General features: G+C 32.4%; 208 protein-coding genes, 2 tRNA genes and 2 pseudogenes (2 of these 212 only partly in view). 103 read left to right on the top strand and 109 right to left on the bottom strand.

Annotated features, from left to right (window positions below; genetic code table 11):
• On the top strand, positions 1–468 hold the 3' portion of the coding sequence (locus R3L15_RS05000; RefSeq protein WP_338733607.1) for a hemolysin III family protein. It extends 159 nt beyond the left edge of the window; only the last 468 of its 627 coding nucleotides appear in the window; its start codon lies beyond the left edge, outside the window; its stop codon occupies positions 466–468.
• Between the two features lie 84 nt (positions 469–552).
• Here R3L15_RS05000 and R3L15_RS05005 read toward each other — a convergent pair whose 3' ends face one another.
• From R3L15_RS05005 to R3L15_RS05015, 3 genes are read right to left on the bottom strand one after another with little or no spacing between them, the layout of a single operon-like run.
• Entirely contained in the window at positions 553–981 is a 429-nt protein-coding gene (locus R3L15_RS05005) for a DUF4268 domain-containing protein (protein WP_338733608.1), read from the bottom strand.
• 15 nt (positions 982–996) lie between these two features.
• Positions 997–1,677, bottom strand: a complete 681-nt coding sequence (locus tag R3L15_RS05010; protein WP_338733610.1) for a ZIP family metal transporter — start codon at positions 1,675–1,677, stop codon at positions 997–999.
• Positions 1,678–2,409, bottom strand: a complete 732-nt coding sequence (locus tag R3L15_RS05015) for a class I SAM-dependent methyltransferase (RefSeq protein WP_338733612.1) — start codon at positions 2,407–2,409, stop codon at positions 1,678–1,680.
• Between the two features lie 91 nt (positions 2,410–2,500).
• On the opposite strand from R3L15_RS05015, the gene R3L15_RS05020 reads away from it, so the two are divergent.
• Positions 2,501–3,658, top strand: a complete 1,158-nt coding sequence (locus R3L15_RS05020; RefSeq protein WP_338733614.1) for a THUMP domain-containing protein — start codon at positions 2,501–2,503, stop codon at positions 3,656–3,658.
• Between the two features lie 7 nt (positions 3,659–3,665).
• Here the strand turns inward: R3L15_RS05020 and recG are convergent, their stop codons facing one another.
• Positions 3,666–5,771, bottom strand: coding sequence for an ATP-dependent DNA helicase RecG (gene recG, locus R3L15_RS05025; RefSeq protein WP_338733616.1), 2,106 nt, complete (start codon positions 5,769–5,771; stop codon positions 3,666–3,668).
• A gap of 82 nt (positions 5,772–5,853) precedes the next feature.
• Between recG and R3L15_RS05030 the strand changes: the two genes are divergently transcribed.
• Both R3L15_RS05030 and R3L15_RS05035 read left to right on the top strand, forming a co-directional pair.
• Positions 5,854–7,812 carry a M1 family metallopeptidase gene (locus R3L15_RS05030; protein WP_338733618.1) on the top strand — a complete coding sequence of 653 codons (1,959 nt, stop codon included), beginning with the start codon at positions 5,854–5,856 and terminating at the stop codon, positions 7,810–7,812.
• Between the two features lie 4 nt (positions 7,813–7,816).
• Positions 7,817–8,707: a patatin-like phospholipase family protein gene (locus R3L15_RS05035; protein WP_338733620.1), complete on the top strand. Its 891-nt coding sequence runs from the start codon at positions 7,817–7,819 to the stop codon at positions 8,705–8,707.
• Position 8,708: 1 nt separating this feature from the next.
• Here the strand turns inward: R3L15_RS05035 and R3L15_RS05040 are convergent, their stop codons facing one another.
• Both R3L15_RS05040 and R3L15_RS05045 read right to left on the bottom strand, forming a co-directional pair.
• Positions 8,709–9,227 (bottom strand): hypothetical protein, encoded by a 519-nt coding sequence (locus tag R3L15_RS05040; RefSeq protein ID WP_338733622.1) that lies wholly within the window; start codon positions 9,225–9,227, stop codon positions 8,709–8,711.
• 60 nt (positions 9,228–9,287) lie between these two features.
• Complete coding sequence (locus tag R3L15_RS05045) at positions 9,288–10,850, bottom strand: FMN-binding glutamate synthase family protein (RefSeq protein ID WP_338733623.1); 1,563 nt, start codon at positions 10,848–10,850, stop codon at positions 9,288–9,290.
• Between the two features lie 141 nt (positions 10,851–10,991).
• Here R3L15_RS05045 and R3L15_RS05050 point away from each other — a divergent pair, with 141 nt between their 5' ends.
• Positions 10,992–13,310: a UvrD-helicase domain-containing protein gene (locus R3L15_RS05050; RefSeq protein ID WP_338733624.1), complete on the top strand. Its 2,319-nt coding sequence runs from the start codon at positions 10,992–10,994 to the stop codon at positions 13,308–13,310.
• A 4-nt stretch (positions 13,311–13,314) separates the two neighbouring features.
• Here R3L15_RS05050 and R3L15_RS05055 read toward each other — a convergent pair whose 3' ends face one another.
• A complete protein-coding gene (locus R3L15_RS05055; protein ID WP_338733625.1) occupies positions 13,315–14,178 on the bottom strand; it encodes an alpha/beta hydrolase in 864 nt (287 codons plus the stop codon).
• A gap of 59 nt (positions 14,179–14,237) precedes the next feature.
• On the opposite strand from R3L15_RS05055, the gene R3L15_RS05060 reads away from it, so the two are divergent.
• Positions 14,238–14,858 (top strand): L-threonylcarbamoyladenylate synthase, encoded by a 621-nt coding sequence (locus tag R3L15_RS05060; RefSeq protein ID WP_338733626.1) that lies wholly within the window; start codon positions 14,238–14,240, stop codon positions 14,856–14,858.
• Positions 14,859–14,912: 54 nt separating this feature from the next.
• Here the strand turns inward: R3L15_RS05060 and R3L15_RS05065 are convergent, their stop codons facing one another.
• From R3L15_RS05065 to R3L15_RS05075, 3 genes are all read right to left on the bottom strand, one after another.
• Positions 14,913–15,773 (bottom strand): OmpA family protein, encoded by an 861-nt coding sequence (locus R3L15_RS05065; RefSeq protein WP_125467217.1) that lies wholly within the window; start codon positions 15,771–15,773, stop codon positions 14,913–14,915.
• Between the two features lie 106 nt (positions 15,774–15,879).
• Positions 15,880–16,860 (bottom strand): glycosyltransferase family 2 protein, encoded by a 981-nt coding sequence (locus R3L15_RS05070; protein WP_338733627.1) that lies wholly within the window; start codon positions 16,858–16,860, stop codon positions 15,880–15,882.
• Positions 16,857–17,303, bottom strand: a complete 447-nt coding sequence (locus R3L15_RS05075) for a type I restriction enzyme HsdR N-terminal domain-containing protein (protein WP_338733628.1) — start codon at positions 17,301–17,303, stop codon at positions 16,857–16,859. Before R3L15_RS05075 ends, R3L15_RS05070 begins: the two co-directional genes overlap by 4 nt.
• A 26-nt stretch (positions 17,304–17,329) precedes the next feature.
• Between R3L15_RS05075 and holA the strand changes: the two genes are divergently transcribed.
• Positions 17,330–18,334 carry a DNA polymerase III subunit delta gene (gene holA, locus R3L15_RS05080; RefSeq protein ID WP_338733629.1) on the top strand — a complete coding sequence of 335 codons (1,005 nt, stop codon included), beginning with the start codon at positions 17,330–17,332 and terminating at the stop codon, positions 18,332–18,334.
• Here the strand turns inward: holA and R3L15_RS05085 are convergent.
• From R3L15_RS05085 to R3L15_RS05120, 8 genes are all read right to left on the bottom strand, one after another.
• Positions 18,331–18,810, bottom strand: coding sequence for a hypothetical protein (locus R3L15_RS05085; RefSeq protein ID WP_338733630.1), 480 nt, complete (start codon positions 18,808–18,810; stop codon positions 18,331–18,333). The genes holA and R3L15_RS05085 overlap by 4 nt on opposite strands.
• A gap of 5 nt (positions 18,811–18,815) precedes the next feature.
• On the bottom strand, positions 18,816–19,196 hold the full coding sequence (locus R3L15_RS05090) for a DoxX family protein (RefSeq protein ID WP_338733632.1): 381 nt from the start codon (positions 19,194–19,196) through the stop codon (positions 18,816–18,818).
• A gap of 10 nt (positions 19,197–19,206) precedes the next feature.
• Positions 19,207–20,817: a class I SAM-dependent methyltransferase gene (locus R3L15_RS05095; protein WP_338733633.1), complete on the bottom strand. Its 1,611-nt coding sequence runs from the start codon at positions 20,815–20,817 to the stop codon at positions 19,207–19,209.
• Between the two features lie 74 nt (positions 20,818–20,891).
• Entirely contained in the window at positions 20,892–23,303 is a 2,412-nt protein-coding gene (locus R3L15_RS05100) for a thiamine pyrophosphate-dependent enzyme (protein ID WP_338733634.1), read from the bottom strand.
• Positions 23,304–23,485: 182 nt separating this feature from the next.
• Positions 23,486–26,395, bottom strand: a complete 2,910-nt coding sequence (locus R3L15_RS05105) for a metalloprotease (RefSeq protein ID WP_338733636.1) — start codon at positions 26,393–26,395, stop codon at positions 23,486–23,488.
• 40 nt (positions 26,396–26,435) lie between these two features.
• Positions 26,436–27,125: a TIGR00730 family Rossman fold protein gene (locus tag R3L15_RS05110; RefSeq protein WP_338733637.1), complete on the bottom strand. Its 690-nt coding sequence runs from the start codon at positions 27,123–27,125 to the stop codon at positions 26,436–26,438.
• Between the two features lie 36 nt (positions 27,126–27,161).
• On the bottom strand, positions 27,162–29,993 hold the full coding sequence (uvrA, locus tag R3L15_RS05115; protein ID WP_338733638.1) for an excinuclease ABC subunit UvrA: 2,832 nt from the start codon (positions 29,991–29,993) through the stop codon (positions 27,162–27,164).
• A gap of 98 nt (positions 29,994–30,091) precedes the next feature.
• Positions 30,092–30,694, bottom strand: coding sequence for an acyl carrier protein phosphodiesterase (locus R3L15_RS05120; RefSeq protein WP_338733639.1), 603 nt, complete (start codon positions 30,692–30,694; stop codon positions 30,092–30,094).
• 73 nt (positions 30,695–30,767) lie between these two features.
• Between R3L15_RS05120 and glmM the strand changes: the two genes are divergently transcribed.
• A complete protein-coding gene (gene glmM / locus R3L15_RS05125) occupies positions 30,768–32,156 on the top strand; it encodes a phosphoglucosamine mutase (RefSeq protein ID WP_338733640.1) in 1,389 nt (462 codons plus the stop codon).
• 5 nt (positions 32,157–32,161) lie between these two features.
• On the opposite strand, the gene R3L15_RS05130 is transcribed toward glmM, so the two are convergent.
• A complete protein-coding gene (locus R3L15_RS05130) occupies positions 32,162–33,052 on the bottom strand; it encodes a lysophospholipid acyltransferase family protein (protein ID WP_338733641.1) in 891 nt (296 codons plus the stop codon).
• A gap of 62 nt (positions 33,053–33,114) precedes the next feature.
• Between R3L15_RS05130 and R3L15_RS05135 the strand changes: the two genes are divergently transcribed.
• The gene (locus R3L15_RS05135) at positions 33,115–33,765 is read left to right on the top strand and encodes a rhomboid family intramembrane serine protease (protein WP_338733642.1); all 651 of its coding nucleotides are present in this window, start codon (positions 33,115–33,117) and stop codon (positions 33,763–33,765) included.
• Positions 33,766–33,821: 56 nt separating this feature from the next.
• Here the strand turns inward: R3L15_RS05135 and R3L15_RS05140 are convergent, their stop codons facing one another.
• Positions 33,822–34,952 (bottom strand): TlpA disulfide reductase family protein, encoded by a 1,131-nt coding sequence (locus R3L15_RS05140; RefSeq protein ID WP_338733644.1) that lies wholly within the window; start codon positions 34,950–34,952, stop codon positions 33,822–33,824.
• 109 nt (positions 34,953–35,061) lie between these two features.
• On the opposite strand from R3L15_RS05140, the gene mnmE reads away from it, so the two are divergent.
• A complete protein-coding gene (gene mnmE, locus R3L15_RS05145; RefSeq protein WP_338733645.1) occupies positions 35,062–36,450 on the top strand; it encodes a tRNA uridine-5-carboxymethylaminomethyl(34) synthesis GTPase MnmE in 1,389 nt (462 codons plus the stop codon).
• 300 nt (positions 36,451–36,750) lie between these two features.
• On the opposite strand, the gene R3L15_RS05150 is transcribed toward mnmE, so the two are convergent.
• Positions 36,751–38,817, bottom strand: coding sequence for a helix-turn-helix domain-containing protein (locus R3L15_RS05150; protein WP_338733647.1), 2,067 nt, complete (start codon positions 38,815–38,817; stop codon positions 36,751–36,753).
• Positions 38,818–39,045: 228 nt separating this feature from the next.
• Here R3L15_RS05150 and R3L15_RS05155 point away from each other — a divergent pair, with 228 nt between their 5' ends.
• From R3L15_RS05155 to R3L15_RS05185, 7 genes are all read left to right on the top strand, one after another.
• Positions 39,046–39,633 (top strand): ankyrin repeat domain-containing protein, encoded by a 588-nt coding sequence (locus tag R3L15_RS05155; RefSeq protein ID WP_338733648.1) that lies wholly within the window; start codon positions 39,046–39,048, stop codon positions 39,631–39,633.
• Between the two features lie 96 nt (positions 39,634–39,729).
• Positions 39,730–40,830 carry an acyltransferase family protein gene (locus R3L15_RS05160; protein ID WP_338733649.1) on the top strand — a complete coding sequence of 367 codons (1,101 nt, stop codon included), beginning with the start codon at positions 39,730–39,732 and terminating at the stop codon, positions 40,828–40,830.
• 33 nt (positions 40,831–40,863) lie between these two features.
• Positions 40,864–41,625 carry a DUF6090 family protein gene (locus R3L15_RS05165; RefSeq protein WP_338733650.1) on the top strand — a complete coding sequence of 254 codons (762 nt, stop codon included), beginning with the start codon at positions 40,864–40,866 and terminating at the stop codon, positions 41,623–41,625.
• Positions 41,626–41,693: 68 nt separating this feature from the next.
• On the top strand, positions 41,694–42,131 hold the full coding sequence (locus R3L15_RS05170) for a hypothetical protein (protein WP_338733651.1): 438 nt from the start codon (positions 41,694–41,696) through the stop codon (positions 42,129–42,131).
• Positions 42,132–42,157: 26 nt separating this feature from the next.
• The gene (locus R3L15_RS05175; protein ID WP_338733652.1) at positions 42,158–43,195 is read left to right on the top strand and encodes a serine hydrolase domain-containing protein; all 1,038 of its coding nucleotides are present in this window, start codon (positions 42,158–42,160) and stop codon (positions 43,193–43,195) included.
• Between the two features lie 19 nt (positions 43,196–43,214).
• Positions 43,215–43,661 (top strand): thioredoxin fold domain-containing protein, encoded by a 447-nt coding sequence (locus tag R3L15_RS05180; RefSeq protein ID WP_338733654.1) that lies wholly within the window; start codon positions 43,215–43,217, stop codon positions 43,659–43,661.
• Positions 43,662–43,698: 37 nt separating this feature from the next.
• On the top strand, positions 43,699–44,265 hold the full coding sequence (locus R3L15_RS05185) for a hypothetical protein (RefSeq protein WP_338733655.1): 567 nt from the start codon (positions 43,699–43,701) through the stop codon (positions 44,263–44,265).
• Between the two features lie 26 nt (positions 44,266–44,291).
• Here the strand turns inward: R3L15_RS05185 and R3L15_RS05190 are convergent, their stop codons facing one another.
• From R3L15_RS05190 to R3L15_RS05205, 4 genes are all read right to left on the bottom strand, one after another.
• Positions 44,292–45,665, bottom strand: a complete 1,374-nt coding sequence (locus tag R3L15_RS05190; protein WP_338733657.1) for a TolC family protein — start codon at positions 45,663–45,665, stop codon at positions 44,292–44,294.
• A 76-nt stretch (positions 45,666–45,741) separates the two neighbouring features.
• Entirely contained in the window at positions 45,742–47,106 is a 1,365-nt protein-coding gene (locus tag R3L15_RS05195) for a biotin/lipoyl-binding protein (protein ID WP_338733658.1), read from the bottom strand.
• 5 nt (positions 47,107–47,111) lie between these two features.
• Positions 47,112–48,773, bottom strand: coding sequence for an ATP-binding cassette domain-containing protein (locus R3L15_RS05200; protein ID WP_338733659.1), 1,662 nt, complete (start codon positions 48,771–48,773; stop codon positions 47,112–47,114).
• Positions 48,763–49,443: a TetR/AcrR family transcriptional regulator gene (locus tag R3L15_RS05205; RefSeq protein ID WP_338733660.1), complete on the bottom strand. Its 681-nt coding sequence runs from the start codon at positions 49,441–49,443 to the stop codon at positions 48,763–48,765. Before R3L15_RS05205 ends, R3L15_RS05200 begins: the two co-directional genes overlap by 11 nt.
• Positions 49,444–49,686: 243 nt before the next feature.
• Between R3L15_RS05205 and R3L15_RS05210 the strand changes: the two genes are divergently transcribed.
• The 4 genes from R3L15_RS05210 to R3L15_RS05225 all read left to right on the top strand — a co-directional run bounded on the left by R3L15_RS05210 (position 49,687) and on the right by R3L15_RS05225 (position 52,370).
• Positions 49,687–50,391: an outer membrane beta-barrel protein gene (locus R3L15_RS05210; RefSeq protein WP_338733661.1), complete on the top strand. Its 705-nt coding sequence runs from the start codon at positions 49,687–49,689 to the stop codon at positions 50,389–50,391.
• Positions 50,392–50,402: 11 nt separating this feature from the next.
• A complete protein-coding gene (locus R3L15_RS05215) occupies positions 50,403–51,470 on the top strand; it encodes a PCMD domain-containing protein (protein ID WP_338733663.1) in 1,068 nt (355 codons plus the stop codon).
• 43 nt (positions 51,471–51,513) lie between these two features.
• Entirely contained in the window at positions 51,514–52,236 is a 723-nt protein-coding gene (gene bshB1, locus R3L15_RS05220) for a bacillithiol biosynthesis deacetylase BshB1 (RefSeq protein ID WP_338733664.1), read from the top strand.
• A gap of 58 nt (positions 52,237–52,294) precedes the next feature.
• Positions 52,295–52,370: transfer RNA gene (locus R3L15_RS05225), tRNA-His, on the top strand.
• Between the two features lie 40 nt (positions 52,371–52,410).
• Here R3L15_RS05225 and R3L15_RS05230 read toward each other — a convergent pair.
• From R3L15_RS05230 to R3L15_RS05250, 5 genes are all read right to left on the bottom strand, one after another.
• A complete protein-coding gene (locus R3L15_RS05230) occupies positions 52,411–53,118 on the bottom strand; it encodes a methyltransferase domain-containing protein (protein WP_338733665.1) in 708 nt (235 codons plus the stop codon).
• Between the two features lie 83 nt (positions 53,119–53,201).
• Entirely contained in the window at positions 53,202–54,764 is a 1,563-nt protein-coding gene (locus tag R3L15_RS05235) for a M28 family peptidase (RefSeq protein WP_338733666.1), read from the bottom strand.
• A gap of 96 nt (positions 54,765–54,860) precedes the next feature.
• Positions 54,861–55,904, bottom strand: a complete 1,044-nt coding sequence (locus R3L15_RS05240; protein ID WP_338733667.1) for a M28 family peptidase — start codon at positions 55,902–55,904, stop codon at positions 54,861–54,863.
• Positions 55,905–55,991: 87 nt separating this feature from the next.
• On the bottom strand, positions 55,992–56,429 hold the full coding sequence (locus tag R3L15_RS05245; RefSeq protein WP_338733668.1) for an FUSC family protein: 438 nt from the start codon (positions 56,427–56,429) through the stop codon (positions 55,992–55,994).
• A gap of 4 nt (positions 56,430–56,433) precedes the next feature.
• Positions 56,434–57,216 carry a DUF3108 domain-containing protein gene (locus tag R3L15_RS05250; RefSeq protein ID WP_338733670.1) on the bottom strand — a complete coding sequence of 261 codons (783 nt, stop codon included), beginning with the start codon at positions 57,214–57,216 and terminating at the stop codon, positions 56,434–56,436.
• A 129-nt stretch (positions 57,217–57,345) separates the two neighbouring features.
• Here R3L15_RS05250 and R3L15_RS05255 point away from each other — a divergent pair, with 129 nt between their 5' ends.
• Positions 57,346–57,738, top strand: coding sequence for a hypothetical protein (locus tag R3L15_RS05255; protein ID WP_338733671.1), 393 nt, complete (start codon positions 57,346–57,348; stop codon positions 57,736–57,738).
• A gap of 67 nt (positions 57,739–57,805) precedes the next feature.
• On the opposite strand, the gene R3L15_RS05260 is transcribed toward R3L15_RS05255, so the two are convergent.
• Positions 57,806–57,890: transfer RNA gene (locus tag R3L15_RS05260), tRNA-Ser, on the bottom strand.
• Positions 57,891–58,013: 123 nt separating this feature from the next.
• Entirely contained in the window at positions 58,014–59,522 is a 1,509-nt protein-coding gene (locus R3L15_RS05265) for a succinate CoA transferase (protein WP_338733672.1), read from the bottom strand.
• Positions 59,523–59,705: 183 nt separating this feature from the next.
• Here R3L15_RS05265 and R3L15_RS05270 point away from each other — a divergent pair, with 183 nt between their 5' ends.
• From R3L15_RS05270 to R3L15_RS05285, 4 genes are all read left to right on the top strand, one after another.
• Positions 59,706–60,512 carry an AraC family transcriptional regulator gene (locus R3L15_RS05270; RefSeq protein WP_338733674.1) on the top strand — a complete coding sequence of 269 codons (807 nt, stop codon included), beginning with the start codon at positions 59,706–59,708 and terminating at the stop codon, positions 60,510–60,512.
• A gap of 48 nt (positions 60,513–60,560) precedes the next feature.
• Positions 60,561–61,190, top strand: a complete 630-nt coding sequence (locus R3L15_RS05275) for an NAD(P)H-dependent oxidoreductase (protein ID WP_338733676.1) — start codon at positions 60,561–60,563, stop codon at positions 61,188–61,190.
• An 85-nt stretch (positions 61,191–61,275) separates the two neighbouring features.
• On the top strand, positions 61,276–62,469 hold the full coding sequence (locus R3L15_RS05280) for a DegT/DnrJ/EryC1/StrS family aminotransferase (protein ID WP_338733677.1): 1,194 nt from the start codon (positions 61,276–61,278) through the stop codon (positions 62,467–62,469).
• Positions 62,470–62,679: 210 nt separating this feature from the next.
• The gene (locus tag R3L15_RS05285) at positions 62,680–63,630 is read left to right on the top strand and encodes a hypothetical protein (RefSeq protein ID WP_338733678.1); all 951 of its coding nucleotides are present in this window, start codon (positions 62,680–62,682) and stop codon (positions 63,628–63,630) included.
• Here the strand turns inward: R3L15_RS05285 and ribB are convergent.
• The 10 genes from ribB to R3L15_RS05335 form a co-directional block, all read right to left on the bottom strand.
• On the bottom strand, positions 63,627–64,781 hold the full coding sequence (ribB, locus tag R3L15_RS05290; RefSeq protein ID WP_338733679.1) for a 3,4-dihydroxy-2-butanone-4-phosphate synthase: 1,155 nt from the start codon (positions 64,779–64,781) through the stop codon (positions 63,627–63,629). The two genes, R3L15_RS05285 and ribB, sit on opposite strands and share 4 nt — an antisense overlap.
• Before the next feature lie 39 nt (positions 64,782–64,820).
• Positions 64,821–66,689 (bottom strand): LptF/LptG family permease, encoded by a 1,869-nt coding sequence (locus R3L15_RS05295; RefSeq protein WP_338733680.1) that lies wholly within the window; start codon positions 66,687–66,689, stop codon positions 64,821–64,823.
• 7 nt (positions 66,690–66,696) lie between these two features.
• The gene (locus tag R3L15_RS05300; RefSeq protein WP_338733681.1) at positions 66,697–67,335 is read right to left on the bottom strand and encodes an outer membrane lipoprotein carrier protein LolA; all 639 of its coding nucleotides are present in this window, start codon (positions 67,333–67,335) and stop codon (positions 66,697–66,699) included.
• Between the two features lie 19 nt (positions 67,336–67,354).
• Positions 67,355–69,748, bottom strand: coding sequence for a DNA translocase FtsK (locus R3L15_RS05305; RefSeq protein WP_338733683.1), 2,394 nt, complete (start codon positions 69,746–69,748; stop codon positions 67,355–67,357).
• 63 nt (positions 69,749–69,811) lie between these two features.
• Positions 69,812–70,180: a diacylglycerol kinase family protein gene (locus R3L15_RS05310; RefSeq protein ID WP_338733685.1), complete on the bottom strand. Its 369-nt coding sequence runs from the start codon at positions 70,178–70,180 to the stop codon at positions 69,812–69,814.
• Positions 70,181–70,283: 103 nt separating this feature from the next.
• A complete protein-coding gene (locus tag R3L15_RS05315) occupies positions 70,284–70,541 on the bottom strand; it encodes a DUF6952 family protein (RefSeq protein WP_338733686.1) in 258 nt (85 codons plus the stop codon).
• A gap of 6 nt (positions 70,542–70,547) precedes the next feature.
• Positions 70,548–70,856: a co-chaperone YbbN gene (locus R3L15_RS05320; RefSeq protein WP_125467166.1), complete on the bottom strand. Its 309-nt coding sequence runs from the start codon at positions 70,854–70,856 to the stop codon at positions 70,548–70,550.
• A gap of 5 nt (positions 70,857–70,861) precedes the next feature.
• Positions 70,862–71,506, bottom strand: coding sequence for a peroxiredoxin (locus R3L15_RS05325; RefSeq protein ID WP_338733688.1), 645 nt, complete (start codon positions 71,504–71,506; stop codon positions 70,862–70,864).
• A 213-nt stretch (positions 71,507–71,719) separates the two neighbouring features.
• Complete coding sequence (gene nhaC, locus R3L15_RS05330; RefSeq protein ID WP_338733690.1) at positions 71,720–73,201, bottom strand: Na+/H+ antiporter NhaC; 1,482 nt, start codon at positions 73,199–73,201, stop codon at positions 71,720–71,722.
• A gap of 119 nt (positions 73,202–73,320) precedes the next feature.
• On the bottom strand, positions 73,321–74,520 hold the full coding sequence (locus R3L15_RS05335) for an aminotransferase class I/II-fold pyridoxal phosphate-dependent enzyme (RefSeq protein WP_338733692.1): 1,200 nt from the start codon (positions 74,518–74,520) through the stop codon (positions 73,321–73,323).
• 166 nt (positions 74,521–74,686) lie between these two features.
• On the opposite strand from R3L15_RS05335, the gene R3L15_RS05340 reads away from it, so the two are divergent.
• Complete coding sequence (locus R3L15_RS05340) at positions 74,687–75,145, top strand: Lrp/AsnC family transcriptional regulator (RefSeq protein ID WP_338733693.1); 459 nt, start codon at positions 74,687–74,689, stop codon at positions 75,143–75,145.
• A 92-nt stretch (positions 75,146–75,237) separates the two neighbouring features.
• Entirely contained in the window at positions 75,238–76,638 is a 1,401-nt protein-coding gene (gene lpdA / locus R3L15_RS05345) for a dihydrolipoyl dehydrogenase (RefSeq protein WP_338733694.1), read from the top strand.
• Between the two features lie 54 nt (positions 76,639–76,692).
• Here the strand turns inward: lpdA and R3L15_RS05350 are convergent, their stop codons facing one another.
• Entirely contained in the window at positions 76,693–77,283 is a 591-nt protein-coding gene (locus R3L15_RS05350) for a hypothetical protein (protein ID WP_338733695.1), read from the bottom strand.
• Positions 77,284–77,754: 471 nt separating this feature from the next.
• On the opposite strand from R3L15_RS05350, the gene R3L15_RS05355 reads away from it, so the two are divergent.
• The 13 genes from R3L15_RS05355 (at position 77,755) to R3L15_RS05415 (ending at position 92,275) form a co-directional block, all read left to right on the top strand.
• Positions 77,755–78,294 (top strand): sigma-70 family RNA polymerase sigma factor, encoded by a 540-nt coding sequence (locus tag R3L15_RS05355; protein ID WP_338733696.1) that lies wholly within the window; start codon positions 77,755–77,757, stop codon positions 78,292–78,294.
• Between the two features lie 2 nt (positions 78,295–78,296).
• Positions 78,297–78,473: a hypothetical protein gene (locus R3L15_RS05360; RefSeq protein WP_338733698.1), complete on the top strand. Its 177-nt coding sequence runs from the start codon at positions 78,297–78,299 to the stop codon at positions 78,471–78,473.
• Positions 78,474–78,485: 12 nt separating this feature from the next.
• The gene (locus R3L15_RS05365) at positions 78,486–79,313 is read left to right on the top strand and encodes a mechanosensitive ion channel family protein (protein ID WP_338733699.1); all 828 of its coding nucleotides are present in this window, start codon (positions 78,486–78,488) and stop codon (positions 79,311–79,313) included.
• Between the two features lie 159 nt (positions 79,314–79,472).
• Positions 79,473–80,762: an aminodeoxychorismate synthase component I gene (gene pabB / locus R3L15_RS05370; protein ID WP_338733701.1), complete on the top strand. Its 1,290-nt coding sequence runs from the start codon at positions 79,473–79,475 to the stop codon at positions 80,760–80,762.
• Between the two features lie 17 nt (positions 80,763–80,779).
• Positions 80,780–82,096 (top strand): tRNA lysidine(34) synthetase TilS, encoded by a 1,317-nt coding sequence (gene tilS, locus R3L15_RS05375; protein ID WP_338733702.1) that lies wholly within the window; start codon positions 80,780–80,782, stop codon positions 82,094–82,096.
• A gap of 2 nt (positions 82,097–82,098) precedes the next feature.
• On the top strand, positions 82,099–84,102 hold the full coding sequence (locus tag R3L15_RS05380; RefSeq protein ID WP_338733704.1) for a cytochrome c biogenesis protein CcdA: 2,004 nt from the start codon (positions 82,099–82,101) through the stop codon (positions 84,100–84,102).
• 82 nt (positions 84,103–84,184) lie between these two features.
• Entirely contained in the window at positions 84,185–85,807 is a 1,623-nt protein-coding gene (ade, locus tag R3L15_RS05385; RefSeq protein WP_338733706.1) for an adenine deaminase, read from the top strand.
• A 55-nt stretch (positions 85,808–85,862) separates the two neighbouring features.
• Entirely contained in the window at positions 85,863–87,731 is a 1,869-nt protein-coding gene (locus R3L15_RS05390; protein WP_338733708.1) for a CocE/NonD family hydrolase, read from the top strand.
• 7 nt (positions 87,732–87,738) lie between these two features.
• Entirely contained in the window at positions 87,739–88,590 is an 852-nt protein-coding gene (locus R3L15_RS05395) for a phosphatase PAP2 family protein (RefSeq protein ID WP_338733709.1), read from the top strand.
• A 47-nt stretch (positions 88,591–88,637) separates the two neighbouring features.
• The gene (locus R3L15_RS05400) at positions 88,638–90,176 is read left to right on the top strand and encodes a YifB family Mg chelatase-like AAA ATPase (RefSeq protein ID WP_338733711.1); all 1,539 of its coding nucleotides are present in this window, start codon (positions 88,638–88,640) and stop codon (positions 90,174–90,176) included.
• A gap of 93 nt (positions 90,177–90,269) precedes the next feature.
• Positions 90,270–90,773, top strand: a complete 504-nt coding sequence (locus R3L15_RS05405) for a hypothetical protein (RefSeq protein ID WP_338733712.1) — start codon at positions 90,270–90,272, stop codon at positions 90,771–90,773.
• 6 nt (positions 90,774–90,779) lie between these two features.
• On the top strand, positions 90,780–91,499 hold the full coding sequence (locus R3L15_RS05410) for a hypothetical protein (RefSeq protein ID WP_338733713.1): 720 nt from the start codon (positions 90,780–90,782) through the stop codon (positions 91,497–91,499).
• The gene (locus tag R3L15_RS05415) at positions 91,475–92,275 is read left to right on the top strand and encodes a histidine kinase (protein ID WP_338733715.1); all 801 of its coding nucleotides are present in this window, start codon (positions 91,475–91,477) and stop codon (positions 92,273–92,275) included. Before R3L15_RS05410 ends, R3L15_RS05415 begins: the two co-directional genes overlap by 25 nt.
• Here the strand turns inward: R3L15_RS05415 and R3L15_RS05420 are convergent.
• Positions 92,272–92,970: an RluA family pseudouridine synthase gene (locus tag R3L15_RS05420; RefSeq protein ID WP_338733716.1), complete on the bottom strand. Its 699-nt coding sequence runs from the start codon at positions 92,968–92,970 to the stop codon at positions 92,272–92,274. The two genes, R3L15_RS05415 and R3L15_RS05420, sit on opposite strands and share 4 nt — an antisense overlap.
• A gap of 2 nt (positions 92,971–92,972) precedes the next feature.
• Positions 92,973–93,791 carry a 3-methyl-2-oxobutanoate hydroxymethyltransferase gene (gene panB / locus R3L15_RS05425; RefSeq protein WP_338733717.1) on the bottom strand — a complete coding sequence of 273 codons (819 nt, stop codon included), beginning with the start codon at positions 93,789–93,791 and terminating at the stop codon, positions 92,973–92,975.
• A gap of 122 nt (positions 93,792–93,913) precedes the next feature.
• Here panB and R3L15_RS05430 point away from each other — a divergent pair, with 122 nt between their 5' ends.
• On the top strand, positions 93,914–94,372 hold the full coding sequence (locus tag R3L15_RS05430) for a nuclear transport factor 2 family protein (protein WP_338733718.1): 459 nt from the start codon (positions 93,914–93,916) through the stop codon (positions 94,370–94,372).
• On the opposite strand, the gene R3L15_RS05435 is transcribed toward R3L15_RS05430, so the two are convergent.
• Entirely contained in the window at positions 94,369–95,793 is a 1,425-nt protein-coding gene (locus R3L15_RS05435) for an L-serine ammonia-lyase (RefSeq protein ID WP_338733719.1), read from the bottom strand. The two genes, R3L15_RS05430 and R3L15_RS05435, sit on opposite strands and share 4 nt — an antisense overlap.
• Positions 95,794–95,924: 131 nt before the next feature.
• Positions 95,925–96,998: a BamA/TamA family outer membrane protein gene (locus tag R3L15_RS05440; protein ID WP_338733720.1), complete on the bottom strand. Its 1,074-nt coding sequence runs from the start codon at positions 96,996–96,998 to the stop codon at positions 95,925–95,927.
• Between the two features lie 221 nt (positions 96,999–97,219).
• Here R3L15_RS05440 and dnaK point away from each other — a divergent pair, with 221 nt between their 5' ends.
• From dnaK to R3L15_RS05465, 5 genes are all read left to right on the top strand, one after another.
• The gene (gene dnaK, locus R3L15_RS05445; RefSeq protein ID WP_338733721.1) at positions 97,220–99,130 is read left to right on the top strand and encodes a molecular chaperone DnaK; all 1,911 of its coding nucleotides are present in this window, start codon (positions 97,220–97,222) and stop codon (positions 99,128–99,130) included.
• A gap of 229 nt (positions 99,131–99,359) precedes the next feature.
• Positions 99,360–100,355, top strand: a complete 996-nt coding sequence (locus R3L15_RS05450) for an LLM class flavin-dependent oxidoreductase (RefSeq protein ID WP_338733722.1) — start codon at positions 99,360–99,362, stop codon at positions 100,353–100,355.
• 111 nt (positions 100,356–100,466) lie between these two features.
• Positions 100,467–101,690, top strand: a complete 1,224-nt coding sequence (locus R3L15_RS05455; RefSeq protein WP_338733724.1) for a class I SAM-dependent rRNA methyltransferase — start codon at positions 100,467–100,469, stop codon at positions 101,688–101,690.
• A 64-nt stretch (positions 101,691–101,754) separates the two neighbouring features.
• On the top strand, positions 101,755–102,705 hold the full coding sequence (locus tag R3L15_RS05460; protein ID WP_338733726.1) for a nitronate monooxygenase: 951 nt from the start codon (positions 101,755–101,757) through the stop codon (positions 102,703–102,705).
• Positions 102,706–102,804: 99 nt separating this feature from the next.
• Positions 102,805–102,981, top strand: a complete 177-nt coding sequence (locus R3L15_RS05465; protein ID WP_170160058.1) for a hypothetical protein — start codon at positions 102,805–102,807, stop codon at positions 102,979–102,981.
• A gap of 69 nt (positions 102,982–103,050) precedes the next feature.
• Here R3L15_RS05465 and R3L15_RS05470 read toward each other — a convergent pair whose 3' ends face one another.
• The 3 genes from R3L15_RS05470 to prfB form a co-directional block, all read right to left on the bottom strand.
• Positions 103,051–105,567, bottom strand: a complete 2,517-nt coding sequence (locus tag R3L15_RS05470) for a TonB-dependent receptor domain-containing protein (protein WP_338733728.1) — start codon at positions 105,565–105,567, stop codon at positions 103,051–103,053.
• Between the two features lie 104 nt (positions 105,568–105,671).
• Entirely contained in the window at positions 105,672–106,013 is a 342-nt protein-coding gene (gene arsC, locus R3L15_RS05475; RefSeq protein ID WP_338733730.1) for an arsenate reductase (glutaredoxin), read from the bottom strand.
• A 24-nt stretch (positions 106,014–106,037) separates the two neighbouring features.
• Positions 106,038–107,148, bottom strand: a protein-coding gene (gene prfB / locus R3L15_RS05480; protein WP_338733732.1) for a peptide chain release factor 2 whose coding sequence is annotated in 2 segments (ribosomal slippage) — positions 106,038–107,084 and positions 107,086–107,148 — 1,110 coding nt in all. Because the reading frame shifts where the segments join, the coding sequence is not laid out codon by codon here.
• Between the two features lie 88 nt (positions 107,149–107,236).
• On the opposite strand from prfB, the gene R3L15_RS05485 reads away from it, so the two are divergent.
• On the top strand, positions 107,237–108,250 hold the full coding sequence (locus R3L15_RS05485; protein ID WP_338733734.1) for a GntG family PLP-dependent aldolase: 1,014 nt from the start codon (positions 107,237–107,239) through the stop codon (positions 108,248–108,250).
• Here the strand turns inward: R3L15_RS05485 and R3L15_RS05490 are convergent.
• On the bottom strand, positions 108,243–108,566 hold the full coding sequence (locus R3L15_RS05490; RefSeq protein WP_338733735.1) for a YbaB/EbfC family nucleoid-associated protein: 324 nt from the start codon (positions 108,564–108,566) through the stop codon (positions 108,243–108,245). The genes R3L15_RS05485 and R3L15_RS05490 overlap by 8 nt on opposite strands.
• An 83-nt stretch (positions 108,567–108,649) precedes the next feature.
• On the opposite strand from R3L15_RS05490, the gene R3L15_RS05495 reads away from it, so the two are divergent.
• The 3 genes from R3L15_RS05495 to R3L15_RS05505 all read left to right on the top strand — a co-directional run bounded on the left by R3L15_RS05495 (position 108,650) and on the right by R3L15_RS05505 (position 113,214).
• A complete protein-coding gene (locus R3L15_RS05495; RefSeq protein ID WP_338733736.1) occupies positions 108,650–110,713 on the top strand; it encodes a S9 family peptidase in 2,064 nt (687 codons plus the stop codon).
• Positions 110,714–110,775: 62 nt separating this feature from the next.
• On the top strand, positions 110,776–111,816 hold the full coding sequence (locus R3L15_RS05500; protein ID WP_338733737.1) for a pyridoxal-phosphate dependent enzyme: 1,041 nt from the start codon (positions 110,776–110,778) through the stop codon (positions 111,814–111,816).
• Between the two features lie 138 nt (positions 111,817–111,954).
• A complete protein-coding gene (locus R3L15_RS05505; protein ID WP_338733738.1) occupies positions 111,955–113,214 on the top strand; it encodes an aminotransferase class I/II-fold pyridoxal phosphate-dependent enzyme in 1,260 nt (419 codons plus the stop codon).
• Positions 113,215–113,271: 57 nt separating this feature from the next.
• Here the strand turns inward: R3L15_RS05505 and R3L15_RS05510 are convergent, their stop codons facing one another.
• Positions 113,272–114,396, bottom strand: coding sequence for a GTP cyclohydrolase (locus tag R3L15_RS05510; protein ID WP_338733739.1), 1,125 nt, complete (start codon positions 114,394–114,396; stop codon positions 113,272–113,274).
• 18 nt (positions 114,397–114,414) lie between these two features.
• A complete protein-coding gene (locus tag R3L15_RS05515) occupies positions 114,415–115,404 on the bottom strand; it encodes a transporter (protein WP_338733740.1) in 990 nt (329 codons plus the stop codon).
• Between the two features lie 101 nt (positions 115,405–115,505).
• On the opposite strand from R3L15_RS05515, the gene R3L15_RS05520 reads away from it, so the two are divergent.
• From R3L15_RS05520 to R3L15_RS05535, 4 genes and pseudogenes are all read left to right on the top strand, one after another.
• Complete coding sequence (locus tag R3L15_RS05520) at positions 115,506–115,781, top strand: DUF4834 family protein (RefSeq protein WP_338733742.1); 276 nt, start codon at positions 115,506–115,508, stop codon at positions 115,779–115,781.
• A 29-nt stretch (positions 115,782–115,810) separates the two neighbouring features.
• Positions 115,811–118,242 (top strand): annotated as a pseudogene (locus R3L15_RS05525) (YfhO family protein).
• Between the two features lies 1 nt (position 118,243).
• Positions 118,244–119,524, top strand: coding sequence for a glycosyltransferase family 4 protein (locus tag R3L15_RS05530; protein WP_338733743.1), 1,281 nt, complete (start codon positions 118,244–118,246; stop codon positions 119,522–119,524).
• Positions 119,525–120,979 carry a polysaccharide biosynthesis C-terminal domain-containing protein gene (locus tag R3L15_RS05535; protein ID WP_338733745.1) on the top strand — a complete coding sequence of 485 codons (1,455 nt, stop codon included), beginning with the start codon at positions 119,525–119,527 and terminating at the stop codon, positions 120,977–120,979.
• A gap of 76 nt (positions 120,980–121,055) precedes the next feature.
• Here R3L15_RS05535 and R3L15_RS05540 read toward each other — a convergent pair whose 3' ends face one another.
• A complete protein-coding gene (locus R3L15_RS05540) occupies positions 121,056–122,072 on the bottom strand; it encodes a hypothetical protein (protein ID WP_338733747.1) in 1,017 nt (338 codons plus the stop codon).
• Between the two features lie 323 nt (positions 122,073–122,395).
• Here R3L15_RS05540 and R3L15_RS05545 point away from each other — a divergent pair, with 323 nt between their 5' ends.
• The 5 genes from R3L15_RS05545 (at position 122,396) to R3L15_RS05565 (ending at position 128,101) form a co-directional block, all read left to right on the top strand.
• On the top strand, positions 122,396–123,577 hold the full coding sequence (locus R3L15_RS05545) for a T9SS type A sorting domain-containing protein (protein ID WP_338733748.1): 1,182 nt from the start codon (positions 122,396–122,398) through the stop codon (positions 123,575–123,577).
• Between the two features lie 69 nt (positions 123,578–123,646).
• A complete protein-coding gene (locus tag R3L15_RS05550; protein WP_338733750.1) occupies positions 123,647–124,537 on the top strand; it encodes a YitT family protein in 891 nt (296 codons plus the stop codon).
• Positions 124,537–125,115, top strand: coding sequence for an HD domain-containing protein (locus R3L15_RS05555; protein ID WP_338733751.1), 579 nt, complete (start codon positions 124,537–124,539; stop codon positions 125,113–125,115). Before R3L15_RS05550 ends, R3L15_RS05555 begins: the two co-directional genes overlap by 1 nt.
• A gap of 47 nt (positions 125,116–125,162) precedes the next feature.
• Complete coding sequence (locus tag R3L15_RS05560; RefSeq protein ID WP_338733753.1) at positions 125,163–126,992, top strand: adenylate/guanylate cyclase domain-containing protein; 1,830 nt, start codon at positions 125,163–125,165, stop codon at positions 126,990–126,992.
• A gap of 44 nt (positions 126,993–127,036) precedes the next feature.
• Entirely contained in the window at positions 127,037–128,101 is a 1,065-nt protein-coding gene (locus R3L15_RS05565) for a DUF3667 domain-containing protein (RefSeq protein WP_338733754.1), read from the top strand.
• Here R3L15_RS05565 and uvrA (R3L15_RS05570) read toward each other — a convergent pair.
• On the bottom strand, positions 128,088–130,880 hold the full coding sequence (gene uvrA, locus R3L15_RS05570) for an excinuclease ABC subunit UvrA (RefSeq protein WP_338733755.1): 2,793 nt from the start codon (positions 130,878–130,880) through the stop codon (positions 128,088–128,090). The genes R3L15_RS05565 and uvrA (R3L15_RS05570) overlap by 14 nt on opposite strands.
• Before the next feature lie 242 nt (positions 130,881–131,122).
• Between uvrA (R3L15_RS05570) and R3L15_RS05575 the strand changes: the two genes are divergently transcribed.
• On the top strand, positions 131,123–131,707 hold the full coding sequence (locus tag R3L15_RS05575; protein ID WP_338733757.1) for a sigma-70 family RNA polymerase sigma factor: 585 nt from the start codon (positions 131,123–131,125) through the stop codon (positions 131,705–131,707).
• Positions 131,708–131,934: 227 nt separating this feature from the next.
• Here R3L15_RS05575 and nth read toward each other — a convergent pair whose 3' ends face one another.
• On the bottom strand, positions 131,935–132,594 hold the full coding sequence (gene nth / locus R3L15_RS05580) for an endonuclease III (RefSeq protein ID WP_338733758.1): 660 nt from the start codon (positions 132,592–132,594) through the stop codon (positions 131,935–131,937).
• 34 nt (positions 132,595–132,628) lie between these two features.
• Here nth and bcp point away from each other — a divergent pair, with 34 nt between their 5' ends.
• Complete coding sequence (gene bcp, locus R3L15_RS05585; RefSeq protein WP_338733759.1) at positions 132,629–133,081, top strand: thioredoxin-dependent thiol peroxidase; 453 nt, start codon at positions 132,629–132,631, stop codon at positions 133,079–133,081.
• A gap of 28 nt (positions 133,082–133,109) precedes the next feature.
• Here the strand turns inward: bcp and R3L15_RS05590 are convergent, their stop codons facing one another.
• Positions 133,110–134,561, bottom strand: coding sequence for a TonB-dependent receptor (locus R3L15_RS05590; protein ID WP_338733760.1), 1,452 nt, complete (start codon positions 134,559–134,561; stop codon positions 133,110–133,112).
• Positions 134,562–134,654: 93 nt separating this feature from the next.
• Between R3L15_RS05590 and R3L15_RS05595 the strand changes: the two genes are divergently transcribed.
• The gene (locus R3L15_RS05595) at positions 134,655–135,416 is read left to right on the top strand and encodes an MBL fold metallo-hydrolase (protein ID WP_338733761.1); all 762 of its coding nucleotides are present in this window, start codon (positions 134,655–134,657) and stop codon (positions 135,414–135,416) included.
• Positions 135,416–135,949, top strand: a complete 534-nt coding sequence (locus R3L15_RS05600; RefSeq protein ID WP_338733762.1) for a hydrolase — start codon at positions 135,416–135,418, stop codon at positions 135,947–135,949. The genes R3L15_RS05595 and R3L15_RS05600 overlap by 1 nt, the downstream gene beginning before the upstream one ends.
• On the opposite strand, the gene R3L15_RS05605 is transcribed toward R3L15_RS05600, so the two are convergent.
• From R3L15_RS05605 to R3L15_RS05625, 5 genes are all read right to left on the bottom strand, one after another.
• Positions 135,946–136,593, bottom strand: coding sequence for an alpha/beta fold hydrolase (locus R3L15_RS05605; protein ID WP_338733764.1), 648 nt, complete (start codon positions 136,591–136,593; stop codon positions 135,946–135,948). The genes R3L15_RS05600 and R3L15_RS05605 overlap by 4 nt on opposite strands.
• A gap of 18 nt (positions 136,594–136,611) precedes the next feature.
• Positions 136,612–136,935, bottom strand: a complete 324-nt coding sequence (locus tag R3L15_RS05610) for a hypothetical protein (RefSeq protein ID WP_338733766.1) — start codon at positions 136,933–136,935, stop codon at positions 136,612–136,614.
• Between the two features lie 7 nt (positions 136,936–136,942).
• Positions 136,943–138,199 (bottom strand): dihydroorotase, encoded by a 1,257-nt coding sequence (locus R3L15_RS05615; protein ID WP_338733767.1) that lies wholly within the window; start codon positions 138,197–138,199, stop codon positions 136,943–136,945.
• Positions 138,196–140,118, bottom strand: coding sequence for a BatA domain-containing protein (locus R3L15_RS05620; protein ID WP_338733768.1), 1,923 nt, complete (start codon positions 140,116–140,118; stop codon positions 138,196–138,198). Before R3L15_RS05620 ends, R3L15_RS05615 begins: the two co-directional genes overlap by 4 nt.
• Before the next feature lie 69 nt (positions 140,119–140,187).
• Positions 140,188–141,195, bottom strand: a complete 1,008-nt coding sequence (locus R3L15_RS05625) for a glycosyltransferase family 2 protein (protein WP_338733769.1) — start codon at positions 141,193–141,195, stop codon at positions 140,188–140,190.
• Between the two features lie 104 nt (positions 141,196–141,299).
• Between R3L15_RS05625 and R3L15_RS05630 the strand changes: the two genes are divergently transcribed.
• From R3L15_RS05630 to R3L15_RS05640, 3 genes are all read left to right on the top strand, one after another.
• Positions 141,300–143,189 (top strand): peptidase M61, encoded by a 1,890-nt coding sequence (locus R3L15_RS05630; RefSeq protein ID WP_338733770.1) that lies wholly within the window; start codon positions 141,300–141,302, stop codon positions 143,187–143,189.
• Between the two features lie 280 nt (positions 143,190–143,469).
• Complete coding sequence (locus tag R3L15_RS05635) at positions 143,470–143,964, top strand: hypothetical protein (protein ID WP_338733771.1); 495 nt, start codon at positions 143,470–143,472, stop codon at positions 143,962–143,964.
• Complete coding sequence (locus tag R3L15_RS05640; protein WP_338733772.1) at positions 143,945–144,535, top strand: hypothetical protein; 591 nt, start codon at positions 143,945–143,947, stop codon at positions 144,533–144,535. Before R3L15_RS05635 ends, R3L15_RS05640 begins: the two co-directional genes overlap by 20 nt.
• Before the next feature lie 31 nt (positions 144,536–144,566).
• On the opposite strand, the gene R3L15_RS05645 is transcribed toward R3L15_RS05640, so the two are convergent.
• The 6 genes from R3L15_RS05645 to R3L15_RS05670 all read right to left on the bottom strand — a co-directional run bounded on the left by R3L15_RS05645 (position 144,567) and on the right by R3L15_RS05670 (position 152,729).
• Positions 144,567–146,057 (bottom strand): S10 family serine carboxypeptidase-like protein, encoded by a 1,491-nt coding sequence (locus R3L15_RS05645; RefSeq protein ID WP_338733773.1) that lies wholly within the window; start codon positions 146,055–146,057, stop codon positions 144,567–144,569.
• A gap of 33 nt (positions 146,058–146,090) precedes the next feature.
• On the bottom strand, positions 146,091–146,855 hold the full coding sequence (locus tag R3L15_RS05650; RefSeq protein ID WP_338733774.1) for a TIGR02757 family protein: 765 nt from the start codon (positions 146,853–146,855) through the stop codon (positions 146,091–146,093).
• A 31-nt stretch (positions 146,856–146,886) separates the two neighbouring features.
• Positions 146,887–148,575, bottom strand: coding sequence for an LIC_10190 family membrane protein (locus R3L15_RS05655; RefSeq protein WP_338733775.1), 1,689 nt, complete (start codon positions 148,573–148,575; stop codon positions 146,887–146,889).
• A gap of 84 nt (positions 148,576–148,659) precedes the next feature.
• Positions 148,660–149,511, bottom strand: coding sequence for a TraB/GumN family protein (locus R3L15_RS05660; RefSeq protein WP_338733776.1), 852 nt, complete (start codon positions 149,509–149,511; stop codon positions 148,660–148,662).
• 77 nt (positions 149,512–149,588) lie between these two features.
• Entirely contained in the window at positions 149,589–150,251 is a 663-nt protein-coding gene (locus tag R3L15_RS05665; protein WP_338733778.1) for an ABC transporter ATP-binding protein, read from the bottom strand.
• Between the two features lie 51 nt (positions 150,252–150,302).
• On the bottom strand, positions 150,303–152,729 hold the full coding sequence (locus R3L15_RS05670; protein WP_338733779.1) for a DUF5916 domain-containing protein: 2,427 nt from the start codon (positions 152,727–152,729) through the stop codon (positions 150,303–150,305).
• 203 nt (positions 152,730–152,932) lie between these two features.
• On the opposite strand from R3L15_RS05670, the gene folE reads away from it, so the two are divergent.
• A complete protein-coding gene (gene folE / locus R3L15_RS05675) occupies positions 152,933–153,529 on the top strand; it encodes a GTP cyclohydrolase I FolE (protein WP_125468567.1) in 597 nt (198 codons plus the stop codon).
• A 50-nt stretch (positions 153,530–153,579) separates the two neighbouring features.
• A complete protein-coding gene (locus R3L15_RS05680) occupies positions 153,580–153,849 on the top strand; it encodes a hypothetical protein (protein ID WP_338733781.1) in 270 nt (89 codons plus the stop codon).
• 41 nt (positions 153,850–153,890) lie between these two features.
• On the opposite strand, the gene R3L15_RS05685 is transcribed toward R3L15_RS05680, so the two are convergent.
• The 10 genes from R3L15_RS05685 to R3L15_RS05730 form a co-directional block, all read right to left on the bottom strand.
• Positions 153,891–155,036 carry a heparan-alpha-glucosaminide N-acetyltransferase domain-containing protein gene (locus R3L15_RS05685; RefSeq protein ID WP_338733782.1) on the bottom strand — a complete coding sequence of 382 codons (1,146 nt, stop codon included), beginning with the start codon at positions 155,034–155,036 and terminating at the stop codon, positions 153,891–153,893.
• Positions 155,037–155,149: 113 nt separating this feature from the next.
• Positions 155,150–155,734 carry a type 1 periplasmic binding fold superfamily protein gene (locus R3L15_RS05690; RefSeq protein ID WP_338733783.1) on the bottom strand — a complete coding sequence of 195 codons (585 nt, stop codon included), beginning with the start codon at positions 155,732–155,734 and terminating at the stop codon, positions 155,150–155,152.
• Between the two features lie 20 nt (positions 155,735–155,754).
• Positions 155,755–158,154: a TonB-dependent receptor domain-containing protein gene (locus tag R3L15_RS05695; protein WP_338733785.1), complete on the bottom strand. Its 2,400-nt coding sequence runs from the start codon at positions 158,152–158,154 to the stop codon at positions 155,755–155,757.
• A gap of 39 nt (positions 158,155–158,193) precedes the next feature.
• Positions 158,194–158,451, bottom strand: a complete 258-nt coding sequence (locus R3L15_RS05700; RefSeq protein WP_338733786.1) for a hypothetical protein — start codon at positions 158,449–158,451, stop codon at positions 158,194–158,196.
• A 75-nt stretch (positions 158,452–158,526) separates the two neighbouring features.
• A complete protein-coding gene (locus tag R3L15_RS05705) occupies positions 158,527–159,015 on the bottom strand; it encodes a DUF6787 family protein (protein ID WP_338733788.1) in 489 nt (162 codons plus the stop codon).
• 26 nt (positions 159,016–159,041) lie between these two features.
• Positions 159,042–159,473 (bottom strand): DUF6146 family protein, encoded by a 432-nt coding sequence (locus tag R3L15_RS05710; RefSeq protein ID WP_338733789.1) that lies wholly within the window; start codon positions 159,471–159,473, stop codon positions 159,042–159,044.
• Between the two features lie 116 nt (positions 159,474–159,589).
• Positions 159,590–160,228, bottom strand: coding sequence for a DUF937 domain-containing protein (locus tag R3L15_RS05715; protein WP_338733790.1), 639 nt, complete (start codon positions 160,226–160,228; stop codon positions 159,590–159,592).
• A gap of 97 nt (positions 160,229–160,325) precedes the next feature.
• On the bottom strand, positions 160,326–161,276 hold the full coding sequence (locus R3L15_RS05720; protein ID WP_338733791.1) for a D-2-hydroxyacid dehydrogenase: 951 nt from the start codon (positions 161,274–161,276) through the stop codon (positions 160,326–160,328).
• Positions 161,277–161,291: 15 nt separating this feature from the next.
• On the bottom strand, positions 161,292–162,353 hold the full coding sequence (gene serC, locus R3L15_RS05725; protein WP_338733792.1) for a 3-phosphoserine/phosphohydroxythreonine transaminase: 1,062 nt from the start codon (positions 162,351–162,353) through the stop codon (positions 161,292–161,294).
• A 142-nt stretch (positions 162,354–162,495) separates the two neighbouring features.
• Positions 162,496–163,554 (bottom strand): acyl-CoA reductase, encoded by a 1,059-nt coding sequence (locus R3L15_RS05730; protein WP_338733793.1) that lies wholly within the window; start codon positions 163,552–163,554, stop codon positions 162,496–162,498.
• A gap of 119 nt (positions 163,555–163,673) precedes the next feature.
• Between R3L15_RS05730 and R3L15_RS05735 the strand changes: the two genes are divergently transcribed.
• The 4 genes from R3L15_RS05735 to R3L15_RS05750 all read left to right on the top strand — a co-directional run bounded on the left by R3L15_RS05735 (position 163,674) and on the right by R3L15_RS05750 (position 167,755).
• A complete protein-coding gene (locus R3L15_RS05735; protein WP_125468557.1) occupies positions 163,674–164,027 on the top strand; it encodes a 4Fe-4S dicluster domain-containing protein in 354 nt (117 codons plus the stop codon).
• A 101-nt stretch (positions 164,028–164,128) separates the two neighbouring features.
• A complete protein-coding gene (locus R3L15_RS05740) occupies positions 164,129–164,644 on the top strand; it encodes a DUF3124 domain-containing protein (RefSeq protein ID WP_338733795.1) in 516 nt (171 codons plus the stop codon).
• A 100-nt stretch (positions 164,645–164,744) separates the two neighbouring features.
• The gene (gene ychF / locus R3L15_RS05745) at positions 164,745–165,839 is read left to right on the top strand and encodes a redox-regulated ATPase YchF (protein WP_338733797.1); all 1,095 of its coding nucleotides are present in this window, start codon (positions 164,745–164,747) and stop codon (positions 165,837–165,839) included.
• A 131-nt stretch (positions 165,840–165,970) separates the two neighbouring features.
• Entirely contained in the window at positions 165,971–167,755 is a 1,785-nt protein-coding gene (locus R3L15_RS05750; protein ID WP_338733798.1) for a hypothetical protein, read from the top strand.
• Positions 167,756–167,809: 54 nt separating this feature from the next.
• Here the strand turns inward: R3L15_RS05750 and R3L15_RS05755 are convergent, their stop codons facing one another.
• Entirely contained in the window at positions 167,810–168,106 is a 297-nt protein-coding gene (locus R3L15_RS05755; RefSeq protein WP_338733799.1) for a hypothetical protein, read from the bottom strand.
• 115 nt (positions 168,107–168,221) lie between these two features.
• Positions 168,222–169,289: a 3-dehydroquinate synthase gene (aroB, locus tag R3L15_RS05760; RefSeq protein ID WP_338733800.1), complete on the bottom strand. Its 1,068-nt coding sequence runs from the start codon at positions 169,287–169,289 to the stop codon at positions 168,222–168,224.
• Between the two features lie 94 nt (positions 169,290–169,383).
• Between aroB and R3L15_RS05765 the strand changes: the two genes are divergently transcribed.
• Positions 169,384–170,559 (top strand): proline dehydrogenase family protein, encoded by a 1,176-nt coding sequence (locus R3L15_RS05765; RefSeq protein WP_338733801.1) that lies wholly within the window; start codon positions 169,384–169,386, stop codon positions 170,557–170,559.
• On the opposite strand, the gene R3L15_RS05770 is transcribed toward R3L15_RS05765, so the two are convergent.
• The 4 genes from R3L15_RS05770 to R3L15_RS05785 are packed head-to-tail and all read right to left on the bottom strand — an operon-like array spanning position 170,556 to position 176,767.
• Positions 170,556–172,925 carry a polysaccharide biosynthesis tyrosine autokinase gene (locus tag R3L15_RS05770; protein WP_338733802.1) on the bottom strand — a complete coding sequence of 790 codons (2,370 nt, stop codon included), beginning with the start codon at positions 172,923–172,925 and terminating at the stop codon, positions 170,556–170,558. The genes R3L15_RS05765 and R3L15_RS05770 overlap by 4 nt on opposite strands.
• 6 nt (positions 172,926–172,931) lie before the next feature.
• The gene (locus R3L15_RS05775; protein ID WP_338733804.1) at positions 172,932–173,717 is read right to left on the bottom strand and encodes a polysaccharide biosynthesis/export family protein; all 786 of its coding nucleotides are present in this window, start codon (positions 173,715–173,717) and stop codon (positions 172,932–172,934) included.
• A 13-nt stretch (positions 173,718–173,730) separates the two neighbouring features.
• Positions 173,731–175,632 (bottom strand): nucleoside-diphosphate sugar epimerase/dehydratase, encoded by a 1,902-nt coding sequence (locus tag R3L15_RS05780; RefSeq protein WP_338733805.1) that lies wholly within the window; start codon positions 175,630–175,632, stop codon positions 173,731–173,733.
• Entirely contained in the window at positions 175,619–176,767 is a 1,149-nt protein-coding gene (locus tag R3L15_RS05785) for a DegT/DnrJ/EryC1/StrS family aminotransferase (RefSeq protein ID WP_338733806.1), read from the bottom strand. Before R3L15_RS05785 ends, R3L15_RS05780 begins: the two co-directional genes overlap by 14 nt.
• A 308-nt stretch (positions 176,768–177,075) precedes the next feature.
• Here R3L15_RS05785 and R3L15_RS05790 point away from each other — a divergent pair, with 308 nt between their 5' ends.
• Positions 177,076–178,305, top strand: coding sequence for a GNAT family N-acetyltransferase (locus R3L15_RS05790; protein ID WP_338733807.1), 1,230 nt, complete (start codon positions 177,076–177,078; stop codon positions 178,303–178,305).
• 3 nt (positions 178,306–178,308) lie between these two features.
• Here the strand turns inward: R3L15_RS05790 and R3L15_RS05795 are convergent, their stop codons facing one another.
• From R3L15_RS05795 to R3L15_RS05810, 4 genes are read right to left on the bottom strand one after another with little or no spacing between them, the layout of a single operon-like run.
• The gene (locus R3L15_RS05795; protein ID WP_338733808.1) at positions 178,309–179,277 is read right to left on the bottom strand and encodes a polysaccharide deacetylase family protein; all 969 of its coding nucleotides are present in this window, start codon (positions 179,275–179,277) and stop codon (positions 178,309–178,311) included.
• 3 nt (positions 179,278–179,280) lie between these two features.
• Positions 179,281–179,868, bottom strand: a complete 588-nt coding sequence (locus tag R3L15_RS05800; protein WP_338733809.1) for a sugar transferase — start codon at positions 179,866–179,868, stop codon at positions 179,281–179,283.
• Positions 179,852–181,069, bottom strand: coding sequence for a DegT/DnrJ/EryC1/StrS family aminotransferase (locus R3L15_RS05805; protein WP_338733810.1), 1,218 nt, complete (start codon positions 181,067–181,069; stop codon positions 179,852–179,854). Before R3L15_RS05805 ends, R3L15_RS05800 begins: the two co-directional genes overlap by 17 nt.
• Positions 181,070–181,076: 7 nt before the next feature.
• Entirely contained in the window at positions 181,077–182,168 is a 1,092-nt protein-coding gene (locus R3L15_RS05810) for a glycosyltransferase (protein ID WP_338733811.1), read from the bottom strand.
• Positions 182,169–182,250: 82 nt separating this feature from the next.
• Between R3L15_RS05810 and R3L15_RS05815 the strand changes: the two genes are divergently transcribed.
• Together R3L15_RS05815 and R3L15_RS05820 are read left to right on the top strand one after the other, a co-directional pair.
• Positions 182,251–183,207: an ATP-grasp fold amidoligase family protein gene (locus R3L15_RS05815; RefSeq protein ID WP_338733812.1), complete on the top strand. Its 957-nt coding sequence runs from the start codon at positions 182,251–182,253 to the stop codon at positions 183,205–183,207.
• Positions 183,204–184,133, top strand: coding sequence for an ATP-grasp fold amidoligase family protein (locus tag R3L15_RS05820; protein WP_338733813.1), 930 nt, complete (start codon positions 183,204–183,206; stop codon positions 184,131–184,133). The genes R3L15_RS05815 and R3L15_RS05820 overlap by 4 nt, the downstream gene beginning before the upstream one ends.
• Here the strand turns inward: R3L15_RS05820 and asnB (R3L15_RS05825) are convergent.
• From asnB (R3L15_RS05825) to R3L15_RS05870, 10 genes are read right to left on the bottom strand one after another with little or no spacing between them, the layout of a single operon-like run.
• Positions 184,130–186,013 carry an asparagine synthase (glutamine-hydrolyzing) gene (gene asnB, locus R3L15_RS05825; protein WP_338733814.1) on the bottom strand — a complete coding sequence of 628 codons (1,884 nt, stop codon included), beginning with the start codon at positions 186,011–186,013 and terminating at the stop codon, positions 184,130–184,132. The two genes, R3L15_RS05820 and asnB (R3L15_RS05825), sit on opposite strands and share 4 nt — an antisense overlap.
• Complete coding sequence (locus tag R3L15_RS05830) at positions 186,001–187,125, bottom strand: glycosyltransferase (protein ID WP_338733815.1); 1,125 nt, start codon at positions 187,123–187,125, stop codon at positions 186,001–186,003. Before R3L15_RS05830 ends, asnB (R3L15_RS05825) begins: the two co-directional genes overlap by 13 nt.
• A gap of 19 nt (positions 187,126–187,144) precedes the next feature.
• Positions 187,145–188,083: a hypothetical protein gene (locus tag R3L15_RS05835; protein ID WP_338733816.1), complete on the bottom strand. Its 939-nt coding sequence runs from the start codon at positions 188,081–188,083 to the stop codon at positions 187,145–187,147.
• Between the two features lie 5 nt (positions 188,084–188,088).
• A complete protein-coding gene (locus R3L15_RS05840; protein WP_338733817.1) occupies positions 188,089–189,498 on the bottom strand; it encodes an MBOAT family O-acyltransferase in 1,410 nt (469 codons plus the stop codon).
• Complete coding sequence (locus R3L15_RS05845) at positions 189,488–190,579, bottom strand: glycosyltransferase (protein WP_338733818.1); 1,092 nt, start codon at positions 190,577–190,579, stop codon at positions 189,488–189,490. Before R3L15_RS05845 ends, R3L15_RS05840 begins: the two co-directional genes overlap by 11 nt.
• Positions 190,579–192,420 carry an asparagine synthase (glutamine-hydrolyzing) gene (asnB, locus tag R3L15_RS05850; protein WP_338733820.1) on the bottom strand — a complete coding sequence of 614 codons (1,842 nt, stop codon included), beginning with the start codon at positions 192,418–192,420 and terminating at the stop codon, positions 190,579–190,581. Before asnB (R3L15_RS05850) ends, R3L15_RS05845 begins: the two co-directional genes overlap by 1 nt.
• A 2-nt stretch (positions 192,421–192,422) precedes the next feature.
• Positions 192,423–193,544: an O-antigen ligase family protein gene (locus tag R3L15_RS05855; protein WP_338733822.1), complete on the bottom strand. Its 1,122-nt coding sequence runs from the start codon at positions 193,542–193,544 to the stop codon at positions 192,423–192,425.
• Entirely contained in the window at positions 193,541–194,878 is a 1,338-nt protein-coding gene (gene murJ, locus R3L15_RS05860; protein ID WP_338733824.1) for a lipid II flippase MurJ, read from the bottom strand. Before murJ ends, R3L15_RS05855 begins: the two co-directional genes overlap by 4 nt.
• Before the next feature lie 5 nt (positions 194,879–194,883).
• Complete coding sequence (locus R3L15_RS05865) at positions 194,884–195,831, bottom strand: glycosyltransferase family 2 protein (RefSeq protein WP_338733825.1); 948 nt, start codon at positions 195,829–195,831, stop codon at positions 194,884–194,886.
• A complete protein-coding gene (locus tag R3L15_RS05870) occupies positions 195,822–196,913 on the bottom strand; it encodes a glycosyltransferase family 4 protein (RefSeq protein ID WP_338733826.1) in 1,092 nt (363 codons plus the stop codon). Before R3L15_RS05870 ends, R3L15_RS05865 begins: the two co-directional genes overlap by 10 nt.
• Positions 196,914–197,338: 425 nt before the next feature.
• Between R3L15_RS05870 and R3L15_RS05875 the strand changes: the two genes are divergently transcribed.
• Positions 197,339–198,850, top strand: a complete 1,512-nt coding sequence (locus R3L15_RS05875; protein ID WP_338733827.1) for a T9SS type A sorting domain-containing protein — start codon at positions 197,339–197,341, stop codon at positions 198,848–198,850.
• A 54-nt stretch (positions 198,851–198,904) separates the two neighbouring features.
• On the opposite strand, the gene R3L15_RS05880 is transcribed toward R3L15_RS05875, so the two are convergent.
• The 6 genes from R3L15_RS05880 to R3L15_RS05905 form a co-directional block, all read right to left on the bottom strand.
• Positions 198,905–199,276: a hypothetical protein gene (locus R3L15_RS05880; protein ID WP_338733828.1), complete on the bottom strand. Its 372-nt coding sequence runs from the start codon at positions 199,274–199,276 to the stop codon at positions 198,905–198,907.
• A 30-nt stretch (positions 199,277–199,306) separates the two neighbouring features.
• Complete coding sequence (locus R3L15_RS05885; protein WP_338733829.1) at positions 199,307–200,506, bottom strand: alanine dehydrogenase; 1,200 nt, start codon at positions 200,504–200,506, stop codon at positions 199,307–199,309.
• Between the two features lie 58 nt (positions 200,507–200,564).
• Positions 200,565–200,801, bottom strand: coding sequence for a hypothetical protein (locus R3L15_RS05890; RefSeq protein WP_338733830.1), 237 nt, complete (start codon positions 200,799–200,801; stop codon positions 200,565–200,567).
• A 247-nt stretch (positions 200,802–201,048) separates the two neighbouring features.
• Positions 201,049–201,192, bottom strand: a complete 144-nt coding sequence (locus R3L15_RS05895) for a hypothetical protein (RefSeq protein WP_338733831.1) — start codon at positions 201,190–201,192, stop codon at positions 201,049–201,051.
• Between the two features lie 162 nt (positions 201,193–201,354).
• On the bottom strand, positions 201,355–201,762 hold the full coding sequence (gene tsaE, locus R3L15_RS05900) for a tRNA (adenosine(37)-N6)-threonylcarbamoyltransferase complex ATPase subunit type 1 TsaE (protein ID WP_338733832.1): 408 nt from the start codon (positions 201,760–201,762) through the stop codon (positions 201,355–201,357).
• Between the two features lie 91 nt (positions 201,763–201,853).
• Positions 201,854–203,407, bottom strand: a complete 1,554-nt coding sequence (locus R3L15_RS05905; protein ID WP_338733834.1) for a bifunctional response regulator/alkaline phosphatase family protein — start codon at positions 203,405–203,407, stop codon at positions 201,854–201,856.
• A gap of 36 nt (positions 203,408–203,443) precedes the next feature.
• On the opposite strand from R3L15_RS05905, the gene R3L15_RS05910 reads away from it, so the two are divergent.
• The 18 genes and pseudogenes from R3L15_RS05910 to hisIE all read left to right on the top strand — a co-directional run bounded on the left by R3L15_RS05910 (position 203,444) and on the right by hisIE (position 221,339).
• Complete coding sequence (locus R3L15_RS05910; RefSeq protein WP_338733835.1) at positions 203,444–204,673, top strand: HD domain-containing protein; 1,230 nt, start codon at positions 203,444–203,446, stop codon at positions 204,671–204,673.
• A gap of 24 nt (positions 204,674–204,697) precedes the next feature.
• On the top strand, positions 204,698–205,726 hold the full coding sequence (lpxD, locus tag R3L15_RS05915) for a UDP-3-O-(3-hydroxymyristoyl)glucosamine N-acyltransferase (RefSeq protein WP_338733836.1): 1,029 nt from the start codon (positions 204,698–204,700) through the stop codon (positions 205,724–205,726).
• A complete protein-coding gene (locus R3L15_RS05920) occupies positions 205,713–207,119 on the top strand; it encodes a bifunctional UDP-3-O-[3-hydroxymyristoyl] N-acetylglucosamine deacetylase/3-hydroxyacyl-ACP dehydratase (RefSeq protein ID WP_338733838.1) in 1,407 nt (468 codons plus the stop codon). The genes lpxD and R3L15_RS05920 overlap by 14 nt, the downstream gene beginning before the upstream one ends.
• Positions 207,120–207,123: 4 nt before the next feature.
• The gene (lpxA, locus tag R3L15_RS05925) at positions 207,124–207,909 is read left to right on the top strand and encodes an acyl-ACP--UDP-N-acetylglucosamine O-acyltransferase (protein ID WP_125468541.1); all 786 of its coding nucleotides are present in this window, start codon (positions 207,124–207,126) and stop codon (positions 207,907–207,909) included.
• A 3-nt stretch (positions 207,910–207,912) separates the two neighbouring features.
• Positions 207,913–208,479, top strand: a complete 567-nt coding sequence (efp, locus tag R3L15_RS05930) for an elongation factor P (RefSeq protein WP_125468540.1) — start codon at positions 207,913–207,915, stop codon at positions 208,477–208,479.
• A 6-nt stretch (positions 208,480–208,485) separates the two neighbouring features.
• Positions 208,486–209,430 (top strand): UDP-3-O-(3-hydroxymyristoyl)glucosamine N-acyltransferase, encoded by a 945-nt coding sequence (locus R3L15_RS05935; protein WP_338733840.1) that lies wholly within the window; start codon positions 208,486–208,488, stop codon positions 209,428–209,430.
• 93 nt (positions 209,431–209,523) lie between these two features.
• Complete coding sequence (gene sucD, locus R3L15_RS05940; protein ID WP_338733841.1) at positions 209,524–210,396, top strand: succinate--CoA ligase subunit alpha; 873 nt, start codon at positions 209,524–209,526, stop codon at positions 210,394–210,396.
• A gap of 110 nt (positions 210,397–210,506) precedes the next feature.
• Positions 210,507–211,253 (top strand): 3-oxoacyl-[acyl-carrier-protein] reductase, encoded by a 747-nt coding sequence (gene fabG, locus R3L15_RS05945; RefSeq protein WP_338733842.1) that lies wholly within the window; start codon positions 210,507–210,509, stop codon positions 211,251–211,253.
• Positions 211,254–211,256: 3 nt separating this feature from the next.
• On the top strand, positions 211,257–213,281 hold the full coding sequence (locus tag R3L15_RS05950; protein ID WP_338733843.1) for a VWA domain-containing protein: 2,025 nt from the start codon (positions 211,257–211,259) through the stop codon (positions 213,279–213,281).
• Between the two features lie 11 nt (positions 213,282–213,292).
• Positions 213,293–214,108: a prohibitin family protein gene (locus R3L15_RS05955; protein WP_125468535.1), complete on the top strand. Its 816-nt coding sequence runs from the start codon at positions 213,293–213,295 to the stop codon at positions 214,106–214,108.
• 238 nt (positions 214,109–214,346) lie between these two features.
• Positions 214,347–215,204, top strand: a complete 858-nt coding sequence (hisG, locus tag R3L15_RS05960) for an ATP phosphoribosyltransferase (protein ID WP_338733846.1) — start codon at positions 214,347–214,349, stop codon at positions 215,202–215,204.
• A 1-nt stretch (position 215,205) separates the two neighbouring features.
• Positions 215,206–216,491: pseudogene (gene hisD, locus R3L15_RS05965) on the top strand (histidinol dehydrogenase).
• On the top strand, positions 216,488–217,537 hold the full coding sequence (hisC, locus tag R3L15_RS05970) for a histidinol-phosphate transaminase (RefSeq protein WP_338733848.1): 1,050 nt from the start codon (positions 216,488–216,490) through the stop codon (positions 217,535–217,537). Before hisD ends, hisC begins: the two are co-directional and overlap by 4 nt.
• Positions 217,537–218,673, top strand: a complete 1,137-nt coding sequence (gene hisB / locus R3L15_RS05975; RefSeq protein ID WP_338733849.1) for a bifunctional histidinol-phosphatase/imidazoleglycerol-phosphate dehydratase HisB — start codon at positions 217,537–217,539, stop codon at positions 218,671–218,673. Before hisC ends, hisB begins: the two co-directional genes overlap by 1 nt.
• On the top strand, positions 218,673–219,254 hold the full coding sequence (gene hisH / locus R3L15_RS05980) for an imidazole glycerol phosphate synthase subunit HisH (protein ID WP_338733850.1): 582 nt from the start codon (positions 218,673–218,675) through the stop codon (positions 219,252–219,254). Before hisB ends, hisH begins: the two co-directional genes overlap by 1 nt.
• A 10-nt stretch (positions 219,255–219,264) precedes the next feature.
• Positions 219,265–219,987 carry a 1-(5-phosphoribosyl)-5-[(5-phosphoribosylamino)methylideneamino]imidazole-4-carboxamide isomerase gene (hisA, locus tag R3L15_RS05985; protein WP_338733851.1) on the top strand — a complete coding sequence of 241 codons (723 nt, stop codon included), beginning with the start codon at positions 219,265–219,267 and terminating at the stop codon, positions 219,985–219,987.
• Positions 219,988–220,743: an imidazole glycerol phosphate synthase subunit HisF gene (gene hisF, locus R3L15_RS05990; protein WP_338733852.1), complete on the top strand. Its 756-nt coding sequence runs from the start codon at positions 219,988–219,990 to the stop codon at positions 220,741–220,743.
• On the top strand, positions 220,743–221,339 hold the full coding sequence (hisIE, locus tag R3L15_RS05995) for a bifunctional phosphoribosyl-AMP cyclohydrolase/phosphoribosyl-ATP diphosphatase HisIE (RefSeq protein WP_338733853.1): 597 nt from the start codon (positions 220,743–220,745) through the stop codon (positions 221,337–221,339). Before hisF ends, hisIE begins: the two co-directional genes overlap by 1 nt.
• Positions 221,340–221,382: 43 nt before the next feature.
• On the opposite strand, the gene R3L15_RS06000 is transcribed toward hisIE, so the two are convergent.
• The gene (locus R3L15_RS06000) at positions 221,383–221,805 is read right to left on the bottom strand and encodes a hypothetical protein (protein ID WP_338733854.1); all 423 of its coding nucleotides are present in this window, start codon (positions 221,803–221,805) and stop codon (positions 221,383–221,385) included.
• 91 nt (positions 221,806–221,896) lie between these two features.
• Between R3L15_RS06000 and R3L15_RS06005 the strand changes: the two genes are divergently transcribed.
• Both R3L15_RS06005 and R3L15_RS06010 read left to right on the top strand, forming a co-directional pair.
• Positions 221,897–222,688: a tRNA pseudouridine(38-40) synthase TruA gene (locus R3L15_RS06005; RefSeq protein WP_338733856.1), complete on the top strand. Its 792-nt coding sequence runs from the start codon at positions 221,897–221,899 to the stop codon at positions 222,686–222,688.
• A 62-nt stretch (positions 222,689–222,750) separates the two neighbouring features.
• Positions 222,751–223,581, top strand: a complete 831-nt coding sequence (locus R3L15_RS06010) for a S1-like domain-containing RNA-binding protein (RefSeq protein WP_338733858.1) — start codon at positions 222,751–222,753, stop codon at positions 223,579–223,581.
• 3 nt (positions 223,582–223,584) lie between these two features.
• Here R3L15_RS06010 and R3L15_RS06015 read toward each other — a convergent pair whose 3' ends face one another.
• Positions 223,585–224,010, bottom strand: a complete 426-nt coding sequence (locus R3L15_RS06015) for a hypothetical protein (protein WP_338733860.1) — start codon at positions 224,008–224,010, stop codon at positions 223,585–223,587.
• A 104-nt stretch (positions 224,011–224,114) separates the two neighbouring features.
• Between R3L15_RS06015 and R3L15_RS06020 the strand changes: the two genes are divergently transcribed.
• The 3 genes from R3L15_RS06020 (at position 224,115) to R3L15_RS06030 (ending at position 226,743) form a co-directional block, all read left to right on the top strand.
• Complete coding sequence (locus tag R3L15_RS06020; RefSeq protein WP_338733861.1) at positions 224,115–224,954, top strand: 1,4-dihydroxy-2-naphthoyl-CoA synthase; 840 nt, start codon at positions 224,115–224,117, stop codon at positions 224,952–224,954.
• A 19-nt stretch (positions 224,955–224,973) separates the two neighbouring features.
• Positions 224,974–225,876: a 1,4-dihydroxy-2-naphthoate octaprenyltransferase gene (gene menA, locus R3L15_RS06025; RefSeq protein ID WP_338733864.1), complete on the top strand. Its 903-nt coding sequence runs from the start codon at positions 224,974–224,976 to the stop codon at positions 225,874–225,876.
• 189 nt (positions 225,877–226,065) lie between these two features.
• Positions 226,066–226,743 carry a metal-dependent hydrolase gene (locus R3L15_RS06030; protein ID WP_338733865.1) on the top strand — a complete coding sequence of 226 codons (678 nt, stop codon included), beginning with the start codon at positions 226,066–226,068 and terminating at the stop codon, positions 226,741–226,743.
• 55 nt (positions 226,744–226,798) lie between these two features.
• Here R3L15_RS06030 and R3L15_RS06035 read toward each other — a convergent pair whose 3' ends face one another.
• The 3 genes from R3L15_RS06035 to R3L15_RS06045 form a co-directional block, all read right to left on the bottom strand.
• Complete coding sequence (locus R3L15_RS06035) at positions 226,799–227,650, bottom strand: universal stress protein (RefSeq protein WP_338733866.1); 852 nt, start codon at positions 227,648–227,650, stop codon at positions 226,799–226,801.
• A gap of 370 nt (positions 227,651–228,020) precedes the next feature.
• Complete coding sequence (locus R3L15_RS06040; RefSeq protein ID WP_338733867.1) at positions 228,021–228,815, bottom strand: SDR family oxidoreductase; 795 nt, start codon at positions 228,813–228,815, stop codon at positions 228,021–228,023.
• Positions 228,816–228,824: 9 nt separating this feature from the next.
• Positions 228,825–229,748, bottom strand: coding sequence for a sterol desaturase family protein (locus tag R3L15_RS06045; protein ID WP_338733868.1), 924 nt, complete (start codon positions 229,746–229,748; stop codon positions 228,825–228,827).
• An 89-nt stretch (positions 229,749–229,837) separates the two neighbouring features.
• On the opposite strand from R3L15_RS06045, the gene R3L15_RS06050 reads away from it, so the two are divergent.
• Positions 229,838–230,539, top strand: coding sequence for a DUF2490 domain-containing protein (locus R3L15_RS06050; protein ID WP_338733870.1), 702 nt, complete (start codon positions 229,838–229,840; stop codon positions 230,537–230,539).
• A gap of 31 nt (positions 230,540–230,570) precedes the next feature.
• Positions 230,571–230,686: the 5' end (the start) of an o-succinylbenzoate synthase gene (locus R3L15_RS06055; RefSeq protein WP_338733871.1), read on the top strand. The gene runs 919 nt beyond the window's last position; the window shows 116 of its 1,035 coding nt (coding positions 1–116); the start codon lies at positions 230,571–230,573; its stop codon lies beyond the right edge, outside the window.

Genomic DNA, 230,686 nt, shown 5'->3' on the forward strand with positions numbered 1-230,686 from the left:
ATTTTATTCTTGGCTTCAACATTATATCACTATTCAAAACGCGAAAGGATAAAGTATTTTTACAGAATACTGGATCATATAAGTATATATCTTTTAATTGCAGGAACATACACGCCAGTATGTTTAATAGCTTTAGAACAGAGTAAAGGCTGGTCATTATTTTGGTGGGTTTGGGGTATTGCTGCTTTTGGAGTGGGACTTAAAGTCTTTTTTACAGGTAAATTTGAGGTGTTTTCCGTGTTGTTATATCTCGCTATGGGATGGCTTGTAGTATTTGACTTTAGTTTTTTATCAGACACCTTAGGAGCCGATGGCGTTTTGTGGTTATTTGTTGGTGGCTTAGCATATACCGTAGGTATTATTTTTTATGCTATAGACCGTATTCCTTATAATCATGTTATTTGGCATCTTTTTGTTTTAGTGGGTGCTATTAGTCATTTTATCATGATTTTCTTTTACGTTATTTGACCATTATTTTCGTGCTTACTTAATGGATACGCCGTAGGTTCCCCGTAGATAGTCCGTATAAGCAAGCGATTTTTCTTACAAAAATCAAGGGGTGATAATATCTTTATATTCTTCAAAAAATGTCTCAAAAAGAGTCATGTTGGTATTAAAGAAAACCATCACGTCTTGCCAGCTATTTTTATTATGAATACTAGCCTTATCTTCAAAAGGCAAATAAATTCTAGAGATTTCTTTCCCATTATCCAAGAAATACACTTCCTCGTAAATAACATCTGGTAAATATTCTTTGGTAAGAATGGTTTTTAAGGCTACCAATTTTTCCCAACACAGAATACGGTTTTCTAAATTGTCTTCAAGGTCTAAAGTAATAAAGGCTTTTTTTGTGTCAAAATGAAACTTAAAACTAAGTCCTTTAATTTTGGTATTGTACAAAATCCATTTTCTAGGAAAAGACTTCCCAAAACTTGTCCAAAAGTCTTGTCGTAACTGTCTAGATTCTTCTTTTGAAAACACAGACTTAAAATTTAATTAAATAATGTAAGCAATAGCAATGCCTAATAAAATAGCGAATAGTTTGCCAAAACTTAATTTATGATTATGCGCTTCTTCGGTTTCAAATAAAATAATGGTAGCAATATGAAAAAAGATACCAATAACTAGCGCGTGTATGCTTAGTAAAATCGTATCGTTTAAATGTGTATTATTAGAAATATAGGTACCTAAAGGCGTCATGACAGAGAATACCGTTAAAAATAAAATCATTTGTTTTTTAGAAAAGCCAGATTGTATTAAAAACGATGTAATAAGCATGGCGATAGGAATTTTATGAATTAATACCCCGTAAACCATATCGTTATGTTCGTGAATAGGAAAGCCTTCTAAAAAACTATGTAAACACAAGCTTATAAATAACAACCAAGGAAACTGACTTTGGTGTTTATGAATATGAATGTGACCGTGTTCTGCACCTTTTGAGAAAAACTCTAAAATAACCTGAAGTAAAATACCTAACATAATAAACAGTCCTGTGCGTTTAGCATCTAGATGATGATAAACTTCAGGAAGTAATTCAAACAGCGTCATAGCTAATAAAAAGGCACCGCTAAAGCCAAGCAAAGGTTTTATATAACCCTTTTTTTGGTGTTTAAAAACAGTTACCAAAATAACACCAAGTATTACAGCTAAAATGGGAAAAAGATATGCAATCATTTAGTTAAAAATCATAATTAAACGTTCGGATGTTTTAGGGTTAAACTTGTTTAAGTTATAGTCGCCAAAAACATCTAATAAATAAATACCAGCCTCATTAAAAAAGGATTCAAAGTCATGCAAATGTAGGGCTTTTACACGTTCTTCGAATTTAAAATCTTGCCCATTATCATGAAAAGAAATGGTTTTGTAAAGATGGTAGTCTTTATAAAAGCGTTTTAAATTAAAGGTAATATCGTCAACAGTTTTGGTGCTTTCTGGTGTTAAATTGTCAAGAACATAATTTACATTCATAAAATCAATTACACCAAAGCCATGGGGTTTTAAATTCTCTTTTATGGCTTTAATGGTTTTTAGGTTGTCGTTATCATCTTCAAAATAGCCAAAACTGGTAAATAAGTTAAAAACCGCATCAAATTTCTGCCCAAAAGGGCACGACATATCATGTACCTTAAATTTTAGTGATTCGTTTTCAAATTGTTTGGCATAAGCAATGCTTTGTTCAGATAAATCGGCACCAACAACATTATAACCTAAACTATTTAAAAAAATAGAGTGTCGTCCTTTGCCACAAGCTAAATCTAAAATATAACCTTGTTCGGGTAGATTTAAATAAGCCGTTAAGTTATTCATGAATAATTCGGCTTCCTTATAGTTTCGGTCTTTATATAAAATGTGGTAATATGGTGTGTCAAACCACGAAGCATACCATTGTGTTGTGTCTTTTGTCATACGTTTTATAAACAGAAGAAATCTCTTTAGTGAAATTAAGCTTTTGTTGCCGCAAAAATACTGTATTTTTGTATTCTATCTTTTAAAAGAAATGGAGAATAATTTTAACATGGTTGCCAAAACCTTATTTGGCTTTGAAGAATTACTAGCAAAAGAATTAAAGCAACTTGGAGCACAAGAGGTGAAAAAAGGTGTTAGAAACGTTAGTTTTGTAGGTGATAAAGGCTTTATGTATAAGGCTAATTTAGGATTGCGAACAGCTATAAAAATCCTAAAACCTATAAAAACCTTTCAGTTGCGACATGAAGACGATTTGTATAAAATGGTATACAAATTACCGTGGGAAAAATACCTAAAACCAACCGGGACTTTAGCTGTAGATGCTACCGTGCATTCCAATGTATTTAAGCACTCAAAATATGTGGCGTTAAGAACAAAAGATGCTATTGTAGATAAGTTTCGAGACACTACCGGAAAACGTCCTGATGTCGATTTAAGATTCCCAGATTTAAAAATTAATGTCCATATAGATAGGCAACGCTGCACTATTTCTTTAGATAGTTCTGGAGAATCGTTACATCAACGTGGTTATAAGTTAGCAACCAATATTGCACCAATTAACGAGGTGTTGGCTGCCGGAATGATTATGTTATCGGGTTGGGATGGACAAAGCGATTTTATGGATCCTATGTGTGGTAGCGGAACGTTATTGGCAGAAGCCGCTATGATAGCTTGTAATATTCCGCCTAATTTAATGCGAAAAGAGTTTGCTTTTGAACGTTGGCAAGATTGGGATGTTGATTTATTTGAAACGATTGAAGAATCGCTCCTGAAGAAAACTAGAGATTTTCATCATAAAATAATAGGATACGATAAAGCGCCATCGGCAGTAAGAAAAGCAAAAGAGAATATTAAAAACGCCCATTTAGACGATTTTATAACGATTGAGCATGAAGATTTCTTTAAAACAGAAAAACCTGTAGAAGGCAGGTTACATATGGTTTTTAATCCACCTTACGGAGAGCGCTTGGCTATAGATATGGAGCAGTTTTACAAAGATATAGGCGATACGTTAAAACAAAACTATTCTGGCACTGACGCTTGGTTTATTACATCAAATTTAGAAGCTTTAAAACATGTTGGTTTACGACCTTCAAGAAAAATAAAACTGTTTAACGGGAAATTAGAATCTCGTTTAGTAAAATATGTGATGTATGAAGGCAGTAAAAAAGCAAAGTTTCAACCCTAAAAATATATTAACTAATATAGTTCCAAATATTTTTAAACTTACTAAGTTGTTTGTAAGTATGTAATACAACCTGATGTTTTGGTAATGCTAACGACGGGTCTTCATTTAGTAGTTTTTTAGCATAATATCTAGCGCTTTGTAAAATAGGTTTATCCTTTATAATATTTGCTATTTTAAGGTTAAGAACACCACTTTGTTGGGTTCCCATAATATCGCCCGGACCACGAAGCTTTAAATCTACCTCGGCAATTTCAAAGCCATCATTAGTTTTTACCATAGTTTCTAAGCGTGTTTTACTATTGTTAGAAAGCTTGTGGCTAGTCATTAATATACAATAACTTTGTTCGGCACCACGACCAACACGTCCCCGTAGTTGGTGTAATTGCGATAATCCAAAGCGTTCGGCACTTTCAATAACCATTACAGAAGCGTTAGGAACATTAACGCCAACTTCAATAACGGTTGTAGCAACCATTATTTGGGTCTCACCTTTGGCAAAACGTTGCATTTCGTAATCTTTATCGGCAGGTTTCATTTGGCCGTGCACAATAGAAATTTGATATTTAGGAGCAGGAAAGTCTCGAGCAATACTTTCGTAGCCATCCATTAAATCTTTGTAGTCCATTTTTTCACTTTCTTGAATTAATGGATACACAATATAAACTTGTCTTCCTTTATCAATTTCATCACGAATAAATCGAAAGACTTTTAAGCGATTATTATCATATCTATGAACCGTTTTTACAGGTTGTCTTCCTGGAGGTAATTCATCAATAATCGAGATGTCTAAATCACCATAAACAGACATGGCTAAAGTACGTGGAATAGGAGTGGCAGTCATGACCAAAATATGTGGTGGATGACCAGTTCCTTTATGCCATAATTTACTTCGTTGCGCGACACCAAAACGATGCTGTTCATCAATAATAGCTAGCCCTAAATTTTTAAATTTCACCTTGTCTTCAAGAAGTGCATGTGTACCAATTAAGAGTTGTAATTCGCCATTTTCTAAAGATTTATGAATCTCTTTTCTGTCTAAAGTATTGCTTGAACCGGTAAGTATTTTTATGCTGATATTCAGTTTTTTACAAAACATAAGCAACCCGTTGTAGTGTTGAACTGACAAAATTTCAGTTGGCGCCATTAAACAAGTTTGAAAACCGTTGTCAAGTGCTATGAGTATTGACATGAAGGCAACTATGGTTTTGCCAGAACCTACATCACCTTGCAAAAGACGATTCATTTGGGCATTACTACCTAAATCAGATCTAATTTCTTTTATAACTCGTTTTTGGGCATGGGTTAAATTAAAGGGTAAATGGTGCTTAAAAAAGGTGTTGAAATACGTGCCAACTTTATCAAAAGTAAAGCCTTTAATTTTTGATTTATGAATAAGATTTTTAAGAATTAATTGCAGTTGAATATAAAATAATTCTTCAAATTTTAAACGAAATTGTGCCTTAGCTAAAAGGGCTTGATTTTTTGGAAAATGAATGTTTAAAAGGGCCTCATTTTTTGGTATTAAATGAAGCTCGTTTAAAAGGTATTCTGGAAGGGTTTCTACAAACTTATGTTTTGTTTCTAAAAACACATTTTGCATGATTTTATTTATCACCCGATTAGTAAGTCCTTTATTAGTTAATTTTTCGGTAGAAGGATAAATGGGTTGCATGGCAGAGCGTAAACTTTTTTTATGCTCATCTAACAGTTCTATTTCTGGATGAGGCATGCTAAACGTGCCGTTATACCAATTAGTTTTTCCAAATATAACGTAGGGTTTGTTAACTTTTAGGCTGTCTTTAATCCATTTTTGCCCTCGAAACCATACGAGTTCCATAATTCCTGTATCGTCTTGAAATGTCGCAACAAGACGTTTTCCGCGTTTTTGTGCCACTTCTCTAAATCGGGTAATTTTACCTATTACTTGAACTTCAGAGGAATTTCGTTGTAATTCGTTAATCTTGTAATAGCGTGTACGATCTAAATAACGATTAGGAAAAAGGTTAAGTAAATCTTGATACGTGTGAATACCTAACTCTTTGCGTAAAAGATCGGCACGATTAGGGCCAACACCTTTTAAGTAGTCGATGGGAGTTTGTAACTTGGTATTCATGGAAACGAATATAATGCTTAAACCTGAAAGATAAAACCTTAAAAAATGTGTATTTTGGCGTAATCGTTGTATAAGTTTAAGTATGAAGCAAGTTATTGTTTATCTTTTTTTTATTTGGAGTATTGTTGGGGTATGTCAACAAGCTGAAAATGTAGATTTTAAGCATCTTAATGCAAATTTAAGTTTTAATACTGAAGCGCATAGTGTAACGGGAGAGTTAGTCTATCATTTTAAAATACATCAAGCAACCGATTCTATTTATATTGATGCTATTAATATGACTTTTAATAAGGTGACGTTAAACACTAAAGAGACATCTTGGAATAACAATGGTAAAAAACTTTGGATTGTAAGCGATTTTAAGACAAACACAAACTATAAGCTAACATTTAAATATCAAACAGTACCTAAAAAAGCCTTGTATTTTGTGGGATGGGAAAATGATGCGCCAAATCAAATTTGGACACAAGGGCAAGGAAAATATACCAGTAACTGGCTGCCAAGTATAGACGATACAAACGATAAAATTGAGTTTGATTTAAACATAACGTTTGATAAAGATTACAAAGTAGTTGCCAATGGAAACTTAGTCGAGAAAAAACTAAATAACGATGCTACAATAACCTGGATTTATAACATGAACAATCCTATGCCTAGTTATTTGGTGGCATTGGTTGTTGGTAAATACAATAAAAAGTTAGACACATCAGCGTCAGGAATTCCTTTGGAAATGTATTTTTACCCTAAAGATTCAAACAAAGTAGAACCAACATACCGTTACACAAGACAGATGTTCAATTTTCTTGAAGAAGAAATTGGAAAACCTTATCCTTGGCAAAACTATAAACAAATACCCGTACATGATTTTTTATACGCAGGTATGGAAAATACGAGCGCCACTATTTTCTCTGATGCTTTTGTGGTAGATTCTATTGCATTTAATGATAGAAATTATGTTAATGTAAATGCACATGAATTAGCCCACCAATGGTTTGGAGATTTAGTAACAGCTAAAAGTGGTGAGCATCACTGGTTGCAAGAAGGTTTTGCTACATATTATGCCTTATTAGCTGAAAAGTCTGTCTTTGGAGAACAGTATTATTATTGGCAATTGTATCAATATTATCAAGAATTAGTTGCGCAAGATAGAAATGGTAATGGAACCTCGTTGTTAAATCCTAAATCTAGTAGTTTAACGTTTTACAAACGTGGTTGTTTTGTGTTACATGCTTTAAGAGAAAAAATTGGCGATAAAGCTTTTAAAACCGCAGTGAAGACCTATTTAAATAAACATGAATTTAATAATGTAACAACATCAGATTTTATTTCTGAAGCAGAGCAAATAAGTGGTGAAGACTTATCTGAGTTTGTTAACCTATGGATTAAAAACAAACCTTTTCCAGAAACTGAAGCCAAAACGTTATTATTACAATCAACCTTTATACAAGAGTATGAAATGGCCGATTGCGAGACTGTAAATTCCAAGTGTTCATATTATTTAGAGTCTGGTATTTCAGATAAAGCAAAAGCAAAAATAGTACGTCAAGTGCCACATTTAGTAACATCGGGAACATTTAATAACAGCATTGAAGTTAGAAGAGCTATTGCTGAAAGTATGTCGAAAATACCTTTAGCCTTAAAAGAAGATTACGAAACCTTACTCGATGATGCTTCCTATAAAACAAAAGAAGCTGCTTTGTATCATTTATGGAATAACTTTCCAGATGAACGAGAGGTATTTTTTAATAAAACAAGGAACGTTGTAGGCGATGCTACTAGAAATGTGAGGTTATTATGGTTGGTTTTAGCACTATCAACACCAGATTTTGAGCCAGATAACGATATATTATTTTACAACGAGTTGGTAAATTATACATCGTCTGCTTATAATTATGAGCTACGAATAAGTGCTTTTCAATATTTAGAAGCTCTTAGAGCTTGCAACAAAACTTGTCAATCACATTTAGAACAAGCAATAAAACATCATAATTGGAGAATGGTTACATTTGCTAAAGACCTCAAAAAACGATTAACTAACTAACAAAATGAAAGCATTAGTCATTTCGGGTGGCGGTAGTAAAGGCGCTTTTGCTGGCGGTGTTGCCCAATATCTTATTGAAGAAAAAAAGAAAACCTACGATATGTTCTTAGGAACATCAACGGGAAGTTTATTGGTGCCACATCTGGCAACTAATGATATAGGAAAGCTTTACGATATCTATACCAACGTACAACAAAGCGATATTTTTAGCATCAGTCCATTTGTGCAACGAAAAAAAGGCGATAGGGAATATGTCTCTATCGATTTTATAAACTCGCTTTGGCAATTTATAAGAATGAAACGCACCTTTGGAGAAAGTAAGGCGTTAAAAAGAAATATAAAGCACAATTTTACAAGAGAAGAATATGAAAAAATAAAAGCGACCAAAGAAGATTTGGTAGTTACAGTTTCCAATCTTTCCAAAAACAAAGTTGAGTATAAATCTATTCACGAATGTACGTACGAAGAGTTTTGTAATTGGATATGGATTTCATGCAATTATATTCCTTTTATGTCGTTAGCCAAAGTAAATGGTTATGAGTATGGTGATGGTGGTTTAGGTTGTGTGGTTCCTATTCGCGAAGCTATTCAGCGTGGAGCCACAGAAGTTGATGCCGTTATTTTAGAATCGGAAAATATGGATCGTAATAAAGTGTTAGGAAAAAATCCGTTTTCTTTAATGATTAGTCTATTTGGGCACTTATTAGATCAAATGGAACGTAACGATGTATTGATAGGAAAATTAGCTGCAAAAAATAATAATGTCAAGCTAAATTTATACTATACGCCAACACAGCTTACCGAAAATTCTTTAATTTTTAGTAAACGTTTAATGACAAAGTGGTGGGAGCAAGGTTACGATTATGCCCATAAGCGTTTTAATAAATCAGAATGATTTACAACATTTCGCTAATCTCATTTTTAATATATGCTAAGGCTGTGTTGCTAGGCGATTCTTGCGCCATTAAGTTGGTGAGAATAATTTCACGAAGTTTATCAGCATTAGCCGATTCTTCTGAGTTATTAGCCCTTCTTATTAATTGAATTGTCGCATTTTTAGCTGTGTTTATAATACTCCAGCATTCAGAACTTACATAAATTTGCTGTGTTAAATTGTGTTCAAACTCTTGCTCAATAGTAGCAATTAGCAAGGCTTCATAATCATTACTTTCTTCTGAAGTCGGTTGTACACGAACCAATAATCTGTTAAGGGAAATACGCTCTAAAAATAAAGCCATGCGTTCGTAAGCTTGAAGACGAAGCGGAAGTGCTTCTTTTTGTAGCTCCCTTTTAATTAAAAAGTTCCTGCGGTTAGTTTCGTTGTCTAGATGCTCTTTAAAAAACATATAAGCAATCGCTCCCGTAACTAAGGTAGGAATACAGTACATTAACAGATTTAATAATTGATCTTGCATACTTTTTTATTTGTTGCAAACATAAATAACTATTTGCAATATTGATAACACTTTATCGTCTTAATTAGTGTTTTTGCCTCCTAGGTATTTGCAATTCTTTAAATCTTGCATTCCGCTAAAAGGAACTATGGTTTTGTTGTAATAATAAGTTCTATCTAGTTCTTTACTTAGGTTGTGGTCATCTACATTTACATCAATATCACTCATTTTAAACTGGCAAGGGTGCTCGTAACCTGCAGCATGTGTAATCTCTATAAATTCTTTTCTAAAGGTTTTAAAATATTGCGCTAAACGTTCAGACTTTAACGGAACATTAATACCGCTTTGTAACCATTTATTCTGTGTAGCTACACCACTTGGACAACGATTTGTGTGACAAATTTGCGCTTGAATACAACCAATACTCATCATGGCTTCACGAGCTACATTTATACAATCTGCGCCCATAGCAAAAGCCATAGCAGCTTTGGCAGGAAACCCTAATTTACCACTACCAATAAATACAATACGCTCAGTTAAATCGTGTTTTTGAAACATCTTATATAAATCGCTAAATCCGTAAACCCAAGGTAAAGACACATGATCGGCAAAACTAGGAGGCGCAGCACCTGTACCACCTTCGCCGCCATCAACTGTTATAAAATCTGGGCCTTTGTTGGTAGTTTTCATGATTTGTGCCAATTCTTCCCATTGCTCTAATTTACCAATAGCCGCTTTTATGCCAACAGGTAAACCAGTTTTTTCGGCAATATTTTCAATAAAATCAACCATCTCCTGAACATTCGAAAATGCTGAGTGGTTTGGAGGTGATAAGACATCTTTACCGACTTCTACATGACGAATATTAGCAATTTCTTGAGTGATTTTTTTTCCTGGTAAAACACCACCTTTTCCTGGTTTTGCGCCTTGTGATAGTTTAATTTCTATGGCACGAATAAATGGATTGTCATTAACGAGTTTAGTTAATTTATCCATTGAAAAATTTCCCTCTTTATCGCGAACACCAAAATAGCCAGTTCCAAAATGAAATATAACGTCACCGCCGTTAGAGTGGTAAGGCGATAAGCCACCTTCTCCTGTATTGTGGTAAGCTCCCGCTATTTTCACACCTTTGTTAAGTGATTCGACAGCTTTAGCAGATAACGAGCCAAAACTCATGGCCGATACATTAATTACAGAAGCTGGACGGTACGGTCTTTTGCGTTTATTGTGAGCGCCCATAACTTTAGCACAGGGTAAAAAGCTTTTGTCTATGGCGTTAGGGTGATTTTTATCAACTTTAAAAGGCATCATGGCATTATTTACAAAAATATGCTGATGGGCATAAATATCTCTATCGGTACCAAAGCCTTCATAATTATTTTCATGCTTGGCCGATGCATAAATCCAGCCACGTTCTATACGATTAAAAGGAAGTTCTTCACGGTTGTTAGCTACAAAATATTGGCGCATTTCTGGTCCAATGCTTTCCAACATATAACGTAAATGTCCAACAATAGGAAAGTTATGACTTATGGTATGCGCTTTTTGAACAAAAACATCACGAATTATTACGATAGCCAAAATAATAAGCAGCCACATCCACCAACTAATATTCCCTAAAAACTCTAGAATAGTATCCATAAAAAAGTAACGTAATTTTTGTTAAAGATATTAAAATTGATGAAAATCCGATATTGAAAAAGTTGTTTATAATTATTCATAAAATCCTTTAATAAAAAGGGCTGTAATGGTTATTTTCACGTTTTAAAATGAGATTGAAAATTGGAGAAGTATTTAAGTCAGTTAAATGATGCCCAGTTAGCGCCAACGCTACAAAAAGATGGGCCAATGATAGTAATTGCTGGAGCGGGTTCTGGTAAAACCAGAGTGCTTACATATCGTATTGCTTATTTAATGCATCAAGGAGTGGATCCTTTTAATATTTTATCACTAACGTTTACAAATAAAGCAGCACGTGAAATGAAAGCACGTATTGCGCAAATTGTAGGCGATAGTGAAGCTAAAAACCTATGGATGGGAACTTTTCACTCGGTTTTTGCAAAAATACTACGTATCGAAGCCGATCGTTTAGGCTACCCAAGTAACTTTACTATTTATGATACTCAGGATTCCGATAGGTTAATACGAGATATTATTAAACAACTGAATCTTAATAAAGATATCTATAAATATAAACAGGTGCGTTCGCGAATTTCATCGTATAAAAATAGTCTTATCACAGTTAAGGCGTATTTTAATAACCCAGAGCTTATAGAGGCTGATGTGGCAGCAAAACGTCCTAAAATGGGGGATATTTATAAAGAGTATGTAGACCGCTGTTTTAAAGCTGGTGCGATGGATTTTGATGACTTATTATTAAAAACTAATGAGTTGTTGACTAGATTCCCAGATGTATTAGCAAAATACCAAGACCGCTTTCGGTATATTTTGGTCGATGAGTACCAGGATACCAACCATAGTCAATATTTAATAGTTAGAGCTTTGTCAGATCGTTTTCAAAATATTTGTGTTGTAGGAGATGATGCCCAGAGTATTTATGCCTTCCGTGGTGCGAATATTAATAATATTTTAAACTTCCAACGGGATTATGACGATGTAAAAATGTATCGTTTGGAACAGAATTACCGCTCTACTAAAAACATTGTTAATGCAGCCAATTCCATTATCGATAAAAACAAAACCAAACTTGAAAAAGTAGTTTGGACTGCAAATGATGAAGGTCAAAAAATAATCGTAAATCGTTTGCTTAATGATGGTGATGAAGGTCGTTATGTGGCAAGTTCTATTTTTGAGAATAAGATGAATAATCAACTCAAGAATAGCGATTTTGCTATACTATATCGAACCAATGCGCAGTCCCGTGCTATGGAAGATGCGCTTAGAAAACGCGGGATAGAATACCGTATTTATGGCGGACTCTCATTTTACCAACGTAAGGAAATTAAGGATGTGTTGTCGTATTTACGTTTAATTATTAACCCAAAGGATGAAGAAGCTCTAAAACGTGTTATTAATTTCCCAGCACGAGGTATCGGGCAAACCACATTAGATAGGTTACTTGTTGCTGCGAGTCATTATAATCGTTCCATTTTTGAGGTGATGAAAAACCTAGATAAAGTGGATATCAAAATAAACTCAGGAACAAAACAAAAGCTTTCAGATTTTGTTACAATGATTGAAAGTTTTCAAATAATGAATGAAACAGCTAATGCGTTTGATTTAGCCGAACACGTTGTTAAAGCTTCAGGACTTATTAAAGAGTTCAATAAAGACCAAACCCCAGAAGGTATAACCCGTATTGAAAATATAGAGGAGATGCTTAATGGTATGAAGGATTTTGTTGAAGAACAAAAAGAATTGGCAGATACCACTGGGTCGTTAGCAGAGTTTTTGGAAGATGTCGCTTTGGCCACCGATATGGATAACGACAAAGATGATGGCGATAAAGTGGCGTTGATGACCATTCACTTAGCAAAAGGGTTGGAATTTCCATACGTGTATATTGTGGGAATGGAAGAAGATTTATTTCCAAGTGCAATGAGTATGAATACCCGAAGCGAGCTAGAAGAAGAGCGCCGTTTGTTTTATGTAGCGCTTACCAGAGCAGAGAAACAAGCGTATTTAACTTATACCTTATCACGTTACCGTTGGGGAAAATTAATAGACGCAGAGCCTAGCCGATTTATAGAAGAGATAGATGATGAATATTTAGAGTTTTTAAAGCCTAAGGAACATCAACGTGCCAACCCCATGTTAGATGCCGATATTTTTGGCGATGTAGAGCCAGATAAAATCCGTTTTAAAAAACCTAAAAAGCGTACAACCGAAAAGAAACCGCCAAAGTTTATTCCGCCTAAAAAATTAAAGCCTGTCTCTAAAGTTGGTGGTAGTGGTGAAGACGCTAATTTGTTTGATGGGAAATTAGCAAAAGGTAATATTGTAGAACACATGCGCTTTGGAAAAGGTGAGGTTCTAAAGATTGAAGGTGTTGGTGCCGATACTAAAGCCGAAATTAATTTTGAAAATGGTGGTGTTAAAAAATTACTGCTACGCTTTGCTAAACTAGAAGTTTTAGGCTAGTATTTTATAAATGCGTATCTATAAAAGTAGACAGTTTATTCATAGTATCAAGTAAGTTGGCTCCTGTCCATCCGTGAGCTTCATTTTCATAAAGGGTGAATTCATGAATAACATTAAGCGTTTCTAACTTGTCTCGCATAGCAGTACCTTGCGAGGTTGGCACTAAGGGGTCTTGACCACCATAAAACATGATGGTTGGTGGAGCAATTCCTGTAGCTTGATGATAAGGACTTACTTCTTGTAGATAACCAGTAGTGGTTTCAATACCATAAAGATCTAATAATTCTTGTAGTTCGGGATTGTTATTGTTTAAATAAACTTCGTCGGTAAAATTGGTAGGACCAACAATATTAGCCACCATAGAAATTAGATTATTAGTATCGTAAGCATAACTCCAAAGCATACTTAAATGAGCGCCAGCACTAACACCTATAAAACCAAATTCATCATCTATAATATAATTATTTTGATTGCTGATAAGGTGATTCATAATACTTGTAAGATCATTCATTTGCATGGGATGAGGTGAGGTGTTTTCATCAGCTAAACGGTAATTTATATTTACTATAGCAATATCTGGAAAGTGAGTTCTTAAGTAATCTCTAAAAGCGTTCATATCACTTTTATCGCCAGAAGACCAACCGCCACCGTGGACTAATATTAGTGTTTTAGTAGTAAAATTCCTGTCAGCAGGCAGAAAAATATCAAAAGTTTGTTCAGAGGCATTTCCATAAGATACATCAAGTTCTTCTCTATATTCTAAACTTTGTGGGATAGAATTGTTTTGTGAGTTATTCTCATCAATCGAACAGGAAAGCAAAACAGATATTATACTTATTGTTAGAAGAATATTTTTTGTAATTTTCATGTTTTATTTCAGGAATTGCAAGTGTTACAGTAACTTAACGCTTTTTTAAGATACATATTATGGCCGAATTAATAAAAATTTATGAAGAGAATCCGAATCCTCGAGAAATTAAGAAAGTAATCGAGGTATTAAAACGCGGTGGATTAATTATCTATCCAACCGATACGGTTTATGGTTTAGGCTGTGATATTACTAATAAAGAAGCACTTGAACGCGTAGCGAAAATAAGAGGTGTAAAGCTAGAAAAAGCTAACTTCTCGTTTATTTGTAAGGACTTAAGTAATTTAAGTGATTATGTTAAACAAATTGACACTACCACATTTAAAATTTTAAAAAGAGCGCTTCCAGGACCTTACACGTTTATTTTGCCTGGATCTAAATCCTTACCAAGCGTTTTTAAGAAGAAAAAAACAGTTGGTATTCGTGTGCCTAACAATAATATTGCTTTAGAAATTGTAGATAAATTAGGAAACCCAATTATATCTACTTCTATCCATGATGAAGATGAGGTTTTAGAATATACTACAGATCCTGAACTAATTCATGAAAAATGGGACAAACTCGTAGATTTAGTAATTGATGGTGGTTACGGGGATAATGTGGCATCCACGGTTATCGATCTTTCAGAATCTGAACCAGTTATTGTAAGGGAAGGTAAAGGCGATTTAAACATCTTTTAAATAAAAAAAGCCCAACAAGATGTTGAGCTTTTTTATATCAAAAAATTGAAGCTATTAGTTTCCGCCTGCTTCTAAGTTTTTCATTTCTTGCTCTATCATTTCGTAGAATTCATCGATTTTAGGTAAAATCACAATTCTTGTACGTCTGTTAGCAGCTTTGCCTTCAGCAGTATCATTTGACGCTACAGGGACAAAAGAAGCGCGTCCGGCAGCAATTAATTTAGCCGAATCTACACCAAGATCTTCAAGTACACGAACAACCGATGTGGCACGTTTTACACTTAAATCCCAGTTGTCAATTAATGGTGGTTTATTGTACGGAACTGGATCTGTATGTGCTTCTACCATACATTCAAAGTTTGGTTTGCTTTTTACAACTTTAGCAACCTTACCAAGTACTTCTTTAGCACGTTCGTTTACAATATAGCTTCCACTTCTAAATAATAATTTATCAGCAATAGAAATAAATACCACGCCTTTTTCAACATTTACTTCAATATCTGGGTCGTTAATACCAACTTCTTTTTTCAAGCTAGTAACAAGCGCTAACATCACACTGTCTTTTTTATTAACAGCATCTTGTAAGCGGTTAATTTTAAGGTCTTTCTCTCTAAGACTTTCTAATGTTTTTTCAACATTTGAAGCGCCTTTAGTGGTTAGCATAGTTAAGTCCTTATTGCTCTGAATTAAGTTTTCGTTAGATTTTTTAAGATCTGCAATACGCTCTTCTAGAGACGTTACACGAGATTGTGCCGAAGCTTTATCAGCTAAACACGAGTTAAGCTTTACAGTTGCAGAATTTAAACGATCTTGCGTTTCTTTTTGTTTTGCTTCAAGTGCAGCATATTCTTTTTTAGAGACACATGATCCTAAAAGTAACATAGCTGAAACACCTAATAACATTATTTTTTTCATAGTTGTTATGGAATTAAATGGTTACCAATTTTAACATATCAAAATTATGTAAAAGATTGCTCGCTTTTACAGGTCTTAACAAAAACTTTAACATTTTTATGAACAATTAAAATGTCTTGTTTCTAGTTACGAAATACGACCATACTATGGATGTTTTGTTGTAATAATTTTCTTTCTTGGAAACTGTTTTTCTAAATTTTAAAAGTTGTGCCAAATGGCTATAATAGTTAAAGTGTGCTTTAACAATGGATAGAATGTGAGCGAACTTAAACTGAAATAAAAACATAACACCTGCCACACCATCTAGGACAAGTCTTGTAAACACAAGGAAAAACAAATTACCTTGTGCATTTTTTGTCAATGTGAAGAGACTATTCCTAAAATTTAAAAATGTTTTTTTAGGATTGGTGTTTTTTAAAGTAGCGCCACCAACGTGAAAAATAGTTGAAGCACCTACATATTTAATATTGTATCCTAAATTGAAAGCGCGCCAACACAAATCGATTTCTTCCATATGGGCAAAAAAACGTTCGTCAAAACCATTTAAAGCGTTAAACACTTCTTTTCTTACAAAAAGACACGCTCCAGATGCCCAGAAAATATCAGAGGTATCGTTGTATTGACCATTATCTTTTTCTATGGTATTAAAAATGCGTCCGCGACAATATGGGTAGCCAAATTTATCTATAAATCCACCGCCAGCTCCAGCATATTCAAAATAATCCTTGTTGTTGTAATCCTTTATTTTGGGTTGAATAATGGCTGTTTTAGGGTATTCTTTAAACGTTTCTAGAATGGGAGTTAACCAGTTTTTAGTTACTTCTACATCGCTATTCAACAAGCAAAATATATCGGCATCAATATGTTTTAAGGCATCGTTATAACCTTTGGCATAACCGCCATTGGTTTGGTTTTGTATAATAGAAACACTAGGAAAGCACTCTTTTACATAAATTACCGAATCATCTGTAGAAGCATTGTCGGCCACATAAATATCAGCGTTTTGGGAATGTTCCAAAACCGAAGGCAAAAACGTGTCGAGCAACTGTTTTCCGTTCCAATTTAGTATGACGATGGCTGTTTTCATTTACTGTATTCTGGAATGTCTCTTAAAAAATTATAACGTTCGTTATCAAAATCCATCTGACAATAATAATGATTTAAACCATTGGTTACCATTAAATATGACGCATTTAACGTTAGGTTGTATCGCGCAATTTGGTCAAAAGTATCTTGAGTAATATTAACTTTTGGTGCTTTGCATTCTACCACTAAAAAAATGCTTCCATCGGGATTAAATACGACGATATCATATCGTTTTTTTAAACCATTAACAATGAGTTCTTTCTCAACATTAATTAACGATTTTGGGTACTGTTTTTCTTCCATTAAATAATGAACACAATGTTGGCGCACCCATTCTTCTGGTTGTAAAACCACAAATTTTTTACGAATAACATCGAAAATAGAAGCTTTATTTTCGCTATTTTTGAAACGAAACGAATATGTTGGAAAGTTAAGTCTTTGCACATCGCAAATTTGGGGATTTTTTTTAAATGGACGAAGTAAAACAGATTGTAACCGATATAAAACAGAAAAAGTTAAAGCCTATTTACTTTTTAATGGGCGATGAACCGTATTATATTGATAGAATAACCGAGTTTATTGAGGATAGCATTTTAACAGAAGAAGAAAAAGGGTTTAACCAAATGGTGTTGTATGGAAGAGACGTTGCAGTTGATGATATAGTAAGCAACGCCAAACGTTTTCCTATGATGGCAGAGCATCAAGTGGTTATTGTAAAAGAAGCGCAACATTTATCGCGAACCATTGAGAACTTAGCTGCTTACGCCGAAAACCCGCAACCTAGTACTATTCTTGTTGTTAATTACAAGTACAAAACCATAGACAAGCGTAAAAAACTGTATAAAACCTTAAAGAAAAGTGGTGTTGTTTTTGAAAGTAAAAAACTTTACGATAATCAAATATCTGATTGGATTCGTCGGGTGCTTTCTGGACAAAACTATGGCATTACACCAAAAGCTGCACAAATGCTTGCCGAGTTTTTAGGAACCGATTTAAGTAAAATTAGTAATGAATTAAATAAGCTAAAATTACTGCTTCCCGAAGGAACACAAATTACGCCAGAACATATCGAAGAAAACATAGGCATTAGTAAAGATTACAACAATTTTGAGTTGCATAAAGCTATAGGGGAACGCAATAGTGAAAAAGTGTTTCGTATTGTAAAATATTTTGGTGAAAACCCCAAGGATAATCCTATGATTGTTACGGTTAGTTTGTTGTACACCTATTTTTCAAGGTTGCTAAAACTCCACGGTTTAAACGATAAATCTGCTAGGAGCGTGGCCTCAGCTTTAAAGGTAAATCCTTATTTTGTAAATGAATATATAGTGGCTGCTAGAAACTTTCCTATGCGGAAAGTAAGTAACATCATCGCCGATTTAAGAACATTTGATGGTAAAAGTAAGGGCGTTGGTGCTAATGCTATTCCGCAAGGTGATTTGTTAAATGAATTGATGGTGAGAATTTTAAATTAATTGACCAACAGTTCTTCTAATTCTAATAAATAATCGTGTTGTAAATCGTCGTGTAAGGCTGTTATTTTCTTTTTAATGGCTACAATTTGCCTGTCGTAAAGATTGCTTAAAGCTTTATTTCTAAAAATATTGGGTTTAAAGTCTTTTAGTTTTTGGCAAAAATAGAGTAGTAGCTCTACCTCAGTAGCTTTACTATTTGAGTATCTGCTATAAGTTCTAATTTGTCGTAAAATCTTCCGAATACTTTTCTTAATGTAGAAATAACTAGCCGTATTAATTGTCTCAAAGTCTTCATCTAAGGTTTTAATAATAGAAGCAACATAGCTATCTTCATCGTGGGCTTCAAAAAGTAAATAGGTAAGTAGCTCTTTATTTTCTTTTTTAAAACGCCCCAACCTAAGGCAAAGCTGCAAGAGCTCGTCCTTAGATTGAAGCTGTAATTCTTTTTTTATGTTGCTTAAGCGTTCGGCTTTCATAAAGATTAATGTCCTTTTCTTCCATCAATGGATAAACGTCCAGGACCAGCCAAGAAAATAACCACAAAAGCCAAAAGATATAAAATAGCCATTTCCTTTGTTTTTAATGGGTCGCTAGCGTGAACTATAAACGCAGCAACAGCCATGGTAATAGCAGCAGGAATAGCAGCTAGTTTGGTTTTAAAACCAATAATAATCATAACTGGGGCGACGACTTCACCTATTAATGTTAGTATTAATGAAACTGTTGGTCCAACACCAAGCGGGTCACCAAAACTAGAAGGATCGGACAGCATACTAATTTTAGGAATACCGTGTGTGAGCATCATTCCCGAAAAGCCAATGCGTAGTATGGCTAAAGCTAAGTCTGTAAAGTTTTTGTTCATATGTTTTGTTTTAGTTTTTTCCTTTTAAAAGATTAATGCTAACTGTTGCAAGTTCGCTGTTGGGAAATTTAGAGGCATATTTTTCCATAGGTTTTAACCCAATGTCTTCTGCGATAGTTTTAAATACATCTATTTCCACAATGTATTGGTCGCTATATCCGTGTGTAGCATCGTAGGCGGTTGCTGCTGTTTTTCCTAGATTAGCTGCCGTAAGTTCTGGTTTTAAGGTATGTAATTCAATGATTAATAAGCCAAAACGCTCCACATAAGGTTTCCATTTTTCAAGATGTTCACGTAAGGAATCTTCAACCAAATTATTGCTAATGCGTTTTCCTTTGTAGGCAAAAGCACCAGATGATGCGCTAATGTTTTTAGTGGTTTGTTGTGGTGCTTCCCAAATACGGTTATGATCTAAAAATGTACGAACATTTAATAAATCGCTAAGCTTAATGTTGTAATCTTCATCTAAATCTTTTGACAATAAATCTGGACGACCAATATCGCCCCAAATGACTTTAGCCCAAATATCGGCTTTTATTAAGTTGGCACGCGTAACTTTTAACGCTGCTTGGTTAAAATCGGCACCAACAAGTAGCAGCGGATGTTCTTCAAGCATTTTTCCACGTAGGGTTTGATGCTCGATGACTTCAAAAATATGCTGGATAAAGGCGCCATTGCCACAGCCCATATCTAAAATACCTTTGGGTTGTTCGTCTATAGGTTTGTTGAATAGTTCAATGATAACTTGATCAATGACTTTAAAATAGGTTGAATGCGCACCGCCGCTTCCCCAAACGTTCATTTCGCGATGGACGTGTTTTTCGGTGTCACTAGGATTGTCTGTTTTTAATACTAATGGATTGCCAAAAATTAAATCGTCCAACGCGACAAATGTTGGCAAGTAGGATACCGTAACACCATAAGCTGTGGCACGTTTGGCGAAAAATAAGCCTTTATCGGTAAATTGATAGGTGTCTTTTTTCTTTTTGAACCATCCTAGATAAGCAAAGAAATCTAATATTTTTTTAAAACTTTCAGGATCTTTATGATATTCTTCAGCTCTAAAAGAGGCTTCCATAAAGTATTTATGAAACAATCCGTTAACACCAAGAAGTACAATTATTGGGGCGACAATAGCACCTTCAATATGTTTTAAAATCTGTTGTTGAATGGGGTTGGTTTCAAACTCGGCAAGTCCAAAATGATTTTCATACGATTCAAAAATACGTTCTAGTACGATAAAAGCATCTGGGCCAATATGACCTTCTTCAGGAAATTTAACCGAATAGTTTAGCAATTTAACAGCATCTTCATACAGCGGTGCCAACTTAAAAGCTTGTTCGCTTTGGTTGTTTGTTTCATAGAAAATCTCATCGGTGTCGTTATTTAAATGTTGCGTTAACCAACCTTGCGAGCAAAGTATTCTTAGGGCAACATTTAAGTAGCCTTCATTGGCATTAAATTTTTTAGTTACATCTTGTAAAGAGACTTTCTTTTCTTGAAGAAGAATGTCTAGAACGCCTTTTTTATAAAGAGAAGATGCCGTTGTAGCTGTAGCAAGACCATCTAAGTGTTTAAAGATAGTTCCTCGAAGTGTCGCTTTTTCAGATTTTGTTAGCATGTATTAAATATAAAAAAACCTTTTAGGTTTATGGTATTACCTAAAAGGTTTTTCAAGATGATATTTAAAACTTGTTATTTAAGCTTTGGATAGTCGTTAGGACTAACTTCATGCATAACGTTGTAAACGGCTTCAAAAATATCTTCTGCTGAAGGTTTAGAGAAATAATCGCCGTCTGTTCCATAAGCTGGACGATGCTCTTTAGCCGTAAGCGTTATTGGTTTGCTGTCAAGGTGAACGTAAGCGTTTTGTGTGTTTAATATTTCGTTTAAAATATAAGCTGAAGCACCGCCAGGAACATCCTCATCTATAACCATTAATCTATTGGTTTTAGCAACACTTTTTACAATGTCATGGTTTAAATCGAATGGCAGTAAACTTTGAATATCTATAACTTCGGCGTTAATACCAATTTCAAGAAGTTCTTTGGCAACATCGCTAACGATTCTTAATGTGGATCCGTAAGATACTAAGGTAATATCAGTTCCTTCTTTTACTGTTTCAACAATGCCAATAGGTGTTTTAAACTCTCCAATATTAGTTGGCATTTTTTCCTTTAAACGGTAGCCGTTTAAGCATTCTATAATAAGTGCTGGTTCGTCACTTTCTAATAAAGTATTGTAGAACCCTGCGGCTTTCGTCATATTTCTAGGAACTAAAACGTGAATTCCTCTAACTAAATTGATAATGCCACCCATTTGCGATCCAGAATGCCAAATGCCTTCTAGTCTATGGCCACGTGTACGAATAATTAATGGCGCTTTTTGGCGTCCTTTAGTTCTGTAGTGTAAAGTGGCCAAATCATCACTTATAATTTGTAGCGCATACATTAGGTAATCTAAATATTGAATTTCGGCAATAGGGCGTAATCCACGCATTGCCATACCAATACCTTGACCTAAAATGGTGGCTTCACGAATACCTGCATCGGCTACACGTAATTCGCCATATTTTTCTTGAAGTCCTTCTAAGCCTTGGTTTACATCACCAATATTTCCTGAGTCTTCACCAAAAACAAGAGCTTCTGGATATTTATTAAAAATAGCATCGAAATTGTCACGTATAATAATTCTTGCGTCAACATCTTTACTGTTTTCATTATAGATAGGTGTAACTCCCTCTATTTGGGTAGCAGCTTTATCTGATTGGCTGTATAAATGCGAGCTATACTTAGGCTGAATCTCTTTAGAGAGCGCATTAAACCAATTAATTAATTCATTTTTTTCGTTTGATTCTTCACCTATAACGTAGCGTAACGATTTCCTAGCGGTTGTGAAAATGTCTTTTCGTATAGGCTCGTCTATGGTATTTAAATCGTTTGCTAGCTTTTCAATAAATACTTTATTAGCACTTGATTTAGCTAAATTTTGTAATAGATTAACTAATTCTGAGCGTTCTTTTAAAATAGGTTTCATGAAAGCTTCCCAAGCCGCTTTTTTGCCATTTCTAACCTCTTTTTTAATGGCTTTTTCAATAGCTGTAAGCTCTTCTTCGGTAGCCATACCACTAGCAATCATCCACGATCTCATTTGTTGATTACAGTCGTATTCTTTTTCCCATTTTAATCTATCTGGACCTTTGTAACGTTCGTGCGAGCCAGAGGTTGAATGTCCTTGTGGTTGTGTTAATTCTTGCACGTGAATAAGTACAGGAACGTGTTCTTCTCTTGAGATTTCGCTAGCTTCTTGGTAAGTTTCAATTAAGGATACATAGTCCCAACCTTTGACTTTTAAAATTTCGTAGCCTTTTGCGTCTTTGGTTCTTTGGAAGCCTTTAAGTATTTCGGAAATATTTTCTTTAGTTGTTTGATGCTTTGCATGAACAGAAATACCGTATTCATCGTCCCAAACGCTAATAACCATAGGGACTTGTAAAACACCAGCAGCATTTATGGTTTCAAAAAATAAGCCTTCGCTAGTACTTGCGTTACCAATAGTTCCCCAAGCGATTTCGTTTCCGTTTACCGAGAATTTTTCGGTGTTTATACCATTAACATGTCTGTAAATTTTTGAGGCTTGAGCCAAGCCTAATAAGCGTGGCATTTGTCCTGCAGTAGGCGATATATCGGCGCTAGAGTTTTTTTGTTTGGTTAAATTAACCCAATTTCCATTCTCATCTAAACTATGTGTTGTAAAGTGCCCACCCATTTGACGTCCTGCAGACATAGGTTCTTTTTCTAAATCGGTGTTGGCGTATAGTCCAGAGAAAAATTGTTCGATAGTTAATTCTCCTATAGCCATCATAAAGGTTTGATCTCTATAATATCCAGAACGGAAATCACCATTTTTAAATGCTTTAGCCATGGCTAATTGTGGGACTTCTTTTCCGCCACCAAAAATTCCAAATTTTGCTTTTCCAGTTAAAACTTCTCGTCGTCCTAATAAACTGCATTCACGTGATGTTACAGCAATTTTGTAATCGTTGATAACTTCTTTTTTAAAGTCTTCAAAAGATAAGTCGTTTTTAATATCTGGATTTGTTTGCATAGCTTTAATTTGAGTTGTTGCAAAGGTAGTTAATTATTGTGTGAAATGCAATTGAAGTATTGCATGGAAAACTGAATATTTGTTAACATTTTCCTTTTTTTGACAAGTTAAATTGAAATATAATTAACAAAACAATTTAAAAATGAGAATTCATTAAAGAAAAGTGAGTGGAATTCTTAATTTTAATACCAACGCCTGGAGAATAACCCAAATAAGGTTTGAAGATCAAGTGCAATAATAAAACGTATTTTTTGGTCGTAGTTAGGTTGCGCTATTTCCCATCCTAAGTTTGAGTATATAGGGAAGTAGAGTTCAAAATAATCATCTACTAAGCTAAACCGTATACCAGAATCGTAAACAAATTTAGCATTGTTGTAATGATTTTTTACAAACCCCGCATCGCCATAGGCATGAATGTATCTCCAAATGGTTGTGCTTCCATTTATTGTAGAAATCCATTGGTTGGCATAAGGTGTATTTAGTTTAGATTTAAAACCACCTTCGGCAATAATTAGCTGTTGGCTAAATAATCCTGATTCTTCGGATCTACCGTAATAGTTGTAATCGAAAAGATAATCTGTTGGTCTATCTAAAGCAAAACTGAAGTAATTAGATGTTTGGTAGGAATTGTTATAGAGAAACATTCCTGTAAATAGTCTTAGATTATATTGCCGATTTTTTTCTGTTAGCTTTCTATATTCGTATGTGAATGAGAGTTTACCAAATTTCTTGGCTAATTGTAAATCGGCATTCCATGAGTTGTAGTTTTTTAAATTAGGGTCGCTTTGCCCGTAATTCATATTAAAAACGCTATAGCTAGGTTCTTCTTCTATGTTGTAAATACCTGAAGGGTCTTCTTCACGATTTATACTTACATAACGTAGTGTTAAATACTTTTTTTTGTTGTCTCTAAGGTTTTTATGGTCTCGAAATCTAAATTGTAGGTATGGTGTGAATTCTGAGTAGGATAGTTCTGGTGCATAATTGGAGTATTCTCCTGTTAACCCATATCTCACATAATATAAGTTGTTGTTTTTTAAATTGTGTTTGTAGCTAAATTTGGCCTTTCCTCTTAATTGTTTGCTTCGTAAGCCATAGGTTGGTCTAATATCGTAATGAAATGGTTTTTCAAGCACCGTTTTATTGGCTAGTTTAATACCTGGAGAGACGCCATCGTATAAGTTATAATCAAATTGTGGCATAAAAAAGACTTGATTGTAATAGGGGTCTTCTATATCGGTAAATAATCTAAATTGTAAAGGTCTATTGTTTAGTAAAAAGCCTTTAGTAGATTTCCAGTTGTCTCTTAAATTAAATTCGGGAATTGACTTATCGTAGTTTAAAACTAGTTTTTCAATATTGTTGTTTGGTATAGTAACGGTTTTTTCGCCATGAATGTGTTCTACCCAATATTTTGAAATAACAGTATCGTTGTTTATGCCAAATAAAGATACAGGCATGTTGTTGTTACGCTTATTTTTTATGGTAACTTTAATGGAGTCTTTAGTGCTTTGTAGTTGGGTTATTTTAAAATCTATTTGCTTATTGGTGCTTAAGTAGTCTGTAAAAAACCAATCAATGTCTTTTGAGGTATTGTTTTTAAGTAGATTTTCAAAGTCTTTAGAATCGGTTTGTTTTAAGGCGTATTCACTTAAATATTGTTTTATAGTGTTTTCTACGGTATTAGCGTTTACAAAATCGTCTAAATAACGTAGCCCTATTCCTGCTTTATATTTATTAGCAATATTTTCGTTAAATTTTAACAGCGAATCTTTTTCCATAAGCAACGGTTGGTCTAGGTTTTCTCTAGCTATATGCATGTATAGAAAGTTATATTGATCGTTAAAATCTAATTGTGCTGCATGAAACGAACGAATACCCCATATTTTAGATAGTGTTCCAAAGATTTTCATATTAGGATAGTATTCATCTACATATTTCATAAGAAAATATGTTTGAAGCCCATCGATAATCCATTGATCTTCTCTTGGGTTAATTATTAAGGTGTTTTCTAAGTAATTGTGTAATGCCGTTTTTAGAATTTTAAGTTCGTATTGAAATTTATCTGGAAAAGGTCGAATAAAACTGGGTAAAAGGTTTAACCCATAAATAGGATTTTTTTTATAGTCGATGTGCGTTAGTAATAGCTTTTTATGCGGATAAGCGATTAAATTTTCTTTTAAAAACTTGGAAACATTATCTATAACTAAAACTTTATCTACAATATGTAATTCTTCATCATCTATATTAGAAACTAACGAGAAATTTTCTGTGCCAATAGCGTTAAAGTTGCTGTGTTTTTGTAAAAATAGTCTAGAGTTTATTCTTTTTTCTCCAGTTAATATAGTTGTTATAGTGCTATCGTTTTCTGAGGTAGTTAATTCATCTAGTTCGGAAGTTAATGTATAGCTTTTAGGGTATGTGGCTTGCAGCGTTATATTGGCTTCAGGAGCAAATAAATCGTCTAAATCTTTATTGCTGTAGTATTGCCATTTGCCATTGAAAACGGCAGGTGTAATGTACCAATATCTTAAGTTAAAATCCTTTTCAGGAGTAAAACCGTACCTCGTAAATTTATCATTAGGTACTTGAACGATGTAATTTATTTTTATCGTGTATCTTTGGTTAGGTTGTAGAGGTGTTTGTAGTGCTACTTTAATAACATCTATATGATTTTTTAGTCTATCAAAAAAAACAGCTTCACCATGTTGTGTGATAGACGTTACTACCGAATAGCCTCTGTCTTCATTTTTAGCAAAGTGAAATTCTGTTTTGTATTCTTCGGCAAATCTATTAGCTAAAGGTGTTGTTTTGGTGGCGTAACTATGGCTCCAATCGTTTAAATAAATAGTATCTAAAACCTTGTTTGAAGTATTGTAATAGGTTATGTTTTGTGATATTTTTATGCTATTGTTTGTAACATTGAAATCGGCTTTAATATCAATCTTATTTTGACATAACAGTGGTGTACTACTTAAAAAGAAACTTAATATAAGTAGTAAACATGGCAAACTAGAAAGAAAACGTAATCTAAACAATCCTGAAAAGGTTATAGCAATTTTTATGGAATATAGCAGAAATTTTAAAAGCATGGCATCAATAAAATGTTAAAATACCATGCTTTTAAAGTTATTAGAAGTTAGGACTTAAGCCGTATTTGTTATAGAAGCTATCTAAAATAGTAATAACTTCATCTGCTGTGTCTACAACATGTATTAAACTTAAATCTTCTGGGCTAATATTATTGTTAGCTTCCAGTAAGGTAGATTTTACCCAATCTATTAGGCCATTCCAGAAATCTGAACCTACTAGAATAATGGGAAATTTTTCAATTTTTTTAGTTTGAATTAGTGTAATCGCTTCAAAAAGCTCATCTAGAGTTCCAAAGCCACCAGGCATGACAACAAATCCTTGAGAGTATTTTACAAACATAACTTTTCTAACAAAAAAGTAGTCGAAATCAAGGCTTTTGTTGGAGTCTATATACGGATTATCATGTTGTTCGAATGGGAGTTCGATATTTAATCCAACCGATGTTCCACCAGCAATATGTGCGCCTTTATTACCAGCTTCCATAATTCCAGGGCCACCGCCAGTTATAACACCATAACCATGATCTACAATGTTTTTTGCAATGTCTTCTGCTAATTTGTAATATTTATGATCTGGTTTTGTTCTTGCCGATCCAAAAATGGAAACACATGGCCCAATACGACTTAATTTTTCGTAGCCATTAACAAACTCTCCCATAATCTTAAATATCGCCCAGGAGTCGTTTGTTTTTATTTCATTCCATCTTTTATGATGTTGTTCTTTTCTCATATATAATCTTATTTTTATTTTGGTTTTTGCAACAGACTAAGTTAGTTCTTTTTTTAAGAATTTAGCGGTATAACTTTTTTTGTCTTTAATAATTTCTTCTGGAGTACCTTCTGCGACTATTTTTCCACCGCATTTTCCGCCTTCATAACCAATGTCGATAATATGATCCATCATTTTAATAACATCTAGGTTATGCTCGATAATTAATACTGTATTTCCTTTATCGGCTAATTTGTTTAACACTTGCATGAGTACTCGAATATCTTCAAAATGAAGGCCTGTTGTAGGTTCGTCTAGAATATAAAAGGTGTTTCCTGTAGCGCGTTTACTAAGCTCGGTAGCTAATTTTATACGTTGTGCTTCGCCACCAGAAAGCGTTGTGCTTTGTTGTCCTAACGTGATATACCCTAAGCCTACATCTTTTATGGTTTTAACTTTTTTATGAATTTTAGGAATGTGTTCAAAAAACTCGACGGCTTCATTTATAGTCATTTCTAAAACATCGCTAATAGACTTTCCTTTGTAGCGTATTTCTAGGGTTTCTCTATTAAAACGTTTGCCTTGACAGGTTTCGCAATCCACATAAACATCTGGAAGAAAATTCATTTCTATTACTCGTAAACCACCACCTTGACAGGTCTCGCATCGTCCGCCTTTAACATTAAAGCTAAATCTACCGGGTTTGTAACCACGAATCATAGCTTCAGGAATTTTAGCAAATAAACTTCGTATTTCACTAAATACGCCAGTATAAGTTGCTGGGTTACTTCTAGGAGTTCTTCCTATAGGAGATTGGTTAATGTCTATGACTTTATCGATATGCTCAAGACCCGTTATTTTTTTGTATGGCATAGGTTTTTTTACCCCGTTAAAGTAGTGCGCATTCATAATAGGGTAGAGGGTTTCGTTTATTAAGGTGGATTTTCCACTTCCAGAAACACCAGTTACACCAATCATTTTTCCTAATGGAAATTTAACGGTAACATTCTTTAAATTATTACCTGTACAGCCAGAAAGTGTTATAAATTTGCCGTTGCCTTTACGTCGCTTTTTTGGTACTTCAATTTCTTTGGTGCCGTTTAGGTAATCTGCCGTTAGGGTATGATGTTTTTTTAATTCCTCTGGATTACCAATACTTATAATTTCACCACCATGTTTTCCAGCTTTTGGGCCAATATCAATTACATAATCGGCACGCTCAATCATGTCTTTGTCGTGTTCAACTACAATGACTGAATTTCCAACATCGCGAAGCGATACAAGTGAATTGATTAATTTTTCGTTATCCCGTTGATGCAATCCAATACTGGGCTCATCTAAAATATAAAGTACACCAACAAGCTGAGACCCAATTTGTGTGGCTAAACGAATACGTTGTGCCTCGCCGCCGGAAAGTGTTTTAGAACTTCGGTTAAGGGAAAGATAATCTAAACCAACATCCATTAAAAACTGTAATCTGGTAGAGATTTCTTTAATAATTTCTTCTGAAATTTTTAATTGAGCTCCAGAAAGTTGTTTAGGGAGTTTGTTAAACCATTGGGTTAAATCGGAAATATCTTTATTTGCCAATTCGGCAATATTTAAATCGTTCACTTTAAAGTAAAGCGATTCTTTTCTTAATCTAGACCCTTTACATTCTGAGCAAGTTACTTTATCCATGTACTCTTTTGCCCAACGTTTTAAAGAGGTACTGTCGGCGTTTTTATATTGACTTTCGATAAAATTAGCAACCCCTTCAAAATCTATTTTATAATCTCTAGTTACGCCTAGAGTTTTACTTTCAACAGAAAATTGATCGTTGCCGCCATATAAAATAACATGTTGGGCTTCTTTAGGAATATCTTTGTAAGGATCGTTTAGCGAAAACTTATAGCGTTGCGCAATAATTTCTAATTGTTTAAAAATCCAGCTCTTTTTTTCTGAACCATGTGGTGCTAAAGCGCCAGCGGCAATAGATTTTGAGTCATCTGGGATAATTTTAGTTTCGTTAACCTCATATAGTGTTCCTATGCCATTACATTTTGGGCAAGCTCCTTTAGGCGAATTAAACGAGAAATTATTTGGTTCTGGATTTGGATATGAAATACCGGAACTTGGACACATTAAATTTCTACTAAAATATCGCGTTTCTTGTGTATCATGATCTATAACCATAAGCACATCATCGCCATGATACATGGCAGTATTTATGGTTTCGGTTAGGCGTTTATCGTTATCTGCATGATCATCAATTTTAAGTCTATCAATAACAATTTCAATGTCATGTGTTTTATAACGATCTAGTTTCATCCCTTTTACAAGGTCGCGAATTTCTCCATCTGCTCTAACTTTTACAAAACCTTGTTTTGCAATTTGTTCGAATAATTCGCGGTAGTGTCCTTTTCTAGAGCGAATAACGGGAGCTAAAATGTTAATGCGTTTTCCGTGATAACTTTCTATAATAAGTTGCTTGATTTGCTCGTCGTTATAGCTAACCATTTTTTCGCCAGTATTATAACTGTAAGCATCGCTAGCACGCGCAAATAGGAGTCTTAAAAAATCGTAAATTTCGGTAATGGTACCTACGGTAGACCTTGGCGACTTACTGGTGGTTTTTTGTTCTATAGCAATTACAGGAGAAAGGCCGTCAATTTTATCTACATCGGGACGTTCTAATCCACCTAGAAATTGTCTGGCATAAGCCGAAAATGTTTCAATATAACGACGTTGTCCTTCGGCATAAATAGTATCAAAAGCTAGAGAGGATTTTCCAGACCCTGATAATCCTGTTATAACCACTAATTTGTCACGAGGGATCGTAACATCTATATTTTTTAAGTTATGGACTCTAGCACCCTTAACTTCAATATGTTCTTCAAACTGACTCATAAAACCGCAAAGTTGCAAATGTACTTAATTTGAGATGAAAAATGAAGGCAGATACAATTTGATAAAGGATATTAATTGGTATTAATAATTACGTGTCATTATGAGTTAATACGTTTTTCAATATCCTGACGCTTAATTGCTGTAAAAGCCATAAGTTCTTTAAAAAAAGCTGTGAATTCTTTTTCAAATTCTCTGTAGTATTCTTTTAGCTCGTTAGTGGCCTTATCCATACCAGAGATATTATTGGTACGTCTATTCATGCCATCTAGTACTTTTTGAATGCCTTCAATGTTGGCGTAGTTTAATAGCCAATTATCAGAAATCATATACGGCATCATACGTTGGGTTTTTACCGGAAGTAAATCAACATGTTTTTCAAGTGAATTATAAAAGTTTTCAACATAAATAGATAATGGCGTTTCACAGTAATTACTCCAGTTTTTTGCTAAAAAATGATCGTATAAAATATCAACAATAACACCGCTATAATGACTGTAGTTTTTATGCAATCTTTTGGTGCTTTGCCTTACAATAGGATGCGCATCGGTAAAGGTGTCTATTTCTCTGTGAAGTAAAATACCTATCTGTACTTCTTTAGGGTGTTCTTTATATTTTTTACCGCGAATACCATCGGCTATAAAGTTGCCTATAGTAACTAATTCGTTATCTCCAGAAAGATAAATATGTGCTAGGAAATTCATTTTTCTAATTTACAAATTCATAATAAAGAATTACAGTTATTTCCTATTATATTTGTTGGAAAATAGAATACTTATGACACTTATAAAATCAATTTCAGGAATACGAGGAACCATAGGCGGGAAAGTAGGGGATAACCTTACACCAATTGATGCCGTAACGTTTGCAGCAGCCTATGGTACTTGGGTAAAACAACAACGAAAAAAAGAGGATTATAGGGTGGTTGTAGGGCGAGATGCGAGGTTGTCTGGCCATATGGTTCAAAGTTTGGTTATGCAAACCTTAGTAGGTATGGGAATTCATGTTATTGATTTGGATTTATCTACAACACCAACAGTTGAAATGGCTGTACCTATGGAACATGCCGATGGTGGTATTATTTTAACGGCAAGCCACAACCCCAAGCAGTGGAATGCTTTAAAGTTATTAAATGCTAAAGGCGAGTTTTTAAATGCCGAAGAAGGTAAGAAAATACTAGAAATAGCAAATTCTAATGATATTGCTTTTGCTGAAGTTAATGATTTAGGCGTTATTACAAAAAATCAAGCCTATTTCGATTTACATATAGAAGAAATTTTAAAACTTGATCTTGTAGATGTTGCCGCTATAAAAAAAGCTAACTTAAAAGTGGTTATAGATGCGGTGAATTCTACAGGAGGAATTGCCATTCCATTACTTTTAGATGCGCTTAATGTGGATTATGTTAAGCTATACTGCGAACCAACAGGGCATTTTCCACATAACCCAGAACCGCTAAAAGAACATTTAACCGATTTATCAGAAGCTGTTGTAAAAGAACATGCCGATTTTGGAATAGTCGTCGATCCAGATGTAGATCGTTTAGCATTTATGGACGAAAACGGCGAGATGTTTGGTGAAGAATATACTCTAGTAGCTTGCGCCGATTATGTGTTAAGTAAAACGCCTGGTAATACGGTTAGCAATATGAGCTCTACGCGTGCCTTGCGAGATATTACCGAAACGCATGGAGGAACATACGAAGCTAGTGCTGTAGGTGAGGTAAATGTGGTGACTATGATGAAGAAAAACAACGCTATAATAGGTGGTGAAGGAAACGGTGGTATTATTTTACCTGAATTGCATTATGGTCGCGATGCTTTGGTTGGGATTGCGTTATTTTTAAGTTTATTAGCCGAGAAAAAAATAGCGGTCAGTAAACTTAAAGCATCGTATCCAAACTACTTTATGAGCAAAAAGAAAATTCAGTTAACACCAGACTTAAATGTAGATGCTCTTTTAAAAACTATTGAAGAAAAATACAGTAAAGAACATCCAACGACTATAGATGGTGTAAAAATAGATTTTGCAGATAGTTGGGTACATTTACGAAAAAGTAATACCGAGCCTATTATAAGAATTTATACCGAAGCTAAATCGCAAGACGAAGCTAATAATTTAGCAGATAGATTTATAGAAGAGCTTAATGCTTTAGCCAATAAATAAAAAGGTTATTGAAATTCTTTGGGCACTTTATTGCGGTGTTTCCAGCGTTTGTGTGTCCAAAGATAATATCTAGGATCGTCGTAAATTTGTTTTTCAACTAACTTTAAAAACGCATCGGTAATAGTATAATCTGGATACTCATTAGGTGTTTCGGTAATGGTTTTAAAGGTGGCTTGGTAATGACCTCGTTTTACTTTTTCAACATTAAAAAATACAACAGCCATATCTAACTTTTTGGCTAACATTTCGGCACCAGTATGCACAGGAACTTTTATACCCATAAATTCTGTCCAATGAAACGCTTTATGTGCTTTTGGAGATTGGTCTGAAGCAAAACCACTAATAGATAATTCACCATCTTTTTTCGATTTTATAAGTGTAGGAATAGTCTCTTTGGTAGTAATAAGATGGGTGTTATATCTCGCTCTTATACGCTTAACTAAACGGTCAAAATAGTCGTTAGCTAGTTTTTTATAAATACCATAGCCTTTGTGTTTAACATGCTTTTGCATAATAAAAATCCATTCCCAACTTGCATAATGGGCACACATTAATACAATACTTCGGTTTTTTTTGCCAAGCGTATTTATAACGTCGATATTAGTAAACTTAAATCGCTTGTTCATTTCGGCTTCTGAAATAGTCATCGATTTTATCGATTCTAAAATCATATCGCATAAATGATGATAAAAAGCACTAGTTATTGATTGAATTTCTACCTGCGACTTATTAGGAAATACTAATTTTAAGTTCTCTTTTACAGTTTTCTTTCGGTACCCAAAAATCTTGTATAAGAAAATATAAAGGATGTCCGAAATAAAGTAAAGTATTCTAAAGGGAAGGATAGAAATAAGCCATAAAAACGGATAAATTATAATGTAAGCGAGAAATTGCATGAATAAATTTTAGCTTTGCAGATGCAAATATATGCTATATTTGATTGATAATATTTACAATTATGAGCAATTTAAGTTTTGTAACACTTGTACTAATAGCTGCCAACGCTATTATTTCTTTCAAAGGATTTAACGATTATAGTTTTTTTGAAAAATACAAGTTTAATATTGGTGGAATAAGACGAGGAGAACAATTTAGAATGTTTAGTAGTGGCTTTTTACATGTAGATACGACACACTTGTTTTTTAACATGTTTACACTTTACATTTTTGCCGATGTGGTTATTAATAACATGTCTGTCATTAATTTTATCATTATCTATTTAGGAAGCTTACTTTTAGGTAATTTGTTGTCGTTATATTTTCATAAAGATGAATTTCATTATAGTGCTGTTGGTGCAAGTGGTGCTGTTATGGGAATTATTTATTCTGCTATTTTACTTCGTCCCGATATGGATTTGTATATGTTTTTTATACCAATACCAATACCGTCATACATTTTTGGTATTGGTTATTTATTGTATACTATTTACGGTATGAAAAATCAAGTAGGTAATATAGGACACGATGCACATTTTGGTGGCGCTATTGGTGGGTACGCTATAACATTGCTGTTAGCACCATGGTTATTTAAAACCAATTTAATTATGATTGTATTGTTAGCCTTACCAATTATATTGCTATTTGTACTTAAAAAAATGAATAAGATATAACAAAAAAAGCCTTCAGGAATATTGAAGGCTTTTTTGTTAATTATAAAGGTAATTACTTATTGTAGTAGCTCAGCTACTTTATCTTCTAAGGCTTTTCCTCTTAGGTTTTTAGCTACAATTTTACCCTCAGAATCTAAAATAAATGTAGCAGGAATAGAGCTTATGTTATATTGCTTAGCAACTGGTCCGTTAAAGTATTGTAAGTTGGAAACTTGATGCCAAGTTAAACCGTCTTTTTCAATAGCTTCAATCCATGCTGCTTTGGCATCTTTTTGTCTAGGTGTACCGTCTAACGACACTCCTACAATTTCTAATCCTTTTTCGTGGTATTTATTGTAAACTTTTACCACATTAGGATTTTCTTTTCTACAAGGGCCACACCAAGCCGCCCAAAAATCTATAATAGTCACTTTTCCTTTAATATCGTTTAAAGTAATCATTTCTCCCTCTGGATTTGGCGCAGTAAAGTTAGGCGCCATACTTCCTTCGGCAGTTTTTAAAGCGTTTTTAATGTCTTCGCCAAGTTTTTTACCAATAGAACTATTCTTAACTTTATCGGTAAAAGTATTGAAAACTTCATTAGCCTCGGCTACTTTAATACCTTTAGATTTTATCATGCTTTCTAAAAAAGAAGCGCCTATAAATAAATCTGGATTTTCTTTTACAATGGCTAAGTTTTTGTCGTTTATTTTAGCAACAAAAGCTTCGAAATCTTCTCTAATATTTTGCATTAAAGTAGAGTCGTTATTTTTTCTCGCCTCAGTATATTCTTGCATTAATTCAGCGTTTTTTGCTCGAATAGGCTTCATGTTTTCTTGAAGTAACCCAAATACGTCATTTTCTTTACTACCGCTAATCTTAGAAGCCATTAAGCTATCTTTATAAAGCGTTAAATCCATCTGAGTGTTTTCAACTATTATAGGTAACCTTTGGTTATTACCTTCTATAGCAACTAAATATATTTCTGGCGAATCTACTTTACCGTCTAATGTAATTTTTCCATCAACAACTCTCGTGCTGTCTAATAGAGTTTGGTTACTACGATCGGCCTTATAAAGTGAGATTTTTTTTCCGTTTTCAGAAGCGTCTATGGTTCCATTAATAAGAAATCCTTCAACCTTTGGTTCCTTTTTGCATGCCACTACGGTTAAAGTTAGAATACTAATGTAAAAGATTTTTTTCAACATATTAATTTTTGCGTTTTATCGTTATTGCTGCAAATATAATAGATTAATAATACTATATCTGTTAAGAGATATGCAATGTTTTATTTGTGTAATTTAGTACTTTTGTTGTATGGTAAATAACGATACAATAATTGCATTAGCCACACCTTCTGGAGCAGGTGCTATTGCTGTTTTAAGAGTCTCAGGAAAGGATGCTATAACAATAAGTTCGAAACTTTTTAAATCGATACATGGAAAGAAATTAACTCAACAAAAAACCCATACCATACATTTAGGGCATATTGTTGATGGTAAAAAAGAGCTAGATGAAGTTTTAGTTTCAGTATTTAAAAATCCACAATCTTATACAGGTGAGGATGTTGTAGAAATTAGTTGCCATGGTTCGCCATACATACAGCAGGAAATTTTGCAATTATTTTTACGTAATGGATGTAGAATGGCCGATGCAGGAGAATTTACTTTACGCGCCTTTTTAAATGGAAAGTTAGATTTAAGTCAAGCAGAAGCAGTAGCTGATTTAATTAGTAGCGATAACGAAGCATCACACAAAATTGCTATGCAACAAATGCGTGGTGGATTTTCAAGTGAAATTGCTAAACTGCGAGAAGAGTTGCTAAATTTTGCCTCGTTAATAGAATTGGAACTAGATTTTGCAGAAGAAGATGTCGAGTTTGCCGATAGAACACAATTTAAAGCACTTGTAGACCGTATAAGTTTTGTGTTAAAACGGTTAATCGATTCGTTTGCTGTAGGAAACGTTATTAAAAATGGTATTCCTGTGGCCATTGTTGGTGAGCCTAATGTAGGTAAATCAACGTTATTAAACGCGCTACTAAACGAAGAGCGTGCCATTGTAAGCGATATTGCAGGAACCACAAGAGATACTATTGAAGATGAAATATCTATAGGAGGAATTGGGTTTCGTTTTATTGATACCGCAGGAATACGGGAAACTGAAGATAAAGTTGAAAGTATTGGTATAAAAAAGACGTTCGAAAAAATAGAACAATCGCAAGTAACGGTATATTTATTTGATAGCTCAAATAGTATTTCAAATTTAGAACAAGTCAAGTTAGAGATTGAAAAAATAAAGAATAAATATCCACAGAAGCCTCTGTTGGTTATAGCCAATAAAATAGATACGTTAGACGACACTCAATTAGCAAAACTTCAAAATGAGATTGAAAACGTACATTTACTTTCTGCTAAAACAGGATTTGGAGTTGAAAGCTTAACAGATAGCTTATTAGATTTAATTAACCAAGGAGCCTTACGAAATAACGAAACTATCATTACGAATACGCGACATTATGATGCGCTATTAAAAGCTTTAGAAGAGATTAAAAAAGTGAGCGAAGGTATTGATGAAGGGTTGTCTGGCGATTTAATGGCAATTGATATTAGGCAAGCACTATATCACCTAGGTGAAATAACAGGCCAAGTAACTAATGATGAGTTACTTGGGAATATTTTTGCTAACTTTTGTATCGGGAAGTAGGATTAAAAACAGTTTTGTAAGTTTTAACTAAAGTCAGTTTTTATATTGTTTCTGAATTTGTTTAAATAAACTTTACGTTTAATCAATCAGAATTCCATAGCAGTGTTTTTATTAATCAAAATAATTAGCAATATTAGAAAAGAATATTTTTGTGGTGGTTACAAATGAAATTATTAATGCGTGGCAAGAATTAATGAGCCTTCAGTTTCCTTCGGTACATCTTCCCATTATCTATTAACTAGCTTTTACAACTTGTCTCTGTACCTAAAGTTTGCCTTGTAAAAATTATGCAGTTTCAAACTAGATCAAATTGTTTTTCTCTAATGTAATTCTTAGCTCATGATGTTGGTTCCAAAACTGTTGTTTTATCTTAGATATGGTGACGTCATATTCAGGATGAGATTTCAACCTTTTGAGTAAAGGATCTTTTTCTAAAAATAAAACCATCCAATATTGAAAATTAGACTCTTGACTAAATTCATTTAATTTGGCTATCGCTCCATCATAATTGCCTTGATAAATGAGTTGCATGGCCAAACTTGCAGGTTGATAAATAGATTCGTCTGCTTTGCAATAAGCATCATAGGCTTCAAAATATTCAGAGGCTTTTTTGTCATACCCCATTTCTTTAAATACCAGACCGATCTTTAAGTTCTCCTGAGGATACAAATCTACTTTATCGAGTTGTAATTCTTTATATCTATGATAATAAAAATAAGCCTGTTCATAATTTTCCTGAAAATAATAGAGCTTTCCTAATTCTTGAGTAATATCAACTCGAGAGGTATCTTTTTTCCATTCAGCTTCTAAACGAGTAATGAGATGTTCCATATTTTTATCATTCGCGTACTCAATAAACCTTTTCAAATAAGGCGAATGCTCATTATTAGGATTAAAGTCTAACGATCGGTTGATGTATTGTACTGCCTCTTTGGCAAAACCCGTTTGCACTAAAGCGTTGCTCAGATGAAGGTACAAATAGCTTTGTGAAATTGAATCATTTGCGTTCACTTCCAATTGCATTCCCTTTAAGGCATAGGAAAGATATTTTGAAGTATTGGGCATGGCTCGTGCATACAAGTCTGATAAAATTAAAACAGCTATTGAAGCATTGGGGTTGTAGTCTAAGGCTTTTTCCAAATGAGGAATAGCTAGACGATATTCACGAATACCAATGTAGTAAACTGCTTTGGCTATCAAAGACAACTCAGAAGTAGAATCATAGAGCAAGGCCTTATCCGCATTTTCATTAAGCTGTTCTAAAAACTCTTTTTCTGGTTTGTACATTTCCAGAAAAAAATAAGAAATAGCAATTTGGGCATAGGCATTAGCATACTCTTGGTCTTCTGCAATTGCCTGATTGAAGTAATCTATAGCTTTTAGCAAACTTTCTGCCGTTTTTTTTTGCTGTGCTTCCAGTCCTTTCAAATAATAATCATAGGCCAGTAGATTATCTGTAGGTTTTTTGTTAATAATTTTTAATTCATCAGGAGTAATATTGGCTTCAATGGCTAGTGCAATTTTTTTAGCTACTGTATTTTGAAGGGTAAATACGTCTTTGAGTTCATATTGATATTGTTCTGACCAAATGGGTTTATCGTTGGCAACATCAATAAGTTGAATATTAAGTAGAACAGCATTATCAATTTTCTGACCACTACCTTCAACCAAATAACTTACTTTTAGTTCTTCCCCAATTTGAGTAACTGTAGCAGATTGATTTCTGTATTTTTCAGTTGATGTTCTACTAATAACTCTTACATCTTCAATTTTTTGAAGATTAGTTAGCGAAGCCTCCATAATACCGTTAATGAAATAGAGGTTATTAGGGTCTTCACTTAGATTTTTAAAAGGGAGAAAGGCTACCGATTTCTCCAAGGTCTCTGCCGAGGATGTAGAAAAAAGTTCATTTCTAAAAAAAGCGAGTGTGGCAATGAGGGCAACTGCAGCAACAGCGATATAAATTTTATATCTAGTTTTAGATTCAGTATGATCTGTATTGTCATTACCGGTGGTGTCACTTATGTCAGATGCTCTACTTTTGGTCTCTCCAGGCGGATAGCCAAAGTATTCTCGGTAACATTTGGTAAAATAGGAAGGATTGCCAAATCCAACTTCGAATGAGACTTCAGAAGCGGTCATGTCTGTTTTTAATAGTAATTCGGCTGCTTTTTGCAATCGAATTTCTCTAATAAATCGACTCGCAGATAAACCGGTATGCTTTTTAATTTTTCTGAGGAGATTAGAACGGCTCATGTGCATAGCTTCTGCCAATTCTGAAACCCCAAATTGTTCATTGGAAATCTGATCTAAAACCAAAGATTTAGCTTCAGATAAAAAGGAATTATGAGGATTATTTGGTGTCATTTCTTGAATCTCTCCAACGAAGATAATTAAAAATTTAAGATAGTCTTTAGATTGAATTATTTTTTGACTTTCAGCAGACTTTGCGTCATAATTTATAGGGTTGCGTCATAAGTTATAGTTCTGCTGAAAACTTCATAGAGTTTAATTCATAAGTGTTTACGCTTGCATCACCCTTGTTTTCATCTTTGTATCATCAAAACAAAATCATAAAAATCAAAATTTAAAATCATGAGAAATTCATTCAAAATTCAATCAAAATTAATGGTATTATTTATTGCGACTGCAATTACAATAATGTCATGTGCCAAACAAAAAGAATCAAAATCAAACCAGACAAACTTAGAAGTATCTGAAGTGGTAAAACCAAATAAGGATATCCACGAAGCTATCATCAGTAATAATTTAGAGGTTGTAAAACAGCATGCAAAGGCAAAGGAGGACATCAACAAAATTGAAGCCATGAGCGGTTCTTCACCTTTAATAACGGCCGTTACTTTTAACAGACCTAAAATGGTTGAAGTTTTAGTAAAAGCAGGAGCTGATTTATCCATTCAAAACAACGATGGTTCTTCTGCTTTGCATACAGCAGCGTTTTTTGGAAGAGTAGAAATGGTGAAAACATTACTGGAAGCAGGAGCAAACAAAACTTTAAAGAACAACTTCGGTGCAACACCTAGAGAAACGGTTTTGGGTGATTTTGCACAAATGAAACCTATTTACGAAATGCTTACCCAACAATTACAACCAATGGGATTCACTTTAGATCTTGCTGAAGTTGAAAAAGCAAGACCTGTGGTAGCAATGATGCTTCAATAAAAAGTATGTTTATAAATTCTTGTAAAATCATCAATTTCAGCATTAACGCATAATAAATCATCTGTACACAAAAAAACACAATAATACATCAACATCATGAAAACCGAAAGACGTCACGACATAGATTGGTTAAGAGTCATTGCTATTGCCTTATTATTAATGTATCATATAGCTATTATATTTCAACCTTGGGCCATGTTTATTGCGTTCATAAGAAGTGATGAAATGTCTACAGCATTATGGCAACCCATGACGATGTTGAACGTTTGGCGTATTCCCATTCTATTTTATGTGTCTGGAATGGGCGTGTATTTTGCAATGAGAAAAAGAAGTAGTTTAGCCTTAATAAAAGAACGTGCAAGAAGAATTTTGGTGCCGTTTCTATTCGGGTTTCTAGCTATTACACCGCTGCACATGTTTGTTTTTCAGGACTATTATAACATGGGCTTAAGTTATTATCCTCATATGGGGCACTTATGGTTTTTAGGAAACATATTTGTGTATGTGCTTATTTGTTTACCTGTGTTTTATGCTGTAAAAAACAACAAGGCATCAAGACTAATAGCGGTATTCAATAAGTTGATTAAAAACCCAATAGGTTTATTGTCGGTAAACATTCTTTTCATTGCAGAAGTAGTATGGTTACAACCAAAACCTTTTTCAATGTATGCAGAAACTTTACATGGGTTTATGTTAGGGTTGTTTGCCTTTTTACTAGGGTTTTTATTCATGAATTCCGGTAAAGTATTCTGGAAAACCATTGCAAAATGGAAATGGGGCTATTTGTTTTTAGCTGTAGTGCTCTACATTATTCGATTTAAAATGTTTGCTACAGAAGGATTACCGTATATTACAGTAATTGAAATGAATAGCTGGATTTTTAGCATCTTCGGATTCTGCTATCGTTATTTAAATAAACCAAGTAGGTTGTTATCGTATTTAAGTACAGCAGCATATCCTGTGTATATCATTCATATGATTGTAATGTATTTGGCAGCCAAATTTATATTGCCTTTTCATTTTCCTGCTTTCCTATCTTTTGTGTTAATAACCTTGGTGACCTTTGCAGGATGTTACTTGATATATGAATTTATTATTCGAAGAGTTTTTTGGTTACGTCCGTTATTCGGATTAAAGTTAAAACCAACCAAATTAAAAATGAACTCGAAAGAGGATATTATGATTAATTTAGACTAAACTCTTTTTTAAGAATAATTAAATTAAATAACTATGAAAATATTTAGAGCTAAAAGAAGCGAGAAATTAAGAGATAAAAGGTTTAAAAGCTATTTACAATATGCCGCTGGTGAAATATTTTTAGTAGTTATAGGTATTTTAATTGCGGTACAAATAAATGGCTTAGCACAATCGAAGAAAGAAAATGAAGAGTTGAGAGAATATTTAGTAAAAATTAAATCACATACCAAAGAAGATAGAATTGTTCTTGATTCTTTAGAGGGGTTTAGATCTTCTGTTGGTGAACTATGCAAAAAAGCGAGGAGAGCGATTTTAAATGACAAAGAAAAGGAACGTATGTTTATTATGTTAGGTGGCTCCACGGCATTTTTTGACTATTATTTTGTTTCTAATTCAGATGGTTATGAAGCCCTTAAAAATTCAAATCATTATGGTAAAATCAATAACACGAGGTTAGATTCTTTGCTAACAAGATATCATCGTTTGGTTGGTGAAATTGCTCAGAATGAAAAAAGCTATAATGAGTATTTAAATAGTCAGGAAAATTACCTTTCTACTCAATACGATAGAACCTTATTCTTGGCTTATGCGTTCATCCCTCAAGATTCGCTAAAGAAGTTGGCAACTCCTATGGCGGATTATTATAAAGCCATTGATGAGTATACGTCGCTACCTCCGTTTAGAAATGTTATTAATTTGGCATCATACCAATTTGATTGGATTGTAGATGCTTATGGAAATTTAAAAGACACTGGCGAAGAAGTTAATAAAGAAATCGATGTGTGGTTACAATAATTTCTTATGATCTTTATCACATTTAACTAACAATTTTTGTTAAAAGACAACCATTAAAAATTAAAATAATGAATAGAAAAATTATGGCATTAATACTATCTTTAATTGGAGTTTTATTAAGCATTGCATTTTTTGTGAAGATTGAATTTCCACAAGGATTTGAAAACTATTTTAAAAGGGAATACTATAATCAATTTGGCCCTATGGTAATAAGCGTAGAACTTTTAACGGCAAGTTATTACCTATTTATAGGACATAAAAATACGAATTTTGCCTTAGCAGTTTTTGGATGTACCGCTTTGCTGGATCCTATTTTTAATCAAATAGGGTTTTTGAATAGCAATATGCCATTGTACGGAACAATAATCTTTTCGATTTGTGCTTTATTATGTCTATGGCTAGCATTTTTAAATCCATTTAATTTAAATCGTATGTCAATTTTATCAACTTTAGTCAGTGTTGTCCTGAGTGTTCTTATCGAACTATTTTTCAATTACCCAGGTTAAATGAATACCAAAAACCTTTTTTAATAATGAAAAAAAATAAAATAAAAAATATGTTTAGAATATTACTAATCGCAGGTTCTTTAGCCTCGTTATGTTTTGTGCCATGGATTTTAGTAAAAGCATGGATACTACCACTTCCTAAATCTATAGACGAGCAAATAAGCGAAGCTGTTAATCATGGGTTTGAGGGAATGATAGTATATGTTGACCAAGCAGGAGAGCAACCTGTAACATATGCTGGAGGATTTATGAACAGAGAAAATAAAATACCAACAAATCCAGATGCCTTGTTTAAAATAGCTAGTATTAGTAAATTATACGACGCTGTTGCTGTAACTAAATTGGTGAGCTCTGGTCAATTATCTTTAGATAAGTCATTAGCCGAATATCTACCAGAACTTATTGGGAAAATAGAAAATGCAGAAACAATTACTTTAAGGTTGATGATTCAACACAGAAGTGGCATTCCAAATTTTACAGATGCTCCTAACTTTTGGGCAAATCCAACAAAGTCTTTCGAAGAAAGTTTAGCATTAATAGAAGGTGAACCTGCCAATTTTAAACCAGGTAAAAAATATGAATATTGTAACACCAACTATTTGCTAATCAATAAAATAATGGACAATACTTTAGGGTATCCCAATTTTCAATTTATCCAAAAAGAAATTCTAAACCCTTTACATCTAAATAATACATATAGTTCAGTTAGTAATGTAAATACTGAAAATGTAATGGGTGGTTATCATGTAGGTTATCCTCACGATTTAAAAACAAACGATTATGGAATGCATGCTACAGCAGAAGACGTAGGTAAATTCATCAGAGCATTAAATGATGGTACTGTCTTTAAAAATGATGAAAAAGAAATATACGCCTCTATTTATAAATTTGAACATGATGGCTGGGTGCCTGGTTACCAGGGTTTTGCTAAATATTATGAGAATATAGATACGGTTGTAATTGCTTTTTACAATACAACAGATCCTAAATTACTTAATTGGAATCTTTCCCAGATTTTAAACAAAAGAATATATAGAATTATTAAAAAATCAAATAATGAATAGCAATGGATATCATAAAAATATGAACCAAAAAAAGAAATCTCATCCATTTTGGAAATTCTTCTGGCTCACTTTTTTAGTTGTTTCCTTGGCCTATGCTTGGTATTCATTCTATACGCCCGAAAACAACATCGAATGGATTTCTTATACGAGTATGGATGAAACAATCCAAATTAACTCCAATAAACCAATCCTTCTTTTCTTTACAGGAAAATGGTGTTCACCTTGTAGAATAATGAAACGTGAAGTTTTTACAGATAAAAGGGTAGAACGGACTATAAATGAATATTTTGATGCAGTACTAGTAGATGTAGACAATCCAGATTCGCAATCTCTAGTAAAACGATTTAAGGTGATTGCGACACCAACCATTGTTATATTAGATTCAAAAGGTGAGTTATTAGTATCTATGGAAGGTAAAATAAGTAAGACTGATTTTCTTGAATTACTTCAAAAAAATAAACCTTAGACACATTTTTAAGTTATAGCATAAAAAGCTAGTTTTAATGGCTGCCCCAGCAGTACCTTTGATAGAGGTGGTTTTGTATCAAGTCAGGCAAGAATATACGCAGAGTGATATTTCCAAATCATTAATAGAAGCAAATGTATCTGCACACAACAGATTAATGAGAGCCATTGAAGACGATAAGAATATAGACGAAGCATACAATCTATTTAGAAAAACAACCGAATCTATTTTATATAAAATGAGTTCAGAAAGCGTAGTGGACTCACTACAAATACAGCAAAATGCTAGAAGTAAAGCCAATGAATTTAAAATAATTTATGCGTTACCGTCATTAACCTCTTATTTATATTATAATCCTTCCAAAGATTTAGAAAAATTAAAAGTCGCAGTATTGAGTCTCTTTGGCGGTTTGGATTTTCAAGTTCCTATTCATCAAAATAAAGATAGAATGGAAAATGCACTTCTTAAATCGGGAACACCTTATAAATTTATAACCTTAGATAAGGCTAATCATTATTTTCAAAAGACTAAAACAGGATTAAAAGAAGAGTATTCCTCATTAGAAAATAAATTTGTTGATGGTTTTTTAGAAGGTAATATCTAATTGGGTAATTAATACAAGTTAATAATTTATTTATCTAAGGTGTTTAAAATTTGTGCCAATTTAGCCTTCGTGGAGAGAACTTTGTTAGAGATGGTAATATATTTTAATTCAGCTTCAATAAGTTTTGCTTCACGGTAATTTATAAGAAACAAAGAGCCTTCTCCTAATTCAAATTTTTTTTCTTCGGCTACCATAAGTTTTTTATAATCACTTACTAAGTTTTTGGCAATTTGCTGTTGTGTATTGTACGATGCAATTTCTTGTTGTATGGCATTAATTTTATTACGTAAACTTACTTTGCTTTCCGATAGACTAAAATCGATATCTTGTAATTGTAGTTTTGCTAATTTTAAATCGGCACGTTCTTTACGTAAAAATATGGGCATACTAATGTTTAGCCCTGTTTTATAGTTATGAGTATTTAATGAATTTAGATTGTCGTAATCACTAGTAAGAAAATTATATTGTAAGTCTATTTTGGGTAATAGGTTGTTCGTTTTTAGGCGCTTTTCTAATACCAATTGTTCCTTTTTTAAAGCTAGAGATTGAATTTTTGGGTGATTCTCTAAAATATCATTATTTACTTCTAAAATACTACTATTTAGTATGCTATCTACTATTAATGGTGAGTTTGTATCTGGAATCAAGCTGTAATCAAGTTCAATAGGTGTGTTATCTTTTAACCATAAAAAATTAGAAAGTTCTAATTGCGACTTAATGTATTTAACTCGCGACTTTTCTTTGTCTAAAGCTCTGTTTTTTAAGTTTATACTCGCTTCTAGAGTGTCTACCGCTGGTTTATCGCCTGCTTCAAAGCTAGCAATAACATTATTTAAGCGTATGTTAGCGTTTTTTTGGTAGTCGATATAAACGTGGTATTCTTGATAATGTTTTAACCAATTAAAATAAGCTTCAACAGCATTATAAAGAACTTCGTTAACAGCAATACTTTGCTTGTTAAGGCTAATATTTTTGTATAACTTGGCTTGCTTTAAAGTTGTCATGCGTTTATTGGCTAAAAGGCCTTTTGCAAGCGACACAGAAACACCTGCGCTGTATAAGCCATCTTGAGGCACATTAGATTCCGGGTTTAAATAATAGCCTTCGTTATCCTCGTAATTAGCCTTAAGTTCAATACCGTACCAAGTTGGAATTTTAAAAGCAGCATTTAGCTTATCGTAATATTCGGTTCCTTTAAACGCCTTTTTGTTATAATCAACTTCTATTTTAGGGTCGAAAGCTCCACGCGATTTTAATAATTTTATTTCACCTTCAGTAGCTATTAATTGTGCCTGTTTTACAATAGGGTGGTATTGTTTAACATAACCTAAATATTCTTCTAAAGTAAAAATACTATCAGTTGTTGTTTGCGCTTGAATGCTAAAAATAGGCAGTAACAAACATACAAGTAGTTTAATCGTGAAGAATTTGATTGTCAGTTTATTTTTTAAAGTCATGTCTTAAAATTAAATACGACTATTGTTTTTTAGTGTTTTTTTTCTTTGAAGTATGTGGCTTTTTTGGCGTATAAAAGTTAGGAGGGAAGCTATTAATTTGCCTCCATAATTCAAACCAAATAGGGACATCTTCTAAAAGCGCAATAGTTTTTGCTCCAGAGCCTACTCGTAAGGCCTCAGGCCATGCTTCGTAATCGGGATCTCTTGTAATAAGAACACGATACATGCCATTATTGCTAGCAAAATTTTCAATAGCAACAATTTCGGCGCCATAAGTTCCATAAGACACATTAGGCCAACCACTAAATACAATAGCTGGCCAACCTTCAAATTCTACTTGAACGTGTTCTCCTATATGTAGTAAAGGTAAATCAATAGGTCTTACCCACATTTCAACAGCCAACTCATAGTTAGAAGGCATAATACCTACTAAAGGCTCACCTTCTTTAAAGGTTTCACCAATACCTGATTTTATAGCTTTATTTATATAGCCATCTTGTGGTGCTGTAATGTATTGTAAACTATTACGCTTTACGTAATTAGCTAAACTATTTTCTAATTTAGATACTTGTGCTTCGGTATCTAAGGCGCTAGATTGTGCGGTGTATAAATCGCTTTGTGCTTTAGATAATTTGTCGCCATACGTTGCTTTTATGGTTGAAATATTTAAGTTAGAGTTTATTACTTCATTTTTAGCTGATAACCATTTGTTTTCTTGCGATATGAGTTTGGCTTCTGCCTCTTGAAGTTTGTTTCTGTACTCTTCAACATCTTTAACAGCTTTTAAACCTTGCTCTTGAAGCGAGACAGTACGTTCAAATTGTGTTTTGGCAATGGCAGCTTTTGTTTTTGCGGCTTCCAAATCAATACTGTCAGATTCTACTTTTAACTGAGATTGTAAGTATTTGTTTCTTGCTTGCTCTAGTTTTAATTGACGTTCTTGTTGTAATGAAGCATATTGATTTTTTAGAGCTTCAACCTTGGATTGGTAGGCCTGTACAGAAGCAGATTTTGCTTTTATTTGATCGCCTGTACGTTTGGTAAGTTGATCGTCAAAATAATCACTTTTTATTTCTGAAATTTTCAATATTGTATCGCCTTGTTTTACAAAATCACCTTCTTGCACAAACCAGGCATCAATTCTTCCAGGAATTGGAGATTGTAATGTTTGTGGACGTTGATCTGGCTTTAATGTAGTAACTAAACCTTTACTTGTAACGTTTTGTGTCCATGGTAAAAATAAAATGATAATAACCAATATGGAACTAATTAGTAAGACACGTTTAAATAATTTATGATGATTAGTATGTAGGGTTGCTCGCCCTGATTTAAATTGTTTTAAATCAAGATATTTTGAAACATTATTATTAGATATATTTAGCATAGTATTTACGACTTAATAACACGACCTTCTTCTAAGGTAATGTGTTTATTACACATGCGTTTCCAAACATTTAAATTACTAACCACCACAACACTCCAAGGGTTTGAAGGATCGCATAGATATTCGAATATTTTTTGAGATTCCTCAATATTAAATTGCTTTAATGGCTCTTCTAAAATGAGTACTTTAGGTTGTTTTAATATCGCTCTTGCTAGCAGTAATTTGCCAGAAATAAAGTAGGGTATTTGTTGGCCTTCTGGCTTTAATAAGGTGTTTAAACCTTTTGATTGACGCTTTAAAAAGGAGCTTAAGCCTACTTTTTCAAAAATATCATATATCGCATCATCAGTTATTTCAGGGTTGCCAAACGTAACATTTTCCCGAATGGTACCTTCAAAAGGAGATTCTTCTGAAAGAATCATACCCAAATGCGATCTATATTTATTAATATGTAAGCTTTCTATAGAGAGGTTATTAATGTAAACATAGCCATCGGTAGGAGCAATAACGCCTGAAATAAGCTGTAATAAGCTAGATTTTCCAGAGCCACTTTCTCCTTGAATTAAAACCCTATCGGTAGGTTTAATAGTAAACGAAATATTTTCTAATATGGGTTGTTTACGATTGGCTACTTCATAACCAGCACCTTTAAGTTCTATAGTAAATGGCGTGTTGTTTGATAGTTTTTCGCCATACTGGTTTTCAACAGGTTTGTCTATTATTTCTCCTAGTTTTTCAATGGCAGTTAGTACGTCGTAAAAAGATTCTAAACTTAAAATAAGTTTTTCAACAGAGTTGATAGTTAGTAAAATAATTATTTCAGCAGCTACAAACTGACCAATATTCATTTGTTGTTCAAGAACTAAATACCCACCAACTAATAATAATCCTGCAGTAACGATAGATTTAAAACCTATCATTTGTTTAAATTGAAGAATTAAGATTTTAAAGTGCTTTTCACGAGAATTAACATAATCGTAAGCCAAATCATCAGTTTTATTCATGGCTAAACTGGTTTTCCCCGATAATTTAAAGCTAATAACTGTTCGGGCAACTTCCTCTAGCCAATGTGCCATTTTGTATTTGTATTTAGATTCGTCCAAACTGGTATCTAATCCTTTTTTGGCAGTATATTTAAAAACAACAAAAATTAAGCCTAGTAGCAATAAGCCAAAAGCAATAAAAAAAGGATGGTAAAACGATAAGAGAATAAGTGCAAAAACAATTTGTAATACAGCAGATGGAATATCTATAAGTATTTTTGATAATCCTTTTTGAATACTTAAGGTATCGAAAAACCGATTGGCTAATTCGGGTAAGTAATAATTTCGCAACTCACTCATTTTAATTTTAGGAATTCGGTAAGCCAAATCAAAAGAAGCTCTTGTGAAAATTCGTTGTTGAATGCTTTCTATAATTCGAATTTGAATAAGCTTTAAAACCCCAGTAAACATTACGCCACCTGTAACAAGTACGACTAAAACAATCCAAGAAGTTGACGTTTGCCCACCTTGTAATAAGGTTATAATGGCTTGTATACCTAAAGGTAGCGTTAGGGCTAAAATACCTTCGAAAATAGCAAAATAAGCCACCCTAAAAATATCTTTCTTTTCAAGCTGTAAAAGTCCAAGAAACCGTTTCCATGGAGTTAAGGGGTTATTGGTCATATTTTAAGGTGTTTAGTGTTAAATTGGTATAAAACTCTGTAACAGTATTTTTTTTGTTACAATTGGTAATAGTTTTAAAGTGCTCCTGAAAAAAATACTGGTTTAAAGCGCCATTAATAACAGTGTTAGCTAAACTTAAAGGGTACTTGTAGGTGTTGTTATATTCTAATATAATATCTGAAAAACGTTTTACAACTCGTTTAAAAGGGGTGAAAAGCCCTTCTTTATTTTCATTATCAACATCGTTTGTTAAATAGGCCTTTGCACTTTCATTTATAATAATTTTATTTAAAACTATTTCGTTAATATGCTCAAAGTTAACATCTTCTTTTGTGGTTCGCGTTATTATTTGAACACACTTTTTTAATTTTTCTTCTACATTTTTTAACGCAAATGTTTCTATAACAAGTTGATATTCAATCCACACCCAATACCAAGAGTTAAGATACATAAGTAAGTGATGTTTGCTTTCAAAATACCTGTAAATCGAACTCTCGTTAGAGTTAATAGCTTGACCTAACTTTTTAAATGTAAACTGTTCAAAACCCAAATCGCTAATTAATAAGATGCTGTGTTTTATAATGCGTTTCCCTAAGTTCGATGATTCTGGATCTTTAATAAAAATTCCTTTAGGAACTTCAATTTTAAAGTTTTTAAGTAGATTATCCATTATCTTAAATGTTTTTAATGCAAAAATAATAGTATTACTATTATAAAAGTGATTTTTAATATTAAATTTTTGTGAAAATTGATAATTCCTTGAAATAAAATAGGTGTGTTAAAAGACGATATATTTTATAGTATATTTGTAATTACTCCCCTCTTTTACATCATAATTTTTTTATTATGAAGGGTGAATAAAAGGTGTTTGTGGCTTAATAGCGGGATCTTAAAAAATTAAAAAGAATATTGTATGAAGAATAAAGACGTCTATTTTTTAGTAATAGTATTGTTTTTAATAAACCTAAATAGTTTTTCGCAAGATCAAGAAAAAGTCATTATATTTTCTAAAGGAATGTGGCATACAGGAATTACGCTAAGTATTGATGATTCTGAAGACGAAAACATAGATAATTTACTTTATAATGTTATTGAAAATGAGCGTAATGGGTTTGAGATAAATATCCTAGGAGGCTATTTTGTTAAAGAAGCCATGTCGGTAGGTGTTCAATATAGTTACTTAAAGCGTGAACGTGATTTAATATATGAATTAGATGATAGCGAAGCTAGGCGACAATCGGCGTTATCACGCCATACAGCAACCGCTTTTTTAAGAAACTATTTTCCAATTTCAGCAAATAATCGCTTTAATTTTTTTAACGAAACCGATTTAAGTTTTGGTTTTGGTAATAGTAATTTTAGGCACACCAAAAGTGACACCGATATTACCAAAACATTTACCGATGAGTATAATGTCAAATTAGGTGTTAGACCAGGAATTTCAGTTATACTAACCAAAGGCTTTGCTTTTGAAGTGTCGTTAGATTTGTTAGGCTTAACATATTCTAATGAAGATGTAACTAAAGATGGTGTAAAAGAAGGTAGTCGATCCGATTTTAATTTCGATTTTGACATTTCATTATTATCCTTAGATTTTGGATTGGCCTATTATTTTTAATACTTAAACTTATGAGATTTAAAGTAATAACATTAACCGTTTTCTTAATTACGTTATGTGTTTCCTGTGTTGATGAGGACTATTTTGGAGCAAGTAATTATGCTAATATATTAAGTATAGAAATAAGTAGCCAAAGTGGTACACCAATTATAAATACTGAAGAGAAAACAGTTGAAATAAATGTAGCAAATGGCGTAGATGTAGCGCAGTTAATATTAAATAAGCTAGAAGTATCGCCATTTGCCACAGCAAATATTTCTGAAGGCGATGTTTTAAACTTTAGTAATGGATTTATTCCTGTTTCTATTACAGCAGAAAGTGGCTCGGTTACAAATTGGGAAATAATAGTTACCGAAATAGGCAGCGAACCACAAATCGATAATTCAAATTTTAACACTTGGTACAATCAAGGTGATTATTTAGACCTTGGTCAAGATGATGCTTCCTCATCTTGGGGAACAAGTAATCCAGGGGTTGTATTTGGAGGAATTAGCCCTAACGTTTTGCAACAGGAAATAACTTCAGGAAATTATGCCGTTAAGTTAATTACAAGATATACATCTTTAGGCGCAGTAGTTAATAAACCTATAGCCGCAGGCTCTGTTTTTACAGGAGATTTCTTAGAAGATGAGATAACACTAGCCAATCCGCAAGCAGCCGTAAGTATGGGAATACCGTTTACAGCAACACCAACGTCGTTTACTGTAGATTACCAATATATGCCGGGAGACACAAATATAGATGCTAACCAAAACGAGCTAACGTATCCAGATGTAGGCGATATTTATATTCTTTTAGAGCGACGAGAAGAAAGCCTAGTAAAACGCGTAGCAACAGCTTGGTATAGAGTAGAGGAGGCAAACAGTAATCTGGAAACTATTTCTGTTGATTTTATTTATGGAGAGCTTCCACAAGGAACCCCTTCATATATGCAGCCACAAAATAATGAGATATATGCCCAAGAAAATGAATCGCCAACACACATTAAAGTTGTATTTTCGTCTAGTGCTTTTGGGGATTATTTTCAAGGTGCAGAAGGAAGTGAGTTAACAATAGATAATTTAGTACTAAACTATTAACTTACCTCTTATAATTGAATAGAATAACACTAAAAATTATAAAATGAAATTAGATATACTTGCAATTGGCGCGCATCCAGACGATGTAGAGTTAGGCTGTGGAGCTACATTAGCAAAAGAAATTTCAAAAGGAAAAAAAGTCGGAATTATAGATTTAACTAGAGGTGAATTAGGAACTCGAGGTACTGCCGAAACAAGAGATATCGAGTCGCAAGATGCGGCAGATATTTTAGGCGTAGTTATGAGAACGAATATGGAGTTTGCCGATGGTTTTTTTGTAAACGATAAGTTGCACCAGCTGGAACTTATAAAAATGATTAGAAAATATCAGCCAGATATAGTATTATGCAACGCCATAGACGATAGGCATATTGATCATGGAAAAGGCAGTAAATTGGTTAGCGATGCGTGTTTTTTAAGTGGTTTATTAAAAATCGATACCAAATGCGAAGAAAGTGAGATGTGGCAAGACCCATGGCGACCTAAACAGGTATATCACTATATTCAATGGAAAAATATTGAACCAGATTTTGTGGTTGATGTTACAGGATTTATCGATAAAAAAATGGATGCTGTATTAGCGTATAAAACGCAGTTTTTTAATCCTGATAGTAAAGGACCACAAACGCCTATATCCAGTAAAAACTTTACCGATAGTGTTATCTATAGAGCACGCGATTTAGGGCGCTTAATAGGTGTTGAACATGCCGAAGGATTTACTGTAGAACGCTATCCTGCAGTTGATAGCATTTTTGATTTAAAATAATTTAAAAAAAGGTTTGTAGAAATAAGGAAATCGCTTAAATTTGCAAACCTATTTAAACGGTGGTTGTAGCTCAGTTGGTTAGAGCGCCTGATTGTGGTTCAGGAGGTCGTCGGTTCGAGACCGATCTTCCACCCAAAAGTAAAAGCTTCACAAATTTGTGAAGCTTTTTTTGTTTTACACATGTCGTTTCTTTAGAATATAAAATACTTGAGAGTTTACAAGGTTATATAAATACTTAAAAGGCGAGTATTGTTTTGTTTCAATAATAAAACCAGCTTCTTTAAAACGTTTTTCTAAGTGTTTATGGTTAAAGCCTATATGTGTGTAAATATAATCGTTGTCTGGTCTATTTATTTTTAGTCCTAAAAACGATTTTAAGACATTTTTAAATGTGGCTTCTGCTTTGCTTTGTCCAACCAAAAACCGAATACTGTTTTTAACTAAAGCGGGGAAACCCATTTCTAAAGGTACAGATATAACAGCACGACCATTATCTTTTAAAAGATTTGAAATATTCTTTAGATGTTCTTGTTGCTTGGTTGCAGAAAAATGCTCTAAAACTTCCTGACAAGACACGACATCGAATTTTTTATTTTCTAATGTATTTAAATTTTTAGTTATGGTAACATCTTGTAAGCTATAAGTAGCTATAGTTTGTTTTAATTCTTCGAACATGTCTTCAACAGGATCAAACCCGTAGAGTTGTTTGGTTTTTAGTCTTGTATAAATAAGTTTAAGTAAATAGCCGTCGCCAGTACCATAATCTATTAAACTTTCGTCCTGTTTTAAATCAATCAGTTTCACAGCAATGTTGAGTCGTTTTTGGTGTGAGTATTGCCTGATTCTAGACTTGTTTTCTCTGGTTAGTTTGGCGTAAGACATGGCTTTTTTACAGTTGTTGGGTTCTAAATTAAAAAAGCTTTCCTTATTGGGAAAGCTTTTTAATTATAATTGTATGATATGATTTACTTAAAGGCTTTATCAACAACAATTCTATCATCGCGGTTAACTAGCTCCCAAGCAGTATAATAAATTAATTTTGTGCGTTGTTCTAGTAAATCGTAACGTATTTTTTCTACAGTATCGCTAGGTTTATGGTAATCGGCATGTGTGCCATTAAAGTAAAAAATAACAGGGATATTATTTTTGGCAAAATTGTAATGATCGCTTCTGTAGTAAAATCTATTAGGATCGTTATCATCGTTATAAGTATAATCAAAAGTCATCCCAATATATTTGTTATTAATATTTTCAGAAATTTCATGAAGTTCTGTACTTAATTTATCGCTTCCTATTAAGTATAAATAATTGTCAACGCCAGCTTCTTCATGTTTTGGGTCTACACGACCTATCATATCAATATTAAGATTAGCAACTGTATTTTCTAATGGAAATACAGGGTCGAAATCGGTATAATAACGTGAACCCAAAAGTCCTTTTTCTTCACCTGTTACATGAAGAAATAAAATTGAACGTTTTGGTGTCATGCCATTTTGAGAGGCTGTTTTAAAGGCTTCGGCTATTTCTAAAATGGATACCGTTCCAGAGCCATCGTCATCGGCGCCATTATATATTTCGCCATCTTTAATACCTTCGTGGTCTAAGTGTGCCGAAATAATAACTAACTCGTTAGGTTTCTCACTTCCTTTAATGTAGGCTAAAACATTTTCCGAAAGAATTTCTTCAGAATTATTTTTATATGAAATGTTTACGATGTTTTTAATAGTTTTAGATGTTGTGGCGTTGCTGATTTCTGGATAAAGTGCTTTGGCTAAATCTGTATTTATTAAAAAATAGTACATACTTTCGGCATTGCCTTTAAGGCTCATTCTACCAGAAGCTTTCCCAAATCGCGCCGCTGCCATTTGGTATATATCTGGATTGTAAAACAATAATGCTTTAGCCCCTTTTTCTTTGGCAAGGTCTCTTTTTAGGGCAAATTCTTGTCTTAAATTGGACCACTTAGAGGCTTCTTTGTTGCCACTAATAGCGTAGTTACCATCTTCTGTTTTGGGTTCACCAGATTTAATTAAAACAATTTTTCCTTTTACATCAATATTGTTATAGTTAGAGTATGAGTCATCTTCTATACCATATCCGGCAAAAACAATATCGTTAGCCTTAATGTTTCCTGTTTTGCTAGACATAACAGAAACAAAGTTGTTAATGTATGTAAAATCTGTGTTGTTAACTGTAATGGAAGCGTCTGGTTTTTGAGATACTTCAAGAGGAACTTCTTGAAAGTATTTGTTGTTAGGTAATCCAGATGAAATACCCATTTTTATATATTGATTTTTTAAGAATTCAATGGCTTTTTTTTGCCCGGGTTTTCCTGTTTCTCTACCGGCAAACTCATCAGAAGCATAAACATATAGAAGATCTTTAAGTTCTTCAGATGTTATTGTTTCTGCAAAAGTGGTGGCATTGGCTGTTTCGTTTTGTGATTTAGAGTTATTGGTATTTTTAGTTTTTTGTGTGCCACAAGAAAATACCAATACACCTAATGCGAGAAATAACGCTTTCTTCATTACTAGTTATTTTGAATTAGTATTACAAATGTAAGGATTAAGAGAATGTGAAGAGAGTGGGTTTTTGTTAATTTTAACAAGTTGTTTTGTTACAAATTACAAATCAACATTCATAATTAGTTGTTTATCTTGATTTGCTAGTTGCCATGCCGTAGCAAAAATAAGTTTAGTTCTTTTTTCTAATAGGGTATAATTAATTTTGTCTGGCGTATCTGTAGGTTTGTGGTAATCGTCGTGAACACCATTAAAATAAAAAATAACAGGAATATTGTTTTTTGCAAAGTTGTAGTGATCGGAACGATAGTAATATCTGTTGGAATCGTTTTCGGCATTGTATTTATAATCCAGTTCTAGATTAAAATATGTGGTATTTACTTTCTCTGAAATATAGTGTAGTTCTTTGCTAAGTCTGTCGGAACCAATTAGGTATATGTAATCTTTGTTGGTGTTTTGATAGGCGTAATCTTGTCTTCCAATCATATCAATATTAAGATTGGCAATAGTTTTATTTAATGGGAAAATTGGCGATTCTTCGGTATAAAATCTTGAGCCATGAAGCCCAATTTCTTCAGCAGTAAAGTGTGTAAATAAAATGCTTCGTTTAGGTGCGTGACCATTATTTTGAGCTTCTTTAAAAGCTTCAGCTATTTCTAAAATAGCGACTGTTCCAGAACCATCATCATCGGCCCCGTAATAAATGTTGCCATCTTTTATTCCTAAATGATCGTAATGTGCAGAAATAATTAAAACTTCGTTGGGTTTTTCATGTCCTTTAATAAATGCAAGAACATTTTCTGAAGATTTTATGCCTTTTGGTAGAAAGCTTTCAGGAATAAGTTGAAAATAGGTGTTGTTTCTTAATGGAGAGGCTACATTGTGGTTACTATAATAATCTTTTAAATAATGAGCGGCTTTTTTTTGACCTATTTCACCTGTTTTTCTTCCTTGAAATTTTTCGTCAGTGTAATCGTATAAGAGTTCTTCTAGTTCTTGCGCTGTTATGGTGTTTGCATATTTTAAAACAAGTACAGAATCTTTAAGTGTAATGTTTTTTTTTAGATGCCTTATTTTGGTGCTATACTTTGTGGTAGCACAAGAACCAACTAAGGTTAAAATGGAAGCAACAAGAAATGATTTCATATTGATTAATAGCTTGTTACTTCAAATAAAATAAAAAAAAAGATAATACCGAAGCATTATCTTTTTTTTACATCAATATTAAAGGTGTTATTCTATTTCTAAATCCTCTGTATCTATCTCTTCTAGTTCATTTTCAATAGTATTTAAGTCTTCATCATCCAGGCTTTCAAGTTCATTATTTATGTCTTGAAGATCTTCTTCATCAATATCTAAATCTTCAAGTTCCTCGATAGCTTCTTGCTCCGATTGTTGTTCTCTTTTTTCAAGTTCTTCGGTATTACCTATCTCTATAGTGGTAAATATGGATTTGTAAATAGCTAATGATAAGGCGATTATTGAAAGTAAGAATACAATTTGAATAGTTTTTTTGCTTTTTCCTTCTTTATTGGATAGGTAAATACTAAAACTCCCTAATATTAAAGCTATTATAGCTGGAATATAAGCTAGGTTAGAAAGTGGTAATACAGATAAAATTACGGCTAGTATAGCTAAGGTTAACCCTAATATGATAGAAATTTTTCTCATGTTTTTAGTTTTTTAGTCCACTAGCAGATTTTATTTTTAACTCTCCATTTCCAACAGCAATTTTAAATTTAGCATATATTGGAATTTTATTAGCATCGGCAGATAGCCAAAGTAGATTTTCGTTAGCGCCTTTTAAAATATTGTTGTTACTTATAGAAATAGCTAATTTGTGGCAATTTTTAGTGCCTAAGGCAGATGCTATGTTTTCTGTACCTAGATATTTAAAGTTTACGGTATGCTCTTCGTTATCAAAAATAACTTTGAAAGATTTTGATTGTCCATTAGACATACTAGAAAAATCTATCGTTCTAAGTTTATATAATGTGGTAACGAGATCGTTTGTATTATGGTTAATAAGTACTTTTTTGTTTTCTTCCCATATAGTACCATCGCTACGTTTTTTCTTTTTTAAGCTTTTTACATGCCCAGAACTATGCTTGAAGGTGTATTTCATGTATTTATAATAGCCACCTTCGTTAATTTCTCGTTTGTAAAGGTATGGTTTTAATGACGTAGGGCTTACATAACTTTCGTATAAGTCTCTTATTTTAAAAAAACTGTCCCATTTACTGTATGTAGTTGCAGTACATTTAAGCCTAAGCAAAGTTGCTTTAGAGGTACTAACTTTGTTGGTTTCCATGGTTACCTGAGCTAGGTCATTTAATATACCAGACATGTTATAGGTGGCTGTATAAACTAACTTTTCAGAACTTCCTACGGCAGAGTTTTGTGCTTTAGCAGTTGTAAAACAGATAACTAAAGTTAAAAGCGGTATTATTTTTTTCATATCAAAAATGTTAATGTACTCTATTAACGATTTTATTATCATTTATTATGCCGAAAATACAATACATAATTATAGGAATCTAAATTTTTGTATTAAATTAGATATTCTAACCACTTAAATAATATTACCATGATTAAAAATTTTGTGTTATTTATACTCTTTTTGTTTTTTTTTCAATTTTCAAATGCTCAAGAAAGTACCAAGATCATCAAGTTTAAAGAATTTAGTTTAAATGCGCCGCAGCTATTATTAACAAATAAAAGGTACTTTAAATTTGAGCATTTTATGAAATTAGCCGAAGCTTCATTCAATAAAAAACAATATGAAAAAACTATTTATTTTTTAAAAAATGCAGAACGAGATGGTTTAACAAGCAGTGCTTTTTGGTTTTATTTAGCGCTGTCAAAATATGCTGTTGAAGATTTAGGAGGAGCAAAAAAATATTTGAAAACAGGATATAATGAAGCTGGATGTTGGGAGTGTAAAGTTACTTATAAAGTACTTTTTAATGAAGATATGTAGATAATTAAGTTGTTATTAATGATAAAAAAACAAAGCCTTGTATAATGTGTTATACAAGGCTTTTTTGCGGAGAGAGAGGGATTCGAACCCCCGGAGGTGTGACCCTCAACGGTTTTCAAGACCGCCGCATTCGACCACTCTGCCATCTCTCCTAATGCGGATGCAAATATATAAACTATTCTTTAAAAGAAAACTTTTTTTTGAAAAAAAAACATGGTAGTAAAAAAATGTTTTCCAAAGGAGGTGTTTTCCAATTATTTAATTTTAAAATAAATTTAATTATAAATTAGCTCTGGTGTTTTCATACTACCATGAGTTTTAAGTGCCATATGCCAACTAAATGCTTTTTCTAGGTCATGAGGTGTGTGTCCGCCTAATTTATAAGCGTCATTAAAATACTCTAAAAGTTGGTCTTTATACATAGGATGAACACAGTTTTTAATAATAACTTGTGCTCTTTCAACAGGCGCTAAACCTCTAATATCGGCTAAGCCTTGTTCTGTAACAAGAATATCAATATCGTGTTCTGTATGGTCGGTATGAGAAACCATAGGAACAATATGAGAAATACGTCCTTCTTTTGAAATAGATGGACAAGCAAAAATGCTAAGATATCCGTTTCTGGCGAAATCTCCAGAGCCTCCAATACCATTCATCATGTGTGTACCTGTTATATGGGTAGAGTTAACATTACCATAAATATCAAACTCAATAGCAGTATTAATTCCAATCACACCTAATCGTTTAATAACTTCGGCAGCGTTGCTAATATTTTGTGGACGTAAGAGAAGTTTGTCTTTGTATTTATCAAAATTGTTAAAAATGTTTTTCGAACAATCTTCTGTAACTGTGATAGATGAAGCTGAAGCAAATAGCAGTTTCCCAGAGTCAAAAAGTTCAAATGTGCTGTCTTGAAGCACTTCAGAATACATGGTTAAGTTTTTAAATGGGCTATTTTTAAAACCGGATAAAATGGCATTTGCTGTTTTACCAATGCCTGCTTGTAGTGGTAAAAGCGACTCTGTTAACCGCCCTTCATGGACTTCTTTTTCTAAAAAGTTAAGAATATGATTTGAAATAGCTGTTGTTTTCTCATCTGGTGAAGAAATTACGGCTGGACAATCTGGAACTTTAGTAAAAACTATAGCGGCTACTTTTTCTGGGTTGATTTTTATATATGGTTCACCTATTCTTGTATCTGAATGCGTTACAGGAATAATCTCTCGATTAGGTTGTTTTTTTAAGAGTTTAATATCATGTATTCCAGCCATACTTTCTGGAAATGTTGTATTGATTTCAATGATGATTTTTTCGGCTTTTTCAGTGAAAATAGGTGAGTTTCCAACAGAAGTTGTTGGTATAATATACCCATCTTTAGTAATAGAAGCGGCTTCAATAATCGCGACATCAATTTTAAAACTATCAAGACTCTGTAGCATGTCGGCAGTTTGTCCTAAATGTTGATCTACATAAAGCACATCATGATTGTTTATACTGCTTCTTAAGGTTGGATCTGCTTGAAATGGCATTCTTTTGTATAAAGCCCCATTTTTAGCTAAATCGGCATCAGTATCATATCCTAAAGAAGCGCCACTTAAAACAGTAACTTTTAATTTTTCATGACGTGCTCTTTCGGCAACTTTTGGCAGCACCGATTTACTGTCCCCAGCTTTAGTAAAACCGCTAACACCTAAAACATCTTCATGTTTAATAATTTTTGAGGCTTGTTCTGGTGTTTGAATTTTATCTAAATACGCAGCGTGTTTAATTCTACTTTCATTCATAATTATTGTGTGTTCTGTATTTTTTTAATCAAAAAATTATCTATTTAATTAATAATTTAAGATTAGGTTAGGGTTTTGTTAATTCAGGTAGGCAATTTATGTAAGATATTTAGTGTCTATTTATTAAAAAAGGACAATAATTTATTAATTTAGTGCAAATGATAATGATGTTAACATTTTAAGATGAATAGTAAGTATTATTTAACCGAGGTAGATAAAGTTCCAGAAAGTATTTATTGCTACCATGATTTAATGGGGGAAACGTTTATTGAACCTCATATTCATGAAAAAGGACAGTTTTTATACACAGAAGGAGGAGTTGTACATATTAAAACTAATAATAGAACTTATTATTTGCCTGCCAGGCACTATATGTGGATTCCGCCAGGTATTAAACATGCCATTTACCCAAGTTCTCCAAAAGTAATTATGAGAAACCTATACTTTCCCTTAACAGAACGCGCTTCTATTTTTTACAAAAAGGAAGGTATTTATCCTGTTAATAATCTAGTTATGGAATTGCTATTGTTTACTAAAAATTGGAATGGCGATATTATTAAATCTCAAGAAACCAAGTATGCTATTGTTAATGCTTTTAAAGCACTTCTAGAGCAGACGGTACCACAATCGTTACATTTAGAGTTACCACAACCTACAGACAGACGTTTAATACATATTATAGATTATCTTACTAATCATATACATCAAGAACACTTATTACCAGAGTTAGCGTCAAAATTTAGTATGACAGATAAGTCTTTATACCGGTTATTTAAAAAAGATTTAGGCATGTCATTTATTAGCTACTATACGCAATTACGGGTGTTTAAGTCTTTAGAGTATTTGATGAATCCAGATTACACCATCTCAGAAATAGCCAATATGTTAGGATATAGTAGTTTGCCTACCTTTAGTAATACGTTTAGTAAAATTATGGGGAAACGCCCATCAGATTATAGAAAATCTAACGAAATTTACTTAGTGTCTTAAAGTAGACTTTTTCCAAATCTATATCTTTGTAAACTAAAACATAAAAAGTTGAATATAATAGAGAAACTAGAGTGGCGCTATGCAACCAAATCTTTTGACGAGAACGCCATTTTAACAGAAAATAAAATAAATACATTAATACAAGCCTTTAATTTAACGGCAACCTCTTACGGGTTACAACCCATAAAACTTATTGTTATTCAAGACAAAGAATTTCAGCATGAATTAATGCAACATGCTATGAATCAAAAACAAATTGTTCAAGCATCGCATCTTCTTGTGTTTTGTATACAAACAGCAATTGATAAACATTTTGTGAATGAATATTTTAATAGAGTTCATGCCATTAGACAAACGCCTAAAGATATTCTTCAGCCTTTTGAAGACTTTTTAATCAATGATTTTGAAAACAAATCGCAAAAAGACATTGATGCTTGGGCTACCAATCAAGCGTATCTAGCTATGGGTAATTTAATGACTGTTTGCGCTATGGAAAGTGTAGATGCTTGCCCAATGGAAGGTTTCTTGCCAGATAAGTTTGATGAAGCCCTTCAATTAAAAGAAAAAGGATTAAAATCGGTATTACTTATGCCTGTAGGATATAGAGCCCAAGACGATAAGTTTGCAGCTTTTAAAAAGGTGAGAAAAAACATAGAAGACGCCGTTATTAAGTGGTAATTTCTTAAAATTTTAAAATTTATCAAGCTACTTTTTTTAGCTCGTATTTAATTGTAGATTTGACATAACATCAAATAAAAATATTATGCCTGGATTTGAGTTTTTTAGCGATTTAGAACGACAAGAAGTTCAAGATGTATTAGATAGCGGAATACTAATGCGTTATGGTTTTGATGCCATGCGAAATGGCCACTGGAAAGCCAAAGAATTAGAAACAGAACTTCAAAATAAACTAGGCGTAAAATATGCGCAATTAGTCTCTAGCGGAACAGCAGCAGTAAGCATGTCTCTGGCGGTTGCTGGTGTTGGAGCGGGAGACGAAGTAATTATGCCAACATTTACCTTTGTAGCCAGTTTTGAAGCTGTTATGATGCTAGGTGCTATACCTGTTTTAGTAGATATTGATGATACCTTAACACTCGATCCAATAGCAGTTGAAAAGGCAATAACTCCTAAAACCAAAGCTATTATGCCTGTACACATGTGTGGAAGTATGGCTAATTTAAAAGCTTTACAAAGTATTTGCAATACACATAATTTGCTTTTGGTAGAAGATGCTTGTCAAGCCATTGGTGCAACATATAAAGGAAAAGCACTTGGAACAATTGGCGATGTTGGGTGTTTTTCGTTCGATTTTGTAAAAACCATTACCTGTGGCGAAGGTGGCGCAGTAGTAACCAACAATAAAGACTATGCTATAAATGCCGACCATTATTCCGATCATGGTCACGATCATATTGGTAATGATAGAGGGGCAGAATCGCATCCATTTTTAGGTTATAATTTTAGAATTTCAGAATTAAATGCTGCAGTTGGTTTAGCACAAGTAAAACGCTTGCCAGAGTTTATCAATATTCAAAAAAAGCACTATACCATACTTCGCGAGGCTTTATCAAAATTACCAGAAGTAAGTTTTAGAACTGTTCCTGAGGAAGGTGAAGAAAGCTATGCCTTTTTAAGTTTCTTTTTACCTGATTTAGAAACAGCTCGAAAAGCTTCAGCAGGATTAAAAGAAGCAGGAGTAGATGGGTGTTTTCATTATTACGATAACAATTGGCATTATGTACGTAAATGGGAGCATCTTAAAGATTTAAAATCTTTGTATCCTATTTCAACTGAAGTAAAAGAAGGGTTAAAGTATCTTCAAACTAAAACCTTTGAACAGTCTGATAATTATATAGGTAGAAACATCTCTTGCCTAATTAAACTATCTTGGACAGAAGAAGAGGTGAAAATAAGAGCTCAAAAAATGGTAACAGTTATTTCTTCTGTTTTATAAGAATTTTTGATAATTTTAATATCCTAAATAAGCTGATAATAAATGTTTTAAGACTGATTATTTATGTCTTTCATCTATATTTTAATAACAAATTCTAGTTCTAAGGAATTATAGTATTTAACTTAAAAACTATCTGATAAACAGTTTTTTACTAAATAGTATTAAAAAAAACATTAAATTTATAGGTATCTATCATTAAATCAATAGATTATGAGAATGTTTGTTTTGTTTGTCAGTTTTGTTTTTATTTTAAGCTGTAAATTCGAAAAAAAAGATGTAAGTAATCAAAAAGTAACTAACATAAAGGAAGTTACTGATCTGAAAAATAGCGATAAAGCTATAAGTATAGTAACTAGAAGTATGGAATTTATAATGGCAGATACCATTCCTTCGGGTTGGAACACCTTTAAATATGATAACAGAGCAAACGAAACCCATTTTTTTAGATTGTCAAAAATGCCAGAAGGCATAACTGCAGAAAATTTTAAAAATGAAGCCGATCCTGTTTTTGAAGAAGGTATGGATCTTATTAACGCTGGTAAAGCAGAAGAAGGCTTTGCTGCTTTTGGCAAACTACCAGAGTGGTTTAGTAAATGTATTCCTACTGGAGGTTCAGGATTAATTGCTCCTAAAAGCAAGACATATACAGCGCTTTCGTTGGAACCAGGTTTATATAGTATGGAGTGTTATGTAAAAATGCCTAATGGAAAATTTCATTCTACTATGGGAATGGTCAAGCAGGTTTTTGTAAGCGAAACGAATAGTGGAAACGTGGCTCCAAAAGCAACAGATACAATAGTTATTAAAGAAGATGGCTTTCACTTTAACCCTGATATTCGTACAGGAAAACATGTTTTTCAGGTAAATGTTCAAAGTCAAAAACTACATGAAAACTTTGCTTCAACCGATGTGCATCTAGTAAAGCTAGAAGGTTATGCTAACAAAGATGAATTAGAATCTTGGATGGTTTGGTACGATCCAAAAGGGTTTATAACTCCTGTACCAAAAGGCATTACGTTTTTAGGAGGTTTTAATGATGCCTTCCAAGGCAGCACAGGCTATTTTTATGCCGATTTAAAACCAGGCAAGTATGCTTTTATTTCAGAAGTGCCTAATGCTAAGGCAAAAGGACTGTTTAAGGAATTTGAAGTGTTAGATTAATAAGTCACGTAATCTATAATTTCCAACCCATAACCAATCATACCAACACGTTTAGTCTGTTCGCTATTAGAGATTAAACGTAGTTTGTGTATGTTTAGGTCGTGTAATATTTGAGCGCCAATACCAAAATCTTTATTATCCATTTTAATGCTAGGAGCCTTAACAACATCTTTAGCATTCTGGGTTGTTTTTAAAGTGTGAAGCCTGTTAAGTAAGTTGGTTGATTGGTTTTGTTGGTTTATAAAAATGATAGCACCTTTTCCAGCCGAATTAACGACTTTAAACATATCGTCTAACTTTTTATCGGCATTATTGGTAAGGGTTCCTAAAATGTCGTTATTAACTAATGTAGAGTTTACACGAGTTAATACAGGTTCGTTTTCAGCCCAATTACCTTTAGTTAAGGCAATATGTACTTGATTGTTGGTGGTTTGTTGATAGGCTCTTAGTCTATAAGTGCCAAAACGTGTTACAATATCAAAGTCCTCTTTCTTTTCAATTAGGGAGTCATGTTGCATGCGGTAGGCCACTAAATCTTCGATAGACACAATTTTAAGGTCAAAACGTTTTGCCACTTCCATAAGTTGCGGTAAACGTGCCATAGTACCATCCTCATTCATTATTTCTACTATAACTCCAGCTGGTTTTAATCCTGCTAGTCTAGCAAAATCTATGGCTGCTTCGGTATGCCCTGTTCTACGTAACACACCACCTTGTTTTGCTATAAGAGGAAAAATATGTCCTGGTCTAGCCAATTCAAATGGTTTTGTGTCAGGGTTTATTAATGCTTCTACTGTTTTAGCTCTATCACTTGCCGAAATACCTGTTGTTACTCCTTTACCGCGTAAATCTACCGAGACCGTAAAGGCCGTTTCCATAGGGTCGGTATTGTTGTTTACCATCATATGAAGATCTAATTCTTTACAACGGTTTTCGGTTAAAGGCGCACAAATTAATCCACGACCATGTGTGGCCATGAAGTTTATCATCTCTGGTGTTACTTTTTCGGCAGCAGCTAAGAAATCACCTTCGTTTTCACGATCTTCATCATCAACTACAATAATAACTTTTCCTTGCCTAATATCGTTAATGGCTTCTTCTATTGTATTTAATGTAATAGTCGTTTTATTTTGAGCAGTTTCTGTTGCCATGAGTGGATTAACTTATTTTTTTACGATGCAAAGATAGTGTTATTTTAAACTATCAGAGATGTCATTGTTTAATTTGTTTTTCCTTAAAAGATAAGTAAACGGATATAATACGAGTCCTAAAATAATTAAGATAAGATTTTTAGATAATCCAGTTTCACTTGGGACTAATCTATCCAGTTTTATGAGTTTAATATAGGATATTACGTAGTATATTAAATAGATGAATAGAGATATAACACCTAATTGAATGCATATTAAAGCAATTTCTGGTAGCTTATTGTTTTTAAGAATAAAGTATAACGGAACAAAAACAGCTCCACAAATCCAGAATATTAAACTAAATTTAGCGTATACATTATAATCGTCTTGAAGCTTAAAAACAAGTTGTTTATTTTTTAAGCTTAACTTAGGTGTTTTAGGTTCTTTTTCCTCAATAATTTCAGCGACAACATCGGGCATTTCTTTGCGTTCTTCATCGTCTTTACTTTTAATTTTGAAGAGTTTTTTTAATGGTTCTAATAAGTGATCAAATTCGAACAAGCCTCGGTCTTCTGTGGCACGTTTTGTTAAATAAATACTTAACGGAAACATGATTAATGTAGATATCCAAGGCGATAACGCTGGGTTAATGCTACCTGTTTCTGAACTTTCTTTAGCGAAAATTCCAATAAAATGATACGTTAAAAACAATAAAATGGCAATTACCATGGGTAATCCTAAACCACCTTTTCTAATTAAAGCGCCTAAAGGTGCGCCAACAAAAAATAAGATAATACAAGCAAAACCTAAAGCGAGTTTTTCGTGTAAAGCAATAATGTGTTTATTTAACCAAATTTGACTGTTTTTAAAATTTTTCTCTTTGGATTGAACAATTTGTTTGGTGCTTTTAAAAGTGTTTAACGACAGGTTTACCAATTGTGCTTTTTGTCTTGTATTAAAAAGCGATAGTAAGTTATCTTTATAGAGTGTGTCCTTCTTTTTTACGTTAACACCGGCGTTTATAATAGGGAAATTAGTTCTTGTGTAAAGGTTTTTAGCATGCGTTTTAAAGGCGTTTTCTTGAGCTACTTTTAATGAATCTATGGAGTAGTTTAAGTCTTTTATGCTTTGCATATCATACTTATCGGACACATTTTTTTGATCTAAATCTACATTGTTTAAGTTTGATAAGTCGACATTTATAGTATACTTTTTAAAGTAACTTTTTGTCATAGGACGTTTTTGACGGTCTTTATAATCTTTAGGTGGTGTGTCGTCGTAAAAATACCCGTCAAATAAAATAAGTTTTAATACATCAGATTCTTCGTTACCGCTAAGTTCTCCGTTTTTCGCAATTATGGTGGTATAGTTTCCTGTTTTATTTGCTGTTTTTTTGTGAATAATAACTTCTTCTAAAAACTGACCACGATCACCAGATTTTTTAGCAACTTTAATATTGTACTGGTCGCCAACTTCGTTAAATTGCCCTTCGGCTATAACCATAGCTGGTTTAAGCTTTGCAATATTTTTTCTTAAGTTGTATGAATTATATTTTGCCCAAGGAATAACATTATTACTAAAAAAGAATGTTGTTATGGCTAAAAGTACAATAAAAACACCCAAACTTCTCATGGAGCGCTGTAACGAAATCCCTGTAGATTTCATGGCAGCAAACTCATAGTTTTCTGCAAAATTACCAAAAACCATAATAGAAGTAAGTAAGATGGTTAGTGGTAAAACCAATGGCATAAGTTCTGGTATTACGTAAATTAAAAATTTAGCAATAACCATAACATCTAGATCTTTTCCTGCAAGTTCCTTAATGTATAGCCAAACAGCTTGTAAAACAAATATCATCAGTAATATGACAAGTACACTGATGAAAGTTTTAAGATAGGAGGTTAGTATGTAACGGTCTAGTATTTTCAATTAAAACCTAATCTAGTTTATTAATGTAGTAATCTTTGTACTTATTTTCATCAAAGGTAAATAAGGACTTTGAAATAGGTTGATTTGTTTTAAAAGAATTAACAGTTAACGTAGTTTTTGTTCCGTTATTTCCAACCTCGATAAGGTTGTAAATGTGTTTTGTTTGTGCATCGATACCTAATAAAACATATTTTATTTCGGCGTTAGAGTCGATTGGTGTTAACTTAACATACTGAATTTTACGTCCTTTAACATTTTGCGTAATATCCATGTTGTAGGTGTAGCCATCTTCGTAAAATGTTAGCATTTTACTTGGTGTAATACTATTTTCATCATCAGCATTTTCTGTTGAAATAGTGACTTCATCATCATCTGGGCTAATACTGTAAAGTGTTTTACCATCATAAACTCTTGTCGACCCTAAAATATTTAAGCGGTATTTATTGCCTTCAAGAACAACATCGCCTCTTGTTTCTTGCTTAATGTTTTCAGAAAGGTTTTCTAAGGTGTATTTAAAGTCTATAGATATATTTTTGTAGGCTTTAGCTTTATTAGACACATCGTTTAGGAGTGTTTCTGCTTTTTTATCTTGTGAAAAGCTAAACGCTGATATTAATAGTGTTACAATTAAAAATACATTCTTCATTATACTGTGTTTCAAAAAATTATTGTTTTTCATCTTCTAATAACTGATTAAGAGCTGCAAGATCTGGTACTAATACTTGTCTCGCTTTACTGCCTTCAAATCCACCTACAATTCCAGCTGCCTCTAATTGATCTATAATTCTACCAGCTCTATTATAGCCTAATTTTAATTTACGTTGGAGTAGGGAAGCCGATCCTTGTTGGGCGTTTACTATTATTTCGGCAGCATCTCTAAACAATTTATCTCTATCATCTATATCTACATCAAGACTTGTGCCACTTTCTTCCCCAACATATTCTGGTAATAGATAAGCATCTGGATAGGCTTTTTGCGATCCAATAAAATCGGTTATTTTTTCAACTTCTGGTGTATCTACAAACGCACACTGAAGTCGTATCATGTCGTTGCCTTGTGTGTATAGCATATCACCACGACCAATTAATTGATCGGCTCCGGCACCATCTAAAATGGTACGAGAATCTATTTTAGAGGTTACCCTAAACGCAATACGTGCTGGGAAATTGGCTTTTATAATACCAGTAATAACATTAACCGATGGACGTTGCGTAGCAATAATTAAATGAATACCAATAGCACGTGCTAACTGAGCTAAACGAGCAATTGGTGTTTCTACTTCTTTACCAGCTGTCATAATTAAATCGGCAAACTCATCTACGACTAAAACAATGTAGGGTAGAAAACGATGCCCATCGTTGGGATTTAATTTTCTGGCTTTAAATTTAGCATTGTACTCGGCAATGTTACGACACATAGCATTTTTAAGCAGTTCGTAACGATCGTCCATTTCTATACAAAGCGAATTTAAGGTGTTTATAACCTTGGTGTTATCGGTGATTATGGCTTCTTCGCTATCGGGCAATTTAGCTAAATAATGACGCTCAATTTTGTTGTATAGTGTTAATTCTACTTTTTTAGGATCTACAAGTACAAACTTAACTTCAGCGGGATGTTTTTTATACAATAATGATGTTAATACCGCATTTAAACCAACCGATTTACCTTGCCCTGTAGCACCTGCCATAAGCATATGTGGCATTTTGGCTAAATCGACAACAAAGGTTTCGTTACTAATGGTTTTACCTAAAGCAATTGGTAGGTGCATTTCTGCTTTTTGAAACTTTTGTGAAGCAATTACAGAACGCATGGAAACAATAGTCGAATTTTTATTAGGGACTTCAATACCTATGGTACCACGTCCTGGAATAGGAGCAATAATACGAATACCTAATGCCGAAAGCGATAGTGCTATATCGTCTTCAAGGTTTTTAATTTTAGAAATCCTAACGCCAGCTTCTGGAACAATCTCGTAAAGTGTTACAGTTGGTCCAATGGTGGCTTTAATACTAGAAATACCAATTTTGTAATTGTTAAGGGTTTCAACAATTCTGTTTTTGTTTTCTTCTAGCTCTTCTTGATTTATGGTAATGCCTTCACTATCGTATTTTTTGAGTAAATCTAGTGGTGGAAATTGAAATTTACTTAGCTCTAATTTAGGGTCGAATTCTCCAAAATCTTCTACTAGTTTATTCGATAAGTTATCGCTTTCAGCTTCTTCTTCGGGAGCTTGTTCTACTTCAATAGCTATATCATCTTCTTTTTCTTCTTCAACTGGTGTAGAAATTTCTAAATCACTCTTTGTGGTTTCTTTTGCTTTCTCTTCTTTAGAATTGGAAGTATCTGTTTTTGAATCAAGGTCGAAAGTTGATTTTATGTCTTCGGCTTCAGCTGTAAGATCGTTATCAATAATAGGTTTTGTATCGGTATCTTTTGTGGTATTTTCAAAATCACTTTTCAGATCTTTTTTAGCAGATGTTAATAACGCTTTAAAATTGTCTGCAGTTAGATTAAATCTAATAGCTAGATAAGTGATAAGCCCAAAAATAAGGAGTAAAATAGTGCCTATTCTTCCTAAGTAGTCTTGTAAAAATGAATTTATTTCAAACCCAATAGTGCCACCTAAAACATCAACTTTACTAGTAAAGAACCCTAAAGTAACAGACAGCCATATAGCAACTAATGTTCCCCAAATCCAATGTTTTCTTAACTTGGCTTTATTGGCATTAGAAAACACAAAAAAACCGGAAAGAATAAATAGTCCAGAGAATATAAATGCAGCAACACCAAAGCCTTTTTTTATAAAAAAGTCGCTTAGCCAAGCTCCTGATTTACTTAACCAATTTTTGGCCTCAACATCACGCGATGAAAACTCGGTTAACACACTCTCATCGGCATGTCCAGTAAAGAAATACGAAATAAATGATATAAAAAGAAGTAATCCGAAAATAACTAAAAAACTACCCAATACGAGTTTTTGTTGATTGGATAGTGTTAAACTTGGACGTTTAAATTGTCGTTTTTTTGAAGTTTTTGTTTTCTTTTTAGTTTTCGCCATTCATGCGGTATTTGGTTAGCAAAAATACAAATTACAAACGTTTATCCTATTATATAATTGTATTTAGAATATCTTAGGTAAGTAGATAATTAATCCAACAATTATAGCGGTTAAAGCTGCTATAAACACTGCGCCAGCTGCAATGTCTTTTATAAATCCAATTTTTTTATGATGTTCTGGATGGATAAAATCGGCCATTTTTTCTATGGCTGTATTTAGTCCTTCAGCAGTTATAATTAAGCCAATAGCAAACATTTGCATCATCCATTCTGAATTAGAAATATTAAAATAAAAACCTAAGGTAGTTACAATTATAGCAATAACAAATTGTATTTGTATACTAGATTCTGTTTTTAAAAGTATTATGGCACCTTTACTAGCATAGCCAATACTTTTTAGCCTGTTTTTTATGAAGGATTCTTTGTTATTCAAGAGGAATGTATTTTGTTTTATGGTAAATTTAGCATAAAAAAAAGCCTTTTGCTAAAATTAACAAAAGGCTTTTAGGTTGCTATTAATCAACTTAAGGAGTTGCTTAGGTGTCTATTGACCCCATGACGCGTTTCATAAAACCATTTAAGGCGTCTTTTTTTGGTGTTCCATCTTTTATCATTTTATTGACTTCAACGGCACCATACATGTTGGAGATTAATTCTCCTATAACATCTAGCTCTTCATCTTTTAACGAAGGAACTTCTGTTAATGCTTCTAGGGTTTCAATAGTTTCAATAACGAAATCTTCGTCATTGTCTTCTATAAATTGTGTTAAATGCTTTATTACTGGTAACTTCATTGTTTGTTATTTAACGTCGTTAACCAATTCTTTTAACACATCAAACTTATTAGTTTGAACTTGACTTTTAAATTCTCCATTTTGAAATGTAGCAAACGTAGGTAAGTTATCTACAGTTGCTAATTTTCTTGATTCTGGGAATTTTTCTGCATCAGCAATAACAAACGCCATAGTCTCGTTTTCTGAAGCCAGTTTTTTGAATTTTGGTTTCATAATTCGACAATTTCCACACCATCCAGCTGAAAATTGCACGACTACAGTGTCGTTATTAGATACTAAATCGGCTAAATTATCTTGATCTAATTCCTTAACCATATATATTAGTTTAAGTGTGCTTTAAGGTAATCTGCAACACCGTCTCTGTTGGCGTTCATGGCATCTTTTCCTTCTTCCCAGTTTGCAGGGCAAACTTCACCTTTTTCTTGTACGTGAGTTAGAGCATCAATTATACGTAAGTATTCGTTTACGTTTCTACCTAATGGCATGTTGTTAATACTTTCGTGTTGCACGATACCTTCTTCATCGATAATATAAGTCGCTCTGTAAGTTACATTATCTCCATCTACTGTTACAACACCAGTTTCTTCGTTGTAAGTTTCGTTAGTGATATCTAAAATACCTAAAGTAGAAGCAAGGTTTCTGTTCGAATCGGCAAGAATTGGATACGTTACACCTTCAATACCACCATTATCTTTTGGTGTGTTTAACCAAGCAAAGTGAACTTCAGGAGTATCACAAGAAGCACCAATTACAATTGTGTTTCTTTTTTCAAACTCTGCCATAGCAGCTTGAAATGCATGTAATTCTGTTGGGCAAACAAAAGTAAAGTCTTTTGGGTACCAAAAAAGTACTACTTTTTTCTTATTGTTTACTGCTTCTTCTAGTACGTTAAGTTTAAATGTATCGCCCATATCGTTCATTGCGTCTACATTTAAATTTGGGAATTTTTTTCCTACGAATGCCATAGTTTGTGTTTTATTTAATTGTTAATATTTCCGTTTGAATTGAGTACAAAGTTACGCACAAAATCAAGATTTAAAATTGATTTTAATTATTTAATACTATTGTTAAATAGAAAATGATAATTGTGTTAAAAAACCAGCTTACGTTTTATTAAATCGCTATTTAATAGCGTGTGGTTTTAATAAATTAATAATATTTGTGAGGTTTTGTTGTATTTATCTTGTCAGCTGTTTTATTTTGATTGAAAAAGCAGCAAAAAGTAGGGTCATAAATGGGCTTAACCAATTAAAAATAGCATAGAAGAAATAATCGGCCACCGAAACTCCTAAAACACCACTTTGGTAGGCGCCACAAGTATTCCAAGGCACTAAAACGGAAGTCACAGTTCCTGAATCTTCTAGTGTTCTACTTAAATTTTCTGGAGCAAGTCCTTTGTCTTCATAAGCTTTTTTAAACATTTTTCCGGGTACTACTAACGCTAAATATTGATCGGAAGCAGTAACATTTAAAGCTAAACAACTTGCTACTGTACTGGCAAACAATCCAAAAGTTGAAGATGCTAAACTTAATAAGGCTTTACTAATTCTGCTTAATGCGCCAATAGCATCCATAATACCACCAAATACCATAGCGCAGACAATAAGCCAAATAGTACCTAGCATACCACTCATACCACCAGAAGAAAATAAATCGTTTAGTTCTGCACTAGAGGTTTCTACAGCAACATCAACAGTAATGGCATCCATAACACCACGATAAGCGGCTTTAAAAGTTAACGAATCGCTACCAGCAATATTAGCTACAATATCGGGTTGTGCAATTATGGCGGCAACACCACCCAAAAGGGTTCCTATTAGTAGGGCAATTAACGGGGATGTTTTTTTTACGATTAAAAAGATAACAGCTGCAGGAACTAAAAATAGCCAAGGCGAAATAGTAAAAGCGCCATCGATTGCTGCAAGTTTATCTGAAATATCGGGAGTACCTGTAGTATCTATATTAAGACCAATAATAATGAATACAAATAATGCTACTGTAATTGTAGGCACAGTTGTAAAAGCCATATAACGAATATGTGTAAATAAATCGGTTCCAGCCATAGCAGGAGCCAGGTTGGTCGTGTCGCTAAGTGGCGACATTTTATCTCCAAAATATGCACCAGACAACACAGCCCCGGCAGTCATTCCTAAAGAAATGCCAAGAGTTTCTCCAATTCCAATTAAAGCAATACCAACGGTAGCCGAGGTTGTCCAACTACTGCCAGTTGCAATAGAAATAATAGCACAAATAACCACACTGGCAGCTAAGAAAATAGTAGGGTTTAAAATTTGAAGTCCGTAGTAAATCATGGTTGGAATAATACCACTAATTAACCATGTTCCCGCTAAGGCACCAACCATTAATAAAATAATAATGGCGCCTGAGGTTGATTTTACATTTTCAGCGACTTCTTCAACCATTTGGTCGAAAGATACATTATTAAAAAAGCCTACGATAGCTGCTACAGCAGCTCCTAAAAGTAAAATAAACTGGTTACTTCCGCTTAAAGCGTCATCGCCATAAACAAAAAACACGTTATAAAATAGCATGACAACCAAGGCAAAAACAGGAATTAATGCTTCCCAAATATTTAATTCTTTATTACTTACAATATGTTCGTCTTGTGGTTGTCTAGGCTTAATATCTTGGCTTTCCATAAATGTTAGTTAGTTAATTTGGATTGTAATGTTACGACATTAGCCGAAGTTTTGCAAATACACTAAAAAAGCCCAACATTAAATATGTTGGGCTTAAACAATTATTTTTAAAAAAGACTTTAGAGTATATGTAAGTCTTTCATGCATGTGTGCATCATATTATAGGTACGTTCTATATCGGCATCAAGACCAATAGAAAAACGAATTAACCCATCGCTTAGCCCCATGTCTTGTTGTTCTTCTTCAGGAATTTCGGAAGAGGTAGATGTACCAGGAGCAGAGAATAGTGTTTTGTAAAACCCTAAACTAACTGCTAGGTAACCCAAGTTTTTATCTTGCATCATTTCCATTAAGGTATTGGCTTTATCTAAAGATCCAACATCTATAGTTAGCATACCGCCAAATCCATATTTATCATTCATCATATTTTTGAAAACCTTGTGAGAAGGGTGAGATTGCAATCCTGGATAAACAGTTTTTAAACCATCGTTTTCAAATTTTTCGGCAAGGTACTGTGCATTTTTACTGTGTTGTTGCATACGTATATGTAATGTACGCAAGTTTTTTAAAATAGAAGCAGCGCGAAGACTATCCATAGTAGCTCCTAAAAGCATGCATGCACCATCGTTTACGTTTCTAAGAGTATCGATAAATTCTTGTGTGCCACAAATAACTCCACCAACAGTATCAGATGAGCCATTAATAAATTTTGTTAAACTATGAATGACAACATCAGCCCCTAATTTTGCAGGGGAAATTGATAGTGGTGAAAAAGTGTTGTCTACAACCAATTGTAAGTTATACTTTTTGGCTAATTCAGAAAGTTCTTTAATATCAGCTACTTCAAGTAATGGATTGCTTACGGTTTCGCAATACAGTACTTTAGTGTTTTTGGTGATAGCAGCTTCAACAACGTCTAGTTTAGTAATATTGACAAATGTGGTGTTGATGTTGAGTTTAGGTGCGAAATTTTTTAAAAAGGCATAGGTGCCGCCATAAATAGTGCGGCTAGAAACTACGTGATCTCCAGCATGACACAACTGCATAATTACAGGAGTAATCGCGCCCATTCCTGAAGCAGTTACAGTGGCAGTTTCGGTACCTTCCATGGCGGCTAAAGCTTCACCAAGATATAGATTCGACGGTGATGAATGACGTGAATAAAGGTAGCAACCATCGGCATTTCCTTCAAAAGTATCAAACATTGTTTTCGCCGATAAAAAGGTATAAGTTGATGAATCTGAAATAGAGGGATTCACGCCTCCAAATTCTCCAAAATATTGTAAGTCTTGTATGTTGTTTGCGGGTTTAAAAGCCATGACATATTTTTTTAGATGTTAATACTTCAAAATTCGGAATAAGCAGGTTAATAATCAATGTTAATTTATTATTATAGATTTTTATTCTATATATGGTTTATATTTTAGTTGTTTTTATTGTAATTTTAATATTTTAATTACGATGTTAGAATAATTTTCAAATAAGATGATTTTAGATTCAGTAGATAAGAGATTAATCGCCTTATTACAGGACGATTGTAAGCAAACCACTAAAGCATTATCGTTAAAGTTAAACCTTTCGGTAACTGCCGTTTACGAGCGTATAAAAAAGCTTGAAAAATCAGGTGTAATCGATAAGTATGTTGCGCTAATAAAAAAGGAAGCCATTAATAAATCTTTTGTGGTGTTTTGTCATATTAAACTAGTGCAACATGCTCACGATTATGTGGTTCAGTTTGAAAAAGAGGTCACGAAGCTAGAAGAAGTCATGTCTTGCTATCATATTAGTGGCGATTACGACTATTTAATACAAGTTGTAGTAAAAGATATGGAAGCCTTTAGGGAGTTTTTAGTGAATAAATTAACCTCTATAAATCATATTGGAAGCACACATAGTATGTTTGTTATAAATGAAGTAAAACACACCACAGCTATCACAGTTTAGTAAATTAAAATTAAGCCCTTTTAAAACGGTGCTGAGTAAAAGGAAATTCGTATTTTTGTTATCGTTTTAATAAATACGAAAAAAACAATCTTATGAACTCATACGATGTAGCCATTATTGGCTCTGGTCCTGGTGGATATGTAGCTGCCATTCGTTGCGCTCAACTAGGAATGAAAACCGCAATCATAGAAAAATATTCTGTACTTGGTGGAACTTGTCTTAACGTAGGATGTATTCCTAGTAAAGCACTTTTAGATTCTTCACACCATTACGAAGATGCTGTAAAACACTTTGAAGATCATGGTATAGAAATACCTGGTGACATTAAAGTAAATCTAGAGAAAATGATTGCCCGTAAACAAACAGTTGTAGATCAAACTACTGGCGGAATCGATTTCTTGATGAAAAAAAATAAGGTTGATGTTTACCAAGGAGTAGGAAGTTTTAAAGATGCTACGCATATCACTATTAAAGGAGAAAAAGAAGAAGAAATTGAAGCAAAAAACACCATTATTGCTACAGGATCTAAGCCTTCTACTTTACCTTTTATAGAGATAGACAAAGAACGTATTATAACTTCTACAGAAGCGTTAAAGCTAAAAGAAGTGCCAAAACACTTAATTATAATTGGAGGTGGCGTTATTGGTCTTGAACTTGGTCAAGTTTACAAACGTTTAGGAGCCGAAGTAACTGTAGTAGAGTATATGGATCGTATTATCCCTACTATGGATGCCGGGTTATCTAAAGAGTTAAATAAAGTCTTTAAAAAGGAGAAGTTTAATATGAAAGCTTCTCACAAAGTAAAGTCTGTTGAGCGTGTGGGTGATGATGTTATCGTAAAAGCAGACGATAAAAAAGGTAATGAAGTAGAGTTTAAAGGCGATTACTGTTTAGTATCGGTAGGGCGTAAACCGTATACCGATGGCTTAAATGCCGAAGCTGCTGGCGTAAAACTTAACGATAGAGGACAAGTAGAAGTTAACGCCCATTTACAAACCACCGCAAGTAATATTTACGCAATTGGCGATGTTGTAAAAGGCGCTATGCTAGCACATAAAGCCGAAGAAGAAGGGGTGTTTGTTGCCGAAACTATTGCTGGGCAAAAACCACATATCGATTATAACTTAATTCCAGGTGTTGTATATACGTGGCCAGAAGTTGCTGCAGTTGGTAAAACCGAAGAACAACTTAAAGAAGCTGGTGTTAATTATAAAGTTGGTCAGTTTCCAATGCGTGCTTTAGGACGTTCTAGAGCAAGTATGGATATTGATGGTTTTGTAAAAGTATTAGCCGATAAAAATACAGATGAAATTTTAGGTGTACACATGATTGGTGCTCGTGCTGCCGATATGATAGCAGAAGCTGTTGTAGCTATGGAGTACAGAGCCTCAGCTGAAGACGTTTCCAGAATGTCTCATGCACACCCAACTTTTACCGAAGCGATTAAAGAAGCGGCATTAGCTGCAACCGATGATCGTGCTTTGCATGTTTAAAAAGTAATTTTATCAATAAACAAAAAGCGCAAACTCTTAGTTTGCGCTTTTTGTTTATAATTCTCGAAGTAAATCTGAAATACGAATACGATTATTATAATCATGTTCGTTTATATCACGAACAAAGCAGCGTTCATCTGCTAAATTGTTTTTAACGCGCTCTAAAAGTTCGGTTACACTATAAGGGCCATATTCTTTAAAGTTCTTTATGTAATAAAACTCATGCTCTTTAATAAGATTTTTAGCTTTATTTATATACTTATTTAATAAAAAGTTTTTCAAATCTTCTTCTGTATTTAAGTCATTTTCATAACTACTTTCATCTACAAAAAAAGCATAATCTTCGGTACCTTTTTTATTAATTACTAGCAAGTCATCATCTTTGTAATGTAACGAGACTATTTGTTCACCATCTTCAGTTTTTATAGAAATGAAATTAGCAGCAATATGTTGCCATGACGTGTTAATTATTTTTGAATTTTCGATTATTTCTAGATTTGTTTCATTTTTAAAAACATAAACAACTTTTTTATTTGCTATACCATTAATAAGAACCCATTTAATATCTTTTAACTGTGAGGTAAAGTGTTTGTTAAAGTTAAAAGGTTCTAGCTTTGGAAGGATCTTGTTGTAAAAGTGTTTCACTGGTAAAATATATAAATAATAATAGTTATATAACGAAATGATGAATCGTTATTGTATAATAATATTAGCATGTAATGACTTCTCTAATAAACAGAACAATTTTTAAATTACCTTCATCTTATTTCAGTTTAAAGACTAGAGTATTGTAAAGTTTTATTAATGTCTTACGTCTAATAAAACCACGATGTGGTAAACAGTAAACCATATCAAATTATAAAAGTAAGATAAAAAAGCGACCACTTTTTATCTTAGAATAAAGATTTCGTATAAAAACGGTATTGTTTTTGGTATTCTTTATTTGATTTAACTCGCCCCATAAAATATAAAACGAATAACATTCTGTTTTTTAGCATATTGACTATTTAAATAAAAAAAATAAGTTTAATGTGACCTCTTAAAAAATAGTGTGTCTAAAAAATAGATAACCTAAACGAATAGTAATAATTGAGGCCGAATTGTATTTCAAAAAAAATGACAGATGAAGATCTTGTAGCTAAGATTACACAGTCTAATGATACTGTTCTTTTTGAGATACTGTATGATAGATATGCCGATTTGGTTTATAATAAATGTTATGGTTTTGCAAAAAGTGCAGACGAGGCCAAAGATTTAACACAAGATGTGTTTTTAAAGCTATTTGTTAAATTGTCGTCTTTTAAAGGAAAATCGAAATTTTCAACATGGCTGTATGCATTTACATATAATCATTGTGTTAATTATGTGACAAGAAATAATGCTAAGAAGATTGAAAAAAATGCAGTAGAGGCTAAAGAAATAAAAGAAGAAAGCTACGAGGAAGAAGATTATAGCTTGTACCAAATGAAAGTTGATAAACTTAAAATAGCATTAGAAAAAATCCCCCCAAACGATAAAATGATCATACTACTTAAGTATCAAGACTACTTGACTATTAATGAATTGGAAGGCATACTAGGCATAGGTGGAAGCGCTGTGAAAATGAGGTTAAAACGTGCCAAGGATAAATTAATTAACGCATATAATACGCTTTAGTTATGGAAAACCCGTTTAAAGAATTGCAAAAACCTTTAAGGGCAGCTCCAGAAGAGCTTAAAGGTAAGGTTATGAAAGATATTGCTTTTGCAAAATTCTTGATGGACTTATCAAGGTTATTTGCAATAAATGTAGGCGATGTTATAGAAAGAACATTAAGTAAAAGAAAGAATATATAAAAACTAATCAACATGAATAAAATTAATGAGTGGAAGGATATGCTTCTAAACTCACTGTCATCAATATGGAATGATGTAATTGCAGTAGTGCCTAAAATTTTAGGAGCCTTTGTAGTTCTCTTAATAGGATGGATTTTAACAAAAATAGTGGTTAAAATCATTAAAAAGGCATTAGGAATAATTAAAGCCGATAAGTTAGACGATAAGCTTAACGATATTAAGTTTTTTGGAGACAAAAAACTTAACTTCAATATTATAAATATAGTGTCTGCATTCGCTAAATGGGGATTGTTTTTAATATTTTTAATTTTAGCAACTCAAATTATGGAGTGGACTATTATTTCGGAAGAAATAAGCAATCTACTTCGCTACTTACCACAATTAATTAGTGCAATAGCATTGTTTTTAATAGGGCTTTATATTGCTGGATTTGTAAAAAACGCACTACAAAAATTCTTTAAAGAAGTAGGGTTTTCTGGTGGTAAAATAATAAGTAGCATAGTCTTTTTAATCCTTTTTACATTCATCACTATAACAGCTTTAAATCAAGCCGGAATAGATACGGGTATAATCACCAATAATATAACCATGATTCTTGCAGGCTTCCTGTTAGCATTAGCATTAGCTGTTGGTTTAGGCGCTAGAGATGTTGTAGATAGCTTATTAAAAGCATACTATACAAGACGTTTATTTGTATTAGGACAAGTTGTATCGTTTAATGGAGTAACTGGAGAAATAGTAGCCGTAAATGATATAACAATAACATTAAAAACTGAGCAGGGAAAGCTCATAGTGCCTATTAAGGAAATAGTAGATAATCAAGTTGAAATTAAAAGCTAAATTTGTTTAGGGTTAATAAATTGTTAGGAGTTTTTTTTTGAAACAGCGATTATCTTGCTTGCCCTTTTCTTAATTGAAAAGGGCTTTTTTTATTTTCATTAAAGTGTATTTGTAAGCTAGAGCATTTATTCGGTACTTTGCAAAAATAATGCTTAGCCCTTGCGAAAAACATATACATATAAGCCTAACAATATAACTAGTTTTAAAAAGCAATTATTAGCTTGGGCACAACAGTTTTACGAGGTAGTTTGGTTAGATTCTAATAACTTTAAAAAAGCCTATTCTAATTTCGATGCTGTGTTAGCTGTAGATGCACTAACCTCTATTTCTACCGATTATCACGACGCTTTTCAAAACTTAAAAGAATACCAAACCAATACAAACGATTGGATTTTTGGTTACCTGTCTTATGATTTAAAAAACGATGTTGAAACCCTAAATTCTAATAATTTTGATGGCTTAAAATTTCCAGAGCTCATGTTTTTTCAACCCAAAAAACTTTTCTTTATTAAAGGAGAAGAAGTTGTTATGCAGTATTTAAATATGGTTGATGATGAGATTGAAGATGACATAGATACTATTCAAAATACTAATAAAGAAACGGAAAACGATCATCAAAAATTAAAAATAAAACGACGTCTTCATAAAGATGAATATTACAATAAGGTAGAAAATATGCTGGAACATATTCATAGAGGCGATATCTATGAAGCTAATTTTTGTCAAGAATTTTATGCAGAGCAAATAATGCTAAATCCATTATCTATTTATAATAACTTAAATGGAATTTCAAAACCACCATTTGCTACATTTTTAAAATTTGAAGATAAGTATATACTTTCTGCTTCACCGGAACGTTATCTAAAAAAACAAGGTAATACCATTATTTCACAACCTATAAAAGGAACAGCAAAACGCTCCACCAATTTTATGGAAGATAAAGAGCTAAAAGAAGCTTTAAAGATAGATGAAAAAGAGCGTAGCGAAAATATTATGATTGTAGATTTGGTGCGTAACGATTTGTCTAAAACAGCTACAAAAGGAAGTGTTACTGTTGAGGAATTATGCGAAGTGTATACATTTCCACAAGTGCACCAAATGATATCTACAGTTACATCAACAGTTAATGAGAATACACATCCTATCGATATCCTTAAAACCACATTCCCAATGGGAAGCATGACAGGCGCACCAAAAGTCTCTGCCATGAAAATTATAGAAGATTTAGAAGAAACAAAACGTGGCGTATATTCTGGTACAGTGGGTTATATTTCGCCTTCTGGAGACTTCGATTTTAACGTTATTATTAGAAGCATTTTATATAACAAAACCAAACAATACGTATCTTATTCGGTTGGTGGCGCCATAACAGCAAAAAGTAACCCTGTAAAAGAATATGAAGAATGTTTAATTAAAGCTAAAGCAATGCGAGAGGTTTTGGAAAATTAAAATAGTATTTTTGAAACATGATTAAAGCTTTACAAGAACATTTAACTAAAACACTACCGTTTCTTAAAGACAGTAACTTGCTTATAGCTATTTCTGGAGGTATCGATAGTGTGGTGCTAACTCATGCGTTACATGCTTTAAAATATTCTATCAGTTTAGCACATTGTAATTTTAATCTTAGAGGAGAAGAGAGCGATAACGATGAAAAGTTTGTGGTTGATTTAGCAGAAAACCTAGAAATAGAAGCTTTTATTCAAAATTTTGATACAACAAGTTATGCCCAAAATCATAAATTGTCAACGCAAATGGCTGCAAGAGAATTACGTTACCATTGGTTTCAAGAATTAACCAAACAACTCGAGTTCGATTATGTACTTACAGCACATCATGCCGATGATGATTTGGAAACATTTTTAATTAATCTTTCTCGTGGTACAGGAATAGAAGGGCTTTCTGGTATTCCAGAAATTAATGACTATGTTGTTAGGCCATTATTGCCGTTTTCAAGAGCACAAATTGAAGCATATGCTAAAGAATATAAGTTGTCTTGGCGCGAAGATAGTAGTAATGCCTCAACAAAATATTTGCGAAATAGCTTACGTCACGAGGTTATTCCAAAATTAAAAGCCCTAAACCCTACGTTTTTACAAAATTTTCAAAAAACACAACATTATCTACAAGAAAGTGAAACTATTATTCAAGATAGAGTAGACGCTGTGTATAATGCGGTTGTTGATAAGGTTTCTGAAGAAACTATTTATTTTAATATTGAAAAAATTCAAGCACTATCAAGCCCTAAAGCCTATTTATATCAAATATTATCACCTTACGGATTCTCAGAATGGAACGATGTTATAAATTTACTTACAGCCCAATCAGGTAAACAAGTATTATCCGAAAATTACACGTTATTAAAGGATCGAGATTATCTTATTTTGTCAAAAAACAGCAATCTAAGTAACGAGAAACTAAAACTTCAAATTAAGGAAGGCCAAAATAACATGATAACTCCCTTAGGAAAGTTGTCGTTTCAAGAAGTTGAACATATTACCAAAACAACAGCAAATATTATTTACATTGATAAAGATTTGTTAAAATACCCGTTGTGTGTAAGACAATGGCAAAAAGGCGACTATTTTTATCCCTTTGGAATGCGTGGTAAAAAAAAAGTAAGCAAATACTTAAAAGATGAGAAAGTGTCCTTACTTGAAAAAGAACGTATTTTGGTACTTTGTTCTGGCAACGATATTGTTTGGATTATTGGGTATCGTGCCGACAACAGATATAAAGTAACGCAACAAACTAAACAAGTTATAAAAATTCAATTGCAATAAATATGAAGTCATTTTTAGCAACATTAATCTTAACTTTTGTTACCTTTTTTAATGTTCAATCCCAAATTTTAGAACCCGTAACATGGACTCATGAAGTTAAGAAAACTTCAGAAAGCGCATACGAACTTATTTTTAAAGCCGATATAGAAGACCATTGGCATTTGTATTCACAACATCTTCCAGAAGACGGGCCATTACCAACAGAGTTTCTTTTCGATTCTACACAAGTCGATAAAAGCTTTAAGCTTATAGGAAAAGTAACAGAAAGCGAATCTATTACCGAGTACGATAAGGTGTTTGACATGCAATTGAATTTTTTTGATGGTGAAGCTACTTTCTCTCAAAAAATAGAAGTTTTAGAAGATACCTTAAAAACAGTTTCTGTCGAAATAGCTTACCAAGCTTGCGATGATGAACGTTGCATTTACAAATTTAAAACCATAGATTTTAACCTTAACAATACTACACAAGGTACCGAAGAGAAAACAACTATTTCATCTAGTAAAACAGATACAGATAAAAGTGATTCAGAAGCAGAAACTATAGACGATACAGAAGAATCTAAAGGCTTACTAAAAATATTCTTTACGGCCTTTTTTCTAGGTTTTTTAGTGTTGCTCACACCATGTGTGTTCCCAATGATTCCTATGACGGTAAGCTTCTTTACCAAACAGAGTAAAAACAGAGCATCAGGTATTAAAAATGCGCTACTTTATGGGCTTTTTATTATTGTAATTTATACGCTTTTAGGTACAGCAGTTTCTGCCATGTTTGGTAGTAATGCCATGTATGAGTTTTCTACAGGGGTGACGTTTAATACCATAATGTTTTTTGCTTTAGTCATTTTTGCATTCTCATTTTTAGGTGCTTTCGAAATTATGCTACCTAATTCTTGGGTTAATAAAGTCGATCAAGGTGCAAACAAAGGCGGGATTTTAGGCATATTTTTTATGGCTTTAGCCTTAGCTGTAGTATCATTTTCGTGTACTTTTCCTATTGCAGGAACAGCTTTATTAGACGCCGCAACTAAAGGTGGTATTGCGCCTATTGTAAGTATGCTAGGGTTTTCTTCGGCAATTGCATTGCCATTTGCATTGTTTGCCTTTTTCCCAAGTTGGTTAAATTCTATGCCAAAATCGGGAGGTTGGTTAAACACGGTAAAAGTAGTATTAGGATTCTTAGAATTAGCTTTTGCATTCAAGTTCCTGTCTATGGTCGATTTGGTATTAGAATGGCACTTCTTAGAACGTGAAGTCTTTATTGCCATTTGGATAGCTATTTTTGGAACGTTAGGACTTTATCTTTTAGGAAAAATTAAATTACCTCACGATTCACCATTAAACCATATTTCGGTTGGCCGATTAAGTTTAGCCATCGTAACATTAGCTTTTACAGTATATATGATTCCTGGACTTTGGGGCGCACCACTTAAATTAATTAGCGGATTTCCACCACCAATGAGTACCAATAGCGAATCGCCTTATGGCGTTGGTTATATGAAAAAACAAGTGGGAACAACAGCGACATCGAAAGAAGTGCGCGAGTTACCAAAAGGCGCACATTTTGGGCCACATGATATTATAGCGTTTCACGATTACGATACTGGTTTAGCCTATGCCAAATCGGTGAATAAACCCGTTATGCTTGACTTTACAGGAATTACCTGCGTAAATTGTCGTAAAATGGAAGAGCAAGTGTGGATAAACGATCGCATATTCAAGTTGCTTAATAATGAGTTGGTGCTTATCTCGTTATATGTTGATGATAGAGAAAAATTACCAAAAGACGAACAATACGAATCAGAGTTTTCTGGAAATAAAATTAGAACTTACGGACAGAAGTGGTTGGAATTTCAACAGAAACGATATAATACAAATGCGCAGCCCTTATATGTTATTCAAGATATAAATGGTAGCGATTTAACAAAAACCGTAGGATATACACCAGATGCCAATGAGTATTTTGAATGGATGATGAGTGGTATAACCAAGTTTAAAGACAATTAATAAGAAACGTATAAAACATTAAAGCGGGATTTTTTCCCGCTTTTTTTATGAGAAATGTTTTAGTTTTACTAAAAGAACAAAAATGACATTACAAGGTAATATTGTTGATATTTTAAATAAAAGAATATTTAAAGGTGAAGTTACAATAGAAGGTGAAAAAATCACGTCTATTGTAGAAAAAGATCATCCTATTCAAAACTATATTTTGCCTGGATTTGTCGATGCGCATATTCATATAGAAAGTTCCATGTTAGTACCAAGTGAATTCGCTAAAATAGCAGTAAAACATGGCACAGTAGCAACGGTTTCCGATCCTCATGAAATAGCAAATGTTTTAGGTGTTAAAGGAGTTAAATTTATGATTGAAAATGGCAAACAAACACCGTTTAAATTCAATTTTGGCGCACCATCTTGTGTGCCAGCAACAGCTTTTGAAACTGCTGGGGCAATCATTGATTCAGAAGGTATTAAAACCTTACTGCAAAACCCCGATATTAAATATTTAGCCGAAATGATGAATTATCCAGGTGTGTTAAGTCGTGATTTAGAAGTCATGAAAAAAATAGCCTGGGCGAAACAATATAACAAACCTATTGATGGTCATGCGCCAGGAGTAACAGGCCAGGATTTGGATAGCTATATTTCTGCAGGAATTACGACAGATCATGAATGTTTCACTTACAATGAAGGTTTAGAGAAGCTTCAAAAAGGCATGAAAGTCATTATTAGAGAAGGAAGCGCAGCTAAAAACTTTGAAGCGTTGATAGATTTGCTACCAGACCATTTTGAAAACATGATGTTTTGTAGCGATGATAAACATCCAGACGATTTATTGTTAGGGCACATTAATCAACTTTGTAAACGTGCCGTAGCTAAAGGAGTAGATATTTTTAAAGTGCTTCAAGTAGCTTGTATAAATCCTGTAAAACATTATAATTTAGATGTTGGGTTACTAGAAAAAGGTGATCAAGCCGATGTAATAGTTGTAGAGGATTTAAAGGATTTTAAAGTGCTTGAAACATACATAAACGGTAACTGTGTTTTTAAAAATAGCACCTCGTTTGTAAAGCATGTTCCGTTTAAAACCTTAAATAAATTTGACACAGAAAAAAAGAAAATATTAGACTTTAAGATACCTTCAACAGGTTCAACAATAAATGTTATCCAAGCCTTTGATGGCGAGTTAATAACCAAAAGATTAGAAGCAAAAGCTCACATTGAAAATGGAAATATAATATCAAATACTTCAGAAGATATTTTAAAAATAACGGTTGTTAACAGATACAATAATACCAAACCTGCAGTAGCTTTTATAAAAGGATTTGGATTAAAAGAAGGTGCTATTGCAAGCTCTGTAGCACACGATTCGCACAATATAGTTGCCGTTGGTGTTAGTGACGAAGCTATTTGTAAAGCAGTTAATTTAACTATTGATAGTAAAGGAGGAATTTCTGTGGTATCTAATAAAAACAGTCACAGTATGCCATTACCAATGGCGGGAATTATGAGTGATCAAAATGCTGAGACCGTTGGTAATCAGTACGAAAAACTAGATAAACAAGCAAAAACCTTAGGAAGTAAACTAAAAGCACCTTTTATGTCCTTAAGTTTTATGGCATTGTTGGTTATTCCAGAGTTAAAATTGAGTGATAAAGGTTTGTTTGATGGTGTAAGTTTTAATTTTTTGCCTTTAGAAAACCATTAACATTTTTTTGACTTTTATTGAATATATTTAGCCTCTCTAAAAACTAACAACAGTCATGAAAAAAATACTTGTGTTATTATGCTTTAGCATAACATTAATTGCTTGTAAAAAAACAACAAAAAAAAGTAGTGAACATACTGATTTATCTTATGTAGAGCAGCATTACACAAAAAAAGAAGTTAGTATAGAAATGCGTGATGGTATAAAATTGCACACCACAATTTATTCCCCTAAAGATACCACACAAACATACCCAATGTTGTTAAAGCGTACGCCATATAGTTGCCGACCTTATGGTGAAAACGAATTCCCTACTAAAATAGGCCCTAACAAATATTTAATGGAAGAAGGTAATATTATGGTATATCAAGATGTGCGTGGTCGTTGGAATAGTGAAGGCGTTTACGATAATATGCGTGCTTATATTCCCAATAAAACAGAAAATCAAGTAGATGAATCTAGCGATACTTATGACACCATTGATTGGTTGGTAAATAACGTGCCAAATAATAATGGAAAAGTAGGAACTTACGGTATTTCGTATCCAGGATTTTACACAACATATTCATTGTTAGACGCACATCCAGCCTTAAAAGCAGCTTCTCCACAAGCTTGTATTGGCGATTTCTTTTTTGATGATTTTTACCATAATGGTGCCTACTTATTAAGCTATTGGAGAGCGACATCGGTATTTGGTTATATGAAAGACCAACCAACAACCAAAGCGTGGTACGAGTTTCCAGACATAGGTACAGAAGATCAATATCAATTCTTTTTAGATGCAGGTCCGTTAAGTAATTTAAATAGTTACTACGGTCAGGATAATGTGTTTTGGGAACAATTAAAAGAACATAATACCTACGACGAATTTTGGCAAAAACGAGGTATTATTCAGCATTTAAAAAATATACAACCGGCAACTATGGTTGTTGGTGGCTTATTTGATGCCGAAGATTTATATGGTCCATTTAATACCTATAAAAGTATTGAAAAGCATAGTAAAAACAATTACAATACAATTGTTTTTGGACCTTGGAGTCATGGTGATTGGGCAAGATCAAATGATAGACAAATTATAGGAAACATGCATTTTGGTGATAGTATTTCAGATTATTTTCAAAAAAATATAGAAACCAAGTTTTTTAATCATTTCCTTAAAGGTGAAGCCAATGGAAAAACAGCATTACCAGAAGCTCATATGTTTAATACAGGAACCAAAAAATGGGCGTCTTTTAACGCATGGCCACCAGAAAGCACTAGTAAAATGAGTTTCTTTTTGCAAACAGATGAAAAGCTAACTCAAGAAGCAAGTAAAGAGAATAGAGCATCTGAATTTATTAGTAATCCAAAGAAACCTGTGCCTTATTCAGAAGATATTAAAGTGGTGTTTACACCACGAAAATTTATGACAGACGACCAGCGTTTTTCCGCTAGACGACCAGATGTTTTAGTATTTGAAACCGAACCTTTAAAAGGAGACATTACGATGGCTGGAGATATTTTAGCAAAGCTAAAAGTAGCGACTACGGGAACTGCCGCCGATTGGATTGTAAAGGTTATAGATGTTTTTCCTAACGATACCGAAAACACAGACGATGTTCAAGACCATTTAAAATTAAGCAATTACCATATGATGGTTAGAAGTGAAGTTATGCGTGGAAGGTTTAGAAACAGTATGTCTGCTCCAGAGCCTTTTAAACCAAACGAAAAAACCAATGTAAATATAAAGCTGCAAGATATTTTTCATACCTTTAAAAAAGGGCATAAAATACAAATACAGGTTCAAAGTACGTTTTTCCCTTATATCGATATTAATCCGCAAACTTATGTAGATAATATTTTTGAAGCTAAAGAAACCGATTTTAAAGCGCAAACGCATAAGGTATTTAACGATTCTTCGATAGAATTTACAGTTTTAAGATAAGATATAAATGAAACGATTCTTTTTAAGTTGTGTCTTTTTTTATTGTGGATTTGCATTTTCGCAAATAAATACAATAGAGCAAACATCGGACTCATTACCAAGTCAACAAACAACTTGGGAAAAAATAAAATACGATGGCGTATCGGCTTTTAAAGGTATCACGCACGTGTATTCAAAACCATTTCATTGGGAAGGCGACGATTGGCTAACTGCAGGAGCCATTATCGCTGGCGAAGCGCTGTTTTATTCTGTCGATACAGATTTAGATACTTATTTTGGAAATCAAGGTAAAGATATACCAGATGGAATAAAAGAATTTGGTTGGTATTTAGGAAAACCACAATACAACTACTTAATTATAGGAGGTATCTATGCTGGAGGCCTATTAACTAAAAATGAAAAAGTAAGACGAACAGGCGTTTTAATGATTTCTTCGGCTACAGCGACAGGCGTTTTCCAAACGGTTATGAAAACTGTTGTAGGCCGTGCAAGACCAGGTGCAGGTTTAGGAAAACACGATTTTGAAATGTTTAGTAGTAAAGCAAGTCACCATTCATTTCCATCGGGTCATGCCATGTTAAGTATGACGTTAGCACATTCTCTTGCCAAACAGTTTGATAATATTTGGTTAAAAGCAGGTATTTATGCTGTAGGATCTATAACACCGTTATCAAGAATGTGGGATCGTGCACATTGGGCTACCGATGTTGTTTTTGGTACAGTAATAAGTATTCTAACAGTTGATAGTATAGATAATTATTTAAACAAAGCTAACCGCTATCCAGAAGCTACAAAAAATAAAATTTCTTGGCGCTTTAAAGCAGGGTACAATACTTTTGGCGTTGTAGGTACATTCTAGATTATTTAATTTTTTTTCCTACATTTAAAGAGCAAACAAGTCTTTTTATGCTCAAAAAAGTTTTTGGAAGTGCCGTTTTTGGTGTTGAAGCAACAACGATAACTGTAGAAGTTAATGTTGATTCTGGTATAGGCTATCACTTAGTAGGTTTACCAGATAATGCCATAAAAGAAAGCAATTACCGTATTGCGGCAGCACTTCAAAATAATGGGTATAAAATTCCAGGGAAGAAAATCATCATTAATATGTCACCTGCCGATTTACGTAAAGAAGGCAGTGCTTACGATGTTACATTGGCTATAGGTATTTTAGCTGCTTCAAAACAAATAAAAGCTGACCATTTAGAAGAATATTTAATCATGGGCGAGCTATCTCTTGATGGTGACTTGCAACCCATAAAAGGCGCCTTACCCATAGCTGTTAAAGCCAGAGAAGAAGGCTTTAAAAATTTTATTTTGCCAAGTCAGAATGCTAAAGAAGCAGCAATAGTTAATGATTTAAATGTGTTTGGTGTAGATAACATTAAACAAGTTATTAATCATTTTGATAAAGGCGATGTATTAGAGCAAACGATTATTGATACACGGCAAGAGTTCTATAAAAATTTAGATTTTCCAGAGTTCGATTTTGCCGATGTTAAAGGGCAAGAATCTATTAAAAGATGTATGGAAATTGCAGCTGCTGGTGGCCATAATATTATTTTAATTGGTCCGCCAGGAGCAGGAAAAACCATGTTGGCAAAGCGGTTACCTAGTATTTTGCCACCCATGACGCTATATGAAGCTTTAGAAACCACAAAAATACATTCGGTTGTTGGTAGAGTAAAAGCACATACCGGATTAATGGCGCAGCGCCCATTTCGAAGTCCGCATCATACCATAAGCGATGTCGCCTTAGTTGGTGGTGGGACTTATCCACAACCAGGCGAAATTTCATTAGCACATAATGGTGTATTGTTTTTAGATGAATTACCTGAGTTTAAACGAACCGTTTTAGAAGTTATGCGACAACCATTAGAGGATAGAGAAGTTACCATTTCCAGAGCAAGGTTTACAGTGACGTATCCATCATCTTTTATGTTAGTAGCTAGTATGAATCCTAGTCCAAGTGGTTATTTTAATGACCCTAATGCTCCTGTAACGTCTTCTCCTGCTGAGATGCAACGTTATTTAAGTAAAATATCAGGGCCTTTGTTGGATAGAATTGATATTCATATAGAAGTTACACCGGTTCCTTTTGATAAGCTTTCAGATGATAGAAAAGGTGAGTCTTCGGTAACTATACGAAAACGTGTTACGCTAGCAAGAGATCTTCAAACACTACGCTTTAAAGATATTGATAGTATACACTACAATGCACAAATGAATACAAAGCAAATACGACAGTATTGCGCATTAGATATACCTTCTAAAGAACTTTTAAAAACAGCTATGGAACGTTTAAACCTTTCAGCTAGAGCTTATGATAGAATTTTAAAAGTAGCAAGAACCATTGCTGATTTAGAAGAATCACCTGTTATTCAAGGACAACATATTACAGAAGCTATTCAATATAGAAGTTTAGACCGAGAAGGTTGGCTAGGCTAGTGTAAAATATATTGTAATATTTTTCTTATTAAGCTGTTCATATTCTAACTTTTTAATACATTTAAAACCGTTATTAATCAATTCTAACACATTATGAAAAAACTTGCTTTACTTATTTTAGGAGTTCTGTTAGGGATGTTATTATGTTATTTATATTTAAAACCAGATAATATGGCAGAAGAACCAGAAATTATTAAACCAAAAGGTGTTATTACATCAAAAGAAGCGAAAACTTTAGATGCTGCTTTTAACTCTAGACATGACTTAATTAGTGATTCTATTGTAAAGCGACCAGATAATCGCTCTAGCTGGTATTCGCTAGAAGATATGCGTAACTATTTAGATTATGCCGAAAACCAAGCTAAAGAATTAGGCTATACAATGGATGGTGTGCGTATTTATTTAGGTGCTCATGCTAACGAAGGCGACCAAGTAGGGTATACCACCATGTTTTTAATTCCTACAGGAACTAAAAATCTAGAAGAGGGAAGTAGTTCTCCTTTACCTACATTAAAAGGAAGTGGTGATATCTCCGAAGGTGATGGGTTGAATAATGGAGTAGATGGAGAACCGCCAAGTGCTAACTACCCACAATAATTTTCTTTGGAAGAATTTTTAAGACAGAATTATGTTTTATTAGTGCGGTCAGTAGAAATGCTGGCCGCTATCATTGGTGTGTTTTGCCTAAAAAAATATAAACATACTACAGCCAAGTACTTTATTTATATAGTAATTTATTGGGTGTTAGTAGACCGTTTAGGTGGCTATGTGATTGATATTAATAATTATAAGTGGCTTCATTTTATAAAACCTAAAATAGAAGGTACCTGGTTTGAAAAAAACCACTGGTGGTATTCTATTTTTAGCTTTTTTTTCGCACGCCTGTTTTTTATTCTATACTTTTTAAAGATTCTTAAAAATAAGTACTTTAAACAAGTGATTAAAGTACTTACAATAAGTTACGTTATTACTTATTTAACTTATTATGCAATACATTTTGAAAGTCTGTTTTTATATTTCACTCATATTAGTTTAAAAATATTTGGAGCGGCAATCATCTTTTTGTGTTGTATATTTTATTTTATAGAGGTGTTGCTATCAGATAAAATTTTAAACTTTTACAAATCGCTTAATTTTTATATTGCTGCCGTATTGTTTATTTGGGAATTAATTATAACACCTATGTCATTTTACAATGTATATTTTACCACAGCCGATTGGAACTTTGTTGTATTAAAGTGGCAAATATATTTAGGAGCCATTATGTTTATGTATTTAACCTTTAGCTTTGCTTTATTATGGTGCAAACCACAGAACGATTAGTCACTACAGATGCTCAACGCTACTTGCTTATCTATATGATAGCAGTTTTGGTGATACTTACTGCTTTGGTTATTGTATTTTTTGTGTTTTTTCAAAAACGAAAGAATAAGTTGCTTATGGATAAAATAAAGCAACAGCGGGCATTTGATAAAGAAATGCAACGCGCTCAAACCGAAGTACAAGAACAAACCTTAAAAAATATAGGTTGGGAACTCCATGATAATGTTGGACAATTGTTAGCCTATGCCAATATGCAAATGAATATGCTAAATGCTCAAGTAGAAGAGAAGGTAAAGCCTACTTTAAATGCCACTTCCGAAACCATTAAACAAAGTTTACAGGAAGTAAGAGCGCTTTCAAAATCCTTAAATAACGATGTGTTGTTAAATATGGGGCTAATTGATTCTATTAAAAATGAAGTAACACGATTAGAACGCTTAAAGTTTGAAACTGTTAATTTTGATATTGTAGGAGAAGAACACCCCTTACAAGATAAAAAGCATCAAGTTATTTTATTTAGAATATTACAAGAGTTCTTTTCTAACTCGGTAAAATACTCTGAAGCCGATACACTTTCTATTCAATTAAATTATCAACCAGATATATTAGAAATTACAGTAGCCGATAACGGTAAAGGTTTTGATGTAGAACTAGCCGAAAAAGGTTCTGGATTAATCAATATGAAAAGTCGCGCCGAATTAATAAAAACAAGCTTTAATTTAACATCTAAACAAGACGTAGGTACTAAACTAGTTCTAAATTACCCATTAGTTTAGTTATTACAAGCCTGCCACAACGCATCGTTAGGTAATGGTGCTATAATTTGTACAGGTTCTTTTTTAACAGGATGTGTAAATTCTAGCTGTCTGGCATGTAAACTAATACTAGCGTCTGGATTACTTCGGTTAAACCCATATTTTAAATCACCTTTTATAGGGCAGCCAATACTAGCTAACTGACATCTTATTTGATGATGCCTACCAGTTTCTAATTCTATTTCTAATAGAAAATAATTGTCTAATTTTTTTAGAATTTTATAATGAAGAATCGCTTTTTTACTATTATTCGTCTCCTTAATAAATGCTGTTGATTTATTGTTTTTAGGATTTTTTCGTAACCAATGTACCAAAGTATCTTGAGGTTTTGGTGGTGTGTTTTTAACTAAAGCCCAATATGTTTTTTGTGCTTTCTTTTCTGCGAAAAGCTTATTTAAACGTGGTAATGCTTTACTGGTTTTAGAGAATAAAACAATACCTGTTGTAGGTCTGTCTAATCTATGAACTACACCTAAATAAACATTTCCAGGCTTTTTGTATTTATCTTTTAGATAGCTTTTTACAACATCGCTTAAAGGTTTGTCGCCTGTTTTATCACCTTGAACAATATCGCCAGCACGTTTATTCACCACAATAATATGGTTGTCTTCAAAGAGAACTTGTAAATTAGATTTGTTTGAAAAGGTTTTACTCACAATTAATATTGCTCATTTTCATTAGGAAAACTTACAGACTTCACATCGTCTACATATTGTGAAATAGCAGTGGTCATGTCTTCATATAAATTCATATAACGACGTAGAAAACGTGGGTTGAACTCATGAGTCATACCAATCATATCATGCAATACCAAAACTTGGCCATCAACGCCATTTCCGGCACCTATACCAATAACAGGAATAGTTAATTCGTCAGCAACTTGTTTAGCGAGTTCGGCTGGGATTTTTTCAAGAACAACTGCAAAACACCCTATTTTTTCTAGCATTTTAGCGTTTGAAATAAGTTGCTTGGCTTCTTCTTCTTCTTTAGCTCTTACGGTATATGTACCAAACTTATATATGGATTGTGGTGTTAATCCTAAATGTCCCATAACAGGAATACCAGCATTTAGAATACGTTTTATGGACTCTTTAATTTCTTTACCACCTTCAAGTTTCACAGCATGTCCGCCACTTTCTTTCATGATTCTAATAGCAGAACGGAGGGCTTCTTTAGGGTCGCTTTGGTAGGTTCCAAAGGGTAAATCAACAACAACTAGAGACCGATCAATTGCTCGAATAACCGAAGAGGCGTGATAAATCATCTGATCTAAGGTAATGGGTAGCGTGGTTTCATGTCCAGCCATAACATTACTAGCCGAGTCACCAACTAAAATAACATCAATCCCAGCGCCGTCAACAATTTTGGCCATAGTATAATCGTAAGCTGTTAACATGGAGATTTTCTCGCCAGATTGTTTCATATCGATTAACGACTTTACAGTAACGCGTTTATATTCTTTTTTTGCTGTTGACATAGTTTTGTTTTTATTGGATTGTAAAATTAACAAAATGCAATGGTATAACTGTTAAACTTTTCTTTATTTGATAATTTTAAAAACAACTTTCTTCTATTTTAGTAACCCTAAAGTTTATTATTATGATTAAAATTTTACGATTTGTAGCTTGTTTGATAGTTACTACTGCCATTGGCCAAACCAATCCCGAAATGAAGGTTAAGCATACCATTGAAACTTTTTTTGAAGGATTTCATAAAGGTGATACTACTTTAATGAAATCGGTTTTAGCCGACAAAGTAGTATTGCAAACAGCGTTTAAAAACAAAGAAGGTAAAGATCAATTAGTCTCAGAGGATCTTTCAAAGTTAATTTCTGCAATAGGTAACCGCCCAGAAGACCAAAAATGGAACGAAAAACTACTAAGTTATAATATTCAAGTAGATGGTAATATGGCTAATGCCTGGACACCTTATGAATTTTGGTTTAATGGTAATTTTAGTCATTGTGGCGTAAACTCTTTCCAATTATTTAACGATAATGGAACTTGGAAAATAATTTATCTTATAGACACCAGAAGGCGAGAAGGTTGCCAAAATTAGCAATCGACTAAGTTAACTCCAACAGCTAAACCACCTTCGCTAGTTTCTTTGTATTTAGAATTCATGTCTTTGGCAGTTTCCCACATAGTATTAACAACTTTATCTAAAGGTACTTTTGCTTTTGTTGGGTCGCTATCTAATGCTAATTCTGCAGCATTGATAGCTTTTATAGCTCCCATAGAATTACGTTCAATACACGGGACTTGCACTAAACCTCCAATAGGATCACAAGTTAAGCCTAAGTGATGCTCCATGGCAATTTCAGCAGCCATTAAGACTTGTTCTGGTGTGCCGCCCAGTAATTCGCAAAGCGCTCCTGCAGCCATAGCCGATGATACGCCTATTTCGGCTTGACAACCACCCATTGCAGCACTAATAGTCGCCCCTTTTTTAAAGATACTACCAATTTCACCTGCGACTAATAAAAATTGTTTTATGTGTTTAAAATCGGCTTCATGATTTTCAATAACCATATAATACATAAGTACTGATGGAATTACACCAGCGCTCCCATTTGTAGGTGCAGTTACAACACGACCTAAAGAGGCGTTAACTTCGTTTACAGCTAAAGCAAAACAGCTTACCCATTTTAGAATTTGTCTAAACTTAACTTCAGTTTGTCTTATAACTTGTAACCATTCCTCTGGAGAATTGTACGGTAATTCTCCTTTTAGTTTTTGGTGCATGTCATAAGCTCGTCTTCTAACATTAAGTCCGCCAGGAAGTTCTCCTTCGGTATGACAACCAATATACATGCACTCTAACATGGTATTCCAAATGCGTTTTAGCTCGGCATCTATGGTTTCTGTATCTCTGATAGATTTTTCATTTTCAAGAACAACACCAGAAATGGGAAGGTTTAAATCCTTACAGTATTTTAATAACTCTACACCATTTTGAGTTGGATAAGGAAATGTACAGTAGAAAATAATTTTATTTGCTTTAGCATTTTTTCGTTCCTCTTTTACAACAAAACCGCCTCCAATAGAGTAGAAGGTAGATTTATAATTACGTCCATTTATGGTTGCTGTAAATGTTAAAGCATTGGCATGAAATGGTAAGAATTTTTTATTAAAACGAATATCGGTATCTATGCTAAATGGGAGTGTTTTTTCGTTATTAAATACAAGTGTATTTGTATTTTTTATATTAGATATGATTATATCAATATTCTCGGTTGGCATACGTTCTGGATCGGCACCATTTAAGCCTAACATAACCGCATAATCTGTGGCATGCCCTTTTCCTGTTAACGATAATGAACCGTAAAGATCTACTGAAATTTTTTCAACTTTATCAAAGCGTTTTTTATCTTTTAACTCTTTAATCCATCTTTCAGCAGCACGCCATGGTCCTAGAGTATGAGAACTTGAAGGTCCTACACCAATTTTAAGCATATCAAAAACTGAGATACATTCCATTTACGAAAACGTTGTATATTTTCGGCAAATATATGTAAGTTTCATTCCAAACTAATGAAATGTAGTCTAAAATTCAGCTTAGATACAAACGGAAATTTTTCATAGGAGTTAAACCCCAAATTAATAGCGTATTAAAAGGCTTCACCAATTCTAAAGTAAATACCCCAATCATCCTTTCCAACAGCAGCATCAAGCCCTATGTTAAAGTTTACAGTTTTAAATGCTTTGTAGCGATATCCTAAACCAATACCTGGATAAGCTTTCCAATTAAAATCATTATTATTAGAACCGTAAATGGTGGCTAAGCCTGCAAAACCTACGACACCCATTTTTTTATGAAAATTAAGGCGATATTCACCTTGAATTGCCATTAAACCTTCACCACGATATTTCCCTTCAGAGTAACCGCGAATATCTTTACCGCCTAAGGTTTGTTGCTGCTCGAAAGCAATATCACCAAGCCCAAATTTTCCAGCAAATCTAGCAGCTACAACATCGCGTTCATTTTTCATTGAAAAATATTTATTGTATTCACTTACTATTTTATTAGCTTGTACATCATTTCCAAACCATGTTGGGAAAGAAATAAATTTAAATTGAGCTTTTTCGCCTTTTGTAGGATAATAAACCGCATTTCTACCATCGTATAGTGCATTAATTTCTAACGCATTTGTTTGTGTTGTAGATTGTGGTAATACCTCATTTTCGTATTCTGTATCATAATGCGCAAATGTATAAGTAACTCCTGCATATAACTTGTTGATTATTTTACGTTGAACCCCTGCACTTATAATAGTTGTCAAGGTACCATAATCATAAAATCCAGGAGCTTCAATGCCTTCCATGTAAAATTGTGAATTATTATCACCGTGAACAGCAAATAATTTACCTCGCCAAGTATCTTCTTTAAAATAAAACTGATTAAAAAATGCTAAAAAATAAGAACTATTAGTGGTGTAAACAGCCGATAATCCTGTAAGCGATTTAGGCGAGGTGTTATCCTCTTTATTTAGTTTATACATCATCATAGGAATTGCCCCAAACATAAACTCTAAGTTACGATTGTAGCTTACAAATGGCATCACACTAAAATCTACTTTTTTAATTTTCTTTTGGGGTGTTGTTAGACTATCTGTTTGATTAGATTGCCCAAAACTTAGTCCTATAGAAAAGAGTATAAGAACAACAAATAATATATTTTTCATAAATAGTTGGTTGGTATAATTTTCTCTAAATTAAAACTAAATATTCAATTTTCTTAAGAAAATTCATGTGAAACGTATAGTTTATTTATATGTATGTGACAGCTTGTCAGTATAAAAATGTTGGCATAAAGATTGACAAATACTTGATGAGTATAAAATGAATAATAAATGTTCTTGGACTAGAAAGCAAGAACGAAACAAAAATACAGAAACAAAAAGTTATGAGTAAAATTATTGGAATTGATTTAGGTACAACCAACTCGTGCGTTTCAGTAATGGAAGGTAACGAACCCGTTGTAATCCCAAATGCAGAAGGTAAGCGTACTACACCATCTGTAATTGCTTTTGTTGAAGGTGGCGAAATTAAAGTCGGCGACCCAGCAAAACGTCAAGCAGTTACAAACCCACACAAAACAGTTTATTCTATTAAGCGTTTTATGGGGAACAAATATTCTGAGTCTCAAAGAGAAGCAGAACGCGTACCATATAAAGTGGTAAAAGGCGATAACGATACACCAAGAGTAGATATCGATGGTCGTTTATACACACCACAAGAACTTTCAGCTATGATTCTTCAAAAAATGAAGAAAACTGCCGAAGATTATTTAGGTCAAGATGTAACAGGAGCTGTAATTACCGTTCCAGCATACTTTAACGATTCACAACGTCAAGCAACTAAAGAAGCAGGTGAAATTGCAGGTTTAAAAGTAGAACGTATTATTAACGAGCCTACTGCTGCAGCTTTAGCTTATGGTTTAGATAAAAAAGATTCAGACCAAAAAATTGTAGTATTCGATTTTGGTGGAGGTACACACGACGTGTCTATCCTAGAATTAGGAGATGGCGTTTTTGAAGTATTATCTACCGATGGAGATACACACTTAGGTGGTGATGATGTAGATGAAAAAATCATCAATTGGTTAGCCGAAGAGTTCAAATCTGAAGAAGATATGGACTTACGTAAAGATGCTATGGCATTACAACGTTTAAAAGAAGCTGCCGAAAAAGCAAAGATTGAATTATCATCTTCTGCACAAACAGAAATTAACTTACCGTACATCACAGCAACTGCTAGTGGACCAAAGCACTTGGTACGTACTTTAACACGTTCTAAATTCGAGCAATTAATTGCCGATTTAGTAAAACGTACTATCGAGCCTTGTGAATCTGCACTTAAAGCAGCTGGATTATCAACTAGCGATATCGACGAGATTATCTTAGTAGGTGGTTCTACACGTATTCCTGCTGTACAGGAAGCTGTAGAAAAATTCTTCAATAAAAAACCAAGTAAAGGGGTTAACCCAGACGAGGTTGTTGCTATTGGAGCAGGAATTCAAGGTGGTGTATTAACAGGCGATGTTAAAGATGTATTATTATTAGATGTAACACCATTATCACTTGGTATTGAAACAATGGGTAATGTTATGACTAAGCTTATTGAGGCTAACACGACGATTCCTACTAAAAAATCGCAAGTGTTCTCAACAGCTGCAGATAATCAGCCTTCAGTAGAAATTCACGTATTGCAAGGTGAGCGTCCTATGGCAGCCGATAACAAAACCATTGGTCGTTTCCATTTAGATGGTATTCCACCAGCAAAACGCGGAACACCTCAAATTGAAGTAACCTTCGATATTGATGCCAACGGTATTATTAAAGTATCTGCCGAAGATAAAGCCACAGGTAAAAAACAAGATATCAGAATTGAAGCATCTTCTGGATTAACTGAAGAAGAAATCGAAAAGATGAAACAAGAAGCAGAAGCTAATGCCGAAGCAGATGCAAAAGCAAAAGAAACTGCCGATAAGTTGAATCAAGCTGATGCTATGATTTTCCAAACAGAAAGTCAGCTAAAAGAATTTGGTGATAAATTATCTGATGATAAAAAGAAACCAATCGAAGACGCTTTAGAAGAGCTAAAAAAGGCTTACGAAACTAAAGATATTGCGGTTATAGAACCAGCTTTGGAAAAAATAAACGAAGCTTGGAAAGTAGCTTCTGAAGAGATGTACAAAGCACAACAAGAAGCACAAGCTAACGGCGCTGGAGCGCAACCAGAAGGAAATACTGGTAGCAACAATAACGACGAAGGTAGCGATGTAGAAGACGTTGACTTTGAAGAAGTGAAATAAAAGTTGAATTGCTATACTGAACTTGTTTCAGTATCTCAATAAAAAAAGCGCAACCAATTTTGGTTGCGCTTTTTTATCTCTAATAAATCAAATTTATTAGTATTGTTTTTGCTATTGCATAACGTTTGTTATTATGAGCAATGGATGAGCCTTACTTGTTTGAGGTTCCTCTGTATTTATTGCAAATTTTATTTGCCATTCACAATATGAAATATTTATAATGATAAAAATGAAAAAGAAAATAAGTTACTCCATATTAGAATTAGCAACGGTATCTGAGAATACGAGTATTCAGGAAACTTTTGCAAAAAGTTTAAACTTAGCACAGCATGCCGAAAAATTAGGTTATAATCGATTTTGGCTAGCCGAACACCATAATATGAAAAGTATAGCAAGTGCCGCAACAACAGTTTTAATGGGGTATATAGCAGGAGGTACCAAAACAATTAGAGTGGGATCGGGAGGTATTATGTTACCAAACCATTCACCATTAATTGTTGCAGAACAGTTTGGTACTTTAGGCAATTTATATCCTAATCGAATTGATTTAGGCTTAGGTCGTGCGCCAGGTACCGATCAAGAAACAGCACATGAAATTCGTTCGGACAGAATGAAAGCCGTTTATCAATTTCCAGATGAGGTAGTTAAAATTCAACAGTATTTTTCATCCGAAAATAATAATAAAGTACGTAGTTATCTTTCGGAAGGTGTAAACGTCCCCATTTATATTTTAGGTTCAAGTACAGATAGTGCTTATGTTGCAGCCGAAAAAGGTTTACCATATGTATTTGCTAGTCATTTTGCACCTGCACAATTACAACAAGCTTTGGCAATTTATCATCAAAATTTTAAGCCATCAAAATATTTAGATAAACCTTACACAATAGCTGGAATAGGAGTTATTGCAGCCGATAGAAATGATGAAGCAAATCAATTAGCAACATCAATGTACAAAATGATTTTAGGAGTTTTAACAGGGAATATCGACTACATAAAACCTCCAGTACCAATCACGTCCGAATTGCAAGGTATTATCAATCATCCAAAAGTACAACAAATGACACAATGTAGTTTTATTGGCGATAAGGCGACGATAAAACAAGATGTTATTAAATTTATAGAGGACACACAAGTTGATGAGTTAATTGCTGTTTCTCATATTTACGGTGAACCTGAACGTTTAAAATCTTTTGAGATTTTTGCTGAGATTATGAATGAGATATAGATTTAAGGAACCTAAAATAATAATTTTTATAAGCCTTATATCTATAAATTTTATTTTGGTTCTTTCTTAGATTATCTATCAGAAATAAAATAAATCTCCTATTTTTATCCAATGCAGTTTTCAACAAAAATAACACCTACTTATTCACCAAAACGTTTGGCAGTTAAACTTAACGCTAAAGGAGAGCAATCTGTCGTAAAAGGACATCCATGGGTGTTTTCTAATAGTATTGTTAAGGTGAACGATAATGCCATAACAGGAGATTTGGCGATTATTTTCAGTAAAAATAAGAACAAACTTATTGGTTTAGGATTGTATGATATTAAATCACCTATTCGCATTAAAATACTAGCTAATAAGCCCAATACTATAGATGAAAGTTTTTTCAAAACACAAATAGAAAAGGCGTTTCAAAAACGGGAACCATTATTAAAAACTAACACCAATAGTTACCGCTTGTTATTTGGCGAAAATGATGACTTTCCTGGATTGATAGCCGATGTTTATGCTTCGGTTTTGGTAGTGAAATTATATTCTGAAATATGGTTGCCGTATTTGCATCAAATACTTCCGCATTTGCAAACTATTTCTAATGTTAAAACTGTTATTATTAGATTAAGTAGGCAATTGCAACACTCTAAAAGTCATAACTTACAAGATGGAGATGTCGTTTTTGGAACATTGGAAAACGACGTGATTCAGTTTGTAGAACATGGTGTTAATTTTTCTGCCAATGTAATAAAAGGTCATAAAACAGGTTATTTTTTAGATCATCGAGCCAATAGAAAGCAAGTAGGCGAGTGGAGTATGCATAAAACTGTGTTAGATGTTTTTTCGTATGCTGGTGGATTTTCGGTTCATGCCTTATATAATAAAGCTTCTGAGGTGACAAGTTTAGATATTAGTCAGCAAGCATTAAACATTGCTATAGAAAATGGTAAACTCAATAACTATTCAGGAATACATAAAACCATAGCAGGAGATGCATTTCAGGAACTTCAAAAATTAATTAAACGTAAAAAAATATATGATGTTGTTGTGATAGACCCACCTAGTTTTGCCAAACAAGCGTCAGAAATTGATTTAGCGAAGAAAAAGTATGCCCAATTAGCTGAATTAGGCGAGCAACTTACTGCAAAAAATGGGTTGTTAGTTTTAGCATCGTGTTCATCAAGAGTATCTTCGCAAGCGTTTTTTGATATCAATACGCGAGTTTTAAAGCAATTACAAAGACCATTTACTGTTGTTTTAAAAACCACTCACGATGTAGATCATCCTGTCTCATTTCCAGAAGGCGCCTATTTAAAATGTGGTTATTATAGATTTCAGGATTAATTCACTTGTTTAAATATTATGCATGCATAATATTTAACTATATTTGTAGCACAAGTTTTTTATTATGACACAAACTAAACTTACAGAAATGTTAGGGATTCAACATCCCATAATCATGGCACCTATGTTTTTGGTATCAAACGTAGCTATGGTAAAAGAAGCGATGAACAGTGGTATTGCTGGATGCATACCCGCATTAAATTACCGTACTTTAGAAGAATTACGTGAAGCTATTAGAGAATTAAAAGCAGCCAAACCTAAAGGTGGTTCATTTGGATTTAATTTAATAGTCAATCAATCCAACCCAAAATCATCAAAACAATTAGAGGTTTTATGTGATGAAGGTTGCGATTTTATTATCACATCATTAGGGAATCCTAAGGAAACCATTGAAAAAGCTCACGAAGTAGGAATAAAAGTATTTTGCGATATTACCGATTTAAAATATGCGCAAAAGGTAGAAAGTTTAGGTGCAGATGCTGTTATTGCTGTAAATAATAGGGCAGGAGGGCATCGCGGTAATTTATCACCAAAAGCATTAATAGAGCTATTAAACAAGAACTGTAATATTCCTGTAATTTCTGCTGGCGGTGTTGGTAGCAAGGCAGAATTAGATAATGTATTGTCTTATGGTGCTATTGGTGCTTCTATTGGAAGTGTATTTATTGCATCGATTGAAGCAGGTGTTACCGATGAATATAAACAAGCTTGTGTAGACTATGATGCCGATGATATTGTAGTAACCGAGCGTATTTCTGGAACACCTTGTACGGTTATCAATACACCTTATCAACAGAAAATAGGTACTAAGTCGCCTTGGTTAGAGCGTATGCTTAATAAAAATAAAAAACTAAAAAAATGGGTGAAAATGTTTCGTTTTTATATAGGTATGAAAGCGACCGAAAAGGCTGCTAAAAAAGCGACTTACAAAACTGTTTGGGTAGCAGGACCAAGTATTGAGCATACCACAGAAATTTTGCCTGTTAAAAAAATTGTATCTAAACTCATTTCTTGATTTTAGAAGTTATGTTAACAAAGCTGTTGATAAATCTAGAAACACTATTGTAAAAGAAGTTGCTTTATACTATCTTTGCAGTATTATAAAAAATAAGCCATGTTTGAATTTGACCAATATTTAGGATTTTTAGCATTTTTAACCATCTTAACCATAGGATTTTGGTTAATGATTTTTTTAGTAACTATTGTTGTTCCTTACTGGATTTTTGGTTCAGCTATCGAGCGTTTTAAAGAAATTCGTGAAGAGAAAAAAGCTAAAAGAGCTCAAAAATAAATATTGTTTATATAAAAAAACTAAAGGAAGCCATTTGGCTTCCTTTTTTTATGCTTGTTTGTGAGTTTCTTATCCTTGAAACTCCATATCATCATTCATTCCGCCACCATTTCTGTTGCCTCTTTGACGCTGTTTTTGTTGATTAAACCTGTAAATAAAAGATAGGTTTATTTGGCGTTGTCTCCATTGTGATTCTCTGTAACGAGTAAAAGATTCTGTAGTTGTTAAGGAGTTTCTTTTTCTAGAATTAAGTAAATCTCTTACGTTTAAAGAAATTGTAGCATTATTATTTAAAAACTCTTTACTAAAAGCTAAATCCATAGAAAAAATACCATCGGTATCAGATTGGGCATCTTGTCTTGCACCTCTGTAATGTGCGTTTGTTTGCCAATCGATTTCCCATGGTAAGGTAACTTTAGAGCTAAATCTAGCAAACCAGCTATTATTCTCTGTACTGTAATCTACGTTATTAAATTCTCCATCTGTTTTAAATTGAAAGAAGTTAAAACTCGAGTTTAAACGCAACCATTTTTTAGGGTTATACATTACACCAAGTTCGGCACCGGTACGTTGGTTTGTTGCTAAGTTTACAGGAATAGTTCTAACAACATTAGTACCATTTACCTGAATTCCCTCTTCGATCCAATCAAAAGAATCTGTTTCATGTTGGTAATAAACCGATGTTGTAAAAGTTAATTTATCCCAACGTTTTAGGTAACCTAAATCGAAAGCACTTGCAAATGCTGGTTGTAAATTAGGGTTTCCCTGGAACACATTAGTTCTACTAGAACGTGTAGGGAAAGGATTGATAAACCAACCGCGTGGACGGTTAATTCGCCTGTTATATCCGGCTGAAATGCTTTCTTCTGTGTCTGAATCTTCGCCACTTAAATTATAAATAACATTTACTGTTGGGAATAGCCCTAGGTAATTATTGTCAAAATCGGTATCAATAGGAAAACCATACGTATCATTTAATTCTTGATCGGTTAATCTTGAATCTATTTTTCCTTTAAGCTGTGTGTGTTCTAAACGTAACCCAAGTAAAAATGAAAATTTACCAAACTTAGTTCCGTATTGCGAGTAAATAGCATTAACATTTTCATCATAATCAAATACATTTGTATATTGATCATTAATTATCATTTCTCCTGTATCTGTATCTTCTTGTACTAAACGATAATCGGTTACTTCATTTTCAAAGTTACCACGATAACCCGCTTCAAATCTTGAATTTTCCCCTAAAGGCAATACATAATCGGCTTGAATTAAATATTCTTTTTGATCTTCTTGAGTAAACTCTTGCTCAATTTGAAAGGGCTCAGGATTTGCGTTATTGGTAAAAATATAGTCTTCATTTAAGTAGGTAAACTGCTCTTCAGAATCGTTTTCATATTGAAAATCGACGGTTAATTTATGGTCGCGATCGTCACCAAATTGGTTTTGATAATTTAATGAAATTTGATAGCTATTATCTTCTTCATTTTGATCTTCACGGCGTAGCGTTTTTTCAGTTGGAGTATTATCTCTAAATCGATCTGTATTGTTAATAGATAAATCAGCATCTTCACCATATCGGTAAAAAATACTACCTGTTATAGAAGATTTATCGGTAAGGAAATATTCCATACCAATATTTGCATTGTAATTACGGTTTAAGCGTTCTACTTCTTGATCTTCACGAATACGCTCATCTGCAAGGAATCCATTTTCATCTGGTACATCAAAGTAAGTCGCATCTGAAAAATTTGTTCTTGGTGCATCAAAATAACGCCAGCCTAAATTGGCAAAGAGGTTATATTTTTCTTTACGATAGTTTAAGTTAGCCGATAATCCCGCATTATCTGGATGTCCTAAAGTTAGGTTTACAGAACCGTTAAATCCTAGGGTTTCTTTTTGGCGTAGAATAATATTTAAAATACCGGCAGTTCCTTCGGCATCATATCGTGCCGATGGTGATGTAATAACTTCTACACGCTCAATAGCTTCGGCAGGTAATTGACTTAAAATATTGGTGTCGCCAAAGCCAGCCATAGCTGATGGTTTTCCGTTAATTAAAATACGGACATTTTCGTTACCACGAAGGCTAATGGCACCTTCAATATCTACAGAAACAGAGGGTACATTATTTAGAGCGTCGCTTACGGTTCCTCCAGCAGTGGTAAGGTCTTTACCAATATTGTATACTTTTTTATCTAGTTTTATTTCAACGGTAGTACGTTCGGCTATAATTTCTACTTCATCTAATGCTTGTGCGCTTTCTTCTAAAATTATGGTGCCAAGGTTAGTATCTGTAGTTAATTCTTTATTTTCAAAAGTTTTTTTTGTGAATGAGATAAATTCAACAGAGACATCGTAAGTACCGCTTTTAACAGGAATACTAAAGTTCCCATCTAGGTCAGTAATACCACCAGTAACAATTTTGTTTTCAATTTTACTAAAAAACGCTACGGTAGCATATTCTAAAGGTTGTTTAGTGGCTTTGTCCACCACTTTACCAGTAATGGTGACTTCCTTTTTGTTTTGAGCGTGACTCGTAGTAAATGAAAGAATGGCAATTGCAATGCCAAAAAAGAATTTATTCATGGTTGTAGTTTTCTTTTTAGGACTGCAAAAGTAAATTATGGTTTAGTGGGCTTTGGTTAAATGTATGTTAAATAAAGCGCCCAACTAGTAGGGTTTCGTTAAAACTAAATAATGGTTTTAATGTTTTCTGGTGGACGACCTACAACAGCTTTATCACCATTAATAACTATAGGTCTTTCTATTAGTTTTGGGTTTGTAACCATGGCTTTAATTAAAGCGTCATCAGAAAGTTCTTTTCCTTTATAATCAGATTTCCAAATGGCTTCATTTTTTCTAATTAAATCGATAGGAGTGATGCCTAATTTTTTAATAATTTGAGTTAATTCTTCTTCTGTTGGAACATCATTTAAGTATTTAACAACTTTAAATTCTTTTCCTGAATTTTCTAAAATGCTTAAGCCTTCTCTAGACTTACTGCATCTTGGGTTGTGGTATATGGTAATCATTATTTTAAAGTTTTAATTAAAGAGTTATAAGGTTTCTTGGTCTTCGGTTTTTTGTCCCATCATCATAAGATAGGCTTTTAAAAATTCTTCAAGATTACCATCCATTACTGCATCTACATTGCCTGTTTCATGGCCCGTTCTAACATCTTTTACTAATTTATACGGATGCATGACATAATTTCTTATTTGGCTTCCCCATTCAATTTTCATTTTGTCGGCTTCAATATCCTCGCGTTGTTCCATGCGTTTTTGTAATTCAATTTCATATAATTGAGACTTTAGCATTTGCATAGCCCGAGCACGGTTATCGTGTTGCGAACGTGTTTCTGAACATGAAATTTGAATTCCGGTGGGTTTGTGTGTTAATTGTACCTTTGTTTCTACTTTGTTAACATTTTGGCCACCAGCACCACTAGATCTAGCGGTTGTAATTTCTATATCGGCAGGATTGATGTCGATTTCTATACTGTCATCTACTAACGGATACACATAAACCGAAGCAAAACTAGTGTGGCGTTTGGCATTACTATCAAATGGCGAAATACGCACTAAACGATGTACGCCGTTTTCACCTTTTAGCCAACCAAAAGCAAAATCGCCTTCAATTTCTATAGTTACCGTTTTTATTCCAGCAACATCACCTTCTTGATGGTTAAGTTCTTTTACTTTAAACCCACTTTTTTCAGCATACATTAAGTACATACGCATTAGCATACTTGCCCAATCACAACTTTCTGTTCCTCCAGCACCGGCGGTTATTTGTAATACAGCACTTAAATCGTCGCCTTCATCAGAAAGCATATTCTTAAACTCTAATTCCTCAATTAAAGTAATTGCTTTATCAAATCTAGATTGGACATCTTCGGCAGTGGCTTCCTCTTCTTTATAAAACTCATAAATCACCTCTAAGTCTTCAACAAGTGTTTTAGATGAATTATAATCCTCGACCCATTTTTTCTTGGTTCGTAAGGATTTCATGATTTTTTCTGCGGCTTGCGAGTCGTTCCAGAAATTAGGGTCGAAGGTTTGCTCTTCTTCGTTTTGTATTTCAATAAGTTTTTTATCTATGTCAAAGATAGTGCCTTAGTTTGTCAAGGCGGGTGTTAAGATCTTTAATTTGATCTGAAGTAATCATATTGTAGTCATTTTCTACAAAAATAACATTTAAAATATGAGGATAAAATAAAATCTTCCTATTAATTTAGTAGTCAAAAATTACACAGATGATAGATTTAAGAAGTGATACCGTAACAAAGCCAACAAAAGGCATGTTAGATGCCATGATGAGTGCTAATGTTGGTGATGATGTTTATAAAGAAGACCCCACAGTTAATGCTTTAGAAGCCAAAATAGCAACTATGTTTGGTAAATCTAGTGCGTTGTTTTTTCCAACCGGAACTATGGCAAATCAAGCGGCTATAAAGTTGCATACCAATCCTGGCGAACAAGTTATTTGCGATAAATATGCGCATATTTATAATTACGAAGGTGGCGGCATGTCTTTTAATAGTGGTGTGTCTGCAAAACTATTAGATGGACACCGTGGTATGTTTACTGCTAAGCAGGTAGAAGACGCTATTAATCCCCCAGATTTTTACCATAGTCCATTAACTAGATTAGTAGAATTAGAGAATACAACTAATAAAGGTGGTGGTGCTTGTTGGGATTTAAATACTATTTTTGAAATAAAAGCAGTTTGTAATGAACATAACTTGGGGTTTCATCTTGATGGTGCAAGATTATGGAATGCGTTAGTTGCTAAACAAGAAGATGCCAAAACTTATGGTGAAATGTTTGACACTATTTCGGTTTGTTTAAGTAAAGGGTTAGGTTGCCCAATAGGATCGGTGTTAGTTGGCGATGATAACTTTATGCAACATGCTATTAGAATACGTAAAGTATTAGGTGGTGGTATGCGACAAGTAGGGTATTTGGCTGCTGCAGGAATTTATGCTTTAGATTATCAATTAGATAGATTAGCAGAAGACCATAAAAAAGCCAAAGAAATAGGAGAGGTGTTACAAACATTATCTATTGTAAAAACCATTGAGCCTATAGAAACAAATATTGTTATTTTTCAAGTAGAACCTTCAGAATATGACAAATTCGTATCAAAACTTAAAGCGAAAAATATTTTAATTAGCGACATGGGTAGCGGTAAACTACGTATGGTAACACACTTAAATTATACCGATACCATGCATGGCAAGTTGTTAAGCGAATTAAAAGCTATTTAAACATATCCATACCAGGAATGTTTGGCATGCCTTCTTTAGCGACAGCAGCAAGCTCATGTTCGTTAACTTTAGAGGCTTGTTCTATAGCTTTGTTTAGTGTGAGTACTAAATAATCTTCCAGCATCTCTTTATCTTCTAGAAGGTCATCATCTAGGTCAATATTTTTAATAGTACGGTTGGCTGTTACAGTGACTTTTAGTTTATTGTCGTTGCTAGACTCATCAATAAGTACGGTGTCTAAGCGTTGTTTTGTTTCTTCAACTTTTTGTTGGGTTTCTTTAATTTTATTCATCATACCCATCATATCTCCAAACATAATCTTGTCTATTTTAAGTTAATCGACTGCAAAGCTATTTAAATTTTATATTTTTGCGCCCTTAAAGTTTTAAATTTCCTTATTTGAAAATTAATAGCAACATACCTCCAAAAGCAAAAAAAATACCTGAAAACCTTAAAATTCATAACGATGTTAGAGTCGATAATTACTATTGGCTTAATCAACGCGACAACCAAGAGGTTATAGAATATTTAAATGCTGAAAACGACTATACAAAAAAAGCATTATCGCATACTGAAGGGTTTCAAAACACCCTTTTTGAAGAGATGAAATCACGAATTAAAGAAGACGATTCATCCGTGCCATATAAACTTAATGGGTATTGGTATGTTACGCGTTTTGAAAAAGGAAGTGATTATCCTATTTATACAAGAAAGAAAGAACATTTAGATGCCGATGAAGAATTGCTTTTTAATTGTAACGAGATGGCTAAAGGCCATACATACTTTAAATTGGGTAGTATTTCGATAAGTCCAGATAATACTTTAGCGGCCTTTTCTGTAGATTTTGTAAGTCGCCGTCAGTATATCATTAAAATAAAAAATTTAGTTACAGGAGAAGTTTTTGATACGGAAATAAAAAATACAACAGGTAGTGTGTCTTGGGCTAATGATAATAAAACAATATTTTATGCACGTAGAGATGAAAACACGCTACGTTCTCATAAAATATACAGGCATAATATAGAGAAAGATGTTAGCCAAGATGTTGAGGTATATCATGAACAAGACGACACGTTTAACACCTTTGTTTATAAAACTAAGTCCAGGAAATACCTTGTTATTGGGTCATCTAGTACATTAACTTCAGAATATAGGATATTAGATGCTAATCATCCAGAAGAAGAATTTAAAGTTTTTAGTGCTAGAGAACGAATGTTAGAATATGCTATTGCCCACTACGACGATAGTTTTTATATTATTACAAATCGAGATGGAGCGAGTAACTTTAAACTTCAAAAAACTGACGAAACCCATACAGATAAAGCGTTTTGGAAAGATGTTATTCCGCATAGAAAAGAAGTGCTCTTAGAAGATATTGAAATATTTAAAAATTACTTTGTCCTTTCCGAGAGAAGTAATGGCTTAAATAAATTACGCGTGCTCAGTTGGGATGGTACAGAAGATTATTATATTCCTTTTGAAAGTGAAACTTATACAGCTTATACAGGTAACAATCCTGATTTTAATAGCGATGTATTAAGGTATTCATACAATTCATTAACAACGCCAACATCAATTATCGACTATAATTTTAAAACAAAGTCTAAAACAATAAAAAAGGAACAAGCTGTTTTAGATGCTAGTTTTAATAAAGACAATTATGCTTCCGATCGTATTTGGGTAACAGCCAGAGACGGCGTAAAAGTACCTGTATCTTTAGTTTATAAAAAAGATTTAAAACGTCCAGAAGGTAATCCATTATTGTTATATGGTTATGGCTCTTATGGTGCCACAGTAGATCCATACTTTTCAAGTATTAGATTAAGCCTTTTAAATCGTGGATTCATTTTTGCCATTGCGCATATACGAGGAGGCGAATATTTGGGACGTGATTGGTACGAACAAGGAAAACTTCTGCAAAAAAAGAATACATTTTACGATTTTATTGATTGTTCCAAATTTCTAATAGAAAACGGGTACACCTCTAAAAAACATATGTATGCTTATGGAGGCTCTGCTGGCGGTTTGCTTATGGGAGCAGTTATCAACAAAAATCCAGAACTTTATAATGGTGTAATTGCTGCGGTACCTTTTGTAGATGTGGTTACCACTATGCTAGATGAAACTATACCATTAACAACAGGCGAGTTTGATGAATGGGGTAACCCAAAAGATAAAACCTATTATGAGTATATGAAATCCTATTCACCATACGAAAACGTAATGGCTCAAGATTATCCTAATTTACTTGTCACTACAGGTCTTCATGATTCTCAAGTACAATATTGGGAACCTGCAAAATGGGTTGCCAAATTAAGAGACGTAAAAACAGATACTAATTTATTATTACTGCATACCGATATGGATTCTGGACATGGCGGTGCTTCAGGGCGTTTTGAAAGTCTTAAAGAAGTCGCTTTGGAGTATGCATTTCTGTTAGATTTAGAAGGGATTTCTGTATAGTCAAAAAAAATGTGTATTTTTGCGAGGTTTTGAGTTGCTTTTGCAACTTCTAAATAAATTTTATGGGACAAAAAAATCAAGTTTTTGATAACGTATTAGATTTAGTGGGCAACACACCCTTAATTAAGTTAAGGAAAGTTGTAAAAAACTTAAAAGGTAATTATTACGCCAAAGTAGAAGCCTTTAATCCAGGGCACTCTTCAAAAGATAGAATTGCCTTGCACATTATAGAACAAGCAGAAAAAAAGGGTATTTTAAAACCTGGAGATACGATAATAGAAACTACTTCTGGTAATACAGGATTTAGTATAGCTATGGTAAGTATTATTAAAGGTTATGAGTGTATACTTGCTGTTAGCTCAAAATCTTCACCAGATAAAATAGACATGTTAAAGTCTATGGGAGCTAAAGTTTATGTTTGTCCAGCACATGTAAGTGCAGACGATCCAAGATCTTATTACGAAGTAGCAAAAAGACTGCATCAAGAAATTAAAGGCTCTGTGTATATTAACCAATATTTTAACGAGCTAAATATAAATGCCCATTACGCTTCTACAGGGCCAGAAATATGGCAACAAACAGAAGGTAAAATCACGCATTTAGTAGCTTGCAGTGGAACAGGAGGTACTATCTCTGGAACCGCAAGATATTTAAAAGAGCAAAACCCAAACATAAAAGTTTTAGGTGTTGATGCTTATGGCTCGGTTCTTAAAAAGTTTCATGAAACGAAAGAATTTGACGAAAATGAAATCTACCCGTATAGAATAGAAGGGTTAGGTAAAAATTTAATACCAGGTGCTACAGATTTTGATGTTATTGATGAGTTTGTAAAAGTAACCGATCAAGAAAGTGCTCATACAGCAAGAGAAATATCCAAAACAGAAGGTATATTTGTAGGTTATACCTCTGGAGCTGCCATGCAAGCTGTTAAACAGCTTAATGAAGATGAGAAATTTAACGAAGACGATTTAATTGTAGTGATGTTTCCAGACCATGGATCACGCTACATGAGTAAAATATATAGCGATAAATGGATGAACGAACAAGGGTTTTTCGATTCAGAGAATATCGAAGAAGCTGTAGGCGTTCAATATGTGAAATAACTTACAAAAAACAATAGCTAAGAAAGCTGACCAACGGTCGGCTTTTTTGTTGGTTATTAACAATCGTGCATAAAATAATTATGTTAGGAATATATAAATGCCTAATTTTGCAAGAATGAACTGTGATTAATAGTTAATATGAAGGATTTATTCGATAAGATTTACAGAGACAAAGGACCACTAGGAAAATGGGCTTCACAGGCCGAAGGATATTTTGTTTTCCCTAAACTGGAAGGACAAATATCAAACCGAATGAAGTTTCAAGGAAAAGATGTTATAACTTGGAGCATTAATGATTACTTGGGGTTGGCTAATCACCCAGAAGTAAGAAAAGTTGATGCTGCAGCAGGCGAAAAATATGGTTCTGCTTATCCTATGGGAGCAAGAATGATGTCTGGTCATACAGATCTTCACGAAAAGTTACAAAACGAACTAGCTTCTTTTGTTAGTAAAGAAGCAGCTTACCTTTTAAACTTTGGCTATCAAGGTATGTTATCTACTATAGATGCCTTAGTTTCTAAAGACGATATTATTGTTTACGATGTCGACTCTCATGCATGTATTATAGATGGTGTGCGTTTACATATGGGAAAACGTTTCACTTACAAGCATAACGATGTAGAAAGTTTAGAAAAAAACTTAGAAAGAGCAACAAAACTTGCCGAGCAAACAGGCGGTGGGATTTTAGTGATTTCTGAGGGTGTTTTTGGTATGCGAGGTGAGCAAGGTCGTTTAAAAGACATTGTAGCCTTAAAAGAAAAATACAACTTCCGTTTCTTAGTAGATGATGCTCACGGTTTTGGAACTCTAGGAAAAACTGGAGCAGGTGCAGGAGAGGAACAAGGCGTACAAGATGGTATCGACGTTTATTTTGCTACTTTCGCAAAATCATTAGCTAGTACTGGAGCTTTTATAGCAGCAGATCAAGAAATTATAGATTATTTAAAATATAATTTACGTTCTCAAATGTTTGCAAAATCATTGCAAATGCAATTGGTAGAAGGTGCGTTAAAGCGTTTAGACATGCTACGTACTATGCCAGAATTAAAAGCTAAACTTTGGGAAAATGTAAATGCTTTACAAAGCGGGTTAAAAGAACGTGGTTTTGATATAGGAACAACACAAAGTTGTGTAACACCAGTATATCTAAAAGGAAGTATTCCAGAAGCAATGGCTTTAGTTAAAGATTTACGTGAAAATTATGGAATATTCTGTTCTATAGTAGTATATCCTGTTATACCAAAAGGCTTAATTTTATTGCGTATGATTCCTACCGCTACGCATACTTTAGAAGACGTTAACGATACATTAGAAGCGTTTTCAGCTATTAGAGATAGATTAGAAAATGGTACTTACAAACGCTTGTCTGCGTCAGTTGCAGCGGCAATGGATAAGTAGTCAAAAATAAAATTACACATATAAAAAATCCGATGAGTTATCATCGGATTTTTTTGTTTATAACATCTTTTTAAATGTTTTTCGTCGCTTTATAACTTCGGCATTAAATTCTTTCCAGATTTGTTGTGAGGCTGTATTATTAACAAGTTCTGGAGTACGTATGCAAGTTTCAATATTATGCTTTTTAAAGGTTTTATTAAATTCATAAAAAATAACTGCTGTAACACCTTTATTTTGAAACTTAGGATCGACACCAATTAAGTAGAATAATAAGGTCTTACTTTCTTTTTTAGCTTTAAGTAGTTTTAAAAATCCAAAAGGGAACAATTTACCATTAACTTTTTGTAATGCTTTAGAAAAAGATGGCAAAACAATAGCAAACGCAATCATGTTGTCGTCTTTGTCAAATACAAATTTGATATACTCTGGGTTGACAAAGTTTATAAACTTCTTTTTAAAATAATCTCTTTGCTTGTTGGATATAGGAACAAATGTAGATAGGTCTTTGTAAGAGTTGTTAAACAGCTCAAACATCGTGTCTAAATGCGGTATAAGCTCTTTAGTAGTTGTAAAATTACCCACTTTAAATCCGTAACGTTTCATGATAAGATTATACGCTTTCATAAAACGTAAATCGCCCAGTTGACTCATGTAAAAGCGGCTTTCTACATATTCTTTTTCTGGCATAAACCCTAATTGTTCAAAGTGCTTAGCATAATACGGGTGATTGTACCATGTTACCATGCTGCCTATTTGGTTAAACCCTTCGGTAAGCGCGCCAACTTTATCTAAGTTTGAAAACCCAACAGGCCCTTCAATAAATTCAAGATTATTTTCTTTACCTATTTCTTGAACTTTGTCTAGTAAGGTTTTAGTAACTTCAATGTCATCAATAGTATCAAACCAACCAAAGCGCATTTTTTTTAAGCCTTGATGTTCTGTTTCTGATTTATTAATTATGGCAGCAACGCGACCTACTATAGTTTTGTTTTTATAAGCTAAAAAGTATCTTGCTTCGGCATTTTCAAAAACAGGATTTTTATCACTGCTTAATGTCGCCATTTCATCGGCAATAATTGGTGGTACCCAATATTCTGAATCTTTATATAATTTAAACGGAAATTTAACAAAGTCTTTAAGCTCATTTTTGCTTTTAACTTCTTTTAAGGTAATATTACTCATAAAATAGTTTAGTTAGTATCAATCAAAATCAACATCAATGGACTTGGATCGTTTTTTGCGTTTTTTACGATTATTTCCTTTGGCGTTTTCTTGACGTTCTAGTTCATCTTCAACAGATGTTCCATTATCTGTTTTTTTGTCTTTATGGAAGTCTAATCTGTATGATGCGCCTAGAGTAACACCAAATACAGATGGGGTATCTTTGGTATTAAATGTTAAAGCGGTATCTAGTTGAAAATTTCTACTCCATAAATAAGCGCCACCAAAACGAATTAAATTATCGGCATAAAAATCGCTACTTATACCTTGTGTTTCGCCAAAAAGCACCCATTGGTCTGAAATAGATTTTGTTAAGGTTAAAATATAACTAAAATCGGACTGATCTGTACCTATTCTATCAAGCATAAAATTGGTAACAAAAACCCATCCGCTAGCAAAGTTATTTTGTGTAGCTACCATAACTTTTGGGCTAAAACCTTCTATTCCTGGAGCCGTATAAGGGTTGTCTTTAGTATCGTAATTTGCTCCTGCATACACAGAAACGGCAGGAATTAAATCTTTCCATTTAAAACTATGATTGGCTTTCCAACTATAAATGTTAGGTTTATCTTCTCCGGCGTTTTTGTAGGGATCGTAAACTAAATATTTTGCGCCTAAAGTAAGGGTTTTAAAATTACTGTATTTTTCTTCAAACTCTGTAATGCTATTGGTGTAAGTACGTGTGGTGGATTGAAAAGCACCTTCTAAATTAATTTCTAGTTGTGGCCAAAGCAAGCCATAACGAACAGAAAAGTCGGCTCCAAAACTTTTATCTTCAGTTTTTCTTAAAGAGTGATCTTCGTTTAACATATATGGGCCAACTTCAAATTGCACCACGTTAGTTCCTACAGCAAAAGCACTTTTGGAAACGCCTGGTCTGTTGGAATTTATAACTTCGGTATATTGAGAAAAAGCACTTAAGGCACATAAAAAAGTACCAATAAACAAATAGGTTTTTAAAGCTTTCATGAGAGTTTCTTTGGTTTCAAATATATTGATTTTATATATTTTTTAAGTATTTAATATTTATTTTAAAGCAGAAGAGTTCTATTTTTGTAAAAAATAAGACTATGCTTCAATACGCGTCAATAACCGGAGTTTTAAAGATTGTTTTAATTATTCTGTTGGTTTATTATGGATTAAAAATTCTTTCTAGAATTTTTGCTCCTGTATTAGTGAAGTATGTAGCTAAAAAAGCTGAAGAAAAGTTTGGCGATATGAACGCTCAGTATCAAGATACTAAGAAAAAGCAAAAAGATGGAGAGGTGACTATCGATAAAATGCCAAATGCTAAAACTTCTAATAAAAATGTTGGTGAATATGTAGATTACGAAGAAATTGATTAATTTTCGCAATCATATTCTAAAACTAATACATGCAACTTTCTTTTAAGAAATTACTTCCGCACATAGCAATAATTGTTGGCTTTATAGTCGTTTCCCTATTTTATTTTAGTCCTGTTTTACAAGGGAAATCTATTTTTCAGAGTGATATCATGCATTACATAGGCATGGCAAAGCAACAAAACGATTTTCGAGCAGAAACAGGAGAAGAAACCTATTGGACTAACAGTGCTTTTGGTGGTATGCCTACATATCAATTAGGGGCAAAATACCCACATAACTATATTAAGAAACTTGATCTAGCATTACGGTTTTTGCCAAGACCTGCCGATTATTTATTCTTATATTTTATAGGGTTTTACATTTTACTATTATCGCTTAAAGTCGATTTTAGGCTTTCAGCACTTGGGGCTTTAGCTTTTGGGTTTTCAACGTATTTAATTATTATTCTTGGAGTAGGACATAATGCCAAAGCGCATGCCATTGCTTATATGCCGCTAGTGTTAAGCGGTATTGTTTTAACATTTAGGCAAAAATACATACTAGGCTTTTTAGTAACAACCGTTGGAATGGCACTAGAGTTGGTTGCCAATCATTTTCAAATGACTTATTACTTGCTGTTTTTAGTGCTAGTTTTAGGTATTGCCTATTTGGTTGATGCTTATAAAAAAGAAATGATTCCGCAGTTTTTTAAATCGGTTGGATTAATGGTTTTAGCAGTAATCTTAGCCATTGGGTTGAATGCTACAAATATTATGGCAACCCAAGAATACGCTAAAGAAAGTACACGTGGTCAAAGTGAATTAACCATTAATCCTGATGGTTCGCCAAAAGCGGTAACCTCAGGATTAGATAGAGATAAAATTACAGAATATAGTTATGGTTTTTTAGAATCGCTTAACTTGTATATTCCACGACTTATGGGTGGTGGAAGTCTTGAAGATGTTGGGAAAAACTCAGCCTCTTACGATTTCTTCTTACGTATGGGAGCTTCGCCATTACAAGCAGCCGAACAAGTTAAACGTGTGCCAACTTATTGGGGCGATCAGCCTATACTAGAAGCGCCTGCTTATGTTGGAGCCGTTATTCTCTTTTTATTTGTATTTGCCTTATTCTTGGTAAAAGGACGCTTAAAATGGTGGCTTGTTGGTGGCTCATTACTATCGTTATTACTATCTTATGGGTATAACTTAAGTTTCTTAACCAATTTCTTTATTGATTTTGTGCCACTTTATGATAAATTTAGAGCGGTAACTTCCATACAAGTTATTTTGGAATTATGTATTCCTATTTTGGGTGTTTTTGGCTTGGTAAGATTGTTTAATGATTTTGAAGCTGATGACAAGAAACTTAAAGCCCTAAAATACACGGTGTTAATTACAGGTGGTTTAGCCTTGTTATTACTAGTGTTTAAGGCGTCGTTTAGCTTTTCAGGGGGAATGATGCGTTTTACCGTCAGAATTATGGCGAGCAATTTATCAATGCTATAAAAGAAGATAGAAAAGCATTTTTTACAGAAGATACATTAAGAACCTTAGTATTGGTCCTGCTTTCTGCTGGATTAGTTTTTATGTATTTAAAGAAAAAGTTATCACAAAATTTAGTTATTGTAGGGTTTACAGTATTAATTTTATTTGATCTTATTGTCGTTGACAAACGTTATGTAAATAACGATAACTTTGTAGCTTCTATTAAAGTAAATAAGCCTTATCAAGCTACAGAAATAGATAAAAAGATACAAGAAGACACGTCTAATTTTAGAGTGTTAGATTTATATTCAAGAGAACCAGCAAAAGCATCGTATTTTCATAATTCTTTAAGCGGTTATCATGCTGCCAAATTAAAACGCTACGATGAGTTGTATGATTTTCATATAGCACGTAATAATATTGAAGTGCTAAACATGCTTAATGCTAAATATATTATTGCTGATGGCGAAAATCAACAGCCTGTTATTTATCCAAATCCAGAAGCTAATGGAAATGCATGGTTTATAGAAAATTTAAAGCCTGTAGAAAGCGCTAACAAAGAGATCCTAGCTTTAGATAGTTTAAATACTAAAAAAGAAGCCGTTTTTAACCATATTGAGTTTAGTAGTAGATTTAAAGATTCTGGAATTCCGAGTTTTACTGTCGATTCTACAGCAACTATAAGTGTTAAAGAATACAAACCAAACTATATTAAATACGAGACTTCAAATTCTAACAATGGTTTTATGGTGTTTTCTGAAGTTTACTATAACCATGGTTGGCAAGTATATTTAGATGGAAGAGAAGCATCGTATATGCGTGTAAATTATGTATTGCGAGGTATGCAAATACCTAAAGGGAACCATATTATTGAATTTAAGTTTGAACCTCCGGTTGTAAAAACAGGAAGTCGTATAGCTTTATCTAGCTCCTTATTATTTGGACTTATTTTAATAGGCGGCATCATGTATCAGTTTAAAAGAAAATCTAACTAGATTGCAAAAAAAGGCACTTATTATAGCATATTATTGGCCACCAGCTGGCGGTCCTGGTGTGCAGCGCTGGTTAAAGTTTGTGAAATATTTACAAGATTTTAATATAGAGCCTATTGTTTATGTTCCAGAACATGCACATTACCCTATAGTAGATAATAGTTTAGTAAACGAGATACCTAAAGATATTAAAGTTATTAAGCATCCTATAAAAGAGCCTTATGGTATAGCTAACGTGTTTTTTAAAAAGAAAACACAAACTATGAGCAAGGGAATTATTACAACGGAAAACAAACAAAGCTTTATAGAGAGGTTGTTACTATTTATTCGTGGTAATTTTTTTATTCCAGATGCTAGAAAATCTTGGGTTAAACCTTCGGTAAGGCTTTTAAAAGATGTGATAGCACAAGAGCAAATAGAAACGATAATAACTACTGGGCCGCCGCATAGTGTTCATTTAATAGGATTACATTTAAAACAAGCGTTAGGAGTAAAGTGGTTAGCCGATTTTCGTGATCCTTGGACAAACATAGGTTACCATAAGCAATTAAAACTGTTGCCTTTTGCTAAAAAGAAACACAAGAAGTTGGAACAGCAAGTACTTAAAGAAGCTGATAATATAATTGTAACGAGTTTTGCGACCCAAAAGGAATTTTCTCAAAAAACCAAAGTGCCTATTTCTGTGATAACAAATGGGTATGATACTGAAATGTTTCAAGATCATGTCACGTTAGACTCTAAGTTTACTATTTCTCATATTGGGTCGTTATTATCTAAAAGAAACCCAGAAATACTATGGAAAGTTCTAAATGATTTACTAAAAAATAGTGAAGGATTTAAAGCTGATTTTCAACTTACTTTAGTTGGTCATGTTGGAGGGGAAGTACTTGAATCAATCCATAAAAACAATTTAAGTAATTATTTAAATAACATTGGGTATATAAAACATAAACAGTCTATTACGTATCAAAAAAAATCACAAGTGCTATTGCTTTTAGAAATTGATTCGGTTGAAACGGAAGCTATCATTCCGGGAAAACTCTTTGAGTATTTAGCAACACAACGCCCAATAGTAGCAATTGGCCCAAAACAATCTGATGTAAAAACAATATTAAAGGAAACCCATGCAGGAAAATATTTTTCTTATGAGGACTACAATGTGCTTAAAAAAACTATTTTAGAGTATTATAAAGCCTTTAAAGAAAATAAATTACAGGCACATTCTATGCATACAGAAAAGTATAGCAGAAAAGCTTTAACAAAGACGTTATCAGAATTAATATAAATGGGAGTTGTATTTAATCAATCTGCAAAAAATACCATAACAACCTATTTGGGCTTTGCAATAGGCGCTATAAATGTATTGTTTTTGTATACGCAGTTCCTTAGTCCTGAGTATTTTGGATTGATTTCCTATATATTATCTACCGCTAATATTTTAATGCCTTTAATGGCTTTTGGTGTGCATAATACCATTATAAAATTTTACTCTTCTTTTAAAAGCCGACAATCACAAAATAGCTTTTTAACACTCATGTTATTTTTGCCGCTAGCTATTATTATTCCGTTTGGATTTATAGGTTGGGTTTGTTTTAATGAGATAGCAAATTGGATGTCTGCAGATAACATTATTGTTAAAGATTATGTTTGGTTAATTTATGTAGCTGCTGTTTCGTTTGCGTATTTTGAAGTGTTTTATGCCTGGTCTCGCGTACAATTTCAGTCGGTTTTTGGCAATTTTATGAAAGAGGTTTTTCATAGATTAGGTATAATGATTCTCTTGTTATTATTACACTTTGAACTTTTAGCTACTGATGCATTAATTTATGGTATTGTAGGTATATATATTGTTAGAATGATTATAATGAAATTGTATGCTTATAGCCTTCATTTTCCTAGGCTACAATTGTCTAAACTCCCTAACATACCATCTATTTTAAAATATACAAGTTTAATTATTTTAGCGGGATCGGTTGCTAATATTATTTTGGAAATAGATAAATTCATGATTAACAGATATGTAAAATTAGACGACATTGCTTATTACAGTGTGGCAACATTTGTTGCTGCGGTAATTAGTGTTCCTGCGCGATCTATGCACCAAATTGTGAGCCCTATAACAGCCAAATTACTTAATGAAAAAAATAAAAAAGAGTTAGCTTTTTTATACAAAAAAAGTTCCTTGAATTTATTTATAATCTGTGGCTATTTATTTTTGCTAATTGTTTTAAACATTAATGAACTTTATAAGCTAATAGATGAAAGATACGCCAATGGGATTGTGGTTGTATTTGCTATTGGGATAGCTAAGCTTATGGAAGGTCTTTTAGGGAATAACAATGCCATTTTATTTAATAGCGATTATTATAGAAAGATACTACTTTTTGGGGTCGTTCTTGTTTTTGTAACCATAGTATTAAATTTAATATTCATTCCCACCTTTGGTATTAATGGAGCCGCTTTTGCATCGTTAATTGCTTTTGTTATTTACAACGTTATTAAAATATGGTTTGTTTATAGTAAATTTAAAATAATGCCTTTTACCGTAAATACCGGTAAAGTATTGGTTTTGATATTGGTTAGTTTGGGTGTTTTTTACTATTGGGATTTTGCATGGCATCCAGCTGTTAGTATCCTAATTAAAAGTGCATTAATTAGTTGTTTTTATGGGGTTGTTGTGTATACTTTAAATCTATCAGACGATATTACAGTGCTTATAAACCGAATTATAAAGCGTTAAAAAAGGGAAAATCCCACGATGTTGCTTTGAGGCAAACTTATCGCAGGACTTTCCAACTAACCAACCAAAAATCTTATTATCTTCTACCTCTATTTTTATTACTGTTAGAGGCAACTAGTCTTTTATTTTGAGACCTTGTATTATACTTACGTGTATTTACACGATTTGGTTTTCGTATTTTAGAATTATTTCTACCTTTTATATTATTAGACACACGTTGTCTTGATTTTGTCACATTTTTATTAGAATTTTTAACTCTAGATTTAGTTGCTTTCCTAGAGATAACTCTTGATTTGCTTGATCGTGTAGTAATTCTATCAGCCAATCTTGCAGAACGATTTCTAGTTACATTATTACGAGATCTAACTGTAGCATTGTTGTCTTGTCTTGTTCTGTTGTTAGCAACACGATGTCTCGTAGCCGATGCTCTGTTTCTCGTTATTGTTGTTCCACGTCTATTAGCAACTGCAGTTCTTGGTCTATAATTATTTCTATAAGGAGTTGTAAACCTTTGACGTGTTGGTCTATAGTGATTTCTATAAGGTCTATTGTAAACAACACAATGTGCTACCGGTGGAGCCACATAAAATCTATGCCAAGGTCTATAAACATAACTTCTGTTGTATCTATTTATAAATCCTGTATAATGTGTAAATACACGATTTCTATAATGAACATATAATCCACCTACACGAGATACATAACCAAAACCATTATAGTTTATATAAATGTTTCCTACACGGCTTATACGACCATAATAATCATAATAAATAGGAATATGTTCTATTTGAATTACGGCGCCAAATTCATCGTACTGTACATAACCATTATAGTTATATCCAGAATTAAAACTAATATTTAATCCAGGTGTGTTTATGGCTACATTTACATTTGGACCATATTGCGGCATGTAAAAATCAAATTGTCCATCTGGGAAAATCGAAAACTCAATACCACCTTCTACAAATATGAAAGAATTACCATAGCCTCTAAAGTTTGTAGCTTTAGCATTGTTTTCGTTTAAACTCGTGGTTGCATTAACAGTAACCCCTGTTAATAGCAAAACTGTAAATAAGTGAATTAATTTTTTCATAATAATAGAATTTGTGATTCACTAGTAAAGAATCAAACAGCATGCCAAAAAACAACGATAATATTTAATATGTTGTTTTACAGTGTTTTGAAAGTGTTTATTTACCCGGTTTTTGTATAGAGAAGTTTTTATCGTATAAAAAAGCATTTAACCGAAAAAGTATTAAAATGTACTTTATCAATTTTAAATAAGCTTAAATTAGTAACAAGATTAATAGCATTAAAGTAGAGTAGTAACTCAACTTTAAATAGTTTCCCTTTTTACTATAGAATTCAACATACTTTTTCTAACAAAAAGTAGATTTTTTAAATGAAACTATAATTATGAAAATTAATCTGTTCCAACACAAAAAGGTATTTAACCTAATAATATGCCTATTAATTAGTTTTGTAAGTTACTCTCAAACTGTAGACTTAATTGCAGAAATAGATGAAGATGCTCCATTTACCAATGGGCAAACCTTTAATTATACATTAGAAGCTGTAGCGGGTAGTTCGATTTACGCAGGCTTAACAGTTGTTTTAAATTATGATCCATCTGTATTACAAGTCAATTCAATTTCTCAAGTATATAATTTCGATTTTCAAACAGATGATATCTCTCAACTAGGAATAATTAGTTTTTCGGGAGGTGATTTAGGAAGTCCATTTTTAACAGGAACAATTACAGCTTTTACTGTTGAGTTTACTGTTTTAGATGCTTCACAAACGGTTTCAATAACCCATGATTTAGAAGGAACCACTAGAACAAAAGTATCCGACACATTAGGGAATTCTGTTTTAGGACAAACTAATGATATACATATTGATCCCAATGGTTCTGTCGATTTATTAGCAAGTGTAAATGTAATGCCGCCTTTTACTAATGGACAAACCATTACATATACTATGCAAGCTATTGCTGGAGGAACCGTTTATGCTGGTTTAACCACAAAATTATTGTACAACCCAGCTGTACTACAATTTGTTTCCTTGACACCTGTATATAATTTTGATTTTAATTTTGATGAAACTACAGTACCAGGAGTTATAGAATTTAGTGGAGGCGACTTTAGCCCCTTTCTAACAGGAACAATAACCGTTTATACTATAGATTTTATTGTTTTAGATGCTTCGCAAACTGTTTCAATAATACATGATTATAGTAGTGGAGATAAAACTCAAGTTGTAGATACTAATGGTACAGATATTTTAGATGAGGCTAACGATATTATTTTTGAAACTTTAACAATAGAAGATGGTAATACGTCTTTTAAAAAAAACATAGCAATCTATCCTAATCCAGTAGGAAAAAAGCTTTACATAAAAAATACACATAAAAATAATAACCTTATAATTAAAAGTGTCTTTATCTCCGATTTAAACGGACGTGTAGTAAAACATTTTAAAGGGAGCTTTGAAAATGAATATGAGGTAGATGTTTCATCACTAGAAGCCTCTATTTATTTTGTTAAGGTTGTATCCAACTCAAATCAAACTTTTCAACATAAAATTGTAAAACATTAACATTTTGAATTCAACTTATTTAAAAACAGTATTTTAGAGGGTGCTTTAACTTAAACCAACTAAAATAAAATGAATAGAACAATATCAGAAACACTTGATTTACGATCAATCTTATCATTAAAATCCTTAATATTAAAACTTTTAGGAGTTATCTGCGCTGTAGTCGCCATAAAAGGGTTTATGATTCCCAATCACTTTTTAGATGGAGGACTATTGGGAATATCTATTTTACTACATGAATTTTACCATATAGATGTATGGTTACCATTGTTATTACTCAACATTCCTTTTGTAATTATTGGATACAAAAAAATAGGGAAAAATTTTGCAGCACATGCGTTATTATCTTTAATATTTTTAGGTATAGCATTGATAATTTTACCAGTCCCAGAAGTAACCAAAGATCATTTTTTAGTAGCTGTGTTTGGAGGTGTTTTTGTAGGGCTGGGTATAGGTTTTGTTATAAGAAGCGGAGGCGTAATCGATGGATTGGAGGTGATTGCCGAATATACCAATAAACAATTTGGACTATCAACCTCAGAGATTATAATGGCTATAAACACAACAATATTTTTAATCATCGCCTTTTTTCTAGGTATTGAAAAAGCAATGTATTCTATAGTCACTTTCTTTACAGCTATTAAAATATCTGATTATGTAGTTGATGGCTTTGAAAAACTGATTTCCTTGACCATTATTTCTCCCAATTCTGAAATGATTAAATCCATGGTAGTCAATGAATTTGACAAGCCCATCACCGTATATAAAGGAGAAAGGGGGAACCTTCCTGGCTCTTTCGGAATAAAAGCCGATTGTGATATAATTGTTACGGTTGTTACCAGATTGGAAGTGCATAAAATCAAAAAAGCCATTGCAGAAAGAGACCCCAAAGCATTTATGTTTGTACAAAACATTAGAGAGGTTGGTGGTGGGATTTTAAGTAAAAAAAGCGGGCATTGATGAGAGCTTCTTTCAGCACCATAAAATTACATGTCTTAAGAAAATTGTTAAATACCCTACCCAATTATCTAACCTACCATAGTGTTGCGCATACCAAATACGTTCTTGAAAAAGTGATTTACATTGCTTCAAAGGAAGGAGTTACTGGTCATGATTTGTTTTTATTGAAAATAGCTGCCTTATATCATGATATTGGCTTTATTCAAACCCATATTGAGCATGAGAAAATAGGTTGTGAAATTGTAAGAAAAGAATTGCCCAAGTTTGAAATTTCAAAAGAAGACATTGAAGCCATTTGCGGAATGATCATGGCTACAAAAATCCCACAACAACCAAAGACGCATTTAGAAGAAATCCTAGCTGATGCCGATTTGGAGTACTTAGGGACAAAACATTTCTTTTCGGTTAGTGAATTATTATATCAGGAACTAAAATATTATAATACTGATCTATCGCGAGAAGAATGGAATAAAATTCAAATCAACTTCATCGAAAATCATCAATATCACACTAATTTTTGTAGACGCTATAAATCTTTTAGAAAGGAAAAACACCTTAAAGCTCTAAAAATGAGGTAATCTATGCTTTCTTTTGTACATTTATAGGGCTATTAACCAACCAAATAATGAGAAAGTCAATAATTTGTATTGCCCTAACCTTAACCTCATTTTCAATAGTTTCTCAAACCCAAATGGATTCCCTCTGGACGGTTTGGAACGATCAAACCAAACATGATTCTATCAGATACAATGCTTTGGATGGATATCTTACTCAGGGATTTCTTTTCAATCAACCCGATTCTGCGTATGTGTTAGCGCAGCAGATAATTGACTATGGATTGAAAAATGGCAAGGTCATCCACCAAATAAAAGGATTAAATTCACAAGGTATTTCTAAAGGTATACAAGGCGATTTTGATACGGCTTTGAATCATTTCTTTAACGTCCTGAAATTAAGTGAAAGCATAAATGATAAAGAATGGATAGCCGAATCTCTTAAGAATATTGGTCGTGTCAATACCATAATAGGTGATCATGAAAAAGCCTTGGAATACTGTCAAAGTGCCCTCGAAATCCAAGAGGAAATAGGTGATGAGCTTGGAAAGACCAAATCATTAACCAATATCGGACTTATTAAAAATTATCAAAACGATTTTAAAGGTGCTTTGCGAAATTACAAACGGGCTTTAGCTATCCAGGAAAAGATGAATGACGAAAAAGGAATTGCTAATTCATTAATCGTCATAGCCGAAGCTCATACAAGTTTGAAAGAGTATTCCAAAGTTGAAGAATACATCAAGCGTAGTATAGCCATTTCCGAAAAGCTCAACAATAAACGTGCATTGATAACGGCAAAGTCCACTCTTGCAAGAAATTTTAGTGCAAAAGATGACTTTAAGAATGCCGTTACAGCTTATGAGGAATTAATACCATTGGCCAAAGAAATGAATGATTTGAACTTAGAACAGAATTTTCATCACCATTTATATTATGCTCATAAAAAAATAGGCAATGCTAGTAAAGCTCTAGAAAGTTACGAAAAAATGATTGCCTTAAGAGATAGTTTGAACTCTATCGATATGGCCAAGAAAATTCAAAAAGTAGAGTTCGATAAAGAACAGCTTGCCGATAGCCTAGAACATGAAGCTGATAAACTTAAAACTGAAATGGCGCATCAGGTTGAAGTGAGAAAAAAAGACAAAAATAAAAATATTGCTATTGCAGCTGGACTTTTCTTTTTGCTTATATCTGGTGGATTATTTGGTCGTTGGCGTTATACCAAAAAAGCCAAAGCTATTATCGAAAAAGAAAAAGATCGCAGCGAAAACCTATTGCTCAATATCCTTCCAGCCGAAGTTGCCGAAGAGCTCAAAGAAAAGGGGGAAAGTGAAGCCAAGGATTTTGATGAGGTAAGTGTAATCTTTACAGACTTTCAATCTTTCACCCAAACGGCAGAGCGCCTTACCGCCAAAGAACTGGTCAATGAAGTCAATACCTGTTTTAAAGCCTTTGATGCCATTACGGAAAATTACGGTGTAGAGAAGATAAAGACCATTGGTGATGCCTATATGGCTGCTGGCGGTCTTCACACCCCTAGAAAATCAGAACCAAAGGACGTGGTAAAAGCAGCTTTGGAGATGCAAGACTTTATGCTAAAACATAAAAGAGAGCAGGAAAAATTGGGCTCGACCACTTTTGAAATGCGTGTTGGTGTACATACTGGTCCAGTGGTGGCTGGTATTGTTGGCGTGAAGAAATTTCAGTACGATATTTGGGGAGATACCGTAAACACGGCTTCAAGAATAGAGAGCAATGGTGAAGTTGGAAAAGTGAACATTTCAGAAGTGACGTATAATTATCTAAAAGACGATCCAGATTTTGTATTTGAAAGTAGAGGCAAGGTACAGGTCAAAGGTAAAGGTGAGATTATGATGTATTTTGTGAGCTTAACATAAAAAAATGATTAATTTTAAGCTATTATTTTTTTAGTGTCTTAATTATGCCAACCAATTTGAAATCTTGCTCCAATTGTGAGCAACAGTTTTATGAATCCTATGCATATTGCCCGTATTGTGGCCAAAAATCAAAAGATAAACTCACTCTTGGTATTTTGTTTAACAATACCATAAGTAATTACTTCTCGGTAGACGCTAGATTTTTTAAAAGTTTTATCCCATTAATGTTAAAACCAGGTTATTTGGCTAAACGATTTATTGGTGGTAAGCGTTTATTATATCTACATCCAGCGCAAATGTATTTGTTTATTTCGGTGGTGTTTTTCTTTCTGTTTTCTTTTGTGGCCAATCAACAAGCAAGAGATATAGATACATCTATAAAAAAGAACTTTGAACATGCGAAAAAAGTCGTAGACTCCATATCTCAAAATCCGTTAGATTCTGTTCAGGTAAAAAACTATATGAAGCCTTATACAGATAATAAAGAAGTTCTAGGATTAACAGAGCAAGAGACACAGGAATTAGATTCTATAATAAAAACCAAAAATAACTCGGAGTCTATATTTAATTCAGGGTTTAATCAAAGAAGGATTGACTCTTTAATAAACGTAGGCGCTTCAGATAAAACCATTTATAAGGAAATGGGACTTGAAAAGGATGCAAGTTACTTGAAGCGAAAATTTTATGAGCAAGCACTTAAGTTTTATAAAAGTAAAAGTGGCGGCTCTATTTTAAAGCGTTTTTACGATACGATTCCTATTGCCATGTTTTTTTTATTGCCAATTTTTGCCTTGCTACTAAAATTATTTTATTACAGAAAAGGTACTTATGCGTATCATTTAGTATTTAGTTTCTACTTTTTCGCTTATTTATTTACGGTATTTAGTGTTTTATTACTATGTAATTTTATATGGGGGAATTTTCCTGATTGGCTAACGGGATTAATTATATTATCTACCTTTATCTATTTCTTTATTGCTGTAAAGCGCTTTTATGAACAAGGGTGGTTTTTAAGCTTTCTAAAAAGTAGTTTTATTGTTTTTTTCTTTTTTACATTATTAATACCTATTACTATGTTTTTAGGTTTTTTTGCTTTTATGTATTACTAAGTTCTTGTTTTAAGTATACTCCCGTTAAGGATTTGGAATTCGAAACGATATCATGAGGCGTACCTTGTGCTACAAGTTCACCGCCTTTATTACCGCCACTTGGCCCAAGATCTATAATGTAATCGGCGCATTTAATAAGCTCTAAATTATGTTCTATTACAATGATAGAATGTCCTTTATCGATAAGTGCATTAAACGATTTTAAAAGCTTTTTTATGTCGTGAAAATGAAGTCCTGTTGTTGGTTCGTCAAAAATAAAAAGAGTATTGTCGCTTTTGCTTCCTTTGCCTAAGAAAGATGCTAATTTAATACGTTGCGCCTCACCTCCAGAAAGCGTAGAGGAGCTTTGTCCTAAGGTAACGTAACCTAAACCAACATCTTGAAGTGGTTGAAGTTTGTTAGTTATTTTACCTTGCTTGTGTAATTCAAAAAATGCAATAGCATCATCTATAGTCATATTTAACACATCGTCTATAGATTTATCCATGAAAGTAACTTCAAGCACTTCTTTTTTGAATCGTTTACCACCACAGGTTTCACACGTTAAATGAACATCGGCCATAAACTGCATTTCAATGGTAACTTGGCCTTCGCCTTTACAAGTTTCGCATCGCCCACCATCAACATTAAATGAAAAATGTTTCGCTTTGAAGTTTCTTATGGCGCTTAATTTTTGATTAGCAAAAAGCGCTCTAATATCATCGTAAGCTTTAATATAAGTAACCGGGTTAGAACGAGAGGAGCGACCAATGGGGTTTTGATCGACAAACTCAATGTGTTTTATGTTACTAAAATTTCCTTCAATACTTGAAAATTGTCCTGGTTTATCGCTAAAATCAGTAAGTTGTTTTTGTAAAGCAGGAAACAAAATCTTTTTTACTAATGTACTTTTTCCACTTCCTGAAACTCCAGTAATTACGGTAAGCATGTTTAAAGGAAAAGTAACATCTATATTTTTTAAATTGTTTTCTCGAGCGCCTAAAATATCAATATGATATTTTGATGTTCTTGGTTTTGTAGAAGGCTCTATAGTTAAAGAACCATTTAAATAGCCTGCAGTTAATGAGTCTGATTTTAAAATAGTGTTGTAATCGCCAACAGCAACTACTTCACCACCAAATGTTCCTGCTTCTGGACCAATATCTATAATTTCATCTGCTGCTTGCATGATATCCTTATCATGTTCAACAACAATTACAGTGTTTCCTAAATCGCGTAGCGATTTTAAAACTTCTATTAGGTTTTCGGTATCTTTTGGGTGTAGCCCTATACTAGGTTCATCAAGAATATACATCGACCCAACCAAACTGCTGCCTAAAGAGGTTGCTAAATTTATACGCTGACTTTCGCCGCCAGATAGTGTATTGGATTTTCTGTTTAATGTTAAATAGTTTAAACCAACTTTTTCTAGATAAGAAAGCCTGTTATTTATCTCTGTTAATAAGCGCTCAGCAATATCGTTATCATGTTTACTTAACTCTAATTTCTTGAAGAATTTGGTAAGTTGATCTAATGACATTTCCACTAAATCCGTAATACTTTTACCGTTTATTTTTACATAATTAGCTTCTTTACGAAGTCTACGTCCATTACATGCTTTACAGGTTGTTTTACCACGATATCTTGAAAGCATGACACGGTTTTGAATTTTATAAGCTTTGGCCTCAAGTTCTTCAAAAAAGCTGTTAAGTCCTTCAAAATATTTGTTTCCATTCCAAATAAGTTGTTTCTGGTCTTCTGTTAATTTGAAATAGGGTTTATGAATTGGAAAATCGAATTTATGTGAATTGTTTACTAGCTCATCTCTATACCAGCTCATACTTTCACCTCGCCATGGGAAAATGGCATTTTCATAAATGGATAATGCGGTGTTTGGGATCACTAAATCTTCATCTATACCAATAATATCGCCATAACCTTCGCATTTTGGGCAAGCACCATAAGGATTATTGAAACTGAATAAATGTACATTAGGCTCTAAAAAATCTATGCCATCTAATTCAAACTTGTTACTAAATTGACGTTGATTACCATCAGCTAAAGATTCTATAATGCAAGTTCCTTTACCTTCAAAAAAAGCGGTTTCTATAGCATCTGCTAGTCTGTTATAAAAATCTTCATCATGTTTTGTAATAATTCTATCAATCACTAAAAAACTATTATCGTCAACATTTTCTGCAGAAACATTATCAAGACGTTTAACCTCTCCTTGCGTTTTTATTCTAGCATAACCTTGTTGCTGTAAGACTTTTAACTTATCAGCCATAGCTCTTCCTTCTTCTAAATGAATAGGAGCTAAGAGTAGTAGTTTTTCACGTTCATTAAAAGTTTTAATAAATTGAAGCACATCGGAAACGGTATCTTTTTTCACTTCGTTTCCAGAAATAGGTGAGTAGGTTTTACCAATTCTAGCGTAAAGGAGTTTTAGATAATCGTAAATCTCGGTAGTTGTTCCAACGGTCGATCTTGGGTTGGTAGAGTTTACTTTTTGCTCGATAGCAATGGCGGGAGCAATACCTTTAATGTAATCTACTTTAGGCTTGTTTAATCGTCCTAAAAATTGTCTGGCGTAGCTAGATAAGCTTTCAACATAGCGTCGTTGTCCTTCGGCATATAATGTATCGAAAGCTAGACTAGACTTTCCCGAACCAGAAAGCCCTGTAATAACAACCAGCTTATTTCTTGGTATAACAACATCTATATTTTTTAAGTTGTGGAGTTTAGCTCCTTTTATAATAATGTTTGTTTTTGGATTAACTTTTGAAATATCTGTTGCCATACTTTATTGTAAAATAATTTTACAAAGATACAATTTGATTTTCAGGATTTGAAGTCTATTTCGGGTATCATAAATGTTAAAATAGCGTCTTTTTTTTGCATATTAAAAATTATTGTTGTTATATTTGGACATATTAACCTAAAAATCACTGCAGTAGCCTATAGCATAATTTTACTTTTTTAAATCTTAACCCCAACAAACACATCTATTTATAGTATAAGTGTGTTGAAAAAGTAATGATTATGGAAAAAGAACTTATCACAGATGCTACTCTTATAAAAAACTACATAAATGGTGATGAATCATCACTAGAGCAATTAATACTAAGACATAAAGAGCGTATTTATGGTTTTATATTTTCTAAAATATACAATCATGATATTGCAAATGATATTTTTCAAGACACTTTTATAAAAGTTATAAAAACGATTAAAAAAGGAAAGTATAACGAAGAGGGTAAGTTTTTACCTTGGGTTATGCGCATTGCTCATAATTTGGTAATCGATCATTTTAGAAAAAGCAATAGAATGCCAAAGTTTAATAATACTGGTGATTTTAATATTTTTTCGGTGTTAAGTGATAACACATTAGATGCCGAAAAGAAAATAATAAAAAGTCAAGTAGAAAGCGATGTTAGGCGTTTAATAAATGAACTTCCAAACGACCAAAAACAAGTTTTGGTTATGCGTATGTATAACGATATGAGTTTTAAAGAAATATCTGAAAAAACAGGTGTTAGTATTAATACAGCATTAGGTAGAATGCGTTATGCTTTAATTAATATGAGAAAAATTATAGATAAGCATAATATTATTTTAACTAATTAAACAATAAAATATTAATAGCTTCGTTAAGTAAAGTAATTAACCCATAATAAATATTAAATGGCAAAACTTTACTCAAAAAAAAATCCTCAAAAAGAAGTTAAATTGAACCCTAAGGATGAAACCATAAAATTTCTCCTAGATTATTCGAAGGCTTTAAGTGTTATAAATTGTAATAAAATGAAGTTTGAAGCGCTTCTAAACTAAACTTTGAAAGTCCTGATTAGTCATCAGGACTTTTTTGTTTTCATATAATCATTAATAACAGATTTACGTCCAATAGTTTTTGTGATAATATCGTTATCTAAATTCCAACCTCTGGCAGGCGAATATTCTCGACCATACCAAATAATTTGTAAATGTAAATCGTTCCAAAGTTCTTTAGGAAATAACCGCTTAGCATCTTTTTCGGTTTGAACCACATTTTTACCATTACTTAATCCCCAACGGTACATAAGTCTGTGAATATGCGTATCTACAGGAAAAGCAGGAATACCAAAGGCTTGCGATAGTACAACCGCAGCAGTTTTATGCCCAACAGCGGGGAGTTCTTCTAACTCTTCGTAGGTTTTAGGTACCTTGCCATCATGCTTTTCAATAAGTATTTTAGAAAGTCCATGAATACCTTTACTTTTCATAGGTGACAACCCTACCGGTTTAATAATTTCTCTAATATCATCTACAGTAAGTTTAACCATATCATAAGGGTTATCGGCTTTCTCAAAAAGCAAAGGCGTAATCTGATTAACACGAACATCGGTACTTTGCGCAGACATTAGTACAGCAATAAGTAAGGTATAAGGATCTTTATGATCTAAAGGAATAGGGATAGTAGGATAGAGGTCTTTTAAGGTTTTTATAACAAAATCTACTTTTTCTTGTTTAGTCATAGTTGTATTTTTACAGAAACCAAAGTTAAGAATTATGACAGAATTAAAACCAGGAGATCAAGCTCCAGATTTTACAGCAAAAGATGAACAGGGTAATAATATTTCATTATCAGATTATAAAGGAAAAAAATTAGTGTTGTTTTTTTATCCTAAGGCTAGTACACCAGGGTGTACTGCCGAAGCTTGTAATTTAAGTGATAATTATAGTCGTTTTACTGAAAATGGATACGATATTTTAGGTGTAAGTGCCGATAGCCAAAAAAGACAAACAAATTTTAAGAATAAATATAATTTTCCTTATCCTTTGTTAGCCGATGAAGATAAATCTGTAATTAATGCTTATGGTGTTTGGGGGCCTAAGAAATTTATGGGTAAAGAGTACGATGGTATTCATAGAACAACATTTATAATAGATGAAAACGGTATTATAGAGGATGTTATTAAAAAGGTAAAAACCAAAGAGCACACAAACCAAATTTTAGAATAAAAAAAAGCGGCAATTAAGCCGCTTTTTTTTACTCTTTTCTAAGAACTTCTTCAGCCTCAAAACCAAAAAGGTTCTTCTCTTTAATGAGTTTTGAAACTCCTTCAGGGAGCATATTTTCCCAGTCTTGTTCGCCATCGGAAATCTTTTTTAAGACTTTTCTGGAGAAAACACTTAAGTTTTTAGGGTTGTAGTCTGTAATATCAACTACCTTACCATTATATTTAAAGAATTTATATAATTCTTTCATTCTTGGATGTACTTTTAAGTTTTCACTATTAGTAAGCGAACCATCTTCGTTTTGCATAGGATATAAGTACACACGTAAATCCTTAAAGAATAATTTACCAAAAGCTTCAAGGATGCCACCACTTAAATGGCGGTAATATTTTTCATCAAAAATATCGACTAAATTGTTAACTCCCATACATAATCCCATACGGTTTTTGGTGTATTGAGAGAAGTATTCAACTAATTTGTAGTATTCTTTAAAGTTTGAAATTAAAACGGTTTGCCCTAAAGAGCATAGTAGTTTGGCACGATCCATAAAATCTTGCTCGTCTATTTCTCCTTCGGCACGTAAATTAGATAAGGTAATTTCAAATAAAACTTGTGTGCGTTCTTTTTCTACTTTATTTTCTTTTATGAACATGTCGTAAGATTTCTTAAACATATCCATATTTACTTTAGTTACAGGTCTAAAACTACCTCTTAGTGCTAAGATATTCTTTTTATAAAGTACGGCTGCAGGAAGCACATTGTTACCATCTGGGGCAAACATAACGGCATCTGTCATACCGTTTTTAACCAGTTGTAAACTCATTAAGCGGTTATCTACATCTTTAAAAACAGGACCAGCAAAGTTAATGGTATCAATCTCTAATTGGTCTTTATCTAAATGATCGTAAAGATAACGTAGTAGTTTTCTTGGTTCGTTATACTTGTAAAAAGCGCCATAAATTAAATTGGTGCCTAAAATGCCAAGTGTTTCTTGTTGTAACCTAGCATCGTTTTCTTTAAAACGGATGTGAATAACAATTTCGTTATAATCCTGCTCGGGGTCTATTTGATATTTAAGACCTACCCAACCATGGCCTTTATACTTTTTTGCAAAGTCTATTGTTGCTACAGTGTTGGCATAAGAGAAGAATAGTTTATTAGGATGTTTATCGCGTGGTAACCTTTTTTCAATAAGATTAACCTCATGATTTAACATTTTACGTAATCTAGCTTCGGTAACATAACGTTTATCGTCTTCTATACCGTAAATAGCATCACTAAAATCTTTATCGTAGGCCGACATGGCTTTTGCTATGGTTCCAGAAGCACCACCAGCTCTAAAAAATTGTCTTACAGTTTCTTGTCCAGCACCAATTTCGGCAAACGTACCGTAAACGTTTTCGTTTAAATTTATACGAAGTGCTTTAGATTTTATTGATGGAATATCATCAAATTCTTTATCTCCTTTTAAGGTAATCTCCATGGTTTAATTCAGGATTAATCTTTAATACAAAGGTATTAAAAAGGTATACGAAACAAAAAAATAACCTTACTTTTGTTGTTAAAACCAAACGCTTTGAAAGTAACTTTTTTAGGTACGGGAACATCTCAAGGAATTCCTATTATTGGTAGCGATCATCCTGTTTGTTTAAGTGAAAACCCAAAAGATAAACGACTTCGCGTGTCTGTGTTAATTGAATGGGACGATTACACATACGTTATTGATTGTGGCCCAGATTTTAGACAACAAATGTTAAGAGCTAAATGTCATAAAATAGATGGTATTCTTTTTACCCATGAACATGCCGATCATACGTCTGGACTTGATGATATACGCCCATTTTATTACCGTCAAGGTTCTATACCTATTTATGCTCAAGAACACGTTATTTCGCAATTAAGCCAACGTTTTTATTATCTTTTTGATAGTAATAACGGATATTTAGATAAATCGGGAGTTAGCATAAATACTATAGAAAATGCACCTTTTAACTTAGGTGATATTGAGGTTATCCCTATTAAAGGATCGCATTATAAAATAGATGTTCTTGGATTTCGATTTAATAAGTTTGCTTATTTAACCGATATGAAGTTTATTGCCAATGAAGAACTAGAAAAGCTTAATGGTGTAGACGTTTTAGTTGTTAATGCCCTAAGATTAACCCCGCATCCTGCACATTTTAATTTAGAAGAAGCCATGGAGCTAATAGAAAAGGTAAATCCTAAAAAAGCCTATTTAACACATATTAGTCATTTGTTAGGTTTTCATGATGACGTAGAGGCAAATTTACCAGACCATATCTCGTTAGCTTATGATAATTTAAAAATCCAGATATAATGAAGCAAAGAATTTTTATGTACTTGTTTATTTTCACACTATTGTTTGTGGTATTTCAATATGTGAATTCTAAAAAAATACTAGAAGAATATGAAAGTAAGATTTCTACCTATGAAGAAAAGGTAAGTACGTTAGAACAAAACTTAGTAGAAAACCAAGAGATGATAGAGCAGTTACAAGAACAAGCTTTTAACATGTCTCAGTTTTCTTTAGAAGATAGCGATGCAGCGATGACGTATTTTGAGGATCAAGGCTATAGAATAAGTGATTTAGCACCGTTTATAAAAGATCAACTTTACGAAACTAATTTTGCAGAAAGAGATAATCATCCAATTGTACCTTACGCGCCTATGACTGATGGCAAAATGATGATTGATGCCATTAGAATATTAAACCATAAATGGATTATAGCCAATTTTTCTGATGGTAAATATTGGGGTGAATTACTTATTTCTTATGAAATTACCGAAGAAAAAGAACTTAAATTTGAATTGATAAAGTCGTTTTTATATCCTATTCAAGTACCATCTTAAAGATGTAATTTATCACTCAACCAATCTTTAAACTCGTAAAAATTAGTTGGGGCAACACCGTGGCCAACAGGAAATTCAGAATATTGGTGTTTAATATGTAAACGGTCTAACATTTTAGGCGATTGTCTTGCCCATTCAACTGGAATAACTTGGTCCACACTACCATGTGAACAATAAAAGTCTAAGTGACTATAGTTTTTATCTGAAGCATTTTCAGGAATAATATTAGCATTTATGTAACCGCTTAAAGCGATAACTTGTTTTATTTTTTCAGGATAAGTTAAAGCAACAGCATAACTTAAAATAGTACCTTGACTAAACCCAAGTAGGGTAACATTATCTTTATTAACAGGATATTTATTACAGGCCTCATCAATAAAACTCGCTATTAAATCTCTCGATTCCTTAGCTTGTTCATCGTCACTCCATTTGCCTTTTTCGGCATCAAAATTTATAGCATACCAAGCGTTACCATAAGGTTGTAACGAATAAGGTGCTCTTACCGAAATAATAAACAATTCGTCTGGTAGTTCTGAAGCAAAGGAAAATAAGTCGTTTTCATCGCTACCATAGCCATGAAACATAATAAGCAATGGTGCCTTTTCTTTTAATGTTGAAGGTCTTGTAATATGAAATAAACTCAAAGTTAAGGTGTTTTTTTATTAAACATTTCTAAACCAATCTTGAAACATTTCTCCAAGAACAGGAATAGGTTTTGTTTCTCCTTTAAAGGCATGATATATTCCAAACAACCAGCAAACAAAAGTAATAGTCCAGCAGGCTGTTCCTAACCAACTATTAACATATTTTTCAATAACATTAGAACAAATAAGCATAATAATTAACCCTAACATTTGCCTCATATGATAAGATGTAAAAGGGTTTTTCTTTTCCATGTTCATAACAAAAGCAACAATAAGACCAACAAAGGTAAAATAACTTACTATGGCTAATGTTTTTCCTTCTTGGATGGTTGATTGGTTCATAACAGTATTACGATTTTAATGCGATTTTATTATTTGAAATAATCCCATAAACTTGCCCTTTTAACGTTTGGCCAACGAAAATGCTGTTTTTTGATGTTGATACTATAGCATCATGTTCAAAAATATACTTTTCATTAGGATTAAAAAGTGTTATACAGGCTTTGTTTCCTATATTAATACTGGAGTCTTCAATATTAAAACGTTGCTTACCTCTTGTAAGTACATCTATCGTTTTTTTAGTAGTAAATAATGTATTTAGCGCGCCAAATGCCGACTCTAAACCTATAGTTCCATATAAAGCGTGATCAAATTCAACTTTTTTATGCTCAATATCAATAGGCGTGTGGTCTGATGTTACCATATCTATAGTACCGTCTTTAACACCTTCTATTAACGCATCAATATCTTTTTGTGTTCTTAGTGGCGGCATAACTTTATGGTTAGTGTTGAAACCTTTCAACGTATCGTCTGATAGGAATAAGTTATGAATAGCAACACTACAAGTCACGTTTAATGTTTTCTTTTTGGCTTCACGTATTAAATCAACAGATTTCTCTGTTGATATTGTCGGTATATGAAGTTTACCTTCGGTATATTCCAAAATAAATAAATCTCTAGCAATATGTAAATCTTCGGCTAGATTAGGAATCCCTTTTAAACCAATAGATGTACTTGTAAAGTTCTCATTCATAACACCTAATCCAGCAATGTTTTTTTCAAATGGAAATGACAATACTAGGCCATTAAAACCTTGTGCATATTGTAGTGCTATTTTTAAAATATTTGGGTTTGTAATTGGACTTTTATAGTCACCAAAGGCAATAGCTCCAGCATTTTTCATATCAAACAACTCGGCTAAATCTTTCCCTTTACTAGCTTTTGTTAAAGCACCAATAGGATACATGGTTACAGCGTTATTGTTAGCTTTGTCTTTAAGAAATGTTACATTGGAGGCGTTGTCTATAATAGGGTTTGTATTTGCATTTAATGCAATATGTGTAAACCCTGAGCAAGCTGCTGTTTTAAGGCCGTTTTTAATAGTTTCGCGTTCTTCAAAACCAGGCTCGCCAAAAGAAATACTACTATCAAACCAGCCTTGCGAAACGTGTAAATTGTTTAATACTATTTCTTTGTAGTTCGCAGTATTTTTTATCGATTTCCCAATTTTTTTTATAGTGCCATTTTCTATAAGAATATCTACAGTTTCATTGTGAAAATCACTTTTAGTGTCAATTATAGTGGCAGATTTAATTAATGCGTTCATTTAAGATATTTTAGTAAGAGCATTTCTATTAATACGAAAGCCATGGCAAAAATAACAAACCATTTCCATAGCTCGTTAATATTGGTTTCACTTTTTATGTCGCTTAATACTTTTGGAACCGAATTATACGTTTTTAAGTCCTCAAAAACAGTTAGATCTTGATAAGTTAATTGGCTTTCTTCTCGAAGAGAATTGTAACTAATTTGTTGTATTGTTTTATTATTATGTACAACATTATAAACCCCAGCTAAAGTTAGGTAATTGTTTGTGGTAAGTGTAACTTTATTTGCATACGATTGTTGTTGCGGAATATATTTTTTATCGTTTAACTCTAATGTTAACACATCATCTTGATTAAGCGATATAGGAACATCAAAAGTGGTTAAAACATCTAAATTGTTATATAAGGGAGGTGTTTTTAAACTCTGTGTACCTATATTATAAAGTGTTGGAACAATTAATGGCGAGTTTTGAAATGTTGAATTTTGAAGGTTTATAGGTGATGTAAATAGATATAATGTACCATTTTGTGCTAAAAACGGACTATCGTCTTCATACTTAAGAATACTAGAAAAACGATTCCCAGTGACGTTATAAAAACTGTTAACCTTAGGGTATTGAAAGTTATCTACTTTATTGTTAAATACATTTAAAAAAGTAGGATGATCGTAATTTATAGTCGTAATTCTTTTTTCGGCAGATAATAGCTTAGTCAACTTTGTGCCATAAGGTGCTAGTAGACTGTTATAAGTAGCTAATTGTCCTGTTTTATTTGGAATTAAAATAACATGTCCGCCATTTTGAGTAAAGGTATTTATCGAATTTATTAAAGGTGTTGGTAGACTCTCAATTTCATTAAGAATAATAAGATGTTGCGATTCTATGTCGCTATAGTTTAGGCGTTCTAAATTAGTAATTGTAAGGTTGAATTCATCTTTAGAAAAAATACGCTTAAGAAAGTTACTGTCTGTTTCTGCTACAGCAAGTACATTAATTTTTTTTGAAGTATTAATGTTAAAGTAAAGCGTGTTGTCAAATTGTAGGCTAGTATCATCAATACTAATTTTGCCTTGTAAATTATTGCTTTTATTAATAGAGAAAACAGCAGTATTAGCTTCGTTTAAGTTTACAGAGGTTTTGGCTATTAATTTGTTATTATTAAATAGAGATACAGGAATAAGGTCTGCATTAGAATTATTACTATTTACAAGTGCTGTTAATTCAATTAAAGACGGTGTTTCTTTAGAAATATAAAGCGAATCTATAATTAAGTTATTGGTCGATTCTGGAATTAATTGTACCGCTTTAAACGCAATATTATCATTTGGTTTTGGTTTAAATAAATCGTCTTTCAGCTGAAAGTCTGAAATAAAGATGAAGTTTTTAATACTGTTTTCAGAATTATTAAATAGCTTTTCACCTTTTAAGTAAGCTGCTTCATAACTGAGTTGATTGTTGGTGTAGTCTAATTGAAGTAATTCCTTTTTAACACCGTTTATGGTCGTGTTTTTAAATGTGGCATTATTTGTAAAAACAGACACATTATTAGAATTAGAACTTTGAGAAATTAAATCCTGTACAGCACGTTTAAATAATTCACCTTGTTTTCCTTTAGCTTGCATACTATAGGAATTGTCTAGGTATATAACTGTTTCCAGTGGCTTGTTTAAGGCATTAGACTTAGACGTATATGGTTGTGCAAAAGCAATAATTATGGCAGTTAACAAGCATAATCGGCTTAATAAAATCAACCATTTTTTTAATTGAGAACTTTTTCTAGTTTGAAGTTTAACCTTTTTTAGAAAAGCAACATTGGTAAACGCTTGTTTCTTAAACTTACGTAATTGAAATAAATGAACAATAACAGGAATAATAAGAGCAAAAAGTGCGTATAAAATTTCCGGGTGTTTAAATTGCATTCCAGTTAGGTTTAATACAAAAATAACGTTTACACTTAAATTGAAAACCTTTTAACAACAAATTAGTTTTTAGCAGAAAAAAAAGTAATCGTCCATTGCAGTCATTTTTAAATCATTAAAATAGGTCTTTATTATAGTTTGTTGCTTTGTATTGGCAACAGTTATAATACTTTGCGGATTTTCTAGCTGCTTAAGATACTCGAAAGGCAACATAGGTTGCTTGTACACTTTTTTATTTATTTTATTAGGGTTGTTACAAATCCAGAAAAAGGGAATGTTTTTGCTAATTAAGCTTTTAGCTATATGTTTTCCTTTAAATCCTGCGCCCCAAATGGCTAAAGGTCTCTTGTTATCGTAATCTATTTCTAAAAAATAGTTAAGCTTGATATCTAAAAAGTAATTTTGAGCGTAATGTTCGTGAGTTCTTGACGTACGAGAACCATAATCACGCCAATGATGCAAAATAGTATCACAAGGAATACATGTTAAACCATATTTATAAAACCTGAAAGTTAAATCATAATCTTCTGGATAGCGATTTGGGTTAAATGCTTCACAGTGTAATAAGTCGCTTTTATAAACCATCCAACAAGGGGAAGGAATAACACATTCTTTATAAATTTCAGAAAAATTGCGTCCTTTCATGGTAAGTTTATTAAGCCATTTCTCATATTTTAAATACCCGTTACTTATACCAGTTTCATTAAAATACCTAACAAGTCCTAATGCGACATGACTTTTACCGTGTTTTACTAGACTTTCTCTAAGTTTTTCAAGCTTATAGTTTGGCATAATATCGTCACTATCCATGCGTGTAATAAGCTCTCCGTTGGCTTTAGACAATGCAAATCGTAAAGCTTCAATAATACCAACGCCATCCGATTTAAACAATTTTATACGGTTATCGAGTTCGGCATAAGCCTTTACAACTTCATAACTATTATCTGTAGAGCCATCATCAACAATAATAAGTTCCCAGTTTGTATACGTTTGTTTTAGAATAGATTCTATACATTCTGGAAGGTATTTGGTAGTGTTTTTAAAAGGCGTAAGGATACTAATAAGATTGTTCTGCATGTTCACGAAGATAATAATTTACGCTTTTAACAAAATCTTAAGGATAATAAATGTAACACATAATATTTTTGAGCGTCAACTAAACATATTAAAAACCGTAAAACATGAAAAAAACATTTGCTATTTTAAGCATTAGCACACTTTTAGTCGCTTGTGGCTCTTCAAATAAAGTTGCCGATGATTTAGCTGTAAGCACACCAATTGCTTCAAAAATCGATTTAACTAAGGTTGAGAACGATCAAGTGCCCGTAACTATTAATCCAGGACGATTTACTGCCGAAACAGTAACATACCGTTTGCCAAAAGTAGTTCAAGGAACATATTCGGTAAGTGATTTTGGAAAATATATAGACAACTTAAAAGCTTTTGACTATGATGGAAATGAGCTTACTGTTGAAAAAAACGATACCAATACATGGACTATTGCTAACGCAAAGAGTCTAGATTTTATTACTTATTTAGCAAATGATACTTTCGATCAAGAAGTAACAGGAGGCATAGGAGGCGATGTACCTTTTTCACCAGCAGGGACAAATATAGAGCCAGATAATTATGTACTAAACTTACATGGTTTTATAGGGTATTTCGATTCGCTTAAAAACAATCAGTACAAATTAGATGTTGTATCTCCAGCCGATTTTGTTAGAACTTCAGCATTGCAAAATGTAGCAGAAACCACTTCTGCCGATGGTAACACAGTTACTACAAGTTATTTTGCACCGCGTTATTTCGATATTACAGATAACCCAATGATGTACGGAAAACTAGATGTTGAAGAATTTCAAGTAGGTGATATTAAAATTGTATTAAGCGTTTATTCTCCTAATAAAACGCATACGGCTGCTCAGATAAAAGAGACCATTAATAAAATGATGCAAGCACAGAAAACCTATTTAGGCGATATTAACAGCACACCACGTTACGATATTTATTTATACTTATCTCGCGGCGACGAAAAATCACCTAAAGGATTTGGTGCTTTAGAACATCATACATCAACAGTAGTAGTTATGCCAGAAGCTATGCCATTTAACGCGCTTTCTGCAAGTATGACAGATGTAGTGTCTCATGAATTTTTTCATATTGTAACGCCATTAAGTGTACATTCTGAAGACGTGCATTATTTTGATTATAATAACCCAACGTTCTCTAAGCATTTATGGATGTACGAAGGTGTAACCGAATATTTTGCAACACTTTTTCAAGTAGACCAAGGTTTAGTTAGCAACGATGATTTTTACACTAAAATCATGGATAAAATTAAAACCTCAAGAGGTTTAGATGATACTATGAGTTTCACTATAATGAGTGAAAATATTTTAGATGAACCTTATGCGAGTAACTATTACAATGTGTACCAAAAAGGGGCTTTAATAGGTATGTGTATCGATATTTTAATGCGTGAAGAAAGTAATGGAAATCGTGGTATTTTATCGCTAATGAAAGAACTTTCTATGAAATATGGTAAAAACAAACCATTTGAAGACGATAAAATACTAGAAGAGATAATTGCTATGACATACCCTTCAGTTGGGAACTTTTTAAACACTCATGTAGTTGGTGATGTGCCAATTAATTACAACGACTTTTTTGAAAAAGTTGGATTAGAAATGGGGGAAAGCAAAGTAAAAACAAACTATATTCAAAATGCAGGAACCTTAATTGTTAGTGCAAATGCACAAGCAGGTACTATTTTCTTTACAGAAGCTGTAAAAGAGAACAGTTTTTGGAACGAGCATGGCGTACAACCAAACGATGTTATTAAAGCCATAGATGGTGAAGAAGTAACCTTGCAAAATGCCCAAACTATCTTCCAAAAGGTATTTATGTGGCAACCAGGAACCGATATGGAGATGACTCTTTTAAGAGATGGAAAAGAAGTGACCATAAAAGAAACTTTAGAGCAATCTTACACAACTGGAAGAACACTTAAAGAAAAAGAAAATGCTACCGATGCACAAATTGCGTTACGCAACGCATGGTTAAAAGGCTAATCTTTTTTTCAATAAATTAAATAAAAAACCACGCCTTGAGCGTGGTTTTTTATTCTTAATATTTAGCAGCTTTTTTATGTGATATTACTTATAATTAATACTATATAATTTTATTGAGACATTTAATCGATAAGTTTTAATTTATACCGTTATTACATTTTATGGTAGGTGTTTAATCTTAAATAGAAGTAATTAAAAATTATAATCGTATATTACTCATAGTTTAATAAATAACATATAAAATTATATATTATGAAAAATTTAATTTTATTGTCTTTTATTGTCTTTTATTGTCTTTTTTCTGTCATCATGCTCTAATAATTCTGTTGATGAAAAGATTCAATATAATAAGAAAACTGATAAAGTTGTCACTACTAATAAAACAATTGGTATTTGCCCTCCAGGGTATGTTCCTGTTTGGGAGTTTGAAGTGACATTTACTCTTTTTAAAGCATTTACGACTTGTTCTAATGGATTTGGTTTCTGTTTTGTGAGATCGACAATCACTTTAGATTGTAAAAAGAGAGTATTAACAACAGCTAATTATAATCCAGTTTCTAAATCAATGAATGTAATGATCGAAGCGCTTAATGACAAAATAGCAAGAGTTTGGATTGATTCTAATGCTGTATCTTCTCCAGATCACTCTTTATCAGATTTCGATAGTATGGATATTGGTGATTTAGAGTTAACAAATGGAATAATATTAAAAGCAGGAGTATACCCTAAAAATATTTCCGGAAATTATTTTTATTATGATGTGCCTTTTAAATAAAAACCTCTTAATTAAGGATCTACTTTTAATTCTCTCCTTGCTATTTACCAATTTTTTATTTGGGCAGAATGATAAATACTTTGATACACCAAAGGACTATTTAAATTATTTAAATAAAAAACTTAAAATAGAATCCTCAAATGTATATTATTTGTCTACTGAAAGTGATTCTTTGAATGGTAGGTTTGAAAAATTTGGAATTGTTTTATTAATAACAGGAAATAAAATAACAACTATTAATGAAGTGGCAAAAGAAATAGGTGTAGAATGTTCTCCAAATAGAATGTTTCCTAAACTAACTGAGGATAACATATTAAATGTTTCTGATCAATCAGATATGATTGAAAATGTCATCCTTAAAAAAATGAGTGATGGTCAAAGCATTAAATTAAGAAATAAAAAAATAGCGTTATATACTTTTTCATATAGATTTGGAAAAAAAGGTAAATTATTTTTGAAAGAGAAAGAATTTTTAGAAAGAATAGGTTACAAAACAATTATACTTTCAATAGACGGCGCCTATATTAAGAGTTTAATTGATATTGATAAGACACCTGTTTATGTTAAGTGATTGTTTTTTGTATATAAAATAGATTTATAATTTAATATTTAGCAGCTTTTCCTGTAGATGATGTTTTGGTAATAAACGCCCTTAAATCGTCGTTTGCTTTAATAAGGTCGTCATGTCTTAAATACATCATATGGCCGCTTCTGTAGCCTTTAAACATAAAACGATCTTTCATTTTACCACTAGGATCTACTTGCCACATGGTATATTTAGCGTTAAAGTAAGTCGTAGCACCATCGTAATACCCAGATTGAATAAGTACATTTAAATATGGATTAGCCGCCATAGCTTGGCGTAAACGCTCTCTAGTATTATCGTTTTGTCTATCCCATGGATGCACATTACCAAACATGTTGTATTTAGCATCGGTTTTAAAGTTTAATTGCTCTTTAATGTAATAATTAATTGCTGGAGTAAAAGAATGTAACCACGACGATAGTTCGGCATTGTAATCAGGCGATGTACCAGCATCGGTTTTATCTAAACCTAAATATCTAGAATCTAATCTACCTATGGTATGTCCACTTTTATCACGTAATAAAGCTTTCCAGAAAAATGATGTCGGAACATCTAAATTATGTTGTAGAATATCATTTGTTGATAACCCTGAATAGTAGGCCATTTTATTGGCAATGGTTTGTTTTTCTTCTTGAGTAATAAACCCACCTTTTGATAACGCTGGCAACAACGTATTAATACTATAATTTTCAACTTCTGGTAAAATATCAAGTAAGTCTTTTTGTTGTAATTCGCTAGGTAATGCTTTGTGGTACCATGCTGCAGCAGTATAATACGGTAAGTTTAATGCAGAGGCTGTTGGATTACCACGATAAATAACCTTATAATCGGCAGGAGAAACCATAATTACCCCATTTAAATACATCCATTGGTTGTTTTGTAATTCTTCAGAAAGCCCCATAACTCTAGTGCCGCCATAACTTTCACCAATAATATATTTAGGAGATTCCCAACGATTATAACGACTTACAAAGGTATTCATCCATTCGGCTAAATACTTGATATCGGCATTTATTCCAAAGAATTTATCACGATCTGGATATTTTCCTTCTTTATTTTTTACCATGCGTGAGTAACCCGTATTTACAGGGTTGATGAAAACTATATCGGCTACATCTAAAATAGAATTTGGGTTATCTTTAACTCCGTAAGGTTGTACCGGATAACCTTCATCATCAATATTTAAAACTTTTGGACCTGTATAGGCTATATGCATCCAAACTGAAGCCGATCCTGGTCCGCCATTAAAAGAGAAAATCAATGGACGTTGCGAGGCTTTATTTACATTATTTCTTTTATAGTAGGTATAAAATAACGTGGCAATAGGCTCTCCGCTGTTATCCCAAACGGGTTGGGTGCCTGTTTTTGCTGTATAATTAATTTGTTGCCCATTTACAGTAATGTTATTTGATGTGGTAACTACTGTATCAATCTGTACTAATCTTGATTGTGCATGAGATGTTACACCTACGAGTGTGATTAAAAGCAATAACGAATAACGTATCATAATAATGAGTTTTTGTAAAGATAAGTGAAGTTTTTAAAACCCTTCGAAAACACCTAAGCCAAATAGTGCAAAGTCATATTTTACAGGGTCTTCGGAGTCTAGTTTTCTTAGTGCTGTATCTAGCTCTAATAAAGCTTTAGCATCGTTTTGTTTTCTTTTAAGAAGTCCTAATTTTCTAGCGACATTTCCTGAATGAACATCTAACGGACAAGATAATTGAGAAGATGATAGACTCTTCCATAAACCAAAATCTACTCCTGTATTATCATTTCTAACCATCCATCTTAAAAACATATTAATACGTTTGGCTGCCGACTTTTTAAAAGGGTCGCTAATATGTTTTTGAGTGCGTGGTTGGTGTTCTATTTCAAAAAAAGTATGTTTAAATTTATGAATAGCAAATTGTAACGAATCTTCTTGTGCATGTGTTTTAAAAACATGTTCGAGCCCTTGATGATTGGTGTAAATATGCTGTAATCCTTTTATAAATGTTTGAAAATCTTGACCATTAAATGTGCGATGTACAAAAGGTTGAAGCTGTTCTAAATCAGTTTCGGAATGGTTTAATACAAAATCGTATGGTGAATTCCCCATAAAATCCATCATTCTTTTGGCATTTTTAATAATACTTTTTCGGTTGCCCCACGCAATAGTAGCCGATAGAAATGCGGCTATTTCAATATCTTCTTTTTTACTGAATTGATGCGGGACTTGAATAGGGTCAGTTGTAATAAACTTTGGGTTATTGTATTGATTAACTTTTTCGTTGAGGAAAGTTTTTAGGTCGTTTTTATTCATAGTGGACTAAAATACTTTTTTTAATTGAGTATTAAGGAATGATTTTTTTAGAGATAAAACCGTCTTTTAAATTGTTTGTTCGCTGTTGTGGAATAGTTTTGAAGTATTTTTTAAAATAATCTAACTGTTGTTTATTTAATGCAGGTAGTGGCGCATTATGTGTTCCCCAGAAAAAATCACTAGTTGCTGGAGAATAAAAAACAGTATTGCCTTCCTTTATTTTCTTGTAAGTTATTTGGTTTTCATTCGTGTTTTCATGAGGAATTATGATGGTTCTCCATGAAATGTTTTTTAAACTATTGGGTATTGGTAGTTGCTTTGTTACTGGTAGCATGCTAAGGCTTGTAAAGATAATGCTAACAACTAAAAGTGTTATAATAGCTTTTTTATGTTTGAATAGTTTTGCCGCTAATAAACATGTGAAAAATAATACAAACCCGAGATAAAACCTAAGTTGCGGCGATGTTATTAAAAGTGTAAATAATTGTACTACCGCTACAATATAAATCAGGCTTAATGCTTGTTTTTGCTTTAATTTCCTATAAACTAGTGGCGTTAAAAGGAATGTAGTTAATGCCATAAGATTTAATATACTATCTATACCATTATTGGTAAGCCAATGTATTATGTGTTGTAGACTATTTGAAGTATTGTATGTGTTTGGCGTAAGCCCATAACCATAGGATTTTAAATATTGAAACAAATAGCCTTCAACCGATGTTGGTAATGCCCAAGAGGTTTTTAGTGTTTTAATTGTAGTTAATGGGTAAATAGGATTTCCAGTGATGATTATATTCTTGACGATTAAAATACTAGTAGTTACGATAAGTAATACCAACGCAAATTTTATTATTTTTTTAGTGTGTGGTCTAAATTTTATAGTAAGTATTAGAGGAATTATGATAAACCAGAATGTGGTAGCTTTTATAAGCCATAACGTAGCAGTAAGTATCCATATCGATTTAAGTACATCAATACTAGGTAAATCTTCAAAGAATAGAGCAAGATATAGTAATAAAACGCCTAAAGTATATATAGGCAAATCGGTAGATGGAGAAGCAATAAACATAAAGCCAACAACATTTGTAATTGGCCATAAACCTACAACAAGGTTATAGTAGCGTTTATTTTGATTATTTACATATAAGTTGAGTTTTTCCAATGCAAATAAGTTTATTAAAATAAGTAATAAACCGTTTAAATCGTTAAGGTTATTAGTTACAAAACCAAATCCAAAAATACTTTGTAGGGCATGCCAACCCGATGCTTGTCCTAAAAATGGATGCAAATTAATTAAGCCAGTTACCATGCCATAGTTTGTAAACCACTTTATAGATTGTATATAGTAAGACTCATTATCCGGAAGTGTTGGTGGTCCAGAACATTTTAAAATTACAAGGATTATCGTTATTAAAAAGAGTACTTTAAAAATAGTATTCAGCTGAAAAAAACTAGTAAAAGCATTTTGATATAATGTGATAACCTCTTGTTTATATTTTATGGCAAGTAATATTACTATACTAATTAAAGTAAGGTGAAATCTTATATTTAAAGAAGATACTATTGTCCAAAACAATCCAAAAAGGATAACACCAAATATACCGTGAGCAATGGTTTGTATAGGATGACTTTTCTGTATGCCTAGTAACTTATTTACACCTATACCTACAATACCTAAAATTACTAGAGTGTAACAGTAGGATAGGAGTATAAGCAGCATATTTTTATAGGTTGGTATTAGGTACTAATGTAAGTATTTTAAGTAATATTTTTAATGTTTAAAATTATCATATTCCTTATCAACTTATAATTCAACTGGGGATACAACAAAACCTAACGCTCGCAATCGAGATATAATTCCACAATTACGTGTAAGATGAAGATAACCCAAAGCAACAAAACAGTTTTTACTTTGTAATAGGTTAGGTAAAACTTTCATCCAATTTTGGTTACGTTGTTTTATTAAAATGTTGTCTGGGCAGTCTTCGGTTAGTTTATAGTCTAAATTAAAGTTTCGGTATCTTTCTGTAAAAAAACAATCGCCTTTTTCAAGTTTATTACGACTTAATTTTTTTATAAAAAGTTGAATCGTTTTTTTCTCATCTTCCCAATTAGGAAAATTATGTTCTTTCGCAATAAAATCTAATTGCATACTATCTGTTTCAAGACCTAAACATGCAATTTTATTTTGTTTAGCAATATGAATAAGGTAATTGTCGAAATGCTCCCATTTATCAGTAGGCTTAACAGTTTCGCATTTAATCTTTTGAAACTCTTGTTGTAGCTTCCAACTAAGTTCTATAGGACGAAGTTTGTATAAATCGACTTTCCAATTGGCGCTTATTTGTTTTAATTTTTTTAAATCTCTTTTTTTAAGATACTGTTCAATATCTAAGGATCTATCTCTTTTTGCCATCATATCACGTGTGTCTTGTGGATTGGCAATAGATTCGAAAATGGCAAGTTCTGAGCTTAACAGGGCATTTTTTAGTTCTGGTATATCATCGACGAAAGAATTTCCAAATTGATGAAATGTTCCTACTACATAGCTGGTTTTCTTATTAATGGTATCCGATACTTTCCAAAGAATAGTATTTTGCCCAAATGTTAAATAAGATACGGCAAGAAAGAGGCAAAGGCTAATAGCATACTTCATATAAATAAATGTAGTGTTTTTTATATGATGTAAGGAAAGAAACCTGTTATTATTCTATAATTTTATTAAAATATAAATCAATCAACAATATTACCATCAACCATAGTTAGTTTACGATCGGCCATGTTTGCTAGTTCTTCATTATGAGTAACTATAATAATGGTTTGTCCAAACTCATCACGAAGTTTAAAGAATAGATTGTGTAAGTTCTCGGCACTTTCGCTATCAAGGTTTCCAGAAGGTTCGTCGGCAAAAACAACTTCGGGATTGTTAATTAAAGCTCGAGCAACAGCTACACGTTGTTGTTCTCCGCCAGAAAGCTCGTTGGGTTTATGGTCACAACGGTGTTTTAGCCCAAGAAACTCTAAGAGTTCCATGGCACGTTCTTCGGCTTTTGTTTTCGATGTTCCTTTTATAAACGCTGGTAAACAAGCATTTTCTAAAGCCGTAAATTCGGGTAATAATTGGTGAAATTGAAAAATAAACCCAATATGCTCGTTGCGAAACTTTGCTAAAGCTTTATCTTTTAACTTAAACACATTTGTATTATTAATAGTAAGGCTGCTGTCTTCTTTTTTAGAAGCTTTATCTAAAGTGCCCAAAATATGCAATAAGGTTGTTTTTCCAGCTCCTGAAGCTCCTACAATAGAAACAACTTCTCCTTTTTTTATGTTTAAATTAACACCGTTTAATACGTGTAAATCACCGTAGTATTTATGAATGTTTTTTGCTGTAATCACGCTGCTTATAACTTTGCTGTGAAAATACTATTTTAATTTTAAATGGCGGTATTAGACTTTCTTTTTAAGCTTGTTTTTTATAGTGTTAAAATCAATAAAATAGACTAATCTCAAAGAGAAAGTATGTTGAATAGGTTGCTGAAACAAAGTATCTAAACTCTCAAAGTAAGCTTTTGAGGCTTCGTTGGAATTTTCGAATAACTGATTACGATATAAAGCAGATAGTAAACTCCCTGGCGCAAATTGCCAAGTGTAGGAGAGATCTAAATTCCATGTGTTAAAGTTTACATCTGGATTTTGTATATCTGTTGTAGTAAGCCCGGCCTCTTGTGTTAATCTTCCATTTTCTTGTAAGGTATATAAATTGTCGTGATAAGTAACGGTAGACCAATAATTACGAAACGTGAGTGTAAGGGCATTTAAGGCATTAAAATTGTAGTTGCCACTTAGGCTGTTTACTACAGTTCTGCGGTCTCGCTGTCCAAAAATAATATGGTTATCTTGTTTGGTTACAAAGCCACGGTCGCCATTGTAGTTATCAAATTCGTAACTATACACTAAAATAAACTTTTCACTAAACTTTATTCTAGGGCTTATGCTATACCAATAATTAAAGGCATCTCTATTGTTTTCTAAAATACCTGCTGCTCCCAAGCTTGTGTCTAAGGCAAAGGTATTGTTGTAGTTTGATGATATCCACGTATTAACATTGTACTTATTTTCGTAAATAAAATGATAGCCCTCAGTACGAGGCTCAAAATAATCATATTGTTTACCAGGTTCAAAAGAGGCACTAGCGCCAAAGGAGTGAAGCTTTTTATTAGTAGCATTAAAACTAGCCCCTATATTAGTTCCTGTATATGTACTAGGTTTTAATAGCCTGCTGTAATCTACCCATAAGTTTGCGTTAAATGTATTAAATGTTGTAGTTGGTTCGAAAATACGGTAAGAAACATCAGCAGAAAAGTTATTATAATTGTTTCTAAATATAACGCCTAGATCATTTATATCGTAATCATCATTAGCAAGGTTGTGGTAAATACCATAACGATAATTACCGTTTATTTTACGCACACCTAACTCCGAACTAAATCCTGTACTTGTACCATTTGGCATATTAATATTACTCATTTTAAGCTGTCCAGTTGCATTAATAGTATTGCTTTTATTAGTAATATCTGCAAGTACTCCTGTAACATTAGCGTCTCTAAAGTGGCCGTTTCTAGTCACGTTAGTATTAATTAAACTCACAGAGGAATTGCTGTTAAACTGCTTATCAACAACAAAAATGTTATAATTTGTTACAGGTTCTACCACTTCGTTTCTGGTTTCTCCTGTTATCGTATTTTTAATTTTTGCGTTTGTTTTTTCGGTAATAGCATTAAAAAAACCGATACCTAAACCATTTTTTGTACGTCCAGATACTTTAACAGCGTTAAGAACTTTTACTTTTGAAGGAAAATTGGTGATTTCCTCATCGTTAGATAAGTTAGGCCTTCCTACTGGTGCACTTCCCACGCGTCTGGAATAAAATAACCCTCCTTTATTAAAAAGATCGACTCCTTCAGTAAAAAACTGACGTTGCTCGGCAAAGGTCTGCTCAAAAGGCCCTAAATTAAGTTGCACGTCATCAAACCCTGCTTGACTAAAATCGGGAATTAATGTGGCGTCTAACGTAAAGTTTTCACTAATACCATATTTTAAATCTAAACCTAGTGTAAACTTGTCTTCAGATTTACCATCTTGAGTTGTGTATAAGCCAGAGGCAAAAGGGTAAAAACTTAATCGGGTAGGAGGTTGGATGTTTTGTATTCCTGTAAGTACACCATGATAAAGACCTATATTACCTTTAGTGGGATTAATAGGGTTCCAGGTATATTGTGATCTATCGGTGCGAAAATGTCTATGAAATTGTATACCCCAAGTTTGCACTTCTTTATTTGAAAAACGTAAACAGCGGTATGGTATTTTCACTTCAATAACCCAACCGTTGCTTCCTATTTTTACCGCACTTTCCCATACAGCATTCCACCCAAAATCTTCTCCAATACTGGGTGATGCAACAGCATCGGCTTGGTTTCCAGAAGGGAATATAAAGAATTCGGTATCGTTTTGGGCATCATTATTAGGGTTTAGTATAATGCCAAAGAAATCTTGTTGCCCAAAGTTATCTCTTTGGTTAAACTGCTTCATTATGTCCTTTGGATTATCATGTAAAAAAGCGGCAAAATAGATAGCATGATCATCGTAAGTGGCTTTTACACTTGTTTTTTGATGTGATGGTAAAGTATTACCAACATCTGGTTTAAATTGAATAAAATTAGTAGCTTCTTGGGCGTTTTGCCAAACTTTATCATCAATAATACCATCTATTTTAGGCGGTGTTGTGGTGCGTTTTATATTAAGATGCTTTTTTTCTTGGGCTTGTACACTAATAAGGGTAATAAAAAAATATATGAAGACGGTTGCCAGTCTCATTGTTAATTGGGATTGTTTAGTTATTAATTACCATAAAGACTATGGTATTACACATATGTTACAGACTTAGTCGCAAAACTAGGTTTGTTTTTTGATTTTAGGTGCTAAGTAAACGTTAAAACATTGTTGCTTGTATAAAGGCGTGTAACACTTATGCTGTCATTTTTTTTAGCTACTTTTATACTTTATAAGACCCATATTTTATGTTATATAAACATTTTGAAGAGTATAATATGCAAGTAACCGACGATGTTAAAGATCGTTATAAACATATTATAGAAGATTTAGGAGAAGATACATCTAGACAAGGATTATTAAAAACACCCGAACGGGCCTCGAAAGCTATGCAGTTTCTAACACAAGGGTATCATCAAGATGCAGCTGAAATTTTACGTAGTGCCATGTTTGATGAATCGTACAACGAGATGGTAATCGTAAAAGATATCGAGTTGTACTCGTTATGCGAACACCATATGTTGCCATTTTTTGGGAAAGCTCATATAGCTTATATCCCAAATGGAAAAATAGTAGGCCTAAGTAAAATACCTAGAATTGTTGATGTTTTTGCAAGACGCTTACAAGTTCAAGAACGCCTTACCGAACAAATATTAGATTGTATAAACGATACTTTAAAACCTCAAGGTGTTGCCGTAGTTATAGAAGCTTCGCATATGTGTATGATGATGCGTGGCGTACAAAAACAAAATTCTGTGACAACTACTTCAGGGTTTAGAGGGCAATTTGAAAAAATTGAAACCCGCAATGAATTTTTAAAACTTATTAGTGAAAAGCTGTCTTAAGTTTGGTGTGATTTTTGTCACAATATCTATAAACCAAAACATTATAATGAATGACAAAATATAAAAAACTAGGTTTAAGCTTACTTTTTGATGCTTGTGGTTATATCTCTTTTGTTTTTCCACCTTTTGATTTTGTTTGGGCACCTCTTTCCGCATGGATTATGACCAAATTATATAAAGGCAAACAAGGAAAAATAGCTGCAGTAATCTCTTTTATTGAAGAAGCTTTGCCGTGGTTGGATGTTATACCAACCTTTACCTTAATGTGGTTGTATACTTATGTGTTTAAAAATAATGAGAAAACAACATTCATTGATTAGAGGTCTATTATAAACTTTTAATACGTTACTTTTTACAAACTTTAAAAGTATTTAATCCATTTTGATTTACTTTTTCGTTTGTATTCACCAAACTTTTTTACAGGCAAGTACATTAAAAAACTTAATATTACAGCAATGAGCCAAACAAGCCATAAGTTATCAACTCCAAAATAGTTGCCTTTATTTTTTCCAAAAATGACTAAAAGTATATTGTATAACGCTAATAATACATAAAGGTGTAAAACATAAAAAAACATGGGAGATCCTCCAAAAGTCTTAAGAATGTCTGTTGTTTTTGATTCATATTTTTCAAATATGACTAATAAGTAAGTTCCTATAGCCATTGTAAATAATAGAAAATCTAACGATGGTGGATATTTAGTATAGTTTAAAAAAGACATTATAGTTTTTGTAATAGTATCTTGTGTTTTCCATGCTAGGGTTTCACCATAAAAATTAAACCCTCTTAAAATCACTAATAAACCTAAGCAAGATATTGAGACAATTCTAAGTATTTTAAATCTTTGATTAGGTTTAATATTTTGGTTATAAATAGAACCTGAAAAGTAACCAATGCATATTAAACCAAGCCATGGCAATACAGGATATGAAACTTTAATATTAGCAAAATTATTAGTGTTTAGCATACCGCGGTCGTGTAAAATGGTCCAAATATTATAAAACCAATCATTACTATTAAACTCGATACCCGACAATGCATTATGTCCAAAAATAATAACACCTCCAATGAGTGCTATATATATATTAGGTAATTTAATTATAGCTGCAAGAAAGAGCATACTAAGACCAATAGCCCACATAACTTGTAAGTACAGGGTTTCATAATAACCAAACCAAGAAAAGTTGATAATTGTAATTTCTAAAACAATAATAAAAAGCCCTCTTTTAAAAAGAAAAGCCCTAGCCGAGCGTTTTGGCTTATTATTAGGGTTTTCATATAACCATGCTGAAAGTCCTGTAAGAAAAATAAATACAGGAGCACATATATGAGCTGACAATCTTGTAAAAAATAGCCCAGTATTTGTTGTTGATATATCCATAGGATCTAATACTTGAGCGTGTAAAAAGACGCGTTCTCTAACATGATCGACTAACATAATTAACATGACTAATCCACGAAGAGCATCGATTGATGTTATGCGATATTTAATATTTTGTGTTTTCATAATGAAGTAAGGTTTTATCACACAAAAGTTTTTTGGATGATTAAACCATATAAATAAACACCTCGAAAATTTTCGAGGTGTTTTATATTTTAAACTGTATTACAAGAGAATTTTTACTCTACATCTATAGGGAATGTTACTTGAACATCTGTACTTCCTCCTGCACCTGTAGCAGTACCATTGTTTGGTTTAGTTGGCTCATGCTTTAACACAATAGTTAAACTACCTGTTCCTACTGCACCTGTTTCTAATGTAGATATTATCCCTATAGGGTTTCCGTTTTCATCAGTATCCGTTTTTGTTACTACAATATCACTTATTGTTGAAGTAATAAAAAACTCGTGCGCGTCACCTTCTTCTTCAACTTCTACTGTAATATCTTCTGCAGGATCTTCAGTTTCGTTCAATAATTCAATAGTCCCAGAGTACATTGTATTAGCCGCCAACGATCCTGAAACAGTAGTTACACCATCGGTACCACCTTCGCCGTCTAAGTCTTGAAATGTTAATGTAACAGTATTTGTACCATCTGTTAAAGTATAATTTACAGTTGTTATTAGTTCTTCTTCATGATCATGGTCGTGATCATGGTCATGATGATCTCCATCATCATCACTCGAGCAACTTACTATAGTTAAACTTGAAATTAAAAGTAAAGCTAATATTTTAATTGTTTTTATAGATTTTAAATCTTTCATGGTTTTGTGTTTTATTGTTTTTAATAATTTATTTTTATTTTTAAATTAAAGTTTCTCCCCAATTCATCTGCAAAATATCTAAGTCTATTTAGATGCTCTCGATACGATGTATTGAATAGGTTTTCTATATTGAACTCTAATTTTAAATGCCCTTCTTTAAAGGCTTTGAAAGTCATGGAACTATTAAAGCTAAATAAAGAATAGGTAGATGGTGTAGAACTAATGTCTACATAAACATCTTCTTGTAATATAGGGTTGAAGGTGTAAAAATTGTAATCAGGATATCTTTTTTGTTGTAATACAGTTTTATTTTTTAAACTAATAGATAATTGGTTTAAGTCTTGATTATAATAAGATATACTATTTGTAAAATTAGTTGCAGGCATATGAATAAGTGATGTGTCATCTGAGAGATTATCTCCTTTTAAAAGACTTATATTACCAATATAATTTAGCGTGTTACTAATTTTTTTGTTTACATCAATATCAACCCCTAGTATTTGCGCATTAACTTGGTCATATTCCCAAACAGGAAATGCACCTCTTATTGTAGTTGTAGTACCAACAGGAATAAGTTGAATATAATTATATATATACTTATAATATGGACTAATAACAAAACCGAAGTTCTCATTCTTTCTTTCAAAAGATGCCATAATTTTATGTGCCACTTCTTTATTAATTGTTAGCTGTCCAACCTCTATTCTTGCGGCACTATGGTGTAAACCATCACTAAACAGCTCTGATGGGTTTGGGGTTCTTGTTGCTAATCCATAATTTAAAAATAATGACATATCATTTTTAAATTGTTTTGAAAACCCCAAATTGGCTGACAAATTATGGTAGGTGAACTCTGGATATGTTAAAATTTTAGAGTTATCTATTGTATTGGTTTCAAATTCTGGAAACAACTCATCGTAATTGTAGGTGACTTGCCAATCGGTTTCATAGTACCACTTCTTAGCTTCAATTCTTGAAAAATCGTAACGCATACCTGCACTTATTTCAGAGTTGTTATTAAATTTATAATTACCAATGGCATAAATACTAGCATCGTATTTATCATAATCTGGAATTAAAGGACTAGCACCAGTACCTGAAATAGCATCGTTTTGTTGATAACGGCCTAATACACCAGTATCAATTTTTAGGTTGTCTATAAAGTCAATATGTAAGTTAGATTGCAAAGTATTTGTAAATAGTCTAAGATCTATAACAGGTTTATTTGCAAAATCACCTCGTCTTACATCAAATTCTTTACGTCTATTAATTTGTATATCATATTGAATGGATAATTTACCTAAAGCTTTGAAACGTTTATAAGCTTCAATTTTTCCTAAATGATGTAAAATACTTTGTTTTGGATAATTTATATTATACGAAAAATCTTCAACCACTCGAGGTTGCTTATTGTTTATAGCCAATACTAAATCATCAACATTTCCTATATGAGATGATTGCAAAATAGCCAATTCATTATTTACAACGCTATAATAAGCATCAAACCCTTTTTCAAAACTATTGTACCCAATTCTTGCCGAGGCATTAAAATTTTTAATACCGCTATTCGTCAAGTGATAATCTGGAGCTCTAAAATCTCCAAATTGTTTGTAACTAGATTGAATTTTAGTATAATATCCCGACTTAAAGGTTTTTATAAGTTCAGAGTTAATGTTTCCACCAAATCCATTAGAATTTAATGACAACATAGAACTTCCAAATAAGCTATCTTTAACAGCATATTTTTTAGGTTTTATAAGAATTAAGCCGCCAATTGCGTCACTACCATATTTTAAGGAACTAGCACCTTTAATAACTTGAACTCGACTACTGGAATTAATATCAATATTTGGCGCATGTTCATCGCCCCATTCCTGGTCAAACATACGTACATTATTATTTACAATTAATAATCTACTACTATGTAAACCATGAATCATAGGTTTTACAATAGTATTTCCAGTATTTAAAGACGATACTCCACTAATAGAGTTCAAGGCGTCTCCTAAAGACTTGTCTGTAAAACTTTCTAAAGTACTTTTATTTAAAGATCGTTCTATGCTTGTGTTTTCTGTTTTTAAATTAGAACTTATAACAACCTCTGATAATTCTTCTAAATGATGTTCTAGAAAAACTGTTTTAGCAATATGATTGCTAATTTGGTATGAGACTGTCTTAGTCTCACAACCTATATGCGAAATCGTTAATGTTATGGTACCAGAACATAGGTTTTCTATTTTAAATTTGCCATCAAAATCTGAAACTAAATATTTATCTTTTTCTTTAATATAAATAGTTGCTGATGCTATAGCAGATTTATCATGAAAATCTTTAATTTCTCCTAAAAAGGTGTTATTACAATTTTGGCCATATGTATAGCCTGTTAGTGCTATAAATAAGCCTATAAATAATCGTATCATTTTTAATAAAATTTGTTTGTGACTTTAGAAAATTCAATTCTAGACAAACAAAGGAGGTCCACGTAGAGAGAAGGGTAATTTTTGATAATCGCTTATAAAATAATATTGCGATAAAATAGGACTATGGTTATCCTTAAATTCAAGTATTTGGTATGAATGTGCTGTAAATGTAAAACTAGAATTAATTTTAAATTTATAAAACTCACATTCCATATCAAAGTTATGAATATGCGCGCCATCTGTACCTAAACAAACTTCATGTTCATGATGACTAAAAGCATGAGCAAACTTTTGCATAGTGGGTACTAGTAATGTAACCACAAGAAGCAGTGTAGTTATTTTAAAACCTATATGTTGTTTGGTTTGATGCACTTAGTCTATAAAACGTTTTAAGCCAAAACGGCGTAACATTTTCTTTTCAAATTCCCAAAAAAACTTAAATTGTCCAAACAGCCATCCAAAACTTACTAAAAGAATCTGATAGAAAATGAGGCCAATTATAATAAAAATCACCCAATAAACGATAGGATTTAAGTTTTCTTTAGTAATTCCTATAAGTTGTAAAATAGGTCTTCCTATATAAGCTGATGTAGACCCTGTTATAGCAAAAACAATAAATACGCGAATCATTTCCCAACGATAATCAAGCACCCATTTGTGTTTTAGTTTTTCAAAAATCCAAAGTGTTAGTTTGATTAAGGTAAAGCTGATAGCTATTGTGCCAAAGGGAATTAAATATATTTTGTCAATAAAAAGAGACGTTAATTTAAATGCACTATAGACAATACCTAATATTCCAAGGGCAGGAAATAGGAGTTGCCAATTCTTTTGAATTTCCCAACGTTTTTTAAATTTATCCATAGCTTTTTTAGCTATGCAAATATACATTAAATCCTTGGAACAAACCCTGCTAGTTGTTGCTTATACTTTAGTTGAAAGTAAATGAAGTAATTATAGAGCTTATAGTTAAGTTCGTAACCGTAATCGATGTTTTTTTGATAGTTTATCCGCATTTCGTATAGGTTAGGATTGTAACGTTGTGGTTGTAACACACGTTGATTCCATTCTGTAACATAAATCCAATTCCTGTTTTCCAAAAAAGATTGCGAGTAGAACCCTTCTGGTTTAGCAGTAGATACTAACCATGTATTAAATCCTGGTTCAATAATAATAATTTCGTATTCAATTTCATCACTAGATATTCTAACGGTATCATTTTCTACCGTTTGGCTAGTGTCATGATTAGAGGTTACTGTTTTTGATGTTTTACACCCAATAAGCAACACACAAACTATTATTGCTAAATGCCATGTTTTCACGCGATTACTTTCTTATAAAAATACAAAAAATAAATGATGTTTTTAATAGATAAATTAAAAAAGCCAAACAAATCTGTTTGGCTTTAATACTCGTTTTACTAGTCTAAATATCTATGTTACTTTCCAAATAATCCGCCAAGTAAACCACCTAAACCACCTTTTTTCTTGCTTCCGCCAAGAACCATACCGGCAACATCATCAACAACACTACCATCGCCATCAGTATCTAAGATAGACTCTAAAAAGCTTTGTTCGTTTTTAGTATCATTACCACCAAGTAATCCACTAAGCATACCGCCTAAATCGTTTTGCGAACTTACATTGTTTTGACGAGCTTGTTTACCTAAAACGCCCATTAAAATTGGTGCGGCAACTTTAAGTATATTAGCTACTGAACCAGAGTCCAACCCAGCTTTTTGCCCGATAACCTGTTCAACGCCTTCTTTTTTACTTCCTAGTATATGGCCTAATATTTTATCGCCATCATTTTTTACTTCATCATCAACGCCACCGCCAAATAAACCACTGAGGTTATTTAATATGCTACCATCGTGTTTACTACTATTTATGGCTCCCATAAGGTTTTGTGCACCTTCATCTGTAGAGGCATTTCGCTCCATGGCTTTCATGAGTACGGGCAAAGCCATAGTTAATACGCTATTTGTTTTACTTTGATCGGTTCCTGTAGATCCTGAAACACCGCTAATAATGGTTTTTCCAACATCGCTGTTTAATAAGTCTAATATTCCTGACATAAGTTTATATTTATTGATTAATTTGAATGAACAACAAGGTACAAAAAAAGTCCTAATTGTATTTATTAGGACTCATTTTTAATGATTTGGTCACATATTATTTTAGTAACTCTATTATTTGTGACGCTAGTTCTGTACCTATTCTATCTTGAGCTTCATTAGTTGCAGCACCTGTATGTGGTGTTAAGGATAGAGATGGATTCATTAGTAGTTGTACTTCTGGCGATGGTTCTTTTTCAAAAACATCTAAGGCAGCACGAGCTACTTTACCAGATTCTATAGCATTAACTAAAGCAACTTCATCAATTACACCGCCACGAGCAGCATTAGCTAGAATAACACCTTCCTTCATTGAGTTAAACTCATTAGATCCAATAACGTACTCTTTTTGAGCTGGCACGTGAAGTGTAATAAAGTCAGATTGTTTTAAAACGTCATCTTTAGCTACTGTTTTTATATTGAAAGTTAGTTTTTGCCCATCAAAAAACTCTAATTCTAAATCTGCTGTTTCAATGTAAGGATCGAAAGCAACTACTTTCATTCCTAGACCAATAGCTACTTTGGCAGCAGCTTGTCCTATTCTACCAAAACCAATAATTCCAATAGTTTTTCCTTTAAGCTCTGTACCTTTGGCATAGCTCTTTTTTAAATCTTTGAATTTTGAGTCACCTTCTAAAGGCATATCACGATTGGCATTGTGCAAAAATCTAGAAACTCCTAATAGGTGAGCAAAAACAAGTTCTGCTACCGAGTGGGAAGATGCTGCAGGCGTATTAATAACATGAATACCTTTTTCTTTAGCATAGGCTACGTCAATATTATCCATACCTACACCGCCACGACCAATTAGTTTAAGGTTAGGGCAGCCATCGATAACATCTTTTTTAACTTTTGTAGCACTGCGTACTAAAAGAGCATCGATATTATTATCGTTTATATAATTAATTAATTGCTCTTGAGCTACTTTTGTTGTGATAACTTCAAATCCTGCTTTTTCAAGCGCGTCAATTCCACTTTGTGACACGCCATCGTTTGCTAGTACTTTCATTTTTTGGTTTTTGTTTTATGCTTTTCTTTCTAATTCACTCATAACTTCAACAAGTACTTTTACACTATCTAACGAAAGTGCATTGTACATAGAGGCTCGGTAGCCACCAACACTTCTATGGCCGTTAAGTCCATTTATTCCGGCTTCTTTCCACATGGTATCGAAAGTTTCTTTTAGGTTTTCGTTTTCTAGTGTAAATGTTGCATTCATAAAAGAACGATCTTCTTTTACAGCATAGCCTTTAAATAATGGATTCAAATCAATTTCTGAATACATTAATTGCGCTTTCTTTTCATTCTCTTTTTCAATGGCAGCAATTCCGCCTTTATTTTTTAACCATTGTAGGGTAAGCATTGAAGTATAAACAGCAAAAACAGGAGGTGTGTTAAACATACTGCCTTTACCAATATGTGTTTTATAATCCATCATAGATGGAATTTTACGTGATACTTTACCTAAAACGTCTTCTTTAACAACAACTAAAGTTGTTCCTGCTGGTCCCATATTTTTTTGGGCACCTGCATAAATGATATCAAATTTTGTGAAGTCTAAAGTGCGTGAAAAAATATCGCTACTCATGTCGCATACCATCGGAATAGGGGATTTTGGAAAGGTCTTCATTTGCGTTCCAAAAATGGTATTGTTAGACGTACAGTGAAAGTAATCGTATTCTTCTGGGATATCGTAACCTTTAGGAATGTAATTAAATCCAGCGTTTTCTGATGAGGCTACTTCGTAAATATCATCAAAAATTTTAGCTTCTTTAATGGCTTTGCTGCTCCAAGTCCCTGTATTTAAATATCCTGCTCTTTTTTCGAGCATATTTAAGGCAACCATTAAAAATTGTGTACTAGCACCACCTTGTAAGAATAAGGCTTTGTAGCCTTTTCCTTCTAAACCTAGAAGTTCTAAAGCTAAAGCTCTTGCTTGTTCCATAATATCTACAAAAGCTTTGCTGCGATGTGATATTTCTATTAACGATAAACCGTTGTCGTAATCTAATACTGCTTGCGCAGATTTTTCCATAACTTCTCTAGGCAAAACACATGGTCCAGCGCTAAAATTGTGTCTTTTCATTAGTTAAATATGTTGTTTGGTTTTAGTTCTAAGAGTACGTTTAAATTTAAATAATACTAATAGTCTAAAATTGGTTTTTTATGTTGTAACAAATTTTAAAAATTCTCCTTAGACAGCTGTTAATAATTTAATAATTTATTCGCTAAATTGTTAACAAAAAATCAATGATATCGATATCGTCTGCGTAATCATGTAGTTCAGGTTGTTGTGTTTTACCAAATTCTATTTCTGAATTTAAAAAGTTTTTAGCTACCACGCACTGTATTTTTTCTTTATCGGAAGTTAACTTAGCTTTTAAAGATACTAAGTTGTCGTAAAACTCATAAAATACCGTAGCGATAGGAGAAGCGTAGTTTCTATCTTCTTTAATCATAAGGAATCCATTTTCTAGCATCTCAAACTCGCTCATTAAATAAACAGCTTTGTTGTAATCGTAATTATTTGCATATTTTGTTTGATTGATGATAGGGTGCCAATCGTAAATGCCTTTAAAGAAATGGTCAAAGTCATAACCTTTAGGTACAAATAATTTGGAAACACTTCTGCAGCCTAATCCGTAGTAAGTAAATATATCCTGCGATAATGCTTTAAGGTCTGCTTCAGATTCTTCACCTGTTAATACAGCTACCGAATTTCTGTTTTTTCTAATAATGGCGGGCTTATCCTTAAAATAATACTCAAAGTATCTAGCTGTATTATTACTTCCTGTAGCAATTACCGCATCAAAATTATCTAGTTTATCATTAGTAAATCTAATTTTACCTTTAAAGCCGGGTGCAACATGTTCTAGGTATTTAGCCAAATAGGGGAGTAATTGCTTATCGTTACTAGATTGTTTAACCAACACGTTATGACCGCTAATTAAAACACATAAAAAGTCATGAAATCCAACTAATGGGATGTTTCCAGCCATAACAATTGCCACTGTTTTGGGCTGAATGTTCTCTAACTTATAGTTTTTTAACCAATTAGATAGGTTTTCTTCTGTAAGTAATTCACTCCAACCTCTTAGTGCAAATTGAATATTTGGTTTTGTAAACCAACCATTATGTTCTTCAGCTAATTGAATTTGGTGTTTAAACCCATCAAAAAATAAGTCATTAAAAGGAATATCATCCTCCTTTTTAAAGTTATTATTAGAAAACTGACTTAAAAAGTCGCCTAATTTAGAGAAAGCACCAATTCTTTGCTGTAATTCCATTCTATGTTTGGTTATGAATAGTTTTGGCTTTATTTTTGTTGTGCAAAGTTAGAAAAATGAACGTGAACACGAGTTTTATTTTAATGTAATCTAAAACTCATAAAAAAGAAACCCCTATTATGGCAATAATAATAACTGATGAATGCATAAATTGTGGAGCCTGCGAGCCCGAATGTCCTAATACTGCAATTTATGAAGGTGCTGATGATTGGCGTTACTCAGACGGTACAAGTCTAGAAGGTGATGTGGTATTACCTAATGGCAATGCTGTTAATGCTGACAATGCTCAGGAACCAATTAGCGATGAGATTTACTACATCGTCCCGGATAAATGTACCGAATGTCAAGGCTTCCATGAAGAGCCACAATGTGCAGCTGTATGTCCTGTAGATTGTTGTGTTCCAGACGAGGATCATGTAGAAACTGAAGAAGTGCTGCTTGGTAAACAAGCATTTATGCATCCAGATGACTAAAAACTTATAGTATTATAAATTAACACTATAAAAACCTTAAGCATAGACTTAAGGTTTTTTTTGTTTAAAAGTGTTATTTTAGCTTAGGTAAAACTAATTATATGAAATATTCTTTAATCGTTGTTGTATGTATATGTTGTTTGCTTTCATGTAACGAAACTACTAAGCAAACCGAGGATCCTTTGCCATCAATTAATTGGAAAGCCAGAAAAACAACAGTATTTGCAGATTCTACATTTGTTACAGGAGCTACATATCTTTCGGTGTATTCTCAAATATATAGTCTTACCGAGCACAGGACTCACAACTTAACAGCAACGGTAAGTATGCGAAATGTAAGTCCAACAGATACAGTTTATATCGACAAAGCCGATTTTTACGATACTCATGGTGATTTAGTTAATTCATATATAGAATTTCCAGTGTACCTAAAACCACTTGAAACTTTAGAAATAGTTATTAAAGAATCTGATAAAAGTGGTGGTACAGGAGGTAACTTCATTTTTAATTGGCATGTTCCTAAAACAACTCACGATCCTTTATTTGAGGCTGTGATGATTTCTACTATGGGGCAACAAGGCTTATCGTTTTCAACAGAAGGTAAGCGTATAGAATAATTTAAACGTATTATCGGGTTGTCTTAAAAAACAATTTCATTTCATTTAAATACTAAGCAAGGAATTAATTACATTTGCAGCCTTAAAAAATACTAATACAATGAAAGCAGGAATTGTAGGATTACCTAATGTAGGAAAATCAACGTTATTTAATTGTTTATCTAATGCCAAGGCACAGAGTGCAAACTTTCCATTTTGTACCATAGAACCTAATGTTGGTGTTGTAAATGTACCAGATCCTAGATTATCAAAACTAGAAGAGTTCGTAAACCCAGAACGTGTTATTCCTGCTACAGTAGAAATTGTAGATATCGCTGGTTTGGTAAAAGGCGCTAGTAAAGGTGAAGGTTTAGGAAATCAGTTTTTAGCTAATATTCGTGAAACCGATGCTATTTTACACGTATTACGTTGTTTTGATAATGATAATGTTGTACATGTTGATGGTAGTGTTGATCCTATACGTGATAAAGAAACTATCGATATCGAGCTTCAACTTAAAGATTTAGAAACAGCAGAAAAGAAACTAGATAAAGTAAAACGAGCAGCCAGAACAGGTAATAAAGAAGCACAAGCAGAAGAAACTGTTTTAATAAAAATTAAAGACGGTTTAGAGTCGGGAATTTCTGTTAGAGCTCTTGAATTTAGTGACGAAGATTATGAAGAATATGTAAAACCATTACAGTTTATTACCGATAAACCTGTGATGTATGTATGTAATGTAGATGAAGGTTCTGCTGTGTCTGGTAATGCTTATGTTGACAAAGTACGAGACACAGTAAAAGATGAAAATGCTGAAATTTTAGTATTAGCCGTAGGAACAGAAGCCGATATTAATGAGCTAGACGACTACGAAGAGCGTCAAATGTTTTTACAAGATATAGGACTAGAAGAACCAGGAGCTTCTAAATTAATACGTTCAGCTTATAAGCTTTTAAACCAGCAAACTTATTTTACAGCAGGTGTTAAAGAAGTTAGAGCCTGGACGGTAAACGTTGGAGCTTCAGCACCACAAGCAGCTGGTGTAATCCATACCGATTTCGAAAAAGGGTTTATTCGTGCCGAAGTTATTGCTTATAACGATTATGTAAGTTATGGTAGCGAAGCTAAAGTAAAAGAAGCTGGAAAAATGCGTGTAGAAGGAAAAAATTACATTGTAAAAGATGGCGATATTATGCATTTCTTGTTTAATGTGTAAGCAATTTTTTATACTATAAATAATAAAGCCCCATTTACTTATGTACGTGGGGTTTTTTATGAAATATACTCAAATTGAGTATTGTCTAAACACTTTGTATTCAATAGATTTGTAGGAAAAATCTATATTTTATGAAACGATTTATCTTACTTTTTTCATTAATTACTCTGTTAGGTTGTAGCTCAGACGATAGTTCAGATAATCCCCCAGAAACAATTATTATAGATGGAGGCGTTATACGTACCTCTCAATTTGTTAAGATTAATTTACAGCAAAACATTACTCAAGACACCTATACTGGAACACTTGATGACATGTCAATTTCTTTAGTGAAACTTAGCGAAAACTCAATAGGGTTTATAGTAGATGAAGATTTTCCTTTTGGCGAAAGCACTTTAGATATACCTAATTTTAATACAAAAGTAAAATACACTATTGAAGATACTGAATTGACCCAAACAGTAGATGAGATATTAGTAGAGTATACAACTAATTTAACCACTTTTGGAGACAATTTTCCTTATGGAAATAGTATACATGACCAAGAAGCTATTGCAGCATTGAATGATTATAACGCTGCTATTTCTCAATTAAATGAATTAGAAAAAATGCAATTGGCTAAATTTTATGTTGCCAATGAAGATTTAATAAATGATTTATTAAATACAGATTATTTAGCACCATTAGAGAATGCTAGATTTGGACGAGATAATTATATTGATGACCTTATAAATGGCATGAGTGAAACCCAATTATACGTTGCCATGGGTGGGTCTATCTTTACATTTGGCGAAAGTGTTTGGTTAGCATATGGTTGTATTACACTAGGTCAACCATGGGCAGCAGCCGGTTTTGCCACAGTAGCTTTTACAGCTTATGTAACTACAGGCAAACTTATGACAGAGATTGAGTCGCGAAAACTAAAACGAGTAGATGCTGCTATTGATGGTATTATTTCTGATACGGGAAGAGGATCTACTATGTTATCATTTAATTCTGGTGAACAGAAAATAATGGATTTGAATATTGCTGCAAGAACATTAAATTCTGACGATAGAAATGATTCTTCCAGTATTATTTCTGGATTTTTTACATCTTTTGATGATCTTAATGAGCTAATAGATAAAATCAACGAAACTATTTTATGGATTAATGAAAATACTTGGTTTACACTATCAGAGAAAGAACATGTTGGACCAAATGAATCAACTCCAACTTTTGAGCCAGCAACCTCTAATATCTTTAACGGATTTTCATTTTCAGTCAATCATAATGATCTGTCAATAAGTGCTATCAGTTTCGAGAATAATCAATTAGTTGCAACTATTGATGTTAGTGAAGATGCCAATGTAGGCGAAGATGAATTTATAGAATCTACTTTAAACTACTCTTATAATGATGAAGTAAATAGTTTTAATGGTAGTTTTCCTATTAGAGTTTATCCTGAAGAGGTAAATATAGATTTATCAGGCAATTGGATTATGGAAATAAGCGGCGGCTATCTATTTGGAACTTATGATGATGAAGCGGCATTATATCGTTTTGAATTTAATGCCAGTTCTATAACATTTAATCAGGTAACTATAATAAGTGATGGATATCAAGAAGATGGCAGCGAAGTAAATTCTGCGTTTAGTAATAATGCTTACACGCTCGAAGGAGCTCAATTAAGTATGGATTTTTCTGGAGATAGTGCAATAACACCTAGTTGCTATAATGAAGTTACAGAAGAATGGGACGATTATTCACGTGATTTTACATTTATTTTTACTGTAGAAACCCAATATAATTTTGACACTGAAATGTTTACAGGAACTGTAAATGAAATTATAGATTATAGCACAGGAGAAGTAATTCCATGTGAATCTACTACTGATTATGATGGTACGAGTGCTATTCAAATTTATAGAGAATAACTTAAAATAGTTTAATATTATTTAAAACAGGTTGCTACTTTTCAACCTGTTTTTTTATTCTTCCTCTCCATAAGTATCTGCTTGTAAATCGTAATTTAAAATAACGTGACCATCATCATTAACCTCTAACTCATCTGCAGAGAAGTTTGTTAACGTATAATGTAGTTTACTACTAATTTTTACAAGATAAATGCACGCGTCAGTTTTAAGTTCAACTGCTTCAATAGTGTGGTTATGATGGTCATCAAACGTTATAACATCGCCATCATTATAGCCATCAGGAAATTTTTGGTTTAGTAACTCAAGAATTTCCGGAGTGATCTTTTTATAGTCTACGATTACTCTTTTCATTACTAAAGATTTAAATTAATATTCGCCTCTATCTTCTTTAGCAATTTTTATAAAGTTACGAAAAAAAATGATTCGTTTTTGCTTGATTATCAGTATTTAAGTATGGTTTTTTTTGTTATGAGCTGTAAAATTGAAACGCTTCATGTAATAAAGAGGTCTCTACTTGGCAATCTATTTTTGGTTGACTAATATTTTCTAATAGCACAAAATTAATGTTTCCGTGTTCATTCTTTTTATCATATTTTAAAAGATCTATTATAGGAGTAACATCATTGTCACCAATATTAACATGGCCAAATAGTTTAAGAATGGTTTCTTTTATATCTATAGCAGCGGTTTTAGGTAACTCTTCTTGTTTGGTAGAAATATAACTTTCCATAATCATACCAATGGCAATAGCTTCGCCATGCAATAAGGCTTCTTTTTCGGTATTGTTTAAAAAATACGTTTCTATAGCATGGCCAAGTGTATGGCCAAAGTTTAGTATTTTTCTTAGTCCTAACTCGTTAGGATCTTCTTCAACAACGGCTTTTTTTATAAGGATAGATTCGTAAATTAATGTATCAAACTCTTCTTGTGTCATGCTTTCCAATTTCTTAAAAGCATTCCAGTGTTTTTCATCTTGAATTAATCCATGTTTTAACATTTCTGCAATACCAGATCGCATTTGATTTTCCGGAAGACTTCTTAAAAAAGTAGTGTCTATTAAAACCATATCACCAGAATTAATAACACCAATTTGATTTTTAAGTCCGCCAAGATCAACACCCGTTTTCCCACCAATAGAGGCATCTACCATAGCTAGTAAGGATGTTGGAACATTAATATAGGTAATACCACGTTTATAAGTAGAGGCAATAAATCCGCCAATGTCAGTTATTACACCACCACCAAGATTTATCATAAGGCTTTTTCTGTCGGCATCAAGTTCGGTTAACGCCTTCCAAACACCTAAACACGTTTCTATATTTTTATGTTCTTCGCCAGATTCAATCTCTATAATTTCTATAGGTAAGTCTGTTTCTACATGTCCTAAAAAATAAGGTAAACATGTATTGTGAGTGTTTTCATCAACCAAAAGAAACACTTTAGAGATGTTATTACTAGATAGGTACTTATTTAAATGAGTGTAACAAGACTTGTTAAAATGTATATCGCAATTATTGGTTTTTATTGAAATCATATCTAATGTTAAATATGATGTGAAAATAAGGTGTATTTTTTTATAATAAAACAGTAACTCCTAATTATATTTGCAAAGTAAATTTTTTGAGGAATTGAGTAAACGTATTTTCGATAATACCGAAGTTGCTTTTGCGCTTAAAAGTAACTCCGAATTAAACAGAGCTTATTATCTGTTTAAAATGATTGCTTATGAACCACTTGTTAAAATAGGGAAGTGGTTAACGCATTTTGCCATTAAGGCTAAACTTCCTGTAGATAGTTTAATTAGAGCTACCGTTTTCGATCATTTTTGTGGCGGAGTAAACGAGAAAGATTGTTTACCTGTAATAGATGCTATGTATTCTAAAGGCGTGTGTTCAGTTTTGGATTACTCGGTTGAAGGTAAAGCCAATGAGGCTCATTTTGATGACGCCATGCAAAAGATTGTTGAAATTATAAAATTTTCAGCAAATAAAGATGCTATGCCTATTGTTGTTTTTAAACCAACTGGGTTTGGACGATTTTATCTTTATCAGAAAAAAGGTGAAGGAAAGGCGTTTACGAGCGAAGAACAAGCCGAATGGAATCGTGTTGTAGGACGTTACGATACCGTTTGTCGTTTAAGTAAAGAAAAGGATGTAGAAATCCTTATTGATGCCGAAGAAACGTGGATGCAAGATGCTGCTGATAATCTTGTAACCTTAATGATGAAGCGCTATAATACTGAAAAGCCTATTGTTTATAATACCTTGCAAATGTATCGCCATGACCGAATGGCCTTTTTAAAGAAAGAACATGGCATAGCCAAAAAAGAAGGCTATTTTTTAGGGTATAAGATTGTAAGAGGCGCTTATATGGAAAAGGAAAATGACCGTGCCTTAGAGCTTGGTTATAATTCGCCAATTTGTGATAGTAAATTAGCAACCGATGTTAATTTTAATACAAGTGCAAAATATATTTTAGATCATATAGATTTAATTTCTGTTTTTGTAGGAACCCATAATGAAGAAAGTTGTTATTTAGTTATGGAATTAATGGAAGAAAAAGGAATATCCAAGAACGATAATCGTGTGTGGTTTGGCCAATTGTATGGTATGAGCGACCATATAAGTTTTAACTTGTCTGAGCTAGGTTACAATGTGGCTAAGTATGTTCCTTTTGGCCCTGTAAAAGATGTGTTGCCATATTTAATACGCAGAGCAGAGGAGAATACCTCGGTTTCTGGACAAACAGGACGCGAATTAACATTACTATCTATAGAAAAGAAACGCCGAAAAATGCTTGTTTAACTTGAAAACTTCCACCAAGTTTTTTTACTAGAAGGTTTTTTACCATAACCATAAGCATAATTTGTTCCTTTTTTCTGATTCACTCCATTTAACAAAATAGCCATATTAGGTAAACGTTTTTCGTTATACATAGTTTGTGCTATATGTAATTGTCTTTTATCTATGTAATTTGCTCTAATAACATATACAAACATATCGGCATATTTACTAATTAACAAGGTATCTGTTACTAACCCAACTGCAGCAGTATCTACTATAATATAATCATATTCATTTTTTACAGTATCAAATAACTCTGCTACACGATTACTCATTAATAATTCGGATGGATTAGGCGGAATAATACCAGACGGAATAACATCTAAGTTATCATTATCTTTTACTTTTACTGTTACATCTTTAGGTGTAAGTGTTTTATTTCCAATAAAATTGGTAATTCCTAAATCGTTATTAATATTCAAGTAATTTGTAGCTTTAGGAACTCTAATATCTGTTTCAATAAGCAGGACTTTTTTATCTGAAAATGAAAGTGAAGAAGCTAAATTTATTGAGGTGTGCGATTTTCCTTCTTGACTTGTGGTAGAGGTTACAAATATAATTTTAGCCCTATCTTTTATATCTTGTAACATAAAGTCTAGATTTGTTCTTATCATTCTAAAAGCTTCAGCTTTTGAGCTATAATCTACTTTAGATATTAGCTGATTTTTCTTACTAGATTTTGGAATGTCGCCTAAGTAAGGAACATCTATAGCTTTCTTAACATCTTTTATTGTGTGTACTTTCGAGTCTAACAACTGAAATAGATAAATTAGCCCAATAGGTAAACTAGCGCCAAGTATTAGTGCAGATAGGTAAACAATGGGTTTAATTGGTGATACAGGTGTTGAGCTAGCATTACCATCGTCTACAACTTTAGCATTAGGAGATGTTATACCATGCGATATAGCAGCTTCTTCTCGTTTTTGTAGTAAAAATAAGTATAGAGACTCTTTAATACTTTGTTGACGCTGGGTGTCTCTAAACTGACGTTGCTTGGTTGGCGTACTGTATATTTGGCCACTAATTTTATTTGCTTTTTCGTTAAGTGCGTTTAATGTAATTTTATTAGAAGATCTAATATTACTTAAATTTTGTTCTAGGTTGGTTTTTAGCTCATTTATTTGATTGGTAAGATTTTGTACCGTTGGGTTTTTTTCACTAGAGTGTTCTAATAGCCTATTTCTCTCAAGAACAAGGTCGTTATGTCTTCTTGTTATTTCTGCAATTGAGTTATCTTCTATACCAATATTTGATGGAAGTAAATCTCCAGTCGAACTGTTTTCATCGACATAGTTTTCCATGTAGTCAATGAGTTGAATTTGATTGGTCGTTTTAATAATTTTTGTTTCGTTTTCTCTTTCGTTTTGAAGGAAAATATTAGATTGTGTAGCTAAGTCTGTTAATCTATTTTTCTTTTGAATAGTTTCTGCGGTTAAATCGACTTCTCCTAATTCTTCAGAAACGACTTTTAATCTACTATTTATAAACTCTGAAGTTATTTCAACAACTTTTTGTTTATCTTTTACAACATCTTTATTGTAAACTTCTATAAGTTTGCTTAAAAATTGAGCAGCCTTATCTTTATTATTATCATTTACGGAAAGCTTTATAATGCTGGAGTATTCTTTTGTTTCAACCGTTAAATTTCCTTTATAATGGCCAACAATTTTATTAATTGGAGATATTTTAATTGTTATGTTGGATCCTGTTTTCACAGCATATTGTCCAATATTTGGTGTAATAGTTATTTCGCCAAAGCCAGTTTCTATTGCTTCGCCAAAACTGTATTCCGTACCTTGTTCTTCGGTACTTTGGTCGTTAGTTTCCCAAAATTTAGTGTTTTGTGTTGCGCCTTTTAAAAGAAATTTGTTGGGAGATTGAATTTTAACATTCATTATAGTATCTACCTGAAAAAGAATGGAGTCGGTTGCACTAAAATTAATATTTAAAGGAGGGTTTATATATACTTCATGTTTTTGTATTCTCCCTTCTACGTAGTATTGAATATTAAATCGCAACTCTTTTACGGCTTGTTCTATAAGTGTTTTCGAAGCTATAATTTCTGCTTCATCAAGTACGTTGTTTAAGTCTTTTTTAAATAAGCCGTAGTTTTGTAAGGATGATAGTTCTGGTAATTTAGTGGTTTGTCTATCGTTTTTTATTTGAATTATAGCATTAGCTTTATATTGATAAGTGGCGTATCTTAAATATACGTAAGCTAGTGTAATGGCAACAATAACGCAAAAAACTATTAGTTTCCACTTATTAATATAAGGATCTACTATATCACGAAAATGTTCGTTTTGATTGGTGGTTTTTGTTTTCATAAGAAATTAATTTACAAATAGACCAACAATACTAGTAAGAGCTGCTACTGCAGATATTATTACAACAGCATTTTGATTATAGGAGGACGATCTAACTTTTGCTTTGTTTGGTGAAACATAGATAATATCGTCTTGCTCTAAATAATAACTAATTGAGTTTAAAACACTAATAGATGTTAAATCGAACTGAGCATATTCTTTTTTACCATTATTTTCCCTTATCAATAATACATTATCTCTTCTTCCATGTATAGTAAGATCTCCTGCGTATCCTAAAGCTTCATTAAGCGAAATTTTTTCATCTTCTAAAACGAAGGTTCCTGGGTTACGTACTTCACCAAGTATAGTTACTGTAAAGTTTACAATCCTTATGTTTACAATAGGATCTTTTAAATATTCTTTTAGTTGTTCTTTTAATTGTTGAGTTGCTTCTGTTCTGCTAAGTCCTCCAATTTTAAATTCGCCAATAACAGGAAATTGAATGTTACCGTTTCTATCTACTAAATAGGTTTGCATTTTAGAGCTTCCTTGAGTTATAATTTCTGAACGTCCTTCAGAAATTATAGGTAAATTAAACGGTCTGGAAGCTTGTGGATCTATAGATGATACAATAATAGATAGCTTATCGTTAGGTTTATAAAATATATCGGTATTAAATTCTATTTCATGATACTCTGATAGAGGTTCATCTTGAAAATAAGTAAGATCTTTTGTTGTTGCACAAGAGGTAAGTAGAGCAATGGTTAATAAACTTACTATGTGTTTAATGTTTTTTGGGTTAAATAGTTTCATTGGTTAATAGCTTTTATTTAATGTTTAAAACATCATATTTGGAGTTGTTAGGATTGTATTCTGGCACAATATCTTTTATTTTAGATACAATTTCAATATTTTGGGTTGTAGAGTGTAGCGCACAAAGCTCTGAAATAGATTGTCTTACTTTATCAATTTTTATTTCTTTACATTTTGCTATCATTATTTTTTCGTTATATGTAGGTTTGGTGTTCTCACCATCTATAAGTAACTCTTCAAAAATTTTCTCTCCTGGTCTTAACCCTGTTATTTTTATATCGATGTCTTCTGGGTATCTTAAACCGGAAAGGGTTATCATATTAACAGCTAAGTCAAATATTCTAATAGGTTTACCCATGTCGAAAACAAAAATTTCATATCCTAACCCCATAGCGGCTGCTTCTAAAACTAATTGGCTAGCTTCAGGAATTGTCATAAAATAACGAATAATATCGCGATGTGTAACGGTTAAAGGACCGCCATTTTCAATTTGTTTTTTAAATAAAGGTATTACTGAGCCATTGGAACCTAAAACATTACCAAACCGTGTGATAATAAACTTTGTTTTACCGTTGGAGGCTTCTTTTTGGCAACATATTAGCATTTCTGCTATGCGTTTTGTGGCACCCATAACATTTGTTGGGTTTACGGCTTTATCTGTTGAGATTAGAATAAATTTATCTGTGCCATGCTTTACAGCATTACTTATAACGTTTTTAGTGCCTTTAATATTAACGCTAACAGCTTCGTATGGGTTTTGTTCCATTAAAGGAACGTGTTTATAGGCTGCTGCATGAAATACTATATCTGGTTTATATGTGTTAAAAATCATGTGAAGTCTTACATTGTTTCTTACATCAGAGACAATGGTTTCTACATGTTTTATATTATTACGTAAAAGCTCTTGTTGAATGTTATAAAGTGCCGATTCGGCATTATCTATAAGAATAAGTTTTGTAAACTTAAAATGGGTGAGTTTTCTAACCAACTCACTACCTATGGAGCCTGCTGCACCTGTTACTAAAATAACTTTGTTGGTGTATTCCTCAATAAGTAAAGGGTTGTCAATATTTATAGGTTCTCTACCTAATAAATCTTCAATATTTATATCTTTTATTTGACCAATGCTTAAATCGCCATCTATCCAGTGTTTAACTGCAGGAACAATTTTAACCTTAAGGTTTAGGTTAAAAAAGCTATTTGTTAATTGAAGTAATTTGTTTGAATTTATGCTTTGTATTGAAATAATGATTTCATCGATATGATGTTTTTCAATAAACTCTTTTGTAATGCTTTTAGGGTTATAAACGTTAAGTAGATTAATTTTTTTTCCTATTTTACCTTCATCTTCGTCTATAAATCCTAGTATTTTATAATGGCTTTTAGGATCGTTTGTTACAGCATCGTAAGTAATCATACCAGATGTTCCTGCGCCATAAATTAATATAGACTTTTGTTCCTCAATATTTGTAACAATGCTTTTGTATATAGACTTAACAACAAATTTAGCACCAACTAATATTAATACATTAAGTAAAAGATGAATGTAAATTATTGAGCCAGGAATATCAAACGTATTATTAAAATTAAATTTTCGGCTTAAAAAAGTAGATACAATAAGGATTGTAGCTATTATGTTAATCCCTATAATTAAATTAACAACATCGTTTACTCCTGTAAACCGAACAACACCTTTGTGAGAGTTAACAGACAGAAAACTAATAATTGCTGCAACTAAAACAAAAGGAACTTGTTTTAAGAATAATTTAAAATCAAAATCTAAATTAAAATTATATCTAATTATGTAGGCTATAAAAAAAGTTAGTCCTACAATACATAAATCAAAGAGGAGTACTAACCATTTTGAAGCATATCTGTTAGATAATTTTCTTAATATGTTTTTAAGCTTCTCCAAAGTAAGATTTAATTAAATTAACGATTCTTTTTAAATCGTTTTTAGTTAGGTTAGAGCCGCTTGGTAGGCATAAGCCTTTTTTATATAACTCTTCTGAGACACCATTAAGATATGTTGGAACATTTTTATATAAGGGCTGAAGGTGCATTGGTTTCCAAGATGGTCTAGCTTCAATATTATGATCGTTTAAAAGTTTTAACAAGTTGTTTCTTGTGTTTTCATTATCAAGAAGTATACATGTTAACCATCTGTTTGATGTAAATCCTTTAGGCTCATTTAAAAATGTAATGGCTTTAATATGACATAGATTTTGTTGATAGTATTTATAATTTCTTCTTCTTAACGACACATAATTGTCAAGAACTCTCATTTGACCGCGTCCTATTCCAGCAATAATATTAGACATACGGTAATTGTAGCCAAGAGTTTTGTGGATGTATTCATTTCCATCTTCTTTAGCTTGAGTTGCTAGGAAAACGGCTTTTTCTTTAAGTTTTTTAGATGATGTTATTAAAGCGCCACCTCCAGAAGTTGTTATAATTTTATTCCCATTAAATGATAGTATTGAAAAATCGCCAAAAGTCCCACATTTTCTTCCATAAACTTCACTTCCAAAGGCTTCGGCACTATCTTCTATAATAGGAATATTATATTTTTTTGAAATGGTTTCTATTTGCATTGTATTATAAGGCATACCATATAAATTTATTGCAATAATAGCTTTTGGTTTTTTTCCTTTATTAATTCTATCTATTATAGCTTGTTCAAGAAGCTTAGGGCATATATTCCAAGTTTCTTTTTCGCTATCAACTAAAATAGGAGTAGCACCTAAATATTTTACTGGATTTACCGAAGCTACAAATGTTTTTGTTTGGCATATCACTTCATCTTTAGCTTTTACACCAATAATGTGTAAAGCTAAATGAATAGCAGCTGTACCAGAGCTTAGGGCGGTAACATGTCGGTTTTGGTTTAAGTAAACTTCAATATCGTTTTCAAAACCATTAACGTTAGGTCCTAAAGGTGCAATCCAATTTAATTTAAATGCTTCTTCAATGAATTCTTGCTCGTATCCACTCATGTGTGGTGGTGATAACCAAATTCTAGAATTCAACTTAGATTCATTAATAGCCATATAAATATTGGGGTTTTTAAAGTATAAATCAAAAAATTACGATGAAGAACTTATTTAAACGTTCTTCGTTTTTTTATTAATAAATGTATTAAGTTTTATCTATTTGTAATAGTCTTTAATGATTTATTAATTTAAACTTCTTAAGGTACTTTAAAAACCTTATTACTAAATTATTTAATAAGGGGAAAGTGGTTAAATATGAGTATAATATAACTATTATATTTTTTATAAATAGGTGCTTTTTAGTTTTTTTCTTGTTGGCTATCTACTTTATAAGTATTAAATTCGTTTCTAGCTATTAATTATTTATGACACCAAATCCATTTCTAACCAAGACATTTGTTTCAGTTTGGTCCAAGTATTTTAATGCAAAAAAAAGAATTTACAACTTTAATAGTATAAAAGATGTAAGCTTTTATAAAGCTTTAAATATACCTTTATATTGTAATATAGGAAAGAATATTACTAACGGTATGTCTTATCAAATTGCTAAGCAAGAGAACGATTTTAAAGGACGTGCTTTTTTAATTTACGATGTTCCTAGTTATTTTAACCTTAAGGAGCTAAAACATAACAACTTAAAACGTTTTAAAGTTAAGCAGTATAAAGGCTTTCTTACCGATTTACAAGATTTTGAAAGTTATGATGCTTTTGCAAAAAAGCAATTTAAATCTAATACAAGATATAAGTTTAGACGTAATATTCAACGATTAGAAACCTGTTTCAATATACATTACAATATTTATAATGAAGCCATGGATAAAGCACAATATGATGTTATAATGAAAGGGTTTAAAAACTTACTAACTAAGCGTTTTAATGAGTTACAAAAAAGTAACGATATTTTAGAAACTTGGGAGTATTACTACGATTTAATTTATAAAATGCTTAAAAAAAAGTGTGCTTTATTAATAACCATAACCAATAACGATAAACCTATTGGTGTATCTTTAAGTTTTTTATCTAACACAACCATGTTTTATGCTGTAACATCTTTCGATACAGATTACTACAGGTTTAATCTAGGACATACAACAATAATAAAACTTTTTCAGTGGTGTTTTGATAATGGCTATACTATTTATGATTTTTCTAAAGGAGAGTACGAATATAAAAATAGATGGACTAATCATGAATACGTTTACGAGAACCACATTATATACGATTCTAAAAACATCATAGCAAGCACATTAGCGAAATACATAAAACTTAAATATGAACTAAAACAATATTTAAGAGACAAGAATGTTAACGACAAATATGTAAAACTTAAGTTTCTACTAAAAGGAAAAAAACCTAAGACAACTAGAAGAACTTTTAAAATAGAAAAACACAAACAAGAAAAAGCGACTAATGGGTTGCAATTAATTGATTTGTCTAATATAGATTATGCTTTTTTAAAACCAATTGTATACGATGAACTGTATAAATCACCAGAACATATATTAAATATAAAAATTTATAAATACAATTCTGTAGAAGATGAAACTTACTATGTAAAGGGTAAAAAAAATAACTTCACTATTACCTTTAGTTAGTTGTTAAACAATGTTTTTTGCTAGATTAGACATTGTAACGCTTCTAAAGTTGTATTTTTTGTGTAAATACTGATAATGCATATAAATCTCTTCTAAAGCCTTAAAATTGGCATCTATATGCTTACCAAAATTATGTGGATGCCACCATAAATGATAAACTTCTTTTTTCTTTGCAGCATATGTCATACCTTTTTTAATACGGTTTATTTTTTGTCGTTCTAAAAAACGTAATTGTTTATTGTAGGGTCTTAAAAAGCGACTGGAAGAAATGTTAACAATACCATTTTCGTTTTTAGGGTTGTGTGTGTTGTATCCAGAAATATTAATATAAGTATCTAATAGTCTAAACAGTCTATGTTTTTTATTTTCTAATTGTTTGGTGGTTGTGGTTTCGTACATCCAGTGTTTTTCAGATCCACGATAACAAATTATACCATGTTTAATACATACTTGAAGGTACTTTTTATTAATTTGATTTCTAGGAAAAACAATACTTTTTATTTTAATACCGTGTATAGAAGCCGCCTGTTTTGCTGCAATTAAATCGGCTTCAAATTGTTGTTGAGTTTGTCCTAACTCATTACAGTAATAATGACAAAAGGTATGAGTTCCTATTTCGTGATTCTCATGTTTTTTAATCAAGTTTATTAATGATGTTGCATAATGATAAGGGTCGTTTTTCTCGTTATCGCCTATATGTTTAATTAATTTGTATGGGCTAAAATTTTTATTAAAATACGAAGGGGTTATTTGTGGAGAGAGTTGTATTAGTTCATCTTTTGATGTAGCAAATAAAAATCCTACTGTAGCAAAAGTAAGACTAATGTTATATTGCCGACTTACTTTTAGAAGTTTAGGAATTACTAGTGCTACATTTTCAATATTTTTTTTGTAAGAGTTTAAGGAGCGTACATCAAAAATGCCCCAATACAATTCAAAATCTAATGATATAACAAAATGCCCTTGATCCATTTTTTATTTTATAATACTTATAAATGTTTTTAGTATTAATTTAATATCGGTTAGTAGTGTAGGGTTGTTCATATATTTTTTATTTAGGACAATTTTTTTAGGCATAATTTCATTTATGTATAATTCTTCAGGATCTTTTGCATTTTTTAGTAGTTCTACTTCATCTCTAAACTCAATAGAAGCATAATCTGTTATACCTGGTTTTATGCTAAATATTTTCAAATCTTCTTTTGAGTAATAATTTACATATTTTCTAACCTCAGGTCTTGGCCCAACAAAACTCATAGAACCATTTAATACATTAATTAACTGTGGTAATTCATCAAGTTTATACTTCCTAAGAAAAACACCTGTTTTGGTTACTCTAGAATCTTTATTACCAATGGTAAGTAGTCCTTTTTTATCAGAGCCTACATACATGGTTCTAAATTTGTATATCTTAAAATCGGTATTATTTTTTCCAACTCGCAATTGTTTATAAAACACACCGCCTTTAGATTCTAATGTAATTGATATGGCTATAATTATTAATATTGGCGATAATATAATTAAGCCTAATAAAGAACATATAATATCAAATAACCTTTTCATTTAAAGTAGATTTAACGGCATTTGACACTGTTTGGGTAATATAATTTAACTGTTTGGTTGTTAATTGTGGGTAAATAGGTAATGATATTTCTGATTTGTAATTATTATAAGCTTTTGGGTATTTTTCGATAGCATAGCTTTCTTTAAACAAACTTAGTAATGGTAATGGCTGAAAATGGACATTAACAGCTACATTAGCTTGTGCAATTTTTTCTATAATGACATCTCGTTGCTTTTCTGATATATCTTTAATACGAAGCGCATATAAATGACATGAAGATGTTTTTTGACTGTTTTTATATAATGGTAAAATTGCCCAAGATTTAGTTTTAAAAAAATCTTGATAATATTTAAACATTTCTTTCCTTTCTGCTAAGATACGTGAAAAATATTCTGGTAATTGTGCTACACCAATTGCTGCAAGGACATCGGGCAAATTAATTTTTAATCCGGGGTAAATAATATCGTAACGCCATCCTCCTGCTTTAGATTTTGTAAATGCATCTTTTGTTTGTCCATTTAATGAAAAACAACGCATAAAATTGTATTCTTCTAAATTACTAAAAGGTTGTGGTAAATTTAAGCAAACACAACCGCCTTCGGCAGTAGTTACATTTTTTACTGCATGAAAAGAAAATACAGTTATATCTGTAGCAACACCAATTGGAGAGTTGTTATATATTGCGCCAATGGCATGTGCAGCATCTGAAACAACTAATATTCGCCCTAGTTTTTCTTGATTTGGGTGTGTGGGTTTAAAAAATGACTTTTGTTTGTTGACTAAGTTGTTTATTTCAGAATAATCACAAGGCCAGCCAGCAAAGTCCACAGGAATAATAGCTTTTGTATTTGGGGTTATAGCTTCTTTAATATTATTAACAGATATATTAAAATCATCTTCTACATCTACCATAATAGGTTTGGCTCCTACATGTATTACTGCTAAAGCCGTAGCGACATAAGTATATGCTGGAATAATAACTTCATCTCCTTCTTTTATACCAAACCATTTAAGTGCTAAAATAAGTCCAGAAGTTGCAGAGTTTACGCAGAGTGAATTGGAAGCCTTTGTGTAATAACAAACCAGTTCTTCAAGTTTTTTTACTTTTGGACCTGTTGTAATCCACCCAGACAGTAAGGAGTCGTTAACTTCTTTTATAACACCGTCGTTTATATAAGGCGGTGAAAATGGAATTTTCATTTTTTGTTTAGAGTTCTTGATTAATAGCTTGGTTAAATATATTAATATATTGTTTAGAAATATGTTCCAAGCTAAACTTTTCGACGTGTTTTAATGCATTTTCGACTAAATTATCGGCCAGTTCTTTGTCTTGAGATAATCTAATCATGGCATTAGATAAAGCTTTGGAGTTTTTAACTTCTACCAATAAAGCCTCTTTTTCATGTTTCGCAAATTCTCGCACTCCTGTAACATTAGTAGCAATAATAGGCAGTCCAACAGCTGCAGCTTCTAATAAAACTCTTGCAAACCCCTCTCTAAAGGTAGGTAATATAAAAGCATCTGCATTTAAAAGTAAATCGTAAATATCATGTCGTTTTCCTAAACATTGCACAACATCTCTATAGCTATCGAGTATGGTTTTATTTAATCTTTTTGAATTCTCTTCAAGTGGTCCAACCAATAATACGTTAAAATCATAACCTTTGTCTTTACATAGTTTAGCTGCTTCTAGTAAATTTATAATACCTTTTTCGTACACTAATCTTGCAACACATATAAAAGTATATTTGTTATGGTTTCTTGGAGCAATTTTATTAATTTGAGTTAAATCTATACCACTACTAAAAATAAGATCGTAATTAGGTTTAATTACAAGTTTGTGTTTTAAATATAAGTCTCGGTCATCGTAATTTTGAAAAATAGTTTTATAAACTCGGTTCTTTATATGGCGATGAATAAAGTAGTATGACATTCTTAAAGCAGAGCTAAATACCGTTTTAGACATAAAAATAGTACCTAACCCCGTAATTGTTCTTGTAATAGGAGTTGTGTTCTTTTTTAATGCTAAAGGCAGTAAAAATGCAGGTTTAGTATCGAATGTATGAATAACATCAAAATCATTATTCTTAAAAAAGTTTTGTAACCATTTTAGTGTTTTATAATCGGAACTAGGGGAGAAGTGTCTAACCAAATTGTAAGGAACATAAGTAATAGTGTCTGGAAACGTTTTTGTGCTTGTTCCTATTATAGTTACTTTAAAATCGGCCTTTGTAAGATAGTGTGACAAGGCAATACGTTTGTGTACATCTTCACCGCCAACAAGACAGATTTTTTTCACAATAAATTAGTTTTCAACTAAAATAAGATAAGTTTTTTGTTTAGTAAAATTTGTTCTACATTAGGTTTAATAAATCGCTGTTATGTTCAAAATTGCCAGGTACTTGTATCATAATACTTGGATTGTAAAAAAACTTGTAGACTTTATAGAGGACATTCACCTTTATTTAAGGTCTATTTTATATAGTGACGAAACGTTTTTAAAACAAAATTTTAAAAAGCGTTTTGGTAGACCTTTAAATTTAGAAAAACCAAAAACTTTAAACGAAAAAATACATTGGCTAAAACTACACGACAGAACCAATTTACACACCACTTGTGCTGATAAATATTTAGTTAGAAACTATGTTAAAGAAACTGTTGGAGAAAACTATTTAATCCCTTTAGTTTTTCAAAGCTATGATATAAAAGATATTAAACCCGAAAACTTCCCAGATATCCCTTTTATAATTAAAGCAAACCATAATAGCTCTGGAGGCGTTATTGTAAGGGATAAAGATGCCATTAATTGGAAAAAAAAGCGAAAACATTTTAAGAAACTACTTAAAAAAAATTATTATAATTCAAGTAAAGAGTGGCAATATAAAAACATAAAACCTTGTGTTATTGCAGAAAAACTTTTAGTAAATAAATTAGGGGATATTCCTTTTGATTATAAACTGCATTGTTTTCATGGTAAAGTACAAGTTATTCAAGTGGATATTGATAGGTATAGCAACCATAAAAGAAATATGTATAGTACAACTTGGAAATTACTACCATTTACATGGTCTATTTGGCAAAATAATAAACCTTTATGGGATAATGGCAGCCATATTAAAAAACCCAGTACTTTACAGGAAATGATTACTGTAGCAGAAGAGTTATCTAAGCCATTTTGCTATTCAAGAATAGATTTATACGATTTTGAAGGTAAAGTTCTTTTTGGAGAAATTACATTTCATCATGGTAGCGGACTTGAAACAATATATCCAGAAGCATACGATTTGAAATTGGGTAATTTGATAGATTTAAACCAATTAAATAAAGAGCACATATGATTAAAAATTTTATATCTAATATTTATCATAACACTCGAATAGGTTTTGCAATAATTCAACCGTTTAAAAATGTTTACGAATATATTCGTTATGCTACTGTAAGCGATAAGAGTTTTATAAAAAAAGAATTTAAAAAAAACTTAGGTTATCCACCAGATTTAGAAAACCCTAAAACGTTTAACGAAAAACTGCAATGGCTAAAACTTAACGATAGAACACCATTACATACCATTTGTGCAGACAAATTTAAAGTTAGGGATTACGTAAAAGAAAAAATAGGAGAAGAATATTTAATACCATTGGTTTTTCAAACTAAACACCCAAGAGATATTATTCCAGAAAACTTACCAGATTTCCCTGTTATAATTAAAACAAATCACGATAGTTCTGGAGGTATAATTGTTAGAGATAAAACCAAAGTTAATTGGATTGCTACACAAAATACCTTAGCTAAGTTTTTAAATATTAATTATTACTACCGTTATAAAGAATGGCAGTATAAAAATATAGACCGTTGCATTGTTGTAGAAAAGTTATTAATGGACAAAACAGGGGCTATTCCTTTCGATTATAAAATGCACTATTTTAATGGAAAATTAGCCTTTACTCAAGTAGATATTGATAGACAAACAAACCATAAAAGAAACTTATACGATGCCCATTGGAATTTAATGCACGTTACCTGGATATACGATACGGGAGAAGAAATACAAAAACCTAAACACTATGACAGAATGATTAAATTAGGAGAGATTTTTGCAAAAGATTTTTGTTATTTAAGAGTAGATTTTTATCACGTTAATGATAAGATTTATTTTGGTGAATTAACATTTCATGCCGAATCTGGTTGTGGTACTTTTACTCCAGAACATTATGATTTAGACTTAGGAAACAAACTACAATTACATAAAACAAAAGAGAGTTAAGGTTTATAAGTATTTGCGTACCATTTTTGAAATGTATAAAATGTCCAAACTTTATAGCTATTGTCTTCTTTTCCTGAGATATGATTTTTTATTAAAGTTTTAATATAGTCTATGTTAAACAAATTTTGTTTCTCTAAAAAAGACGTATCAGTATAACTTATAAGTTCATTTTTTAAACTAGATCTTAACCAATCACCAACAGGTACAGTAAATCCTTTTTTAGATTTATCCAGAAATCCTTTAGGGAATTCGCTTTTAAAGGCTTCTTTTAAAAGATACTTTTTATTATAGCCTTTAAGTAAATAACTCTCTGGTAAATTATTAGAAAATTCCCAAAGCGTTTTATTTAAAAATGGCGCTCTACATTCTAACGAACATAACATACTTGTCCTATCTACTTTTACCAACATATCTCCTTCAAGGCTAATATGTCTGTCTATTTCTCTATAATCATGTATGCTTTTTGGGATATTTACTTTGCTTTTATAAAAATTAAACACAGACGCTTGATAAAAATTATCGTTTAACAACTTATTAGTATCATCACCAAAACCAAGTGAAATAATATTCCAATAGTGGTTGTTATTATAATTTATGGCATTTATAAGTTTTTTTATTTTAAATCGCTTTCCTCTTTTATCTTGTTTGGTAGATAATACTTTATTTAATAAGCTTTTAGAGGCGTTATGTAAGTTCTCAGGAATAATACTCGTGTATTTATTATTTAATCTTCCTATATAGTATTTGTTATAACCTGCAAAAAGTTCATCCCCGCCATCACCAGTTAAAGCAACTTTTACAAAGTTTTGTGTTTGTTTTGCAACTAGATAGCTTGGTAGAGCAGAAGAATCTGCAAATGGTTCATCAAAGTTTAATAAAATATCATGAATATGTTTTTCTATATCTTTTTCTGTAAGAATAAACTCATGATGGTTGCTATTAATTAATTTTGCTACTAATTGTGATTTGTCGGTTTCGTCAAATGAAGCTTTATCAAATCCTATAGAAAAAGTATCTATTTTTTTTTCTGTTAATTTTGAGAGTCCTAAACTTACTATAGATGAGTCTACACCGCCAGAAAGAAAAGTGCCCAAAGGAACATCACTTATAGATCTGCTTTCAATACTTTTTAATACTAAGTTTTTTAATTGCGTTTTAGCATGGTTAAATGTAATGTGCTTCTTGTCTTGTTTTAAGGTATTGATTTGATGAATAGAGAAACTATTTTTGTTTAAGTTATAGGAGATATAATGATTTGCTTGGAGTTTATGAATATTTTCGTAAATGGTATATGGCGCAGGAATATAAGTTAATCTAAAAAATAAATTTAATCCAGCTTTAGATATACTTGGTGTCTGCCTTAAATTATTAGTTATTGATTTTAACTCCGATGCCCAATAAAAGCCATTGGTGTCATGATAATAGTAAAGTGGCTTTTCTCCAAAAAAGTCTCTTGCAATAATAACTTTTTCTTTGTTTTTATCGTAAATACTAAAAGCAAACATGCCGTCTAATTTACTAAAGCTAGCTTCACCTTTAGTTTCATATAATTTTAGGATAACTTCTGTGTCACTTTTTGTGTTAAATATGACACCTTCATTTTGAAGTTCCTGTTTTAGTGTTTGGTAATTATAAATTTCACCATTAAAAACAATAACAATACTTTTGTCCTTATTGTAAATGGGTTGTTTACCTGTTGTTAAATCTATAATGGACAGTCTTCTCATTGCCATAGCAACAGTTACATTGTTATGGTTGTTTACAAAAAAACCATCGTCGTCTGGGCCACGATGCCAAATTAGCCGATTCATGTTCTTTAATAAATCGTTAACATCAGTTACATTTGAAGATTTACTTATAATACCATTTATTCCGCACATAATACGTTATCGATTAAATCTTTTACTTGTAATTCAATTTTTGTAATATCAAATTGTTTGGCCTTATTAAAACTTAATCTGCTGTAAGTTTCTCTAACATCATCATTGTTTTTATAATAGGTAATAGCTTTTGCTAATGCTTCCTCATCATTAACATTAACCAATAAGCCATATTTTGCTTTAAAGAATTCGCCTTGCTTTATATAAACGTCTTCATTATCATTGAGTAACTCTAATGGACCAGACATACAATTTGTTGCAATAACTGGAACACCAAGTGACATAGCTTCTAAAATAACATTAGGAAATCCCTCAGACAGTGATGGTAATACCAAACAATGATGCGATAGTATTTCTGTATTTATAGAATTACTATTTCCTTTTAGGCTTACCATGTTGGTAACCTTTAGTTTTTTTGTTAACTGTATTAAATCTTGTTTTAATATACCAATACCATAAATATTTAAGTGAAAGGATTCGTTTAAATACACCATACTTTTAATTAGGTTTTTATGGTTTTTCACAGGATTTAACCTCCCTATAGCAATAATTTTAAAGGTAGATTTTGTGCAATTATAACTATTAAAATTGGGGTTCTTGTTTAATGTGTTAATAGGGTTATAAATAACATATGCAGGAATTTTAAGCTTAAAGTTTTGTTGTAAATCGGTATTAATATGTGCCGAGTTAGAAAATAAACAGTCATTTTTGTTGTAAAAAAAACTAACTAACTGTTTATTTATTTTTCCGTAAGTATTTGACGGGAAACAACGCTCACTAATAATAGTTTTAAATTTTGGAACCCTTAATTTATAAATACCATTTATAATATTCTGTCTGGCAAGAAATGAAATGCAAATAGAAATATTATTTGATTTAATGGCTTTATGATAGTTTTTTAAACTCCTACAAAACGTTAAGGCTTTATTTAACTTTGTATTGTTAAAGTGTTCTTTTTTTTGAGTTAAAAAAATAATATTCACACGCTTATCTATAGGTAAATCTACACTGTTATGCATTAAAATAAGATATACGTTATAATATTTAATTAAGTTATTGGCAAGCCTACCTACAACTCGTTCTGTACCTCCAAACCCAATAGAGGGAGCCAAAAGTGCTATGTTTTTTTTGTTAGTCATCAAAGAATAATACTTCACTTAGATTATTGGAGAATACTTCAGCACCAATATCAGACATGTGGGCATAATCTCTCCAATATTTTAAATCGTTTGTATTTTTAAAAAAGTTGGTATAATCATAATATTTAACTTCCTTTTCTTTTAATATAGCTGCCATAATAGCATTATCATCTGGACAGTTATCTTCATAAATTGGAGAAGTTATTGTAATTAATGTTTTATTATTTTCTTTGCAAAACGTAATAATCTCTTCTAAGTAGCTTAAATACGTTTTATTTATTTTAACTTCTTCTCTGCAAACCGATACTTTTTCATTTCTTGCTAACAGTTTTTTAAACATATCCATTTCTGTTTGTGATAAGGGTAAGGGATCAAAGCCATAATATCCTTTAGGATTATATTTAGGGAAAACAGCGTTTTTTAATATACCTAAAACCGAACCATTATAATCTATACACCAATAAAATTTTTGAAAAACATTGTCTTGTTTAGCTTTAGATAACTCTTCTTTAATAATATCGTTGGTATGGTATTTTACCATAAGTGATTTAATTTCTTCTCTGCTATAAGTTGGTCTAAAGGCAACATTTGGATCTATATGAAGGATAATATTTTGATGTTTATCTTTTGGTAAGAGTTTAATTAAAATGGCACTGTAAGCAATAAACTTACCATCAATACCTATATTATAACCAGATGTAGCCATTTTTTTTATATCTATATGGTGGTTTGCTCTTGAGCTTCCAAAAACAATTGTTTTGGTCGTATCTTTTATATGAAGATATTGGTTTAATTTTCCTACTGCTTGTCCAGAGTAAACATGCTCGCTAATTTTTGTAACAGTAAAGTAAATTATCTTATCGACTACAAATGATAAAACAAGTATGAATAACAATATCTTGACTATATGTAACACATTAGATTTAGACATATTTGTTAAAATTGGAAATAAATAAAATTATTTGATGTTGAGTAAAATAAGGCCATAAGTATAATTGCTATTGAGATAAATAAACTTAATTTAAAACTACCAAAAGTACTCCCTAATGTTTCTAAAGATTTTCTCGATTTATACAAATAAAGATCGAAAAGCATACCAATACCAAACACAATAACACCCGTAGTTATGGCATTGGCATCGCCAATATGTGGAATTCTAAAATCAAAGAAAATAAACTTTTTTATTATGTATTTAGCACTTTCAAAAGTTGGAGCTCTAAAAAATGCCCATGTTGTTAAAATAACTGTAAACGTAATAATATAACCAATAACGCCGGCATTTCTTATTTTTAACTTAACAAAGATGAATTTTTCAACACCTAATAGTATTCCTTGCATTAATCCCCAAATAACAAAATTCCAAGTGTTACCATGCCATAAACCTCCTAAAACCATGGTTATTAACACGTTTTTATACATCATTAATTTACCACCTTTATTACTCCCTAAAGATTTATATAAATAATCACGAAGCCATGTAGAAAGCGATATGTGCCAACGTCTCCAAACTTCAGATAATGATTTTGAAAAGTACGGTAAGTTAAAGTTTCTAGTAAACTTAAAGCCTAGTAGTTTAGCACTCCCAATAGCAATATCGGAATACCCAGCAAAATCAAAATAAATTTGAAACGCAAAAAACGTCGTTGCCAAAACTAGGGTAGAAGAGTTATGTAATTCGGGGTCTGCATATATAGGGTTAACATAGTGGGCTAAATTATCGGCTATAACAATTTTTCTAAATAGTCCAACAGTTATTTGAAAAATGCCATCGTGAAACCACTTCTTATTAAATGTTCTAGACTTTTCTATTTGTGGTAATAATTTTGCGGCACGTTCTATAGGGCCAGCAACTAGTTGCGGAAAAAAGCTTACGTATGTAAAAAATGCTACAACATTTTTTGTTGGCTTAAAGTCTTTTCTATAAATATCTATTGTATAGCTAAGAGTTTGAAAGGTGTAAAAGCTTATTCCTATAGGTAAAATTATATTAAGGGTAACGTTGTCAACCTGCCACCCAAAAACAGACATTAGCGCGGCAAAAGACTCCGCAAAAAAATTATAATATTTAAATACAGCTAATAACCCTAAATTAGAAACCAAACTTAAAATTAACCAGTTTTTTCGCGTTGTTTTATTGGACGATTCGTGGATTTTAAGACCTACAAAATAATCTATTAGCGAACTATAAACTATTAAAGACAAAAAACGCCAATCCCAAAAAGCATAGAAAATATAACTAGATATAAGTAAAAGTACATTCTGTTTTTTATGGTCTTTATTTAACAACCAATACAAAACAAAAACTGTAGGTAAAAATATTAAGTATTCTATGGAGTTAAATAACATAGTTGGTTGTTAGGTTAAGAAATAGGTTTTCGTATTGTTTAATTATCTTTTCTTTATTAAACTTTTCTATAACAACTTGATTTACTTGCTTTGGCGAAAACTCAAAATTTAAATACAACTGTGTTAATTTATTAACACAGTCGTCAACAGAGTTAACAATATAGCCATTTTTGCCAGTTTCAATAATTTCGTTTATTCCTCCTGGTGCATTAAATGCTATAATTGGTGTGCCAACAACACAACTTTCAAGTAGTACATTAGGAAACCCTTCAGAATAGGAACCTAAAAGAAAAACATCACTTTCTCTTAAATAGTTCTCAACATCATTGGTATAATTAATGTGTGTTACATGGTTATTAATTCCTTTATTATCAATTAAATGTAGTATATTTTTCTTTTCATTGCCATCTCCAATCATAAAATATTTAAAAGGTATTTTTAAATGAGATAAAACTTCAATAATTCTATCGTGTCCTTTTTCTTTACTTAACCTGCCTACAGTAATAATTTTAAGAATTGAAGGCTTGTTGGTATTAAGTTTTTTAGGAGGAACTTTAGTAGTGATTGGGTTATTTATTAATATTGTTTTGTGTTTTGAAACACCGTAATTTGCAATCATATCCTGTTGCATATCTAATGATTGACAAATTAACACATCAATTAACTTATAGGCTTTTATAATTAGTTTTTTAGACAGTGTTAACTTATTACCGCCGTGTTTTGCTAATACGCTAAGCACATTAGCTTCTCTTGCTACAAATTTAATTTTTGGAAAGAAAACAGATAAGTATGCTACCATTGTATTTAAGTGGTAAATAGATGTTAAGACAATATGTGGTTGTTCTGTTTTTAAGTAACGAATAATAGGAATAATGGCTTTTAACACTCTAGATTTATTTAAATAAATAACATCTAAATTACTAACATTATATACGGTGTCTTTTTTAAAACCTATTACTAATAATGTGGGTTTAAAAGTATTTTTATTAATGTTTTTAGCAACAAACGATAAAATACGTTCTGCACCACCAGCTGCTAACGACGGAATTATAAATGTTATTTTAACTTGTTTGTGTTTCATTATTTTACAGGATAACCATTACTATTATTGTCAAGCCATTGTTTTAGCACTAATAATTTCCATATTAATGGGTAGTGATTCCAATTACCATTCATGTGTTGATTTATACAAGTTGTAACATCTTTGGTATTAATATTAGGAATGCGGTTAAGTTGTTTCTCTGTTAAATTATCTAACACATAATTTTTAAGTTCGCTCCTAAACCATTTTGAAAATGGCATAGTAAATCCTGCTTTGGGTCTGTTAAATATACGTTTAGGAACATGTTGATATAGAACATCTTTTAAAATACGTTTTTGATTTCCATTATGATATTTAAAACCTGTTGGTAAACGTCTCGCAAATTCAACAATTCTATAATCGAGTAGAGGCGCTCTTGCTTCTAAGGAGTATGTCATTGTTGCGCGATCTACCTTAGTATTTATATCCCAATTTAAATAGGTTTTTAAATCGAAATCGGAGATTCGTTCTAATAAATTTTTATTAGAGTGGTTTAAGTAGTTTATTTCATTAATTTGTTTATAAGCTTCTCCATTAAACCATGAATTATCAATCCCTGTACAAATACTTAAATATAAATCATTTAAAGAATGACATTTTAAACCTTTTGCTAAAGTTTTTAGTTTATAATACGGCATACTATGTATTATGTTAGCAGCAAGCTCTCTTACAGGTTTAGGTATTTTGTAAAGAGGTTGTACTTGTTTCATCCATTTATACCGTGTATAACCAAGAAAACTTTCGTCTCCACCATCGCCAGAAAGTGCTACAGTAACATGCTTTTTTGTATGTTTTGCTAATAGCATAGATGGTATAGCAGAGGCATCAGCAAATGGTTCATCATAGTAATAACTAAAATCATTTATTAGTTTTAATCCTTCAGAATAATTGCAATTAATAACATGATGATCGGTATTTAAATGATTGGCAACTTGTTGTGCATATGCGCTTTCATCAAATCCTTTTTCATTAAATTTTACCGAAAAAGTTTTTATATTACTATTAGTTGCTAGTCTTGCTAAAGCGGCAATGGAGGATGAATCTACACCACCAGATAAAAAAACGCCAACAGGAACATCGGCAAATAAGCGTATTTTACAAGCGTCTTGTAATATGTGTGACAATTCTTCTTTTGCATTATTGTATGTGCCAGTAAATGAAGGTGTGTTTTGAGGTAAATCCCAATACTGTTTTTTTAAAAATTGATTAGTTTTTAGGTTTAAAGTAAAGTAATAACCTGCTTCTAATTTATTAATCTCGTTAAAAATGGATAGTGGGTCAGGAATATTTCCCCAAGCTAAATAATATGAGATAGCTTCTTGTGAAATGGATAAGTTAGTTTTGTATAATTGAATAGAAGCTAGTTGACTAGCAAATTCAAAACCAATTTCAGACAAAGAATAATAAAATGGCTTTTGTCCTAATCTATCTCTAGCTCCAAATAACTGTTCTTTTTTTGTATCGTAAATAACAAAAGCAAACATTCCATTAAGCTTGCTTACAAATGCTTCTCCGTATTCTAAATATGCGGCACAAATAACTTCGGTATCGCTAGTTGTGTTAAAGTGATAATCTTTGTTGGTAAGATCTTTTTTTAGATTCTTGAAATTATATATTTCACCATTAAAAACAATGTGAACATGTTTATATGTTAATGGTTGATTGGATCGTGGGTCTAAATCGATTATTGACAACCTGTTGTGGCCTAAAATAACCGTGTTGTTATTTTGTCCAAAATAATCAAATTGTAAGTTATCTGGGCCTCGAAAAGCTGTTCGAGTAAGTTTATTATTTACTTGCTTTGGTGAATATTTTATTGTTGAACCATAAATGCCACACATAACTACAGTGAATTTGAGTTTATAAGTGTTGTTTCTTCTTCTTTATCTTCAAATCTGGTAAATAACCAAATGGTAAAAAACAGTATTACATAATTATAAAAGTAGTTATGAGACACGAGTAGATAAGAAATCATAATCATAGCTAAATAGAGATACTCTGGATTTTTTTTAAAGCTTTTTAAACTTTTTATAAGTATGCTTGTATAAAATAGTATTAATACTAAAAAAGGAATAATACCAGCTTCTCCTAAAACCATCAAATATGTATTATGTACACCTACTTTAATGCCTACTGTATCACCTTGATGACCTTGCATAGATCCATAACCATTACCTATAAAGGCATTGTTTAAAATTACATCGGTGTAAAGAGCCCAGGTTTCTTGTCTAGATTCTCTAGTAATAGTTGTAGTTTTAACTTCACCTTCACTAAAAAAACTTTGAAAAGCATCAAAGCGATCTTTATTTAATTCAAAAGCTGGTGTGTTTATAATAACAACTATAGCTACTGCACCAACAAATAGGCCTACAATGTTTTTCCTATTAGCAAATAAAGATGCTAGGTTTATTAAAAATAGGAGTAGTAGAAAATATCGTGATAATGTAGCGATTCCTGCTAATGTAAATAAAAGCTGCGCTAATATTTTATATTTTTTATTTTGTAACCGATAAGTAAAAGCAAACCCTAAAACACAAACTAAACCTGCTCTATTGGGGTTAATGTAAAACCCAGCATAGCGGCCATAATCATCGGAAAATAATAAGGCATTAATTATAACACTGGCAGCTCCTAAAAGTAAATAAAAACAAGCCTCGGCATTTGTGGTGTTTTTTGCTACTTCGGTAATTGATAGAATAAATAGAAAATACCTAAAAATATCTTTTGAAAAAACTTCAACATCTCCAGCAAAACTAAACCCTGCTATAGAATAGTATAAAATTCCTAAAACAAGTAACGGGAGTAATGGTTTACTTTTTTTTATAAAGAAATAATATAATGCTAAAGAAACTAGAGCTAATGCTGCTGTTAACGATCCTAAAGCAGGACTAAAAGCAATTAAACTATAAGTGGGTATGTTTAATACTGTAAGGGCTAGTATAATATGTTTTAGTATTTCTTTCATTGTACTAAAACTTTTTGTTGCTTGGTTGTATAACCTAGGTAAATTAAGCTTCTAAATATTTGTAAAAAAGCTGTACATAACGCTATTCCCATAACGCCAAAATATTTCATTAAGATAACGTCTAGTATAATATTAAGAAAAACAGTAGCGAGAGAAATGTAAGCCATAAAAACATTTTTATTTATACTAGTAAGAAAGCGTACAATAATATTTCCGCAAATAGTAAATGGTAAACCAATTAAAAACATGCGTTGTATATTAGCAACTCTTAAAGTATCTTCAGAAGTAAATTTATTTCGTTCAAAGCATAACTCTATAATAATATCTGAAAAAGCTATCAACAGTACCGATATAATGCATAAAGCTAAAAATAAGCGTTTTAAAATGTAGTATAATTTTTTAAAGGCATTGTCTAAGTTTGTTAATGATAAATTTGAAAAATATGGTAATAAAACATTGCCTAAAGCTAGTACTATAATAGCAGTAAAAAAAGCTGGAATACGTAACCCATAATTAAGTGCAGCAATGGAGCCAATAATTAATTGAGCCGCAAAAAATTGATCGGTTACAGAAATAAGCCCTGTTAAAAAACCAGAAGACACTTTGGCCGGAACTTGTTGAAACATTGTTTGTGTATGTAGACTAAAAAAATCTGGAGCATCTATTTTTATAATTCCTTTTTTAAAAGCAACTATTAGTAAAAACAAAAACTGTAAAATACTTCCTATTAACATTCCTATTGCTAAAACAGCTTCTCCCAATTTTTCCTTAAAGAAAATTAGACATACCAACATTGATATTGATGTTAAAACAGGGTAAATTGAAGAATACCTAAATTCATCATAAATATTTAGCAACCCGCTAAGCAATGAAGCAAATCCCCAAAACAAAATACAAGGAAGTAGGTAATAGAACTGTAATTTTACAAGGCTATAAAATTCATTAGTATGGCCGCTAAAAAAAGTTTCTAAAAAAACATCGGTAAACAAATAGGAAATAGCAATAAAAAATAAAGCAATGCCAAAGGTTACAATAAAGCTGGACGATTGAAAGGCGCCAATATTATTTGTGGATTTTTTCTCGGCAATATAATTAGGTATAAAAACAGCTTTAAAAGCGTTTAAAAATACTTCACTCACAAAACCAGGTAATAAAGCTGCAATAAAAAAGGCATCTAATAATTGCGAAAGTCCAAAAGTTCCTGCAATTACAATTTCTTTATAAAACCCTAAACCCTTAACCATAATTGTTATAATAGCTACAGTGACTACGTTTATAGCTGTAGGGTTTTTAGCTAATTTTTTTAAAGATGCTATGTGTGTTTTTATTTGCAACTTAATTATAATATTTCTTTAAAAGGCCAGCCTAAAACAAATAACAAGCCTAAGCATTTACTTTTTATTGATGTGCGATAATCTGATAGATTAAACTCCAAATATCTAGATGCTCTTAATAGTGTATAAATCCTTTTTAAAAAGATTTTAGGCGATTTTAACAAATAGTCTTTATAATACCAGTTTAAAATACTCAACGAATAAATGGCCATACCAAAAGCATCTTTTTCATGGTTTTGAATTGATATAGCATTTTCTGTGTCTAAATAATAGGTGCGTAAAGCTTGGTTAATATATTTGGTTTCAAAACCTTCTTTTGCTAATAGCTCCCACAGTATTCCTTCAGGAATGTATCCTCTAGAAAATATATTAGGGTTCACAGTAATTCCTTTTAAAATATCGGTTTTTGTAAACCCCCATTTTTCTAAAGATTTTGATGATTTTAACTGTTGCTTAAATGTGTTGCTATACAACGGCGATTTAAGAAACGGTGAGCCTATTAAATTACCGTTTTGGTCTTTACATAAACTTGTTACACCGCTTATATTTTTTTTCTTCTCTTCAGGAATAGATTCATATTCATTAAAAAATACTTCTAAAGCATTTGGAGCACATTCGTCGTCAGAATCAAATGGTAACAAAAACTTCCCTTTTGCAAGTGTAATAGCTTGTATAAAACAAGCCATTTTATGCTGGTTACTCTTATTATTAACATAGTTAACAGGAAAGTTTGCTTTAGCAATAAGTTTTTCAGCAACTTTATGAGAAGCGTCTGAAGATCCATCATTAATTATTACTAACTCAAAATCCTTAAACGTTTGCTCATTTAAAGACTTAAATACTCTATGTAATGTATTGGCTCTATTATAAACAGGAGTAAATACGGTAAATGTGTACACGTATTTACCTTTATTTTGTTTGCTATATTTAGGTATTAAATCTGCTAACTGCATACAAAGTCAATTAGTTTCTCCCATTTTTGTACAATAGGTTTGGTTTCAAATAGTGTACTGCTTTTTAGGCTTTCTTCACCAAATTGTTCTTGTAGGTTAGGAGTGTTTATTAGTTTTTCTAGTTTGTTTTTAAGTGCATTTTGGTCATTTGTTGGAATTAAAAAACCATTTTTATTATTAATAATAATGTCTGAAGGTCCAGAAGGACAATCAGTTGCTATACAGGCTACGCCAAAATACATGGCTTCTATTAACGCATTAGGAAAACCTTCATAATTAGAGGGAAGTACAAATATTTTAGATGTATTATAATAATGTGATATGTTTTTAATACTTCCTAAAAAAACGATATTACTAACATTTAAACTTTTAGCTAGATTAATATATTTAGTTTTTAATTTTCCATCTCCAATTAAAATAAGTTCCCAAGAGTTTGAAGGTATTTTAGAAAAAGCTCTAATAAGTAATTCTTGATTTTTTTGAGCCTCTAAGCGACCAACACAAATTATCCTATCTTCTCGTGTTGCATTAAGATCTCTTAAACCTGATAATTCTACTGAAATAGGATTGTTTATAATAAATAGTTTAGATGGGTTGATATATTTTTTAAAATACGATTTAATATCATTTGTTTGTATTACTAGAGCATTTACAGTTGGATATGTTAATCGTCTTACAATTTTCCAAAATTTACTAATACTACCATATTTAGGATGAATACGTTCACTAATTATAGCCGGAATCTTTAATATTTTTGATAGTATAATACTGTAAATATTAGCAATAGTTGTAAAACCAATAATTACATCAGCCTGATAATTTTTAATAACATTTTTACATGATTTAATTAAATAATAATGATTATTTATAGATTCGAAAAAAGTAGGGGATTCGTTATAAATATCTTGACAAAAAACAACCTTTATCCTTTCATTTAAAAAATAAAAAGGGATGCATCTATAAAGTACTACAATAATAACATTATAGGTGACTACCAATTGATTTGCTAATGTAGAAACAACACGTTCAGCGCCACCTGCCTTTAAGCTAGGTACAATAAATACAATGGTTTTTCTTTTCAAAAAACTTAAGATTATTAGGCTAGTACAACCGTACTAATCATGATTAATAGCTCATTAAAAGTAGATATTTTTTTAAATACAAAAGGTGTAATTATTAGTTATTAGATGAAATACCGCTTTCTTATATAAACTGTGCTATTATATTACTCTTAAAGCAGATGGTCTAAATATTTAGCCCAAAAACCTTTTGTTTTAAAAATCCAAACCTAATAGCATATCGTATATCTTATTAAATTCTAATTGAAAGAAATTGTCGACGAAAGACATTTTTAAACGATTATACGTATTAAAAATACTACAAAATACATGTTTCGTAGTTTTTAACTTACATATAACGTGTATTTTATCGAAAAAATGTAAATGATTTTTTTTCAGGCAATTAGAAATTATAGTTTAGCGCAAGATTAATAGCAAAAACCCCAGAAATGACGAATTTATTATTTAGTAAATTTCTGTTTAACAGAAATTTACAAGTGATTTTTTTATTTGTTTTTTTAACACAAAAAAACGTAAATGCCCAAAATTACCCAGAACAAGTCCTACTTTCTAATGTAGAGTATGAATCGTATACTGCACCTAGTGAAAGTTTACCCGATTACTTAGAACCTTTTACAGAAAGTATGTCTGGTAGCACCATAACCAGAATTAGTGATAAAAACGTTTTTGGTACCACATCGCAAAGAATAAGACATAACTACGCCAAAGATCAAACGTGGAATTCTGACGGCTCCTTAATTAAATTAGCAGGATATCCAGCAGCTATTTTAGATGGTGAAACATTCGAATTTCTTTACTGGAGAGATATCCCTTCTTATGGAAGATGGGCTAATACAGAACCCAACTATATGTACGGTACTCCTGGTAATAGATTTGTAAAGTTTAATGTTATTACAAATACTAGAGAAACCTTAAGGACTTTTAACGAATATTCTAGTATAGATTTTGGTTATGGAGAAGGAAACCAATCAAACGATGATAGATATGTTGGTCTTATTGGTTTAAATGGAAGTAACAGAACATTAATAGTATATGACATACAAAATGACAGTATAGTTGGTACTAAAGATATTGGTTCTAGTGGTGATTTAGATTGGTTTTCAGTATCCCAATTAGGGAATTATGCTGTACTTTCTTGGAGAACAGATGGATCTGGGCCAACACAAGGTTTAAAATCTTACGATTTAAACTTTAATAATGAAATTCACGTTTATAATACAACAGCACATGGTGATTTAGGAATAGATACCAATGGAAATGAAGTTATGGTAGCTTACGAAGGACAAAGTGGTTGGGATAATGGTTCTTATGTTTATGCAGCTAGATTAGATGGCGGAGGCGTACAACCTTTATTTCAATATCCAGGTGGTATTTGGGGAGGTCATATAAGTTGCAGAAATATAGATAGACCAGGTTGGGCTTATGTAAGTGAGCAATGCTGTACAAGTCATGACGTAGCATCTAGAGAAATTTTTGCAATAAAGCTAGATAACTCGGGTATTATAGAACGATATACTAAGCACAATAATAATGTTTCTCCAGGTAACGGACACTCTACTATGGCAGTTCCTAATAGAAACGGAACCAAAGTTTTATTTGCAAGTAATTGGGATAACAATAATGTTATGTCAGATCCTAATCCACCAGCATGGGTTTTAGAGGTGCCACAATCCTTAAGTATTGATGATAACGTCTCTCAAGCAAATGAAAATAGCATTAAAATTTTCCCTAATCCATCAACAGGAATAGTTAATATTAAATCTCAAAATATTCTTATCAATACTATTGAACTGTATGATATGCTAGGAAGAAAAGTACTGTCAGAAAATATTAATTCAAATCAAAAGCAAATTAACTTGTCAAGATTCCCAAGTGGTATGTACTTAGTGAAAATAGGAACAGATACTAAGTCTACAACAAAACGGTTAATGCTAAATTAATTACTCATAATATTACAGGAAACAAGCTCGATTAATAATTTAATTGGGCTTGTTTTATTCCCAATTAAATGCTTTTACGGTTGCAATGCTATCACAATTTTCAACTTGTAGTGATACCGATTTATCATCAATACTTCCTTTAATATAATAGATGCCGCAAGGCGTACTTCGCGGTGTGCTTTTAGAGAAAATAACATCACCTTCTTTAAGAATTTTGTCAATTAAAAGAGAATCTAATTCACCAGAGAGGACTTTAGATTCTATATTGGCATTAAATTTTAAAGGTTTAGTATTAATATTTTTTTTTACTCTAGCTTCTGGACCGTAATCACAAGATACTTTTTTCCCGTTTAGGAAAAAAAATAAAAAAACGAGACCTATAGAAAAGCCGCCAAGATAAAAACCTAGTCTATGAATAAATTTCATGTTATTTTTTCAGTTGAAAATTGATAGGGATTAAAAAATCAATAAATTAATATCGCTGTGTTTTAAATCAAACCATTCACCAACCGATTTGTTGGTAAGAATGCCGTGGTAAAAGTACAAACCATTTTTTAAACCTCTATCAAACCGCAAAGAATTTTCTAAACCGCCGTCATCTGCAATTTTTAAAATATAAGGTGTAAACATATTACTTATCGATATAGATGCCGTTCTTGAAAACCTAGCAGGGATATTAGGTACGCAATAATGAATAACACCATGTTTTTTAAATGTAGGTGATTTATGAGTGGTAACCTCGCTAGTTTCTACACAACCTCCCATATCTATACTTACATCTATAATAACAGCACCAGATTTCATGTTTTCAACCATAGTCTCTGTAACTATAATAGGCGAGCGATTTTTACCTCGTACAGCTCCAATAACAATATCGCAACGTTTTAACGCTTTTAAAAGATTCTTGGGTTGTATGGTTGACGTAAAGAGCGGTTGTCCAAGATTTTTTTGTATTTCACGTAACCTAGTAATGGAATTATCAAAAATTTTCACATTAGCTCCTAAGCCTAACGAACTCCTTGCAGCAAATTCACCTACAGTTCCTGCGCCTAAAATAACTACCTCTACAGGTGGAACACCACTAACGTTACCAAACATTAAACCGTTTCCTTCGTTTACATTACTTAATAATTCGGCGGCAATTAAAACCGAAGAGGTTCCTGCTATTTCACTTAACGATTTTACAGCAGGGTAAGTGCCATCATCGTCTTTTATAAATTCAAAAGCTAAAGCGGTAACACGTTTTGCCGCTAATGTTTCAAAGTACTTTTTAGTTTGCGTTTTAAGCTGTAAGGCAGAGATTAGTATAGATTGTGGGTTTATTAATTTAATTTGATCTAGAGTAGGAGGCTCAATTTTTAAAATCATTGGGCAGGCAAATACTTTAGCCGTGTCTTTTGTTATTTCTGCACCTGCTTCGGTATAATCTTTATCACTAAAGTTGGCTCCTTTTCCAGCGCCAGACTCAATTAAAACACGATGCCCATTATTAACAATAGCAGAAACAGCATCGGGTGTTAAGCAAACACGCTTTTCTTGAAAAGCTGTTTCTTTAGGAATACCAATAAATAGGGAACTTTTACTTTTTAAAATCTCTAAGCGTTCTTCTTGAGGAATTAATTGCTGCTTAGTAAAAGGTGATAAGGATTTTGACATGTTGAGTCCTGTTTAAAAACTCAAATTACAAATTAATTTTTATCTGTAACGAAATATTTTAAAAATACTGTTTGATTTTTCCCCAAAGTGTAGTTGGTTTAATTTTAAACTCTTCTTCAAGTTCTTCCATAGATTTATCAACACTTGTGAGTTTATTAAACATTTGTGCTCTGATTAGATATATTGACGGGATAACAATAGCCATTACAGGTATTAAGTATAATAGCTGAAATTCATCTGCAAATTTAAAGTCATCATTTAAAATAACTATTATTTGAAAAATATACATTGCCATTGGTACAATTAATACATGGTACCACCAATGACGACAAGTAAAAAACCAAATTAATATAAAAAGTAAAGGAATAATTTTCCCTGTTAAAACCCACATCGCAAAATTAGCGCTCCCCCAACTTTGACTATTATATGTAAACAAAAAAGTGTTCCAAACTTGCTTGTCTGGAACACTCTCGTATAAATAAAATAAATATGGAGAGATAGCTATAAATGTAGCTATTAGACTCCCTAATATTAGATTTCTATTAACCCGCTGACGGGATTCTATACTTTTTCTTTTCGATTTTTGTTGTTTGTTGTCCATCTAGGTCAATTAAATTTGTCGCTTGAGCTGTAAACAACATTCCACCGAAAATTGCAATTGCAATAACATACTTTTTAGTTTTCATAATTTAAGGGATTTAATTAATTAATTACAATCCAAAAGTATGTTTACAGGTAGTATCTTTTACGGTTAAAATGTTAAAATTATGTTAAAAACCATGGTTTAGGTGGTTTTTCGTTACGGTTTTTCCGTAAAAGTACTTGTTTTCGGTAGAAAAGGTGCTTAGTTACATACTGTTTACACTTAAAATTCTACTTTTTTTATTATTAAACTTTATAGCAACTGTATCATAATCAGATACTAGCTCCTCGATTAATTCAGGCCATTCAATAATCTTCCAATGATCTGAATAGATGTAATCTTCAATACCAAAATCGTAAGCTTCGTCTATATTATTAATGCGATACAAATCAAAATGAAAAATTTTCTCACCATTACATTTGTACTCATTTACTATTGAATAGGTTGGACTACTAACTTCGTCTTGACAACCTATTCGCTTTACCAAAGCTTTAATGAAAGTGGTTTTTCCAGCTCCCATTTCTCCATAAATTAATATGGTTTTTGTTTTAAGATGAGTAAGAACTTGACTTGCAATATCTTCTACATCGCTAATTGTATATACTATATCCAATCTATGAAAAATTACTGTGCAATGTAATAAGAATAAATGAAAAAAACCAATCAGAAATGCGTTTCATCGATTTTTTTTGCATTACATGGAGTTATTTAGGTGACATTGTGATAAATGGAATAATCATTTCTTCTAAAGAAACCCCACCATGTTGGTAAGTGTTTCTGTAATAACTAACATAGTGGTTATAATTATTAGGATACGCAAAAAACAAATCACTTTTAGCAAAAATAAATGAACTACTCATTGTAATGGATGGTAAATGAATTGTTTTGGGATTTTTGGCTACTAAAACGTCTTTGTCTTCATAGGTTAAACTTCTCCCAGTTTTATACCTTAAATTTAAACTTGTGTCTTTATCTCCAATAACTTTTGAAGGGTTTTTAACATTTATGGTACCATGGTCTGTAGTAATAATAAGTTTAAACCCTAATTGTTGCGCTTGTTGAATAATTTCTAGCAACGGGGAGTTTTTAAACCAGCTAAGGGTTAAAGAGCGGTAAGCTTTATCGTTAGCTGCTAACTCTTTAACAACATCCATTTCGGTTTTTGAGTGAGATAACATATCTACAAAATTGTAAACAACCACAGTTAGATCGTTATCTTTTTGAGATTTAAAATTATCGGCCAGTTTCTTTCCAGATTTTAAACTTGTTATTTTATGGTATTCATACTTTATGTCTGTAAGTCCTAAACGCTTTAGTTGCGCTTTTAAAAAATCGTTTTCATGAAGGTTTTTTCCGCCTTCATCGGTGTCATTTTTCCAAAGATCTGGATGTAATTTTTCCATATCGGCTGGCATTAATCCCGAAAAAATAGCATTCCTTGCATATTGTGTTGCCGATGGTAGTATGCTGTAATAAGGAGACTCTTGTTCTTTCTTGTAATAATTAGTTAAGACAGGTTCAAAAGCTTTCCATTGGTCGTAACGTAAATTATCTACAACTATAAGAAGAGTTGGTTGTTCTTTACTTATTTCAGGAACTATTTTTTCTCTAAATAGGGTATGAGACATCACAGGTGAATCTACTTTACCATCAAACCAATTAGGGTAGTTTTTGTCAATAAACTTTCCAAATTGGATGTTTGCTTCGTTTTTTTGAGATTCTAAAATTTCAAACATTCCAATATCTTCAATATCTTCAAGTTGTAGTTCCCAATAAATAAGCTTTTGATATAAGTTAGCCCACTCTTCAAAAGAATTTACCATAGTTAAATCCATGGCTATTTTTCTAAACTCTTGCTGATAGTTGGATGTCGTTTTTTCCGATACCAATCTAGAATGGTCTAGGTTTTTCTTTAAACTTAATAGTATTTGATTAGGGTTTACGGGTTTAATAAGGTAATCGGCAATTTTATTGCCAATAGCTTCTTCCATAATATACTCTTCCTCGCTTTTAGTAATCATAACAACAGGAAGTGCATTATTTATAGCTTTAATTTCATTAAGTGTTTCTAAGCCTGTTAAACCTGGCATATTCTCGTCTAAGAAAACAATATCAAAAGAAGTACTTTCTAATGCTTCAATAGCTTCGGTGCCACTTTTACAGGTTGTTACGTTATAGTTTTTTTTCTCTAAAAATAATATATGAGGTTTTAATAAGTCGATTTCGTCGTCAACCCAAAGAATATTTATATTGTTCATGTATATTTGTTTAAATTAAAATGTAATAGATAAAGTTTGAAAGCACAAAACAAACTTAAAATATTTAACGATCCAATTTACGGATTTATTACTATTCCAAATACGCTCATTTTTGATTTAATTGAGCATAAGTATTTTCAAAGACTTCGCAGAATTACACAAATGGGGTTATCTTATTTGGTATATCCTGGAGCTCACCATACAAGATTTCATCATGCCATAGGCTGTATGCATTTAATGAAAAAAGCTGTGAATGTGCTTCGTTTTAAAGGAGTTACTATTTCCGAAGATGAAGAGAACGCCTTGTATATTGCTATTTTACTACATGATATTGGTCATGGACCATTTTCTCATGCTATGGAACACAGTATTGTAAATGGTGTGTCTCATGAGGAAATATCGTTGCTTTTTATGGAACGTTTAAACGAAGAATTTAACTCAAAATTAACGCTAGCCATTACTATTTTCAAGGGAGAATATCACCGTAAATTTCTTTGTCAGTTAATTTCGGGGCAATTAGATATGGATCGCGCCGATTATTTAAAACGTGATAGCTTTTATACAGGTGTTGCAGAAGGCAATGTAAATAGTGAGCGTTTAATTACCATGCTTAATGTGGTAAACGATAAATTAGTTGTTGAAGAAAAAGGCATTTATAGCGTAGAAAAATTTCTTTTAGCAAGACGCTTAATGTATTGGCAAGTCTATTTACATAAAACAAGCTTGGTTGCCGAACAACTTCTTATTAGAGTTTTAAAACGTGCCAAAGAATTAAAAAGTCAAGGAGTTACGTTAACTGCAAGTTCAGCGTTGAGCTATTTTTTAAATCATAATATTTCAATAGAGAACTTTGATGCCAAAACTCTAGATACGTTTTCGCAGCTAGATGATTATGATATTGTCTCTGCAATGAAAGAATGGCAATTTCATGATGATTTTGTGTTAAGCAATTTATGCGATATGATTATTAATAGGGATTTATTAAAAATCAAAATAAAAAAGAAAGCTATAAAAGTAGAGAAACTTGACAAGCAGATAGACAAATTAATGCAGCGATATAATATATCAAATCATGAAGCAAACTACTTTGTGTTTTCTGGAGAAATAACAAACCAGGCTTACAAGTCAGAACACCAAAACATAAATATATTGCATAAAAATGGTAAAATAGGCGATATTATTAATGCTTCAGATCACTTTAATTTAAAATCATTAGCAAAACCAGTAACCAAATTTTATATCTGCTATCCTAAGCAGAAAATTTAACAGTTTTTTCATATTTTTGCAAGAATGAAATTTACAGCACAACAGATAGCAGGAATTTTAGAAGGTGAGATAGACGGAAACCCAGAGGTGGAAGTTTCCAAACTTTCTAAAATAGAAGAAGGCACTAGAGGGTCTTTAACCTTTTTAGCCAATCCTAAGTACCAACAATATATATACTCAACAAAAGCTTCGGTTGCCATAGTTAATAAAACTTTTCAACCAGAAAGCAATATTGATACAACACTAATAAAAGTAGACGATGCCTATAAAGCATTTTCTAAATTATTAGAGTATTACAATATGGTTAAGCTTAATAAAGAAGGTATCGAGCAACCTTCTTTTATAGCAGAATCGGCAAAAAAAGGTGATAACATATATATAGGTGCATTTTCTTATATAGGAGAAAATGTAACAATTGGTAATAATGTAAAAATTTTCCCAAATAGTTATATTGGTGATAATGCTGTTATTGGAGACCATACCATAGTGTTTTCAGGAGCAAAAATTTATTCAGAATGTATTATAGGAAACAACTGTGTTATTAATTCTGGAGCAATAATTGGAGCAGATGGTTTTGGATATGCGCCAAATGAAAATGGTGAATATACTAAAGTACCACAAACAGGTAATGTTATTCTGGAAGATTATGTCGATATAGGAGCAGGAACAACAATTGATAGAGCAACTTTAGGATCAACCATTATACGTCGTGGTGTTAAATTAGATAATCAAATACAAATAGCACATAACGTAGAGATAGGTAAAAATACCGTAATAGCTGCTCAAACAGGTATTGCAGGTTCAACTAAAATTGGCGAAAATTGTCAAATTGGCGGACAAGTAGGTATTGTAGGTCATATTGTAATAGGTAATAATGTGAAAATTCAAGCCCAATCAGGTATTGGTAGAAACATTAAAGACAACGAAGTACTCCAGGGGTCTCCTGCGTTAACTTATGGCGACTACAATAAGTCCTATGTCTATTTTAAGAAATTACCACAAATTGTAAAAAATATAAACGATTTAGAAAAGAAGGTCAATGGCAATAGTTAGTACTGAAATAAAACAAAAAACTATAAAAACACCTGTATCATTAACAGGTGTTGGATTGCACACTGGTAAAGATGTTACACTTACATTCACGCCAGCACCAGTAAACACAGGCTTTGCTTTTAAACGCGTAGATTTAGAAGGCATGCCAATAATTGAAGCAGATGCTAATTATGTAACTAATACACAGCGCGGAACTTGTTTAGAAAAAAACGGTGTTGTAATTCAAACATCAGAACATGTTTTAGCGGCATTAGTAGGCTTAGACTATGATAATATTATTATAGAATTAAATGCATCAGAGCCTCCAATTATGGATGGATCGTCTAAGTTTTTTGTTGAAGCTTTAGAAGAAGCAGGAATCGAAGAGCAAGATGCTTTTAGAGAAGAGTATGTTATTACAGATGTTGTTTCTTATAGTGATGAAGACTCTGGTAGCGAAGTTCTTGTTATGCCTGCAGACGAGTACCAAATTACAACTATGGTCGATTTTGGCACCAAAGTGTTGGGAACTCAAAATGCGACATTAAAACACGTTTCAGATTTTAAAGAAGAAATTTCAGCTTCTAGAACATTTAGTTTTCTTCATGAAATAGAAATGTTATTAGAACATGGATTAATAAAAGGAGGCGATCTTAACAATGCCATAGTTTATGTAGACAAAGAAATTTCTCCAGAAACTATAGAAAAATTAAAGCAAGTCTTTAATAAGGATTCTATATCGGTAAAACCTAATGGTATTTTAGATAACCTAACACTTCATTACCCAAACGAAGCAGCTAGACATAAATTGTTGGATGTTTTAGGTGATTTAGCCTTAATTAGAACACGAATAAAAGGTAAAGTTATTGCAAACAAACCAGGACACTTTATCAACACACAATTTGCTAAAAAATTATCTAAAATAATTAAAAACGAACGCCGTAATAATGTACCAAATATAGATTTAAATAAAGAGCCATTAATGGATGTTACCCAAATTATGGCTATGCTACCGCACAGGCAACCGTTTTTATTAATAGACAAAATTTTCGAGTTAACAGATTCTACCGTAATTGGTATGAAAAACGTTACCATGAACGAGCCATTTTTTGCTGGTCACTTTCCTGGTGCTCCAGTAATGCCAGGCGTACTTTTAGTTGAAGCTATGGCTCAAACAGGTGGTATCTTAGTATTAAGTACTGTACCAGACCCAGAAAACTACTTAACATTTTTTATGAAAATTGATAATGTCAAGTTTAAACAAAAAGTTGTTCCGGGAGATACCGTAATTTTTAAATGTGATTTAATTTCACCTATACGCCGTGGAATTTGCCATATGCAAGGATATGCTTATGCAAATGGTAAACTTTGTGCAGAAGCAGAGTTGATGGCACAAATATCTAAAGTAAAATAATCTTATGAATCAACCACTTGCTTACGTTCATCCAGGAGCGAAAATTGCTAAAAACGTTGTTATAGAACCTTTTTCTACAATACACAATAATGTTGTAATAGGCGAAGGAACTTGGATAGGTAGTAACGTTACCATTATGGAAGGTGCTAGAATTGGCAAAAATTGTAATATTTTCCCAGGTGCAGTTATCTCAGCTGTTCCGCAAGACCTTAAATATAACGATGAAGATACTACGGTAGAAATAGGTGATAACGTAACTATAAGAGAATGCGTTACCATTAATCGTGGTACAACAGATAAAATGAAAACAGTTGTTGGCGACAATTGCTTAATCATGGCGTATTGCCATATTGCACACGATTGTATCGTTGGAAATAATTGTATCTTCTCAAACAATTCAACATTAGCCGGACACATTAATGTTGGTGACTATGTTGTTTTAGCTGGTATGACAGCAGTTCACCAGTTTTGCTCTATAGGAAATCATGCCTTCGTTACAGGGGGATCTTTAGTAAGAAAAGATGTGCCGCCATTTGTAAAAGCAGCGCGCGAACCACTATCTTATGTAGGAATTAACTCTGTAGGATTAAGACGAAGAGGCTTTTCAACCGAAAAAATTAGAGAAATTCAAGATATATACAGAATACTTTATCAAAAAAATTATAATAATACCCAAGCAGCAGATATTATTGAAGCTGAAATGGAAGCCACGCCAGAACGTGATGAAATTCTTCAGTTTATCAAAGATTCACAACGCGGTATTATGAAAGGATATTTTAAATCAAATTAATTTATGGCAAATACATCAGATATTAGAAACGGACTTTGTATTCGTTACAACCATGATATTTATAAAATTGTAGAATTTTTACATGTAAAACCAGGTAAAGGACCTGCTTTTGTAAGAACAAAACTTAAAAGTGTAACAACAGGAAAAGTTATAGAAAACACCTTTTCTGCAGGACATAAAATAGATGATGTTCGTGTAGAAACACACCAATTTCAGTTTTTATACAACGATGGCGAGTTTTTCCATTTTATGAATACTGCTGATTACACTCAAATTAGACTTTTAGAAGCTGCTTTAGATAGACCAGACTTGTTAAAAGAAGGTGAAGTTGTAACGGTTATTATTAATACCGAAGACAACATGCCGCTTTCTGTTGAAATGCCAGCAAGTGTTATATTAGAAGTAACCCACACCGAGCCTGGAGTAAAAGGAAATACGGCAACTAATGCTACAAAACCGGCAACAGTAGAAACAGGAGCAGAAGTCAATGTCCCTCTATTTATTAATGAAGGCGACAAAATAAAAATTGAAACTGAAAAAGGAACATACAAAGAACGTATTAAAGAATAAGTAGTCTTGAAATTTCCTAAACCTTATACACTTCAAGAAATTGCCACTTTAATAGATTGCGACTTTGTTGGAGATAAAGCGTTTCCTGTTTTAGGCATGAACGAAATTCATGTTGTAGAAAAAGGCGACATTGTTTTTGTAGATCATCCAAAATACTACGATAAAGCATTAAATTCAGCCGCAACAATTGTTTTAATTAATAAAGATGTTGACTGCCCAGATGGCAAGGCATTACTAATTAGCGACGATCCGTTTAGAGATTTTAATAAGTTAACACAACATTTTAAACCTTTTCAGGCGAGTAATATTTCTATTTCTGAAACAGCTAGAATAGGAGAGAATACGGTAATTCAGCCTAATTGCTTTATTGGTAATAATGTTGTTATTGGTGATAATTGTATAATACACTCCAATGTCAGTATTTACGATGATACGATTATTGGTGATAATGTTATCATTCACGCAGGAACAGTTCTAGGGGCAAGTGGTTTTTACTATAAAAATAGACCAGAAGCTTACGACCAATTACTTTCTGGAGGTCGCGTTATTATAGAAAACGACGCGCATATTGGAGCTGCATGTACTATAGATAAAGGCGTAACAGGCGATACAACCATAGGGGAAGGTTCAAAACTAGATAATCAAATTCAAGTAGGTCATGATACTTTAATAGGAAAAAAATGCTTGATAGCATCGCAAACAGGAATAGCTGGTTGTGTTGTTATAAAAGATAATGTTACTATTTGGGGGCAAGTTGGTATTAAAAGCGGAATTACTTTAGCCGAAGGAACAATATTGTATGCACAATCTGGATTAGGCCACTCAACAGATGAAGGTAAAACCTATTTTGGCTCACCAGCTGTCGAAGCTCGTGAAATGTTTAAACAAATGGCATATATAAAAGAAATCCCTAATATTCTTAAACATCTTAAAGAAGAAAATAAAGACTAAAGTCTTTTAAATAAAAACAAGAAAATACTTTATAAATAAAGAGCAAAAACTTACTTTTGTTTCTGTTATAAAAACAATAAAAATCAGATTTAAATGAGTGTTTTAGTAAATAAAGATTCAAAAATAATAGTTCAAGGATTTACAGGTAGTGAAGGTACTTTTCACGCTGGTCAAATGATTGAATATGGAACCAATGTAGTAGGAGGTGTTACACCAGGAAAAGGTGGTCAAACGCATCTAGACAAGCCAGTTTTTAATACAGTAAAAGAAGCTGTAGATAAAGTTGGCGCAGATACAACTATTATTTTTGTACCACCTGCATTTGCTGGTGATGCTATTATGGAAGCAGCCGATGCTGGTATAAAAGTTATTATAACTATCACAGAAGGAATCCCTGTTGCCGATATGATTAAGGCTTCAGATTATATAAAAGACAAAGATTGTAGATTAATTGGTCCTAACTGCCCAGGAGTTATTACCCCAGGAGAAGCTAAAGTAGGTATTATGCCTGGTTTTGTTTTTAAACAAGGAAAAGTTGGTATTGTTTCAAAATCTGGAACATTAACATATGAAGCTGCAGATCAAGTTGTAAAGCAAGGTTTAGGAATTACAACCGCTATTGGTATTGGTGGAGATCCAATTATTGGAACTACAACAAAAGAAGCTGTTGAGTTATTAATTAACGATCCAGAAACAGAAGCTGTTGTAATGATTGGTGAAATAGGCGGACAATTAGAAGCCGATGCAGCTAACTGGTATAAAGAAAGTGGTAGTAAAAAGCCAGTTGTAGGATTTATTGCTGGTGAAACAGCTCCTGCTGGTCGTACAATGGGACACGCTGGTGCTATTGTAGGAGGCAGCGATGATACTGCTCAAGCTAAAAAGAAAATTATGCGTGAATGTGGTATTCATGTTGTTGATTCCCCTGCTGAAATAGGTAAAAAAGTAGCCGAAGTATTAGGCTAAATACATAAGAATATTCAATAAAAAACCTCACAAGAAATTGTGAGGTTTTTTTTATTTCTTACAACTTGTAATTAGTATATTTGAGCATCAACTAATATTGTAATTAAACTATGAAATTATTAGAAGGAAAAACAGCCATTATAACTGGTGGTAGCCGAGGTATTGGTAAAGGTATTGCCCAAGTTTTTGCACAACAAGGTGCTAATGTGGCTTTTACTTATAGCTCTTCAGTTGAAGCTGCAAATGAACTTGAAAAAGAACTTAATGCTTTAGGAATTAAAGCTAAAGGTTACCAAAGTAATGCTGCAGATTTTAAACAATCGCAAGACCTAGCAGCAGAAGTTGTTAAGGAGTTTGGAAGCATCGATATTCTTGTTAATAATGCAGGAATTACTAAAGATAATTTGTTAATGCGTATTAGTGAAGAAGACTTTGACAAAGTAATAGAAGTTAACCTAAAGTCGGTATTTAACATGACAAAAGCAGTACAGCGTACTATGTTAAAACAACGAAAAGGATCTATTATAAATATGAGTTCGGTTGTTGGTGTTAAAGGTAACGCAGGACAAACAAACTATGCCGCATCAAAAGCAGGAATAATAGGTTTTTCTAAATCCGTAGCTTTAGAATTAGGCTCAAGAAACATAAGAAGTAATGTGGTTGCACCTGGTTTTATTGAAACCGAAATGACAGCAAAGTTAGATGAAAATACTGTTCAAGGTTGGCGCGATGCAATTCCTTTAAAACGTGGAGGAACACCTGAAGATATTGCCAATGCATGTGTGTTTTTAGCAAGTGATATGAGTGCTTATATTACAGGGCAAACCTTAAATGTAGATGGTGGAATGCTAACATAATTTATGAATACAGAAACCGTATTATATATTATATTATCTGGAGTTATAGCGCTATTATTAGCGCTATTTCAGTATAAATATAGATCTAAAACTAGGTCTATATTTTTAACTTTTTTACGGTTTTTAAGTCTATTTGCATTATTAATTTTATTAGTAAATCCAAAGATAGAGACGAGTCAGACCTATATTCAAAAACCATCTTTAGCTCTTGTTATAGATAACTCTAATTCTATTAATTATTTTAAACAAGAAGCTGTAGCGAAGCAACTTTTATCTGAAGTAAAATCGAAAACAGCAATATCAGATAAGTTTAATATTGACTATTTTACGTTTGGTGAAACGCTTAATCAGAATGATAGTCTCTCCTTTTCTGAAAAACAATCAAATATAAGTGCTGTTTTTACGCAACTCCAGCAAATTTATGCCAACCAAACAGCGCCAACAATACTAGCAACCGATGGAAATCAAACCTTTGGAACAGATTATTCTTTTGTATCTAAAAACTACAACCAAGTTGTTTATCCTGTTGTATTGGGCGATACTATAAAACATAGCGATTTAAAAATTCAACAAGTAAACACTAATAAATATGCGTATCTAAAGAATAAATTTCCTGTAGAGGCTATTGTGGTTTATAATGGTAAAAATACAATAAACACAACATTAACTGTTAAAAGAGGAAATACGACTGTTTTTTCTAAACCATTAACGTTTTCAAAAGAAAACACATCTAACGTGGTTTCATTTTATTTACCAGCAAACAAAGTTGGTGTACAAACGTATAAAGTAGATATTGGTGCTATTAATAATGAAAAAAACATTCAAAACAACACCAAGAACTTTGCTGTTGAAGTTATTGATGAGAAAACTAAAGTAGCTATTATTAGTAGTATTGCTCATCCAGATATTGGCGCCATAAAAAAGAGTATAGAAACTAATGAACAACGCCAATGCGACATTGTAACTCCAGAAGCGTTTATGGCAAATGTAAACAGTTATCAATTGGCCATTTTATATCAACCAGACAATACATTTAAACCCGTATTTAATACGTTAAAACAAACCGCTTTAAATGCCTTTATAATTGCTGGAAGTAAAACCAATTGGCAATTACTTAATAATGAAAACTTAGGTTTTAGTCACGACATAACTACTCAAACTGAAGAATTTCAAGCACAGCTAAATCCAGGTTATTCAAATTTTATTGTTGAAGATTTAAACTTTCCAAGTTTTCCTCCTTTAAAAGGCGTTTTTGGAGATATTTCGTTTGAAAAAAATCACAACATATTACTTTATAAACAAATAGGGAATGTGATTACAGAGTCCCCTCTTTTAGTAACCACCGAAAGTAACGGCACTAGAAATGCTCTGTTATTAGGAGAAAATATATGGCAATGGCGTGCACAAAGTTATTTAAACACATCGTCGTTTATTGCTTTTGATAATTTTACAGGAAAACTAATTCAATATTTAGCCTCGAAAAAGCGAAAAGATAGGTTAGTACTGGATTTTAATTCGTTTTATGAAGGAAATACTCAGGTTGTTTTAAAAGCTCAGTATTTTAATAAGAATTATGAATTTGATGCCAGAGAAAAATTAACAATCTACTTAACAAATAAACAAACTCAAGAAACTTTTGAATACCCATTAGTTTTAAAAAACAATTATTTTGAAATTGATTTAAGTAGTTTATCACCTGGCAATTATGACTTTACAGTTAAGGCAGTAAATTCAAACATGTCAAAATCAGCTAGTTTTAAAATACTAGAATACAATATAGAACAACAATTTTTAAACGCAGATGTAACAAAACTAACCCAAATAGCAACTAATAGTAAAGGAGGTTTGTTTTTCTCATCAAATTACGAGCTACTTTTTAATAGCTTGCTTAACGATGAGCGGTATAAACCCACTCAAAAAACAACAAAAACAACATTACCTTTAATAAACTGGAAATACCTTTTGGCGTTTATTGTTTTTTGCTTATCGTTAGAGTGGTTTATCAGAAAATATAAAGGACTAATTTAAAACACTAACACATGGAAAGATTACCCAAAATTGCATTACCATTCGTGGTATTACTTATTTTTATTGTTATTCTTATTTCAAAATCGGCTGTAACTATAGACTCTGGAGAAGCTGGCGTTTTATACAAAAGATTTGGGGGCGGTGTTGTTACAGATGAACCTGCATTAGGAGAAGGGTTTCATATTGTAGCACCTTGGAATAAAGTTTACGTTTATGAAGTACGTCGTCAAGAGATTTTCGAAAAAATGAAAGTACTCTCTTCAAACGGATTAGACATTCAACTAGATGCTTCAACGTGGTATAAACCAGAAATTAATAACTTAGGAAAGTTACACCAAGAAATAGGCGAGGACTACTTAAACAGAATTATTTTGCCAACTATCCGTTCTGCAGCAAGAAGCGTTGTTGGGCGTTACACACCAGAGCAATTATACTCTAGTAAGCGAGATGCTATTCAAGCCGAAATTTTTGAGGAAACTAAAAAAATTGTGGATGATCAGCATATTGTTATTGATGAAATCCTGGTAAGAGATGTTACTTTACCACCTACAATTAAAGATGCTATAGAGCGTAAATTACGTCAGGAGCAAGAGTCTTTGGAGTATGAATTCAGATTAGAGAAAGCTAGAAAAGAAGCTGAACGCCAACGTATTGAAGCCAAAGGTAAGGCTGATGCCAACAAAATACTAAGCGCATCGCTGACCGATAAAATTTTACAAGACAAAGGTATTGAAGCTACCAACAAACTATCGGAATCTCCTAATAGCAAAGTGGTTATAATAGGTTCTGGAGAGTCTGGAATGCCTATTATTTTAGGAAATCAATAATTAAAATTTGGATTTCTAAATTATTTTTTGAAATCTTTGTTCTGTTAAAGAAAACAAATGACTTTTATTCAATTACATCATCATCATTTTCATACTTGCACTCAAGCGAGCTGAAAATGTATTGACTAAATTGAAGTAAAAATATATTTAAAACCCGTTTGAGTAAATCAAACGGGTTTTTTGTTTTCTATAATACCATTAACCTTCATTTGATTTACTCAAACACAATAAATAAAGAATGAGTAAATTAAAACTTGCCGTACAAAAATCTGGTAGACTTCATGAAGATTCCATGAAAATTCTAAAGGATATTGGTCTATTTGTAGATAATGGCAAAGACCAACTTAAAGTATCGGCAGCCAATTTCCCTTTAGAACTTTTTTATCTCAGAAATGGTGATATACCGCAATATTTAAAAGATGGTGTTGTTGATGCCGCAATTATAGGTGAAAACATACTGTTTGAAAAAGGCGACAATATTAACATTATAGAAAAATTAGGTTTTTCAAAATGTAAAGTATCCATCGCTTTACCTAAACACGAACAGTATACTAATATTACATGCTTACAAGGTAAACGTATAGCAACATCATATCCTAATACAGTTTCTAAGTTTTTAAAGAAACGTAATGTTTCTGCTAATTTACACATTATAAATGGCTCTGTAGAAATTGCCCCAAACATTGGGTTGGCAGATGCTATTGTAGATATTGTCTCCAGTGGTAATACCTTGTTTAAAAATAACCTTAAAGAGGTTGATGTTTTATTAGAATCGGAAGCCGTTTTAGCTGTATCTCCAAAAATAAATAATGAACAAAAAAACTTATTGGAACGATTACAGTTTAGAATACAATCTGTTTTAAAAAGTCGAGAAAATAAATATGTGCTTTTAAATGCTCCTGATGAAAAAATTAAAGACATCATAAATATTCTTCCCGGCATGAACAGCCCTACAATTATGCCATTAGCTAAAAGCGGATGGAGCTCTCTACACTCAGTAATTAATAAAAATAAATTTTGGGAAATTATAGATGAATTAAAGGCTAATGGTGCCGAAGGAATTTTAGTTTGCCCAATAGAAAACATGGTAATATAATATGAAAATAATACAATACCCTAAGCCGGATCAATGGACAGACATATTACAACGTCCAATACAAACTATAGCCGATATAGAACGAACAGTTACCGAAATATTTAACGATATAAAACGGCAAGGAGACACAGCCATTACAAAGTACACCGCTATGTTTGATGGTGTTGAACTGAATAACTATAAAGTTTCAAAAAAAAAATTGATGATGCATGTGAAAATGTTTCGGAAAGCTTAAAAACAGCTATATACATGGCTAAAACTAATATTGAAGCTTTTCATGAGGCTCAAAAAACATCCAAAGTAGAGATTGAAACTTCACCTGGAGTTCGTTGTTGGCAAGAAAAACGACCTATAGAAAAAATAGGATTATACATTCCAGGAGGAACAGCACCCTTATTTTCTACCGTATTAATGTTAGCAATTCCTGCAAAAATAGCAGGCTGTAAGAACATTGTAATTTGTTCGCCACCAAATAAAGAAGGTAAAATAGCAAAAGAAATTTTATTTGCAGCACAACTTTGTGGAGTTACAAAAATTTTAAAAGTAGGAGGTATACAGGCTATAGCTGGGATGACATTTGGTACCAAAATAATACCTCAAGTTTATAAAATATTTGGTCCAGGAAATCAATTTGTAACAGTAGCAAAACAATTAGCCATAAAATATGATGTAGCCATAGATATGCCAGCAGGTCCAAGTGAGTTATTGGTCTATGCTGATGAATCTGCAAAGCCTTCTTATGTGGCGTCAGACCTACTTAGTCAAGCCGAACATGGTGTAGATAGTCAGGTGATTTTAATATCGACTTCAAAACTTCTTATTGAAAATGTAAAAACTGAAATTTCCAGTCAAATTAAAGACTTGCCTAGAAAATCTATTGCAGAGCAAGCAATACAAAATTCAAAACTAATTTTAGTTGAAAGTGATGATATAGCTTTAAAAATGATTAATGAATTTGCTCCAGAACACTTTATAATCTGTGCTAAAAACGAAGAATTATACATTAACGGGATTACTAATGCAGGTTCTGTTTTTATAGGAAATTATACACCCGAAAGTGCTGGTGATTACGCTTCTGGTACTAACCACACTTTACCAACAAATGGGTTTAGTAAAATGTATTCTGGAATAAGCTTAGATAGTTTTACAAAAAGTATAACGTTTCAAAAAATAACAAAAGTAGGATTAATTAACCTAGGTGAAACCATAGAAATAATGGCAAATGCCGAAGGTTTACAAGCTCATAAAAATGCGGTTTCCATTAGATTAAAAGATTTAAAGAAATGACATCAATAGATTTTAATATAAATAGCTTGGTTCGTACAAGTGTAAAAAACTTAAAACCTTATTCTTCTGCAAGAGAGGAGTATAAGGATTTTGATAAAGATATGGTATTTCTTGATGCCAACGAAAACCCTAATAATAATGGCGTAAATCGTTATCCAGATTCACAACAACTAAAATTAAAGCAACGTCTTTCTAAATTAAAACATGTGCGTGTTAATAACATTTTGTTAGGAAATGGTAGCGATGAAGTTTTAGACTTACTAATTAGAACTTTTTGTGAACCCAAGAAAGACCAAATAATTATTTTACCACCAACCTATGGCATGTATCAAGTATTAGCAGATATAAACAATGTGTCTAGTATTTCAGTAGCACTTGATAATAATTTTCAACTACGTGTAGATGATATTTTGAAAACCGCGACAAGTAATACAAAAATGTTGTTTTTATGTGCTCCTAACAACCCAACTGGAAATCACTTTAAATCTCAAAAGATAGAGTTTTTACTAAAAAAATTTAATGGTATTGTAGTTATAGATGAAGCTTATATCGATTTCTCATCGCAAAAAAGTTGGTTAGCAAAGTTAGATGAATTCCCTAATCTAGTGATAACACAAACGCTATCAAAAGCTTATGGAATGGCAGGTATTAGGTTAGGATTATGCTTTGCTTCAAAAATAATTATCGAAACAATAAACAAAATAAAACCACCTTACAATATTAATATCTTAACCCAACAGTATGTATTACAACAACTTCAAAATGTGGCGCATATAGAAGCTCAAATTCAAAATATTAAAAAACAAAGAAAACGTTTAGAACACGCTTTGCATAGCATATCTTTTATAGAGCAGGTTTACCCTACAGAAACCAATTTTATTTTAATAAAAGTTGACGATGCTACAAAAAGGTACCAACAACTTATTAATAAAGGAATTGTTGTAAGAAATAGAACATCTCAATTAGGTTGTAAAAATTGTTTACGTATAACTGTTGGTACTAGTAAGGAAAACAACACATTAATCAATGTTTTAAAAAACCTATAATGGCACAAAAAATATTATTTATAGATAGAGATGGCACATTAATAAAAGAGCCAAAAGATGAACAAATAGATGCTTTTAAAAAGTTAGAATTTTACCCAAAAGTATTTCAGTATTTAAGCAAAATAGTAAATGAGTTAGATTACGAATTGGTATTGGTAACTAACCAAGATGGATTAGGTACTAACTCTTTTCCTGAAAATACATTCTGGCCAGTGCATAATTTTATAATGAAAACTTTTAAAGCCGAAGGAATCGTTTTTAAAGAGCAGATTATAGACAGAACTTTTGCAAAAGATAATGCATCAACAAGAAAGCCAAACACAGGCTTGTTAACCACATACTTTTCTAAAAAATACGATTTAAAAAACTCATTTGTAATAGGTGATCGCTTAACCGATATTCAATTGGCTAAAAATTTAAACTCAAGAGGTATTTTTATTAATAACCAATCGTATTTAGGAAGTGAAGAAATTACAGTAAAACGAGAGGCGTTAAACCCTTATATAGCATTAGAAACTAAAAATTGGCAAGATGTTTACGAGTTTTTAAAGCTATCGGATAGAACAGCGACTATAGAAAGAAATACTAATGAAACTCAAGTAGTAATTCAATTAAATCTTGATGGAACTGGAAAGGGCAATATCGATACAGGAATAGCTTTTTTCGATCATATGTTGGATCAAATTTCACGTCACAGTCTAGTAGATCTAGACATTAAAGTTAATGGCGATTTAAACGTAGATGAACACCATACTATTGAAGACACAGCTATAGCTTTAGGAGAAGTGTTTAATAAAGCATTAGCAAATAAATTAGGAATAGAACGCTACGGATTTTGCTTACCTATGGACGATTGTTTAGCACAAGTAGCGATCGATTTTGGTGGTAGAAATTGGTTAGTATGGAATGCCTGTTTTAAACGTGAAATGATAGGAAAAATGCCTACAGAAATGTTTTATCATTTCTTTAAATCGTTTACCGATGGCGCTAAATGTAATTTAAATATTAAAGCAGAAGGTATTAACGAGCATCATAAAATCGAAGCCATTTTTAAGGCCTTTGCAAAAGCCATTAAAATGGCCATAAAACGAGATACAGAAAAAATGATATTACCAACAACAAAAGGCACTTTATAATGAAAGTAGTTATTATAGATTATGGTGCTGGAAATATTAAAAGCGTTCAATTCGCATTGCAACGCTTGGGTGTAAATGCAATAGTTTCTAAGGATAAAACAACCATACTAAAAGCAGATAAAGTTATTTTTCCCGGTGTAGGAGAAGCAAGTAGTGCTATGCAAAAACTCAAAGAATCAGGATTAGATTTAGTTATTCCAACCTTAAAGCAACCTGTTTTAGGAATTTGTCTCGGCATGCAGTTGTTATGTAAGCATACAGAAGAAGGTACTACTCATGGACTAGGTGTTTTTAATGTAGAAGTGAAAAAGTTTAATGCTCATGTAAAAGTTCCACACGTAGGATGGAATGTTATTAAAGATTTGACATCTGACTTATTTGTTGGAATCCCTGAAAAATCATACATGTATTTGGTACATAGCTATTATGCAGAAATCTGCGACGAAACTATTTCAAAGACAGATTATGGATTAGAATATGCTTCGGCTTTACAAAAAAACAATTTTTACGGGGTTCAATTCCACCCAGAAAAAAGTGGTGATTTAGGAGAACAGATTTTAAAAAACTTTATAGAAATTTAAAAAGAAACATATGCGTATCATACCTGCAATAGATGTAATAAATGGTAAAACTGTACGATTAACCAAAGGGAATTATAATATAAAAACAATATATAATGAATCCCCTTTAGAAGTAGCTAAACAATATGAAGATTATGGGATTAAATACCTCCATTTAGTTGATTTAGATGGAGCAAAATCTAAGCAGATTGTTAATTATAAGATATTAGAACAAATTGCAACAAAAACCAAATTGAATGTAGATTTTGGCGGTGGTTTAAAATCTAATAACGATTTGCGTATTGCTTTTAATTCAGGTGCAAAGCAAGTTACAGGAGGAAGCATTGCTGTTAAACATCCAGATATATTCTCGTCTTGGTTAAAACGTTACGGAGGTCATAAAATAATTTTAGGAGCAGATATAAGAGACAAAAAAATTGCTATTAACGGTTGGCAAGAGCAAAGTAATTTAGAGCTTATTCCATTTATAAATAATTATATAAAAAAGGGTGTAGAATATGTTATTTGTACTGATATTAATAAAGATGGTATGTTACAAGGTCCTTCTTTAAGTTTATACAAAAATGTGATTTCTAAATGTTCAAACACCTCTATAAAGTTAATAGCCTCAGGAGGAATTTCAAATATTGAAGATTTATACAAATTAAAAAATATTGGTTGTGAAGGTGCCATTATAGGTAAAGCTTTATATGAAAATAAAATCACGTTAAAACAATTAGAAAAACTTTATTAAATGCTTACAAAACGAATAATACCTTGTTTAGATATTAAAAATGGCAGAACGGTAAAAGGAATTAACTTTTTAGGGTTAAAAGACGCTGGAGATCCTATTGAATTAGCCAAAAAATATACCGACGAAGGTGCCGATGAGTTAGTGTTTTTAGACATTTCAGCGACTCAAGAAGGTAGAAAGACAACTAAAGAAATGGTTTTAGAAATAGCAAAACAAATAAACATCCCATTTACGGTTGGAGGAGGAATTTCTAGTATTGAAGATGTTTCCATTTTATTAAATAATGGTGCCGATAAAATATCAATTAACTCATCGGCAGTAATGCATCCGGAGTTAATTAATCAATTAGCCAAAACATTTGGAAGACAATGTATAGTCGTTGCGATTGACGCCAAAAAAATTAATAATAATTGGAACGTTTATTTATCTGGTGGGAGTATACCAACAACACTAGATTTGTTTAGCTGGTCTAAAGAGGTGGAGTCTCGAGGAGCAGGAGAAATATTGTTTACTTCTATGAATCATGATGGTACTAAAAATGGTTTTGCAAATGAAGCTCTTGCTAAATTATCTTCAGAGTTAAATATTCCAGTTATAGCATCGGGTGGAGCAGGAAAACAACAACATTTCATAGATGTGTTTAAACAAGGAAAAGCCGATGCTGCTTTGGCTGCTAGCGTGTTTCATTTTGGTGAAATAGACATTATCAATTTAAAGAAAACATTAAAACAACAACAAATAGAAGTACGACTCTAATGAAAATAGATTTTAAAAAAAATATCGATGGTCTTGTTCCTGCAATTATTCAAGACTCCGAAACCAAAACAGTTCTAATGTTAGGCTATATGAATAAGGAAGCCTATAAAAAAACTATAAAGACTAAAGTGGTTACCTTCTACAGTAGATCGAAACAGCGTTTATGGACTAAAGGTGAAAAAAGCGGACACTATTTACATCTAGTAAATATTAAAATGGATTGCGATAATGATACACTACTAATTCAAGTAAAACCAAATGGTCCTACTTGTCATAAAGGTAGCGATACATGTTGGGGAGAAAGTAACATACCATCTTATGGGTTTATATCTAAATTAGAAACAATTATAACCAATAGAATAGAAGAAAGTGATTTGAATCAATCTTATGTGGCTTCACTTTTTTCAAAAGGAATAAATAAAATAGCACAAAAAGTAGGGGAGGAAGCTGTTGAAGTTATCATTGAAGCTAAAGACAACAATAATGATTTATTTTTAAACGAAACAGCCGATTTATTATTTCATTACCTAATACTATTACAAGCCAAGGGTTATAGTATTAATGATGTGGTTAAAGTGCTAAAAAAAAGGCATTAGATAAATACTAGTGCCTTAATCGTTTATATTGTGTAAATAGTTTTTAAGAAATCCATTGCTTTCTTGATGCGTATTGAGAAAACCAAACCAAGAAAATAGCAAAAACTACAATTGCTGTGGTCATTCCCATATTATCTAGATGGCCTTCGGCAAACGAATATCCCATTTGAATAAGTACAGCTAACAAGGATACCCAGAATAATAATTTAGCAATTATTTTTCTTATAAAAAGCGCTAAACAACCTAGAACGCCACTAAAAACAGCAATAGCAAATACCGCTGTGTACCAAGCAGGCATGCTATTAATAATATTTAGTTGTTCTTCAGTATAACCGCTTCTCCAAGCTTCGGTATTATAGGCTTGTCCTAAATACTGCATAACTCCCATGGCGTTCCATATAAGGGCAATTACAGCTATAATCCAATACCAAATTGGGGGCTTTGATGTAGTCGATTTTGTTGTCATAAAATTAATTTTGATTGGTTAGTTACAGTACAAGTTAGGAAAAATTTGCCATATAATTAAAAAAAGCTACTTTCGGCAATTAGAAATTATCATGTCGGCATTTGCACCCAAAAAATATTATTACGTTTTTAAAATCCAGTATTTAGGATATCGATTTCATGGTTGGCAAAAACAACCCAACTTAAAAACATTACATTTAATGGTCGATAGAACCTTTAAATATGTTCTAGAAGGGAAACCGTTTAAAACATTAACATCTGGAAGAACAGATGCTATGGTATCTGCTAATGAAACAGCGTTTGAACTGTTTTTAGAGCATGAAATAGAAGATTATGACAAGTTTTTAGAGTGGTTTAACTATAATTTACCACAAGATATTAGGGCGTTATCTATAACAGAAGTAGATAATAACTTCAATATTATACAGCATCCTAAAGTTAAAGAGTACATTTATCTTTTTGCTCATGGTGAAAAATGCCATCCATTTTGTGCATCAATTTTAACGACTATCTTAGATAAGCTTGATATAGACATTATGATGCAAGGCGCCAAGTTGTTTGAAGGCTGTCATAATTTTAAAGATTATTGTTATAAAGCTACAGGTGAAGGCAAGTACGAACGTACTATTTTTACTTGCGAGATAGTTGAAAACACAGCGTACACCGCCAATTTTTTTCCAGAAAAAACCTATATGTTGCGAGTACAGGGCGAAGGTTTTGGACGAAATCAAATAAGACTCATGATGGGAGCCTTAATAAGACTAGGCAAAGGCGACATAACTTTGGACTATATTAAAACATCTCTTAAAATACCAAGCGAGACACCCTACTACTACATTGCTCCAGCCTCTGGTTTAATTTTAAATAAATTAGATTTTAAATAAAATATAGTATTGTACAGCTTCCTGCTAGTATTAAATTCAGTAAATAAAGTTACCTTTGCACTATGATAAATTTAGGAGAATACAATACGCTAGAAATACTTAGAGAGAGAGAACCTGGATTATTTCTTGGCGACCAAGACGATAATGAAATTCTGTTACCTAATAGATATGTTCCTAAAGAGTTTAATATAGGTGATAAGTTAGAAGTTTTCGTGTATTTAGATAATGAAGAACGTCCTGTTGCCACAACCGATAAACCCTATATTAAAAAAGGCGATTTTGCATTATTACGTTGTAATGAAGTAACTAAATATGGTGCTTTTTTAGATTGGGGAATGGTTAAAGAATTGTTTTGTCCGTTTAAGGAACAAGCCTTTAAAATGACGCCAGGCCTATGGTATTTTGTATATTGTTATTTAGATGAAGAAACCAATAGATTAGCCGCTTCCAGTAAAACAAACCATTTTTTAGATAACAGTACTTTAACTGTAGAAAAGTTTGATGAAGTTGATATTATTATATCGCATCCAAGCGAATTTGGTATGAATGTCGTAGTTAACAAAAAACATTTAGGCCTAATTTTTAAGGATAATATCTTTAAAGAACTTAATATAGGCGATCGTATGAAAGGGTATGTTAAAAAAGTACGCCACGATAATAAGTTAGATATTGTTCTAAATCAAATAGGGTACAAAAATATTGAACCTACAGCAGAAAAAATCCTTCAAGAATTAGAAGACAATAGCGGATTTTTACCACTACACGATAAATCTTCACCAGAAGACATAAAAGAATCTCTTGAAATGAGTAAGAAAAGCTTTAAAAAAGCTATTGGCTCTCTATACAAGCAAAAGCTAATAGATATTAAAAACGAAGGCATTTATTTAAAATAAAAGCTACGTAAGGTTAATTAATTTTTTAAAAGCAGTTTTATTGGCTACCCAATTAGAGGCTTCTAAAAGTGAGGTGAAACGCTCTCGTTTTAAATTAAAATAATAATCTTCAACAGCTAAAACACGCTTAGTATTTAAGTTATAAGTAACTATAGCATAAGCAGATATTTGATTAAGTTTTTCAAAATGCCTATTCATATCTATAACATCTATAGAGTAAGAATTTATACGATTAGATATAAACCCATACGTGTCTCCCTTATAGTAGTCAAGTAACAAGTCGTAAACCTCCTTTAAATCATTAAAAGAAACACAAACGCCTTGTTTAAATTCTGCAATCAAATAATTTTCAAAAAAATGAAAATCACCAATTTCAAGACAATAAGTCGCTTCAACATGTTTAGCTATTGGAGATTCTAAAACTTTCATAATCAATAATTAATCGCGCAAAATTACATACTAATAAGAGTCTATTTAAAAAAATAAATAGTTATTAGATGTAATTACTTATTTTTACGGCGAAATAGATTATTATGAGTAAAATTAACTGGGAAACAGTAAAAGAATACGAAGATATTACCTACAAAAAGTGTGATGGTGTAGCACGAATAGCGTTTAACAGACCTAATATTAGAAATGCCTTTCGCCCAAAAACAACAAGCGAATTATATGATGCATTTTATCATGCCAATGAAGATACAAGTATTGGCGTGGTGTTACTTTCTGCCGAAGGACCATCGACAAAAGATGGTATCTGGAGTTTTTGTTCTGGAGGCGATCAAAAGGCAAGAGGGCATCAAGGATATGTAGGAGACGATGGCTACCACAGATTAAATATTTTAGAAGTGCAACGGTTAATACGTTTTATGCCAAAAGCTGTTATTGCTGTTGTTCCTGGCTGGGCTGTTGGTGGTGGACACAGTTTACACGTAGTATGCGATTTAACTTTAGCCAGTAAAGAACATGCCATTTTTAAACAAACCGACGCCGATGTTACAAGTTTTGATGGCGGTTACGGATCGGCTTATTTAGCTAAAATGGTTGGCCAGAAAAAAGCGCGCGAAATTTTCTTTTTAGGAAGAAACTACTCGGCACAGGAAGCTTACGAAATGGGAATGGTTAATGCAGTTATTCCTCATGAAGATTTAGAAAATACAGCCTATGAATGGGCTCAGGAAATTTTAGCAAAATCACCAATATCCATTAAAATGCTAAAATTTGCCATGAATCTTACCGATGATGGTATGGTTGGCCAACAAGTATTTGCTGGAGAAGCAACCAGACTTGCATACATGACAGACGAAGCAAAAGAAGGTCGCAATGCTTTTCTAGAGAAAAGAAAACCTAATTTTGATAAAAAATGGATTCCTTAATCTAAACTAACCTGCTTTTATGAACAATTTTAAAAAGTGGCTTTCTGCCTTTAGGTTAAGAACGTTACCACTTTCTGTGTCTGGAATAATTATAGCTGGCTCTTTGGCCGGCTATAATGGTCTTTTTAAGCTAAGTACTTTTGTATTAGCGTTATTAACAACAATAAGCTTACAAATTTTATCTAATATCGCTAATGATTATGGCGATGGTACTAAAGGAACAGATAACGACGATAGAATAGGCCCTAAGCGCGCTATTCAAAGTGGCGATATATCACCGTCGCAAATGTTTAGTGCTATTAAAATTAATATTCTTATTACCATTTTATTAGCGTTTTTACTTGTTTTTACATCATTTGGTTCAAAAAATGTTTTATTAGCTTTTATTTTTATTGGTTTAGGTGTGCTTTCAATTTACGCGGCTTTAAAGTATACCGTGGGTAATAATCCTTATGGATATAAAGGTTTAGGCGATATTTTTGTGTTTATCTTTTTTGGTCTTGTAAGTGTTATTGGTTGCTATATTTTATTTGCTAAAAAAATTGACCATATTACCATATTGCCAGCTTGTACAATAGGCTTACTTAGTGTTGGCGTATTAAACCTTAATAATTTAAGAGATATTGAATCTGATAAAAAAGCAAATAAAAACACCATAGCTGTTAAATTAGGATTTATTAATGCCAAAAGATATCATTATACACTAATTGGTTTGGCTATTTTGTTGTCGTTTATGTATGGTGTATTATACTATGTTTCTATATGGAATATTATGTTTTTTATCACTTACATTCCTTTAATTGCTCATATGCTAAGGGTAAAAAGAACAACTAATCCTGTAAATTTAGATCCGGAACTCAAAAAACTAGCCTTAACAACATTTCTTTTAAGTACCTTATTAGCTATAGGGCATTTACTTTAAAATAAAACACATAAATAGTTGTTTTTCAGGTGTTTAATTCGTATTTTTAAAGAGTAGATATTATTTATCGACATTATGAAGTGCTTAAAAAGCTTCATATTTTTGGGGATTGAAAACTCAAACAGATTTTTAATAAAATTTGTTTGAGTTTTTGTATTTTCAACCTATAACTAAAAACTAAATATTGTAATGAAAATAACATTCTACGGACACGCTTCTTTAGGAATTCAAATAGAAGATGTCCATATTTTGGTAGATCCATTTATAAGCGCAAATGAGAAAGCATCTCACATAGATATAAATAGCTTAAAAGCAGATTACATTTTAATAACACATGCGCATCAAGATCATATTCTGGATGTAGAAAGTATTGCAAAACAAACCAAAGCTGTTATTGTTTCTAATTTTGAAATCGCTACACATTATCAAAATAAAGGGTTCGAAGTACACCCTATGAATCATGGCGGCTCTTGGGGTTTTGAATTTGGTACCGTTAAATATGTTAATGCTATTCATACGTCGTCTTTTCCAGATGGTAGTTATGGCGGGCAACCGGGTGGCTTTGTTATAGAAGGTGAGCACAAAAATATTTACATAGCAGGCGATACGGCATTAACTATGGATATGAAGTTAATCCCGTTACAAACAAAACTAGATTTAGCTATTTTACCAATAGGAGATAATTTTACTATGGGAATAGATGATGCTATTTTAGCAAGTGATTTTGTTGCTTGTGACAAAATACTAGGTTACCATTACGACACGTTTGGTTACATAGAAATAGATCATGAAGAAGCCAAACGAAAGTTTTTCGATAAGAATAAAGATTTAATGCTTCTAGAAATAGGAGAGCGTATTGAGTTGTAAAACAATTTTTTGATAAAAAAACGTCCACTAAAAATATTTTTAGTGGACGTTACTTTTAAAAAGCAGCTTCATTAAAAATGATTAAAGGCACTTTAGCATGATGACTTATAGATTTACTTTGGCTTTTATTAAACAGCCTTTCAAAAAAGCCATGCTTCTTAGCTATCACACATATCATATCTAATTGACGACTTTCACTAAATATTCTCGTACCTAACTCAACCGAAACATCGGTTAAGTTATAAAAAGTAGTAGGTATAGGCTTTAAATAGCTTTCTAACTCAATTTTGCTTGATAACATTTCAGCAGATAATTCTTTATGTTTATTTAAAACATGTACCACAGAAATTTTAGACTCGTAGTGTAGCGCAACATCTTTTAATAAATCTAACCCTTTATCGTACGATTTTATAGAGTAATCTACAGCAAAACCAATTTCTTTTACATCTTTTAAAACCGCATTTGTAGGAACAGCAATAATAGGACAAGGTAATTTACCAATAAGATTGGCCGTATTACTACCTAAAGTAACTTCTTTTAATCCACTAGCACCTTTTGTTCCTAAAATAACAGCATCTATATTAAGCTTTTTAACTTGTTCTTCAACAGCACCAGTAAAATAGTCGTTTGCTATTATGGTTTTAAATGCATGATTTTCGTTTAACGGCAGACTATTTACTTGCTTTAATACTTTTTGTAATCCTAAGGTGGCTTCATTTTTCATAGACTCCATAATTACAGAATTAGCGCGTTTAGATGTAACTGCTGTAGAAGGTGCAGAAACCTGAGGCTCATAAGAATGCATTAAATAAAATGTACACTCGCCATCTTGAAATAAATTTATAGCGTATTCTATAGCTTCCCAGGAATTTTGCGAGAAATCTGTAGGTAGTAATATATTTTTCATGAATTTGTGCTTTAAATTGATTGTTAGTTAAATTTAAAAATTTTTTATCTAATTATTCATGACATTTGTTATATAAAAAAATACTAATCTATTGTTGTTAACAAAGACAAAGAAAAATCTACACTGTATTTGTTAAATCTACTGAAACTTCTTATAAGTAAAAATACGACTTTACAATGCATTTTATACCCAAACGTATGATGATGCTTAATGTTATGGTTAGCGCATACTATTGTAAAGCACAAGATAAACACTAGTGTTGTTCAGGTTTTCGCCAAGTGATTTTGATACCAAAATTTGGAACACGTTAAAAAGCATAGAATTTAGAGAGAATGTTTGCGAATATGCTTTAGAAAAGTAGTAATAGATATTATCTTACTTGGCTTTTTATTACAAATTTGTGCAACAGTTTTGGGAAAAATCGTTTGAGGTACACACCTAAAACTTCTTTTTTCCCAATATAGACTTCAAATTTTTCACGTTCAATAGCCGTTATCATTTTTTTTGAAAAAGTTTCAACCGTTAATCCGTTTTGTGTGGCTTCGTCTTGAGAGTTTTGTTGAGAACCGTCACCTGTTAACGCATTACGCGCCACATTGGTGTTTACAAAACCGGGACAAATCATCGTGACTTTTATTTGGTCCTTTTGGTGTTCCATCCGTAGTGCATCAAAAAAACCATGCAAAGCATGTTTAACACCACAATACGCTGAGCGGTAAGGCGAAGAAAATTTCCCCATTAAACTGGTAACGGTTACAAAATGACCGTTTTGTTTTTTAATAAAGTAGGGAAGGAGAGCTTTACTTAAGGAAATAGTACCTAGATAATCTATTTCCATAAGTTTTTTATCAACTTCAATACTAGTTTCTATAATCAGGGAACGCTGGCTTATACCTCCATTATTAATTAAAACATCAATAGTACCAAAGCACTTTAAGGCCTTTTCTACAACTGTGTTCATATTGCCATAGTGTGTCAAATCAAAAGGAACAATAGCGACTTGGTTTGGGTGCTTGCATTGTTGTTTAACGGCTTCTAACTCCTCTTTTCTTCGGGATGAGAGTATGAGTTTACAGTTGTGTTTTTTGGACAATTCCAGTGCTAATCCTTTGCCAATACCACTACTGGCACCTGTAATCCAAATAACGTTATTATTCAAAGTCATAAAAGAAATTTAACCTTTTATAGGTGGTTTTTTGTCATCAAAATGTTCTAACCACTCGTTTCGTAAATCATCACTTAATTTTCCTGTGCCATCGTGCTTCCATCCTGGTGGTTTAATCATATAATTTAAGCGATCTTTTAAAGATTTTTTTCCTAAAAAAGCATCTTTAAACATATAAAACCATTCAATAAAAGCAATTTTTATAGGATTGTAAGTATTGATGTTTTTTACCAAACCATACTGTACTTTTTCATGTTCTAACTCAGGTTGAAATGTCCCAAACAGTTTATCCCAAATAATTAATATCCCTGCGTGATTTCTGTCTAAATAAATAGGATTACTGCCATGATGTACACGATGATGAGATGGCGTATTAAAAACAGCTTCAAACCACTGGGGCATTTTGTCAATAGTTTCCGTATGAATCCAAAATTGATATAATAAACTAATAGACATTTGTAGTAAAATCATAGCAGGATGAAAGCCTAATAATGGTAGCCATAACCAAAAAATAAACGAATAAAACCCGCCAGACCATGTTTGTCGCAATGCTGTACTTAAATTGTAATGTTGGGATGAGTGATGCACCACATGTGATGCCCAAAATAAACGGCATTCATGCGAAATTCGGTGAAACCAATAATATGAAATATCATCAGCAAAAAATAACAATACAAAACTCCACCAAGCTACAGGAATAGTAAATAACCTGAAGTTATTATAAATAAGCACAAATGCCCATAACACAATAGCCTTACTTAAAAAACCAAGAAAGACATTGCCCAATCCCATAGCTATTGAGGCAATAGCATCTTTGGTTTCGTAACCTTTAGTTTCCTTAAACTTCTCACGTGTTGTAACATACAATTCTAGTGCCATTGATAGCACAAAAAATGGAATAGCAAAGTGAATGATGTTTGGAAAATCTGGCATTAAGTAAGATATTTGTGTCTTTAAAAATAGCGCTTTTTTTCAAAAAAAATCTATTGTCCAGATTTAACTATCAAAAATAATTTTTTATCATGATAAGAATATCCCGTGTTTTATTTCTTTGTATTACATTCACACTATTTACACAAATTACAAAAGCCCAAAACCCTAATCAACTAGGGGCTTGGTATATGTATTTTTACGATACTCAGTTTAATGAGAGTCAATTTGGTGTACAAGGAGATATTCAATACAGAAACTGGAATATCATGGGCGATTTAGAGCAATTGCTATTACGATCTGGAGTCACTTACAGGCCAAAAAATACCACTTTAAAACTAACTTTAGGATATGCACATGTTACGTCTGGTGCTTTGGGCGAAAGTAATGATACTTCAACCGAAAGTAGAATTTATCAAGAAGCCTTATTGCCACAGAAAATAGGAGAGCACATTCATTTAACCCACCGTTTTCGTTATGAACAGCGTTTTGTGGAAAACCAAGATTTTAGAACGCGCTATCGTTATAATCTGTTTATGAATATTCCATTTAACAAAGAAGGAACATTTAATAAAAATACTATTTATGCGGCGTTATACAATGAACTGTTCATTAACGGACAGCAAGATATTGGAGATAACAGAACCGTTGAGTTTTTTGATAGAAATCGTACTTATTTAGGAATTGGTTATGTTTTAAATCCTAAAATTAAATTTCAGTTAGGGTGGATGAATCAAAAAACAAACGCACAAGGTAAAGGACAATTACAAGTAAGCATGCATCATAAATTTTAATTTTTGATGTATTTTTAACCTCCATAAATAAATGATAGCTACTTACAAAAAATATCTTCTCGAATTTAAACGCCCTAGTGGAACTTCTAGAGGGGTTTTAAAAACTAAAGAGACCTGGTTTATTATTATTAAAAAAAATGGGAAACA

Source organism: Mangrovimonas cancribranchiae, assembly GCF_037126245.1.
Lineage (GTDB): Bacteria > Bacteroidota > Bacteroidia > Flavobacteriales > Flavobacteriaceae > Mangrovimonas > Mangrovimonas cancribranchiae.

Bases quoted from the DNA above. Each gene is read 5' to 3' on its own strand.
- R3L15_RS05010 (WP_338733610.1), bottom strand. From the start codon at position 1,677: ATGATTGCATATCTTTTTCCCATTTTAGCTGTAATACTTGGTGTTATT.
- R3L15_RS05015 (WP_338733612.1), bottom strand. From the start codon at position 2,409: ATGACAAAAGACACAACACAATGGTATGCTTCGTGGTTTGACACACCA.
- R3L15_RS05020 (WP_338733614.1), top strand. From the start codon at position 2,501: ATGGAGAATAATTTTAACATGGTTGCCAAAACCTTATTTGGCTTTGAA.
- recG (WP_338733616.1), bottom strand. From the start codon at position 5,771: ATGAATACCAAGTTACAAACTCCCATCGACTACTTAAAAGGTGTTGGC.
- R3L15_RS05030 (WP_338733618.1), top strand. From the start codon at position 5,854: ATGAAGCAAGTTATTGTTTATCTTTTTTTTATTTGGAGTATTGTTGGG.
- R3L15_RS05035 (WP_338733620.1), top strand. From the start codon at position 7,817: ATGAAAGCATTAGTCATTTCGGGTGGCGGTAGTAAAGGCGCTTTTGCT.
- R3L15_RS05040 (WP_338733622.1), bottom strand. From the start codon at position 9,227: ATGCAAGATCAATTATTAAATCTGTTAATGTACTGTATTCCTACCTTA.
- R3L15_RS05045 (WP_338733623.1), bottom strand. From the start codon at position 10,850: ATGGATACTATTCTAGAGTTTTTAGGGAATATTAGTTGGTGGATGTGG.
- R3L15_RS05055 (WP_338733625.1), bottom strand. From the start codon at position 14,178: ATGAAAATTACAAAAAATATTCTTCTAACAATAAGTATAATATCTGTT.
- R3L15_RS05060 (WP_338733626.1), top strand. From the start codon at position 14,238: ATGGCCGAATTAATAAAAATTTATGAAGAGAATCCGAATCCTCGAGAA.
- R3L15_RS05065 (WP_125467217.1), bottom strand. From the start codon at position 15,773: ATGAAAAAAATAATGTTATTAGGTGTTTCAGCTATGTTACTTTTAGGA.
- R3L15_RS05070 (WP_338733627.1), bottom strand. From the start codon at position 16,860: ATGAAAACAGCCATCGTCATACTAAATTGGAACGGAAAACAGTTGCTC.
- holA (WP_338733629.1), top strand. From the start codon at position 17,330: ATGGACGAAGTAAAACAGATTGTAACCGATATAAAACAGAAAAAGTTA.
- R3L15_RS05085 (WP_338733630.1), bottom strand. From the start codon at position 18,810: ATGAAAGCCGAACGCTTAAGCAACATAAAAAAAGAATTACAGCTTCAA.
- R3L15_RS05090 (WP_338733632.1), bottom strand. From the start codon at position 19,196: ATGAACAAAAACTTTACAGACTTAGCTTTAGCCATACTACGCATTGGC.
- R3L15_RS05095 (WP_338733633.1), bottom strand. From the start codon at position 20,817: ATGCTAACAAAATCTGAAAAAGCGACACTTCGAGGAACTATCTTTAAA.
- R3L15_RS05100 (WP_338733634.1), bottom strand. From the start codon at position 23,303: ATGCAAACAAATCCAGATATTAAAAACGACTTATCTTTTGAAGACTTT.
- R3L15_RS05105 (WP_338733636.1), bottom strand. From the start codon at position 26,395: ATGCTTTTAAAATTTCTGCTATATTCCATAAAAATTGCTATAACCTTT.
- R3L15_RS05110 (WP_338733637.1), bottom strand. From the start codon at position 27,125: ATGAGAAAAGAACAACATCATAAAAGATGGAATGAAATAAAAACAAAC.
- uvrA (WP_338733638.1), bottom strand. From the start codon at position 29,993: ATGAGTCAGTTTGAAGAACATATTGAAGTTAAGGGTGCTAGAGTCCAT.
- R3L15_RS05120 (WP_338733639.1), bottom strand. From the start codon at position 30,694: ATGAATTTCCTAGCACATATTTATCTTTCTGGAGATAACGAATTAGTT.
- glmM (WP_338733640.1), top strand. From the start codon at position 30,768: ATGACACTTATAAAATCAATTTCAGGAATACGAGGAACCATAGGCGGG.
- R3L15_RS05130 (WP_338733641.1), bottom strand. From the start codon at position 33,052: ATGCAATTTCTCGCTTACATTATAATTTATCCGTTTTTATGGCTTATT.
- R3L15_RS05135 (WP_338733642.1), top strand. From the start codon at position 33,115: ATGAGCAATTTAAGTTTTGTAACACTTGTACTAATAGCTGCCAACGCT.
- R3L15_RS05140 (WP_338733644.1), bottom strand. From the start codon at position 34,952: ATGTTGAAAAAAATCTTTTACATTAGTATTCTAACTTTAACCGTAGTG.
- mnmE (WP_338733645.1), top strand. From the start codon at position 35,062: ATGGTAAATAACGATACAATAATTGCATTAGCCACACCTTCTGGAGCA.
- R3L15_RS05150 (WP_338733647.1), bottom strand. From the start codon at position 38,817: ATGACACCAAATAATCCTCATAATTCCTTTTTATCTGAAGCTAAATCT.
- R3L15_RS05155 (WP_338733648.1), top strand. From the start codon at position 39,046: ATGAGAAATTCATTCAAAATTCAATCAAAATTAATGGTATTATTTATT.
- R3L15_RS05160 (WP_338733649.1), top strand. From the start codon at position 39,730: ATGAAAACCGAAAGACGTCACGACATAGATTGGTTAAGAGTCATTGCT.
- R3L15_RS05165 (WP_338733650.1), top strand. From the start codon at position 40,864: ATGAAAATATTTAGAGCTAAAAGAAGCGAGAAATTAAGAGATAAAAGG.
- R3L15_RS05170 (WP_338733651.1), top strand. From the start codon at position 41,694: ATGAATAGAAAAATTATGGCATTAATACTATCTTTAATTGGAGTTTTA.
- R3L15_RS05175 (WP_338733652.1), top strand. From the start codon at position 42,158: ATGAAAAAAAATAAAATAAAAAATATGTTTAGAATATTACTAATCGCA.
- R3L15_RS05180 (WP_338733654.1), top strand. From the start codon at position 43,215: ATGAACCAAAAAAAGAAATCTCATCCATTTTGGAAATTCTTCTGGCTC.
- R3L15_RS05185 (WP_338733655.1), top strand. From the start codon at position 43,699: ATGGCTGCCCCAGCAGTACCTTTGATAGAGGTGGTTTTGTATCAAGTC.
- R3L15_RS05195 (WP_338733658.1), bottom strand. From the start codon at position 47,106: ATGCTAAATATATCTAATAATAATGTTTCAAAATATCTTGATTTAAAA.
- R3L15_RS05200 (WP_338733659.1), bottom strand. From the start codon at position 48,773: ATGACCAATAACCCCTTAACTCCATGGAAACGGTTTCTTGGACTTTTA.
- R3L15_RS05205 (WP_338733660.1), bottom strand. From the start codon at position 49,443: ATGGATAATCTACTTAAAAACTTTAAAATTGAAGTTCCTAAAGGAATT.
- R3L15_RS05210 (WP_338733661.1), top strand. From the start codon at position 49,687: ATGAAGAATAAAGACGTCTATTTTTTAGTAATAGTATTGTTTTTAATA.
- R3L15_RS05215 (WP_338733663.1), top strand. From the start codon at position 50,403: ATGAGATTTAAAGTAATAACATTAACCGTTTTCTTAATTACGTTATGT.
- bshB1 (WP_338733664.1), top strand. From the start codon at position 51,514: ATGAAATTAGATATACTTGCAATTGGCGCGCATCCAGACGATGTAGAG.
- R3L15_RS05230 (WP_338733665.1), bottom strand. From the start codon at position 53,118: ATGTCTTACGCCAAACTAACCAGAGAAAACAAGTCTAGAATCAGGCAA.
- R3L15_RS05235 (WP_338733666.1), bottom strand. From the start codon at position 54,764: ATGAAGAAAGCGTTATTTCTCGCATTAGGTGTATTGGTATTTTCTTGT.
- R3L15_RS05240 (WP_338733667.1), bottom strand. From the start codon at position 55,904: ATGAAATCATTTCTTGTTGCTTCCATTTTAACCTTAGTTGGTTCTTGT.
- R3L15_RS05245 (WP_338733668.1), bottom strand. From the start codon at position 56,429: ATGAGAAAAATTTCTATCATATTAGGGTTAACCTTAGCTATACTAGCC.
- R3L15_RS05250 (WP_338733670.1), bottom strand. From the start codon at position 57,216: ATGAAAAAAATAATACCGCTTTTAACTTTAGTTATCTGTTTTACAACT.
- R3L15_RS05255 (WP_338733671.1), top strand. From the start codon at position 57,346: ATGATTAAAAATTTTGTGTTATTTATACTCTTTTTGTTTTTTTTTCAA.
- R3L15_RS05265 (WP_338733672.1), bottom strand. From the start codon at position 59,522: ATGAATGAAAGTAGAATTAAACACGCTGCGTATTTAGATAAAATTCAA.
- R3L15_RS05270 (WP_338733674.1), top strand. From the start codon at position 59,706: ATGAATAGTAAGTATTATTTAACCGAGGTAGATAAAGTTCCAGAAAGT.
- R3L15_RS05280 (WP_338733677.1), top strand. From the start codon at position 61,276: ATGCCTGGATTTGAGTTTTTTAGCGATTTAGAACGACAAGAAGTTCAA.
- R3L15_RS05285 (WP_338733678.1), top strand. From the start codon at position 62,680: ATGAGAATGTTTGTTTTGTTTGTCAGTTTTGTTTTTATTTTAAGCTGT.
- ribB (WP_338733679.1), bottom strand. From the start codon at position 64,781: ATGGCAACAGAAACTGCTCAAAATAAAACGACTATTACATTAAATACA.
- R3L15_RS05300 (WP_338733681.1), bottom strand. From the start codon at position 67,335: ATGAAGAATGTATTTTTAATTGTAACACTATTAATATCAGCGTTTAGC.
- R3L15_RS05305 (WP_338733683.1), bottom strand. From the start codon at position 69,748: ATGGCGAAAACTAAAAAGAAAACAAAAACTTCAAAAAAACGACAATTT.
- R3L15_RS05315 (WP_338733686.1), bottom strand. From the start codon at position 70,541: ATGAAGTTACCAGTAATAAAGCATTTAACACAATTTATAGAAGACAAT.
- R3L15_RS05320 (WP_125467166.1), bottom strand. From the start codon at position 70,856: ATGGTTAAGGAATTAGATCAAGATAATTTAGCCGATTTAGTATCTAAT.
- R3L15_RS05325 (WP_338733688.1), bottom strand. From the start codon at position 71,506: ATGGCATTCGTAGGAAAAAAATTCCCAAATTTAAATGTAGACGCAATG.
- nhaC (WP_338733690.1), bottom strand. From the start codon at position 73,201: ATGGAAAGCCAAGATATTAAGCCTAGACAACCACAAGACGAACATATT.
- R3L15_RS05335 (WP_338733692.1), bottom strand. From the start codon at position 74,520: ATGGCTTTTAAACCCGCAAACAACATACAAGACTTACAATATTTTGGA.
- R3L15_RS05340 (WP_338733693.1), top strand. From the start codon at position 74,687: ATGATTTTAGATTCAGTAGATAAGAGATTAATCGCCTTATTACAGGAC.
- lpdA (WP_338733694.1), top strand. From the start codon at position 75,238: ATGAACTCATACGATGTAGCCATTATTGGCTCTGGTCCTGGTGGATAT.
- R3L15_RS05355 (WP_338733696.1), top strand. From the start codon at position 77,755: ATGACAGATGAAGATCTTGTAGCTAAGATTACACAGTCTAATGATACT.
- R3L15_RS05360 (WP_338733698.1), top strand. From the start codon at position 78,297: ATGGAAAACCCGTTTAAAGAATTGCAAAAACCTTTAAGGGCAGCTCCA.
- R3L15_RS05365 (WP_338733699.1), top strand. From the start codon at position 78,486: ATGAATAAAATTAATGAGTGGAAGGATATGCTTCTAAACTCACTGTCA.
- tilS (WP_338733702.1), top strand. From the start codon at position 80,780: ATGATTAAAGCTTTACAAGAACATTTAACTAAAACACTACCGTTTCTT.
- R3L15_RS05380 (WP_338733704.1), top strand. From the start codon at position 82,099: ATGAAGTCATTTTTAGCAACATTAATCTTAACTTTTGTTACCTTTTTT.
- ade (WP_338733706.1), top strand. From the start codon at position 84,185: ATGACATTACAAGGTAATATTGTTGATATTTTAAATAAAAGAATATTT.
- R3L15_RS05390 (WP_338733708.1), top strand. From the start codon at position 85,863: ATGAAAAAAATACTTGTGTTATTATGCTTTAGCATAACATTAATTGCT.
- R3L15_RS05395 (WP_338733709.1), top strand. From the start codon at position 87,739: ATGAAACGATTCTTTTTAAGTTGTGTCTTTTTTTATTGTGGATTTGCA.
- R3L15_RS05400 (WP_338733711.1), top strand. From the start codon at position 88,638: ATGCTCAAAAAAGTTTTTGGAAGTGCCGTTTTTGGTGTTGAAGCAACA.
- R3L15_RS05405 (WP_338733712.1), top strand. From the start codon at position 90,270: ATGAAAAAACTTGCTTTACTTATTTTAGGAGTTCTGTTAGGGATGTTA.
- R3L15_RS05415 (WP_338733715.1), top strand. From the start codon at position 91,475: ATGGTGCAAACCACAGAACGATTAGTCACTACAGATGCTCAACGCTAC.
- panB (WP_338733717.1), bottom strand. From the start codon at position 93,791: ATGTCAACAGCAAAAAAAGAATATAAACGCGTTACTGTAAAGTCGTTA.
- R3L15_RS05430 (WP_338733718.1), top strand. From the start codon at position 93,914: ATGATTAAAATTTTACGATTTGTAGCTTGTTTGATAGTTACTACTGCC.
- R3L15_RS05435 (WP_338733719.1), bottom strand. From the start codon at position 95,793: ATGGAATGTATCTCAGTTTTTGATATGCTTAAAATTGGTGTAGGACCT.
- R3L15_RS05440 (WP_338733720.1), bottom strand. From the start codon at position 96,998: ATGAAAAATATATTATTTGTTGTTCTTATACTCTTTTCTATAGGACTA.
- dnaK (WP_338733721.1), top strand. From the start codon at position 97,220: ATGAGTAAAATTATTGGAATTGATTTAGGTACAACCAACTCGTGCGTT.
- R3L15_RS05450 (WP_338733722.1), top strand. From the start codon at position 99,360: ATGAAAAAGAAAATAAGTTACTCCATATTAGAATTAGCAACGGTATCT.
- R3L15_RS05455 (WP_338733724.1), top strand. From the start codon at position 100,467: ATGCAGTTTTCAACAAAAATAACACCTACTTATTCACCAAAACGTTTG.
- R3L15_RS05460 (WP_338733726.1), top strand. From the start codon at position 101,755: ATGACACAAACTAAACTTACAGAAATGTTAGGGATTCAACATCCCATA.
- R3L15_RS05465 (WP_170160058.1), top strand. From the start codon at position 102,805: ATGTTTGAATTTGACCAATATTTAGGATTTTTAGCATTTTTAACCATC.
- R3L15_RS05470 (WP_338733728.1), bottom strand. From the start codon at position 105,567: ATGAATAAATTCTTTTTTGGCATTGCAATTGCCATTCTTTCATTTACT.
- arsC (WP_338733730.1), bottom strand. From the start codon at position 106,013: ATGATTACCATATACCACAACCCAAGATGCAGTAAGTCTAGAGAAGGC.
- R3L15_RS05485 (WP_338733734.1), top strand. From the start codon at position 107,237: ATGATAGATTTAAGAAGTGATACCGTAACAAAGCCAACAAAAGGCATG.
- R3L15_RS05490 (WP_338733735.1), bottom strand. From the start codon at position 108,566: ATGTTTGGAGATATGATGGGTATGATGAATAAAATTAAAGAAACCCAA.
- R3L15_RS05500 (WP_338733737.1), top strand. From the start codon at position 110,776: ATGGGACAAAAAAATCAAGTTTTTGATAACGTATTAGATTTAGTGGGC.
- R3L15_RS05505 (WP_338733738.1), top strand. From the start codon at position 111,955: ATGAAGGATTTATTCGATAAGATTTACAGAGACAAAGGACCACTAGGA.
- R3L15_RS05510 (WP_338733739.1), bottom strand. From the start codon at position 114,396: ATGAGTAATATTACCTTAAAAGAAGTTAAAAGCAAAAATGAGCTTAAA.
- R3L15_RS05515 (WP_338733740.1), bottom strand. From the start codon at position 115,404: ATGAAAGCTTTAAAAACCTATTTGTTTATTGGTACTTTTTTATGTGCC.
- R3L15_RS05520 (WP_338733742.1), top strand. From the start codon at position 115,506: ATGCTTCAATACGCGTCAATAACCGGAGTTTTAAAGATTGTTTTAATT.
- R3L15_RS05535 (WP_338733745.1), top strand. From the start codon at position 119,525: ATGGGAGTTGTATTTAATCAATCTGCAAAAAATACCATAACAACCTAT.
- R3L15_RS05540 (WP_338733747.1), bottom strand. From the start codon at position 122,072: ATGAAAAAATTAATTCACTTATTTACAGTTTTGCTATTAACAGGGGTT.
- R3L15_RS05545 (WP_338733748.1), top strand. From the start codon at position 122,396: ATGAAAATTAATCTGTTCCAACACAAAAAGGTATTTAACCTAATAATA.
- R3L15_RS05550 (WP_338733750.1), top strand. From the start codon at position 123,647: ATGAATAGAACAATATCAGAAACACTTGATTTACGATCAATCTTATCA.
- R3L15_RS05555 (WP_338733751.1), top strand. From the start codon at position 124,537: ATGAGAGCTTCTTTCAGCACCATAAAATTACATGTCTTAAGAAAATTG.
- R3L15_RS05560 (WP_338733753.1), top strand. From the start codon at position 125,163: ATGAGAAAGTCAATAATTTGTATTGCCCTAACCTTAACCTCATTTTCA.
- R3L15_RS05565 (WP_338733754.1), top strand. From the start codon at position 127,037: ATGCCAACCAATTTGAAATCTTGCTCCAATTGTGAGCAACAGTTTTAT.
- uvrA (WP_338733755.1), bottom strand. From the start codon at position 130,880: ATGGCAACAGATATTTCAAAAGTTAATCCAAAAACAAACATTATTATA.
- R3L15_RS05575 (WP_338733757.1), top strand. From the start codon at position 131,123: ATGGAAAAAGAACTTATCACAGATGCTACTCTTATAAAAAACTACATA.
- nth (WP_338733758.1), bottom strand. From the start codon at position 132,594: ATGACTAAACAAGAAAAAGTAGATTTTGTTATAAAAACCTTAAAAGAC.
- bcp (WP_338733759.1), top strand. From the start codon at position 132,629: ATGACAGAATTAAAACCAGGAGATCAAGCTCCAGATTTTACAGCAAAA.
- R3L15_RS05590 (WP_338733760.1), bottom strand. From the start codon at position 134,561: ATGGAGATTACCTTAAAAGGAGATAAAGAATTTGATGATATTCCATCA.
- R3L15_RS05600 (WP_338733762.1), top strand. From the start codon at position 135,416: ATGAAGCAAAGAATTTTTATGTACTTGTTTATTTTCACACTATTGTTT.
- R3L15_RS05610 (WP_338733766.1), bottom strand. From the start codon at position 136,935: ATGAACCAATCAACCATCCAAGAAGGAAAAACATTAGCCATAGTAAGT.
- R3L15_RS05615 (WP_338733767.1), bottom strand. From the start codon at position 138,199: ATGAACGCATTAATTAAATCTGCCACTATAATTGACACTAAAAGTGAT.
- R3L15_RS05620 (WP_338733768.1), bottom strand. From the start codon at position 140,118: ATGCAATTTAAACACCCGGAAATTTTATACGCACTTTTTGCTCTTATT.
- R3L15_RS05625 (WP_338733769.1), bottom strand. From the start codon at position 141,195: ATGCAGAACAATCTTATTAGTATCCTTACGCCTTTTAAAAACACTACC.
- R3L15_RS05630 (WP_338733770.1), top strand. From the start codon at position 141,300: ATGAAAAAAACATTTGCTATTTTAAGCATTAGCACACTTTTAGTCGCT.
- R3L15_RS05640 (WP_338733772.1), top strand. From the start codon at position 143,945: ATGATGTGCCTTTTAAATAAAAACCTCTTAATTAAGGATCTACTTTTA.
- R3L15_RS05645 (WP_338733773.1), bottom strand. From the start codon at position 146,057: ATGATACGTTATTCGTTATTGCTTTTAATCACACTCGTAGGTGTAACA.
- R3L15_RS05650 (WP_338733774.1), bottom strand. From the start codon at position 146,855: ATGAATAAAAACGACCTAAAAACTTTCCTCAACGAAAAAGTTAATCAA.
- R3L15_RS05655 (WP_338733775.1), bottom strand. From the start codon at position 148,575: ATGCTGCTTATACTCCTATCCTACTGTTACACTCTAGTAATTTTAGGT.
- R3L15_RS05660 (WP_338733776.1), bottom strand. From the start codon at position 149,511: ATGAAGTATGCTATTAGCCTTTGCCTCTTTCTTGCCGTATCTTATTTA.
- R3L15_RS05670 (WP_338733779.1), bottom strand. From the start codon at position 152,729: ATGAGACTGGCAACCGTCTTCATATATTTTTTTATTACCCTTATTAGT.
- folE (WP_125468567.1), top strand. From the start codon at position 152,933: ATGTTATATAAACATTTTGAAGAGTATAATATGCAAGTAACCGACGAT.
- R3L15_RS05680 (WP_338733781.1), top strand. From the start codon at position 153,580: ATGACAAAATATAAAAAACTAGGTTTAAGCTTACTTTTTGATGCTTGT.
- R3L15_RS05685 (WP_338733782.1), bottom strand. From the start codon at position 155,036: ATGAAAACACAAAATATTAAATATCGCATAACATCAATCGATGCTCTT.
- R3L15_RS05690 (WP_338733783.1), bottom strand. From the start codon at position 155,734: ATGAAAGATTTAAAATCTATAAAAACAATTAAAATATTAGCTTTACTT.
- R3L15_RS05695 (WP_338733785.1), bottom strand. From the start codon at position 158,154: ATGATACGATTATTTATAGGCTTATTTATAGCACTAACAGGCTATACA.
- R3L15_RS05700 (WP_338733786.1), bottom strand. From the start codon at position 158,451: ATGCAAAAGTTTGCTCATGCTTTTAGTCATCATGAACATGAAGTTTGT.
- R3L15_RS05705 (WP_338733788.1), bottom strand. From the start codon at position 159,015: ATGGATAAATTTAAAAAACGTTGGGAAATTCAAAAGAATTGGCAACTC.
- R3L15_RS05715 (WP_338733790.1), bottom strand. From the start codon at position 160,228: ATGTCAGGAATATTAGACTTATTAAACAGCGATGTTGGAAAAACCATT.
- R3L15_RS05720 (WP_338733791.1), bottom strand. From the start codon at position 161,276: ATGAAAGTACTAGCAAACGATGGCGTGTCACAAAGTGGAATTGACGCG.
- serC (WP_338733792.1), bottom strand. From the start codon at position 162,353: ATGAAAAGACACAATTTTAGCGCTGGACCATGTGTTTTGCCTAGAGAA.
- R3L15_RS05730 (WP_338733793.1), bottom strand. From the start codon at position 163,554: ATGGAATTACAGCAAAGAATTGGTGCTTTCTCTAAATTAGGCGACTTT.
- R3L15_RS05735 (WP_125468557.1), top strand. From the start codon at position 163,674: ATGGCAATAATAATAACTGATGAATGCATAAATTGTGGAGCCTGCGAG.
- R3L15_RS05740 (WP_338733795.1), top strand. From the start codon at position 164,129: ATGAAATATTCTTTAATCGTTGTTGTATGTATATGTTGTTTGCTTTCA.
- ychF (WP_338733797.1), top strand. From the start codon at position 164,745: ATGAAAGCAGGAATTGTAGGATTACCTAATGTAGGAAAATCAACGTTA.
- R3L15_RS05750 (WP_338733798.1), top strand. From the start codon at position 165,971: ATGAAACGATTTATCTTACTTTTTTCATTAATTACTCTGTTAGGTTGT.
- R3L15_RS05755 (WP_338733799.1), bottom strand. From the start codon at position 168,106: ATGAAAAGAGTAATCGTAGACTATAAAAAGATCACTCCGGAAATTCTT.
- aroB (WP_338733800.1), bottom strand. From the start codon at position 169,289: ATGATTTCAATAAAAACCAATAATTGCGATATACATTTTAACAAGTCT.
- R3L15_RS05770 (WP_338733802.1), bottom strand. From the start codon at position 172,925: ATGAAAACAAAAACCACCAATCAAAACGAACATTTTCGTGATATAGTA.
- R3L15_RS05775 (WP_338733804.1), bottom strand. From the start codon at position 173,717: ATGAAACTATTTAACCCAAAAAACATTAAACACATAGTAAGTTTATTA.
- R3L15_RS05785 (WP_338733806.1), bottom strand. From the start codon at position 176,767: ATGGCTATTAATGAATCTAAGTTGAATTCTAGAATTTGGTTATCACCA.
- R3L15_RS05790 (WP_338733807.1), top strand. From the start codon at position 177,076: ATGACACCAAATCCATTTCTAACCAAGACATTTGTTTCAGTTTGGTCC.
- R3L15_RS05795 (WP_338733808.1), bottom strand. From the start codon at position 179,277: ATGGATCAAGGGCATTTTGTTATATCATTAGATTTTGAATTGTATTGG.
- R3L15_RS05800 (WP_338733809.1), bottom strand. From the start codon at position 179,868: ATGAAAAGGTTATTTGATATTATATGTTCTTTATTAGGCTTAATTATA.
- R3L15_RS05805 (WP_338733810.1), bottom strand. From the start codon at position 181,069: ATGAAAATTCCATTTTCACCGCCTTATATAAACGACGGTGTTATAAAA.
- R3L15_RS05815 (WP_338733812.1), top strand. From the start codon at position 182,251: ATGTTCAAAATTGCCAGGTACTTGTATCATAATACTTGGATTGTAAAA.
- R3L15_RS05820 (WP_338733813.1), top strand. From the start codon at position 183,204: ATGATTAAAAATTTTATATCTAATATTTATCATAACACTCGAATAGGT.
- asnB (WP_338733814.1), bottom strand. From the start codon at position 186,013: ATGTGCGGAATAAATGGTATTATAAGTAAATCTTCAAATGTAACTGAT.
- R3L15_RS05835 (WP_338733816.1), bottom strand. From the start codon at position 188,083: ATGTCTAAATCTAATGTGTTACATATAGTCAAGATATTGTTATTCATA.
- R3L15_RS05840 (WP_338733817.1), bottom strand. From the start codon at position 189,498: ATGTTATTTAACTCCATAGAATACTTAATATTTTTACCTACAGTTTTT.
- R3L15_RS05845 (WP_338733818.1), bottom strand. From the start codon at position 190,579: ATGAAACACAAACAAGTTAAAATAACATTTATAATTCCGTCGTTAGCA.
- asnB (WP_338733820.1), bottom strand. From the start codon at position 192,420: ATGTGTGGCATTTATGGTTCAACAATAAAATATTCACCAAAGCAAGTA.
- R3L15_RS05855 (WP_338733822.1), bottom strand. From the start codon at position 193,544: ATGAAAGAAATACTAAAACATATTATACTAGCCCTTACAGTATTAAAC.
- R3L15_RS05865 (WP_338733825.1), bottom strand. From the start codon at position 195,831: ATGCAGTTAGCAGATTTAATACCTAAATATAGCAAACAAAATAAAGGT.
- R3L15_RS05875 (WP_338733827.1), top strand. From the start codon at position 197,339: ATGACGAATTTATTATTTAGTAAATTTCTGTTTAACAGAAATTTACAA.
- R3L15_RS05880 (WP_338733828.1), bottom strand. From the start codon at position 199,276: ATGAAATTTATTCATAGACTAGGTTTTTATCTTGGCGGCTTTTCTATA.
- R3L15_RS05885 (WP_338733829.1), bottom strand. From the start codon at position 200,506: ATGTCAAAATCCTTATCACCTTTTACTAAGCAGCAATTAATTCCTCAA.
- R3L15_RS05890 (WP_338733830.1), bottom strand. From the start codon at position 200,801: ATGGCAATGTATATTTTTCAAATAATAGTTATTTTAAATGATGACTTT.
- R3L15_RS05895 (WP_338733831.1), bottom strand. From the start codon at position 201,192: ATGAAAACTAAAAAGTATGTTATTGCAATTGCAATTTTCGGTGGAATG.
- R3L15_RS05905 (WP_338733834.1), bottom strand. From the start codon at position 203,407: ATGAACAATATAAATATTCTTTGGGTTGACGACGAAATCGACTTATTA.
- lpxD (WP_338733836.1), top strand. From the start codon at position 204,698: ATGAAATTTACAGCACAACAGATAGCAGGAATTTTAGAAGGTGAGATA.
- R3L15_RS05920 (WP_338733838.1), top strand. From the start codon at position 205,713: ATGGCAATAGTTAGTACTGAAATAAAACAAAAAACTATAAAAACACCT.
- lpxA (WP_125468541.1), top strand. From the start codon at position 207,124: ATGAATCAACCACTTGCTTACGTTCATCCAGGAGCGAAAATTGCTAAA.
- efp (WP_125468540.1), top strand. From the start codon at position 207,913: ATGGCAAATACATCAGATATTAGAAACGGACTTTGTATTCGTTACAAC.
- sucD (WP_338733841.1), top strand. From the start codon at position 209,524: ATGAGTGTTTTAGTAAATAAAGATTCAAAAATAATAGTTCAAGGATTT.
- fabG (WP_338733842.1), top strand. From the start codon at position 210,507: ATGAAATTATTAGAAGGAAAAACAGCCATTATAACTGGTGGTAGCCGA.
- R3L15_RS05950 (WP_338733843.1), top strand. From the start codon at position 211,257: ATGAATACAGAAACCGTATTATATATTATATTATCTGGAGTTATAGCG.
- R3L15_RS05955 (WP_125468535.1), top strand. From the start codon at position 213,293: ATGGAAAGATTACCCAAAATTGCATTACCATTCGTGGTATTACTTATT.
- hisG (WP_338733846.1), top strand. From the start codon at position 214,347: ATGAGTAAATTAAAACTTGCCGTACAAAAATCTGGTAGACTTCATGAA.
- hisC (WP_338733848.1), top strand. From the start codon at position 216,488: ATGACATCAATAGATTTTAATATAAATAGCTTGGTTCGTACAAGTGTA.
- hisB (WP_338733849.1), top strand. From the start codon at position 217,537: ATGGCACAAAAAATATTATTTATAGATAGAGATGGCACATTAATAAAA.
- hisH (WP_338733850.1), top strand. From the start codon at position 218,673: ATGAAAGTAGTTATTATAGATTATGGTGCTGGAAATATTAAAAGCGTT.
- hisA (WP_338733851.1), top strand. From the start codon at position 219,265: ATGCGTATCATACCTGCAATAGATGTAATAAATGGTAAAACTGTACGA.
- hisF (WP_338733852.1), top strand. From the start codon at position 219,988: ATGCTTACAAAACGAATAATACCTTGTTTAGATATTAAAAATGGCAGA.
- hisIE (WP_338733853.1), top strand. From the start codon at position 220,743: ATGAAAATAGATTTTAAAAAAAATATCGATGGTCTTGTTCCTGCAATT.
- R3L15_RS06000 (WP_338733854.1), bottom strand. From the start codon at position 221,805: ATGACAACAAAATCGACTACATCAAAGCCCCCAATTTGGTATTGGATT.
- R3L15_RS06005 (WP_338733856.1), top strand. From the start codon at position 221,897: ATGTCGGCATTTGCACCCAAAAAATATTATTACGTTTTTAAAATCCAG.
- R3L15_RS06010 (WP_338733858.1), top strand. From the start codon at position 222,751: ATGATAAATTTAGGAGAATACAATACGCTAGAAATACTTAGAGAGAGA.
- R3L15_RS06015 (WP_338733860.1), bottom strand. From the start codon at position 224,010: ATGAAAGTTTTAGAATCTCCAATAGCTAAACATGTTGAAGCGACTTAT.
- R3L15_RS06020 (WP_338733861.1), top strand. From the start codon at position 224,115: ATGAGTAAAATTAACTGGGAAACAGTAAAAGAATACGAAGATATTACC.
- menA (WP_338733864.1), top strand. From the start codon at position 224,974: ATGAACAATTTTAAAAAGTGGCTTTCTGCCTTTAGGTTAAGAACGTTA.
- R3L15_RS06030 (WP_338733865.1), top strand. From the start codon at position 226,066: ATGAAAATAACATTCTACGGACACGCTTCTTTAGGAATTCAAATAGAA.
- R3L15_RS06035 (WP_338733866.1), bottom strand. From the start codon at position 227,650: ATGAAAAATATATTACTACCTACAGATTTCTCGCAAAATTCCTGGGAA.
- R3L15_RS06040 (WP_338733867.1), bottom strand. From the start codon at position 228,815: ATGACTTTGAATAATAACGTTATTTGGATTACAGGTGCCAGTAGTGGT.
- R3L15_RS06045 (WP_338733868.1), bottom strand. From the start codon at position 229,748: ATGCCAGATTTTCCAAACATCATTCACTTTGCTATTCCATTTTTTGTG.
- R3L15_RS06050 (WP_338733870.1), top strand. From the start codon at position 229,838: ATGATAAGAATATCCCGTGTTTTATTTCTTTGTATTACATTCACACTA.